This is a genomic window from Methylocystis sp. S23 (assembly GCF_054106005.1).
Genome location: NZ_CM134185.1, coordinates 1,772,573 through 1,996,102, shown reverse-complemented (window position 1 = coordinate 1,996,102; position 223,530 = coordinate 1,772,573). Strand labels below are relative to the sequence as shown.

211 protein-coding genes, 1 tRNA gene, 2 pseudogenes and 3 riboswitches (1 of these 217 running past the window's edge) are annotated in these 223,530 nt (G+C 65.8%); of the genes and pseudogenes, 90 read left to right on the top strand and 124 right to left on the bottom strand.

The window, feature by feature from the left end; genetic code table 11:
- The 6 genes from ACV7JP_RS09865 to ACV7JP_RS09840 all read left to right on the top strand — a co-directional run.
- Positions 1–589, top strand: the final stretch of a protein-coding gene (locus ACV7JP_RS09865) for an MMPL family transporter (RefSeq protein ID WP_457795510.1). 1,997 nt of this gene lie to the left of the window's left edge; 589 of the gene's 2,586 nt are visible here — the last part of the coding sequence; the start codon falls outside the window, past its left edge; its stop codon occupies positions 587–589.
- Positions 590–665: 76 nt separating this feature from the next.
- Positions 666–1,292, top strand: coding sequence for a DUF2147 domain-containing protein (locus ACV7JP_RS09860; RefSeq protein ID WP_457795509.1), 627 nt, complete (start codon positions 666–668; stop codon positions 1,290–1,292).
- Positions 1,293–1,506: 214 nt separating this feature from the next.
- Positions 1,507–3,069: an efflux transporter outer membrane subunit gene (locus ACV7JP_RS09855; protein WP_457795508.1), complete on the top strand. Its 1,563-nt coding sequence runs from the start codon at positions 1,507–1,509 to the stop codon at positions 3,067–3,069.
- Positions 3,066–4,325: an efflux RND transporter periplasmic adaptor subunit gene (locus ACV7JP_RS09850; RefSeq protein ID WP_457795507.1), complete on the top strand. Its 1,260-nt coding sequence runs from the start codon at positions 3,066–3,068 to the stop codon at positions 4,323–4,325. Before ACV7JP_RS09855 ends, ACV7JP_RS09850 begins: the two co-directional genes overlap by 4 nt.
- An 11-nt stretch (positions 4,326–4,336) precedes the next feature.
- A complete protein-coding gene (locus tag ACV7JP_RS09845) occupies positions 4,337–7,474 on the top strand; it encodes an efflux RND transporter permease subunit (RefSeq protein ID WP_457795506.1) in 3,138 nt (1,045 codons plus the stop codon).
- Positions 7,471–10,578, top strand: coding sequence for an efflux RND transporter permease subunit (locus ACV7JP_RS09840; RefSeq protein WP_457795505.1), 3,108 nt, complete (start codon positions 7,471–7,473; stop codon positions 10,576–10,578). The genes ACV7JP_RS09845 and ACV7JP_RS09840 overlap by 4 nt, the downstream gene beginning before the upstream one ends.
- A gap of 111 nt (positions 10,579–10,689) precedes the next feature.
- Here the strand turns inward: ACV7JP_RS09840 and ACV7JP_RS09835 are convergent, their stop codons facing one another.
- From ACV7JP_RS09835 to ACV7JP_RS09810, 6 genes are all read right to left on the bottom strand, one after another.
- Positions 10,690–11,022 (bottom strand): hypothetical protein, encoded by a 333-nt coding sequence (locus ACV7JP_RS09835; protein WP_457795504.1) that lies wholly within the window; start codon positions 11,020–11,022, stop codon positions 10,690–10,692.
- 94 nt (positions 11,023–11,116) lie between these two features.
- The gene (gene bluB / locus ACV7JP_RS09830) at positions 11,117–11,845 is read right to left on the bottom strand and encodes a 5,6-dimethylbenzimidazole synthase (RefSeq protein ID WP_457795503.1); all 729 of its coding nucleotides are present in this window, start codon (positions 11,843–11,845) and stop codon (positions 11,117–11,119) included.
- The gene (cobD, locus tag ACV7JP_RS09825) at positions 11,845–12,849 is read right to left on the bottom strand and encodes a threonine-phosphate decarboxylase CobD (protein WP_457795502.1); all 1,005 of its coding nucleotides are present in this window, start codon (positions 12,847–12,849) and stop codon (positions 11,845–11,847) included. Before cobD ends, bluB begins: the two co-directional genes overlap by 1 nt.
- Entirely contained in the window at positions 12,846–14,303 is a 1,458-nt protein-coding gene (locus ACV7JP_RS09820) for a cobyric acid synthase (RefSeq protein ID WP_457795501.1), read from the bottom strand. Before ACV7JP_RS09820 ends, cobD begins: the two co-directional genes overlap by 4 nt.
- The gene (locus tag ACV7JP_RS09815) at positions 14,300–15,037 is read right to left on the bottom strand and encodes a cobalt-precorrin-6A reductase (RefSeq protein ID WP_457795500.1); all 738 of its coding nucleotides are present in this window, start codon (positions 15,035–15,037) and stop codon (positions 14,300–14,302) included. The genes ACV7JP_RS09820 and ACV7JP_RS09815 overlap by 4 nt, the downstream gene beginning before the upstream one ends.
- 198 nt (positions 15,038–15,235) lie before the next feature.
- Complete coding sequence (locus ACV7JP_RS09810) at positions 15,236–18,772, bottom strand: indolepyruvate ferredoxin oxidoreductase family protein (protein WP_457795499.1); 3,537 nt, start codon at positions 18,770–18,772, stop codon at positions 15,236–15,238.
- Between the two features lie 303 nt (positions 18,773–19,075).
- On the opposite strand from ACV7JP_RS09810, the gene ACV7JP_RS09805 reads away from it, so the two are divergent.
- From ACV7JP_RS09805 to ACV7JP_RS09795, 3 genes are all read left to right on the top strand, one after another.
- Positions 19,076–19,717, top strand: coding sequence for a DUF1007 family protein (locus tag ACV7JP_RS09805; protein ID WP_457795498.1), 642 nt, complete (start codon positions 19,076–19,078; stop codon positions 19,715–19,717).
- The gene (locus ACV7JP_RS09800; RefSeq protein WP_457795497.1) at positions 19,714–20,712 is read left to right on the top strand and encodes a nickel/cobalt transporter; all 999 of its coding nucleotides are present in this window, start codon (positions 19,714–19,716) and stop codon (positions 20,710–20,712) included. Before ACV7JP_RS09805 ends, ACV7JP_RS09800 begins: the two co-directional genes overlap by 4 nt.
- Before the next feature lie 141 nt (positions 20,713–20,853).
- Positions 20,854–22,587 (top strand): AMP-binding protein, encoded by a 1,734-nt coding sequence (locus tag ACV7JP_RS09795; RefSeq protein ID WP_457795496.1) that lies wholly within the window; start codon positions 20,854–20,856, stop codon positions 22,585–22,587.
- Between the two features lie 214 nt (positions 22,588–22,801).
- Here the strand turns inward: ACV7JP_RS09795 and ACV7JP_RS09790 are convergent, their stop codons facing one another.
- From ACV7JP_RS09790 to ACV7JP_RS09780, 3 genes are read right to left on the bottom strand one after another with little or no spacing between them, the layout of a single operon-like run.
- Entirely contained in the window at positions 22,802–24,067 is a 1,266-nt protein-coding gene (locus ACV7JP_RS09790) for an adenosylmethionine--8-amino-7-oxononanoate transaminase (RefSeq protein WP_457795495.1), read from the bottom strand.
- Positions 24,064–24,690: a dethiobiotin synthase gene (gene bioD / locus ACV7JP_RS09785; RefSeq protein ID WP_457795494.1), complete on the bottom strand. Its 627-nt coding sequence runs from the start codon at positions 24,688–24,690 to the stop codon at positions 24,064–24,066. The genes ACV7JP_RS09790 and bioD overlap by 4 nt, the downstream gene beginning before the upstream one ends.
- Positions 24,687–25,820 carry an 8-amino-7-oxononanoate synthase gene (locus ACV7JP_RS09780; RefSeq protein ID WP_457795493.1) on the bottom strand — a complete coding sequence of 378 codons (1,134 nt, stop codon included), beginning with the start codon at positions 25,818–25,820 and terminating at the stop codon, positions 24,687–24,689. Before ACV7JP_RS09780 ends, bioD begins: the two co-directional genes overlap by 4 nt.
- A gap of 352 nt (positions 25,821–26,172) precedes the next feature.
- Here ACV7JP_RS09780 and ACV7JP_RS09775 point away from each other — a divergent pair, with 352 nt between their 5' ends.
- The 9 genes from ACV7JP_RS09775 (at position 26,173) to fliP (ending at position 35,203) form a co-directional block, all read left to right on the top strand.
- Complete coding sequence (locus ACV7JP_RS09775) at positions 26,173–26,658, top strand: methyltransferase family protein (RefSeq protein ID WP_457795492.1); 486 nt, start codon at positions 26,173–26,175, stop codon at positions 26,656–26,658.
- 22 nt (positions 26,659–26,680) lie between these two features.
- Positions 26,681–29,422, top strand: a complete 2,742-nt coding sequence (locus ACV7JP_RS09770; protein ID WP_457795491.1) for a heavy metal translocating P-type ATPase — start codon at positions 26,681–26,683, stop codon at positions 29,420–29,422.
- Between the two features lie 186 nt (positions 29,423–29,608).
- On the top strand, positions 29,609–30,484 hold the full coding sequence (locus ACV7JP_RS09765) for an SDR family oxidoreductase (protein WP_457795490.1): 876 nt from the start codon (positions 29,609–29,611) through the stop codon (positions 30,482–30,484).
- Positions 30,485–30,559: 75 nt separating this feature from the next.
- Entirely contained in the window at positions 30,560–31,282 is a 723-nt protein-coding gene (gene flgF / locus ACV7JP_RS09760) for a flagellar basal-body rod protein FlgF (protein ID WP_457795489.1), read from the top strand.
- 5 nt (positions 31,283–31,287) lie between these two features.
- Positions 31,288–32,622 (top strand): FliI/YscN family ATPase, encoded by a 1,335-nt coding sequence (locus tag ACV7JP_RS09755; RefSeq protein ID WP_457795488.1) that lies wholly within the window; start codon positions 31,288–31,290, stop codon positions 32,620–32,622.
- A gap of 45 nt (positions 32,623–32,667) precedes the next feature.
- Positions 32,668–33,198: a MotE family protein gene (locus ACV7JP_RS09750; protein ID WP_457795487.1), complete on the top strand. Its 531-nt coding sequence runs from the start codon at positions 32,668–32,670 to the stop codon at positions 33,196–33,198.
- Positions 33,195–33,923: a flagellar basal body L-ring protein FlgH gene (locus tag ACV7JP_RS09745; RefSeq protein WP_457795486.1), complete on the top strand. Its 729-nt coding sequence runs from the start codon at positions 33,195–33,197 to the stop codon at positions 33,921–33,923. Before ACV7JP_RS09750 ends, ACV7JP_RS09745 begins: the two co-directional genes overlap by 4 nt.
- 12 nt (positions 33,924–33,935) lie before the next feature.
- Positions 33,936–34,478: a flagellar basal body-associated FliL family protein gene (locus ACV7JP_RS09740; protein ID WP_457795485.1), complete on the top strand. Its 543-nt coding sequence runs from the start codon at positions 33,936–33,938 to the stop codon at positions 34,476–34,478.
- The gene (gene fliP, locus ACV7JP_RS09735) at positions 34,475–35,203 is read left to right on the top strand and encodes a flagellar type III secretion system pore protein FliP (RefSeq protein WP_457795484.1); all 729 of its coding nucleotides are present in this window, start codon (positions 34,475–34,477) and stop codon (positions 35,201–35,203) included. Before ACV7JP_RS09740 ends, fliP begins: the two co-directional genes overlap by 4 nt.
- Before the next feature lie 430 nt (positions 35,204–35,633).
- Here the strand turns inward: fliP and amoB are convergent, their stop codons facing one another.
- The 6 genes from amoB to ACV7JP_RS09705 all read right to left on the bottom strand — a co-directional run bounded on the left by amoB (position 35,634) and on the right by ACV7JP_RS09705 (position 41,180).
- The gene (amoB, locus tag ACV7JP_RS09730; RefSeq protein ID WP_457795483.1) at positions 35,634–36,893 is read right to left on the bottom strand and encodes a bacterial ammonia monooxygenase, subunit AmoB; all 1,260 of its coding nucleotides are present in this window, start codon (positions 36,891–36,893) and stop codon (positions 35,634–35,636) included.
- Between the two features lie 158 nt (positions 36,894–37,051).
- Entirely contained in the window at positions 37,052–37,810 is a 759-nt protein-coding gene (gene amoA, locus ACV7JP_RS09725) for a bacterial ammonia monooxygenase, subunit AmoA (protein WP_457795482.1), read from the bottom strand.
- Between the two features lie 322 nt (positions 37,811–38,132).
- Positions 38,133–38,903, bottom strand: coding sequence for a bacterial ammonia monooxygenase, subunit AmoC (amoC, locus tag ACV7JP_RS09720; RefSeq protein ID WP_457795481.1), 771 nt, complete (start codon positions 38,901–38,903; stop codon positions 38,133–38,135).
- A 566-nt stretch (positions 38,904–39,469) separates the two neighbouring features.
- The gene (gene folK, locus ACV7JP_RS09715) at positions 39,470–39,949 is read right to left on the bottom strand and encodes a 2-amino-4-hydroxy-6-hydroxymethyldihydropteridine diphosphokinase (RefSeq protein ID WP_457795480.1); all 480 of its coding nucleotides are present in this window, start codon (positions 39,947–39,949) and stop codon (positions 39,470–39,472) included.
- A gap of 3 nt (positions 39,950–39,952) precedes the next feature.
- Positions 39,953–40,813 (bottom strand): dihydropteroate synthase, encoded by an 861-nt coding sequence (folP, locus tag ACV7JP_RS09710; RefSeq protein ID WP_457795479.1) that lies wholly within the window; start codon positions 40,811–40,813, stop codon positions 39,953–39,955.
- Positions 40,806–41,180: a 4a-hydroxytetrahydrobiopterin dehydratase gene (locus tag ACV7JP_RS09705; RefSeq protein WP_457795478.1), complete on the bottom strand. Its 375-nt coding sequence runs from the start codon at positions 41,178–41,180 to the stop codon at positions 40,806–40,808. Before ACV7JP_RS09705 ends, folP begins: the two co-directional genes overlap by 8 nt.
- A gap of 122 nt (positions 41,181–41,302) precedes the next feature.
- On the opposite strand from ACV7JP_RS09705, the gene ACV7JP_RS09700 reads away from it, so the two are divergent.
- Positions 41,303–42,271, top strand: a complete 969-nt coding sequence (locus ACV7JP_RS09700) for a beta-ribofuranosylaminobenzene 5'-phosphate synthase family protein (protein WP_457795477.1) — start codon at positions 41,303–41,305, stop codon at positions 42,269–42,271.
- Between the two features lie 156 nt (positions 42,272–42,427).
- Here ACV7JP_RS09700 and ACV7JP_RS09695 read toward each other — a convergent pair whose 3' ends face one another.
- The 4 genes from ACV7JP_RS09695 to ACV7JP_RS09680 are packed head-to-tail and all read right to left on the bottom strand — an operon-like array spanning position 42,428 to position 47,759.
- Positions 42,428–42,637: a hypothetical protein gene (locus tag ACV7JP_RS09695; protein ID WP_457799005.1), complete on the bottom strand. Its 210-nt coding sequence runs from the start codon at positions 42,635–42,637 to the stop codon at positions 42,428–42,430.
- A 50-nt stretch (positions 42,638–42,687) separates the two neighbouring features.
- Positions 42,688–44,973 carry a hypothetical protein gene (locus ACV7JP_RS09690; RefSeq protein WP_457799004.1) on the bottom strand — a complete coding sequence of 762 codons (2,286 nt, stop codon included), beginning with the start codon at positions 44,971–44,973 and terminating at the stop codon, positions 42,688–42,690.
- 42 nt (positions 44,974–45,015) lie between these two features.
- Positions 45,016–46,743 carry an ATP-dependent DNA ligase gene (locus ACV7JP_RS09685; RefSeq protein WP_457799003.1) on the bottom strand — a complete coding sequence of 576 codons (1,728 nt, stop codon included), beginning with the start codon at positions 46,741–46,743 and terminating at the stop codon, positions 45,016–45,018.
- The gene (locus ACV7JP_RS09680; protein WP_457799002.1) at positions 46,740–47,759 is read right to left on the bottom strand and encodes a ligase-associated DNA damage response exonuclease; all 1,020 of its coding nucleotides are present in this window, start codon (positions 47,757–47,759) and stop codon (positions 46,740–46,742) included. The genes ACV7JP_RS09685 and ACV7JP_RS09680 overlap by 4 nt, the downstream gene beginning before the upstream one ends.
- A gap of 171 nt (positions 47,760–47,930) precedes the next feature.
- On the opposite strand from ACV7JP_RS09680, the gene ACV7JP_RS09675 reads away from it, so the two are divergent.
- From ACV7JP_RS09675 to ACV7JP_RS09660, 4 genes are all read left to right on the top strand, one after another.
- Positions 47,931–48,407, top strand: coding sequence for a hypothetical protein (locus tag ACV7JP_RS09675; protein WP_457799001.1), 477 nt, complete (start codon positions 47,931–47,933; stop codon positions 48,405–48,407).
- Positions 48,408–48,529: 122 nt separating this feature from the next.
- Entirely contained in the window at positions 48,530–49,246 is a 717-nt protein-coding gene (locus ACV7JP_RS09670; protein WP_457799000.1) for an ABC transporter ATP-binding protein, read from the top strand.
- Positions 49,243–51,708: an FtsX-like permease family protein gene (locus tag ACV7JP_RS09665; protein WP_457798999.1), complete on the top strand. Its 2,466-nt coding sequence runs from the start codon at positions 49,243–49,245 to the stop codon at positions 51,706–51,708. Before ACV7JP_RS09670 ends, ACV7JP_RS09665 begins: the two co-directional genes overlap by 4 nt.
- Positions 51,698–52,738 (top strand): lipocalin-like domain-containing protein, encoded by a 1,041-nt coding sequence (locus tag ACV7JP_RS09660; RefSeq protein WP_457798998.1) that lies wholly within the window; start codon positions 51,698–51,700, stop codon positions 52,736–52,738. Before ACV7JP_RS09665 ends, ACV7JP_RS09660 begins: the two co-directional genes overlap by 11 nt.
- Positions 52,739–52,874: 136 nt before the next feature.
- Here ACV7JP_RS09660 and ACV7JP_RS09655 read toward each other — a convergent pair whose 3' ends face one another.
- The 6 genes from ACV7JP_RS09655 to ACV7JP_RS09630 form a co-directional block, all read right to left on the bottom strand.
- Positions 52,875–54,173, bottom strand: coding sequence for a glycosyltransferase family 4 protein (locus ACV7JP_RS09655; protein ID WP_457798997.1), 1,299 nt, complete (start codon positions 54,171–54,173; stop codon positions 52,875–52,877).
- On the bottom strand, positions 54,164–54,448 hold the full coding sequence (locus tag ACV7JP_RS09650) for a hypothetical protein (protein ID WP_457798996.1): 285 nt from the start codon (positions 54,446–54,448) through the stop codon (positions 54,164–54,166). The genes ACV7JP_RS09655 and ACV7JP_RS09650 overlap by 10 nt, the downstream gene beginning before the upstream one ends.
- Before the next feature lie 5 nt (positions 54,449–54,453).
- Positions 54,454–55,461 (bottom strand): hopanoid-associated sugar epimerase, encoded by a 1,008-nt coding sequence (hpnA, locus tag ACV7JP_RS09645; RefSeq protein WP_457798995.1) that lies wholly within the window; start codon positions 55,459–55,461, stop codon positions 54,454–54,456.
- 182 nt (positions 55,462–55,643) lie between these two features.
- Positions 55,644–56,393 carry a CDP-alcohol phosphatidyltransferase family protein gene (locus tag ACV7JP_RS09640; RefSeq protein WP_457798994.1) on the bottom strand — a complete coding sequence of 250 codons (750 nt, stop codon included), beginning with the start codon at positions 56,391–56,393 and terminating at the stop codon, positions 55,644–55,646.
- Between the two features lie 202 nt (positions 56,394–56,595).
- The gene (locus ACV7JP_RS09635; RefSeq protein ID WP_457798993.1) at positions 56,596–57,672 is read right to left on the bottom strand and encodes a polysaccharide biosynthesis/export family protein; all 1,077 of its coding nucleotides are present in this window, start codon (positions 57,670–57,672) and stop codon (positions 56,596–56,598) included.
- 374 nt (positions 57,673–58,046) lie between these two features.
- A complete protein-coding gene (locus tag ACV7JP_RS09630; RefSeq protein ID WP_457798992.1) occupies positions 58,047–58,730 on the bottom strand; it encodes a hypothetical protein in 684 nt (227 codons plus the stop codon).
- 439 nt (positions 58,731–59,169) lie between these two features.
- Between ACV7JP_RS09630 and ACV7JP_RS09625 the strand changes: the two genes are divergently transcribed.
- Positions 59,170–59,922 (top strand): enoyl-CoA hydratase-related protein, encoded by a 753-nt coding sequence (locus ACV7JP_RS09625; protein WP_457798991.1) that lies wholly within the window; start codon positions 59,170–59,172, stop codon positions 59,920–59,922.
- Here ACV7JP_RS09625 and ACV7JP_RS09620 read toward each other — a convergent pair.
- Positions 59,919–60,404, bottom strand: a complete 486-nt coding sequence (locus tag ACV7JP_RS09620; RefSeq protein ID WP_457798990.1) for a hypothetical protein — start codon at positions 60,402–60,404, stop codon at positions 59,919–59,921. The two genes, ACV7JP_RS09625 and ACV7JP_RS09620, sit on opposite strands and share 4 nt — an antisense overlap.
- A gap of 129 nt (positions 60,405–60,533) precedes the next feature.
- On the opposite strand from ACV7JP_RS09620, the gene ACV7JP_RS09615 reads away from it, so the two are divergent.
- Positions 60,534–61,238 (top strand): SOS response-associated peptidase, encoded by a 705-nt coding sequence (locus ACV7JP_RS09615; protein ID WP_457798989.1) that lies wholly within the window; start codon positions 60,534–60,536, stop codon positions 61,236–61,238.
- Positions 61,239–61,381: 143 nt separating this feature from the next.
- Here ACV7JP_RS09615 and ACV7JP_RS09610 read toward each other — a convergent pair whose 3' ends face one another.
- The 7 genes from ACV7JP_RS09610 to mutM all read right to left on the bottom strand — a co-directional run bounded on the left by ACV7JP_RS09610 (position 61,382) and on the right by mutM (position 67,785).
- Positions 61,382–62,716: an FAD-binding oxidoreductase gene (locus ACV7JP_RS09610; protein ID WP_457798988.1), complete on the bottom strand. Its 1,335-nt coding sequence runs from the start codon at positions 62,714–62,716 to the stop codon at positions 61,382–61,384.
- 124 nt (positions 62,717–62,840) lie between these two features.
- Positions 62,841–62,969, bottom strand: coding sequence for a hypothetical protein (locus ACV7JP_RS09605; RefSeq protein WP_457798987.1), 129 nt, complete (start codon positions 62,967–62,969; stop codon positions 62,841–62,843).
- A 182-nt stretch (positions 62,970–63,151) separates the two neighbouring features.
- Positions 63,152–64,414 (bottom strand): class I SAM-dependent RNA methyltransferase, encoded by a 1,263-nt coding sequence (locus tag ACV7JP_RS09600; RefSeq protein WP_457798986.1) that lies wholly within the window; start codon positions 64,412–64,414, stop codon positions 63,152–63,154.
- Positions 64,411–65,139, bottom strand: coding sequence for a TlyA family RNA methyltransferase (locus ACV7JP_RS09595; RefSeq protein ID WP_457799060.1), 729 nt, complete (start codon positions 65,137–65,139; stop codon positions 64,411–64,413). The genes ACV7JP_RS09600 and ACV7JP_RS09595 overlap by 4 nt, the downstream gene beginning before the upstream one ends.
- Complete coding sequence (locus tag ACV7JP_RS09590; RefSeq protein WP_457798985.1) at positions 65,139–65,954, bottom strand: ABC transporter permease; 816 nt, start codon at positions 65,952–65,954, stop codon at positions 65,139–65,141. The genes ACV7JP_RS09595 and ACV7JP_RS09590 overlap by 1 nt, the downstream gene beginning before the upstream one ends.
- On the bottom strand, positions 65,951–66,706 hold the full coding sequence (locus tag ACV7JP_RS09585; protein ID WP_457798984.1) for an ABC transporter ATP-binding protein: 756 nt from the start codon (positions 66,704–66,706) through the stop codon (positions 65,951–65,953). Before ACV7JP_RS09585 ends, ACV7JP_RS09590 begins: the two co-directional genes overlap by 4 nt.
- A gap of 209 nt (positions 66,707–66,915) precedes the next feature.
- Positions 66,916–67,785 carry a bifunctional DNA-formamidopyrimidine glycosylase/DNA-(apurinic or apyrimidinic site) lyase gene (gene mutM / locus ACV7JP_RS09580; protein ID WP_457798983.1) on the bottom strand — a complete coding sequence of 290 codons (870 nt, stop codon included), beginning with the start codon at positions 67,783–67,785 and terminating at the stop codon, positions 66,916–66,918.
- A gap of 80 nt (positions 67,786–67,865) precedes the next feature.
- Between mutM and mntA the strand changes: the two genes are divergently transcribed.
- The 4 genes from mntA (at position 67,866) to ubiB (ending at position 71,085) form a co-directional block, all read left to right on the top strand.
- On the top strand, positions 67,866–68,267 hold the full coding sequence (gene mntA, locus ACV7JP_RS09575) for a type VII toxin-antitoxin system MntA family adenylyltransferase antitoxin (RefSeq protein WP_457798982.1): 402 nt from the start codon (positions 67,866–67,868) through the stop codon (positions 68,265–68,267).
- Positions 68,257–68,670 (top strand): type VII toxin-antitoxin system HepT family RNase toxin, encoded by a 414-nt coding sequence (hepT, locus tag ACV7JP_RS09570; RefSeq protein WP_457798981.1) that lies wholly within the window; start codon positions 68,257–68,259, stop codon positions 68,668–68,670. Before mntA ends, hepT begins: the two co-directional genes overlap by 11 nt.
- Before the next feature lie 74 nt (positions 68,671–68,744).
- The gene (gene ubiE / locus ACV7JP_RS09565) at positions 68,745–69,515 is read left to right on the top strand and encodes a bifunctional demethylmenaquinone methyltransferase/2-methoxy-6-polyprenyl-1,4-benzoquinol methylase UbiE (RefSeq protein WP_457798980.1); all 771 of its coding nucleotides are present in this window, start codon (positions 68,745–68,747) and stop codon (positions 69,513–69,515) included.
- Positions 69,516–69,522: 7 nt separating this feature from the next.
- Entirely contained in the window at positions 69,523–71,085 is a 1,563-nt protein-coding gene (gene ubiB / locus ACV7JP_RS09560; protein ID WP_457798979.1) for a 2-polyprenylphenol 6-hydroxylase, read from the top strand.
- Positions 71,086–71,114: 29 nt separating this feature from the next.
- Here the strand turns inward: ubiB and ACV7JP_RS09555 are convergent, their stop codons facing one another.
- The 4 genes from ACV7JP_RS09555 to ACV7JP_RS09540 form a co-directional block, all read right to left on the bottom strand.
- Complete coding sequence (locus ACV7JP_RS09555) at positions 71,115–71,633, bottom strand: hypothetical protein (RefSeq protein ID WP_457798978.1); 519 nt, start codon at positions 71,631–71,633, stop codon at positions 71,115–71,117.
- Positions 71,634–71,658: 25 nt separating this feature from the next.
- On the bottom strand, positions 71,659–71,979 hold the full coding sequence (locus ACV7JP_RS09550; RefSeq protein ID WP_457798977.1) for a hypothetical protein: 321 nt from the start codon (positions 71,977–71,979) through the stop codon (positions 71,659–71,661).
- A 234-nt stretch (positions 71,980–72,213) separates the two neighbouring features.
- Positions 72,214–72,786 (bottom strand): GTP cyclohydrolase I FolE, encoded by a 573-nt coding sequence (folE, locus tag ACV7JP_RS09545; protein ID WP_457798976.1) that lies wholly within the window; start codon positions 72,784–72,786, stop codon positions 72,214–72,216.
- Positions 72,787–72,884: 98 nt separating this feature from the next.
- Positions 72,885–74,030 (bottom strand): hypothetical protein, encoded by a 1,146-nt coding sequence (locus ACV7JP_RS09540; RefSeq protein ID WP_457798975.1) that lies wholly within the window; start codon positions 74,028–74,030, stop codon positions 72,885–72,887.
- 253 nt (positions 74,031–74,283) lie between these two features.
- On the opposite strand from ACV7JP_RS09540, the gene ACV7JP_RS09535 reads away from it, so the two are divergent.
- From ACV7JP_RS09535 to smbP, 3 genes are all read left to right on the top strand, one after another.
- Positions 74,284–74,484, top strand: coding sequence for a CsbD family protein (locus tag ACV7JP_RS09535; RefSeq protein WP_457799059.1), 201 nt, complete (start codon positions 74,284–74,286; stop codon positions 74,482–74,484).
- 284 nt (positions 74,485–74,768) lie between these two features.
- Positions 74,769–76,016, top strand: coding sequence for a cytochrome-c peroxidase (locus ACV7JP_RS09530; RefSeq protein WP_457798974.1), 1,248 nt, complete (start codon positions 74,769–74,771; stop codon positions 76,014–76,016).
- A 91-nt stretch (positions 76,017–76,107) separates the two neighbouring features.
- Positions 76,108–76,509, top strand: a complete 402-nt coding sequence (gene smbP, locus ACV7JP_RS09525; RefSeq protein WP_457798973.1) for a small metal-binding protein SmbP — start codon at positions 76,108–76,110, stop codon at positions 76,507–76,509.
- 54 nt (positions 76,510–76,563) lie between these two features.
- On the opposite strand, the gene murI is transcribed toward smbP, so the two are convergent.
- Positions 76,564–77,364: a glutamate racemase gene (gene murI, locus ACV7JP_RS09520; RefSeq protein ID WP_457798972.1), complete on the bottom strand. Its 801-nt coding sequence runs from the start codon at positions 77,362–77,364 to the stop codon at positions 76,564–76,566.
- A 128-nt stretch (positions 77,365–77,492) separates the two neighbouring features.
- On the opposite strand from murI, the gene ACV7JP_RS09515 reads away from it, so the two are divergent.
- Both ACV7JP_RS09515 and ACV7JP_RS09510 read left to right on the top strand, forming a co-directional pair.
- The gene (locus tag ACV7JP_RS09515) at positions 77,493–77,738 is read left to right on the top strand and encodes a type II toxin-antitoxin system Phd/YefM family antitoxin (RefSeq protein WP_457798971.1); all 246 of its coding nucleotides are present in this window, start codon (positions 77,493–77,495) and stop codon (positions 77,736–77,738) included.
- Positions 77,735–78,148, top strand: coding sequence for a type II toxin-antitoxin system VapC family toxin (locus ACV7JP_RS09510; protein WP_457798970.1), 414 nt, complete (start codon positions 77,735–77,737; stop codon positions 78,146–78,148). Before ACV7JP_RS09515 ends, ACV7JP_RS09510 begins: the two co-directional genes overlap by 4 nt.
- Here ACV7JP_RS09510 and truB read toward each other — a convergent pair whose 3' ends face one another.
- From truB to ACV7JP_RS09435, 15 genes are all read right to left on the bottom strand, one after another.
- A complete protein-coding gene (truB, locus tag ACV7JP_RS09505) occupies positions 78,149–79,051 on the bottom strand; it encodes a tRNA pseudouridine(55) synthase TruB (protein ID WP_457798969.1) in 903 nt (300 codons plus the stop codon).
- Between the two features lie 7 nt (positions 79,052–79,058).
- The gene (gene rbfA / locus ACV7JP_RS09500) at positions 79,059–79,481 is read right to left on the bottom strand and encodes a 30S ribosome-binding factor RbfA (RefSeq protein ID WP_457798968.1); all 423 of its coding nucleotides are present in this window, start codon (positions 79,479–79,481) and stop codon (positions 79,059–79,061) included.
- A 154-nt stretch (positions 79,482–79,635) separates the two neighbouring features.
- Positions 79,636–79,833: a hypothetical protein gene (locus tag ACV7JP_RS09495; protein ID WP_457798967.1), complete on the bottom strand. Its 198-nt coding sequence runs from the start codon at positions 79,831–79,833 to the stop codon at positions 79,636–79,638.
- The gene (locus tag ACV7JP_RS09490) at positions 79,833–80,291 is read right to left on the bottom strand and encodes a hypothetical protein (RefSeq protein ID WP_457798966.1); all 459 of its coding nucleotides are present in this window, start codon (positions 80,289–80,291) and stop codon (positions 79,833–79,835) included. Before ACV7JP_RS09490 ends, ACV7JP_RS09495 begins: the two co-directional genes overlap by 1 nt.
- A 29-nt stretch (positions 80,292–80,320) precedes the next feature.
- Positions 80,321–82,948, bottom strand: coding sequence for a translation initiation factor IF-2 (gene infB, locus ACV7JP_RS09485; protein WP_457798965.1), 2,628 nt, complete (start codon positions 82,946–82,948; stop codon positions 80,321–80,323).
- Entirely contained in the window at positions 82,941–83,681 is a 741-nt protein-coding gene (locus ACV7JP_RS09480) for an RNA-binding protein (protein ID WP_457798964.1), read from the bottom strand. The genes infB and ACV7JP_RS09480 overlap by 8 nt, the downstream gene beginning before the upstream one ends.
- A gap of 32 nt (positions 83,682–83,713) precedes the next feature.
- Entirely contained in the window at positions 83,714–85,303 is a 1,590-nt protein-coding gene (gene nusA, locus ACV7JP_RS09475) for a transcription termination factor NusA (protein WP_457798963.1), read from the bottom strand.
- A gap of 2 nt (positions 85,304–85,305) precedes the next feature.
- Positions 85,306–86,064: a ribosome maturation factor RimP gene (gene rimP / locus ACV7JP_RS09470; protein ID WP_457798962.1), complete on the bottom strand. Its 759-nt coding sequence runs from the start codon at positions 86,062–86,064 to the stop codon at positions 85,306–85,308.
- Positions 86,065–86,502: 438 nt separating this feature from the next.
- Positions 86,503–87,180, bottom strand: coding sequence for a 4'-phosphopantetheinyl transferase family protein (locus ACV7JP_RS09465; protein WP_457798961.1), 678 nt, complete (start codon positions 87,178–87,180; stop codon positions 86,503–86,505).
- A gap of 2 nt (positions 87,181–87,182) precedes the next feature.
- Positions 87,183–88,232, bottom strand: a complete 1,050-nt coding sequence (locus ACV7JP_RS09460; protein ID WP_457798960.1) for an NAD(P)/FAD-dependent oxidoreductase — start codon at positions 88,230–88,232, stop codon at positions 87,183–87,185.
- Positions 88,233–88,474: 242 nt separating this feature from the next.
- Complete coding sequence (locus ACV7JP_RS09455; RefSeq protein WP_457799058.1) at positions 88,475–88,864, bottom strand: 2Fe-2S iron-sulfur cluster-binding protein; 390 nt, start codon at positions 88,862–88,864, stop codon at positions 88,475–88,477.
- Between the two features lie 271 nt (positions 88,865–89,135).
- Positions 89,136–89,666: an ABC-type transport auxiliary lipoprotein family protein gene (locus ACV7JP_RS09450; RefSeq protein WP_457798959.1), complete on the bottom strand. Its 531-nt coding sequence runs from the start codon at positions 89,664–89,666 to the stop codon at positions 89,136–89,138.
- Positions 89,667–89,801: 135 nt separating this feature from the next.
- A complete protein-coding gene (locus tag ACV7JP_RS09445) occupies positions 89,802–90,707 on the bottom strand; it encodes an MlaD family protein (RefSeq protein WP_457798958.1) in 906 nt (301 codons plus the stop codon).
- Positions 90,708–90,718: 11 nt separating this feature from the next.
- A complete protein-coding gene (locus ACV7JP_RS09440) occupies positions 90,719–91,531 on the bottom strand; it encodes an ABC transporter ATP-binding protein (protein WP_457798957.1) in 813 nt (270 codons plus the stop codon).
- A gap of 9 nt (positions 91,532–91,540) precedes the next feature.
- Positions 91,541–92,683, bottom strand: a complete 1,143-nt coding sequence (locus tag ACV7JP_RS09435; protein ID WP_457798956.1) for an ABC transporter permease — start codon at positions 92,681–92,683, stop codon at positions 91,541–91,543.
- Positions 92,684–92,812: 129 nt separating this feature from the next.
- On the opposite strand from ACV7JP_RS09435, the gene dgcA reads away from it, so the two are divergent.
- The gene (dgcA, locus tag ACV7JP_RS09430; RefSeq protein WP_457798955.1) at positions 92,813–93,796 is read left to right on the top strand and encodes an N-acetyl-D-Glu racemase DgcA; all 984 of its coding nucleotides are present in this window, start codon (positions 92,813–92,815) and stop codon (positions 93,794–93,796) included.
- Here dgcA and ACV7JP_RS09425 read toward each other — a convergent pair whose 3' ends face one another.
- A complete protein-coding gene (locus ACV7JP_RS09425) occupies positions 93,797–94,132 on the bottom strand; it encodes a rhodanese-like domain-containing protein (RefSeq protein ID WP_457798954.1) in 336 nt (111 codons plus the stop codon).
- Positions 94,133–94,359: 227 nt separating this feature from the next.
- On the opposite strand from ACV7JP_RS09425, the gene ACV7JP_RS09420 reads away from it, so the two are divergent.
- Positions 94,360–96,183 carry a putative bifunctional diguanylate cyclase/phosphodiesterase gene (locus ACV7JP_RS09420; protein WP_457798953.1) on the top strand — a complete coding sequence of 608 codons (1,824 nt, stop codon included), beginning with the start codon at positions 94,360–94,362 and terminating at the stop codon, positions 96,181–96,183.
- A 148-nt stretch (positions 96,184–96,331) separates the two neighbouring features.
- On the opposite strand, the gene ppc is transcribed toward ACV7JP_RS09420, so the two are convergent.
- Complete coding sequence (gene ppc / locus ACV7JP_RS09415; protein WP_457798952.1) at positions 96,332–99,127, bottom strand: phosphoenolpyruvate carboxylase; 2,796 nt, start codon at positions 99,125–99,127, stop codon at positions 96,332–96,334.
- 360 nt (positions 99,128–99,487) lie between these two features.
- Here ppc and ACV7JP_RS09410 point away from each other — a divergent pair, with 360 nt between their 5' ends.
- Both ACV7JP_RS09410 and bioB read left to right on the top strand, forming a co-directional pair.
- The gene (locus ACV7JP_RS09410) at positions 99,488–99,970 is read left to right on the top strand and encodes a PTS sugar transporter subunit IIA (protein ID WP_457798951.1); all 483 of its coding nucleotides are present in this window, start codon (positions 99,488–99,490) and stop codon (positions 99,968–99,970) included.
- On the top strand, positions 99,967–100,926 hold the full coding sequence (gene bioB, locus ACV7JP_RS09405; protein WP_457798950.1) for a biotin synthase BioB: 960 nt from the start codon (positions 99,967–99,969) through the stop codon (positions 100,924–100,926). Before ACV7JP_RS09410 ends, bioB begins: the two co-directional genes overlap by 4 nt.
- Here bioB and ACV7JP_RS09400 read toward each other — a convergent pair.
- Complete coding sequence (locus ACV7JP_RS09400; protein ID WP_457798949.1) at positions 100,904–101,305, bottom strand: hypothetical protein; 402 nt, start codon at positions 101,303–101,305, stop codon at positions 100,904–100,906. The genes bioB and ACV7JP_RS09400 overlap by 23 nt on opposite strands.
- Before the next feature lie 102 nt (positions 101,306–101,407).
- Between ACV7JP_RS09400 and ACV7JP_RS09395 the strand changes: the two genes are divergently transcribed.
- Complete coding sequence (locus ACV7JP_RS09395; protein ID WP_457798948.1) at positions 101,408–102,247, top strand: shikimate dehydrogenase; 840 nt, start codon at positions 101,408–101,410, stop codon at positions 102,245–102,247.
- A 55-nt stretch (positions 102,248–102,302) separates the two neighbouring features.
- On the opposite strand, the gene ACV7JP_RS09390 is transcribed toward ACV7JP_RS09395, so the two are convergent.
- Positions 102,303–102,791, bottom strand: coding sequence for a phasin family protein (locus ACV7JP_RS09390; protein ID WP_457798947.1), 489 nt, complete (start codon positions 102,789–102,791; stop codon positions 102,303–102,305).
- 45 nt (positions 102,792–102,836) lie between these two features.
- A complete protein-coding gene (locus tag ACV7JP_RS09385; RefSeq protein ID WP_457798946.1) occupies positions 102,837–103,196 on the bottom strand; it encodes a phasin in 360 nt (119 codons plus the stop codon).
- A 319-nt stretch (positions 103,197–103,515) separates the two neighbouring features.
- Here ACV7JP_RS09385 and ACV7JP_RS09380 point away from each other — a divergent pair, with 319 nt between their 5' ends.
- A complete protein-coding gene (locus ACV7JP_RS09380; protein WP_457798945.1) occupies positions 103,516–106,215 on the top strand; it encodes a histidine kinase dimerization/phospho-acceptor domain-containing protein in 2,700 nt (899 codons plus the stop codon).
- 57 nt (positions 106,216–106,272) lie between these two features.
- Here ACV7JP_RS09380 and ACV7JP_RS09375 read toward each other — a convergent pair whose 3' ends face one another.
- The 8 genes from ACV7JP_RS09375 to ACV7JP_RS09340 all read right to left on the bottom strand — a co-directional run bounded on the left by ACV7JP_RS09375 (position 106,273) and on the right by ACV7JP_RS09340 (position 112,494).
- A complete protein-coding gene (locus ACV7JP_RS09375) occupies positions 106,273–107,853 on the bottom strand; it encodes a choice-of-anchor I family protein (RefSeq protein ID WP_457798944.1) in 1,581 nt (526 codons plus the stop codon).
- Positions 107,854–108,122: 269 nt separating this feature from the next.
- Positions 108,123–108,479 (bottom strand): DUF5615 family PIN-like protein, encoded by a 357-nt coding sequence (locus tag ACV7JP_RS09370; RefSeq protein ID WP_457799057.1) that lies wholly within the window; start codon positions 108,477–108,479, stop codon positions 108,123–108,125.
- A gap of 1 nt (position 108,480) precedes the next feature.
- The gene (locus ACV7JP_RS09365) at positions 108,481–108,711 is read right to left on the bottom strand and encodes a DUF433 domain-containing protein (RefSeq protein WP_457798943.1); all 231 of its coding nucleotides are present in this window, start codon (positions 108,709–108,711) and stop codon (positions 108,481–108,483) included.
- Positions 108,712–108,753: 42 nt separating this feature from the next.
- Positions 108,754–110,382, bottom strand: a complete 1,629-nt coding sequence (locus ACV7JP_RS09360) for a CTP synthase (RefSeq protein WP_457798942.1) — start codon at positions 110,380–110,382, stop codon at positions 108,754–108,756.
- Between the two features lie 106 nt (positions 110,383–110,488).
- On the bottom strand, positions 110,489–111,160 hold the full coding sequence (gene secG, locus ACV7JP_RS09355; RefSeq protein ID WP_457798941.1) for a preprotein translocase subunit SecG: 672 nt from the start codon (positions 111,158–111,160) through the stop codon (positions 110,489–110,491).
- A gap of 127 nt (positions 111,161–111,287) precedes the next feature.
- Positions 111,288–111,671: a type II toxin-antitoxin system VapC family toxin gene (locus ACV7JP_RS09350; RefSeq protein ID WP_457798940.1), complete on the bottom strand. Its 384-nt coding sequence runs from the start codon at positions 111,669–111,671 to the stop codon at positions 111,288–111,290.
- Positions 111,668–111,916: a type II toxin-antitoxin system Phd/YefM family antitoxin gene (locus ACV7JP_RS09345; RefSeq protein WP_457798939.1), complete on the bottom strand. Its 249-nt coding sequence runs from the start codon at positions 111,914–111,916 to the stop codon at positions 111,668–111,670. Before ACV7JP_RS09345 ends, ACV7JP_RS09350 begins: the two co-directional genes overlap by 4 nt.
- Before the next feature lie 113 nt (positions 111,917–112,029).
- Positions 112,030–112,494, bottom strand: coding sequence for a hypothetical protein (locus ACV7JP_RS09340; RefSeq protein WP_457798938.1), 465 nt, complete (start codon positions 112,492–112,494; stop codon positions 112,030–112,032).
- Between the two features lie 249 nt (positions 112,495–112,743).
- Between ACV7JP_RS09340 and leuB the strand changes: the two genes are divergently transcribed.
- Positions 112,744–113,853: a 3-isopropylmalate dehydrogenase gene (gene leuB, locus ACV7JP_RS09335; RefSeq protein ID WP_457798937.1), complete on the top strand. Its 1,110-nt coding sequence runs from the start codon at positions 112,744–112,746 to the stop codon at positions 113,851–113,853.
- Positions 113,854–114,030: 177 nt separating this feature from the next.
- Here leuB and ACV7JP_RS09330 read toward each other — a convergent pair whose 3' ends face one another.
- Positions 114,031–114,390, bottom strand: a complete 360-nt coding sequence (locus ACV7JP_RS09330) for a hypothetical protein (RefSeq protein WP_457798936.1) — start codon at positions 114,388–114,390, stop codon at positions 114,031–114,033.
- A 109-nt stretch (positions 114,391–114,499) separates the two neighbouring features.
- Between ACV7JP_RS09330 and ACV7JP_RS09325 the strand changes: the two genes are divergently transcribed.
- Genes ACV7JP_RS09325 through ACV7JP_RS09315 form a run of 3 tightly spaced genes read left to right on the top strand, consistent with a single transcriptional unit; the run spans position 114,500 to position 117,078 of the window.
- Entirely contained in the window at positions 114,500–115,273 is a 774-nt protein-coding gene (locus ACV7JP_RS09325) for a LamB/YcsF family protein (protein ID WP_457798935.1), read from the top strand.
- Positions 115,274–116,050 (top strand): 5-oxoprolinase subunit B family protein, encoded by a 777-nt coding sequence (locus ACV7JP_RS09320; protein ID WP_457798934.1) that lies wholly within the window; start codon positions 115,274–115,276, stop codon positions 116,048–116,050.
- Positions 116,047–117,078, top strand: a complete 1,032-nt coding sequence (locus ACV7JP_RS09315; RefSeq protein WP_457798933.1) for a 5-oxoprolinase subunit C family protein — start codon at positions 116,047–116,049, stop codon at positions 117,076–117,078. Before ACV7JP_RS09320 ends, ACV7JP_RS09315 begins: the two co-directional genes overlap by 4 nt.
- A 111-nt stretch (positions 117,079–117,189) precedes the next feature.
- On the opposite strand, the gene ACV7JP_RS09310 is transcribed toward ACV7JP_RS09315, so the two are convergent.
- The 3 genes from ACV7JP_RS09310 to gloB all read right to left on the bottom strand — a co-directional run bounded on the left by ACV7JP_RS09310 (position 117,190) and on the right by gloB (position 119,291).
- Positions 117,190–118,005, bottom strand: a complete 816-nt coding sequence (locus tag ACV7JP_RS09310) for a DUF5765 domain-containing protein (RefSeq protein WP_457798932.1) — start codon at positions 118,003–118,005, stop codon at positions 117,190–117,192.
- Positions 118,006–118,080: 75 nt separating this feature from the next.
- A complete protein-coding gene (locus ACV7JP_RS09305; RefSeq protein ID WP_457798931.1) occupies positions 118,081–118,518 on the bottom strand; it encodes a cupin domain-containing protein in 438 nt (145 codons plus the stop codon).
- A complete protein-coding gene (gloB, locus tag ACV7JP_RS09300; protein ID WP_457798930.1) occupies positions 118,515–119,291 on the bottom strand; it encodes a hydroxyacylglutathione hydrolase in 777 nt (258 codons plus the stop codon). Before gloB ends, ACV7JP_RS09305 begins: the two co-directional genes overlap by 4 nt.
- Positions 119,292–119,611: 320 nt before the next feature.
- Here gloB and ACV7JP_RS09295 point away from each other — a divergent pair, with 320 nt between their 5' ends.
- A complete protein-coding gene (locus ACV7JP_RS09295; protein WP_457798929.1) occupies positions 119,612–120,358 on the top strand; it encodes a class I SAM-dependent methyltransferase in 747 nt (248 codons plus the stop codon).
- Between the two features lie 187 nt (positions 120,359–120,545).
- On the opposite strand, the gene ACV7JP_RS09290 is transcribed toward ACV7JP_RS09295, so the two are convergent.
- The gene (locus tag ACV7JP_RS09290; RefSeq protein ID WP_457798928.1) at positions 120,546–121,229 is read right to left on the bottom strand and encodes an alpha/beta hydrolase; all 684 of its coding nucleotides are present in this window, start codon (positions 121,227–121,229) and stop codon (positions 120,546–120,548) included.
- A 543-nt stretch (positions 121,230–121,772) separates the two neighbouring features.
- On the opposite strand from ACV7JP_RS09290, the gene ACV7JP_RS09285 reads away from it, so the two are divergent.
- The 4 genes from ACV7JP_RS09285 (at position 121,773) to ACV7JP_RS09270 (ending at position 123,930) form a co-directional block, all read left to right on the top strand.
- Positions 121,773–121,979 carry a DUF2905 family protein gene (locus ACV7JP_RS09285; protein ID WP_457798927.1) on the top strand — a complete coding sequence of 69 codons (207 nt, stop codon included), beginning with the start codon at positions 121,773–121,775 and terminating at the stop codon, positions 121,977–121,979.
- Between the two features lie 78 nt (positions 121,980–122,057).
- Entirely contained in the window at positions 122,058–122,849 is a 792-nt protein-coding gene (locus tag ACV7JP_RS09280; RefSeq protein ID WP_457798926.1) for a bestrophin-like domain, read from the top strand.
- Between the two features lie 269 nt (positions 122,850–123,118).
- On the top strand, positions 123,119–123,424 hold the full coding sequence (locus ACV7JP_RS09275) for a hypothetical protein (RefSeq protein ID WP_457798925.1): 306 nt from the start codon (positions 123,119–123,121) through the stop codon (positions 123,422–123,424).
- Positions 123,425–123,669: 245 nt separating this feature from the next.
- Entirely contained in the window at positions 123,670–123,930 is a 261-nt protein-coding gene (locus ACV7JP_RS09270) for a hypothetical protein (protein WP_457798924.1), read from the top strand.
- A 31-nt stretch (positions 123,931–123,961) separates the two neighbouring features.
- Here the strand turns inward: ACV7JP_RS09270 and ACV7JP_RS09265 are convergent.
- Positions 123,962–124,038: transfer RNA gene (locus tag ACV7JP_RS09265), tRNA-Arg, on the bottom strand.
- 125 nt (positions 124,039–124,163) lie between these two features.
- Between ACV7JP_RS09265 and ACV7JP_RS09260 the strand changes: the two genes are divergently transcribed.
- Together ACV7JP_RS09260 and ACV7JP_RS09255 are read left to right on the top strand one after the other, a co-directional pair.
- On the top strand, positions 124,164–125,648 hold the full coding sequence (locus tag ACV7JP_RS09260) for a phage integrase SAM-like domain-containing protein (protein WP_457798923.1): 1,485 nt from the start codon (positions 124,164–124,166) through the stop codon (positions 125,646–125,648).
- Between the two features lie 195 nt (positions 125,649–125,843).
- A complete protein-coding gene (locus tag ACV7JP_RS09255; protein ID WP_457798922.1) occupies positions 125,844–126,695 on the top strand; it encodes a hypothetical protein in 852 nt (283 codons plus the stop codon).
- A 210-nt stretch (positions 126,696–126,905) separates the two neighbouring features.
- Here the strand turns inward: ACV7JP_RS09255 and ACV7JP_RS09250 are convergent, their stop codons facing one another.
- From ACV7JP_RS09250 to ACV7JP_RS09220, 7 genes are all read right to left on the bottom strand, one after another.
- Positions 126,906–127,571 (bottom strand): recombinase family protein, encoded by a 666-nt coding sequence (locus ACV7JP_RS09250; protein ID WP_457798921.1) that lies wholly within the window; start codon positions 127,569–127,571, stop codon positions 126,906–126,908.
- 770 nt (positions 127,572–128,341) lie between these two features.
- Entirely contained in the window at positions 128,342–131,710 is a 3,369-nt protein-coding gene (locus ACV7JP_RS09245) for a bifunctional DNA primase/polymerase (RefSeq protein ID WP_457798920.1), read from the bottom strand.
- A gap of 18 nt (positions 131,711–131,728) precedes the next feature.
- Positions 131,729–132,127, bottom strand: coding sequence for a hypothetical protein (locus ACV7JP_RS09240; protein WP_457798919.1), 399 nt, complete (start codon positions 132,125–132,127; stop codon positions 131,729–131,731).
- A 216-nt stretch (positions 132,128–132,343) separates the two neighbouring features.
- The gene (locus ACV7JP_RS09235; RefSeq protein WP_457798918.1) at positions 132,344–132,847 is read right to left on the bottom strand and encodes a hypothetical protein; all 504 of its coding nucleotides are present in this window, start codon (positions 132,845–132,847) and stop codon (positions 132,344–132,346) included.
- On the bottom strand, positions 132,840–133,025 hold the full coding sequence (locus tag ACV7JP_RS09230) for a hypothetical protein (protein ID WP_457798917.1): 186 nt from the start codon (positions 133,023–133,025) through the stop codon (positions 132,840–132,842). The genes ACV7JP_RS09235 and ACV7JP_RS09230 overlap by 8 nt, the downstream gene beginning before the upstream one ends.
- A gap of 18 nt (positions 133,026–133,043) precedes the next feature.
- Positions 133,044–133,313 carry a helix-turn-helix transcriptional regulator gene (locus ACV7JP_RS09225; RefSeq protein WP_457798916.1) on the bottom strand — a complete coding sequence of 90 codons (270 nt, stop codon included), beginning with the start codon at positions 133,311–133,313 and terminating at the stop codon, positions 133,044–133,046.
- Positions 133,314–134,109: 796 nt separating this feature from the next.
- The gene (locus ACV7JP_RS09220; RefSeq protein ID WP_457798915.1) at positions 134,110–134,781 is read right to left on the bottom strand and encodes a hypothetical protein; all 672 of its coding nucleotides are present in this window, start codon (positions 134,779–134,781) and stop codon (positions 134,110–134,112) included.
- A 553-nt stretch (positions 134,782–135,334) separates the two neighbouring features.
- Between ACV7JP_RS09220 and ACV7JP_RS09215 the strand changes: the two genes are divergently transcribed.
- Together ACV7JP_RS09215 and ACV7JP_RS09210 are read left to right on the top strand one after the other, a co-directional pair.
- The gene (locus tag ACV7JP_RS09215; RefSeq protein WP_457798914.1) at positions 135,335–136,369 is read left to right on the top strand and encodes a ParA family protein; all 1,035 of its coding nucleotides are present in this window, start codon (positions 135,335–135,337) and stop codon (positions 136,367–136,369) included.
- 12 nt (positions 136,370–136,381) lie between these two features.
- Positions 136,382–136,984, top strand: a complete 603-nt coding sequence (locus ACV7JP_RS09210; protein WP_457798913.1) for a HEPN domain-containing protein — start codon at positions 136,382–136,384, stop codon at positions 136,982–136,984.
- A 311-nt stretch (positions 136,985–137,295) separates the two neighbouring features.
- Here ACV7JP_RS09210 and ACV7JP_RS09205 read toward each other — a convergent pair whose 3' ends face one another.
- The 12 genes and pseudogenes from ACV7JP_RS09205 to ACV7JP_RS09150 form a co-directional block, all read right to left on the bottom strand.
- Positions 137,296–137,643, bottom strand: a complete 348-nt coding sequence (locus tag ACV7JP_RS09205; RefSeq protein WP_457798912.1) for a hypothetical protein — start codon at positions 137,641–137,643, stop codon at positions 137,296–137,298.
- Between the two features lie 59 nt (positions 137,644–137,702).
- Positions 137,703–139,233: pseudogene (gene tnpC / locus ACV7JP_RS09200) on the bottom strand (IS66 family transposase).
- Between the two features lie 54 nt (positions 139,234–139,287).
- The gene (gene tnpB, locus ACV7JP_RS09195) at positions 139,288–139,656 is read right to left on the bottom strand and encodes an IS66 family insertion sequence element accessory protein TnpB (RefSeq protein ID WP_457797227.1); all 369 of its coding nucleotides are present in this window, start codon (positions 139,654–139,656) and stop codon (positions 139,288–139,290) included.
- Entirely contained in the window at positions 139,653–139,781 is a 129-nt protein-coding gene (locus ACV7JP_RS09190; protein ID WP_457797107.1) for a hypothetical protein, read from the bottom strand. Before ACV7JP_RS09190 ends, tnpB (ACV7JP_RS09195) begins: the two co-directional genes overlap by 4 nt.
- A 77-nt stretch (positions 139,782–139,858) precedes the next feature.
- Positions 139,859–140,080 (bottom strand): transposase, encoded by a 222-nt coding sequence (locus ACV7JP_RS09185; RefSeq protein ID WP_457797106.1) that lies wholly within the window; start codon positions 140,078–140,080, stop codon positions 139,859–139,861.
- Between the two features lie 58 nt (positions 140,081–140,138).
- Positions 140,139–141,630 (bottom strand): annotated as a pseudogene (gene tnpC / locus ACV7JP_RS09180) (IS66 family transposase).
- A 67-nt stretch (positions 141,631–141,697) separates the two neighbouring features.
- Positions 141,698–142,054 (bottom strand): IS66 family insertion sequence element accessory protein TnpB, encoded by a 357-nt coding sequence (gene tnpB / locus ACV7JP_RS09175; RefSeq protein WP_457796655.1) that lies wholly within the window; start codon positions 142,052–142,054, stop codon positions 141,698–141,700.
- Positions 142,051–142,179 carry a hypothetical protein gene (locus ACV7JP_RS09170; protein WP_457797107.1) on the bottom strand — a complete coding sequence of 43 codons (129 nt, stop codon included), beginning with the start codon at positions 142,177–142,179 and terminating at the stop codon, positions 142,051–142,053. The genes tnpB (ACV7JP_RS09175) and ACV7JP_RS09170 overlap by 4 nt, the downstream gene beginning before the upstream one ends.
- A 77-nt stretch (positions 142,180–142,256) precedes the next feature.
- Positions 142,257–142,478, bottom strand: a complete 222-nt coding sequence (locus tag ACV7JP_RS09165) for a transposase (protein WP_457797106.1) — start codon at positions 142,476–142,478, stop codon at positions 142,257–142,259.
- A 773-nt stretch (positions 142,479–143,251) separates the two neighbouring features.
- Complete coding sequence (locus tag ACV7JP_RS09160) at positions 143,252–143,500, bottom strand: hypothetical protein (RefSeq protein ID WP_457798911.1); 249 nt, start codon at positions 143,498–143,500, stop codon at positions 143,252–143,254.
- Positions 143,501–144,268: 768 nt separating this feature from the next.
- Positions 144,269–144,505 (bottom strand): hypothetical protein, encoded by a 237-nt coding sequence (locus tag ACV7JP_RS09155; RefSeq protein WP_457798910.1) that lies wholly within the window; start codon positions 144,503–144,505, stop codon positions 144,269–144,271.
- A gap of 119 nt (positions 144,506–144,624) precedes the next feature.
- Positions 144,625–145,635 (bottom strand): hypothetical protein, encoded by a 1,011-nt coding sequence (locus tag ACV7JP_RS09150; protein WP_457798909.1) that lies wholly within the window; start codon positions 145,633–145,635, stop codon positions 144,625–144,627.
- 75 nt (positions 145,636–145,710) lie between these two features.
- Here ACV7JP_RS09150 and ACV7JP_RS09145 point away from each other — a divergent pair, with 75 nt between their 5' ends.
- The 3 genes from ACV7JP_RS09145 (at position 145,711) to ACV7JP_RS09135 (ending at position 148,280) form a co-directional block, all read left to right on the top strand.
- Complete coding sequence (locus ACV7JP_RS09145) at positions 145,711–145,917, top strand: hypothetical protein (RefSeq protein ID WP_457798908.1); 207 nt, start codon at positions 145,711–145,713, stop codon at positions 145,915–145,917.
- A 315-nt stretch (positions 145,918–146,232) separates the two neighbouring features.
- A complete protein-coding gene (gene pap, locus ACV7JP_RS09140) occupies positions 146,233–147,717 on the top strand; it encodes a polyphosphate:AMP phosphotransferase (protein WP_457798907.1) in 1,485 nt (494 codons plus the stop codon).
- Positions 147,718–147,938: 221 nt separating this feature from the next.
- Positions 147,939–148,280, top strand: coding sequence for a hypothetical protein (locus tag ACV7JP_RS09135; RefSeq protein ID WP_457798906.1), 342 nt, complete (start codon positions 147,939–147,941; stop codon positions 148,278–148,280).
- Between the two features lie 342 nt (positions 148,281–148,622).
- Here ACV7JP_RS09135 and galE read toward each other — a convergent pair whose 3' ends face one another.
- A complete protein-coding gene (gene galE / locus ACV7JP_RS09130) occupies positions 148,623–149,606 on the bottom strand; it encodes a UDP-glucose 4-epimerase GalE (protein WP_457798905.1) in 984 nt (327 codons plus the stop codon).
- Positions 149,607–149,740: 134 nt separating this feature from the next.
- Between galE and galU the strand changes: the two genes are divergently transcribed.
- Positions 149,741–150,625, top strand: a complete 885-nt coding sequence (gene galU, locus ACV7JP_RS09125; protein WP_457798904.1) for a UTP--glucose-1-phosphate uridylyltransferase GalU — start codon at positions 149,741–149,743, stop codon at positions 150,623–150,625.
- 396 nt (positions 150,626–151,021) lie between these two features.
- Positions 151,022–152,200: a RadC family protein gene (radC, locus tag ACV7JP_RS09120; protein ID WP_457798903.1), complete on the top strand. Its 1,179-nt coding sequence runs from the start codon at positions 151,022–151,024 to the stop codon at positions 152,198–152,200.
- Between the two features lie 154 nt (positions 152,201–152,354).
- Here the strand turns inward: radC and groL are convergent, their stop codons facing one another.
- Positions 152,355–153,989, bottom strand: a complete 1,635-nt coding sequence (groL, locus tag ACV7JP_RS09115; protein ID WP_457798902.1) for a chaperonin GroEL — start codon at positions 153,987–153,989, stop codon at positions 152,355–152,357.
- A 49-nt stretch (positions 153,990–154,038) separates the two neighbouring features.
- On the bottom strand, positions 154,039–154,326 hold the full coding sequence (gene groES, locus ACV7JP_RS09110) for a co-chaperone GroES (protein ID WP_457798901.1): 288 nt from the start codon (positions 154,324–154,326) through the stop codon (positions 154,039–154,041).
- Between the two features lie 239 nt (positions 154,327–154,565).
- On the opposite strand from groES, the gene lspA reads away from it, so the two are divergent.
- The 6 genes from lspA to ACV7JP_RS09080 all read left to right on the top strand — a co-directional run bounded on the left by lspA (position 154,566) and on the right by ACV7JP_RS09080 (position 159,725).
- Positions 154,566–155,081, top strand: coding sequence for a signal peptidase II (lspA, locus tag ACV7JP_RS09105; protein ID WP_457798900.1), 516 nt, complete (start codon positions 154,566–154,568; stop codon positions 155,079–155,081).
- A 107-nt stretch (positions 155,082–155,188) separates the two neighbouring features.
- The gene (locus tag ACV7JP_RS09100) at positions 155,189–155,905 is read left to right on the top strand and encodes a hypothetical protein (RefSeq protein WP_457798899.1); all 717 of its coding nucleotides are present in this window, start codon (positions 155,189–155,191) and stop codon (positions 155,903–155,905) included.
- An 80-nt stretch (positions 155,906–155,985) separates the two neighbouring features.
- Complete coding sequence (locus ACV7JP_RS09095; protein WP_457798898.1) at positions 155,986–157,317, top strand: M16 family metallopeptidase; 1,332 nt, start codon at positions 155,986–155,988, stop codon at positions 157,315–157,317.
- An 82-nt stretch (positions 157,318–157,399) separates the two neighbouring features.
- A complete protein-coding gene (locus tag ACV7JP_RS09090; RefSeq protein ID WP_457798897.1) occupies positions 157,400–158,683 on the top strand; it encodes a M16 family metallopeptidase in 1,284 nt (427 codons plus the stop codon).
- A 323-nt stretch (positions 158,684–159,006) separates the two neighbouring features.
- Positions 159,007–159,303 carry a type II toxin-antitoxin system prevent-host-death family antitoxin gene (locus tag ACV7JP_RS09085; protein WP_457798896.1) on the top strand — a complete coding sequence of 99 codons (297 nt, stop codon included), beginning with the start codon at positions 159,007–159,009 and terminating at the stop codon, positions 159,301–159,303.
- Complete coding sequence (locus ACV7JP_RS09080) at positions 159,300–159,725, top strand: PIN domain-containing protein (protein WP_457798895.1); 426 nt, start codon at positions 159,300–159,302, stop codon at positions 159,723–159,725. Before ACV7JP_RS09085 ends, ACV7JP_RS09080 begins: the two co-directional genes overlap by 4 nt.
- Here the strand turns inward: ACV7JP_RS09080 and fabI are convergent, their stop codons facing one another.
- Positions 159,726–160,586 (bottom strand): enoyl-ACP reductase FabI, encoded by an 861-nt coding sequence (gene fabI / locus ACV7JP_RS09075; protein WP_457798894.1) that lies wholly within the window; start codon positions 160,584–160,586, stop codon positions 159,726–159,728. It lies immediately after the preceding gene.
- A gap of 210 nt (positions 160,587–160,796) precedes the next feature.
- On the opposite strand from fabI, the gene ACV7JP_RS09070 reads away from it, so the two are divergent.
- The 3 genes from ACV7JP_RS09070 (at position 160,797) to ppa (ending at position 162,939) form a co-directional block, all read left to right on the top strand.
- Positions 160,797–161,297 carry a sigma factor-like helix-turn-helix DNA-binding protein gene (locus tag ACV7JP_RS09070; RefSeq protein WP_457798893.1) on the top strand — a complete coding sequence of 167 codons (501 nt, stop codon included), beginning with the start codon at positions 160,797–160,799 and terminating at the stop codon, positions 161,295–161,297.
- Positions 161,298–161,304: 7 nt separating this feature from the next.
- Positions 161,305–162,192: an anti-sigma factor family protein gene (locus ACV7JP_RS09065; RefSeq protein ID WP_457798892.1), complete on the top strand. Its 888-nt coding sequence runs from the start codon at positions 161,305–161,307 to the stop codon at positions 162,190–162,192.
- Between the two features lie 210 nt (positions 162,193–162,402).
- The gene (gene ppa / locus ACV7JP_RS09060; protein ID WP_457798891.1) at positions 162,403–162,939 is read left to right on the top strand and encodes an inorganic diphosphatase; all 537 of its coding nucleotides are present in this window, start codon (positions 162,403–162,405) and stop codon (positions 162,937–162,939) included.
- Positions 162,940–163,166: 227 nt separating this feature from the next.
- Here ppa and ACV7JP_RS09055 read toward each other — a convergent pair whose 3' ends face one another.
- The 11 genes from ACV7JP_RS09055 to ACV7JP_RS09005 form a co-directional block, all read right to left on the bottom strand.
- A complete protein-coding gene (locus ACV7JP_RS09055) occupies positions 163,167–163,529 on the bottom strand; it encodes a DUF1636 family protein (protein ID WP_457798890.1) in 363 nt (120 codons plus the stop codon).
- A gap of 132 nt (positions 163,530–163,661) precedes the next feature.
- Positions 163,662–164,474, bottom strand: coding sequence for a Crp/Fnr family transcriptional regulator (locus ACV7JP_RS09050; RefSeq protein ID WP_457798889.1), 813 nt, complete (start codon positions 164,472–164,474; stop codon positions 163,662–163,664).
- 179 nt (positions 164,475–164,653) lie between these two features.
- On the bottom strand, positions 164,654–165,295 hold the full coding sequence (metW, locus tag ACV7JP_RS09045; RefSeq protein ID WP_457798888.1) for a methionine biosynthesis protein MetW: 642 nt from the start codon (positions 165,293–165,295) through the stop codon (positions 164,654–164,656).
- Positions 165,292–166,497: a homoserine O-acetyltransferase MetX gene (gene metX, locus ACV7JP_RS09040; protein ID WP_457798887.1), complete on the bottom strand. Its 1,206-nt coding sequence runs from the start codon at positions 166,495–166,497 to the stop codon at positions 165,292–165,294. Before metX ends, metW begins: the two co-directional genes overlap by 4 nt.
- Before the next feature lie 87 nt (positions 166,498–166,584).
- Positions 166,585–167,769 carry a cellulose biosynthesis protein BcsN gene (bcsN, locus tag ACV7JP_RS09035; RefSeq protein ID WP_457798886.1) on the bottom strand — a complete coding sequence of 395 codons (1,185 nt, stop codon included), beginning with the start codon at positions 167,767–167,769 and terminating at the stop codon, positions 166,585–166,587.
- Position 167,770: 1 nt separating this feature from the next.
- Positions 167,771–170,068 carry a hypothetical protein gene (locus ACV7JP_RS09030; protein ID WP_457798885.1) on the bottom strand — a complete coding sequence of 766 codons (2,298 nt, stop codon included), beginning with the start codon at positions 170,066–170,068 and terminating at the stop codon, positions 167,771–167,773.
- Entirely contained in the window at positions 170,056–171,249 is a 1,194-nt protein-coding gene (locus ACV7JP_RS09025) for a glycosyl hydrolase family 8 (protein ID WP_457798884.1), read from the bottom strand. Before ACV7JP_RS09025 ends, ACV7JP_RS09030 begins: the two co-directional genes overlap by 13 nt.
- On the bottom strand, positions 171,246–173,870 hold the full coding sequence (locus tag ACV7JP_RS09020; protein WP_457798883.1) for a cellulose biosynthesis cyclic di-GMP-binding regulatory protein BcsB: 2,625 nt from the start codon (positions 173,868–173,870) through the stop codon (positions 171,246–171,248). The genes ACV7JP_RS09025 and ACV7JP_RS09020 overlap by 4 nt, the downstream gene beginning before the upstream one ends.
- Positions 173,867–176,167 (bottom strand): UDP-forming cellulose synthase catalytic subunit, encoded by a 2,301-nt coding sequence (gene bcsA / locus ACV7JP_RS09015; protein WP_457798882.1) that lies wholly within the window; start codon positions 176,165–176,167, stop codon positions 173,867–173,869. Before bcsA ends, ACV7JP_RS09020 begins: the two co-directional genes overlap by 4 nt.
- A gap of 92 nt (positions 176,168–176,259) precedes the next feature.
- Positions 176,260–177,018 carry a cellulose biosynthesis protein BcsS gene (gene bcsS / locus ACV7JP_RS09010; RefSeq protein WP_457798881.1) on the bottom strand — a complete coding sequence of 253 codons (759 nt, stop codon included), beginning with the start codon at positions 177,016–177,018 and terminating at the stop codon, positions 176,260–176,262.
- Positions 177,019–177,160: 142 nt separating this feature from the next.
- The gene (locus ACV7JP_RS09005; protein WP_457798880.1) at positions 177,161–177,982 is read right to left on the bottom strand and encodes an alpha/beta hydrolase; all 822 of its coding nucleotides are present in this window, start codon (positions 177,980–177,982) and stop codon (positions 177,161–177,163) included.
- Positions 177,983–178,115: 133 nt separating this feature from the next.
- Here ACV7JP_RS09005 and ACV7JP_RS09000 point away from each other — a divergent pair, with 133 nt between their 5' ends.
- The 5 genes from ACV7JP_RS09000 to ACV7JP_RS08980 all read left to right on the top strand — a co-directional run bounded on the left by ACV7JP_RS09000 (position 178,116) and on the right by ACV7JP_RS08980 (position 183,787).
- Complete coding sequence (locus ACV7JP_RS09000; protein WP_457798879.1) at positions 178,116–179,318, top strand: glycosyltransferase family 4 protein; 1,203 nt, start codon at positions 178,116–178,118, stop codon at positions 179,316–179,318.
- Between the two features lie 84 nt (positions 179,319–179,402).
- On the top strand, positions 179,403–179,873 hold the full coding sequence (locus tag ACV7JP_RS08995; protein ID WP_457798878.1) for a DUF2147 domain-containing protein: 471 nt from the start codon (positions 179,403–179,405) through the stop codon (positions 179,871–179,873).
- 159 nt (positions 179,874–180,032) lie between these two features.
- Positions 180,033–181,886, top strand: coding sequence for a cation:proton antiporter domain-containing protein (locus tag ACV7JP_RS08990; protein ID WP_457798877.1), 1,854 nt, complete (start codon positions 180,033–180,035; stop codon positions 181,884–181,886).
- Positions 181,887–182,019: 133 nt separating this feature from the next.
- On the top strand, positions 182,020–182,661 hold the full coding sequence (locus ACV7JP_RS08985) for a S24 family peptidase (protein ID WP_457798876.1): 642 nt from the start codon (positions 182,020–182,022) through the stop codon (positions 182,659–182,661).
- Positions 182,662–182,719: 58 nt separating this feature from the next.
- Positions 182,720–183,787: a cytochrome-c peroxidase gene (locus tag ACV7JP_RS08980; RefSeq protein ID WP_457798875.1), complete on the top strand. Its 1,068-nt coding sequence runs from the start codon at positions 182,720–182,722 to the stop codon at positions 183,785–183,787.
- A gap of 66 nt (positions 183,788–183,853) precedes the next feature.
- Here ACV7JP_RS08980 and ACV7JP_RS08975 read toward each other — a convergent pair whose 3' ends face one another.
- On the bottom strand, positions 183,854–185,890 hold the full coding sequence (locus ACV7JP_RS08975; RefSeq protein WP_457798874.1) for a hypothetical protein: 2,037 nt from the start codon (positions 185,888–185,890) through the stop codon (positions 183,854–183,856).
- A 157-nt stretch (positions 185,891–186,047) separates the two neighbouring features.
- Positions 186,048–186,137, top strand: a riboswitch (glycine riboswitch).
- A gap of 4 nt (positions 186,138–186,141) precedes the next feature.
- A riboswitch (glycine riboswitch) is annotated at positions 186,142–186,246 on the top strand.
- 53 nt (positions 186,247–186,299) lie between these two features.
- On the opposite strand from ACV7JP_RS08975, the gene gcvT reads away from it, so the two are divergent.
- The 4 genes from gcvT to gcvPB are packed head-to-tail and all read left to right on the top strand — an operon-like array spanning position 186,300 to position 190,702.
- On the top strand, positions 186,300–187,433 hold the full coding sequence (gene gcvT, locus ACV7JP_RS08970; protein ID WP_457798873.1) for a glycine cleavage system aminomethyltransferase GcvT: 1,134 nt from the start codon (positions 186,300–186,302) through the stop codon (positions 187,431–187,433).
- A 9-nt stretch (positions 187,434–187,442) separates the two neighbouring features.
- A complete protein-coding gene (gene gcvH / locus ACV7JP_RS08965) occupies positions 187,443–187,817 on the top strand; it encodes a glycine cleavage system protein GcvH (RefSeq protein WP_457798872.1) in 375 nt (124 codons plus the stop codon).
- 21 nt (positions 187,818–187,838) lie between these two features.
- On the top strand, positions 187,839–189,179 hold the full coding sequence (gcvPA, locus tag ACV7JP_RS08960; protein ID WP_457798871.1) for an aminomethyl-transferring glycine dehydrogenase subunit GcvPA: 1,341 nt from the start codon (positions 187,839–187,841) through the stop codon (positions 189,177–189,179).
- Positions 189,179–190,702 carry an aminomethyl-transferring glycine dehydrogenase subunit GcvPB gene (gcvPB, locus tag ACV7JP_RS08955; RefSeq protein ID WP_457798870.1) on the top strand — a complete coding sequence of 508 codons (1,524 nt, stop codon included), beginning with the start codon at positions 189,179–189,181 and terminating at the stop codon, positions 190,700–190,702. The genes gcvPA and gcvPB overlap by 1 nt, the downstream gene beginning before the upstream one ends.
- Before the next feature lie 212 nt (positions 190,703–190,914).
- Here the strand turns inward: gcvPB and msrA are convergent, their stop codons facing one another.
- From msrA to ACV7JP_RS08920, 7 genes are all read right to left on the bottom strand, one after another.
- Positions 190,915–191,586, bottom strand: coding sequence for a peptide-methionine (S)-S-oxide reductase MsrA (gene msrA, locus ACV7JP_RS08950; RefSeq protein WP_457798869.1), 672 nt, complete (start codon positions 191,584–191,586; stop codon positions 190,915–190,917).
- Positions 191,587–191,597: 11 nt separating this feature from the next.
- On the bottom strand, positions 191,598–192,044 hold the full coding sequence (gene msrB / locus ACV7JP_RS08945) for a peptide-methionine (R)-S-oxide reductase MsrB (RefSeq protein ID WP_457799056.1): 447 nt from the start codon (positions 192,042–192,044) through the stop codon (positions 191,598–191,600).
- Positions 192,045–192,268: 224 nt separating this feature from the next.
- A complete protein-coding gene (gene mutL, locus ACV7JP_RS08940) occupies positions 192,269–194,056 on the bottom strand; it encodes a DNA mismatch repair endonuclease MutL (protein ID WP_457798868.1) in 1,788 nt (595 codons plus the stop codon).
- A 23-nt stretch (positions 194,057–194,079) separates the two neighbouring features.
- The gene (locus tag ACV7JP_RS08935; RefSeq protein WP_457798867.1) at positions 194,080–194,544 is read right to left on the bottom strand and encodes an NfeD family protein; all 465 of its coding nucleotides are present in this window, start codon (positions 194,542–194,544) and stop codon (positions 194,080–194,082) included.
- A 155-nt stretch (positions 194,545–194,699) separates the two neighbouring features.
- On the bottom strand, positions 194,700–195,683 hold the full coding sequence (locus ACV7JP_RS08930; RefSeq protein WP_457798866.1) for an SPFH domain-containing protein: 984 nt from the start codon (positions 195,681–195,683) through the stop codon (positions 194,700–194,702).
- 52 nt (positions 195,684–195,735) lie between these two features.
- Positions 195,736–196,809, bottom strand: a complete 1,074-nt coding sequence (locus ACV7JP_RS08925) for an AMP-dependent synthetase (RefSeq protein ID WP_457798865.1) — start codon at positions 196,807–196,809, stop codon at positions 195,736–195,738.
- Entirely contained in the window at positions 196,806–198,695 is a 1,890-nt protein-coding gene (locus ACV7JP_RS08920) for an extracellular solute-binding protein (protein ID WP_457798864.1), read from the bottom strand. The genes ACV7JP_RS08925 and ACV7JP_RS08920 overlap by 4 nt, the downstream gene beginning before the upstream one ends.
- Before the next feature lie 330 nt (positions 198,696–199,025).
- On the opposite strand from ACV7JP_RS08920, the gene ACV7JP_RS08915 reads away from it, so the two are divergent.
- Positions 199,026–199,739 (top strand): invasion associated locus B family protein, encoded by a 714-nt coding sequence (locus ACV7JP_RS08915; RefSeq protein ID WP_457798863.1) that lies wholly within the window; start codon positions 199,026–199,028, stop codon positions 199,737–199,739.
- Positions 199,740–199,908: 169 nt separating this feature from the next.
- On the opposite strand, the gene hspQ is transcribed toward ACV7JP_RS08915, so the two are convergent.
- The 3 genes from hspQ to gap form a co-directional block, all read right to left on the bottom strand.
- Entirely contained in the window at positions 199,909–200,241 is a 333-nt protein-coding gene (hspQ, locus tag ACV7JP_RS08910; RefSeq protein WP_457798862.1) for a heat shock protein HspQ, read from the bottom strand.
- A gap of 146 nt (positions 200,242–200,387) precedes the next feature.
- Positions 200,388–201,581 carry a phosphoglycerate kinase gene (locus tag ACV7JP_RS08905; RefSeq protein WP_457798861.1) on the bottom strand — a complete coding sequence of 398 codons (1,194 nt, stop codon included), beginning with the start codon at positions 201,579–201,581 and terminating at the stop codon, positions 200,388–200,390.
- A gap of 79 nt (positions 201,582–201,660) precedes the next feature.
- Complete coding sequence (gene gap / locus ACV7JP_RS08900; protein ID WP_457798860.1) at positions 201,661–202,668, bottom strand: type I glyceraldehyde-3-phosphate dehydrogenase; 1,008 nt, start codon at positions 202,666–202,668, stop codon at positions 201,661–201,663.
- Between the two features lie 379 nt (positions 202,669–203,047).
- Here gap and ACV7JP_RS08895 point away from each other — a divergent pair, with 379 nt between their 5' ends.
- Both ACV7JP_RS08895 and ACV7JP_RS08890 read left to right on the top strand, forming a co-directional pair.
- Complete coding sequence (locus ACV7JP_RS08895) at positions 203,048–203,371, top strand: DUF4164 family protein (protein ID WP_457798859.1); 324 nt, start codon at positions 203,048–203,050, stop codon at positions 203,369–203,371.
- Positions 203,372–203,374: 3 nt separating this feature from the next.
- Positions 203,375–203,758 (top strand): cell division protein ZapA, encoded by a 384-nt coding sequence (locus tag ACV7JP_RS08890; protein ID WP_457798858.1) that lies wholly within the window; start codon positions 203,375–203,377, stop codon positions 203,756–203,758.
- A 90-nt stretch (positions 203,759–203,848) separates the two neighbouring features.
- Here ACV7JP_RS08890 and ACV7JP_RS08885 read toward each other — a convergent pair whose 3' ends face one another.
- Positions 203,849–204,415, bottom strand: coding sequence for a hypothetical protein (locus ACV7JP_RS08885; protein WP_457798857.1), 567 nt, complete (start codon positions 204,413–204,415; stop codon positions 203,849–203,851).
- 163 nt (positions 204,416–204,578) lie between these two features.
- Positions 204,579–204,706: riboswitch (TPP riboswitch) on the top strand.
- A gap of 16 nt (positions 204,707–204,722) precedes the next feature.
- Between ACV7JP_RS08885 and ACV7JP_RS08880 the strand changes: the two genes are divergently transcribed.
- The 6 genes from ACV7JP_RS08880 to ACV7JP_RS08855 all read left to right on the top strand — a co-directional run bounded on the left by ACV7JP_RS08880 (position 204,723) and on the right by ACV7JP_RS08855 (position 209,539).
- Positions 204,723–205,733, top strand: coding sequence for an FAD-dependent oxidoreductase (locus ACV7JP_RS08880; protein ID WP_457798856.1), 1,011 nt, complete (start codon positions 204,723–204,725; stop codon positions 205,731–205,733).
- On the top strand, positions 205,702–205,899 hold the full coding sequence (gene thiS / locus ACV7JP_RS08875; protein WP_457798855.1) for a sulfur carrier protein ThiS: 198 nt from the start codon (positions 205,702–205,704) through the stop codon (positions 205,897–205,899). Before ACV7JP_RS08880 ends, thiS begins: the two co-directional genes overlap by 32 nt.
- Positions 205,900–205,910: 11 nt before the next feature.
- Positions 205,911–206,702, top strand: a complete 792-nt coding sequence (locus tag ACV7JP_RS08870) for a thiazole synthase (protein WP_457799055.1) — start codon at positions 205,911–205,913, stop codon at positions 206,700–206,702.
- Between the two features lie 165 nt (positions 206,703–206,867).
- Entirely contained in the window at positions 206,868–208,232 is a 1,365-nt protein-coding gene (locus ACV7JP_RS08865) for a thiamine phosphate synthase (RefSeq protein WP_457798854.1), read from the top strand.
- A gap of 10 nt (positions 208,233–208,242) precedes the next feature.
- A complete protein-coding gene (locus ACV7JP_RS08860) occupies positions 208,243–209,157 on the top strand; it encodes an SDR family oxidoreductase (RefSeq protein WP_457798853.1) in 915 nt (304 codons plus the stop codon).
- Complete coding sequence (locus ACV7JP_RS08855) at positions 209,147–209,539, top strand: VOC family protein (protein ID WP_457798852.1); 393 nt, start codon at positions 209,147–209,149, stop codon at positions 209,537–209,539. Before ACV7JP_RS08860 ends, ACV7JP_RS08855 begins: the two co-directional genes overlap by 11 nt.
- 55 nt (positions 209,540–209,594) lie before the next feature.
- Here the strand turns inward: ACV7JP_RS08855 and ACV7JP_RS08850 are convergent, their stop codons facing one another.
- The gene (locus ACV7JP_RS08850; RefSeq protein ID WP_457798851.1) at positions 209,595–210,218 is read right to left on the bottom strand and encodes a PilZ domain-containing protein; all 624 of its coding nucleotides are present in this window, start codon (positions 210,216–210,218) and stop codon (positions 209,595–209,597) included.
- Between the two features lie 251 nt (positions 210,219–210,469).
- A complete protein-coding gene (locus ACV7JP_RS08845; protein ID WP_457798850.1) occupies positions 210,470–210,724 on the bottom strand; it encodes a hypothetical protein in 255 nt (84 codons plus the stop codon).
- Between the two features lie 64 nt (positions 210,725–210,788).
- On the opposite strand from ACV7JP_RS08845, the gene ACV7JP_RS08840 reads away from it, so the two are divergent.
- Both ACV7JP_RS08840 and ACV7JP_RS08835 read left to right on the top strand, forming a co-directional pair.
- Complete coding sequence (locus ACV7JP_RS08840) at positions 210,789–212,741, top strand: autotransporter assembly complex protein TamA (RefSeq protein ID WP_457798849.1); 1,953 nt, start codon at positions 210,789–210,791, stop codon at positions 212,739–212,741.
- Positions 212,742–216,608, top strand: coding sequence for a translocation/assembly module TamB domain-containing protein (locus ACV7JP_RS08835; RefSeq protein WP_457798848.1), 3,867 nt, complete (start codon positions 212,742–212,744; stop codon positions 216,606–216,608). It abuts the gene before it with no gap.
- Positions 216,609–216,693: 85 nt separating this feature from the next.
- Here ACV7JP_RS08835 and ACV7JP_RS08830 read toward each other — a convergent pair whose 3' ends face one another.
- Positions 216,694–216,933, bottom strand: coding sequence for a hypothetical protein (locus ACV7JP_RS08830; RefSeq protein WP_457798847.1), 240 nt, complete (start codon positions 216,931–216,933; stop codon positions 216,694–216,696).
- 248 nt (positions 216,934–217,181) lie between these two features.
- Complete coding sequence (locus ACV7JP_RS08825; protein WP_457798846.1) at positions 217,182–217,586, bottom strand: surface-adhesin E family protein; 405 nt, start codon at positions 217,584–217,586, stop codon at positions 217,182–217,184.
- An 84-nt stretch (positions 217,587–217,670) separates the two neighbouring features.
- On the opposite strand from ACV7JP_RS08825, the gene ACV7JP_RS08820 reads away from it, so the two are divergent.
- The gene (locus ACV7JP_RS08820; protein WP_457798845.1) at positions 217,671–217,949 is read left to right on the top strand and encodes a hypothetical protein; all 279 of its coding nucleotides are present in this window, start codon (positions 217,671–217,673) and stop codon (positions 217,947–217,949) included.
- On the opposite strand, the gene ACV7JP_RS08815 is transcribed toward ACV7JP_RS08820, so the two are convergent.
- Positions 217,933–219,894 (bottom strand): beta-galactosidase, encoded by a 1,962-nt coding sequence (locus tag ACV7JP_RS08815; RefSeq protein ID WP_457798844.1) that lies wholly within the window; start codon positions 219,892–219,894, stop codon positions 217,933–217,935. The genes ACV7JP_RS08820 and ACV7JP_RS08815 overlap by 17 nt on opposite strands.
- Positions 219,895–220,005: 111 nt before the next feature.
- Here ACV7JP_RS08815 and ACV7JP_RS08810 point away from each other — a divergent pair, with 111 nt between their 5' ends.
- The gene (locus ACV7JP_RS08810; RefSeq protein WP_457798843.1) at positions 220,006–221,058 is read left to right on the top strand and encodes an NAD(P)-dependent alcohol dehydrogenase; all 1,053 of its coding nucleotides are present in this window, start codon (positions 220,006–220,008) and stop codon (positions 221,056–221,058) included.
- Between the two features lie 265 nt (positions 221,059–221,323).
- Here ACV7JP_RS08810 and ACV7JP_RS08805 read toward each other — a convergent pair whose 3' ends face one another.
- On the bottom strand, positions 221,324–222,382 hold the full coding sequence (locus ACV7JP_RS08805) for an alkene reductase (protein WP_457798842.1): 1,059 nt from the start codon (positions 222,380–222,382) through the stop codon (positions 221,324–221,326).
- A gap of 140 nt (positions 222,383–222,522) precedes the next feature.
- Here ACV7JP_RS08805 and ACV7JP_RS08800 point away from each other — a divergent pair, with 140 nt between their 5' ends.
- Positions 222,523–223,515 (top strand): ribonuclease T2 family protein, encoded by a 993-nt coding sequence (locus tag ACV7JP_RS08800; RefSeq protein WP_457798841.1) that lies wholly within the window; start codon positions 222,523–222,525, stop codon positions 223,513–223,515.
- Positions 223,516–223,530: the final 15 nt, after the last annotated feature.

Here is a 223,530-nt window from a genome sequence, read left to right as displayed (position 1 = left end):
GGGCGACAGCAACGATCTGGAGGTCATGACGCGCTTCGCCGACGCCATGCTCGCGGTCGCGCCGGAGTCGAGCGGCGCGCCGGTCATCATTTCCGAGGCCGGGAAGACGGTCACGCGCGCCTTTCTGGAGGCGGGGATTTACGCCTTTCTGGCGGTCTTCCTCATTCTTGCCGTAGCCTTGCGCAATCCAATCGACGTTGCGCTCACGCTCGGCCCGCTGGTCCTTGCGGGAATCATGAGCCTTCAGGCGGCGGAAATGCTCGGCGTGTCGTTGAATTTCGCGAATATCATCGCGCTGCCGCTCATGTTCGGCGTCGGCGTCGCCTTTCACATTTACTATGTCATCGCCTGGCGGAAGGGCGTCGTCGACATGCTGGCCTCAAGCCTCACCCGCGCGATCTTCTTCAGCTCGCTGACGACCGGCACGGCCTTCGGCAGCCTCTTCCTGTCGAGCCATCCCGGAACGGCGAGCATGGGGGAATTCCTCACCATTTCGCTGTTTTTCACGCTGCTTGCGGCCTTCATCGTCGTGCCCGCCGTTCTAGGTCCGCCGAGGCGTCCCGCCGATGGCGGCGCGGATGCGACTTGACGGCGGCGAGGGTTCAGCCTTTCGCTAAGCGGCGTGCGTTATAATGACAGCAACCGCGAATCAGAGGTCCGGCGTTATGAAGAGACTATTGCTGAGCATCGTCGCCGCCCTCTGCGCCCCGGGGGTCGCGTCCGCGGTCGAAATCTACGGGGTCTGGGTGCGTGACGGACACCCGACCGACAAGCTCGAATTCTTCGACTGCCAGGGCAAGCTCTGCGCCAAGGGCGTGCTGCCCATGCTCGACGGCAGCCCGCCGCCCCTCGTGCTGCGCCACGCCGCGAAGACCGGGCCGAATAGCTGGAAGGGCGATCTGTTCAATCCCGAGGACGGCAAGACCTATACGGGCAAGATCGCTTACGAGGCGCCCAATCAGCTCACGCTGACGGGCTGCCTCGTCGCCTTCCTTTGCCAGAGCGAGACCTGGACGCGCATTTCCGGCCCGCCCAAGCCCGCGGCGCCCGCCGAATCGAAAGGCGACGCCAAGAGCGAGGGCAAGAACGATTCCAAGGCCGCCAAGGCGCCCGCCGGCGATTCGGCCAAGGCCCCCGACAAAGGCGCGGACAAGGGCGCGCCCGCCGCGAAGGCGGCGGCGGGCCAGGACGCCAAATCCGCGAAGCCGGCCAAGCCGGCCGATCCGAAATCCGCCGCGCCGCCGAAAGCCGCGCCCGCCAAGCCCGCGCCGAAGCCGGCCGCCGGCGAGTAGCGATCGAAGCTCCAGCGCAGGTTAACGATAGGTAACTTGACGGCTGCAGTGCGGTAGGCGAGCGTCGCGCCGATCGCTTCAGCGCGTCCCACGCCGAGTTCCGTGTTCGCTCCGGCGCCCCAGGTCAGATAATCCCACAATTTTTGTAGAGTTACCTTGACGGCGACGCGCCTATCGTAGAGGACAGCGCCGTTCACATGGAGATGAGCTTCAGTTGAGGGCCGGCGTCTCATTTCACTGCCTTGCGCGAGCGAGTCGCCGAGCCACGCTTCTGTCAGCGGCGCTCTGCCTGGCCGGCTGCGATCTCGAATGGGAGAAGCCCGACCTCGCGACGCCGCCGCCGGAGAAATTCCGCGAAGCCAAGGCCTCTTCCGCGAAACCAATCCAGCGCGGGCCGGACTTCGCGGTCAGGTTCGGCTCCAAGGAGCTGGCGAAGCTCGTGGAGCAGGCGGTCGGCGACAATCTCGACATCGCCGCCGCCGTCGCCCGCATCCAGCAGGCGGACGCGCAGGCCCGCGTCAACAGCGCCGCGCTGTGGCCCAGCATCTCGATGCAGGACATCGCCCGCACGCAGCGCGTGCCGGGGACCACCACCAATGTCGCGTCGGCGGGCTCCAACATCACCCCGGCCTCCACCGCGACCGGCTCTTCGCAGCAGACCTCGACCACGGGGTTTCGCGCGCGGCATTTCGGCTTCTTCCAGCTCGGCCTGACCGCAAGCTACGAAATCGATTTCTGGGGCAAGAACGAGGACGCCTCCTACGCCGCGCGGCTTCTGGCCAACGCCAGCCGCTTCAACCGCGACACCGTGGAGATTTCGACGGTCGCCTCGGTCATCAACGCCTATTTCCAGGTTCTCACCGCGCAGGACCGGCTGCGCATCGCCCAGAACAACGTCGCCATCGCCGACCGCGTCAATCGCGCCATCCAGGCGCGCTTCCAGGTCGGCGTCGCGAGCGCGCTCGACACGGCGCAGCAGGAATCGGTGCTGGCCCAGGCGCGCGCCGCGATCCCGCCCCTGGAGCAGACGCTGCGCCAGACCAAGAACCAGCTCGCCGTGCTCGTCGGCCAATCCCCCGAAAGCCAGGAGGTGAAAGGGGGATCGCTGACCAAGCTCGCCTTCCCGCGCGTCGTCCCCGGCCTGCCGTCGGAAGTGCTGCTTCGCCGTCCCGACGTCGCGGAGGCGGAAGCGCGGCTCGCCTCGCAGGAATTCTCGGTTCTGCAGGCCCGCGCCGCCTTCTTCCCCTCGATCACGCTCACCGGCCAGTACGGCGTGCAGAGCGCGCTGCTGCAAAATCTGATCCGTCCGGAGGCGATCGCCTGGCAGGCGGCGGTCAATCTGACGCAGCCGATTTTCGACGGCTTCAATCTTCAGGGGCAATATGAGCTGCAGAAAGGCCGCTACGCCGAACTGGCGGCGCTCTACCGCAAGCAAATCTTAACCGCCTTGCTGGACACCGAGAACGCGCTCATCGCCGTGAAGGAGACGGAGCGGGCTTTGAGGCTGCAGATTATCGCGGCCGCGGCGGCCCAGAGGGCGCTGACGGCCGCCGAGATGCGGCTGCAGGAGGGCACCATCGACATCGTCACGCTGTCGACGACGCAGACGACGCTTTTTCAGGCGCAGGATCAGGTCGCGCTGGCGCGGCTCTCTTATTTTCAAGCGGCGACCAGCCTATATCAGGCTCTCGGCGGCGGTTGGTCCCCCACCACGCGAGACGCCGAAATTGCTCACGCAAACGCCGCTTACGAGGCGGACAAAGGGATCTTTCCATGATCCGCGCCGACCGGCGTATCCTCATGGCTCTCGGCGCGCTCGCCCTGGCGCTCGCCTTTGGCGGCGCCTATCGCGCCGGCATGCTGCCGGGCTCGGGCGGCGGCGAGAATCCGGCGGCCGAGGACGAGCGCCCGGGCGGTCGCCGAGGCGGCGGGCCGGTATCGGTGACGACGGCGCGCGCGCGTATCCAGGACGTGCCGGTCACGGTCGACGCCGTCGGCACGGTGCAGGCCTTGAACACCGTCACGATCCGGACGCAGGTCGACGGCCGCCTTCTGCATCTCGCCTTCACCGAGGGCCAGGAAGTCAAGAAGGGGGACGTCCTCGCCGAGATCGATCCCGCCCTCTACAAGGCGCAATATGATCAGGCCGTCGCCAAGAAGGCGCAGGACGAGGCCAATCTCGCCAACGCCCGCGTCGACCTCGCGCGCTACGAGAAGCTCGTCGCGGGCAAATTCCTGTCTCACCAGCAATACGCCACCCAGAAGGCGCAGGTGACGCAGCTCGAGGCGCAAGTGCGGGCCGATCAGGCCGCGATCGACAATGCGAAGACCACGCTCGACTACGCGACGATCCGCTCGCCGATCGACGGCCGCGTCGGCATTCGTCTCGTGGATGTCGGCAATATTCTTCATCCGTCCGACCAGAACGGCATCGTGGTCGTCACGCAGCTCAAGCCGATCAACGTCGTCTTCACCCTGCCCCAGCAGGCGCTCCCCGCCGTCCAGAAGGCGCAGGCCGGCGGCGCCGCCAAGGTGCGGGCGCTCGGGCCCGACAACGCCACGGTCATCGAGACGGGCGAGCTCAAGGTGGTCGACAACCAGATCGACCAGCTCACCGGCACGGTGAAGCTGAAATCCGTGTTCGCGAATGACAGCCTGAACCTTTGGCCCGGCCAGTTCGTCAATGTCCGGCTGATGCTCGACACCATTCCCAAGGCGGTGGTCGCGCCAAGCCCTGCGGTGCAGCGCGGGCCGAACGGCGCATTCGTGTATATTCTCGGCGAGGACGGCGCCGCCCATATGAAAAGCGTCACGACGGGCCGGCAGGACGAGAATATCGTCGTCGTCGCCTCCGGCCTGGAGGCCGGGACGACCCTCGTGACGAGCGGATTTTCCCGGCTGTCGGACGGCGCGAAGGTGCGCGTCACAAATCCGGAAGAGCCGGCCGCCGCCACGGCCGCCGAAGCGCCGAAGCGGGAAGGCGCGGGCCGGCGGGAGCGCGGCGCAAGGGGAGATATTTCTCCGGGAAGGTGACGTAAAGCGGCATGAATGTTTCGGCGCCCTTCATCAAGAGACCGGTGGCGACCTCGCTCATGGCCTTCGCCGTGCTCCTGTTCGGCTTGCTCGGCTATGCGCGCCTCTCCATCTCGCCGCTGCCGCAGGTCGATTTTCCGACCATCCAGGTCACGACGCAGCTTCCGGGCGCGAATCCAGATACGATCGCCTCGCTGGTGACGGCCTCGCTCGAACGGCAGTTCGGGCAGATCCCGTCGCTCGCCGGCATGTCGTCGCAAAGCTCCTTCGGCCTGTCTCAGATCACGCTGCAATTCGCGCTCGACCGCGACATCGACGCCGCCGCGCAGGACGTGCAGGCGGCGATCAACTCCGCTGCGTCCACCCTGCCGCGCGATCTGCCCTATCCGCCGGTCTACGCCAAGGTGAACCCGGCCGACACGCCGGTGATGACGCTAACGCTGCGCTCCAAGACGGCGACGCTTCGCGACCTCTCCGATCTCGCCGACACGCTGATCGCGCCGCAATTGTCGCAGGTCTCGGGCGTCGGCCGCGTCTCGGTGCAGGGCGGCGTGCGCCCCGCCATCCGCGTCGAGGCCGATCTCGCGCGGCTCGCCGCGAACCGCATCGGCATGGAGGATTTGCGCCAGGCCATCGCCGCCGCCAACAACGCCGGCGCCAAGGGCTCGCTGGAAGGCCGGCGCCAGTCCTACACGCTCGACGCCAACGACCAGATCCTCCAGGCCAAGCAATATGAGACGGTCATCGTCGCCTGGCGCAACAACGCGCCGGTGATGCTGCGCGACGTCGCGAAGGTGGTCGACGGGCTGGAGAACGCCCGCGTCGGCGGCTGGCACAATGGCGAGCAGTCGATCGTGCTCGACGTGATGCGCCAGCCGGGCGCCAACATCATCGCAACCGTCGAGCTCGTCAAACAGACCCTGCCGAAGCTGCGCGCCGAGCTGACGGCCGGCATGAGGCTCGACATCGTCAACGACCGCACGGAGACGATCCGCGCCTCGATCGAGGAGGTGGAGCTGACGCTCCTCATCGCGGCGGGCCTCGTCGTCGCGGTGGTGCTGATGTTTCTGCGCAGCTGGCGCGCGACGCTCATCGCCGGCGTCAGCCTGCCGCTCTCGATCATCGCCACCTTCTTCGTGATGTGGGCGGCGGGCTTCTCGCTCGACAACCTTTCGCTGATGGCGCTCACCATCGGCACGGGCTTCATCGTCGACGACGCCATCGTGATGATCGAGAATATCGTGCGCTATATCGAGCACGGAAAAAGGCCGCTTCAGGCGGCGCTTGACGGCTCGAGGGAGATCGGCTTCACCGTGGTGTCGCTGACCGTGTCGCTCATCGCCGTGTTCATCCCGCTGCTGTTCATGACCGGCATTGTGGGGCGCATGTTCCGCGAATTCGCGCTGACGCTCTCCATCGCCGTCGTGATCTCGGCCGTCATCTCGCTGACGCTGACGCCCATGCTCTGCGCCGTGCTGCTGCGCGCCGAGACCGAGCGGACGCATTCGACCTGGGAGATCGTCTCCCTTTGGCTCGACCGGCTTTATTTCCGCTCGCTGGATTGGGCGCTGAAGCGCGAAGGCTTCATGCTCGCTTTGACCGCGGCGACGCTCGCATTGACCGTCATCCTCTATGTCTACATCCCCAAGGGTTTCCTCCCCCGGCAGGATACGAGCGTGCTCAGCGTCGTGCTGGAAGCCTCGCCCGACGCCTCCTTCGAGCGCATGAAATCCTTGCAGCAGAAAGTGACGGAGGTCTTCCGCCGGGACCCGGAAGTGACGGGCGTCACCTCGGTGCTCGGCGTCGGGCCGCTCAACGCCACGACCAATGTCGGCCGCCTCACCGTGACGCTGCGCGGCCGCGACGTTCGCGACACGAGCGCCGACGCGGTCGCCGACCGGCTGAAGGCGGCCGGCGAGAAGGTCGCGGGCGTCTCGCTCTTCGTCGAGCCCGTGCAGGACATCCAGATCACGACGCGGCCAAGCCGCTCGCAATATCAATATACGCTGACGTCCTCGGATCCGGGCGAGCTGACGCTCTGGTCGAACCGGCTGCTCGACGAATTGCGCGGCACGCCGGGCCTGAAGAACGTCGCCGCCGAGACCCAGGACGGCGGCCTCCGCGCGCTGATGAAGATCGACCGCGAGAAGATGGGCCGCCTCGGCATCTCCGCGCAGGACGTGGACAATGTGCTGAACGACGCCTTCGGCCAGCGCCAGATCTCGACGATCTACACGCAGTCGAACCAGTATCGCGTGATCCTGGAGGCCGCGCCGCAATATCTGCGCGACATGTCGGCGCTGGAGAAGCTCTATGTCGCGCCCGTCGGCGGCGGCCCGCAGACGCCGCTCGCCACTTTCGTGCGCATCGAGAACGTGGCCGCGCCGCTCTCGGTCGCGCATCAGGACCAGTTTCCCGCCTCGACGATCAGCTTCGATCTCGAGCGGGACATGGCGCTCGGCGACGCCGTGACGGCGATCGCGAAGGCCGAGAAGGCTATCGGCATGCCGTCCTCGATCATGGGCGTCTTCAGCGCCGACGCCGCGGAGTTCAACAAGTCGCTGGCGAGCGAGCCCTGGCTGATCCTCGCGGCGATCATCGCCATCTATGTGGTGCTGGGCGTGCTCTATGAGAGCTTCGCCCATCCCTTCACCGTGCTCACCACCCTGCCCTCGGCCGGCGTCGGCGCGCTTCTGGCGCTGATGATCTTCCGCATCGACCTGTCGCTGGTGGCGCTCATCGGCGTCGTGCTGCTGATGGGCATCGTGAAGAAGAACGCGATCATGATGATCGATTTCGCGCTCGACGCGGAGCGCGACGAGGGCCTGTCGCCGCGCGACTCCATCGTGCGCGCCGCCCATATGCGCTTCCGCCCGATCATGATGACGACGCTCGCCGCCCTCTTCGGCGCGCTGCCGCTCGCGCTGGCGCACGGCGCGGGGAGCGAATTGCGCATTCCGCTCGGCATATCGATCATTGGCGGCCTGCTGCTCAGCCAGGCGCTGACGCTCTACACGACGCCGGTCATCTATCTCCAGGTCGACCGCCTGCGCCGCCGCTTCCTGAAACCGCTATCGGCGGAGGAGGATGAGGCCGCCTCGCCGCAAGCGCCGGAGAACGAGCCGCAGCGGCGGGAGGCCGCCGAATGAACGTCTCCGAGCCTTTCGTCCGCCGGCCGGTCGGGACGACGCTGCTCGCGGCGGCGCTCTTTCTCCTCGGAGCGGTCGCCTATTTCTTCCTGCCGGTCGCCAGCCTGCCGGCCGTGGACTTTCCCGCGGTCGGCATCGGCGCGTCGCGCCCGGGAGCCGACCCCGAAACCATGGCGGCCTCCGTCGCCGCGCCGCTGGAGCGGCGCCTCTCCGGCATCGCCGGCTTGAACGAGCTCACCTCGACGAGCTCGCTCGGCTCCACGCAGATCATCGCGCAATTCGACATCGATAAGAGCCTCGACGCCGCGGCGCGCGACGTGCAGGCGGCCATCAACGCCTCGCTCGTCGATCTGCCGACCGACCTGCCGACGGCGCCGAGCTTTCGCAAGGCCAGCCAGTCGACCATGCCGGTGCTGGTGCTGGCGATGACCTCCGACACGCTGCCGACCAGCGCCATCTTCGACGCGACGGACTCCGTGATCGCGCAGCGCATCTCGCAGGTTCCGGGCGTCGCCGAGGCGCGCATCGCCGGCGCCGAGCAGCCGGCGATCCGCGTGCAGGTCGATTCGGCGCGGCTCGCGGCGATGAATCTCGGCGTGAACGAAGTGGCCAAGGCGCTCTTCGCCGCCAACGCCCATTCCGCCGTCGGCGCGCTCGCGGGCGGCGCGCAGGAGATCACGCTCGGCACGACGGACCAGCTCGCGACGCCGGAGGATTACCGCAACATCGTCATCGCCTCGCGCAACGGCGCCATCGTCAAGCTGGGCGACATCGCCAAGGTCGAGCGCGGCGTGCGCAACCGCATGTCGGCGGGCTGGTTCAACGGCAAGCCGGCGGTGATCGTCATCGTCACCAAGCAGCCCGCCGCCAATGTCGTCGAGACGGTCGACCACATCAAGGCGCTGCTGCCGCAATTGCAGGAGTGGATTCCCTCCGGCGTCAAGATCAACGTCCTCGCCGACCGCACCCAGACGATCCGCGCCAGCATCCACGACATCCAGCTTACGCTCGCCATCTCCATCGCGCTGGTGATGATGGTCGTCTTCGTCTTTCTGCGGCGCGCGACGCCGGTCATCGCGGCGGGCGTCACCGTGCCGCTCTCGCTCGTCGGCACCTGCGCCGCCATGTGGCTCGCGGGATTCTCGATCGACAATCTCTCGCTGATGGCGCTCACCATTTCGGTCGGCTTCGTCGTGGACGACGCCATCGTCATGATCGAGAACATCGAGGCCAATCGGGAACGGGGCATGAGCCGCATCCAGGCGGCGCTCGAAGGCTCCAGACAGATCGGCTTCACGGTCGTCTCCATCAGCCTGTCGCTTGTCGCCGTGTTCATTCCGCTGCTCTTCATGGAAGGCGTGATGGGGCGGCTGCTGCGCGAATTCTCCGTCACGCTGGCCTTCGCCATCCTCATCTCGACAATCGTCTCGCTCACCGTGACGCCGATGATCTGCGCTTGGCTCCCCATGAAAAAATCAAGGGAGAAGACGAGGCTGGATCATTGGATCGAGGGCGGGCTCGACCGGGTCGTGTCCTTCTATGCGCGCACGCTCCGCCCGGTCGTGGACCATCCCTGGATCACGCTCGTCGTGATTCTCGCGACGGTCCTGGGGACGGTGCAGCTCTACCGCATCATCCCCAAGGGAAACCTTCCGCAGGACGATATCGGCCTCATCAACGGCACGACGGAAGCGGCGCCCGACGTCTCCTTCGAGGAGATGAGCCGGTTGCAGCGGCTTGTGAACGAAGCCTTGCTCGCCGATCCGGACGTCGCCAATGTGGGCTCCTTCATCGGCTCCGGCGGACTCACCTCGTCGGGCAATCAGGGACGTCTCTTCGTCGCGCTGAAACCCATCGACGATCGCCAGTCGTCGAGCAGGGAGGTCATCGCCCGGCTGCGCGCGTCCTTCGCCAGAATTCCCGGCGTCAGCGTCTACATGGTGCCCTCGCAGGATCTGCGAAGCGGCGGACGCGTCAGCAAGTCGCAATATCAGTTCACGATTTCGGACGCCTCGCTCGAGGAGCTCGAGGAATGGCGCGAGAAATTGCTGGCGCGCTTCAAGACGCTGCCGCAGCTCGTCGACGTCACCTCCGACAAGGAGCAGGGCGGCCTGCGCGCGCAGGTCATCATCGACCGCAACGCGGCGTCGCGCATGAACGTGCCGATCGCGGCCATCAACGCGGCGCTCAACAGCGCTTTCGGGCAGCGTCAGGACACGATCATCTATACGCAGCGCAACCAGTATCGGGTGATCTTCGAGACGCCGCCCTCGCGCCAGCGCGACATTCGCGACCTTGCGGGCGTCTATGTCACGAGCGCCAGCGGGCTGCAGGTGCCGCTCACCGCGCTCGCCCATATCGAGCGCAGCTCCATGCCGCTCGTCGTCAATCACCAGGGCGTGCTGCCCGCGGTCACGCTTTCCTACAATGTCTCGCCGGGCTCTACGCTCGACGCGGCGACCACCGCCATCGAGGAGGCGGTCGCCGAGCTCAATCCGCCGAGCAGCCTGCATACCGGCTTCGCGGGCGACGCCGCCGACTTCCGCAAGGTCGCGAAAGGCATGGCGACGCTCATCCTCGCGGCGCTCCTTGCGGTCTACATCATTCTCGGCATTCTCTATGAAAGCCTCGTCCATCCGATCACGATCATCTCCACCCTGCCTTCGGCGGGCCTCGGCGCGCTTCTGTCGCTCGAGCTCTTCGGCGTCGAATTCACGGTGATCGCCTTCATCGGCATTCTGCTGCTGATCGGCATCGTGAAGAAGAACGGCATCATGCTCGTCGACTTCGCGCTGCACGCCGAACGCGACAAGGGAATGTCGATCCATGATGCGGCGCTCGAAGCGGCGAAGGATCGTTTCCGCCCGATCATCATGACGACTTTCGCGGCGATTTTCGGCGCGCTCCCGCTCGCCTTCGCTTCCGGAATCGGCGCGGAGCTTCGCCGGCCGCTCGGCATCACCATTATCGGCGGCCTGCTGCTCAGCCAGGCGCTGACGCTCTACACGACGCCAGTGATCTATCTGCTGATGAGCAAATTGCGCCGCAAGTCCGAGACGGAATCGGCGTCGGAGGAAGCGGGACGCGCCGTGGGCGCCGAATAAGGTTTGGCCCGCGCCTCATTCATCATTGCGAGCGAAGCGAAGCAATCCAGGAGCGCCATCATGGCTCCGGATTGCTTCGCTTCGCTCGCAATGACGTGAGGAAAAAGCGCGTCAGTGCGCCTCGGTCTCGGGATGCTCGAAGAAGAAGCGGAGCACCTGCGCCTTTCCGCAATCCTCGATCGGCACATGCCAGAACTTCGAGTCCATATGCGGGAAGCGCTCCATCGGCAGATGGATTTCGGTGAGGCGCGCATGATTGTCGAAGCCGCGCAGCATGGCGCGCTCCAGGAGCTTCAAAAGCTCCTCTTCGCAATCGGGCACTTCGGTCACCGTCAGAATCGTATTGTTGGCGATCGGGAAGGTTCTATCGAAAAAACGTTCGAAATTCGCCGGCGCCATGGTCTGCGTCTCCTGCTCCTCACATGGAGCGATTGGACTATCCATCCGTTCCTCGAACGACACAATCAGCATCATTTCCGACGCTTAAGATGTCGTTGACACCCCAATGACGGTTCGCGGAAACATTTGTTACGGAAATTTAAGGCGCCTTTGTGAAGGGGCAAGGCGCGCCCCAGCGGTCCTCGAAGACAAGCGTTTCCAACGGCAGGCGCGACGCCCAGCGCTTGGCTTCGAGCTCCGGACGCCTATAGGCCCGCTCGACGAAGCCGACGCAGAGATAGGCGACAATGGCGATTTCCTCGGGAATCCCGAGAATCGCCCGCAGATCCGTCTCGCGCATGATGCTGACCCAACCGACCCCGAGGCCTTCCGCGCGCGCGGCGAGCCAAAGATTCTGGACGGCGCAGGCGGCGCTCAGGAGATCGGTGTTGGGCTGCTGGGTGCGGCCGAGCCCGGTCGCGCCGTGGCGGTTGCGGTCGCAGGTCACGCAAATATTGACCGGCGATTTCAGAATGCCTTCGAGCTTGAGATTCCGGTAATGATTGCGGCGGGCGGGATCGAGCATCCGCGCTTCCGCCTCGGCGGCGCGCAGAAAGGCTTCATGCACCGCGCCGCGCGCCGCCTTGTCGCGGATCACGATGAAGTTCCAGGGCTGCATGAAGCCGACCGAGGGCGCGTGATGCGCGGCGTCCAGGAGGCGCATGAGCACGTCCGGCGGGACGTCGTCGCCGAGAAACTCGTTGCGCACGTCTCGCCGGGTATAGATCGCGCGATAGACGGCGGCGCGATCCGTTTCGCTGAAGGGTTCGGCGGGGCCAAGCTCGTCAGCGGCGACCCGCCACGGCTCGAAGATCGAGTCGTCCGCCATCAGGCAATCTCCAATGCGGCCGTCAATCTCGCCCAGGCGGCCTCGCCCGCGGGAAGCCCGAAGCGCAGCCACTCCCGCCGCTCGGGAAAGGCGCGCGCCAGAATGCCGCTCTCGCACAGCCTTGTGAACCAATCCGTCGCCCTGTCGTGCCGCACGAGCCGAAAAAGCGCGGTTCCGCCCATGAGGCCGAAGCCAGCCCGCTCCAGAAGGCCGTCGAGCCGCGCGGCGTCCGTGGCGGAGGCCGCCGCGGCGGCGTGCAGCCAGCGCGCATCGGCAAGGGCGCGGGCGCCGATCGCGAGCGCGGGGCCGGAAACCGCCCAAGGGCCGAGCGCCGCGCGCAGGCGCTCAGCGCGAGCGGGCGCGCAGAGCGCGAAGCCGAGACGCGCTCCGGCAAGCCCATAGGCCTTGCCGAAGGAGCGCAGCACGATCACGCCGTCCATCGCCGAAAGGAGCGGCGCGACGCTATGCGCCGGCGTGAAATCCACGAAAGATTCGTCGACGACGAGCAGGCCGCCCTTGCGCGTCATCCGCTCCGCGAGCGGCGCCAGCTCGCGCGGCGAGAGGACGCGTCCGTCCGGATTGTTGGGATTGACGACGACCGCGACATCGAAGTCCGCAAGCTCCGCGACGGACTCCGCTGTCGCGACCTTCGCGCCGGCGGCGGACCAGCAGGCGGCGTGCTCGGCGTAAGTGAAGCCGAATATGCCGACGCGGCGCGCAAGGAAGATGCGGGGCAGCAGTTGAATGAAGGCTTGCGCGCCGGCGCCGGGAAGGATCGCAACATCCTTCGGCGCGCGATAGGCGCCCCGCGCGGCGGTCTCGAGCGCGGCGAAAGCCTCGTCATCCGGCAGCCGCGCCCAGATTTCGGGCGCGACCGCCGGAAGCGGATAGGGATGCGGATTGATCCCCGTGGAAAGATCGATCCAGGGCCGTGGCGCATTCGGGTAGAGACGGCGCGCCTCGTCCAGCCTGCCGCCATGCGCGATTGTCGCCCGCGCCGTCATCGCGCAATTTCCAGCAGCGCGTCGAGATCAATGTGCTTCTCGCAATGCGCGGCGAGGGCGTCGAGCGTTTCGTCGATCGACTCTTCGAAGCGCAGTGGCGACGCCTCGGCGCCGATCGATTGCAGAAAGGCCGCGCGCAAGGCGTCCTCGGAGAAAAGCCCGTGCACATAGGCGCCCATGGCGCGGCCCTCGCGCGAGACGGCGCCGTCAAAGCGGCCATCCTCGAAGCGCAGGACAGGCCGCGCGCAATCCGGCCCCGAAGTTTCGCCCACATGCATCTCATAGCCATGGAAAGGCGCGTCGAAGGCGATCGCGCGGCCGGCGACGCGCGTCAGCGTCTTCGTTTCGGTCAAAGTCGTTTCTATGGCGAGCAGCCCCAGGCCCGGCGCTTCGGCGACGTCGCCCTCCATGCCGTGGGGATCGCGGATCAGGCGGCCGAGCATCTGATAGCCGCCGCAGATTCCGAAGACGCGCCCGCCGCGCCGTATATGGGCGAGAAGGTCGATGTCCCACCCTTGCGCGCGCAGCGCCGCGAGATCGGCGATGGTCGCCTTGGAGCCCGGGAGAATGACGAGCGCCGCTTCCGCGGGCAACGGCTCGCCGGGTTGGACGAGCCGAAGATCGACGCCCGGCTCCGCCTTCAGAGGGTCGAGATCGTCGAAATTGGCGATATGCGGCAGCAGCGGAACGGCGACGACGACGCCTTTCTTCTGAGTATCGCGTTGCGACCGAAGGCCGAAAGCGTCTTCCGCCGGCAGGCGCGACGCGGCGTCGAAATAGGGAACGAGGCCTAGCGCGCGCCAGCCCGTGCGCGCGGCGACGAAGCGCATGCCTTCGTCGAAGAGCGAGGCGTCGCCGCGAAATTTGTTGACGATGAAGCCCTCGATCATGGCCGCGTCTTCCGCGTCGAGCACGGCCTTGCAGCCGACGAGCTGCGCGATGACGCCGCCGCGGTCAATGTCGCCGACGAGCACGACGGGCGCGTCCGCCTCGCGCGCAAAGCCCATATTGGCGATGTCATTGGCGCGCAGATTGATCTCCGCCGCGCTGCCGGCGCCTTCCACGATGACGAGATCGCTGCGCGCTTTCAGCCGCGCGAAGCTTTCCATCACGGGGGGCTTGAGGCGCGGCTTCCAGGCTTGATAGTCGCGCGCCTTGGCTTGGCCCATGACAACGCCGCGCAGCACGACCTGCGAACCATTGGCGCCCTGCGGCTTCAGCAGCACGGGATTCATGTCGACGGTCGGCGCAAGCCGCGCGGCGCGCGCCTGCAGCGCCTGGGCGCGGCCGATCTCGCCGCCATCCGTCGTCACGGCGGCGTTGTTCGACATGTTCTGCGGCTTGAAGGGCGCGACCCTCAATCCACGATTGACAAAGGCGCGCGCGAGGCCGGCGACAAGGAGCGACTTGCCGACATCCGACCCCGTGCCCTGGATCATCAGCGCGCGGCTCATGGCGCGAGCAGCGCCATGACGGCGTCGAGGTCGTGCACGACGGAAACGCCTGCGCGCGCCGGCGTGATCATCGCGACAGGAAGACCGAGCGCGCGCGCGGCTTCGATCTTGGCGTAGGTGAGCGCGCCGCCGCTATTCTTGCTCACGACGATGTCGATGCGCCTCTCGCGCATGAGCGCGATTTCGTCTTCGCGCGTAAAGGGGCCGCGCGCGGAGAAGACCTCGCAATTTGGGGGAAGCTCGCTCGCCTCCGGCGGTTCGATGACGCGCAGGAGATAGGCGTGCTGCGGCGCCGCGCAAAAATCGCCGACGCCCTGCCGGCCGATGGTGAGAAACACGCGGCGCGGCGACTCTCCCAGCGCAAGAGCGGCGGCGGCGTTGTCTGCGACTTCGATCCAATTGTCGCCGGGCGCGGAGCGCCAGGGTTCGCGCGCATAGACGATCAGCGGCAGGCCCAGCGCCCCGCAGGCCGCTTGCGCATTGGCGGATATTTGCGCGGCGAAAGGATGCGTCGCGTCGATCACATGGGTCATGCGTTCTTCGACAAGATAGCGCTTCAGCCCCTCGACGCCGCCAAAGCCGCCGACGCGCGTCGGAAGCGCAAGGGGCGCCGGCGCGCTGGTGCGGCCGGCGAGAGAGGCGACGGCGTCAAAGCGCGAATCGGCGGCGATGCGCCCGGCAAGCGCGCGGGCTTCGCTGGTGCCGGCGAGGAGGAGGATGCGTCGGCGTGACAACCCCCACCCTGGCCCTCCCCCTTTCAGGGGGAGGGAAAGACGCCGATTCCCTCCCCCTGCAAGGGGGAGGGTTAGGGAGGGGGTCCCTGCAAGGGTGAGGGTTAAGGTCCCGGCGAGTTCCCGGTTCCCTTCGTCGCCTTCGGCTCCTCGCAATGACGGTGAAGAGGCTTGCACATCATTACACAAGATCGAAGCGCCTCACTCCGCCGCGAGCTTCACGGAGGCCGGGTTGCGGAACTCGGCGAGAAGGCGCTCGCGCTCGGCGTCGGCCGCCGCGACATGGCGCCCCTTGATATGGCCGAAGCCGCGAATCTTTTCCGGTAGGCGCGCCAGCGCGACGGCGGCCGCGTGATTCTCCGGCGTGAGCGACGTCAGCAACTCGTCGATCAGCGCTTCATACTCGCCGAGCAGGCGCCGCTCGACAATGCGGTCATTGTTGAACCGCGTGATGTCGAACCAGCGGCCGCGAATCCATTTGAGCTTCGCGAGCGCCTTCATCACCGTGAACATCCACGGGCCGAAGGTGATCTTGCGCGATCCGCCGAAATCGGTCTTGCGCTGCAGGAAGGGGATCGGCGGCGCGAGATGCAGCTCGAGCTTCAGATCGCCCTCGAAAGTGTCCGCGAGCTGGCGCTGGAAGGCCTCGCCCGTATAGAGGCGCGAGACCTCGAACTCGTCCTTGAACGCCATCAGCTTGAAGAGATAGCGCGCGACGGCTTCCGTCAGCTCGGTCGAGCCGGGCGCGCGCGTCTTCTCCAGTTTCGCGACAGCCTCGACGCGCGCGCGGTAATGCGCCGAATAGGCCTCGTTCTGATAATCGACGAGATAGGCGGCGCGGCGCTCGATGATGTCTTCCAGCGTCGTGGCGCGCTGGCGCGTCTCCGTCGGACGCCGCAGCGCCTCGACCACCGCCTCGACGCTCTTCAGGTCATGCGCCGCGCGGCGGCCCCAGAGGAAAGCCGAATGATTCATCGGCACGGATTCGCCGTTCAACTCGATCGCGCGCAGGATCGACGCTTCCGTAAGCGGCAGATAGCCCTTCTGCCAGGCGTAGCCCAGGATGAAGATATTGGCGGCGATGCTGTCGCCCAGAAGCGCCTGCGCCAGCGCGGTGGTGTCGATGAAGATCGACTCCGGTCCGCCGGCGCGGCGGATCGCCTGCTTGATCTCTTCCGACGGCAGCACGAAATCCGGATTGCGCTCAATGTCGCCCGGAAAAACCTCGGCGCTGTTGACGAGCACATGCGTCTTGCCCTGCTCGACCGTCGCGAGCACCTGCCGGGCGCCGGCGACGACGAGGTCGCAGCCGAGCAGGAGATTGGCTTCGCCCGCCGCAACGCGGATGGCGTGAACGTCCGCCGGCGTATGGCCGATCTTCACATGGCAATAGACGGCGCCGCCCTTCTGGGCGAGGCCGGCCATGTCGATGACGCCGACGCCCTTGCCCTCCAAATGCGCGGCCATGCCGAGAATGGCGGAGACGGTGACGACGCCCGTGCCGCCGAGCCCCGCGACGAGAATGCCGAATGGCGTCCGGCCGATCTCCGCGATCTTCGGCTCGGGCAAGGCCGGCTGGCCGCTGGCGTCTTCCTTCGTCGGCAGCGGCGCCTTCTTCATCTTCGCGCCATGCACGGTCACGAAGCTCGGGCAGAAGCCCTCGAGGCAGGAGAAGTCCTTGTTGCAGGCGGACTGGTCGATGCGGCGCTTGCGGCCGAATTCGGTCTCCACCGGCTGCACGGCGACGCAGTTCGACGCCGTGCCGCAATCGCCGCAGCCTTCGCACACCAGTTCGTTGATGATGATGCGGGCGTCGGGATCGGGGAAGAGGCCGCGCTTGCGCAGGCGGCGCTTCTCGGTCGCGCAGGTCTGGTCGTAGATGAGGACGGTGACGCCCTCCGTCTCCGACAATTCGCGCTGCACCTCATTGAGGACGTTGCGGTGATGGATGGTGAGGCCGGGCGGCCAGGCGATGGTCGGCGGATATTTGCCGGGCTCGTCCGAAACCAGCGCGATCTTCTCCACGCCCTCGGCCGCGACCTGACGCACAATGGCTTCGACGGTGAGCTCGCCCTCATGCTTCTGGCCGCCGGTCATGGCGACGACGCCGTTATAGAGAATCTTGAAGGTGATGTTGGCGCCCGCCGCGACGGCGAAGCGGATGGCGAGCGAGCCGGAGTGGTTGTAGGTCCCGTCGCCGAGATTCTGGAACATATGCTTGCGCGTCGAGAAGGGCGCCTCGCCGATCCAGTTCGCGCCCTCGCCGCCCATATGGGTATAGCCCTCGGTGCGGCGGCCCATCCATTGCGCCATGTAATGGCAGCCAATGCCCGTATAGGCGCGCGCGCCCTCCGGCACGTGGGTCGAGGTCGAATGCGGGCAGCCGGCGCAGAAATGCGGCACGCGCAGGATGACGTCGGTCATCGTCTTGCGACGATCCTGCAGGCGCTCCAGCCGGCGCACGCGCGCCTCGAGCTCTTCGGAGGCGTGATATTTCAACAGACGCCGGCCGATGGCGATGGCGATGTCGTTGGCGTCGAGCGCGCCCTTCACCGGGAAGAGCCAGTCGCCGCGCTCGTCCTTCTTGCCGATGCAGACCGGCTGATGCGCGGCGCCGTAAAGCTCCTCGCGCAACTGCACCTCGATGAGCGAGCGCTTCTCCTCCACGACCATGATGAGATCGAGGCCGCGCGCGAATTCGTGCAGCCCCTTGGGCTCGAGCGGCCAGGGCGCGGCGATCTTATAGAGGCGCAGGCCGAGATCATTGGCGCGCACTTCGTCCACGCCGAGGTCGTCCATCGCCTGACGCACGTCGAGATAGGATTTGCCGACGGTGATGATTCCGATCTTGGGATCAACGCCGCCCGAGGTGACGATGCGGTTGAGACGGTTGGCGCGGATGAAGGCGAGCATCGCGTCGCGCTTGCTCTCCTGCATCCGCTCTTCCTGCGCCAGCACGGGATCGCCGGGGCGGATATTGAGCCCGCCCGGCGGCAGGACGAAATCCGACGGAATGATCGGCTGCACGCGGTCGAGCGACGCGTCGATCGAGGCCGTCGACTCCACCGTGTCCTTCACGAGCTTCAGGCCGACCCAGACGCCAGCGAAGCGCGACATGGCGAAGCCGTAAAGGCCGTAATCGAGAATCTCCTGCACGCCGGCGGGCGCGAGGATCGGCATCATCACGTCGACGAAATGATATTCGGACTGATGCGCGGTGGTGGAGGACTCGGCCGTATGGTCGTCGCCCATCAGCGCGAGCGCGCCGCCATGTTTCGACGTGCCGGCGAGATTCACATGGCGCAGCGCGTCGCCGCTGCGGTCGACGCCCGGCCCCTTGCCGTACCAGATGGAGAAGACGCCGTCATATTTGCCTTCGCCGCGCATCTCGGCCTGCTGCGCGCCCCAGACGGCGGTGACGGCGAGGTCCTCGTTGAGACCCGGCATGAAGAGGATGTTATTGGCGTCGAAAAGGGCCTTCGCCTTGTGCATCTGCGCGTCAACGCCGCCGAGCGGCGAGCCGCGATAGCCCGTGATGAAGCCGGCCGTGTTCAGGCCCGCGCGCCGGTCGCGTTCCCTCTGCATCAGGAGAAGGCGCACAATGGCTTGCGTGCCGGTGATGAGCACGCGGTCGCGGGCGAGGTCGAAACGGTCCGAGAGGCTTGCCTCGCCGTAGGCGGCCTTTGCCTCGCCATAGGCGGAGCCGGAGTTCAAGGCGCCGGCGACGTGATCCGCCATTCAAAAACTCTCCTGCGCGAAACGGCGATGCGCGCTTGGGTCGTGCGCCAGAACGCAAATACGACTAGGAACGAGCACTGAAAGCCCTATTCCGGGCTCGACCGCGGGTCTCGAGCCGGGCGCCCGGCTCGCCGCCCCGCGGCTACGCCGCTCGGCGCGCCCCTCAAGGCGCGGCTCTTGGTAGTTGCACTTTATGACAGAGCGAATGACGTTTTCAAGAACCCATATGGTATGATGCACAGGCTTCGGGCGGGGCGCCCCGCGCCCTGTTTTCGCCGATTTCCAGCCTTAGCCGGACCGTCCATGACCCGCCGCAACCTGCCGATTTTCGTCCTCCTGACCCTCGCCTGGGCGGCTCCGGCCCAAGCGCATCCGCACGTATGGGTTGCGGTTCGCAGCGAGGTCGTCTTCGGCCCCGACGGAAAGGTGACGGGCGTCCGCCACGCCTGGGAATTCGACGAGATGTATTCCGCTTTCGCGGTCCAGGGGCTCGGCAAGGGCGGCAAGCCGCCGACGCGCGAGGAGCTGGCCCCGCTCGCCAAGACGAACGTCGAGTCGCTCGCGGAATTCGACTATTTCACCTACGCTAGGCAGAACAACGCCAAGGCCGCCTTCAAGCCGCCGGAGGACGTCTATCTCGAGGCCAACGACAAGAAGATTGTGACGCTTCGCTTCTTCCTGCCGCTCGAGACGCCCGTCACGGCCAAGAAGCCCTTTTCCTTCCAGGTTTACGACCCGACCTATTTCGTCTCCTTCGCACTGGAGAAGAAGGATCCGGTGAAGCTCGCAAGCGCGCCCGCCGGCTGCTCGGTAAGCCTCATGGAGCCCGCGCCCCTCGTCGCCGCCGACAATCAGAAGCTCAGCGAAGCCTTTTTCCAGAACATGTCTCCCGGCGCCGATTTCGGCGTGAAGCTCGCGACCCGCGCCATCGTGGCCTGCCCGTGAAGCCGAGGACGCTTGTTCTCATCGCCGCCGTCGCGGCCTGCATGATTCTCGCCGTCGAGCCGGCGCTCGCCCAGCGCCATCCTTTCGCGGTGGGCGGGCGGGAGGCCGTGGGCGCGGCGGGGGGGCTCGCGGGCCTTATTCTCTCCTGGCAGAATAAATTTCACGCCGAGTTGCAGGCGGCGGCAAGGGCGCTGAAGACCGACCCCTCCGCCTTTTTCGCGCTCGCGGCGGCAAGTTTCGCCTATGGCGTCTTTCACGCGGCGGGCCCCGGCCACGGCAAGGCGGTGCTGGCCTCCTATATGGTCGCCAATGAAATCCAGTTAAAGCGCGGCCTGCTGCTCGCGGCGCTCGCCGCGCTGCTGCAGGGAATCGTCGCCATCGCGCTCGTCGCCGTCGCCGCGCTCGCCTTCAGCGCCACGGCGGGACAGATGACCGGCGCCGCGCAGGCGATCGAGATCGCGAGCTATCTCGCCATCGCCGGGCTCGGCGCGCGGCTCGTTTGGATCAAAGGGCGCGGACTGACGGCCGCGCTGAGCGCCCCGCCTCCCGCCGGCGCGAACAGCGCGAGCCGCTACGTCTGCGAAGCCATCGACGATCCGAGTCACGTCCACGGACCCGGCTGCGGCCACGCCCACGCGCCCGATCCCGCGACGCTGTCGGGCCCCGCCTTCCGCTGGGGCGACGCGCTGGCGACGGTCGTCGCGGCGGGCCTACGTCCCTGCTCGGGCGCGATCCTCGTCCTGGTCTTCACCTTGTCTCAAGAATTGTTCGCGGCCGGCGCCGGCGCCGTGATGGCGATGTCGGCCGGGACGGCGCTCACCACTGGCGCGCTGGCGGCGATCGCCGTCCATGCGAAGGGCCTGGCGCTGCGCTTCAGCGGCGGCGGCGCGCGCCGCACAATGCTTTTTGCGCGCGCCGCCGAGCTTCTCGCCGCGCTTTTCGTGCTTGGTTTCGGCTTCGCGCTGCTTTTCGGCGTCTCCCGCAACGCAACATAGATTTGCGCGCGGCATTGCAACGCAAAAACAATCGTCGCGCGCCGGTCACGTTATAATTTTGAGATACGCGCTATCTTGATTTTGAAGATCGATTCGAAGCGAAGCTCGAATCCCGAGAATGCTATTTTTCGCGAGGCTGACATGACGCGCCCTGAGCAACCGCTCGATCCTTACGCCCCCCGGCCATGGCTCGCCTCCTATCCGGAGGGCGTTCCCACGGAGATCGGCGCGTCGGCCGCCGAGACCATCGTCGACATTTTCCGCACGAGCGTCGCGGCCCATGCCGATCGCACCGCCCTGGAGAGCTTCGGCGCGCGATTGACCTATCGGGAACTCGCGCGCGCCGCCGACTCGATCGCGGCCTGGCTATTGTCGCAAGGGCTGCAGAAGGGCGACCGCGTCGCCATCATGTCGCCGAACGTGCTCGCCTATCCGGCGGCCATTTTCGGCGTGCTCGTCGCCGGCGGCGTGGTGGTGAACGTCAACCCGCTCTATACGCACGGCGAGCTCGAGCATCAGATCAACGATTCCGGCGCGCGCTTCATCTTCGTCTTCGAGAATTTCGCCAAGACGGTCGAGACCGCCTGGCCGAACATGAAGGTCGAGCGCGCGATCGTCGTGACGCCGGGCGATCTGATGGGGCTCAAGGGCTATGTCGTCAATTTCGTCTCGCGCCATGTGAAGAAGATGGTTCCGGCCTATCGGCTGCCGAACGCGATCTCTTTCGCGCAAGCGCTGAAGCAAGGCGCCCGCGCGCCCTTCTCGCCGCCGAGCGTCGCGCCGGACGATATGGCCTTTCTGCAATATACGGGCGGCACGACCGGCGTCGCCAAAGGCGCCGTCCTGCTTCACCGTAATGTCGCGATGGACGTCGAGCTGACCTGGGCGTGGTTCGAATGGTATCTCGGACCGAAGGGCCCCCCTGTCATGGTGACGGCGCTGCCGCTCTATCACATCTTCGGGCTCACGGCCTGCTGCATGCTGATCGTCAAGACCGGCGGAAGCTGCCTGCTCATCGCCAATCCGCGCGATCTAAAAGGCTTCATCGCCACGCTGAAAAAGTCGCGCTTCACCATCTTCTCCGGCGTCAACACGCTTTACGCCGCGCTCGCGGACCATCCGGACATCAAGAAGGTGGACTTCTCCAATCTCGTCATGAGCATTTCCGGCGGCATGTCGACGCAGGAAGTCGTGGCGCGCGAATGGAAGGCGCTCACCGGCAAACCGATCGTCGAAGGCTACGGGCTCTCCGAAACGTCGCCGATCCTGACCGTCAACCGGCCGGACATTCCCGAATTCACCGGCGGCATCGGCTATCCGCTGCCCTCGACCGAAATATCGCTCCGCGACGAGCATGGCGACGTCGCGCCGGCCGGCGAGCGCGGCGAACTCTGCGTGCGCGGACCGCAGGTCATGCCGGGCTATTGGCGCCGGCCCGACGAGACCGCGAAGGTGATGACGCCCGACGGCTTCTTCCGGACCGGCGACATCGCCGTCATGGAGCCGGACGGCATGTTCCGGATCGTCGATCGCTTGAAGGACATGATCCTCGTCTCGGGCTTCAACGTCTATCCCAATGAGGTCGAAGCCGCGCTCGCCGAAAATCCCAAGGTGAAGGAAGTCGCCGTCATCGGCGTGCCCTTCGCGCATTCGGGCGAGGCGCCCATGGCCTTCGTCGTGCGGCGCGATCCGAGCCTGACGGCGGAAGAGCTGCGCAAATTCGCGCATGAGCGCCTCACCGGCTACAAGGTGCCGCGTTTTTACGAATTCCGCGACACGCTGCCCAAAACCAATGTCGGCAAGATCCTGCGCCGGGCGCTGCGCGAGGAATACATGGCGCGGCCGGTAGCGCTGGCGCATGAAGCGGACGCGTGACATGGCTTTCGCATGATCGCTTCGCTCCTCGCAATGACCCGGGATTCCCTCTCCCCGTGATAACGGGGAGAGGGTTAGGGTGAGGGGGCGAAGCCGCATGAGACATCTTGGCGATGGCGTCGGCGCGACAGAGTTCCGTGAGCCGGCCTCGCCCCTCACCCCGGCCCTCTCCCCGCATAGGGCGTCAGTAGACGCCCTATGCGGGGAGAGGGGGTTAACGGACGAAGGCGTCAGCCGCTTCGTCGATTGCGTCATAAGCGAGATCGAGCTCTGAGCCCGTGACGCAATAGGGCGGCAGCACATAGATCGTCGGCCCGAGCGGCCGCAGCAGCAGGCCGCGCGTGTTGAAGAAGCGCATGAGATCGAGGCTGATCGTCGCGAGATAGCCGCTCTGCGCGACGTTCAGATCCATCGCGACGATCGTGCCGAGACGGCGCACGTCGGAGAAGCGAGAGTCGTTCGCAAAACGCGCCGCGCGCTTGGCCTGCATTGCGGCGACATTCGCGACGCGCGCGCGCGCGTCGGTCTTTTCCCATATGTCGAGATTGGCGAGCGCCGCCGCGCAGCCGATCGGGTTCGCCGTGTAGGAGCTGGAGTGGAAAAAAGCGCGCGCGCGTTCCGGCGCGTAATGCGCGTCATATATTTCTCGCTTGCACATGGTGACGGCGAGCGGCACGGAGCCGCCGGTCAGCCCCTTCGAATAGCAGGCGATGTCGGGAACGACATCCGCCTGCTCGCTGGCGAAGAGCGTTCCCGTGCGGCCGAAGCCGGTCATCACCTCATCGGCGATGAAGAGCGCGCCATATTGTTCGCAAATGCGCTTCATCTCGCGCAGCATTTCTGCGCCATAGATCCGCATCCCCCCGGCGCCGAGAATGAGCGGTTCGACGACAAAGGCCGCGGCGCCTTCGCGGCAAAAGCCCTCCAGCGCGTCGAGCGTTTCCTGCTCCTTTCCTTTTTCAGGGAAAGGAACGCGCGCCACGTCGTAGAGCAGCGGCTCATAGGGCGCGTTGAAGACGGAGCGCGCGCCGGTCGACATGGTTCCGATCGTGTCGCCATGATAGCCATACGCCATCGCAATAATGCGCGCGCGCGTCTCGCCGCGATGGCGCCAATAGCCCAGCGCCATTTTGATCGCGACCTCAACCGAGGTCGAGCCGCTGTCGGAATAGAAGACGTAATCGAGCCCCTGCGGGGTGATCTCGACGAGGCGGCGCGCGAGCGTCTCCGCCGGCTCATGGGTGAAGCCCGCGAAGATGATCTGATCGAGCGTCTCCGTCTGCTCGCGGATCGCCCCCATGATTTCCGGCCGGCGATGGCCATGGGTGATCACCCACCAGGAAGAGATGGCGTCGAGGAAGCGCGTTCCGTCCGTCGCCGTGAGCCAGGCGCCTTCGGCATGGGCGATCTGATAAGCGCCGGGCTGCAAGGCGTGCTGCGTGAAAGGACGCCAGACGGGGGAGTCGGTGACGACGCTCATGTGAAGTCCGCAAGTGAGAAGGCGGCGTCGAAGGCGTCGCGCAACGTATCGCGATCGAGCGCCTCGATACGCGGCAGGCGCCCAAGCGCCTTAATCGCGCCTATGCGCGCAATGGTCTGCTGCACGAGCGCTTCTTCATCGCCAACGAAGGCGACGCCATGGATGGGAATGTCGCGACGGCGCAGCGCCTCGATCGTCAGCAGGCTGTGATTGATCGTTCCGAGCGCCGTGCGCGCGACGAGAATGACCGGCAGGCGCCAGCGCGCCAGCACGTCGATCGTGAGCGCGTCATTGGTGAGCGGAACCATCACGCCGCCCGCCGTCTCGACGACGAGCGGACCGTCAACGGCCGGCGGATCGAGTCGCGACGGATCAATCTCGACGCCCTCGGCGCGCGCGGAAATGTGAGGCGAAGCGGGCAGCCTCAGACGCCATGCTTCGGGCAGAACGCGCCCCGGCGCCGCGCCGGACAGACGGGCCACAACTTGCGAATCCGTTTCTCCTTCAAGCCCCGCCTGCACGGGCTTCCAGTAGAAGGCGTCCAGCGCGCCGACGAGCGCGGCGGAGAAGACGGTTTTGCCGACGCCCGTATCGGTTCCAGCGATCACGAAGATGCGCGTCATCGCCCGGCCTTCGACAGCTCGTCGGAGAGATCGGCGATCATGCCGGCAATCTGCGTCTCGCTCGCATGCAAGGTTAGAGAAAGACGCAGCCGCGCCGTTCCCTCAAGCACGGTCGGCGGGCGGATGGCGCGAATGTCGTAGCCGCGCGCGCGCATCCGCGCCGCGAGCGACATGGCGCGGGCGTCGGCGCCGACAATGACGGGCTGCACCTGCGAGCCCGAGGGCGCGACACCGCAGAGTCTTTGCAGCTCGCGCCCCGCAAGCGCGACGCGCGCGCGCAGCGCCGCGCGACGCTCTTCTGCGCTTTCGACAAGCTTCAGGGACGCGCGCACGCAGGCGGCGACGAGTGGCGACGGCGCCGTCGCGAAGATGAAATTGCGGCAGCGATTGACGAGAAAATCCTGCAAAGGCGCCGCGAGACAGACGAGCGCGCCGGAGACGCCGAGCGCCTTGCCGCATGTATGCACGGTGATGACGTTCTCGCTTCCCTCGAAACGCGCGGCGAGCCCGCGTCCGCCCGGCCCATAGACGCCGGTAGCGTGCGCCTCGTCGACAAGCAAGAAAGCCTCGTGACGCGCGGCGGCTTCCATCAGATCGTCGAGCGGCGCGACGTCGCCGTCCATGCTGTAAAGGCTCTCGACGACGATCCAGGCGCGGCCGGCGCCGCCCTTCTCCCGCCAGCCGCGAAGCGCATCCTCGAGCGCGTTCACGTCATTATGCGCGAAGGCGGCGTACGGCGCGCGAGAGAGGCGCATGCCATCATGCGCGCTGGCGTGGATCAGCGCATCATGGAAGATGCAATCCTCGCGCTGCGGCAGCGTCGAGAGCAGCGCCTCATTGGCCGCGAATCCGGCGCCGAAGAACAATGCGCGCTCGGCACGGAAGAAGCGCGCAGCCTCCTCCTCCAGCGCCTCATGCTCCGGATGATTGCCGCGCAGCAGGCGCGAGCCGCCAGCGCCGACGGGAACGCCGCGCGTAAGCGCGGCCGCGGCCGCCTCCGAAAGCTCGCGCGATTCCGCCAGCGCCAGATAGTCGTTCGACGCGAAGTCCAGCCCCGCGCGCGGCGCCAGGGCGCGCAGCCGGTCGCGCGCCGCGAGGCCGGCGAGATCGGCCCGAAATCTCTCAAGCATTGGCGCTCACGCCGTCACTCCGATTTTGCGAGGTTTGGTAAAGGCCGTCCCAAGCAGGGTCAAGCGAAGCGGGGCCCTTGCCGCGGGCTTGAAAAACAAGGCGCGCGTCGCAATGTTAAGCCCGGAGTCCCGCTTAGGGGAATCGCGTGAACGCCGGTCGTTAGCGAATACCTCCCCTTTACGGGGAGGGTGGCCCCGCGAAGCGGGGTCGGGTGGGGTCAAGCCCAACAATGTTATGGCGGCGAGAACCCCACCCGGCGGTCTTCGACCGCCGACCTCCCCGTAAAGGGGAGGTATGGGGCGCCGATTACTCATTATTATTTTTTGCCCGATCCCCCATGGAGTCCCGCCCGTGTCCCCTCGCCCGGAAGACAACGTCCCGCCCGCGCGAATCCCCTGGCCGCCGATTCTCATCGCGCTGGCGATCGCCGCTGGGCTTGCGCTCGATCGGCTGAGCGGCGGCGCGTTTTCGGGCCTCGCCGCTTTTCCCGGCGCGCGGATTCTCGGCGGTCTCATCGTCGCGCTGGCGCTCGCCAACGACATCTGGTGCGCCATGACCCTCGCGCGCCACGAGACGACGATCCTGCCGCACCGCGCCGCCGCGCATCTCGCGACCGATGGCCCATTCCGCTGGTCGCGCAACCCGATCTATGTCTCGCATGTCGCCGTCGTGCTGGGGCTCGGACTGCTTGTCGGCTCGCCCTTCATAATCCTTCTGACGCCGCTTCTCGCCTTCGGCTTGCAGAAGCTCTCCGTCGAGCCGGAAGAGCGGCATCTTCTTTCCAGATTCGGAGACGACTACCGGGCCTATATGGCGCGCACGCGCCGATGGCTTTAGTGTTTCGCCCATGGATACAGGGATGGATATGAGCGCCGAAACAACGCAGATCGACTTCAATGTGCGCGGCATGACCTGCGCCTCCTGCGTTTCCCATGTCGAGAAGGCGCTCGCCGCGACGCCCGGCGTGCGCGCGGCGAGCGTCAATCTCGCGACCGAGCGCGCCGACGTGACGCTGGCGCCCGGCGCCGATCCTTCAGCGATCGTCAAATCGGTTTCGGACGCGGGCTATGATCCTGTCGTCGAGACGATCGAGCTCGGCGTCGGCGGCATGACCTGCGCCTCCTGCGTGGCGCATGTCGAGAAAGCGCTCAAAGCCGTTCCCGGCGTGCTGGAGGCGAGCGTCAATCTCGCGACCGAACGGGCGCGCGTCCGCGCCCTCTCCGGCCCCGGCCTCGCCGACCGCCTGCGCCGCTCCATCTCGGCGGCCGGCTACGAGCCGCGCCGCATCGAGACGGATGCGGGCGCGACCGATCGCGAGCGCGCGCGGCGCGAGGCGGAGATGAAGACGCTGCGCTTCAATCTCATCCTCTCCGCCGCGCTGACGGCGCCGGTCTTCATTTTCGAAATGGGCGGCCATCTCGTCCCGGCTTTCCATCACTGGACGATGGCGACGATCGGCGAGGAGATGGTCCGCCAATTCTCCTTCCTCTTCGCCACGCTCGTTCTCTTCGGCCCGGGCCTCGTCTTCTTTCTGAAAGGCGTCCCGGCGCTGCTGCGCGGACAGCCGGACATGAACGCGCTTGTCGCGGTCGGCACGCTCAGCGCCTATCTCTATTCCGTTGTGGCGACCTTCCTCCCGCATCTCCTCCCGGAAGGCGCGGCGCATGTCTATTTCGAAGCGGCCGTCGTCATCGTCACGCTCATTCTCTTCGGCCGCTTTCTCGAAGCGCGCGCCAAGGGCCGCACATCCGAGGCGATCCGAGCGCTCGCGAAATTGCAGCCCAGGACCGCGCGCGTCGAGCGCAATGGCGAGACGGTGGATGTCGACATAGACGACGTTCATGTCGGCGACGTCGTGCTGGTGCGGCCGGGCGAGCGCATCCCGACCGACGGCGTCGTGACCTCGGGCGCGTCCTATGTCGACGAGTCCATGGTCACGGGCGAGCCCGCGCCTGTCGCGAAATCGGCCGGCGTCGCCGTCACCGGCGCGACGGTCAACGGCGCCGGCGCCTTCTCCTTCCGCGCGACGCGCGTCGGCGCCGACACGACGCTTGCGGGCATCATCCGCATGGTGGAGCAGGCGCAGGGCGCGAAGCTGCCCATTCAGGCGATGGTCGATCGCGTCACCGCCGTCTTCGTGCCGGCGGTCTTCGCCGTCGCGGCGCTTACTTTCGTTGTGTGGATGCTGGTCGGCCCCGAGCCGCGCCTCACTTATGCGCTGGTGAGCGCGGTCGCCGTGCTCATCATCGCCTGCCCCTGCGCCATGGGCCTCGCGACGCCCGCCGCCATCATGACCGGCACGGGACGCGCGGCGGAGCTCGGCGTGCTCTTTCGCAAGGGCGAGGCGCTGCAGACGTTGCAGGACGTAACGCTCATCGCCTTCGACAAGACGGGAACGCTCACTTTCGGCAAGCCGCGATTGACCGACCTCGTCGCGGCGCCGGGAGAGAATGAAGAGGGTCTGCTGCGCCTTGTCGCAAGCGTCGAGGCGCAATCCGAGCATCCGGTCGCGGCCGCCGTCGTCGCGGCGGCCAAGGATCGCGGCGTCGCGCTCGCGCCCGTGACGAATTTCGAATCCGTCTCCGGCATGGGCGTCGCCGGCGTCGTCGACAAGCGCAAGATCGCGATTGGCGCGCAACGCTATATGGCCGCGCTCGGCGTCGACACGACAGCCTTCGAAGAAAACGCCGCCGCCTTCTCCGAGGACGGAAAGACGCCCTTCTATGCGGCCGTCGACGGCGAGGCGCGCGCCATCCTTTGCGTCGCCGACGAATTGAAGCCCACGACCCGGCCCGCCATCGACGCGTTGCATGCTATCGGCGTGAAGACGGCGATGATCACCGGCGACGACGCGCGCACGGCCAACGCCATTGCGCGCCGTCTCGGCATTGACGAAGTCGTCGCGGGCGTGATGCCCGACGGCAAGGTTGCGACGCTTAAGCGGCTGCGCGAGACGAACAGGATCGCCTTTGTCGGCGACGGCGTGAACGACGCGCCGGCGCTCGCCGCCGCCGATGCGGGCATAGCGATCGGCACGGGCACGGACATCGCCATCGAAGCCGCCGACGTCGTGCTGATGTCGGGCGATCTCGCCAAGGCGCCGGCGGCGCTGGCGCTCTCGCGCGCGACGATGCGGAACATCAAGCAAAATCTCTTCTGGGCCTTCGGCTATAACGCCCTGCTCATCCCCGTCGCGGCGGGCGCGCTTTATCCGGTGAACGGCATGCAGCTCTCGCCCATGCTCGGCGCCGGCGCCATGGCGCTCTCCAGCACTTTCGTTCTCACCAATGCGCTGCGCCTGCGCCGCTTCAAGCCGCCGACGATCGCCGAGGCGCCGTTGCCGCCGGCCGCGCATGAGACGCCCGCGCCGATCACACAGGACAACAAGGAGGAAACGATGACGACGTTCAATGTGAAGGACATGACCTGCGGCATGTGCGTGAAGCATGTCACCAAGGCCGTGCAGGCCGTGGAGCCCGACGCCGACGTGAAGGTCGATCTCGCGACCGGCAAGGTGGAGGTCTCGCCGACGCCGAAAGACCCGGCGGCGCTCGCAAAAGCCATCACCGACGCGGGCTATCCCGCGCAGGTCGCGGCATAAAAGGACGAATGCCGGGCGGGCGAATCCCAGCCAAATTTACGCAGGCTCCATAAACTTGCCCGCGACCGCCGACCTCCTTGTAAAGGCGAGGCGTCAGGCGCCAACTGTTCAAGATTGCCGCTCGCGCTTGCCGCCGCGCGGCAATTGGCTAAGTGTCAGATGGTCGGTTTTTCAGAGGATGCGGATATGACTCGATCGCTTCGCGGCAAGACGCTTTTCATCACCGGCGCGAGCCGCGGCATCGGCCTCGCGATCGCCAAGCGCGCCGCGCGGGACGGCGCCAATATCGCCGTCGCCGCCAAGAGCGTGACGGAGAATCCGAAAATTCCCGGCACGATTTTTACGGCCGCCGCCGAGATCGAGGTCGAGGGCGGCAAGGCGCTGGCGCTGCCCTGCGACATCCGCTTCGACGAGCAGGTCGCCGCGGCGGTCGAGCAGACGGTCTCGACCTTCGGCGGGATCGACGTCTTGATCAACAACGCCAGCGCCATCGATCTGCGCGGCGTCGATCTGCTCGAAATGAAGCGCTTCGATCTGATGCATCAGGTCAATGCGCGCGGAACCTATCTCTGCGCCAAGCTGACCCTGCCCCATCTGCGCAAGTCGTCGAATCCGCACATTCTGACTCTGTCGCCGCCGCTCGACATGAACCCCAAATGGTTCGCGCCGAACCTCGCTTATACGATGGCGAAATACGGCATGAGCCTTGTCACGCTCGGCCTCGCCAGGGAGCTGGCGCGCGACGGCGTGGCCGTCAATTCGCTCTGGCCGGAAACCGCCATCGCGACCGCCGCCGTCGGCAATCTCCTCGGCGGCGAGGAAATCATCAAGCGCTCGCGCAAGCCGGAGATCGTCGCCGACGCCGCGCATGCAATTCTGACGCGTCCCTCGCGCGACTGCACGGGCAATTTCTTCATCGACGCGCGCATTCTCGCGGAAGAAGGGGTGACGGATCTGGCGCCCTATTCCGTCGACCCGGCCCATGCGGCCGTGCTGGATTTCTTCCTCGAGGAGCCGATCAGCGCCAATGTGCAGAAATCCGCTTTTCATGGCGGCAAATAGAGAGGAGGCGGAAGGCGGCTTGAGGCAAGCTTCGCCGCCGATGATGCGGGAAAAGTCGCATCTTCGGGGCGCGCCATGCAATCCGCCTTCTCCGTTACGCTCTCCTCGCAGCTCGCGCTCGACAAGCGCCTCACGACCATCGCGGAGAATGTCGCCAACGCCTCGACGGTCGGCTTCCGCGCGACCGGCGTAAGCTTCGACACGGTTCTTTCCAAGGCGTCGGCGACGCCCACGGCCTACGCCTCGGCGGGAGCCGACTATATTTCCCGCGCCTCGGGCGGGCTCATGAAAACGGACAATCCGCTCGACGTCGCCGTGATCGGCGACGCCTGGCTTGCGATTCAAACGCCGCAAGGCGTCGCCTATACGCGGGACGGACGTTTGCGCATGCTCGAAACCGGCGAGGTGCAGACCCTGCTTGGCTTCCCCGTGCTCGACGCGGGCAATTCGCCGATCGTGCTCGATCCCGCCGGCGGCTCGCCGACGATTTATCGCGACGGCATGATTCATCAAGGCGACCGCCAATTCGGCGCCATCGGCCTCTTCGAGATCGAGCCGTCGGCGACGCTGAAACGCGCGGAGAACTCCGCCGTGATTCCGTCGATTCCCGCGATCGCCGTGGTGAATTTCGCGAAGAACGGAGTCGCGCAGGGCCATCTGGAAAGCGCAAATGTGAATCCGGTCGCCGAGATCGCCAAACTGATCATGGCGCATCGCGCTTTCGAGAATGCGTCGGCCGCCTATGACATGATGGACGGCGCGCAACGCAGCGCCGTCCGCACGCTCGGCGGAGCCTGATCGGAATGTCCGATGCGCTGACGCGACTGGGCGAAGCGGTCGATCGCTTCGCCGTTCAGAGCGAAGGGCTGCGCATCAGCGGCGCCGTCACGGAAGTCTTTCCGTCGCATTTCCGAGTGGAGGGGCTTTCGCCTTTCTTGCGGCTCGACGATTGCGTCCGGATCGAGGAATCCGGCCAGGCCTTTCACGGCCAGGCGATTCGCATCGACAGAAGCGGCGCGGTGATCAAATCCTTCGAGAGAAACGCCGGCGTGGGGCTCGGGGCGCGCGTCGCGCTGCAAGGGCCGATCGAAATCGCGCCGCATGAGCGCTGGAAGGGGCGCGTGATCGACGCGCTGGCGCGGCCTATCGACAATCGCGGCGCGCTGACGCCCGGCAAAAGGCGCAGGCTGCATGCGGCGCCGGCTGGCCCGATGGCGCGCGCGCGCATTTGCAAGGCCGCGCCGACCGGCGTCGCGGCGATCGACGCCTTCACGCCGCTCTGCCTCGGCCAGCGCGTCGGCGTCTTTGCGGGATCGGGCGTCGGAAAATCGACTCTCCTCGCAATGATCACGCGTTCCGACGCTTTCGACGCCATCGTCATTTGCCTCGTGGGCGAGCGCGGGCGCGAGGTGCGCGACTTTCTCGACGAGGCATTGGGAGAAAGCGCGGCCAAGGCGGTCATCGTCGTGGCGACGAGCGACGAGAGTCCGATGATGCGCCGCCTCGCGCCGCTCGGCGCAATGTCGATCGCGGAATTTTTTCGCGACCAAGGACAATCCGTCCTGCTGATCATGGACTCGGTGACGCGCTACGCGCATGCGCTGCGCGAAATCGCCCTTTCGGCCGGCGAGCCGCCCGCCGCCAACGGTTTCGCGCCGAGCGTCTTCGCCGATATTCCCCGCCTGTTGGAACGGGCGGGTCCCGGCGAGGAAGGCGCAGGCGCAATGACGGCGGTGTTTTCGGTCCTTGTCGATGGCGACAATCATAACGATCCCGTCGCGGACTGCATCCGAGGCACGCTCGACGGCCATATTGTGCTTGAGCGCGAGATCGCCGAGCAGGGCCGCTATCCGGCGATCGACATTTTGAAATCCATCTCCCGTCTCGCCGATCGCGTCTGGCGCGCCGAGGATCGCGAAACCATCGCAAGGGCGCGAAGGCTTGTCGCGCGATATGAAGACACGCGCGACCTTCGGCTTCTCGGGGGCTACCAGGCGGGGGCGGATTCGGAGCTCGATCGGGCCGTGCGCGTCACGCCGCTGATCTATGATCTCCTGCGTCAGTCCCCGGATGCGCCGCCCCGCCGAGACGTCGTTTCGAAATTGAACGCGCTTGTCGGCAATCTGGGCGGCGGCTGACCGCGGCGCAAGTCACGCGCAAGCGCCGTCGCGGATTGTCGCATCATGACGAGCGACTCGAAGGGATTCGTGATGATGAGCGCTTTCGGGCGCGCGGCGTTCTTTCCGATTCCGCTTTGCCTTTGCGCCGTCTCCTCCTTCTCTTTGGCCGCCGAGGAAGTCGATCCACGGCTCCGGGACGACGCCCGACAAATTTGCGCCGACATCGCCGCCTCGGCGGAGGCGGTTCGGCTGGACCGGCGGCGGAAGGAGCTCGCAGCGCTGGAGGGCGAGATCGAAGCCCGGCTGTCCTTGTTGGAAGCCAAGCAACAGGAGCTGCGGGTCATTCTGGAGCGCTTCGAAGCTTTTGAACGGAAGACGAGCGACGCTCTTGTCGGCCTTTATTCACGCATGAAGCCGGAGGCGGCCGCCGCGCAGCTTGCCCAGCTCGACGAGGAGGTCGCGGCGGCGCTCATGCTGCAACTGAAGACGAAAGCGTCGAGCGCGATCCTTGGGGAGATGCAGGCCGCGCAAGGCGCCGCGCTCGCGAGAAGGATCGCGGGGCTTCGGCATGAGACAAGCGGGAAAAAACCTTGATCCGACACTTGCCTGTCTGCGCGGCGGCGCTCCTGCTTTGCGGCTGCGGGACTGATCCGCGCGACTTCGCGCGCGAGCCTCACATGACGCCCGTCGGGAGCGGCTTGAATTTCTATGACGATCAATTGCCGCTGGGTCCGCTCCGCGGCGCGTCGCTCGGGCCGGGAATGCGCCTCGACGAAAATCGCGTCAATCTGTTCAAGGATGTGAAGGCGATGAGCGTCGGCGACGTCGTGACGATCGTGATTTCCATGGACGATCGCGCGATTCTCGGCAACGCCACCGACCGCTTTCGGGAGGCGAAGATCAGGTCGAAATGGAGCTTCCTTGTCGATCTCCTTCCCGCGATCGGCGGCCCGCCCGGCTCAGAGACGAAACAGACCGGCGCCTGGCAAAACGACATCGATTCGAAGACCGAAACGCAGGGTCAGGGAACCATCAACCGCTCGGAGCAGATTCGGTTCACGCTCGCCGCCGCCGTGACGGCGGTTCTGCCGAACGGCAATCTCGTGCTGCATGGCTCCCAGGAAATTCGCGTCAATAACGAGCTGCGCGTGCTGACCGTCGCCGGCGTCGCGCGCCCGCGCGACATCAGCAAAGACAATTCCATTTCCTACGACAAGATCGCGGAGGCGCGGGTCTCCTATGGCGGCAGGGGACGCCTCAGCGAGGTGCAGCAACCCGCCTGGGGACAGCAGCTCTACGATATTTTCGTTCCTTTTTAGGAGATCCGGGCAATGGCGCGGGCGGATGGCGGGAAGCGCGGCGTGATTCCGACGCTTGTTCCCCTGGCGATCGTGACGATCATCGGCTCGGGCGGCGGCGGCTTTTTCGGCGCGAGTCTTCTGCCGGGCCTGATCGGACAGCCGCTTTCCCGAAACGGCGGCGCGGCAGATGAACACGAAGGCAAAGCGGCAAACGAAGCGCATGGCGGGGAGTACGGCGGGGAGCGTGGAAAGACTTCCGCGCCCGCCGCGAGCAAAGCGGAGGCGCTCCGGCTTGTCGAGCTTCCGCCGATCGTCGTGAATCTTTCCGGCTCGAAGCAATTGCTTCGGCTTCAATCCGCGATCCTCTTCGATCCAACGCAGGTGAAGAATGTCGACGCGCTTGTGGCTTCCTTGCGAGCGGATGTCGCGACGTTTCTCTCGACAATGGAGCTTTCGGGAATGGAGGGAGCGGACGGACTTAGACGGCTTCAGGAAGAACTGAAGGAGCGCGCCGCGACCCGCTCTGAAGGCCATGTCCGGGAATTCATCATCGAGGCGCTGGTCATTCAATGAAGCGGCTATGGATCCTTGCGCTTGTTCTGGCGCCGGCGCCAGGCTTTTGCGCGGAAGCCTTCGATCTCGGCGCGCTGCTGCCGGCGGGCGGAGCCTCCGCGAGCGGCCGGCTGATACAGCTTGTCGGCGCCTTGACTTTTCTCTCCGTGGCCCCGGGCCTGCTCGTCATGGCGACGAGCTTCACGCGTTTCGCGATCGCGCTCTCCTTTCTCCGCGCCGGGCTTGGACTGCAAAGCACGCCGGCCAATCTGGTTCTGATCAGCCTCTCTTTGTTCATGACCTTTTACGTCATGGCGCCCGCGGGGGAGAAGGCGTGGGAAACGGGCGTCAAGCCGCTCGTCGACGGCAAGATCGGCGAGGCCGAGGCCTTTGAAAAGATGACCGGCCCCTTTCGGCAGTTCATGATAACGCATGTGCGGGACAAGGATCTCAAGCTTTTCGAGGATATGCGAAAGCCCGGCGCCGCGGCGCCCGGAAGGGACCCCGGGCTCGATGTGCTGGTTCCGGCCTTCATGATTTCCGAATTGCGCCGCGGTTTCGAAATCGGCTTTCTCATCGTCGTTCCATTCCTCGCCATCGACATCATCGTCTCCGTCCTGACCATGTCGATGGGCATGATGATGCTGCCGCCGACAACCATCGCGCTTCCGGCGAAAGTGCTCTTTTTTATTTTGATCGACGGTTGGAACCTGCTCGTGGGAAGCCTGATCCGCTCTTACGGGTGAGCGGGCCGCCGCGACGTCTTCGCCGCGGCGCGTCAGGGCGTCCGTCAATCGCGGCCGGCCCTTCTTACGTTTCGCCGGGGGCTCTACGCCGAAGCGTCGAGCGCATTGTCTCAAACCGATAGGTTCATGCGCGAATGACGCCGCTGGATGAGCGGAAAAATAGCCTGGACTTTTGACCAATACGCTTTGGTCGTGACGCTTTGTGGCGCGGAACGCCGAGTCGGAGCGCGCCTTTGTATTGATTATAGACGCCGGATCCGGCGGAGCATGCGCGAAGGTCACGTGAGCCCCAGTTCAACTGGCGGCGGAAGCTCCCGTGGACGCCGTTCCTTAAGTTTCGCCACGCTTCAAACGCTATTCGAGGCCCCCTCAAAAAGCGACCGGCCGGACTTTCGTCCGGCCGGCGCGTTATTTAGCGATTTCGGTTCGCTTAGGGCATGTCGCCGGCGACGAACTTCGGAATCACCGGGCCGCCGATCTCAGCCGCGAAGCGCTTGCCGTCCGGCGAGAAGAAGAACAGCAGGCCGCCGATCTGGCTGTCCGTGTCGTAGGCCAGGTCCGACAGACGCTCAATGTCCCAACGCGCGTCCTGGATCTTCACCACGATCTCCTTCGACTCGCCCGGCGCGATCGTGTCGTCGTTCGACAGGCCGCGGTCGGCAAGCAGGTAATCCGGGAAGTCAGGCTTCGTCGTGAACACCGCCGGGTTCAGGAAGCGCAGGCCAGCCGCCGTATATTCGCCGAGGCGAACCGGCTGCGACGTGCCGTTCTTGACCTTCACGTTGATCGTCAGCTCGCGGCCCGGAACCTTGTAGACGCCGCCGTTCAGCTCGGTCGTCACCTGCTCCTTGCCCACGCCCGCCGTGCCTTCCGTCTCGATCGGCGTCAGCGGCTTCTGCAAGCCGGCCTGAAGCGGGATCGTGCGCGGGAAGGTCGAGTTCGTCACCGCGTAGCCGACAATCGTCGCCAGGATCGTCAGAGCCAGGACAATCGCGCCAATGCGGCGGTCGTCGTCGCCAATGACGTCATCCGGACGGCCTTCCGCCACCCGCAGATACGACGCGATGATGCCCTTCCGGATGAACCAGAACAGGATCCACGCCGCGCCAACCGCCAGCCACGGCAGATGCCACGCATAAACGCGGCTGATGCCGTAATGCTCAAGGTCGACCGTCGAGCCGTCAAGGAGCGTCACCGGGTCGGTGAAGTCCTTCATGTCGCCCTTGATCTCAATCCACTGGCCGGGGCCGATGATCGGACCGCCGCCCTCGACGTTGACCTGGGCGTGGACGTGCCAGCGGCCCGCGCGACGGCCGCGCAGATTGATCGAGAAGGCGTAGTCCTTGCCGATCTCAAGCGACACCGAGCGAGGAGCGAACTGCTCGCCAATGAACTGAGCCGTGCGGACCAGAACCGGGCCGGGCTCGCCGGCGTTCAGGAACGAAACGCGCGGATTGGCGACCGCCTGCGGCCACGCCGAGAAGACGTGAACCTTGCCGGACAGGACCATGTCCTCGTTGACGTTCACCGAGGTCTTCGACCACTGCACGTCATACCAGTTCAGCGTGCGCATGCGAAGGAACGCCTGCTGCGACTTCTCGCCGTGCGCCGAGGCCGGAGCAACCGCTCCCAGCGTCGCCGCCACAGCAGCCGCCGCGCCAATGGCGGCGAGCTTGACTAGCTTTTTCATGAACAAACCTCCCAGGTTCCTCTTCCGGCCGGCGCCTCGCGCGCCAGCCGATTTTTTCATCCGCGGAACGGCAGGCCAAATCGGCGATCCAACCCGCGCCCGTCCGCGTTGCTCTTTCTTCGAGTTCCGGCCACGGCCAAGCCGCGGCCAGGCCCGCATCAGATGGTGTCGATGACCTTGGTCGTGGAATACCAGCGACCCATGAACCACCACAGGAAATACACCATCATCGAGACGAAGCCCGAGAAGAACGCCGCAACCGGCACAACGTCCTTACCGAAGGTGCGCAGCGTGCCGCGCTCGACCATGCGGATGTATTCCGGCATCGACGTGCGGACGAAGTGGAAGCCGATCAGATCCGCAAGCGTCATCAGCTGGCCATGCTGCTCGGTCGCCTGGTGGAACGCCGCAATCGCCGGCCAGTTGTTCGGGTAGAACAAAAGACCCCAGCCCAGCGAGCCCACAACCGCCGTGATCACATAGGAGCCCGACAGAAGAAGGATCACGTCAAGCCAAAGCGCCGGAACGATCAGAGCCGACGGGAACACCAGGCTGATCGGGAAATAGGTCCAGCCCCAGAAGTTCACGTAGCGGTTGATCCACTCGCCAATCAGAAGGCCCAGAGCCGCGAAAACGGCGCCGAACGGAAGGCGGAAGTTCACCCACCAGAAAGCCTGCGACGCCGCGCAGAAGGTCACGCCCAGAATCGGCACGACCGTCGGCCACATACGACGATCCTTCCAGTCAATCCAGAAGTCCCAGTCGCCCGCCGTCAGCATGAAGTGGACGTGATAGCCGCCCAGAACGGCAAAGAACAGCAGAACCAGAAGCATCCAGTCCGTCGTCGCGACGCAACCCGCCGCCTCGGCGACGGAGTTGAACGGACCGACCGCCCCCCCGCTTTTCGATTGTGACATCACTCTTCTCCTTGGTGTTTCTCGGAAACCCTCCAGGCCCCGAGCTTTCTTATCGCCGCCGGCCCGAGGCGCTTCGACCCCGGACCCGCGCCCAAACGACCGGCAAACAACCGACCGCCCGGCTTTCTCTCGCACGGCGCCGTTGCGCGCCGCGCCGCGACCTTCCCTCCAAACGACCCCGGGTTCGCCCCGGTTTTCAACACAGACCCAGACTACCCGGTCGCCTCACGCGGCCAGAACCCGTCCGATCCCATGTCCGTTTGGAAAAAATCCCGCGCCCAGACCGCCGCCCGCGCCCTTGGGCGCGAGCGGCTGTTCCGTCTTACTCGGTCAGGAGGGCGACGCCGTCCTTGCCGATCAGCGCATGGATGCGCATCAGGATCTGCAGAACCACGCCGAACACGCCAAGCGCCATCCAGCCGAAGAACACGAAGCCCCAATGCAGCGGAGCCACGAACAGCTCTTCCATGAACCAGAAGGTGTGGCCCCACTCATTCAGGCCAACGTTCGGGATGATCATGAACGGGCCAATCGCCACGATCAGGAACGCCAGCGAGTAGCCATGAGCAAAATACGGAATGCGCGTCTTCGCATAGAAGAAAGCGCCGACCGCGATCACCGAATAGATCGGGTAGCGCATGTAGAACTCGATGATGTGCGACGGCGTGAAGTCCGTGTCACGGATAACCGTCATGTGCCACGTGCCGTCCTGCTCCGTGAAGAACGAAGCGCCCCAGTAAATGGCGATGCCGTAAACCACCAGCCACTGAACCAGGACAACCAGGCGGCGCATCTCCTCGCGCGGCGAAACCGCGTCGACGTTGCGGTCGCGCGTCTTCCACAGATAGCCCGCAAGGCCAAGGCCCGAAACCAGCTCCAGCGGAATCTCGGTCCAAAGGATCGACATCCAGTAGGTCTGGAACTCCGGCGCAAACGAATCCAGGCCGGCGCGCCAGCCATAGATCTGCTCGTAAATGCGCACGATCAGATAAAATACGTTCAGCAGAGCCAAGCCAATCCACATGCCACGCAGATCGACTACGGACTCTACCTCAGCAGCTGCGCCAGCAGCAGCGCTAGTCGTCGAGCTCATATTTAACTCCTCCTATGTGCTCCCAGGGATATGCGCGTGACCGGTAAAAGCTCCGCCTCCCAGAACAGAGCCGCTTCGTCCTCGTTTGATTAAACGTTAGGCGGGAAACGTTCCAAAACGTCGACCCACGCCTTACCGCCCTTTCTTGACGCAGCCCTCAATGCCCAAATCCCCCAGAAACCCCCAAGAGATCCAAACATCCAAGCAAGCCGCTTGTTGTTATCGGACGAACACCGACGTCGCCGCCTAAACAAAGCCTAACCGCATCGCCTCCCAGGCCATGCCTTCAGACCCCGTCTAGCGTGAACCAACCATTCCCCCTCACCAACATAATATCAATATCCCTTGGTATAGCTGAAAACTGTCTATCGAATAGTAATAACAACCCCAGTGGTGGGGTTTTTCCCCACCCTATCTGGTGCGCAAAGCCTCCCGCGCGGCTTTTGTTAGACAGCGCAATATTCCCTGTTTATTCGGGGTTTCGTAGCCTTTTTCTAGGCCTGAAGCGGCTGGACGGCGCATGCGATGTTGCAGTGCGGCAACACCAGCCATCGGGGGTAGGCGCCTTAACCTTCCGTCCAGGGCCGGACGCCCGCGGCGTCGACGGAATTCAGCGCTTGCGCGACCGGCGCGCCGTCGAGAACGAGGTCCGGCGCGATCTCCACGAGCGGCAGAAGGACAAAGCCGCGCCCGAACAACTCCTTATGAGGCAACGTCAATTCGGGGTCGTCGAGCGTGTGGTCGCCCAGAAACAGAATGTCGACGTCGATCAGGCGCGGCCCCCAGCGGCGCGTCGGCGCCCGGCCCATATCGGCCTCGATTTTCTTGACCGCGGCCAGCAGCTCGTAAGGCGAGAGCGAGGTGTCGCCAATGGCGCAGGCATTGGCGAAATCGCCCTGGTCGAGCACGCCCCATGGCGGCGTGCGGTAAATGCGCGAAATCGCGGAAAGCTTGGCGATTTCGCGCGATTCCAGCAGCTCCAGCGCCGTCCGGATATTGCCCGGCTTGTCCCCGATATTGCTGCCCAGTCCAAAACCCACCCGCATGGCTCACCCCTTCGCCGGCGCGGCGCGCAAAGCTGAAAAAACCTCGAACGCCGCGCGATGCTCGGCGACGTCGTGGACGCGGAAGATCTGCGCGCCCGCGCCGGCGGCGACCAGATTGGCCGCGAGCGTTCCAACCAGCCGGCCCTCGAGGAGACCGTCCGGCAACCCCTTGAAGACGGATTTTCGAGAAACGCCGATCAGCAATGGAAAACCAAGGCTCAAGAGTTCCGGCGTCGCGCGCAGCGCGTCGTAATTCTGCTGCCTGCTCTTGCCGAAGCCAATGCCGGGGTCGAGCGCGATATGGGCCTGCGACACGCCCGCGCGGCGGGCGATCTCCAGCGAGCGCTCGAAGAATCGCCGCATGTCGGAGACGATGTCGATCTCCGGATCGGCCGTCTCGCGATTATGCATGACGACCACCCCCGCCCCCGCCTCGGCGATCGCCGGCGCCATGTCGGGATCGCGCTGCAAACCCCAGACATCATTGACGATCGAGACGCCGGCCGCGAGCGCGCGGCGGGCGGTGACCGCCTTATAGGTGTCGATCGAGACTGGAGCGCCCGCCTCGCGCACCAGGTCGGCGAGCAGCGGCGCGAGCCGCGCCCACTCTTCTTCCGCCGGCGCCGGCGTGTGACCGGGCCGGGTCGATTCGGCGCCTACATCGACAATGTCCGCGCCCTCGGCGACGAGCTTCTTCGCCTGGGCGAGCGCCGCCTCCTTCGAGACGAAGAGCCCGCCGTCGGAAAAGGAGTCCGGCGTGACGTTGACGATGCCCATGATGACCGGCCGACGGCCGACGGGGGCGAAGAAACGATCCCGGGCGGCCGCGATGGCCGCCCGGTCGAAGGACAGGACCTCAGTCATATTTGATATAGGCGAAGCGCTGATCGGTCTCCGGCGTTCCCTCGAGCGCGCCGCCCTCCTTGCCGGGACGCCAGGCCACGACCTCCTCGATCTTTCTGGCGAGCTCGAAGTCCTTGTCGGTAATGCCTTTCGCCGTATGGGTCATGAGCTTGACCTCGAACCAGGCATAGGAGGCGGCGATATCCGGGTGGTGCCAGGCGGCCTCGGCGAGATGGCCGACCGCGTTGATCGCCATCAGCGTGCCCTTCCAGCCATGGGTCTTGTATTTGCGGCGGATCCAGCCGTTCTCGTAACGCCAGTGCGGCAGCTCCTTGGCGAGCCGCGCGACGACTTCGCTCTCCGGCAAAGCTTTTTCTTCCTTGCTCATTTTCCCTCCCCGACAGGTTTGTCGCGCCGGACCGGGCGATGCGCCGTCCGCGACTTCTTTCGCCTGAGGCAGATATAGCCTAAACGGGCGGGAAGTCTTGCTCGATCGACACAGGGAGCGACATGCCGGCACAAGTGAGCGTTGCGGCGACGGCGCGGCTGCATCTCGGTTTTCTCGACATGAATGGCGGGCTCGGGCGCAAGTTCGGCGGGCTCGGCCTGTCGCTCGACGAGCCGGCGACGCGGCTGACTTTGACGAAGGCCGCCGAGAACAGCGTCTCGGGGCCGGAGAGCGCGCGGGCGGCGCAGCTATTGGAAAAGGCGCAGGCGGCGCTCGCGCCGCAGGCGCGGCATGCGCTGGCCGTCCATGAGGCGATCCCGGCCCATTCGGGCTTCGGCTCGGGCACCCAGCTCGCGCTGGCCATCGCCGCCGCCCTGCGCCGGCTGGAGGGGCTGGCGCATGATCCAGCGGCCGACGCCGCCCTCATGTCGCGCGGCGCCCGTTCGGGACTCGGGGCGGGGCTCTTCGTCAAAGGCGGCGTCGTGGTCGATGGCGGACGGGGCCCGCTGACGCGGACCCCGCCGGTCGTCGCGCAAGCCGAGTTTCCGGACGAGTGGCGGGTGCTGCTCGTGCGCGACCCGACGAATGTCGGGCTCCACGGCGCGGACGAGCGCGACGCCTTCGTCGCCTTGCCGCCGTCGAGCGAAGCCGAGAGCGGCGAACTCTGCCGCCTGGTGCTGATGCAGGCGCTCCCGGCTCTGGCCGAGCGGGACCTCGGCGCCTTCGGCGCGGCGGTCGCCCGCATGCAGGAGATCGTCGGCGACTATTTCGCGCCCCGGCAGGGCGGCCGGCGCTTTGCGAGCGCCAAGGTGGAGGAGGCGATCGCCCGGCTGACGCGCGAGGGCGCGACGGGCGGCGGGCAGACCTCCTGGGGCCCCACGGGTTTCGCTTTCGTCGAAAGCGAGGCGGCGGCGCGGGCCCTCATGGCGCGCGCCGAGACCGAGGCGCGCGCCTCGGGGCTGGAGATTTCCATCCGCAAGGGGCTGAACCGCGGCGCGAGAATCGACGCGATCTATGCGCAGATCGCTTGAAATCGCCGCCCCAAGCGGGGCCGGACCAGCTTTTCCGCGAATCGCCATGCTGCCTTCATCGCGGGGAGACGAAGCCGACGAAGCAATCCGGAATCGCAACGCCCTCGCGCCTCGCGAAAAGCCGGCTCCCGCTTTTTCGCCGCGGGCTCCAGGGCGCTACCCCTCCGCCGGGCAGGCGATCTCCTTCGTCACCGCGGCGACGAAATGCTTCATCCCCGCATTGATGCGCAAGGGCTGGAGCTTCTGACCCTTCGTCCAGACCTGATAGGTGACGATGCCGCGCGTAATGCTCAGCACCCTGTAGTTTTCCGACCCGCCGGTGGCGTAGCACTTTCCGGGCTGTATCGCTTCTTCGGTCATTGGCATGGCGAGGCTCCTTCGACGGCGACGCGCGCCGCAAGCCCCGTGCCACCAGCCTACCTTCCGCGCGCGATCTCCTCGATCAGCCCCCGAAGCGGGCGGAAAGCGAACTTCGCCTCGTGGCGCCCCTCGGGAATCGCCACGGCGCGGAAGAGGACATTGGCGCGCAAAATCTCCGCCGCCTCGCCGTCGAGCGTCGCGAACCACCAGGGATGCCAGACGTCGTTGAGGATCAGCCAGCCGCCGCCGGGCGGAGCCTGTGCCTCCACCACGATCTCCGTATTGCCGTAGGAGACGATGCGCGCCCGCGTCGCATCCAGCGGCAGGTCCTTGCGCGTGTGGCAGAGCGGCGGCTCTTCGAGCAGGACGGTCTCGCGATAGTCGGCCTCGGGCCATTCGCCGGTCGCGACCATCCGCGCGAAATCGACATGCATCGCGCAGGTCGCGACCATCACGCGTGGAAAGGCGCTCTTATTCTCGTAAATATGGACCTTGCCGATCCGCCCCAGCTCGTCGAAATCGCCGGGCTTGTAATGCGCGTCAATTTCCTCGATCGGCGCGCCCGTCGCGACGTAGCGCAGGCCCAGCATGTCAGAGAGCGGCGAGCGATAGGCGGGGTAGAGCCTGGAGAATTCGCGCTGCTCGGGGAGAGCGAGGTGATCGCCCGCGCCGGTGGCGTCCTCCAAAATCCTGAGGCGAATCGGATTGTAGCCGAGATCGTGATCGAGGCCATGGACGAGCGTGGCGTTGGGCCAGTGGAAGTCGATCGCCGCAAGCTCGACCCGGTCGCGCCGGTCGGGCGCGGCGCGCTCCTTCAGCCGCTCCTTCAGAAAGGCGATCACGGGATCTTTCGAATCGGGCCGAAGCACGTCGAACCGATCCGGCGGCAACGCGGTCGATTCATTGGGGCCGTTATTCATGGCGAGGTCGACCGTCGCCAGCAGCGCAAGCGAACCGAGCAGCGCGACGCCATGCAGCTTTCGGGCGCCGGTCGCGATGACGAGCGCCACGGCCGCCGCCGCGAAAGCCGCGCTGATCGCCAACGGGGCGGCCGCCTGAGCGAGATGATCCTTCATCGCCGCAAAGGCGGCGGCGAGCGCGAAAAGGCCCATTATCGCGGCGGCAAGCCAGAGCATGCGCGGCTTCGCTTCCCCGCGCTCGATCAGCGTGAAGCCGTAGCCCGCGAGAATCGCCAGCGCGAAGCCGAACAGGAAGGTCGCGTCCGCGGGGCGCCGCCAGAGGTCCACGCCGGGGATGTGATAGAAAAGCGCGAAGACCGGCGTGTAGCGGCCGAGCGCATAGAGGGCGAAGAAGATCAGGGCGCCGGCGAAGAAGCGCGCTTCCTTTTCCGCGAGGAAGCGGCGGCCCAGCGCGGCGATGACGGCGACGATCGTGATCTCGCCGGCATAGACGTCGGTCATGTTGCGCGCGAGAAAGAGGTCCTTCTCGCCGACCGGCGGCCCCCAAAAGGCGGCGAGCGGCCCATCCGTGCCGAACATATTCGCCGAGAGGAGCGTGAAGAAGGAGGCCGGGGGCAGCGAGCCCTTATGGGCGCCGTCGAGATCGATCTCCGGCCGGTTGGAATTGGCGGCGAGCTCCAGCGTGAAGGCGAGCGGGACGGCGATGATCGCCGCGCCGACGACCGCGCCCGCGAGCAGCGGCGCAATGGCGGTCACAGCTCGCGCGTCGTCCGTCGCGACGCGGTAAAGCGCGTAGGCCGCGAGCGCCAGCACGCTCAGAAAGGCCACCTGATCGCGCCCGAGCACGAGAAAGGCCGCGACGGCGCCGGCTCCCGCGCCGTAAGCGACGGAGCGGCGATCGAGCGCGCGCGCCAGCAGCCACAGGGTCACCGGCAGCCAGGAGAGGCTCATCACCTGCCCCGTATGCTGGATGCGCCAGGCCGCCGAGCCGCCAAAGGCGAAAGCCAACGCCGCGATCAGCCCGCCCGCCGCGCTCCATCCCCGGTCGCGGAAATAAGCCATCAGCGCAAGGCCGCCCATGGCGAGCATGGCGAAGACGATCGCGTCCTCCAGCACGAAGGAGGGCTCGGGAACGAGCGCCGCGGCGACGAGGAAGAAGGGCGCGAAGATCAGCGATTGGGGGTCCGCGATCTGCGGCATGCCGGCGAAGACGTTCGGCGTCCAGAAGGGCGATTGCCCCGAATGCAGCGCATGCGCGAGAAAGGCGAATTGCGGCAGGAAATGCGCCTTGGCGTCCCAGGGAATGGTGACGCGGCCGGAAAGCCAGGGAAAGGCGAGCGCGAGCGCGCAAGCGAGGAACAGCAGCGCGGCGAGGGCGAAGGGTTCGCGGGACGCGGCGGCGCGAGGCGGGATCGTCGACATGCGCGGGTTTTAGCGCCTCCGCGCTGCGGCGCAAAATCGCGGTCAGGCATGGCGCCCGGCGAGGAGTTCGCGCAAGGTCTGCAATGTGTCCGCTTCCTCGACCGGCTTGTCGAGCCGCCAGCGCAGCATGCGCGGAAAGCGCACGGCGACGCCGCTCTTATGCCGCTTGCTCTCGGCGATTCCCTCGAAGCCGAGCTCGAAGACGAGCGTCGGCGCCACGCTGCGCACGGGGCCGAAAGTCTCGACCGTCGTCTTGCGGATGATGGCGTCCACCGCGCGCATCTCCTCGTCCGTGAGGCCCGAATAGGCCTTGGCGAAGGGAATGAGCGCGCGCCCCGGCGCCTCCGGCGGGCCGCTCCATACGGCGAAAGTGTAGTCGCTATAGACGCCCGAGCGGCGCCCGTGGCCGCGCTGCGCATAGATCAGCACGGCGTCGACGCTCATTGGATCGAGCTTCCATTTCCACCAGACGTTCTCGCGATCCGAGCCCTTGCGCCGCCCGACGCCATAGGCGCCCTCGCGCGCCTTCAGGATCATGCCCTCGACGCCGAGCGCGCGCGCTTCTTCCCGTTTGTCGTGAAGCGCGGGCCAATCGGGCGCGGCGAGCAGCGGGCTTAAGCGAAGAGGGAGCGCGGCGCCGAAATCCCGGGCGCGGGCGATCGCGTCCGTCACGAGCGCCTCCAATGCGAGACGGCGCGCCGCCTGCGGCGCCTCGCGCAAATCGCGCCCGTCCCTTTCAAGAAGGTCATAGGCGATGAAGGCGGCCGGCAATTCGCGCAGCATCCTGGCGCTCACGACCTTGCGGCCCAATCTCTGCTGCAACAGGGCGAAAGGCTGCAGGCCGGACAGATCCTGCGGCGCGGCGCCCTCTCCCCGCATCACGACGAGCTCGCCGTCCAGCGCGATTCCGTCCGGCAGCCAGCGCTGCAATTCCGCAAGCTCGGGATAGGAATCCGTGACCAGCTCCTCGCCGCGCGACCAAAGCCGCCATTGTCCGCCGCGCTGGACATATTGCGCGCGAACGCCGTCGAATTTCCATTCGACGATCCAGTCGGAGACCGGGCCGAGCGCCTCCGCCATTTCCTCGACCGGACGCTGGAAGGGATGCGCAAGATAAAAGGGATAGGGCTGGCCCGCCTCGAGCGCGGCGTCCTCATCGGCGTGCGCCGGGGCCGTCAGCGCCGCGAAATCCGTCGCGGTCGGAACGCGGCCCGCCTGCGTATAGCCCATCATGCGCTGCGCCATGCGCTTGGGATCGACCCCGGCCGCCTGGGCGAGCGCCTGCGACGCCTGCAAGCGCGAGACGCCGACGCGCAATTCGCCGGTGATCATCTTGAAGAAGATCAGCCGCTGCGGCTGCGGCAGCTTGCGCGTCCATTGGCGAAGCCGCGCATATTTTTCCTCCTCCGGCGCCATGCGCAAGGGCAGCAATCTCTCGCGCATCCATCGATCGAGCGTCACCTCCTCCGTCTCGCCGCCGATCGGCGCCAGCAGCGCGAGCGTCTCGGCGAGATCGCCGACGGTCGAATAGCATTCGTCGAAGAGCCATTCGGGAAGCTCCGCCTCCTCCAGCGCGAGGCGCCGCAGCAATTTCGTCGGCGCGAGCTGGCGCGGCTTGCCGCCCGCGAGGAAATAGACGGCCCATGCCGCGCTCGCATGCCGCGCGGGATCGTCCATCGCCGCGCGAAGATAGTGTCCAAGCGCCTCCTGCTTGCGCTTGATGGCGGTCGCGGCGTCGAGGTCCCGATAGAGCGCGGCGAAGGCCCTCACCTGGCGCCCTCGGTTTCCGCCGCGCCGCTCTCGGCTTCTTCCTCGCCATATTCGGTCTGCATCGGGCGCGCGTCGAGGCCGCTTTCGCGCAGATAGCGCGTCAAGGGGCCGTTCGAGCCATGAGTGGCGTAGACGCGCTCGGCGCCGGTCGCGTGGATCGCCTCCAGCAAGCCCGGCCAATCAGCGTGGTCCGACAGCGCGAAGCCCCGATCGACGCCGCGCCGGCGGCGATTGCCGCGTATCTGCATCCAGCCGCTGGCGAAGGCGTCGGAATAGTCGCCGAAGCGGCGCATCCAGGCGCTCCCCGCCGCCAAGGGCGGCGCGACGATCAGCGCGTCAAGGAAAGCGTTCTTGCCGACGGCCTGCGAGACGAGCTTCGACTCGGGCAGCGCCACGCTTTGCCCGCGATAGATCGCGTTCATCGGCTCAATGGCGCCGTGGCAGAAAATCGGACCGATCGCGGCGTCGACATTGGCGAGCAGCCGCTGCGCCTTGCCGAGCGCATAGGCGAAGATCACGCTCGCCCGGCCGGCGGCGGCGTTCTCCCGCCACCAGTCGTTCACATCCGCCATCACCTCCGCCTGCTTGCGCCACCGATAGATCGGCAGGCCGAATGTCGACTCGGTGATGAACGCATGGCAGCGCACGGGCTCGAAAGGCGCGCTCACCCCGTCGGGCTCGGTCTTGTAGTCGCCCGACGCGACCCAGACCTCGCCGCCATGTTCCACCCGCACCTGCGCCGAGCCCAGCACATGGCCGGCCGGATGCAGCGAGAGCGTCACGCCGTTGATCTCGATCCGCGCGCCATAGTCGAGCGTCTCTATCGAGACGCCGCCGAGGCGCTTGCGTAGGATCGGCGCGCAGTCGCGATGGCAGAGATAGGCTTGCGATCCCCAGCGCGCATGGTCCGAATGGCCATGCGTGATCACCGCGCGCGCGACGGGCCGCCAGGGATCGATATGGAAATCCCCCGCGGGACAATAGAGGCCCTCCGGCGATGCGATGATGAGATCCATTGGGCTTCGCGCTTCGTGACGAGCGAGAAAATGGGAGCTGCGCCGATGGGCGGCAAGGCGCCGCCGCAGCTCGACGAGCGATTCGGTCAAATTTGCGCGTTTTTCGCCGGATTGCTGGCGCCATGTTTGCGATGCCCGAGTGGGGACGCACAGGGACGGATTGCAACCGACATGGATATTTTTCGCGAAGCCGAAGGCGTCGATTTCGGAACCCTGCCGGGCCCGGTCGACACGCTGCTGCAGCAGGGCGTCGTCGCGTATCGCAGCGACAGGCTGCGCGCCGACCGCCTCTTCCGGCAGGCGCTGGACCTCGCGCCGGAAGCGCTCGCCGCCTATTTCTGCCTCTATAAAATCCACACCTATATGGGAAATCTCGAAGTCGCGAAGGAGGCCGCGCTCGACGGCCTGCGCGAGGCGGCGCGACAGGCCGGCTGGTCCAGCGATCCCAAGCTCTGGCCCAAGGGACAATCGCATGCGGACGGACCGGCGCGCTTCGCGCTTTTCACGCTGAAGGCCTTGAGCTTCATCGAATTGAAGCGCGGCGACCACGCGGCGGCGAACTCCCTGCTGCAGATCCTCGCCGGCGTCGATCCGGCGGGCAGCGTCGGCTGGCCGGTGATCGCCTCTCTCGCGGAGGGCGCGGCCTGATCCTCGGCCCCAGGAACCCGCGCAATTGTCCGAAAAGCGACGGGCGAAGCGAGGCCCTGTCGTCTATATGAAGGTCGTGGCGCAAATGCGCGCCGCGATCATCCGCATGAGAAGGCCCTCGCTTGAACGCCCCCTCGGTCCGCGCCGGACAGGCGCCCGCCGACGCCCTCGCCCATCCGCTGCTGCGCGTCGTCGATCTGCGCAAATCCTACGCAACGCCGCAGGGCCCCTTGCCCGTTCTGCGCGGCGTCAATCTCTCGCTTCGATCCGGCGAGACGCTGGCGCTGATGGGCGAATCGGGCAGCGGCAAGAGCACGCTGCTGCATCTCGTCGGCGCGCTGGACCACGCCGATAGCGGCGAGATCCGGCTCGACGGCGCCGATATTGCGCGGCGTTCGGAAAATGCGCGCGCGGCGCTGCGGCGCGAGGCCATCGGCGTCGTCTTCCAGCAGTTCAATCTCATTGCGAGCCTCACCGTCGCCGAAAACCTCGCCTTCCAAGCGCAGCTCGCGGGGCGCTTCGATCCCGACTGGCAGGAACGGCTCACCAGGCGGCTGGGGCTCGAAGCGCTCGTCTCGCGCTATCCGGAACAGCTCTCGGGCGGTCAGCAGCAGCGCGTCGCCGTGGGCCGCGCCCTCGCCGTGCGGCCGAAGCTCCTGCTCGCGGACGAGCCCACCGGCAATCTGGACGAAGCGGCCGGCGACGCGGTGATGGCGCTGACGCTGGAGCTCGTCGCCGAGACCGGCTGCGCCTTCCTCATGGCGACGCATAGCGCGCGCCTCGCCGCGCGGCTCGAACGGCGGGAGCGGCTTGTCGCGGGCGCGCTGGCGCCGTCATGAGGCAGACGCTTTTCACGCTTGTCGCCTTGCTCAGCCACTGGCGCCGCCATCCGGCCAATTTCGCGACGCTCGTCATCGGCCTCGCTATCGCCACGGCGCTGTGGAGCGGCGTGCAGGCGCTGAACGCCCAGGCGCGCAAGAGCTATGACAGCGCGGCCGCCGTCTTCTCCGGCGGCGAGGCGCAGAACCTCGTCGCCGCGCGCGGCGGGCTCTTTCCTCAAGAGCTGTTCGTGAAGCTGCGCCGCGCCGGCGTGAAGGTTTCTCCGGCGCTGGAAGGCGCCGCGCGCGTCGGCGAGAAGAACATCCGCCTCATCGGCGTCGAGCCGCTGACGCTTCCCGCCGCGACGACGCTCGCGCCCCTGCGCGAGAATGAGGAGGCGAAAAACATTCTCACCGGCGAAGGCCGCGGCTTCGCCGCGCCGCAGACCCTGCGCGAGCTTCGCGCCGAACAAGGCGCGCGCGTGAAGACCGAGCGCGGCTTCGCGCTGCCGCCGATCCATGCGATCGACGCAGCGCCGCCGGGCGCGATCATCGTCGATATCGGCGTCGCGCAGAAGGCGCTCGACAAGCTGGGACGCCTGTCGCGCCTCATCGTGTCGCGCGAAACGCGCATCGACGCGGCGGCGCTTCACGACATTGCCGGCGATGCGCTGCGCATCGTCGAGCCCGACGAGGAAAGCGACCTCTCGCGCCTCGCCGACAGCTTCCATCTCAATCTCACCGCCTTCGGCCTGCTGGCCTTTCTCGTCGGCTTCTTCATCGTCAACGCTTCCTTCGGCCTCGCTTTCGAGCAGCGGCTGCCCACCTTGCGCACGCTGCGAGCGCTCGGAGTCTCGGCGCGCGCGCTCTCCGCCGCCCTCTTCTGCGAGCTGGTCGTCTTCACGTTTATCGCCGGAGGGCTGGGCGTTATCGGGGGCTATTTCATCGCGGCGGCGTTGCTGCCCGACGTCGCCGCGAGCCTCGAAGGCCTCTATGGCGCGCAGCTTTCGGGCAGCCTCGCGCTCGATGCGCGCTGGTGGCTTTCAGGTTTCGCCATGGCGGGCGCCGGCGCGCTGCTCGCGGCGGGAAGCGGGCTCCTGAAGACGCTGCGCCTGCCCGTGCTCTCCGTCGCGCGGCCCATCGCCTGGCGCGACGCGCATCGGCGCTATCTGCGCCGGCAGGCCGTCCTCGCGGCGCTCGCGCTCATCGGCGCGGCGCTCGCCTGGCGCTTGGCGGAGGGGCTCGTCATGGGCTTCATGGTCATCGCCCTCGCCTTGCTCGGCGCCGCGCTCTTCCTGCCGCTCGCGTTAGAGGCCGTGCTGCGCATGGGCGAGCGCCTCGCTCGACGTCCGCTCGCCCGCTGGTTCTTCGCCGACGGACGGCAGGAGATCGCCGGCCTGTCGCTGGCGCTGATGGCGCTGCTGCTGGCGCTCGCCACGAATATCGGCGTCGGCGGCATGGTGGAGGGCTTCCGGCGGACCTTTGTCGGCTGGCTCGACGAGCGGCTCGTCGCGGAAATCTATTACGAGGCCGCGACGCCCGCCGATGCGCGCGAGATCGAGGAATGGGCGAGAAGCCGGCCGGGCGTCTCGGCCGTCCTTCCCGTATGGCGCGCCCGGACGCGGCTCTCCGACTGGCCGGTCGAAATCGTCGGCATGGTCCCGCATGAGACCTATTCCGCGCATTTCACCTTGCTCGAAGGCGGCGCCGGCGCCTGGCGCGCGCTGCATGAGGAAGACGCCGCGCTCGTAAGCGAGCAGCTCGCGCGGCGTCTCAATGTCGGGCTCGGCTCCTTCATCGACATTCCGGCGTCGCAGGACATATTGCGCGTGAAGGTCGTCGGCGTTTTCCCCGACTACGGCAATCCGCGCGGCCAGTTGCGTCTCGATCACGCGCGCCTCGCGCGACATTTCCCGGATGCGCCGGGCGTGCATTATTCGTTGCGCGTCGCGGCCGCCGACGTCCCGCGCCTCATGGAGGAGATGCAGGCGCGCTTCGGACACAAGATCGCGCGGCTCATCGACAACGCCGGCGTGAAGAAAATCTCGAAAGACATTTTCGAGCGCACCTTCACCGTCACGGCGGCGCTCAATACGCTGACGCTCCTCGTCTCGGCGATCGCGCTCTTTGCCAGCCTGCTGACGCTCAGCAATCTGCGCCTCGCGCATATCGCGCCGGTCTGGGCCATGGGCGTCGCGCGCCGCCGCCTCGCCGGGCTGGAGCTCCTGCGCGTCCTGCTCTTTTCGGCGGGCGCGGCGCTCCTCGCCATTCCGCTCGGACTCTTCATGACCTGGGCGCTCGTCGCCATCGTCAATGTCGCCGCCTTCGGCTGGCGCTTACCGATGCATGTGTTTCCCGCGCAATGGGCGCAGGTCTTCGTCGTCGCGCTGGTCACGGCGCTTTTCGCCGCCATCATTCCGGCGCTGCGCCTCGCCCGTAGCGCGCCCGCCGAATTGCTGAAGGTCTTCGCCGATGAAAGGTAAGGCCCTCGCGGCGCTCGCCCTGCTGCTGCCAACCTTCGCGCAGGCGCAAGGCTTTGGCGGCCTCGGCGCGCAGGCGCCGGGCTTCGAGACGCCCAAGCCGGGAACGCCCATCGTCTTTCCCAAAGACCATGGCGCACATCCCTCCTTTCGCACCGAATGGTGGTATCTCACCGCCAATCTGCGCGGCGCCGACGGCGCGTCCTACGGCGTGCAATGGACGCTCTTCCGCCATGGGCTCGAAGCGGGAAAAAGCGAGGGCTGGAACGACCGCAATATTTGGATGGCCCACGCCGCGGCGACGAGCGCGAGCGAGCATCTCTTCGCGCAGACAATGTCGCGCGGCGGCGTCGGACAGGCCGGCGCGGAGGCTTCGCCTTTTAAAGCCTGGATCGACGACTGGTCGTTCGAGTCGCTCGATCCCGATTTCACGCAAGCCCGCATCGCCGCGCGCGACGCACGCTTCTCCTATGCGCTCACGCTTAGCCGCAACGGTCCTTTCGTCCTGCAGGGCGAAGGAGGCTTCAGCCGCAAGGCGGAGACGGGGCAGGCCTCGCATTATTACAGCCAGCCCTTCTTCTCGGTCGCCGGGACGCTGTCGCTGCATGGCCGCGACGCGAAGGTGACGGGCCGCGCCTGGATGGACCGCGAATGGAGCAGCCAGCCGCTCGCCCCGGACCAGAAGGGCTGGGACTGGTTCTCGCTGCATCTCGCGAGCGGCGAGAAGCTGATGCTCTTCCGCCTGCGCGGCGCGCGCGACTATTTCTCCGGAAACTGGATCGCGGCGGACGGCGCGACGCATCTCCTTGCGGGCGACGACATCACGCTCGAACCGCTGGCCGAGACCATGATCGGCGAACACAAGACGCCGACGCGCTGGCGCGTGAAGGTGAAAAGCCGCGGGCTCGACATCGAGACGACGCCGCTCAATCCGCAAAGCTGGAACGGCGGGACTTCCGCCTATTGGGAGGGACCGATCGCCTTTACGGGAACGCAGAACGGCGAGGGCTATCTGGAGATGACGGGATATTGACGAACGGTTTCCGCCTAATCGCTTCGGGACAATGCGCGCGCCCGTCATTGCGAGCGGAGCGAAGCAATCCAGAGCCGCATCACTGCCTCTGGATTGCTTCGTCGGCTTCGCCTCTTCGCAATGACGGGGCGCGCCGTCAGAGCGTCGTGAGAAACTGGTCAATTGTCTCGAAGAAGGCCTCCGGCGCGTTGACGATCCTCGCCTCCGCCATCCGCGCCAGCGCCGCCGCGCGGCGGCGCGAGCCGGGCTCGGCATAATCCCGGATCGCCTGCATCCAGCCGAGTCCGTCGAGCGGATGAAGATAATCCGGCGCGTCGCCGCCGACTTCCCGGAAGACGTCGAGATCGGAGGCGATCACCGGGACGCCCGCGACCAGCGCCTCCGCGACCGGTAGGCCGAAGCCCTCGCCGAAGGACGGCATGAGCAGCGCGCGGGCGCCCGCCATGAGGCGGCGCAAGCCCGGCGTCGAGAGCCCCGCCGCCTCGACGACATGGGCGGCGAGCGCCGGGCAGCGCGTCATCATGTCCACCACATTCTCGTTGAGCCAGCCGCGCTTGCCGACGACGACGAGCTTCGGCGCGCGCCCGCTCGCCGCAAGCTCCCGCCAGACATTCATCAGCAGCAGGTGATTCTTGCGCGGCTCGATCGTGCCGCAGACCACGAAATAATCGAGGTCGGAGAGCTCGGGCGGCGCGGCCGCCGCCGCTTCGAAGACGGAGGAGACCGGAAGCCTCGCGACGCAGACGGGAATTGCGGCGCGGCCATTCTCGGCCGCGAAGGCCTTGAACCGCGTCTCGACCTCGCGCGCGCTGACGACGACGCCGGCGGCGAGGCGACAGATGTTGCGGTTGCGGCGCGGATGCAGCGTCGCCTCGACGGGCTGGAAGAATTGCGGCTGATCCACAGGAAGCAGATCATAGACGAAGGCGACCGGCTTCACGTCGCGGCGCGCTTCGAGCCAACGCACATACCACGGGTGGTCGAGCAGGAATTGCGTGCCGTTGAAATAGACCGCGCCTTGCGGGACCTCGCCCAGCGGGCGCCCGAGATGGAAGGCCCAATCGCGCAGCGCCCGCCAATTGCGCTCGATCCGCGCGAAGCCCGGCTTGCGTTCGAGCCGGGCCGGGTCGGCGCGCGCATTTTCCGGCGCCGTCAGCGCGGCGACGACGAGCCGATAGACCTCGTCTTGCGCCGCATCGGCGTCCTCGCGCCAGAAGGATTCGATTTCGTCAATCGCGGCGAGCGCTTTTCGAGTCTCGGCCAGACGCGGTCCCAGCGCGGCGCAGGAAAGCGGGACGGCGCCCCGGCTCAGAAAATGGCGCGCCAGCGCGAAGTCGATCCGGTCGATTCCGTTGGGCGAGGCGTTGAGGCCGCGCGTGACGAGGCGGGTGACGTCATAGACGACCGGGGGCGAGGCGCGGTCGCTCACCGGCATTTGAGTTCGCCCGTATAGCATTTCCAGGCTTCCAGCGCGTCATTCGCCGCGCGAATCGCGCGTTCGCTCTCCTTTTCGAGGCAGGCGCGATATTTGAAGACGGACTTGACATACGCCTGCACGTCGCGTTCGCAGGAATCGGGCGGCTCGGCCGCGTCGATGCAGGCGGGCCGCAGCGGCGGGGCGCAATAATTGAAGCCGCTCGGCGGCTCCCCCGCCCGGCCGGGCGCCGTAAAGAGAACGGAGACGACGAGGATCGGCGTCCATGGCCGCAAGCGGCTTATTTGCGCGCCTGGCTCTTTCGGGAAGCGTTGCGGAACCAATCTACAGCGTCCTCGATGGCGAGCCGCGCCGGCCTGGTTGCGTATCCGAGCTCGCGTCGGGCCTTCCGGTCGTCGAAGAACATGCGCGTGCGGGACATCTTCAGGCTATCGCAATGCAAAAAAGGTTCATAGCCCATCAGGCGCGCGCCCCATTCATTGGCGTAGGCCAAAGGCATGAGCGGCCCCGGAGGGAGTTTGAATCGGGGCGCGGGGCGGCCCGTGAGGCGCGAAATTTCGGTCAGCAGATCGCATAAAGTCAAGTTCTCGCCGCCGAGAATATAACGCTCGCCGATTTGCCCCTGCGCCATCGCGGCGAGATGGCCCGCGGCGACATCCTCGACATGGGCGATATTGAGCCCGGTTTCGACATAGGCCGGCATGGCGCCGCGTATGGCTTCGGAGACGATCCGTCCCGTCGGCGTCGGCTTGACGTCGCCCGGCCCCAAAGGCGCCGAAGGGCAGACGATGATCGCGGGCAGCCTCTCCCTTTCGGTCATCGTCTCGACGAGACGCTCCGAGACGATCTTGCTTCGCTTATAGGCGCCGACCGCCTTCTCGGCGGAAAGACGATCTCTCTCCGTGCACACGCAGCCGTTTCCGGCGGCGAGCGTCGCGACGCTGGACGTATGCACGATGCGCTCGACGCCCGCGCGCAGCGCCTCCCGCATGACGATCTCCGCGCCCCGAACGTTCACCCGGAAGATGGGCTCCGGGTCAGGCGCCCAAAGGCGGTAATTGGCGGCAAGATGATAGACCCAGCGCACGCCCTTCATCGCGGCGCGAACGCTTTCCTCGTCGGTGACGTCGCCTTGAACCCGTTCGCAACCGAGGGGGACGTTGTCCTGCGGGCTGGATGCGCGGAGCAGGGCTCGAACGGAATGTCCCTTCTCGAGCAGCAGTTTGGCGACCGCTCCCCCGATGAAACCGCTCGCTCCCGTAATCAGCACGAAGTCTTTGTTATTCATGTCTCGCTGGCGCCGAATTCCGTAGGGAAGCGGTAGGGCGCTTCGCAAACATCATAACTACCGGGTCTAAGCGATTTAAGAATTTCCGCGAAGGTTTGCCAGCGTCGCCGTAGACCTGAAAAAGGAAAATAAGACGGGGGCTTCCCGCAAATCCCCGGAAAGGCCTTAGAAAAAACAAACAGTTATTGCGCAATCTGCTCCGCCAGATCGGTCTTCGGAAGCTCGAACAACGCATCCTGGCGGCTTGCGGGCTCGGCGGCCTTGGATTTCTGCGCCGCGCGCTCTTCACGCTGCAGGCGGCTCAGATCGTTGCGCACGATCCAGACGAAGCCGAAGAAGGTGCAGGCGGACAGAAGGCCGATAATGACGTCGAGACCGATGAAGGAGAAGATTCGACCAGTGGCGACTCCCGGGCCCATCCAAGCGGCGAAGACCGCCCAGGACGCGACCAGAATGCGAAATTCCGTGGCGCCCATGCCGCCATAGGAGAGGCGATGAACGCTCTCAGTCACCACGCGCAGATAGGTATAGGAGCTCATCAGCAGATAAAGCGACAGAACCAGCAGGGCCGAGGGAACCGTAAAGAATGGGGAGAAGCCCAGCCCGACGACGATCAGCGTCTGGGCGATCAGATCGGCGGAATGATCGACGAAATAGCCGTAATGGGGCCGCTCGATCTTGCGGTAGCGCGCGAGCGTGCCGTCGAGCGAGTCGCCGAACCAGTTGAGAAACAAGCCGAGGACGACGGCGATGAGGAACCAGTTGGACCCCCAGCATGCGATGAAGCCGGCGGCGGTCAGCAGCGCGCCGGCGAGCCCGATCGAGGTCAGGTGATCAGGCGTTACGAAAGAAGGAATTCGCCGGACAAGCGCTGCAAGCGCTGCACGCTCGGCGATCGCGAGAACACTATCGTTAATTCTGACGTTGACCACGACGCCCTCCTGGAACAACGCTTGGAAAAGCCTTCCGACGATCCCGCCGGCTAGCGATGTAAATATTCACGAAGCTTTGAGGCGCGAAACGCAACGATAGGTTCGGAACGCGACGCCTCATTGTCTCCCCTACAGCAGTAGCGGTCAAGGAATTTATCCTCTCGGCCGCAACATATTTTTTGCTCCGCAACACGCTCCGGCGTCACCGCCCGATGCGAGAGACCGCGAAACCCTGAACCGCAGGCTGCGAAACCATTTGCACGAGCTGTACCACCTTGCCGATCTCAGCGAGCGGCGCGTTGGACACGTAGATGATGTCCTTGTCCCGGACCGCAAATCGCCGCGCTGCGAAAAGCGCCGACGGGTCCTTCATGTTCAAATGATAGGCGACCGGAATGTGCTGATATTGCAGCAGGCTCGGCGACACGTTCGGGAATTCGCGAACCAGGGTCGTCGGCTCGTATCGCAGCACGAACAGGCCGTCCGGATCCGCGCGGTTGTCGTTCAGGCCGCCGGATTTGCCGATGGCCTCCTCGAGCGTGATGCCGCGCGCGTCGAAGGGAATCACCGCATTGGCGCCGGTCGCGCCCGCGACCGTGAAGGTCTGGGGCCGGCTCTCGACCGTGAGAATGTCGCCCGCGCGGACGAAAATATTCTCGCTCGGATTGGTCAGCAGCGCCTGAAGAGGCGCGCGCGCCGTGCGGTTGCCGCGCGTGATGCTGATGAAGGTCTCGTGAACGGGCGAACGGTAGCCGCCCGCCGCGGCGATGACGTCCAGGACGCGGTCGCCGCGCAAGGTGAGCGGCACGCGGGCGCCGTTGGCGACCTCGCCGGTCACGGTGACCGTGTTGCTGACATTGTTGGCGACGTTCACCAGGGCCTGCGGCTCGATCGCCTTGCCGCGCAGCCGCTCGACGATCGCGGCCTCGACCTGCTGCTGCGTGCGACCCGCGACCTGAACGCGGCCGGCATAGGGCACTGTGATCGAGCCGTCGCGGCCGACGGTCTGGACCGGGATCAGGGCCGAACGCGAGCCCGGGCTGACGCTGTTGACGTCGCTCGCCGAGAAGAGCCCGCCGGCGGCGGCCTCCCAGACCGTGATCTGCAGGGAATCGCCGACGCCGATGACCTGCGACGCCGAAGGCCGGTAGTCGCCGAAAAAGCCGCGCAGCGTCGGCGGCGCGCGGCGGGCGAGGATGTCGAGCGACCGCCCGTTGATCTCAACCCATGCGAAAGGCTCCGCCCCCTCCTGCGGGGGCGAGTAAACGCTTTGCACCATCTCGTCGCGCGAGGGGCCGCTCGAAGGCGTCAGCCCGCAGCCGGCAAGCCCGCCGGCGGCCGCCAGGATGGCGATACACTTAAAGAGAGTGAGGCAAGAAGTTCTCAAAGCCGCTCCATACGCCCCGGGATCTCCAGACTGGAGAGCCTCAGACCTAACAGACAGCGCCGGGTTCTTCCAACGCATTGGACCGAAGGCGAAACCCGAAGCCACACAATTGACTCCCGATGTGGCGGTTATGTCACAGCTGATTGTTAAGGTTGATTAACGCCTAGCCCTATTCCCGAAAGAGGGTTGCCTGAGGCTTAACGCGCATGCGCCGCCCCTGGCCGCCCCCTACGGCGCGCCAAGGCTGCGCTCGCATTGCGGCAAAATTATTCCTCGGGCCCGGAAGCCGCCGTAATTTTTCGGCTGTCGAGAAAAAGCTTCGCGATCAGGCCGATAACGGTGAAGCCCGCCAGGGACATGATCGCCACGTCGATCGGCGGCATGCGGTCGTCCAGGCTCTCGGGCACGCCAAGAAGGATGGCGGCGAAGGGCCAGAGCGTGAGAAGGATCCGGAACTCCGTCACTCCGATCCCGATATAGGCCATCTGTTCCACATGGCGGGTCGCCGCCCGGATATAGCCATAGGCCGAAAAGAGCAGATAGCAGACGACGACGATCGTGGCCGAGCGCATCGTCAGAAAGGGCGAGAAGCCGTAAGCCAGCAGGACCGACAGATGCGAGAAAAGCTCGGCCAGATGATGGGCCATGCCTTCGGCGGCGGCCTCGGCGTCGCGGCTGCGGGCGAGCGGCAGGTCCACGGAAAGGCCGAACCAGTTGACCGCCATGGCCGGCGGCAGAAACCAGATCGCGCCCGGCCAGCTATGCGCGGCGACGAGGGCGGCCGCCGCGGCGACCGCGCCGGCGCCGCCGAGGCAGGAGAGCTGTATGGGCTCGACATTTTCCGGCAGCCGGGCGACGAGCGCTTGGATGAGGCGCTGCTCCTGGCCGCGCAAGAAACTCTGCGTGCGCTGCGCCGGATCGCCGAACAGCCATGAGATAAGTCCGCGCATTGCCCCGCCGCCGTGATCGCCTACGCAAAGCTGATGGCTCAACGGCCCACAAACTATCCGTTTTGCCGTCCCAATGAAAGCCGGCAAGGTCAAAGCTAAGATTACTCTATGCTTTTTTGGAGGGCGCCGCCCCCCTGCGAGAAGCCCCGGGGCCCGCGCGGGCGCGCGCCCCGCTCCGGGCCTTCGGTAAATAATCATTAATATTCAAATATTAAAAAATTCGCCTGAATTGTCGAGATTCAGACAAGAGCCGGCGGCGTGTCGACTTTCAGTCCTGATTTTTACAAATAATACAATGGGCGGCGAGCCGCGGCCTTGCCCCGCGCCGTCAGCCGAACCGCAATTCGGGGCGAAAAAGAGCGCGTTTTACAAGTCGAGGAAGTAGAAAGCCCGATCGACGCAGAATATCGGGCGTGATTTTCGCGGGAGGGCTGCAGCAATGTCGGAAAAAGTCCTGATCGCCCGCGAGAACGGGGTCCTTCGGCTCCTGTTCAACCGGCCTGAAAAGAAAAACGCCTTCGACCGCGAGACCTATCGGGCGATGATCGGGGCGCTCGACGCGGCGCGCGACGACGACGCGATCCGCGCGGTCGTGTTCGCGGGCGCCGGCGCGGATTTTTCCGCCGGCAACGATCTTGCCGATTTCCGGGATTTTCTGGACCGACCCGAGGAGTTTCCCGCGCTGGCCTTCGTGAAGACCGTCGCGGCCTTCGAAAAGCCGATGGTCGCCGCCGTCACGGGCGACGCGGTGGGCGTCGGGACGACCATGCTGTTTCATTGCGATCTTGTCTATGCGAGCCCGGACGCGCGGCTGCGCATGCCTTTCGTCGATCTCGGCCTCGTGCCGGAGGCCGGGGCGAGCCTGCTCGTTCCCCGCCGGGCGGGAATGGCGCGGGCCTCGCAATTTCTTCTGCTCGGCGACGGATTTTCGGGCGAGGAGGCGCATGGCTTCGGCCTCGTCAACGCCATCGCGCCGCCCGGCGCGGTTCTGGCGCTCACAATGGAGGCGGCCGCCAGGCTGGCGGCGAAGCCCCCCGCCGCTCTCCGCGCCGCCCGGCGGCTGATGCGCGGCGATCCGGCGGAGATTCTGGCCAGGATCGACCAGGAGGCCGCGCTCTTCGCCAAGGCGCTCGCCTCCCCCGCCGCGCGCGAGCGGCTCGCGGCCTTCTTCGCCCGCAAGGCGGCGGGCTAGCCTTCCAGATTGGCGTAATTGACCAGACGCGAGGCGCGGATCAGGATGATGCGCATCTTCTCGCCCGCCCGCGCGCAGGTCGCGGCCATGCGGTCCATGTCCTGCGGGGTCCCGTCGCGAAACTGTCTGCGGATGGAGGCCACGCTCGCCAGCGCGATGACGTCGAGTTCCGCGACGAAGGTCTCGAAACGCCGACGGAAGGCGGGGCTCGACTGTTCATAGGCGGCGAGCGCCGAACGCCGGCCCGGCAGCGCCGATTTGCGGAAATATTCCTGATAGCTGACCGGGCGCCAGGCGCAGAGGTCCTCGAGCAGCTCCGGCATTTGCGGAATCTGCTCGAGAATCATGACGAGCTCGTTGAAAAGATTCAGATAGTCGTTGACGAGCCCCGAGATGGGATTGACGAGGGTCTTCGACTTCAATTCCTCGACGGCCTTCTGGCGCTTCTCACTCGGCTCTATAAGCTGCACATCCAACGTCATTTGGGTCTCACCGATGCGCTTGAAACGAGCTTGAACGGAATCCGATAACAAACCCTTGCCGGAAGCAGGGCGGTAGGCCGGGCCGAAGGGGCGGGGAAGCCGAAAAATGCTAGGGAGGGATTGAAGCCCATGTGCGGACGTTACGCGCTGACTTCGGCGCCGGCGGCGATCAGGCGGCTGTTCGACTATCCCGAAACGCCAAACTTTCCGCCCCGCTACAATATCGCGCCGACGCAGCCCATCGCGATCGTCATGGCGGAGCGGGGCGCCGGGGACGCGCGCCGCTTCATGCTGGCGCGCTGGGGCTTTCTGCCCGGCTTCGCGAAGAATGTCCGCGAGTTTCCGTTAATTTTCAACGCAAGATCCGAGACGGTCCTGGAAAAAGCGAGCTTCCGCAACGCCATGAAGCGGCGCCGCTGTCTCATCCCCGCCGACGCCTATTATGAATGGCGGAAATCCGGCGGCGCCGGACGCAGGATGGAAAGGAGGCCCTATCTTTTCCGCCGCGCCGACCGCGCCCCTATGGGGCTCGCCGGCCTGTGGGAAACCTATTCGGGAACCGACGGCTCGGAGATCGACACGGCCTGCATTCTGACCACTCCGGCCAATGCCGCGACGGCCGCCATCCATGAGCGCATGCCCGCAATTCTCGAACCCGCGGATTTCGCCGCCTGGCTCGATTGCGACGAGGTCGACGGCGACGAGGCCGCCGCGCTGCTGACGCCCGCGACGGAGGACGCGCTGGAATTTTTCGAGATCGCCCCCGCCGTCAACAATGTGGGGGGCGACGGGCCGCAATTGCAGGAGCCGCTCGCGCGCACGCTGTTCGGGTGATCGGAAGCGTAGGCTGCAAAGCCTTTTGCGATGAAGTTCCGCCTCCTTTCGTCCTTGCGAGCCGAAGGCGAAGCAATCCAGAGCCTTGTTGGCGCCGCTGGATTGCTTCGCCGCTTCGCTCGTCGCAATGACGGACGGACCGATTAAAGCAGCTTGTCGGGATTGAGCGCGCCCTTCGGATCGAGCGCCCTTTTCAGCGCGCGCATGACGTCGAGCGCGACGGCGTCCTTTACCTGCGCCAGAAGATCTCGCTTCAACTGGCCGATGCCGTGCTCGGCGGATATCGAGCCGCCATATTCGCGCACGAGGCCGTGGACGATCTCGTTCATCTCGTCCCAGCGCGCGAGAAACGCGGCCTTGTCGCCGCCGGCGGGCTGCGACACGTTGTAGTGCAGATTGCCGTCGCCCATATGGCCGAAAGGCACGGGCCGGACGGAGGGGAAACGCGCCGCGACGCGCGCGCCGGCCTCGGCGATGAAGGCGGGGATGCGCTCGACGGGCACCGAGATGTCGTGCTTGATGGAGCCGCCCTCGCGCTTTTGCGCCTCCGAGAGGCTTTCGCGCAGGCGCCAGAGGCTCTCCGCCTGATCGAGAGAATGGGCGAGCGTCGCGTCGCGCGCATGGCCGGCGTCCATCGCCTGCGACAGCGCCGCGCTCGCCACGCGCTCCGCCTCGCCCTCGGCGAAACCGGCGATCTCCACGAGCGCATACCAGGGATGGGGGGCGGCGAGCGGATCGCGGGCGCCGGGAATGTGGCGCAAGACCAATTCGAGTCCGATGCGCGGCACGAGCTCGAAAGCCTGCAAACCTGGCCCCGTATGCGCCTTCGCGAAATTGAGCAGCGCCAACGCCTGCGCCGGATCGTCCAGGCCGAGAAAAGCGACGGCGCGCGAGCGCGGGCGCGGGAAGAGTTTCAGCGTCGCCGCGGTGATGACGCCGAGCGTGCCTTCCGAGCCGATGAAAAGCTGGGTGAGATTGTAGCCGGTATTGTCCTTGCGGAGCTTGCCGAGCGTCGAGAGCAGCCGACCGTCCGCGAGCGCGACCTCGAGGCCCAGCGCGAGATCGCGCGCCGCGCCATAGGCGAGCACATGCACGCCGCCGGCGTTTGTCGCGAGATTGCCGCCAATGGTGCAACTGCCCTCGGAGGCGAGCGACAGCGGGAAATAGCGGTCGACCGACAGCGCGGCCTCCTGCGCCCGCGCGAGCGTCACGCCCGCTTCCAGAGTCATGGCGTCCGAAGAAGGGTCGACATCGCGAATGCGGTCGAGTCTTTGAAGGGAAAGAACGATCTGGCGGCCCGAGGAATCCGGCGTCTGGCCGCCGACGAGACCCGTATTGCCGCCCTGAGGAACAATGGCGGCGCCGCGCTCGTTACAAAGCGCGAGCACCTGGGCGACCTCGCCCGCGTCCCTGGGTTTGACGATACATAAGGCGCGGCCGCGATAGAGGTCGCGCGGTTCGGACAGATAGGCGCCCATCTCCGCCGCATCGGTTATGACGGCGGAAGCTCCGACGATCGCCTTCAGGCGATCGCAGAGATCGGGCGCGTCAGGCCAAGCACTCCGAGACAGAGAAAGCGCCCTCGTTTAGTCGGCGAAAGCCTCAGTAAGGATGACGGCGGCGATGGGCGCGAGCGTCCTTCCTGCGGGCGTAGACGTAAGCGCGCGCGGCGGCGGGCGCGCTTGCGAGGACGACACTGCACAATGCTGCGGCGATTAGCGCATTCATCATGACCCATCTCCTTCCAGTTTTGGAAATCATGCGATTTCCGCCTACACCGGACCATCCAGCAAATCCTATGCCTGTTTTTTTCGTGCGGCAACCGGCTTTGCCGTTCAGCCCTGTCGAATCAAACCGTTTCCCCTCCATTGAGACATTCTCGTCACAGGAACATTACCTAAAAATTAACGGATTTACCCTAGAAGACCGCGTTTTGGCCGCTTCCGCCCGTCCCCGCGCGAAAAAACCGCAACAATTTCGACATGGGGAGAATGGCGAAATTGATCAATGGGAAGGACGGAGCCAATCGTAAAGCCCCCGCTGAGCAAAATTGCGGCGTCCCGCGCGAAACTTTGTGCACTGCAAGAAACCGCGATCGCGGTTTTGACTTTGGACCGGGCGATTTCCGTCGCCTGGGCCGCCGCCCCGGCGCGCGGCGGATCGAAGACGACCGCGTCGAAGGCGGCGAGCTCCGGCGCCGTGAGCGGACGGGAAAAGAGATCGCGCGCCGCGCCGTCGATCGGCTTGAGCCCGGTCGCATTGCGGGCGCCCGCGAGCATGGCGTCGACCGACTCGGCTGCAGAATCATAAGCGGAGACGCGCGCGCTCTGGGCGAGCCGCAGCGCGAAGGCGCCGACGCCGCAAAAAAGATCGGCGACGCGCCTCGCTCCCTGCGCCGCGGCGAGCACGCGCGCGGCGATCGCTTCCTCGCCCGCCCCGGTCGCCTGCAGAAAGGCGCCCGACGGCGGCGAAACGCGCGCCGGACCGACTTCTATGAAAGGCGCGCGGCGCAGCGTCACCAGGCGCCCGTGATTGGAAAGGCGGGCGAGGTCATGCGTCTTGGCGGCCTTGATGAGCGCGCTCGTCTCATGCTCCTCCAGCGGACCCGGCCCGCGCAGATCGACATCCATGCCTTCCAGAGTCGCGGTGAAGGAGAGATCGAGCGGCTTGCCGCGCCCCGCGAGGATCCGCGCGATGGCGCGCGCCGCCGGCAGCGCCCCGGCAAGCTCGGGAACGAGCAGCGGGCAGGCGTCGATCTCGACAATCTCATGCGAGCGCGCGGCCATGAAGCCGAGGCGCGCCTGCCCCCGCGCCATGCGCGCATGAAAGGCGACGCGCCGGCGGCCGGCCCCATGCGCGTCGACAAGCGGCGCGACGTCGAGCGCCAAGCCGGCGTTGCGCAGGGCGGCTTCGACCAGGCCGCGCTTCCATTCCGAATAGGCGGGAGGGGCGAGCGCCTGCACGGCGCAGCCGCCGCAGCGGGCGTAATGCGGGCAGATCGGCGCGACGCGGTCGGGCGAAGGACGGACGATCTCGATCAGCCGACCATGCTCGCCTTCGATTTGCGCCGTCACCGTCTCGCCCGGCAACGCATAGGGCACGAAGACGCGCGCCTCTCCGTCGCGCGCGACGCCCTCGCCGCGATGACCGAGGCGTTCAATGACAAGTTGCTTCATGGCCGCGCCGCGTGAAGGAGAAATTCACGATTGCCGTCGCCGCCCTCGATCGGCGACGCGACGACGCCGAGAACGCGCCAGCCCAGCGCCTCCATGTCTCTGCGCGCCTTGTCGCAGACCTCGGCGTGAATCTTCTCGTCGCGCACCACGCCTTTCTTCACGGCGGCGCGGCCGGCCTCGAATTGCGGCTTGATCAGCGCGACGATCTCCGCCTCCGAGGCGGCGAGGGCGACGACATTGGGCAACAGCGCGGAGAGCGAGATGAAGCTGGCGTCCATCACGATGAGCGTCGGCGCCTCGGCGAGCTGCGCCGGCGCCAGAGCGCGGGCGTCCTGCCCCTCCATGGACGTCACCCGCGCGTCGCCGCGCAGCCTCTCATGCAACTGGCCGTGACCGACATCCACCGCCGCGACATGACGCGCGCCGCGCGCGAGCAACACGTCGGTGAAACCGCCCGTCGATGAGCCCACGTCGAGGCAGAAGCGGCCGGCGGGATCGACATGGAACGCTTCCAGCGCGTGAGCGAGCTTCACGCCGCCGCGCGAGACCCAGGGGTAAGGCGCGGAGGCGACGATCCACGCGCTTTGTTCGATCGGCGTCGAGGGCTTCGTCACGAGGCGGCCGTCCGCCGTCACAAGGCCTGCTTGAATCGCCTCGCGCGCCTTGGCGCGGCTCTCGAAATAGCCCCACTCGCAAAGGGCCGCGTCGGCGCGCTTCGTCGCCATCATTCGCCCGTCTGCAGCAGCGTGCCGGCGCGCCGCGCGCTTTTCAGCAATTCGCCGAAGGCGAGACAGGCGGCGGCGAAGAGGAAGAGGTCGATCGCCAGGCCCTGCGCCAGCAGGTCCCAGCGGACGACATGGTCGATCAGCACGGCGCGCAGGCCCTCGAAAACATAGGTCGGCGGCAAGGTCCAGGAGACCGATTGCAGCCATTGCGGCAAGGTCGAGACCGGATAATAGACGGCGCCGAAGGGCTGCACGAAGAACATCAGCGACCAGACGAGATTTTCCGCCCCGAGCCCCAGCCGCAGCAACAGGCCCGAGACGAAAAGCCCGACGCTCCAGGCGAAGAACATCAGCACGACGAAGAAGGCGCCGAAGGCGACGCCGAGCGCCCAGAGATTGAAGCCGAAGAAGAGGATCGCGAAGAGCGTCACCGGCAGCACGCCGACGGCGAGGCGGATGAGGCTCATGAGAATGAGCGAGAGGATGAATTCCCCCGGCCGCAGCGGGCTCATGAGAATATTGGGCAGGTTGCGCGACCACATCTCCTCGATGAAGGAGAAGGAGAAACCCTGCTGGCCGCGCAGCAGAATGTCCCACAGCAGAATTGCGCCGATGAGCGTGCCCGCCGCCTGCGCCGCCCCGCCGGGCGATTGCAGCGCGCCCGCCTGCACGAGATAGGTCTGCAAAAAGCCCCAGGTGAGCATCTGCACGAAGGGCCAATAGAGGATGTCGAGTATGCGCGTATAGGTCGCGCGCAGCAGATAGCTGTAGCGCAGAAGCATGGCGCCGACGCGCTTGGGCGAGAAGCCGCTCATGACGCGGCTCCCGCGCGGCCGCGCGCGAGATCGAGAAAGACTTCCTCCAGATTGGCGCGACCATAGCGCGCAATGAGATTGGCGGGCGAGCCGTCATCGGCGATGACGCCTTCCTTCAGCATCAGCACGCGGTCGCAGAGCCGCTCGACCTCGCCCATATTGTGCGAGGCGAGCAGGATGGCGCAATTATGTGTGGCGCGATGCGCCTCGAGCCGCGCGCGCACCCAGTCGGCCGTATCGGGATCGAGCGAGGCGGTCGGCTCGTCGAGCAGGAGAAGCTGGGGATCGTTGATGAGCGCCTTGGCGATGGCGACGCGCGTCTTCTGCCCCGCCGAGAGGCGGCCGGTCTGGCGGTCGATGAACTCGTCGAGCGCGAGGGACGACGCCAGCTCCTCGATCTTCGCGTCCACGTCGGGCATGTCGTAAAGCAGGCCGAAAACGCGCAGATTCTGCCGCACGGTGAGGCGGTGCGGCAGATCGACATAGGGGCTCTCGAAATTCATGCGGCCGAGGACGGCGTAGCGGTCGCGCGCCAGATCATGGCCGAAGACGCGGATTGAGCCTTCGGTCGGCTCGATGAGCCCCATGACCATGCCGATCGTCGTGGTCTTGCCCGCGCCGTTGCCGCCGAGCAGGCCCGTCACGCTGCCGGGGGACAGGGCGAAATCGAGCGGCCCGACGACCTTGCGCGCGCCATAGGTCTTGGAGAGGCCATGAACCGCGAGCGCCGGTTCGGACGATGAGGGGGACATGGGACGTTTATGGCGTGGCCGGATTGCTCCGGCAAGGGTCAACGCGCCCCGCCGGCCGACCGGGCGAGGCCTTCCTCATCCTGAGGAGCCTGCGAAGCAGACGTCTCGAAGGACGAGGAAGGCCGCCACAGAGCGCTTTTCTCTCCTTCGTCCTTCGAGACGGCCTCTACGAGGCCTTTTCAGGATGAAGGAGAGAAAAGCTCCGCAGATCACTTCTGGCACTCAGGGCAGTAAAAGGTAGAGCGCCCGGACTGTACCGCCCGCGCGATCGCGCCCTTGCAGCCCGGCGTCGGGCAGGCCGCACCCTCGCGGTCATAGACGCGGAAGGAATGCTGGAAATAGCCGAGCGACCCGTCCGCCTGCCGATGGTCGCGCAGCGACGACCCCCCGGCGGCGAGCGCCTCCCCCAGCACCGCTCTGATCGCGGCCGGCAGCCGCGCCAGCGCCGCCGTTGGCCTGCCGGCCGCGGTGACGAGCTTGCCCCCCGCGCGCAAGGGCGAAATCCCGCAGCGATGCAGCGCCTCGCAGACATAGATATTGCCCAGCCCCGCAATGAGCCGCTGGTCCAGCAGCAGCGCCTTGGCCGGCGCGGCGCGGCCGCGAAAGGCGCGGGCGAGAAAGACGGCGTCGAGCGCGTCGCTCAAAGGCTCGACGCCGATCCCCGAAAACAGCTTATGCGCGTCGAGCTCGGCGGTGGGAATGAGCAGCATGAAGCCGAAGCGGCGCGGATCGTTATAGGTGACGCGGGCGCCGTTCTCCATGTGGAGGACGACATGGTCATGCGCGGCGCTCTTGTCGCGCGGATGATGGAAAAAGCCCTGAACATCGCCGTCGATCCGGAAGGAGCCGGACATGCCGAGATGCATCACGAGCGTCTCGCCCTGATCGAGGTCGTCCAGCAGATATTTCGCGCGCCGCCGCAGGCAGAGGATGCGGCGGCCCGTCAGCCGCGCGGCGAAGTCGGGCGGAAAGGGAAAGCGAAGGTCGCCCCGCCGCTGCTCAACGCGCATGATGCGCGCGCCGACGAGCGCGGGCGCGAGGCCGCGCCGGACGGTTTCGACTTCTGGGAGTTCGGGCATTCTGGAGAGTCCGCCGGGGTCGCGCTTCGCGGGCGCCGCGCGCCGCGCTATAAGACGCCATAGCAAATCGCGAGAGGCCCATGAAGTTCGACGAGTCGGCGGTCGTCGCCCATCTGCGCAAGCGGCTGCCGGACGCCATGGCGGTCTATCTCTTCGGCAGCGTTGCGAGCGGGGACGCGGGCCCCGAAAGCGACGTGGACCTCGCCGTCCTGAACGACGGCCCGCTCGACCCCGTTTTCGTCTGGGACATCGCCTGCGAGCTGGCGAATGTGGTCGACGCCCATGTCGATCTCGTCGATCTGCGCACGGCCTCCACCGTGCTCCAGCACCAGATCGTCGCCAAGGGCCGCCGCCTCTGGGCGCGCGACGTGGGCGCCGATATCTATGAAGCCTTCATCCTCAGCGAAAAGACGGCGCTCGACGAACGCAACGCCGGGCTCTATGCCGACATCCTTCGCGAGGGGCGCGTCTATGGCCGATAATGTGATCCTCAACAAGGCGGCCGCGATCGAACGCTGCGTGCGGCGCGCCCGCGAGGAATACGCCAAGGGGCCCGAGAGCTTCGCGTCGGATTTCACCCGGCAGGACGCGGCGATCCTGAATATCCAGCGCGCCTGCGAGGCGGCGCTCGATATGGGCCAGCATCTCATCCGGCGGGACCGCCTCGGCGCCCCTCAAAGCGCCCGCGACGTTTTCGCGCTCCTCGCCGCCGGCGGGCGGATCGAGCTGGACCTCGCCAAGCGGCTGGAGAAAATGGTGGGGTTCCGAAACATCGCCGTCCACGATTACCAGGCTCTTCTCCTGCCGATCGTCGTCGCGGTCATCACGAAGCATCTCGATGATTTCACGGCCTTCAGCGCCGCCCTTCTGGCCCATGAACGCTGAAATGGCGCGCCCATAGCCTTCCCGCCCGGGAGCGGCTATACCCTCCCCCGTCCATAACGTCAGGCGAGCGATAGATGACCGATTCCCGTTCCGGCCGAGAGGGTTCGACCCATTTCGGCTATTCCGAAGTGCCCCTTTCGGAAAAGCAGCATCTCGTGGACGACGTGTTCCACAAGGTCGCCCGCCGCTACGACGTGATGAACGACCTGATGTCGGGCGGCCTCCACCGCCTGTGGAAGGACACTTTCGCGGCCAAGGTCAACGCCCGCAACCGTCCGGCCTTCCGGCACCTCGACGTCGCGGGCGGCACGGGCGACGTGGCCTTCCGCATCGCTAGGCAATCCGCGCCCGACGCCGAGATCACCGTGCTCGACATCAATGGCGACATGCTGGAGGTCGGCCGCGACCGCGCCCGCGAGAGAGGCGTCGGCGACAAGCTCGAATTCGTCCAGGCCAACGCCGAGTCCCTGCCCTTCCCCGACAATCATTTCGACGCCTATACGATCGCCTTCGGCATCCGCAACGTGCCGCGCATCCAGGTCGCGCTGGAGGAGGCCCATCGCGTGCTGAAACCCGGCGGCCGCTTCCTGTGCCTTGAATTCTCTCAGGTGAACGCGCCGGGGCTCGACAAGATCTACGAGGCCTATTCCTTCAATGTGATCCCGATCGTCGGCAAGCTCGTCGCGGGCGACGGCGAACCCTATCGCTATCTCGTCGAGTCGATCCGCCAGTTCCCGCCGGCCGACGATTTCGAGCGCATGATCCGCAAGGCGGGCTTCCGCCGCACGGGCTATGAGCGCCTCACCGGCGGCGTGGTCGCGATCCATTCCGGCTGGAAATATTAAGGCCGCGATGCTGCTTCAAACCGGCAATTTCCTGCGGCTGGCGCGCGCCGGTTACATTCTGGCGCGCGAAGGCGTCTTCACCTCCGTCGATCCCAATCTCCTGCCGCCCGCCGCCGCGCCTTTGGTGCGGCTCGCCAATCTCTTCGCCAAGGGCAAGGGCGAGAACGCCGGCGCGGCGCTGGTGCGCGCGCTGTCGCAGATCGGCCCGTCCTATGTGAAGCTCGGCCAATTCCTTGCGACCCGCCCCGACGTCGTCGGCGGCGAGATCGCCGACGCCTTGACCGCGCTTCAGGACCGCATGGCGCCCTTCGGGCGCGAAAAAGCCGTCGAGATCGTCGAGGCGTCGCTCGGCAAGCCGATCGGCGAAATCTTCACGAGCTTCGGCGAGCCGGTCGCGGCCGCCTCCGTCGCGCAGGTCCATATGGCGACGGCGCGCTATGACGGCAGGGAGCGCAAGGTCGCGGTGAAGGTGCTGCGCCCCGGCGTCGAGGGCCAGTTCGCGCGCGATCTGCGCGACATGTACATGGTCGCGCGCCTCGCCGAGCGCTGGTCGTCGGAAGGCCGGCGCCTGCGCATGATCGAGGTCGTCGATACGCTGGCGCGCACGGTGAAGCTCGAAACGGATTTCCGCCTCGAAGCCGCCGCGGCCTCCGAATTCGCCGAGAATGTCGAGAAAGATCCCGACATTCGCGTGCCGCATGTCGACTGGGACCGCACGGCCCGCGAGGTCCTGACGCTCGAATGGATCGACGGCGCGCCGCTCTCCGACCTCGATCGCGTCGCGGCGGAGGGCCACGACCTCAAGGCGCTCGGCGCGCATGTGCTGCAATCCTTCCTGCGGCACGCCATGCGCGACGGCTTCTTCCACGCCGACATGCATCAGGGCAATCTCTTCGTCGACAGGGAGGGCCGCCTCGTCGCCATCGACTTCGGCATTATGGGCCGTCTCGGCGCGAAGGAGCGGCGCTTCCTCGCCGAGATTCTCTACGGCTTCATCGTCCGCGACTATAAGCGCGTCGCCGAGGTGCATTTCGAGGCCGGCTATGTGCCGGCCAAGCACTCGATCGAGGAATTTTCCCAGGCGCTGCGCGCCATCGGCGAGCCGCTGCACACGATCAACGCCTCGGATATTTCCATGGCGCGGCTCTTGACGCTGCTCTTCGAGGTCACCGCCCTCTTCGACATGCGCACGCGCACCGAGCTGGTGCTGCTGCAGAAGACGATGGTCGTCGCCGAAGGCGTCGCGCGCAGGCTCGATCCCAGGCTCGACATCTGGAAGACCTGCGACCCGGTCGTGCGCGGCTGGATCGAGGAAAATCTCGGGCCGAAGGGGAAACTGGAAGACGCCGGGAAGAGCGTCATGGAGCTTGCGAAGCTCGCGACGCATCTGCCCAAGACGCTGGCCGACGCCGAGACCGCCATCGAGCGCATTTCGAAGATGGCGGATCAGGGCGTCGATCTCTCGCCTCACGCCATCGACGCCATGGCCGACACGCGGCGCCGCTCGGACAATCGGCTGCTGATCGGGCTGACGGCCATCGCGCTGCTCGCGGCCTGGCTCTTCAGTTAAGACGCGCGCCTTCAGGCTCGCAAGCTCTCTCAATGCCGCCGGCCGTTCGTCCCGTTCGTCCAGGCGTTGACGAGACGCGACGCGGCCATCAGACCCAGTCCCGCCCCGATGAGCAGCGGCAGGTTTCGCGGCGCTTCGCGAATAGCGGCCCGCGCCGCATTTTTCGCCGCGCTCGGCGCCGCGGTTTTCGCCAGATCCAGCAGAGCCTGCGAAACATTGGACGATTGCAGCGCCCGCGAGATCGCGGTCATGGGCGAGGCCTCGGTCAGGGCCGCGAGCTCGGCGCTCGCGCGCGCCTGCTGCACGGCTTCACGGCGACGGGCGTAAGCGAAGACGAAAGCCGAGAGAACGAGAAATACGCCGGCGATCGCGAGATTGCCCCACAGCGGCCCGAGCTCCTCATTGGCCCAATAGGTTGCGGCGGCCAATGCGAAACCGAAGGCGATGACGAGCGGAACCGCCGCCATCGCATTTCCGGACATGCGGACGATCGTGGCGCCGACGGCGTTCTCGGCCCTCTTGATGATCGGCTCAAACATGGACGTCACCACGCGCATTCAGGGGAATTAAATTTTATCTGCCGCCCATCCTCCAGAAGGCGCCGAAGACGAAACCGGCGAGCGCGGCGAGCGCGACGGTCGTCCCCGGCTGCGAACGCGCGGAGGTCTCGATCGCCGACCGGAAATTGCCCAGCACCTCGCCGGTGCGCTGCGCCGCTTCGCCGCTGCGCTCGGAAACTGCGGAAAATGCCGCATTGGCGCGGCCCACGCCCTGCTGAACGGCGCGGCCCATCTGCTCCGCGGCGGTCGACGCCTGCTGCGCGATCGCGCCCGTCATTTCGCCCGCGCCGTGCCCGTTATGCTGGCGCTGCTGTATATTGCGTTCCTCGGCCATTGCCGCCTCCGACGGTTTGACAAGTGGCGAGTCAACGCGACTTGCGCGGAGATGTTCCTGGCGAGGGGCAGGCAGGAAGGAACGATGAGGCGCGGAGGTCGCGCCCTTCTCCCCGTGCGGGGAGCAGGCCGGGGCGAGGGGCAAAAAGAAGCGCTCGGGCTCCTTACTTACAGCGCGACGGGCGCGCATCGACGCCGCCTTGCCCCTGATCCTCTCACCGCTTCTCGAGGAAAGTCACGCTCCCCGCGCCATTCCGAGAAACTCCTCGCGCGTGCGCGGATCGTCGCGGATCACGCCGAGCAGCTTGCTCGTCGTGAGCGAGGAGCCGGGCGTGTTCACGCCGCGCAGCGTCATGCAATTATGTTCGGCCTCGATCACGACGCCGACGCCCTGGGGCTGCAAAATGTCCTGGATCGCCTCGGCGATCTCGGCCGTCAGCTTCTCCTGGATTTGCAGGCGCCGCGAGAAGCCGTGCACGACGCGGGCGAGCTTGGAGATGCCGACGACGCGGTGCGTCGGCAGATAGCCGACATGGGCGCGGCCGAGCACGGGCAGCATATGGTGCTCGCAGAAGCTCACCACGCGAATGTTCTTGAGCACGACGAGCTCGTCATAGCCGCCGACCTCCTCGAAGGTGCGCTTGAGATAATCGCGCGGATCGATCTCGTAGCCCGAGAAAAGCTCCCTATAGGAGCGCGCGACGCGGGCCGGCGTATCGAGAAGACCCTCGCGATTGGGGTCGTCTCCCGCCCATTCGATGAGGACGCGCACGGCCGCTTCTGCGTCGGCCTGGGTCGGCTTGGCCATTCGAATGCTCCCGCACATTCCCGCATGGGGCGCGCAAAAAAGCCGCCCCGTCGCTGTCAACTTGCGACGGAGCGGCCGATTTGGCAAATGCCCCGCTTTCAGGGCGCGACGCTGCGGCCGACGCTCCCGATCGCCGAGCCCACAGAATTCACCGCCCGCTTCACGAAGCCGAAGGCGCCGCCTTCATTTTGCGGCGGGGGCGCCGGCATGGGCTCCGGCGCGGCGGCCGCCTCGGCGGCGGGCGCGGCCTCGGGCGCGCGCGGCTTCGGCTTCTTGGCGGTCTGCGCCGGCTTGGACTTCGGCTTGGCGGCCTTGGCGGGCGCCGGCTTTGGCTCCGGATTGACGGATTCGGCCTTGGCCGGCGCGGCGGGGGCCGGGGCCTCCGGAGGCGGCGCCATGAAGCGGTTGGCGGGCGGCGCGGCGGGCGCGGCCGGCGGCGTGAGCTTGGCGACCGCGCCGGCCGGCGCGGCGGGAACGGGCGCGATGGCGGCCGCCCCCGGAGCAGGCCCGACAGGCGCCACGGCGGCGGGGCGCGCGGCGGGAACCGGGGCCGGCGGGACAGCCGGCGCGCTCGCCACAGGCTGGGGCGCGACAGGCCTTGCGGCGGGCGCCGCCGCCGCGACGGGCGGAGACGCGGGAGCCACGGGAACCGCCGGGAGCGGAACGGCGGCCTCGGGCTCCGGCGACTCGGCCGAAGGCGGGGTCAATTCGGCGCTCTGGGGCGGCGCGGCGTCGCCTTCCGGCGCCGCCGCCTCTTCCTTGGGCGCGTCGGCGGCGGGCTCGTCAAGCGTCGCCTGATCGGTCGGCGCGGCGGCCTCCGTCTCCGAAGGCGAGATGTCGGCGATCGAAGGCTCCTCGGCGGGCGCGCGCCATTTGGAGAGCGTCCAGCCAAGCCCGGCAAGGCCCGCGAGGACAATCGCGACCGAAAGATAGATCAATTTCCGGCGCCCGCCCTCGGGCGGCCGGTCGGACGCGAAGAGCGCGTCCCCGGCCGAGGGCGTCCAATCGTCGGCTTCGGCCGACGCGATGCGCGGCGGCGCGAAATCCGCCGGAGCGGCGTCGGGCGAGGGAAATGGCGGGGGTTGAACCGGCTCCGGCGCGGCTTCCGGCGCGACGGAGAACTTTGGCTCAAGCGTCACTTCCGGCGCCTTGGAGCCGCTCGCAGGCTCCGCGTCGCGCTTCAGGAGTTCCTTGAACTCGGCGAAAGCCGCCATGAGTTCCTTGTCGTCAGCTTGCATGCTCATGCCTGCCCACTTGTGTGTCGTGGACCGCCGAACCCGGCGGGAAAAGTCGCGGCCAGCCGCCGCCGGCGTCCGTCCGGCGAGCGCTGTCCCGAATCAAAACCATAAATTGTGGCGGTTATTCGCCTATTAAGTCCCGCTCGCGCCGGAACATGCCCAGGACCGCCGCGTTTTGGGCGCATCGGGCGGGCTCTGCACGCTGCCCGCCGACCGCCGGAGCGCATCCCGCGCTCTCTCGCGAAGGAGACCGATCATGATGGATTGGAACCGCATCGAGGGGAACTGGAAGCAATTCAAGGGCAAGATCAAAGAGAAATGGGGCGAGCTGACCGACGACGACATTGACCGCATGGAAGGCAGCCGCGAGCAGTTCGAAGGCAAGATTCAGGAGAAATACGGGATCGGCAAAGACCAGGCGAAGCGCAATGTCGACGACTGGCTGAAGACGCTCCAGTAAAGCGCGCGACGGGCGGCCGCATCCTGGCCGCCCTTTCCGCGGAAGCCGCCCGCGACGTCCCGCCCGGCCGAGGCCGGGCCTCGCGGGGCGGCTTCACAAGGCTTTCGAGCCTCCCCTCCATTCTTCCCGGCGCGGCCTTCCCGGAGGCGGAATCGGCGCATTCCATGCGCGGACCCGCGACGACGGGGCGCAGCCTTGCCTGGAAGGAATCCAAGCTAGCGAAATTGACGCGCCGTAGACAGGCTTTCTAGAATTCATTGAGTTATTTAACGAAGCGAACGGCCATGCTTCCTCGACATCTGTTTCTGCGCGGCGCCTTGGCGCTCTCCTTGTCGGCGCTCGCTTTTTCGCCCTTCCGGGCGACGGCGCTCGAACCCGCGACGCAGACCGCCGCCGACGAGGCCGGATTGTCGCCTTTGGAGCGCCTCGGCAAGCACATCTTCGAGGATAAGAGCCTCTCGCGCCCGGCGGGCGTCTCCTGCGCCTCCTGCCACGACGCCGCCGCCGCCTTTCAGGGCTCGAACGGCTCGCCCGCGCCGGCGGTCGCGCGCGGCTCGAAGCCGGACTCGCTCGGCAAGCGCAACACGCCGACGATCATGTACGCCTCCTTCGCCCCGCCCTTCGGCTTCATCGACGACAAGGACGAGGAGACGGGCAAGGTCGAGAAGATTCCCGCCGGGGGACAGTTCCTGGACGGGCGCGCCGACGATCTTCTCGCGCAATTCGAGGGACCGCTGCTCGATCCGCTGGAGATGAACGCGCCCTCCAAGCGCTCCGCCGTGGAGGCGATCCGCGACGGCGCATACGCTGCGCTCGCAAAGGAAGTCTACGGCGAGACGGTTTTCGACGATCCCGACAAGGCCTTCGAGAAGCTGGCGCAGGCCGTCGTCGCCTTCGAGTCGAGCGCACGCTTCCACCCCTTCGCATCGAAATTCGACGATTATCTGCGCGGAAGCGCCAAGCTCTCCGCCATTGAACAGAAGGGCTTCGAGCTCTTCAAGGACCCGAAGAAGGGCAATTGCCTCGCCTGCCATGTCGGCAAGGAAGACTCGCGCGATCCGCGGGACTGGCTCTTCACCGACTTCACCTATGACGCGCTCGGCGCTCCAAAGAACTTCGCCATCGCCGCCACGGCCAATGCGCTCGATCTCGGCCTCTGCAAGCGCCCCGGCCTCGACAAGATCGCGCCCGCGGGCTTCGACGTCGGCAGCCTCTGCGGCGCCTTCAAGGCGCCGACGCTGCGCAATGTCGCGGTGACGGGCCCCTATCTTCACAATGGCGTTTTCACGAAGCTGCGCGACGTCGTCGCTTTCTACGCCACGCGCGACACCGACCCTTCGCGCTGGTATCCGAAGGGCGAGAAGGGCAAGGCGGCGAAGTTCGACGATCTACCGTCGGAATATCGCGAGAACGTCAATACGGAAGAAGTTCCCTACGATCGGAAGGAAGGCCAGAAGCCGCGCCTGTCGGAGAAAGAGATCGACGCCGTCACGGCCTTTCTAGAGACGCTGACCGACCGCCCGGCGCAATGATCCGAGGCGGGCTTGCCTTGGCGCGTCTCGCTTCCCATTTCCCGCCATGACGAAGCCGGCGCGACGGCTTCGCTTAGCCGGGAGGATTTCCATGTCGAATCGTCGTTTTGCCGCCCTTCTGCTCGCCGCGGGCGTGAGCCTCGCCGCCGCCCCTCAACTGGCGCTCGCCCAGGCCAATCCGGTCGAGGAGGCGACGAAAGCCGTCGCCGGCCAGCAGGAGGAGGATCATCTCGCCCAGGCCGTTTCCCATGCGCGTGAAGCTGTCGGCGCCGGGGCGGAACGCAACGCCGCGTCCGTGACCGAACATGCGAGCGCCGCGCTCGAGCACGCGAACGCCGCCCAGGCGGCCAAGCCGAACAAGCACACGGCGGCCGGAATCAAGCATCTGAAACAGGCCATCGCCCACGGCAAGAAGGGCCACGCCAAGGTCGCCAAGAAGCATGCGGAGCAGGCGCTGACGCACCTCACCCACGCTCAGGAAACCTCGAAGTAGTCTTCGCCTTTCCCCAGGCGCCGCGAGAGAGCCGGACTTCCTCGCGGCGCGCGGTCAGCCCGCGACGAGCCCGTAACGCGCCAGGGTCGCGCGCAATGGCGGACCGGGCGTCGCGCCGCTCGTAAACACGGCGCGCGCCTGCCCCTTTCTGGCGAAGCTCTCCTCGATCCCCTTTTCGCGCAGCAAGGAATCGGCGCGCCGCGCGATCGCGGGCGCCGGATCGATCCAATCCACCGGCCAGGGCGCGAGGCGCCGGAAATCCTCGACCAGCAGCGGATAATGGGTGCAGGCGAGCGCCACCGCGTCGGTGCGCGCGCCCGCCTCCTCCACGAAGCAGGGAGCGATCTCCGCGGCGATCTCCACGTCGCGGACGTCCCGCCCATGCATCTGCGCTTCGGCGAGCCCTGCCAGCGCGGCGGAGCCGACGAGCCTCACGCGGCAATGGCCGGCGAATTGCGCGATGAGATTTTGCGTATAGTCGCGCTTCGCCGTTCCCGGCGTGCCGAGCACGGAGATGAGATGCGAGCGCGAGCGCTCCGCCGCGGGCTTGATGGCGGGGACCGTCCCGACGAAGGGAATATGCGGCCAGCGCAGCCGCAGATCGGGCAGCGCGATGGTCGAGGCCGTGTTGCAGGCGATGACGACCATGTCCGGCGCATGCTCGGCGATGAGCTTCTCCATCACCCGCACGACGCGATCCACAAGGTCCGGCTCCTTCCAGGAGCCATAGGGAAAGCCGGCGTCGTCCGCGCCATAAACGTAATCCGCGCCAGGCCGGACCTTGATGATTTCGGCAAAGACCGTGAGACCGCCAAGGCCGGAATCGAAGACGAGGATTTTGGGCGGTTTGGTCATCGGCTTGCGTTGATCGTCGCGAATCGTCGCTGATTAATAGCGCCGCTTGGGATTAACGCCGCATTATGAGCGGAAAGCAGCCAGACGAAATAAATTGACCTGTCGTTTCGACTGGTCAAAAATCGGCCATGCGCGAAATACAAGCCTCTGAAGCCAAGGCTCGGCTCGCCGAGCTTCTCACCGCCGTCGAACATGGTGAAACGATCCTCATCACCCGCCATGGACGCGGCATCGCGCGGCTCGTCCCCGAAGCCAATCTTCGCGCCGCGGAGGCGGCGCGTGCAGTCGACGAGCTTCTGCGGTTCCGGGATCGCGTCGAAAAAGCGCCGCTCGACGAATTGCTCGCCGCGCGTCGAGAAGGTCACAAATATTGACCCTTTTTGTCATAGACGCCTCGATTCTCGCAGCGGCGGCGCTCGCTGACGAGCAGCACCCGCGCGCCGTCGAAGCGGTGACCCTTTTGCGCAAAGGCGGCGCGCTCGCCCCGAGCCTGCTCTTTTTCGAAATTCGCAACGTTCTGCTTATCAACGAGCGGCGCAAGAGGCTCAGCGAGCAGGACAGCGCCGCCTTCCTGAATATCCTCGGACGCCTACCCATCGAAACGGATCGCGCGTGCGGCGAGACGCAGCTTCTGCTTCTCGCCCGCAAGCATAGGCTGACGTCCTACGACGCCGCATATTTGGAGCTCGCCTTGCGCAAAGGCTTGCCGCTCGCGACGCTCGACGCCGATCTCGAACGCGCGGCGCACGCTGAGAGCGTCGAGATCATCGATCCGGCAGCTTGATCAGAACGGGAGATTGAAGACGCGCGACGGCTCCAGCGCGCCCTCGACCACTTCGCCGAAAGCGACCGGCACGCCGCCGCAGGCCGCATAGACCACGCCTTCCGCCGGAGCGTCGCGGCCGCGCAGGATGACCGAGCCGCCGCGCCGCAGCCGCGCCGCGGCGTCGCGGTCGACGACGACGCAAGGAAGCTCCGAGAGGCCCGCCTCGACCGAAAGCAGCGCCTCGCCGGCCATGCCCTGGCCTTCGATCTCGTCGAGCGTGTAGGAATCCTCCTCCACGAACGGCCCGACGCGCGTGCGCCGCAGCGCCGTGACATGGCCGTAGCAGTCCATGAGGCGCCCCAGATCGCGCGCGACGGCCCGCACATAGGCGCCCTTGCCGCATTCCATGTAGAAGACGGTCTCTTCAGGCGAAAAGGCTTCGATCGTCAGCGAATGGATGGTGACGGCGCGCGCCTTCAGATCCACCCGTTCGCCCTCGCGCGCAAGATCGTAGGCGCGCTCGCCGCCAATCTTGATCGCGGAGAATTGCGGCGGCGTCTGCAGGATGTCGCCGAGAAATTGCGGCGTCAGGCGCTCGATCTCGGCGCGCTCGGGACGCTTCGCGCTCGTTCGCGCGATCTCGCCGTCGGAATCGTCGGTGTTTGTCTCCGCGCCCCATTTGACGGTGAAGCGATAGGCCTTCTCGCCGTCCTGCACGAAAGGAACGGTCTTGGTCGCCTCGCCGAAGGCGACGGGCAGAATGCCGGAAGCGAGCGGATCGAGCGTGCCCGCGTGGCCCGCCTTCTGCGCGTTGTAGATGCGCTTGAGGCGCGACACGGCTTGCGTCGAGGTCAACCCCACGGGCTTGTCGAGCACAACCCAGCCGTCGACGACGGCGCGATTCGATTTTCTCTGACTCATAAATGTCTCAGGCTTTATCGTCTGCGTCGTCGCCGGACGCCTCGAGGTCGCGCTTCACGCGATCGGAATTGAGAATCGCGTCGATGCGCGAGACCGCGTCGAAGCTGTCGTCGATGCGGAAACGGATTTCCGGCGCGAATTTCAGATTGACCTCATGCGCGATCTCGCCGCGCAGGAATTTCTTGTGGCGGTCGAGCGCGGCGATGACGGCCGCCTCGTCCTTGCCGCCGAGCGGCATGACATAGACCGTCGCAAGCTTCAGGTCGGGGCTCATCTTCACGCGCGAGACGGTGACGACGTGCTTCTCGAGAACGGGATCGTTGATGTCGCCGCGCGAAAGCATCTGCGCCATTGCGTGACGCACGAGCTCGGCCACGCGCAGCATGCGCTGCGACGGCGCGGAGCCGGCGGAATGATGGGATCGGGACATTTTTCCTAAGATTACTCGATTTCGCGGGATGACGATCCGCGCATCATGGCGAGGAGTCTTTCAAACGCGCGGACTTCGGCCTTTTCGACTTTAGCGTCGATCCTGTCGTCCATTGCGTTGCTGACGAATCTCGATATTCCTTTCACTTCGCCGCTCAATTCGTCGAGCTGCCGTTGACGTCGCGCAACTCTCGCCGCAGTTCCTTGTTTTCGGTCTTCAACGACGACACGAGGCGCTCAAGTTCGAGAATATTCTTTCCGAATTCGAGGAAGCGTCTCCAGGAAAGCTTCCACTCGCCGGCCTCGCTGTCTCGCGACGCCGGCGGCTTTTCCGCTTCCCCGCCTTCCCCCATCAATGCGTCTCCGCGAGCAGATGCTCGAGAATTTCCCGCGTCTGCGCCTGCGTGCGATCAATCTGCTTTCTACGAACCTCCATCTTGACGAGATCGCGCCGCGTTTCGTCGACGATCTCCGACATCATCCCGGCCGATCCATCGAGAGAAGCCAGCATGAAATCGACCGCGCGGGCGGGGGAGTTCAAGCAATACTGCTCCAACGCCTCCTGCGCGGCGTCGAGCCGCGCATTCGCGTCGGGCTCATCGCCGGCTTCACGGAGCGATCCGTCGGCGGCGCCAAAAGCGGACGTCGACGGCGTATGACGGCGAAGGACTTCTGACACCGCCAGGATGGTTCTCGCCAGCTCCTCGTCACAAGAGCCCCCATGCGACGCGAAGCACTGATCGAGTTCGCTCGCTCCTTGCACGATCTTTCTGACCGCAAGCTCGAACCGCTGCTCTCTCGTCGCGCTCATGGCGTTCCTCCCATGACAAGCCGTCGCCCTTACAGCGTCCGCTTGATCTCCTCGACGCGATAGCATTCGATGACGTCGCCCGCGCGCATGTCCTGATAGTTCTCGAAGGCCATGCCGCATTCCTGGCCGGCGTCAACCTCCTTGACCTCGTCCTTGAAGCGCTTGAGCGTCGAGAGCTTGCCCTCATGCACGACGACATTGTCGCGGATGAGGCGCACGCTCGCGCCGCGCTCGACCTTGCCGTCGGTGACGCGGCAGCCCGCGACCTTGCCGACCTTGGAGATATCGAAGACTTCGAGAATCTGCGCATTGCCGAGCATGGTCTCGCGCAGAGTCGGCGCGAGCAGGCCCGACATGGCCGCCTTCACATCGTCCACGAGATTATAGATGATGTTGTAATAGCGGATCTCGATGCCGGCGCGTTCGGCCGCCTCGCGCGCCTCCTTATGAGCGCGCACATTGAAGCCGATGACCGCGGCGCCCGAGGCTTCCGCGAGCGCAATGTCGGATTCGGAGATGCCGCCGACGCCCGCATGCACGATGCGCGCGGCGACCTCGTCCGTGCCGAGCTTCTCGAGCGCGGCGGCGATCGCTTCGACCGAGCCCTGCACGTCGCCCTTGATGACGAGCGGGAACTCCTTGCGGCCGGCCGTCTTGAGCTGGCTCATCATGTCGGAGAGCGAGCCGCGCGCCGAGCCGCCGCGGGCGGCGAGCTTGTCGCGCTTCATGCGCTCGCGATATTCGGTGATCTCGCGGGCGCGCGCTTCCGACTCGACCACGGCGACGCGGTCGCCGGCCTCCGGCGTGCCGTTGAAGCCGAGAATCTCCACAGGGAAGCTCGGACCGGCCTCCTGGCGCGTGGCGCCCTTATCGTCCAGGAGCGCGCGGACGCGGCCCCATTGCGTGCCGGCGACGATGATGTCGCCCACCCGCAGCGTGCCGCGCTGCACCAGCATGGTCGCGACCGGGCCGCGGCCCTTGTCGAGGCGCGCCTCGATGACCGTGCCTTCGGCGGCGCGCTCGGCGTTGGCCTTGAGGTCGAGAACCTCGGCCTGCAGCGAGATCGCGTCGAGCAGCCTGTCGAGATTGAGCTTCTGCTTGGCCGAGACCTCGATCTCGAGCGTCTCGCCGCCCATGCTTTCGACCTGCACCTCGTGCTGAAGCAGCTCCGTGCGCACGCGCTCGGGCCGGGCGTCCGGCTTGTCGATCTTGTTGATGGCGACAATGATCGGAACGCCCGCCGCGCGCGCGTGATTGATGGCCTCGATCGTCTGCGGCATGACGCCGTCATCCGCGGCGACCACCAGCACGACGATATCCGTCACCTTGGCGCCGCGGGCGCGCATGGCGGTGAAGGCCGCGTGGCCGGGCGTGTCGATGAAGGTGATCGGCTGGCCGCCGGGCGAGGTCACCTGATAGGCGCCGATATGCTGGGTGATGCCGCCGGCTTCGCCCGCGACGACATTCGCCTGGCGGATGGCGTCGAGCAGGGAGGTCTTGCCGTGGTCGACATGGCCCATGATGGTGACGACCGGCGGCCGGGGCTCGAGATCGGCGTCGGCGTCGGGCGTGTCGAACAGGCCCTCCTCGACGTCGGACTCGGCGACGCGCTTGACCGTGTGCCCCATCTCCTCCGCGACGAGCTGCGCCGTGTCGGCGTCGATCACGTCGGTGATCTTGTGCATCGCGCCCTGCTTCATCAGCAGGCGGATCACGTCGACGCCGCGCTCGGACATGCGGTTGGCGAGCTCCTGAATCGTGATGGTCTCGGGAAGCACGACCTCGCGCGAAATCTTTTCCTTCTGCTCCGCGTGGCCGTAGCCCTTCAGGCGCTGCACGCGGCGGCGGAAGGAGGCGACGGAGCGCGTGCGTTCCTCGCCCTCCTCGCTCGTCGCCGTGGTGACCGTCAGGCGGCCGCGGTTTTTCACCTCGCCGCTGCGGGACGGCGCGGGGCGCGGGGGCGCCGGCGGCGTGAAGCCGCCAATGGTGCGCACGGGCGGGCGCTTGACCGGCTCGGCCGTGCGGCCGGCGGACGGCGCGGCGGCCGATCTTTGGGGCGCCGCGGCGGCTGCGGGCCTTGCCGCGGGCGTGGCTTTCGGTTGCGCGGCGGGCGCCGTGACGGAAGGCGCGGAGCCATCCTGGGGCAGGCGGCGACGCGCCTCTTCCTCAGCCTTGCGCTTCGCCTCCGCCTCGCGGGCGAGGCGCTCCTCCTCCTCGCGCTTGCGCGCTTCGGCGGCGGCGCGCTCGGCGCGCTCGCGCTCCTCGCGTTCGGCGCGGGCCTTGGCCTCGATCTCGGCGCGGCGGCGATCTTCCTCCTCGCGGGTGCGGGCGTCGACCAAAGCGCGGGCGCGCGCCTCACGCTCCTCCTCCGTCAAAGCGCGCAGCACCATGCCGGAATTGCCGCGCGGCGGCGCGGCCGGGCGCGGCTGCTCGGCGCGGGGCGGCGGAGCCGCGGCGGGAGCGGCCGCGGCGGGCTTCGCCGGTTCGGCATGGCCCGGCGCGCGACGCTTCACCTTCTCGACCACGACCACTTTCGAGCGGCCATGGGAGAAGCTCTGGCGCACCATGCCCTGCTCCCCGGCCGGCCGCTGCTTCAGATGCAACGTCTTCGACGGCGCGACAGTCAGGGTTTTGTCGCTGTTCTCGCTCTCACTCATCCAGCTTCCGATCCTCGGCCGCTTCCGACCCGATAGTATCCACTGTCCTCTCCGGCCGCCCGCCAGCGTCCGGCTGCTCATCCCGCATCATCTGCGCCGCAAGGGGCGCGCCGTCCGGCGTCACGCCCCGATAGGCCGCCAGCCGGCGGCAGCGCGAAAGAAAACTCTTTCCTGGCCCGCCAGAGGCGAGCGCAGCATGTATCACATTTGTGCGTCCCAAAGCCAAATCCAATTGGCTTGACGTAAATAAGCCGACGATGGGCGGAACGCCATCGTTTTCCGGCGCGTCTCCGCTTTCCGCCCGCCGGGCGCTTTGACGCAGCTTGCGCTTGCCGTCCGCGCCGCCGTCGCTGGCCTCGACGAGAATTCCGGCCGCGCCCTTTGCGAGCAGATCGGCGACCTTGTTGAAGCCGGCCGTCACCGCGCCGGCCTTATTGGCGAGCGCCAGCATTTGCAGGCAATCGGCTTCGAGCAGGCGATCGACGTCCTCCGCAAGCCGCGGCGGCGCCTCCGCCTGCTCCTTGAGGCTCTTGGCGAAGATCCGCTTCCTGGCGGCCTCCGCCACCAGATCGGCGCGCGCGCCGACCCAGACGCCGCGGCCCGGCAGGCGCGCGCGAATGTCCGGCGCGATGACCCCGTCGGGTCCGCGCACGAAGCGGATCATCGCCTCGGGCGGCGCGCGCCGCCGCGTGACGATGCAGGTCCGCTCGGACTCGCTTTCTTTGCTCGCCAAGACTTCTCTCGCCGCCAAGCCCGTCACTGTCCTTATTCGTCCTCCGCCGGCGTTTCCTCGGCCGCCTCGGAGGCCTGCTCCTCGATCCAGCCGGCGCGCACGCGCGCGGCCATGATCATCGCCTCGGCCTCCTCGCGCGAGAGATCGACGCCTTCGAAGAAGCCTTCATGCTTCGTGGTCTCGCCGTCCTTCTTCTCGGTCCAGCCGACGAGGTCGTCCGGCACGCAACCGGCGAAATCTTCCATCGTCTTCACGTCGTTCTCGCCGAGCTTGACCATCATGGCGGTGGTCATGCCGTCGATCTCGTGCAGTTCGTCCGAAACGCCCAGCTCCTTGCGGCGCGCCTCGTTCTCCGCCTCGACGCGCTCGAGATAGTTGCGCGCGCGGGTCTGGATCTCGTTCGCCGTCTCCTCGTCGAATCCCTCGATCGAGGCGAGCTCGGGCAGCTCGACATAAGCGAGCTCCTCGACGGAGCGGAAGCCTTCCGAGGCGAGCAGGCGGCCCACCACCTCGTCGACGTCGATCGCCGACATGAAGACGCGGGTGCGCTCCTCAAATTCCCTCTGCCGGCGCTCGGACTCCTCGGCCTCTGTCAGAATGTCGATGTCCCAGCCGGTGAGCTGCGACGCCAGGCGCACATTCTGGCCGCGGCGGCCGATGGCGAGCGATAATTGATCGTCGGGCACGACCACCTCGATGCGCGAGCTGTCCTCGTCGAGAACGACCTTCACCACTTCCGCCGGTTGCAGCGCGTTGACGATGAAGGTCGCGGCGTCCGCCGACCAGGGGATGATGTCGATGCGCTCGCCCTGCAATTCCTGCACGACGGCTTGAACGCGCGAGCCGCGCATGCCGACGCAGGCGCCGACCGGATCGATCGAGGAGTCGCGCGACACGACGGCGATCTTGGCGCGCGAGCCCGGATCGCGGGCGACCGACTTCACCTCGATCACGCCGTCATAGATCTCCGGCACTTCCTGCTTGAAGAGCTTGGCCATGAATTGCGGATGCGTGCGCGACAGGAAGATCTGCGGCCCGCGCTGCTCGCGCCGCACGTCATAGACATAGGCGCGGGCGCGGTCGCCGGGGCGGAACATCTCGCGCGGGATCATCTCGTCGCGGCGGATGACGCCCTCGCCGCGGCCGAGATCGATGATGACATTGCCATATTCGACGCGCTTCACGACGCCGTTCACGATCTCGCCGATGCGGTCCTTATATTCCTCATATTGGCGGTCGCGCTCGGCCTCGCGCACCTTCTGCACGATGATCTGCTTGGCCGACTGCGCGGCGATGCGGCCGAAGTCGAAGGGCGGCAGCGTCTCGGAAATCCAGTCGCCGGGCTGCGCGGCGGGATTGCGCTTGCGGGCGTCCTCGATCGAAATCTGCGTCGCGTCGTTCTCGACCTTGTCGACGACGAGCAGCAGACGCGAGAAGCGGACTTCGCCGGTGCGCGGATTGATCTCGGCGCGCACCTCGGTCTCCTGTCCATAGCGCGAGCGCGCCGCCTTTTGCAGCGCGTCCTCCATCGAGGCGATGACGATCGTGCGGTCGATCGACTTCTCGCGCGCGACGGCGTCGGCGATCTGCAAAATTTCAAGTCGGTTGGCGCTGACGGCCATGGTCACTCTCCCTCGGAGCGGGCGGAACGGGATTTCGATCCCAGACCTTTCTTGAAATGCGTCTGCACGCCGGCCGGAACCAGCGGCTTTGCCTTGTTCTTCTGCGGGCCGCGGAAGCGTCCCGGCCCCCGGCGCGGACGTTCTTCCTCTTGGTTTCCGGCCTCTTCTTCCTGCGCCGCCTGTTCAAGCTTGCCGGCGCGCAGCGATTCGCGGATGAGCGCCTCGGTGAGCATCAGCTTGCCCTCGTCGAGATCGGCGAGCGGCAGCGTGACGCGCTTTTCCTCATCGGCGCGCGCGTCGTTGCGCTCGATCGTCACTTTGGCGGCGCGGCCTTCGCCCTCAACGCTTATGATGATCCCGCGAAAGCGCTTGCGCCCCGTTTCGAGCGGATGCGTCAGCTCGACGCGCGCTTCGTGGCCCACCGCGCGGGCGAAATCCGAGACGCGCACCAGCGGCCGGTCGACGCCGGGAGACGAAATCTCAAGCCGGTATTCGCCGGAGATGAAATCCGCGACGTCCAGCTCGGGGGAAAGCGCCTGGCTCGCCGCCTCGCAATCGTCGATGGTCATGATCCCGTCGGGGCGTTCGGCCATGATTTGCAAAATCTGGCCGTTTTGCTGCATCAGCTTGACGCGCACGAGCCGGAAGCCAAGCTGCGCGAGCACCGGCTCAGCGAGATGCGCCACGCGCGCGGCGACGCCCGTCTCCAAAACGAGACGGGGCTCGTCGAGGGCGGCGTCGATGGGAGCGCTTTCGGTCAAGCCTGGTTCCTGCGGTTCGGGTTCGCCAAACAAAAAAGAGCGGGTCCCCGCGGGGCCCCACCCTCAACGGCGACCATTGCGAGAATGATCGTTATGAGATGGAATTTGAGCTTCTATACACTAGGAGGGCGGGGAGAGGCAAGGAGAACCGCCGGCGGACTTGCAATCAATCTTGCCGATGAGCCGTTAAACGCCTCCCCTTCACAGGGAGGTCGCTGGTCGAAGGCCGCCGGGCGGGGTTCTTTCAATGGGAAGGAGCCCCACATATCCGGAGGCGAACACAGAATGGCCCGACCGACCGCCGTCATTGCGAGCGCAGCGAAGCAATCCAGAGCGGCCTATCCGGCGCTCATCCTTGCGACTGGATCGCTTCGTCGCTCTGCTCCTCGCGATGACGGAACCGGTCGATCGAAATGCCGTTCAATAGTGGGCGCGGGATCAAAGCAACGAGGCAAGCTCCGCCTCGCTGAAATCAGCCCTAACCGCTCCCTGCGCGGCGAGCGCAAAATGGAACGACCCGCGCCGCCAATGCGCGGCGCTCCACTCCTGCGGCGAGCCGTCGCGCATCGTCACGCGCGGCGGATCGAGCGAAACGGAAAAACTGTCGAGCGCCCGCGCGAGCCCCTGGCCGGTCGCCTTCACCACCGCTTCCTTCAGCGTCCAGATCGCGAAGAAAAGATCGCGGCGCGTCTCGCCCTCGACGGCGGCGAGCAGCGCGACTTCCTCGGGCGCGAAGAAGCGCTGCGCGAGCTTCATGCTTTCGGCGCGGCGGTCCGAGGGCTCGACGTCGATTCCGATCTCGACGCCTTCCGCGACGGCGACGGCGACCATGCCGCGCGTATGCGACAGGCTGAAGCGCAGATCGCGCGGCGGATCGAGAAGAAAGGGTTTGCCGAGCTTCGTCGCCGCGAAGCGCCAGTCCCGCGCCGGAAGACCGGCGCGGCGCGACAGTTCGAGGCGCAGCAGCGCATGCGCGGCGACGTAGGACTGACGGTCCTCGTCAAAAGCGAAGCGCGCCGCACGGGCGCGCTCCTCATCGTCCAGCAAAGCGGCGAGCGCCGACCACTGCTCGGGCGAGACGCCCGCAAGGTTCAGCGCCCGGACCGCGACATCCACGATCAGGAGACGCCGAGCTTCTTCTGAAGGTTGGTCGAGGACGTGGTATATTGGAACAACAGCTTCTTGTCCGGGAAGATGTAGCGATGCGCCTTCTGCGCCGCCAGCGCGCCCTCGTGGAAGCCCGAGAGAATGAGCTTCAGCTTGCCCGGATAATAATTGATGTCGCCGACGGCGAAGATGCCCGGATGGCTCGTCTCGAATTTCTCGGTGTCGACCGGGATCAGGTTCTCGTTGAGCTGCAGGCCCCATTCGGCGACCGGGCCGAGCTTCATGGTCAGGCCGAAGAAAGGCATCAGGCGATGGCAGGAGAGCCGCTCTTCACTGCCGTCATTCCCCTTCAGCAAGGCGCTCGAAAGCTGGCCGTCGGCGCCCTCGACCTGGGTGATCTGGCCGAGCTTGAAGGAAATCTTCCCTTCCTTCACCAGTTCCTGCATCGCCGAGACCGAATGCGGCGCGGCGCGGAAGGCGTCGCGGCGATGGACGAGCGTCAGGCTCCTCGCGATGGGCTGGAGATTGAGCGTCCAGTCGAGCGCGGAATCGCCGCCGCCGACGATGACGACGTCCTTTTCGCGGAAGTCCTCCATGCGGCGCACGGCGTAGAAGACGGACGTGCCCTCATATTGCTCGATCGTCGGGATCGGCGGCTTCTTGGGCTGGAAGGAGCCGCCGCCCGCCGCGACGACGACGACCTTGGCGAGGAAGACCTTGCCGGCGTCGGTGGTGAGGCGGAAGGAGGGCTTCTCCGGCGTGCCGAGCGAGGTGAGCGTCTCGACCATTTCATTGAAATGGAAGGTCGGATGGAAAGGCGCGATCTGCTTGAGGAGGTTATCCGTCAGCCCCTGGCCGGTCACTTCCGGCAGGCCCGGAATGTCGTAGATGGGCTTCTCCGGATAGAGCTCGGAGCACTGCCCGCCGGCGCGCGGCAGAATGTCGATGACATGGCATTTGATGTCCAGAAGACCCAGTTCGAACACCGCGAAGAGACCGGCCGGGCCGGCGCCGACGATGACGACATCGGTTTCGATCGCGGCTTCGTTGAGCTGGTTCATGTCCTAATCCTTGTCTCAATGGCGGCGGGCGTCGCCTCGGTCCTCCGGCGGCGAAGGGAAAAACACCCTCGCGAGCGATCGGGAAACGGCCTGGCGCGGAAACCGGGGAGGATTTTCGAACGCGGCCAGCCGACCGGCGGATGAGCCATCCGCCGCCGCTCGCGTTCGTCTATAGCATTCATCGGAAGATGCAACGCCAAACCGCTGCGGCGTGAAGCCGCCGCAGCGCGGCGAGCGGCGCGTCAGCCCTGCTGGGCGGGAGTGTTCACCACGAGCCCGTCGAGCTCCGGGCGCACCGTGATCTGGCAGCAGAGGCGGGAATTCGGCTTCACGTCGAAGGCGAAATCCAGCATATCCTCTTCCATCTGCGATGGCTTGCCTACCTTTTCGGTCCATTTTTCATCGACATAGACATGGCACGTCGCGCAGGCGCAGGCGCCGCCGCATTCGGCCGCGATCTCGGGAATGTCGTTGCGGCGCGCGGTCTCCATCACCGTGGAGCCGACCTCGCCCTCGACCGTGCGCGGCTGGCCGTTCGAGTCGACGAAAGTGATCTTGACCTTGGTCGGCGCGCCGCCGCCCGGTTCGGCGCCGTAGCGTGCAGCCGTGTCGTCGAAGCTCATCTTCACCATGACGCCCGTCTCTTCCCTCATCCGGCCGCGCCGTCCGCCCGCAAATGATTTGCGACCCGTCTGTTTTGCGATCGTCGGCGCTTCACCGCCGTTCGGCCTCGCCGAACGCTCGATTTTTGCTGGGCTCGATTAGCACTGGCCCGTTTGCCGCGCTAGCCCCCTCTTCGGGATCGCGGCGAAGGCCGCCCGACTTGCGAAATTTCATCGCGAAATTCGCCGGGACGTTCTCGCCGGCCCGGCGATCGCCGCGCGGGGAACGGCCCGGAAAGGCTCATAGACGGCCGCGCGTCCAGATCGCGGCGCTGGCCAGCGCCTGCGCGGCCGCGTCGGTCAGCGCGAGAGCCGCCGCCGCGCCCGTATGCTCCGGCGCGGGGGCCTCGGCCACGATGTTCCGGGCGGCGCGCGCCGCGCCCGTATTCTCGTCCAGAATGCGGAAGTAAATCTCGACGACCGCCGCATCGCGCGCCACGTCGATCTCGAAACGGCGGATATCGGCGGCGAGCGCGCGACCGCCCCCGCCGATCCGCGCGGCGCCGACTCCGGCCCGTTGCAGCGACTCGATCAGACGTTCGCGCAGCAGGCGCGGCAGGGGCTCCGACCATTCAACGCCGGGCAGCGCCGAGACGCTGCCGTCCAGATCGCGCACGACGATGCGATTCGTGCTCGTCGGCGCGACGGCCAGGGGCGTTCGGACCGAGAGCGCGCCGTCGCCGTGCGCCGCCATGCGCGCGGCGCCAGACGCGCCAGCGAGGTCGAAGATCCGGCCGGGAGGCTGGGCGCAGCCAGCGACGCCGAGCGCCATCGCGGCGCAAAGCGCGCGCGCGTGACCTCCCCAAGCCCTCGTCCCTTGTCTCCTCATTCCGGCCGCCTTCGCCTATCCGCCCGACCTTGAACGGCTTTCGCCCTTCTAGCCGATTGCGCGGTTCAGACAAAGCTATCAGCGGCCGCGATATTCTGGCGTGGTTTGAGAAGGGCCCCAGATGAATTGCGACGGGTCGCGCTCGATCGATTTGATCGCCTGGTCGAGCGTGTCGACCGCCTTGCGGGCGTCGATGGCGAGCTGCTCGTACTGCCTGAGCCCGCTCGCGGAAAAATTCTTCAGACTGTTCGAGGCGCTCGCGACATTGCCCGTGATCGCCTTGAGTTGCTTGGGATCGATCGCCTTGAGCGTCTTTTCGCCCGCGGCGAGGAAGCTGTCGAGCCGCGCGGCGACGGGCTTCAGCGAATGCGCCGCCTCGGCCGCGTCCTTGATGAAGGACGAAATCTGGTTCGAATTGTCGGCGAGCGTCTTGGTGAAGGTCTCCGCGTTCTTCAGCGCGCCGCTGATCGAGTCCTTGTTCTCGTCGAGAAGCCTGTCGAGCTTCACCAGCACTTCCGCCGCCTTGGTGGAAAGGTTCTGGACATTGCCGAGCAGGTTTTGGATCTCCGAGCGCTCGGCCTGGATCTCCGGATAGCGCCGCCCCTCCTGCGCCACGAGATCCGGCGCGCCCGGCGTGCCGCCGACCAGCAGAACGTCGGCGACGCCCGTGAAGCCGCGCGTTTCGAGGCGGGCGCGGGTATTGGTCTTGACCGGCGTGCGTTGGTCGATCTTCACCAGCACGTCGACCTTGCTCGGGTCCTTCTCGGAAATGGCGAGATGGGTGACCTCGCCGACCTTCACGCCGTTGAAGAGCACGGCGGAGCCGCGCGAGAGGCCGGAGACCGAGCCGGAGAAGACGATCTGGAAAATCTCCTGCTTGCCGATCTGGCTCGGACCGGAAAACCAGTAGACGAAGCTGAACGCCGCAAAGATCATCGCCAGCGTGAAGGCGCCGATCATGGCGTAATTGGCGCGGGTTTCCATGCGTCGTCCTCTCAATCGGGGTTCGCGGCGGCGAGCCGCCCGCCGCGAACCCCGTGGAAATAGGCTCTCAGCCAGGGATGGTCAGAGCGCAACAGGGTCTCGAGCGGCCCCTCCGCAATGACCTTGCCGTCGGCGAGCGCGGCGATCCGGTCGCAGATGGAATAGAGGCTGTCGAGGTCATGGGTCACCATGAACACGGTCAGTCCCAGAGTCTCCTGCAGGGTCGCAATCAGCTCGTCAAATTCGGCGGCGCCGATCGGGTCGAGGCCAGAGGTCGGCTCGTCCAGAAATACGAGCTCGGGGTCGAGCGCCAGCGCCCGCGCCAGCGCCGCGCGCTTGACCATGCCGCCCGACAATTCCGACGGAAATTTGTCCGCGGCGTCGGGCTTCAGCCCGACAAGCTCGATCTTGAGCATGGCGAGCTCGTCCATCAGCTTCTGCGAGAGGTCGCGGGTCTCGCGCATGGGCATCTGGATGTTCTGCTTCACCGTGAGGCCCGAGAAGAGCGCCCCGTTCTGGAACAGAACGCCCCAGCGCTGCTCCAGCGCCTTGCGCTCCGCCGTGGGAAGCTTGTCGCGATCCTTGCCGAAGATGCGGATGGAGCCCGCCCGCGTCGGAACGAGGCCGAGGATCGCGCGGGTGAGCACGGATTTGCCCTGCCCGGAGCCGCCGACGAAACCCAGCACCTCGCCGCGGCGGACGTCGAGATTCAGTCCGTTCATCACGAGCTTCTCGCCAAAGCCCACGACAAGGCCGCGCACGCTGATGACGGCTTCGCCCGCTGGTCGCTCCGAGACCGGGCCGCGCGTGTGGAGGAGGGTCATCGGCCGCGCTCAGTAGTCGATCGAGGCGAAGAAGATGGCGAAAAGGCCGTCGAGCACGATGACCATGAAGATCGATTTCACGACGGAGGAGGTGACCTGCCGGCCGAGCGACTCGGCCGAACCCTCCGTCGCGAGCCCGTCCATCGCCGCGATGAGGCCGATGACCAGCGCCATGAAGGGCGCCTTGATGATGCCGACCATGAAAGTATGGAAGGCGATCGCCTCCTTGAGCAGGGACGCGAAGGCCGCCGGGCTGATGCCGCCATAGCCCCAGGAGACGAGCATCCCGCCGAAGAGCGCCGACATGTCGGCGATGAAGGCGAGGATCGGCAGGGAGAGAACCAGCGCCAGCACGCGCGGCGCGATCAGCACCTCGATCACCGAGAGGCCCATCACGCGCAGCGCGTCGATCTCCTCCCGCATCTTCATCGAGCCGATCTCGGCCGTGATCGCCGAGCCTGAACGGCCGGCGATCATGATAGAGGTCAGGAGCACGCCGAGCTCGCGCAGCACGAGAATGCCGATGAGGCTCACCGTGTAGCTCGACGCGCCGAACCGCAAGAGCTGGAAAATGCCCTGCTGGGCGACGATGCCGCCGACAAGCAGATTGATCAGAATGACGATCGGCGCGCTGCGCAGGCCGATCAGCTCCATATGCGCGACGAGCGAGGTGAAGCGGAAATGCCGCGGATGGGTCGCCACATGGCCCATGGCGGCGACGAATTCGCCGAGAAAGGCCACGCCCCGGTAGAATTCGGACAGGCCCGAAACCACGGCCCGGCCGAAATCCTCGAGGAGCTGGAGCAGCGCCGGGACGCGGCGGCGCGGCGGCGCGGCGAAGTCGCGATAGGCGGCTTCCTCCAGCAGAATGTCGTGCTCGGGCCGCGCATGCTCCAGCGCGACGCCGACGCTCGCGCCCGCGAGCATGCGCCGCGCGCGGTTAATGAGCCAGGCCCCCGCCGTGTCGAGCCGCGCGACGCCGGAAAGATCGATCGTCACGAATTTCCCGCGACGCCCGAGATCGACGATTTCCTGCGCCTTCTGCTCGAGGCGCCGGGAAGCCGAGAGCGTCCAGTCGCCGACAAGCGCCAGACGCGCGCCGCTCTCGTCGGGCGAAACGTCCGGGGGAATTTGTGCGGCGTCGACTGCCATAGGCCCTCTTGCAAGATGCGTTCGATCGGAACCTTGCAAATCGTCTTAACTTCGTGACATGCCGTCGACAAGCGCGCCGGCGCACAGCCTGCGGCGCAAGTTCTCAAACGAACGGAAGCGGAGCGGAGCTTGCGGGTCGAATTATCGCTGGCCGTCGAGGCCTTCCCCATTGCCGGGCGATTCGTCATTTCGCGCGGCGCCAAGACCGAGGCGCGCGTCGTGACCGCGACGCTGCGCGCCGGCCAGCGCCTCGGCCGCGGCGAATGCGTGCCCTACGCCCGCTACGGCGAGAGCGTCGAGAGCGTGATCGCGACGATCGAGAGCGTGCGCGGCGAGATCGAGGCCGGCGCCGACCGCCTGGCGCTCCAGCGCCTTCTGCCGGCGGGCGCGGCGCGCAACGCCGTCGATTGCGCCATGTGGGACCTCGAAGCCAAGCTTTCCGGGCGGCGCGCCTTCGCCGCCGCAGGCTTCGAGCGGCTCGTCCCCCTCGTCACGGCCTACACGCTCTCGGTCGGAACGCCCGAGGAGATGCGCGCCGCCGCGCTGAAGGCGGCCGACCGGCCCTTGCTGAAGATCAAGCTCGCGGGCGAGGGCGACGAGGCGCGGCTCGCCGCCGTGCGCGCGGGCGCGCCCCACGCCAGGCTCATCGTCGACGCCAATGAGGCCTGGCGCGAGGAGACGCTCGCCGCCCAGCTCGACGCCTGCGCCCGTTTCGGCGTGGCGCTGGTGGAGCAGCCTTTGCCGGCGGGCGGGGACGAGATGCTGGCGACGATCGCCCGGCCGATCCCGATCTGCGCGGACGAGAGCGCGCACGAAACGGCGTCGCTCGCGGCCCTTCAGGGCCGCTACGACGCCGTGAACGTCAAGCTGGACAAGACCGGGGGGCTCACCGAGGCGCTCGCCATGGCCCGAGCCGCCAGCAAAATGGGTTTCGGGATCATGGCCGGCTGCATGGTCGGCACCTCGCTCGCCATGGCGCCGGCGACCCTCATCGGCCAGATGGCGGCCTTCGTCGATCTCGACGGGCCGCTTCTCCTCGCGAAGGATCGGGAGCCGGGCCTCGTTTATGAGGGCTCGACCATGGCGCCTCCGCCCCCCGCTCTGTGGGGATAGCTACATCCCCTGCTCGACCGGCTCCCCGGCGTTGAGCCAGGCGAGAATGCCGCCGCCGAAATGGGTGTTGGCGTCGCGCCGCCCCGACAGCCGGGCCTGCTCCATGGCCGTGACCGAGCGGCGGCCGGAGCGGCAATAGATCACGACCTTCCGCCCTTCGCCGGCGACCGGGAGCTTGGAGGGGTCGAATCGCGACAGCGGATTGAAGATCGCGCCCTTGATATGGCCGGCGGCGTATTCGTCGGCCTCGCGAACGTCGACGAGCAGGATCGAACCGTCGGCGAGGCCGGCCTTGAGATCGGCCAGGCCGATATCGTTGAAGGGAGAGGCGGTCATCAGCTTAAGACTCCACAAATCTTATCCGCGAGATCATTGGCACGCCGGCCCCGCTGCGTCCAGCCGACCGAAGAGCGTTGATTTTGTTTACCATGGAAACGGCCGGACTCGGGGCCGGCGGTCCTCCCCGCGGCCGCTCCCCCCAAGTCGCGGGTCGTCGCAACGTCGAATTTACATTTGCGCGCGATAACAGGCCGTCTGAAATCCAGCGCTGAAGGTTTCGCAATATGCAATTGCGCCACATCGCAAACCGCGGCGCTGAGGCGCCCGTTGCGACCGTTCGCTCATCCCTTCTCAAGGCGCCGCTCCAGGCGCCCCAGGCCGCCGCGCCGCCGGCCGCGGCTCCAGAGCCGCCCATCGGCCCCGACCCCCGCCAGATTCTCTCCTCCATCGGCGAGGTGGTCTATAACTGGGACATCGCGACGGACCGGCTGAGCTGGGGGCCGAACCTCTCCGAAATTCTGGGCGCGATCGCCGAGGACGATCTCGGGACCGGCCTCGCTTATGGCGAGCGCATCTCCCGCGAAAGCGGCGCCTCGCGCTACGACGCCGTCATGCAGTCGGACCAGGCCGACCGCGGCGAGGGCGTGGCCTATCAAATCGTCTACGCCCTCAGCCCGCCCCGCGAAATGGGCCCGGCGCCCGTCGTCTGGGTCGAGGATACGGGCCGCTGGTTCGCCGATGAGCGCGGCAGGCCGGCGCGCGCCCATGGCGTCGTACGCGTCGTCACCGAGCGCCATGAGATGGAGCGCAAGCTCATGCTCGGCTCGCAGATCGATCCGCTGACCGGCGTGCTGAACCGCGCCCAGCTCGCCGAGCATGTGAACCGCTTCCTGCAGCAGACCGAGCGCACGCGCAAGCCCTTCGCCGTTCTGCTCGTCGCGCTCGAGAACCTCTTTGCGCTCAACCGCACCTATGGCTATGACGCGGGCGACGAGGTCATCGCCGGCCTCGCCGGGCGTCTGCGCGACAATGTGCGGTGCTGCGACGTCGTCGCCCGCCACGCCGGCAACAAATTCGCGCTCGTGCTCGAAAATTGCGACACCGAGCAGACGCTTGCCGTCGCCAACCGTCTGCTCGACATCGTGAAGAGCGCGCCCTTCGAGACGTCCGCCGGCTCCATTCCGGCGACGATCCGCATTGGCGGCGTCATCGGACCGCGCGAGGGCCGGGCGCCGCGCGTGCTCTTCCAGCACGCGGAGGAGGCGCTCGACGTCGCCCGCCAGGGCGCCGGCAAGCGTTTCGTCGCCTATACCTCGTCGCTCGCCCGCGAGGACGCGCGTCTGCATGCGCTGCAGGTCGCCGACAGCATCGTCTCGGCGTTGAACGAACGCCGCGTCGATCTCGCCTTCCAGCCGATCGTCCACGCCGCGACCGGCGAAGTCGCCTTCCACGAGGCGCTGCTGCGCGTGCGCCTGCCCGACGGCGCGACGGCGTCGCCCGCCGCCCTGCTGCCGGTCGCGGAAAAGGCCGGTCTCGTGCGGCTTCTGGACCAGCGCGTGATGGAGCTGGCGATGGAGCGCCTCGCGGCGGAGCCGGAGCTGCGCGTCTCGCTCAACTGCTCGATGAACACGGTGCTCGATCCGGAATGGCCGGATCGCCTCGCCGCCGCCATCGCCGTCAATCCGTCCATCCCCGACAGGCTGATCGTGGAAATCACCGAGACCTGCATGATCGAGGATTTCGAGACGACGAAAAATCTCATCGCCGCCTGCAAGCGGCTGGGCGTGAAGGTCGCGATGGACGATTTCGGCGCGGGCCACACCTCCTTCCGCAGCCTGCGCGATCTCGCCTTCGACATCGTCAAGATCGACGGCGCCTTCATCCAGAACATCGCGAACTCGGCGGACGACCGCTTCTTCGTGCGCACCCTGATCGACCTTGCGCGCCATCTGTCGCTCAAGGTCGTCGCCGAATGGGTGGAGGATGAAGCGACCGCGCGAATCCTGCGCGACTGGGGCGTCGAGTTTTTCCAGGGCGCGCTCTACGGACGGGCCGAGTCGCGCCCGCCCGTGGGAGAGAAGCGACGGGCCGCCTCGTCCCTCGCATGATCCGGAAAAAGCGTTCGGACTGATCGCTTCGCAACGATTCTCGCGGCGTCATTGCGAGCCGAAGGCGAAGCAATCCAGGAGCGGCGACTGCGGCGCTGGATTGCTTCGTCGGCAAGGCCTCCCCGCAATGACGGCCGCAGAGCGATCCTCAACCCGTATTGCGCAGGCCCGCCGACACGCCGTTGATCGACATGAGTATGCCTTCGCGGATTTCCGGATCGGTCATGCCGCCGCGGTGGCGGCGGATCAGCTCGGCCTGGATGTAATTCAAGGGCGCGATATAGGGAAAGCGGTGCTTGATGGATCGCGCCAGCGCGGGATTGTCGGCGAGCCGCTCCGTGGCGCCGGAAATCTTCGTCAGCGCGTCGATGGAGCGCGCATGTTCGGCCTCGATCATCGCGAAGATGCGCTCGGCGAGCGCGCGGTCCTCGACAAGCTCCGCGTAATGGCGCGCGATCTCCAGATCCGTCTTGGACAGGATCATGTCGATATTGGAGAGGAGCGAGCGGAAGAAGGGCCATTCCTTCGCCATGCGGCGCAGGAGATCGAGCCGCGCCTTTTCGTCCTGCGCCAGGAATCCCGCGATCGCGGAGCCGAAGCCGAACCAGCCCGGCAGCGCGAGGCGCGCCTGCGCCCAGGAGAAGCTCCAGGGGATGGCGCGCAGGTCTTCGATCTTGCGCGAGGGCTTGCGAGACGCCGGGCGCGAGCCGATGTTCAGCGAGGCGATTTCCGAGATCGGCGTCGAGCTGAAGAAATAATCGACGAAGCCTTCCGTCTCGTAGACGAGGCCGCGATAGGCGGCCATGCCGGCGCGCGACAATTCCTCCGCGACCTCCAGGAATTCCGGCGGCGGCGCCTTGTTTTGCGAGAGCAGCGTGGCTTCGAGCGTCGCGGCGACGAGAAGCTCCAGATTGACGTGGCCGATCTGCGGGTTCGAATATTTCGCCGCGATCACCTCGCCCTGTTCGGTCAGGCGGATCTGCCCGTTCACCGTGCCCGGCGGCTGGGCGAGGATGGCGTCATAGCTCGGCCCGCCGCCGCGCCCCACCGTGCCGCCGCGGCCATGGAAGAGCCGCATGGCGATATTGGGCATGGAGGCGAAGAATTCCGCGAGCGCGGTCGAGGCGCGGTAAAGCTCCCATATGCTCGTGAGAATGCCGCCGTCCTTGTTGGAGTCGGAATAGCCCAGCATGATGTCCTGCTGCGCGCCGGAGCTGACGACGAGCCGCTGAATGCCCGGCAGCGCGTAAAAGGCGCGCATGATCGGCGCGGCGTTGCGAAGGTCGCCGATCGTCTCGAAGAGCGGCACGATGATGAGATCGGCCGTGACGCTCTCGGAATCGCGCGGATCCAGCGTGCCGCGCATCAGCCCGCTTTCCTTCTGCAGCAGCAACGCTTCCAGAAGGTCGCTCACCGTCTCCGTATGGCTGACGATGTAATGGCGGATCGCCTCGTCGCCATAGGTCTTGCGCATGTCCAGCGCGCGCTCGAAAATTTCGAGCTCGCTCATCGTGCGGTCGCTATAGATCCGGCCCGGCAGGCGCACGGGGCGCGGATCGGAAAGAAGCCGCATCAGAAGCTGCTGCTTCTCCACTTCCGTCAGCGCCGCATAATCCTCGGCGACGCGCGCGGCGGCGAGAAGCTCCGCGATCGTCTCCTCATGCCGGTCGGAACTCTGGCGCAGATCGAGCGTCGCGAGATGGAAGCCGAAGACTTCGACCGCGCGGATCAGGGGCTCCAGGCGCTGCGAGGCGATCACCTCGCTGTGATGGATTCGCAGGGACTCGTCGATCGTCACGAGATCGGCGAGGAAAGCCCAGCTATTGGCGTAGGGTTCGCCGGGCGCCATGGCGTGACGCATGGCCTGCCCGCCGGTGAGCTTTTCGAGCGTGCCGGCGAGGCGCGAATACACGCCGATGAGCGCGCGGCGATAGGGCTCGTTGTCGCGATGCGGATTGTCGTCGCCCGAGCGCGCGGCCAGGTCTTCCAGCGCCCGGGTGGCGCCGCCATAGCGCCGTGAGATGGAAAGCTCGGCGCCGAGCTCGTGCGCCTCGGTGAGATAATAGCGCAGCGCGGTCTCGCACTGCATGCGCATGGCCGTCGAGAGCGAATCGGCCGTGACGTTGGGATTGCCGTCGCGGTCGCCGCCGACCCAGGCGCCCATGCGCAGGAAGGGCGGCACGCGCAGCCCTTCGAGCTTCGCCTCGATTTCGGCGTAGAGCCTCGGAATCTCGCGCAGGAAGGTCGCGCGGTAATAAGAAAGCGAATTCTCGATCTCGTCGCGCACGGTGAGGCGCGACTCGCGCAGAAGCTCGGTCTGCCACAATTGCAGGACGCGGGCGCGCAACTGCATCTCGTTCTGCGCGCGGTCCGTCTTGCTCTTCAAATGTTCGCGGGCGGCGAGAAGATTGAAGATGGCGCGCTCGGCGTCGAGCAGGCTCTTGCGGCGCACTTCCGTCGGATGGGCGGTGAGCACCGGCGAAACCCAGCCCCGCGAGAGCGCCGCGGCGATCTTGCCGGAGCCCACGGCCGCCTTGCGCAGATGGGCGAAGGAACGGGAGAGGCTCGGCTCGTCCGGGACGCCGCCATCCGCGAGGGCGCGGGCGCGCTCCTTGAGCGGATGCAGGTCCTCGGCGATATTGGCGAGATGCGAGAAATAGCTGAAGGCGCGGATGACCGCCGTCGCCTCCTTGGCGGAGAGCGCCCGCAGCAAAGCGTCGAGCCTGGCGGCCGCGTCCTGGTCCCTGTTGCGGCTCGCCGCGACGGAGAGGCGGCGAATCGCCTCGATGCGCTCGAAGGCCTCGACCCCCTCATGCTCGCGCACCGCGTCGCCGAGCAGGCGCCCGAGGAGACGAATATCCTCGTTGAGCGGCAGATCGCTCCGCGCCTCGGGCTCGGCCGGCGCGCCGGCCGGCGCTTCTTTTGTCTGTGAGTCGAGCTGCATGATGAACCCTTGAAACGATGCGCCCCGCCCTTGGGGTCAAGGACGCTATAGCAGGCTTGAGGCCAGTTTTCGACGCGGCGTAAAAAAGGGCGAAGCGCGCCGCCCTCATCCGACCCTCGCTCACGCGAGGCCCACCTTCTCCCGTGAGCGGGAGAAGGAGTCGCGCCCCCAGACCTGTGATCCGTAACTTCCGGGGTTCTCCCTTCTCCCGCAGGCGGGAGAAGGCGGCCCCTGCGCGAGCAGGGGTCGGATGAGGGCTAGCCGCCCCGCCCCTTGTTCGAAACCCCCGCCCCCCTTATAGACCTCTCGCGGCCAGAACCTCTTCATTACCCGCGCCTGCGCGGAGCAACCGGTCACGCCATGCTCGACACTGTGGAAATCGCCCTCTTCTCCGGGCTCGGCGCTCTCTTCGCCATCGGCCTCGTCGTTCTCGCCCGCTGGTCGAAGACGCGGCCGGCGCTGCTCGCGGCCTATGCGCTCATCGCCGTCTGCTTCCTGTATGTCGGATTCGCCATCCGCGCCGACAACTCCGACGCCTGGGTCGGCTTCGAGATGACCGCCGTCGCCTTCTTCGGGACGCTCGCCGGCATGTCGATCATCGGCTCGCCCTGGTTCGTCGCCGTTGGATTCGCCCTGCACGCGGCCTGGACGCTCTACGAGCATTATTTCGGCGCGGGCCGCGATTTCGCGCCCGCCCCCTTCGTCATGGCGACCGCCGGCTTCGATGTGGTGGCGGCGCTCTATGTAGCCTTCACGACCCTTACCGGAAAAGGGGCGGAGACGGCCGCGCCCGAGCGCAAGCTCGCCGCCCGGTCGCAAAATCGCAAGGGAGCCGCGAAATGAACGCCCCCGCGGACTTCAACATCCGCCACGACTGGACGGTCGAGGAGATCGCCGGGATCCACGACCTGCCGCTGCTCGATCTCATCGCGCAGGCCAACGCGGTCCATCGCCGCTATCACGACGTCAATGACGTGCAGAAGGCGGCGCTGCTTTCGATCAAGACCGGCGGCTGTCCGGAAGACTGCTCCTATTGCCCGCAATCGGCGCATCATCGCGAGGTGAAGCTCGACCGCGTCGATCTGCTCTCGACCGATGACGTGCTCGCGGCCGCCAGGATCGCCAAGGACGCCGGCGCCGATCGCTTCTGCATGGGCGCCGCCTGGCGCTCCGCTCCGAAGGACAAGCGCTTCGACGCGGTGGTGGAGATGGTGCGCGGCGTGCGCGAAATGGGCATGGAGGCCTGCGTCACGCTCGGCATGATCGACGAGGGCCAGGCCAGGCGCCTCGTCGAGGCGGGCCTCACCGCCTATAACCACAATCTCGACACCGGACCGGAATTTTACGGCGACATCATCACCACCCGCGCCTATCAGGATCGCCTCGACACGCTGAAGGCGGTGCGCGGCGCGGGGCTGGAGATGTGCTGCGGCGGCATTATCGGCATGGGCGAGAGCGTGCGCGACCGCGCCGGCATGCTGCAAACGCTGGCGAGCTTCGATCCGCATCCCGAAAGCGTGCCGATCAACGCGCTCGTCGCCGTCGAGGGCACGCCGCTCGCCGGGCGCGAGAAGGTCGACCCGCTCGACCTCGTGCGCATGATCGCCACGACCCGCATCGTGATGCCCAAGACCCGCGTCCGCCTCTCGGCGGGCCGCTCCTTCCTTGCCCGCGAGGCGCAGATCCTCTGCCTCGTCGCTGGCGCGAACTCGATCTTCTATGGCGAGAAGCTGCTGACGACCGGCAATAATTGCGTCAATGAGGATGACGCTCTGTTCAGCGCTCTCGCGCGGCGCTGAAATCGAGCTTGCGCCCCGCCGGCTCCCGGCGGAGAAATTTATTGGGATCGAGGCCCGCCGCTTCGGCGGCGTTGAGGACGAGCGGCTCCAGGAGATCGCGCTCCGCCTCCTCCAGAAATCCGCCGCCCGTCTCGTGGTCGATCCGCATCAGATCGTCATAGAGGTTGCGTAGGGCGGCGACGATTTTCTCGTCCGGCGCCGAGGCGGGCAACGCCTTCAGGACGAGGAAATAAGAACGGATGCGGGCGTCCACGCGGTCGGTCGCTTCCTGCGTCGCCCCGGCGACGCCGCTGTCGCGGCAGCGCTCCCAATGCGCGGCGATCGATTGTTCCGCGTCTTCGAGAAGGTCGTCCAGCCGGCGATTTCTTGCAGCGTCCATTAATTCGTTTCTCCCTGCAGACATACGCTGCGCTTCAGGTCAATCTATGTTGAAGTCTACATCGATCCAGTCGATATGCGGCAAGAAACCTCGGGAAGGCCGATGACACATTCCAGATTCATCCTCGCCGGCGTCATGGGCTGGCCCATCGCCCATTCGCGCAGCCCTAAGATCCACAATCACTGGTTCGCGCAATATGGGATCGAGGGCTCCTATGTTCCCCTCCCCGTCGAGCCGGGCAAGCTCGAAGCCGCCCTGCGCGCCCTTCCCGCCTTGGGCTTCGCGGGCTGCAACCTCACCATTCCACACAAGGAGAAGGCGCTCAACTTCCTGGATTTTGTTGATTCGGCCGCGAGGCGCATCGGCGCGGCGAACTGCGTCGTCGTCGAGAAGGACGGCTCGCTTTCCGGCCGCAATTATGACGGCTACGGCTTCGTCGCCTCGCTCCGCGAGCGGGCGCCGCAATGGGACGCGGCGCAAGGCGCCTGCGTGGTCATCGGCGCCGGCGGCGGGGCGCGGGCGATCGTCTCGGGGCTCATCGAGGCGGGCGCGCAGGAAATTCGTCTCTTCAACCGCACGGCCGAAAGAGCCGGCCGCCTCGCCGCCGATTTCGGCGCGCCGGTTTCGGCCTATCCCTGGGAGGAACGCCATGAGGCGCTCTCGGGCGCGGGCCTTCTCGTGAACACGACGAGCCAGGGCATGATCGGCCAGAAGCCGCTCGATCTCTCGCTCGCCGCCTTGCCGAGCTCGGCCCTCGTCGCCGACATCGTCTACGCCCCGCTGGAGACGCCGCTCCTCGCCGCCGCCCGGCTCATCGGCGCGACGCCGGTGGACGGGCTCGGCATGCTGCTGCATCAGGCGCGCCCGGCCTTCCGCGACTGGACCGGCGTCATGCCCGAAGTGACGCCGGCGCTGCGCGCGCTGATCGCCGCGACGCTGTGAATGACGCGGCGGCCGGACGGAAGCCCGGCCGCGATCGATCTCGAGCGCCTGCGCCTCAGGCGGCCTTGCGCGCGTCGCAGAGCGGCGGCGGCGAAAAGACCGCCACGCTCCGGGCGAAATCCATCAGCTCCTTCGACTGACGGACAAAGGCCTCGATCCGCTCCCTGGCGAAGCGCGACTGGAGATCGACGATCTCCTCGAGGCTCTCCGCCTTCGAGACCTGCTCGGCAAGCTCGAAAAAGGCGGCGGCGTTCTCCGCCCAGAGATCGAGGGATTTCCTCGACCAGAGGGAGGAGTCGAAGGAGAAGGAGGCCGCGAATCCTTCCGCCGCGGTCTCGACCGCTTCCTCGACGAGGGCGAGCGGCGCCGGCGCGATGTCGGCCGCCGCCGCGACCGGCTCCTGCGCGGCCGCCGCCGCGATGGCCGGCTCGGCGGCCGCCTCGGCGGCGGCGGGCGTCGGCTCCGCCGGCGCCCCGACAGGGACGTCCTGTCCGGCGGCGTCGATGGGTTTGCTTTGGCTATCAGCGTTGCTTTCCGTCGCCATGGGCCCACTCCTCGAAATGGTTGCGCGTGATCAGATTGGGAAAGATCAGGACTTCGGGGCCGTCGACCGCTGGATCGCGGCGCCGAGCTCCTTGGCCTGTTCCTGAACGGCGGCGAGCTGCGCCTTCACATATTCGGCCTGCAGCTGGAAAACCTCCTGCGGGTCCTTCGCCTTGACGAGCTTCTGCGCGAGGTCGAAGGCGGCGTTCACATTGGCTTCGGCGAAAGAGAGAGCCTTCGTGCCGACATCCTTCGCGCCCGGCGGCACGATCGGAAGATCCGGCGTGGAGCTCAGCGCCTTGTGCGCTGCGCCGGCGAAGCCTTCAAAGGCCTTGCGCGCCTGCTCGACGCTCTTCTCCGCGAAATCGCGGACTTCATTGGGCACCTGATAAATTGGATCAACCATTCGACATCTCCTGTTCCAGCCGCCGTCGCTAAGATTTCGCCCCGAGATTGACCGAACGATGACGCGGCGGCGCCGCCGAGGGCGCGGGGACTGTGCCCCAACCTTTGCTGCATTGCAACAAATATTGTGCGCCGCGTCAATACGTCTCAACCCTGCGAAAAAGGCGCGGAAAACGCGGCGGCGCCGGATGGACCGGGCGCTTTCTTACGATTAAGTTTGAATTAACGCCCGCGCCAGGGCGCTAGCCATAAGCGCTCGAGACGGCGCCCTGGCCGCGCGAAGGCGGGCGGAAGTCTCCGTCGCAAGGGCGGCAAGCGTCATGAGTGGTTCCGAGGCAGAGATCGACGGGGACGACGTCGCCGCCAGCCGCATCGCGGCTGATCCTGCCTTTTCGGCCCTCGAGGCCTCCGGCGCGCCGATCGTCGCCGCTTCCGGCGATCCACTGAAGATCGTCTATCTCAACGCCGCCGCCCGGGCCGTATTCGGCGCCGATCCGGAGACGCTCGCGGCGCGGCTCTTCTACAGCGAGGAGCCGGGCGCCAGGCGCCTGTCCAAGCTCGTCGAGTCGGTGCGCCACGGCGCGGCGCTGCGGCTCGAGCGGCTGCGCTTCGAGCTCGCCGACGCCCCGCAGACCATCACCATCCTTTGCCGCAAGCTCATCGAGGACGGCGGGCCGGCCTGCTTCGTCATCGCCGCGCTCGGCGTGCGCCCGGCGGTCCAGCCGCCCCCGGAGGCCGAAACATCCGAGGCCGAGGCCGCGCGGATCGCGCCCCCCGTCGAAAGCCCGGCCGCGCCCGCGGACCCTTTGGCCGCGACGGCCGCGCTGCGGTCGCGACTCGCGGAACGCCATGGCGCGCGCGCCGCCCGCTTTCTGTGGAAGACGGACGCGGCCGGCCGCTTCGTCGACGCGACCCATGTTCTGGCCGATGTCGTCGGGGAGGCGAAGGCCGACATTCTCGGCCGCGAGGTCGCGTCGGTCGCCGCGGAATTCGGCCTCGGCTCCGCTTTCGCCGAGGCGCTCTCGTCGCAAAAGAGCTGGAAGGGCGTCGAGGCGGCGTGGCCGCTCGGCGAACCCTTCGCCCGCGCGCCGGTGACGCTTGGCGGCCTGCCGATCATGGACGCCGACCGCCGCTTCGCCGGCTTCCAGGGTTACGGCGTGATCCATCTCGACCGCGCTTTCGTCTCGAACCCGCTTGTGGCCAGGGTTCCGGACAGGCCGCCGGGAGGCGAGCCGCCTCCCCCGCTTTTGGCCGCGCCCGAGCGCTATCCGGCCGCCAATGTCGTGCCGCTGCGGCCGGCGCTCGCGCAACGGCAGGAGGCCGCGCCGCCGCCGGAGGCGACGCCCGAGACCGAGGCGCTGACCTCCGCCGAACGATCCAATTTCGAGGAGATCGCCCGCGCGCTGCGAACGGGCGAGATCGGCGCCGCCCCGAGCGCGCCGCCCGGGCCGGAGGAGACAAAAGCCGAGTCTGCCGCCGTCGACCCGGCGCCCGCGTCCCTCGACGACGTCGCCGCGCAGCTCGGCGAAATCGCGCGGGCGGCGCCGGAGCCGCCGGCGTCCCCCGCCCCGCCTCCCGCCGGCCTGCTCGACCGCCTGCCCGTCGGTCTGCTGATCGCGCGCGGCGCGCAGACGCTTTTCGCCAATCGTACGCTGCTCGATTATCTCGGCTACGCCGATCTCGCCGCCTTCGAGGCCGATGGCGGCCTCGCGCGCATGTTCTTCGGCCGCCCGCCCGCCGATCCCGGCGCCCGCGCGGCGGCCGTGCAATCGAGCGAGGGCGAGGCGCTCGACGTCGACGCGCATTTGCAGACGGTCGAATGGGAAGGCGCGCCGGCGACCCTGGTGACGCTGCGGCGAAACCGCAACCGCCTGCCCGGCCCCGAGGAAAGCGCGTTGGCGCTCGCCCGCGAGCGCGAGGAGAAGCTCGCCCGGATGCGGGCCGATAAAGGCCTGCTGCGCGGCATATTGGAGGCGAACGGCGTCGCCGTCGCCTTACTGGACGAGAACCGCCGCATCGAGAGCGCCACGGCCGCCTTCGCCGCGCTCTTCGACGCCGAGAAGGGCGCCTTTGACGGCCTGACGCTGTCCGCGCTCTTCTCGACGGAGGAAGAACGGACTTTCGCGGCCCGCCTGGCCCGCGCCGCCGAGACCGGGGAGGCGCTGCGGCTCAAATCCCGCGTCGGCGGCAAGCTTTATGAAGCCACGTTGCGCCGCCTCGGCCCGGCGCAAAAGCTCTGTATGAGCCTGCGCGCGCCCGACGCCGACGCGCGCCATGACGAACTCGCCGCCGCGCGCGACGCCGCCGAGCAGGCGAACGCCGCGAAGTCGGATTTCCTTGCGCGCATCAGCCATGAGATCCGAACGCCGCTCAACGCCATCATCGGCTTCGCGGAGGTGATGATGGAGGAGCGCTTCGGCCCCATCGGCTCCGAGCGCTACAAGGAATATTTGAAGGACGTGCATTCGTCCGGCGAACATGTCCTCTCGCTCGTGAACGACCTTCTCGATCTCTCCAAGATCGAGGCCGGCAAGATGGAGCTGGAATTCGACCGCGTCGACGCCAACGCCGTCATCGCCGAATGCGCGTCGATCATGCAGACTCAGGCCAATCAGGCGAAGATCGTGATGCGTCTCGCGCTCGCCGACCGCCTGCCCTCGATCCGCGCCGACCAGCGCTCCCTGAAGCAGATTCTGCTGAACCTTCTGTCCAACGCCATGAAGTTCAACGAGCCGGGCGGACAGGTGATCGTCTCCTCCGCGCTGACCGAATCGGGGTTCGTGGTGATCCGCGTGAAGGACACCGGCGTCGGCATGTCGGAGGACGAAGTGGCGACGGCGCTCGAGCCCTTCAAGCAGATCGCGACCTCGAGCAGCATGCGCGGCACCGGCCTCGGCCTGCCGCTCACCAAGGCGCTGATCGAGGCGAACCATGCGAGCTTCACGATCCGGAGCCGCAAGAATGAGGGAACGCTGATCGAGATCGCCTTTCCCCCGCCGCAGGTGCTGGCGGCGGAGTGATCGACCCTTGCGCTCGTGCCGCGAGGAGCGCGCTCCCCGCGACAGGGCGCGTCGGCCTCAGCGCGTCGCCGAAGCCGCCCAGGAGGCCGAAGACGACGAAGAGGTGCGACGTATTCCTACTTCGAACAGGGAGGTCGAATCCGAGACCTCGTTCGCCACGGCCAGGAAGTAACGGCTGCCGACGCGAAACGCGGTCAGCCCCTCGGGCGAAACGTCGGGCAAGACGCTGTCGCTGACGATCATGTCCACGAAGCCGACGGCGTTCGGATCGGTGACGTCGTAAATCGCCACGGCCGATTTCGTCGTGCGCTCCATGCCGATGAAGGCCAGCACGCGGCCCTCTATGTGCATCAGGGCCACGCCTTCGGGCTCAACGCCCTTATTGTCGCTGCGGCTGTCGTCATAGATCCCGCGCTTGAAGGCCTCGACGTCGAGCTGGTTGCCGCTGTCGAAGACGATCCTGCCTTCCGCGTCGCGGATCGAGAAGGACCGCCCGCCAAAGGCGACCAGATTGGCGCGGGTGGACTCCACATTGGACAGGGTGAGCCGGCTCAGCAAATTGCCCTCGGGGACCAGCTCGATCGAGGCGTTGCCCGCCGAGCCGCGGCGCTCGTCCTCTCCGTCGCCGGATCCGTTGTCGCGCGCGTCGCCCTCATTGGCCATGACGAGATAGGTGCGCCCTTGATGCTGATAGGCCGCGATGGCGTCGGGCTGATACAGGCCCTTCACGGGCGCCTGCCTGAACGCGACGAGGCCGTTTTCCTGATCGTGCGGGTCGATGGCGTTGGCGGGCAGGCTGAAGTCCTTCAGGCCGAGGCCGAATATGCGCTCGAACTGGCGGGTCTTCAGGTCCAGCACGGCGACGCCATTGGCCTCCTGCAAGCCGACATAGGCCTTATGACCGGCATGGTCGACCGCAATATATTCGGGCTCGGGGTCATAGGGGCACATGTCCGGGCGCGTCGCGCCATTGCCCGTGAGCGGGAACAGGCGCAGTTCCGAATAGCCGGGCAGGCTGGCGCTCACCGGCAGGGTCGCGGCGCCGCGCGGCGACATGCTCGAAACCGCGCGCGTCGGCGCGTCGATCAGGGTGACGCCGCCCGGCGGGTCCGCGGGACAAGGCTGGCCGGCGATGCGGGGATTGGGCGTAGCCTCATCGGCGACGAGCACCGTGCGCCCGTCGGGAGTGAAGGTCAGCATGTCCGGCAGGGCGCCGACAATCACCGGCTGGCCCAGCCGCTGACGCGTGCGAGTGTCCATAAAGACCACCACGCCGGGCTGCGTGCGATCGGGCGCAGCCTCGATCGCGAGCGCGGCCAGCCCGTCATGAATCGCGACGCTGTTGACGGCGCCATAGGCTGTGACGTCGATATGGGCGACGAGCTGGCCCCAGCTGCGATTGAGCACGTCGACGCCCGCCACGCCCGCGACCCACAGCGTGTCGGTGCGGTCGTCATAGGCGACAATCTCCGATTTCTGGCCGGGCGCGTTGCTCTGAGCGTGGGCGTAGGTCCAAAGGCGCTTCACGTTGACGGTCGTCGACGCGGCGGCCGGAACGCCGCCGATGCAGAGCATCACGACGCCGATCGACAGGCGGCGCAAGGCGGTGGACGCGCGTAGGATAGTCAGCAGGCGCATGGTCGGCTCTTTCCTTCAGGAGCAGAAACTCAACCATGACCATTGGTTGGCGAATATTTCAGACGAGTGACAGTTTGCTCTGCCGGCCGGCGATGACGCGCAAACCCCGCCTCGACCCTGCCTCTCGCCGAGGCGCCGATCGAAACCAATCATGCGGGCATTACGATCCGGAGCGGCAAGAACGGCCGCATGCTGATCGAGAGCGCCTTCCCCCACTGCAGGCGCTGGCAGCGGAGTAAGGGGCGGCCGTTTTGGCGCGCACCGAAAAATCACCTTGCCAAACGACGCATCCTCACCCTGCCAGGCTCGACAACGGAGAAAGAGCCGATCCAGTCGTCACGTTCTCTTACTCGTGCGACAAGCGCAGGTCCGATCGATGTCGCGGGCGGGATCGGCAATCGAAACAAGATGACTCCGCACGCCGCCGAAAGGCCTCCACGCCATGCGAGCTCGCCAAAATCCTTGTCGAAGGTAAGGAGAACCCGCTCCTCCGCATTCGCCATAGCCAGGACGCGCGTATCGCTCGCGCCTGATGTGGACTCGCAGATCCACAGAACATCGAATCCAGCCGTTCGCAACGCATTCACCGCCTCACCGGGAAAATTCTCGTCGGCGAGAAAGCGTATGTCAGGCTGCGCTCGGATAGGTCTTCTCGGACTTCAGCACATCGCGCGCATATGCGAGGCAAGCCGCAATGTCGTCATGCGAGAGAGCGGGGTAATTTCGCAGAATATCGGCCTCGCTCCAGCCATCCGCCATGAGGCCAATGATGAATTCGACCGACAGGCGCGTGCCGCGCACAACCGGCTTGCCGGCGAGCACATCGGGATCGAGCGTGATACGAGGCAGATCGGTCATGAGAAGTCTCCCGCCGCGAATATATATCGCAGGCTCGCGAAGTCACACCAACCGGCTCTGCGCCTTCGCCGCCGCAATAAAGCTCGCAAACAGCGGGTGCGGCTCGAACGGCCGTGACTTCAGCTCGGGGTGATATTGCACGCCGACGAACCAGGGGTGGTCGGGGATTTCGACCGTCTCGGGCAGCAGGCCGTCGGGCGACGAGCCGGCGAAGAGGAGGCCGCAGGCTTCCAGCCGCTCGCGATAGCCGAAATTCACCTCGTAACGATGGCGGTGGCGCTCGGCGATTTCGGTCTTGCCGTAGATCTCCGCGATGCGCGAGCCGGGCTTCAGCAGCGCCGGATAGGCGCCGAGCCGCATCGTGCCGCCGAGTTCGCCGCCCGCCACGCGCTTCTCCAGCTCATTACCCTTGAGCCATTCGGTCATGAGGCCGACGACCGGCTCCTCGCAGGGGCCGAATTCGGTGGAATTGGCCTTCTCGATCCGCGCAAGCGAACGCGCGGCCTCGATCACCGCCATCTGCATGCCGAAGCAGATGCCGAAATAGGGCACGCCGCGCTCGCGCGCGAAACGCGCCGCGAGAATCTTGCCCTCGGCGCCGCGCTGGCCGAAGCCGCCGGGCACGAGAATGCCGTGGACATGCTCCAGATGCGCCGCCGGATCGCCGCCCTCGAAAATCTCGGACTCGATCCAATCGAGATTGACCTTCACGCGGTTCGCGATGCCGCCATGCGCCAGGGCCTCGATGAGGCTCTTATAGGCGTCCTTCATCTCGGTATATTTGCCGACGACCGCGATCGTGACCTCGCCCTCGGGATTGAGGATGCGCTGCGTCACCGCGTTCCAGCGGCTCATATCGGGCTTGGGCGCGGGCTCGATGCCGAAGGCCGCGAGAACTTGCGCATCGAGTCCGGCGGCGTGATAGGCGCGCGGCACATCGTAGATATTGGCGGCGTCGCGCGCCTCGATCACCGCCTGCTCGCGGACGTTGCAGAAGAGGCCGAGCTTGCGGCGCTCCTCGCGCGGGATCTCCCGATCCGTGCGGCAGAGGAGAATATCGGGCTGGATGCCGATCGAGCGCAGCTCCTTCACCGAATGCTGCGTCGGCTTGGTTTTCAGCTCGCCGGCGCTGGGGATGTAAGGCAGCAGCGTCAGGTGGATATAGATCGCATGATTCTGCGGCAGATCATATTTGATCTGGCGGATCGCCTCGAAGAAGGGCAGGCCTTCAATGTCGCCCACCGTGCCGCCGATCTCGATCAGCGCGAAATCCACATTGTCATTGCCTTCGAGAATGAACTCCTTGATGGCGTTGGTGACGTGCGGAATGACCTGGATGGTCGCGCCGAGATAGTCGCCGCGCCGCTCCTTGCTGATGATGTCCTGATAGATGCGGCCGGTGGTGACATTATCCTGCTTCGTGGCCGGGCGGCCGGTGAAGCGCTCGTAATGCCCGAGATCGAGGTCGGTCTCGGCGCCGTCGTCGGTGACGAAGACCTCGCCATGCTGATAGGGGGACATGGTCCCCGGATCAATATTGAGATAGGGGTCGAGCTTGCGGAGCCGGACGGTGTAGCCGCGCGCCTGCAGGAGCGCGCCGAGAACCGCCGACGCGAGACCCTTGCCAAGTGAGGAAACCACGCCGCCGGTGATGAAGATGTAGCGCGCCATGGGGCTTAACGCCTAACGCCTTTCGCTGGATTTGGGTAGCGCATATTTGCGCCGGGGAAGCGATCTTCCCCAGCGGATTTTCTTGTCGGACGTATGAACGGGCCGCTTATTGCGCGGGCGACTTCCACTGCGTCGGGGCCGCGGGCTTCTCGGCGGGCGCGGTCGGCGCCTCGGGCTTCAAGGACTCGGCTTTTGGAGAGTCGGGCTTGGCGGGCTCGGAAGCCTTGGGAGCCTCGGTTGTCGGCGCCGCCGCCTTGGGCGCATCAGCCTTGGGAGCCTCCGTCACGGGCTCGGATTTCGGCGCCTCGGCCGGCTTCGCGGCGTCCGGCTTCGGAGCCTCGGCTTTAGGCGGCTCCTGCGTCGGGCGCAAAGCCGGCTTCTCGGCCGAGGGCGCGTCCGCGCCCTGCTGCCGCTTCTGCTGGGCGCGCTGAAGCTGGTCGAAGATCGTGTCCTTGGCCGGATCGCTCTTCTCTTCCTTCTCGCCGGGCTTGATTTCCTTGAACTTGATGTCGCCCTGGTCGATCGCCTTGGTCCAGTCGTCGCCGCCCTCGGCGCGGCGCTCCCAGGCCGGAAGCACCGTGAGCGCGATGCTGGTGAGGAAGAAGATCGTCGCGAGAATGCCGGTCGCGCGGGTCAGCGCATTGGCCTGGCCGCGGCCGGTGAAGACGCCGCTGCCCCCCATGCCGAGCGCGCCGCCCTCGGACTTTTGGTAAAGAACGAGGATGACGAGCGCGGTCACCACCATCAGGTGGATCGCGATGATGATCTGCTGCAGCATTTCTGACCTTCTTCCGAAGCGGAGCGCCGGCGCGGCCGGGCTCGACGCCAAAACCATCGCGGGCTTCTACACCATGCGGAACGCGCAAGGAAGAGGCGCCTTTGCTGCGCGCGGCCGCCAAGCGTCGCTACCAGATGCGCGGAGCGATCCCGTCGAACGCCGTGTCGGCGGAAACGAGCGAAAGTCCTTCCAATATCGCCGTCGCGGCGATCAACCTGTCGAAGGGATCGCGATGGGCCCACGCCATGCTTCCCGCCAGCGTGCACGCCGCGGGATCGAGACGCGCCGCATGTCCGCCCTGCTCGACGAGAAGCTTTGGAAGCGCATCGACAAACGGCTCCATTTCGGGCCATTTTCCGAGCCGGACTCTCTGGGCGATCTCGAAGAAGCTTATCGGGCTGACATAGACCGCGCCCGCTTCCCCTATCGCCTCTCTGGCGCCTCGGGACAGCCGGAGATCGCCGGTCAGGCTCCACACCCAGGCATGGGTGTCAAGCAGCAAGGGCGTCACGGCTTCGGCTCCGAGGCGGCGCCCTCCCATGATCCGAGTTCCTCATCGGACATCGGCTCGAGGAAATCCGGGCCGGGACCGAGCTTCTTGTCTTGCAGGAGGCCTATTTTGAAAGCGCCGCGCTCTATGGCGACAAGACGCACGACCGGCTTGTCGCCCCTTGCGATGACGACGTCTTCGCCCGCGAGGGCGGCTTCTATGAGCTTCGAAAGCTGCGATTTCGCCGTATGAACGTTCACCAGCACCAGCGTCTCCTTAGCTAAGGTAGCTAAGTAAGCTGACTCATTACGCCGCGCAAGACAGGACCAACAAAAAAGCGGGCCGCCGGGCCCGCTCTCCTTCACGCCGCCGGATCGGCTCAGTAGAAATTGCCGTCCTGGCCCTTCCACTTCGAGCCTTCCTGGTCGAAGCGGGTCTCGTCCTTGAACTCGATGACCCTGCCGGGCTCGATATATTGCTTGTCCTTGATCATCTGGTTCTGGATCGTGGTCGAGTAGTAGCTCACATTGTCCGAGCAGCCGGCCTTGGGCGCGCCATCGGGCTTGCATTGGAGATTGGCGCCGTTCGGGAAGCGCACGCTCGCCGTATAGTAGAATTCATAGCCGGCATGGCCCGCCCCCTCGACGTCGAGCGGCCAGAAGCGGGTGATCTCGAACTTTTCGATCACGGCGTCCTTGTCGAATTTGCTCTTGATCAGATTCTCGAAGACCTTGCGGGCGTCCTCGGGCTTGGGCTCGCAGTTGATCAGGCAGAAGGCCTTGGCGGGCGCCGCGCCCACAAAGGCCGCGAACATCGCCAGCACAATGATTTTGGATATTTTCATGGGTAGCGTCTCCCTCGTTCCCGCCCTGGCGTCCGGCAAGGTCGCCGCTCGTTTCGCGACGGCGACATCAAGCTCCGAACGCCTTGTACATTGACCTTTTTCAAGCTGCACGGCTTCACCCCTTCCGGCAAGGGAGACGCGCGGCGCGAATTGTCGCATGACGCGCGCAAGCGGGGCGCTGTTGCGCCGGTCGCCCCGCCGCTCTATTGACGGCGCTTGCTTTCTCCAACACGCGAAAAGAGGGTTTTCATGTCCGCCCACAAGCTCCTGCTTTTGCCCGGCGACGGCATCGGTCCGGAAATCTCCGCCGAGGCCGAGAAGGTGATCGACTTCCTGGGCCGGGCGGGCGTGGCGGCGTTCGAGGTGGAGCGCGGCCTCGTCGGCGGCGCCGCCTATGACGCGCACAAGGTCGCCATCAGCGAAGACGACATGAAGCTGGCGCATGCGGCGGACGCCGTGCTGCTCGCCGCCGTCGGCGGTCCGAAATGGGACGGCGTGCCCTATGCGGTGCGCCCCGAGGCGGGCCTGCTGCGCCTGCGCAAGGACCTCGCCCTCTTCGCAAACTTACGTCCCGCCATCTGCTATCCGGCGCTCGCCGACGCCTCCTCGCTCAAGCGCGAGCTGGTCGACGGCCTCGACATCATGATCGTGCGCGAGCTCACGGGCGGCGTCTATTTCGGCGAGCCGAAGGAGATCGTGACGCTCGAGAACGGCGAGAAGCGCGCCGTCGACACGCAGGTCTACACGACCCATGAGATCGAGCGCATCGGCCGCGTCGCCTTCGAGCTCGCGAGGAAGCGCAGGAACAAGGTGACCTCGTCCGAAAAAGCCAATGTCATGCGCTCGGGCTATCTCTGGCGCGAGGTCATCACGGCGCTCCATAAGCGCGAATATTCGGATGTGCAGCTCGAGCACATGCTCGCCGACGCGCTCGGCATGCAGCTCGTGCGCTGGCCCAAGCAATTCGACGTGATCGTCACCGACAATCTCTTCGGCGACATGCTCTCCGACGAAGCGGCGATGCTCACCGGCTCGCTCGGCATGTTGCCCTCGGCCTCGCTCGGCACCGCCGACGCCACGGGCAAGCGCAACGCCATGTACGAGCCCTGCCACGGCTCGGCGCCGGACATCGCCGGCAAGGGCGTCGCGAACCCCATCGCCATGATCGGGTCGCTCGGCATGGCGATGCGTTATAGCTTCGACAACGCCAAAGCGGCGGACGCGATCGATACGGCCATCGCCAATGTGCTCGCCAAGGGCCTGCGCACCATCGACATCAAGGGCGACGCGCCGTCGTCGATTTCCACGAGTCAGATGGGCGACGCGATCGTCGCGGAGCTGAAGACGATTTTGAGTTAGCCTCAGGTCGTCCAGCACAAGAGAGCGCCCGCTCGGAGACCGCCGTCATTGCGAGCGAAGCGAAGCAATCCACAGGCCGCGCCGGCTGCTCTGGATTGCTTCGCCGGCAAAGCCTCGTCGCAAGGACGGCGTCGCGAGCTTCCATCCGCTCTATAAACGCCGAGCCGGATGTCCCGTTTATTGCCGCGTCCACATCTCGGCGCCGATCTTTTTGCCGTTGTGATAGGTCCAAATGCCGGCCCAGTTGTCGCCGTCCTCGCCATAGAGCGCGAGGCCGGTGTCGCCGCCGGATTTGTAGCTCACGGCGAGGAAGTTCTTGTCGCCAATGCCCGTGCCCACATAAATGGCTCCGCCGACATTCCAGGTGACCTTGTAGGTCTCGCCGGTCTTCTCCACCGTCACCGCGCCCGTATAGGACGACTTGCCGTCGGGATTCTTGCCCTCGACCGAATATTTGCCGACCGGATTGCCCGCCAGGGCCGCGGAAGCGAAAGCAAGGGCCGCCGCCAGGGCCGCCGCGAAGATGCGCATTTTCATTCCCCCCGCCCGTCCCGGGCGCGAGCTAAACGGAACACAAATATGGAGAATTGGCAATTCCGCGCTGCGGCGCTGTCGTGTGGCGGGCCCACGCGCTAAGATCGCTTCGATGACAATGGCGCGGCGTATCGACCTCAACGCGGATCTCGGCGAAGGCTTCGGCCCCTGGCGCATGGGCGACGACGCCGCCATGCTCGATGTGGTGACGAGCGCCAATGTCGCCTGCGGCTTTCATGCGGGCGACCCGGATATCATGGCCGCGACTTTCGCGCTGGCGCGGGCGCGCGGCGTCGCCGTCGGCGCACATGTCGGCTTTCCCGATCTCGCAGGCTTCGGACGCCGGCCCATGGCGATGAGCGCGGCCGAAATCGAGCGCGCCGTGGCCTATCAGATCGGCGCGGCGCAGGCGCTCGCGGCGCTCTGCGGCCATCGCATTGCCTATGTGAAAGCGCATGGCGCGCTCGCCAATATCGCCGAGAGGGACGCGGATGTCGCGAATGCGCTGGCGCGCGCGACGCGCGCCGTCGACGCCTCCCTTACGCTGCTCGTCATTGCGCTCTCGGAGCAGACGCGCGCGGGCGAGCGCGCGGGGCTGAAGGTCGCGCATGAGATTTTCGCGGACCGCGCCTATGTCGAGGACGGACGCCTGCAACCGCGCGGCGAGGCGGGAGCCGTCATTACGGATTGCGACGCGGCGATGGCGCGCATGCGCGACATGCTGGCGGAAGGCGCGCTTATCGCCGTCACTGGCAAGCGCCTGCCGACGCCAATCGACTCCATCTGCGTGCATGGCGACACGGCGCACGCCGTCGAGATGGCGCGTCGCCTGCGCGCCGGACTTGAAGCGGAGGGCTTCGCCTTGCACGCCTTCAGCGAGGGCTAGATGCGTTACGATCGCCCGCGTTTTCTCGATCAGGGCGAAGCGGCGCTGACGGTGGAATATGGCGACGAAGTCGATCCGGAGATCAATGCGCGCGTGCTGGCGCTCGACGAAGTTTTTCGCCGCGCGCCGCCGCCGGGCGTGACGGAGACGACGCCGACCTACCGCTCGCTCCTCGTGCATTACGAGCCGCTGGAGATTTCGCGGGCGGAATTGATCGACTGGATCGCCGCCGTCATTGCGAGGAGCGAAAGCGACGAAGCAATCCGGGACCGCGCTGACGCCGCTGGATTGCTTCGCTCCGCTCGCAATGACGGCGCGAACTGGGTCATTCCCTGCTGCTACGATCCCGCCGTCGCCGAAGACATAGACGAAGCCGCGCGCGCCCTCGGCCTCACCGCGCAAGCGCTCGCCGAGGCGCATGCCGGCGCCCCATACCGTGCCTACATGTATGGCTTCGCGCCGGGCTGGTGCTATCTGGGCGGGCTGCCGCAAGCGCTCGCCATCCCCCGCCGACTGGCGCCGCGCGGGCCGACGCCGGAAGGCGCCGTGCTGATCGGCGGCGGCCTGTCGCTCGTCGCGACCAATCCCATGCCGACCGGCTGGTATGTCGTCGGCCGCACGCCGGAACGGCTCTTCTCGCTTCGCCGCGATCCGCCATTTCTCGTCTTGCCGGGCGACGCTCTGCGCTTCGACCCCATCGACGCCGCGACCTTCGCCGGGCTCGACGCCCGCGCGGCGCAGGGCGAGGTCGTCGCGCGCCGCGAGGCCCTCCCGTGAGCGCGCGGCTTCTCGTCCGCGCCGCCGGGCCGGCGGTCACGATCCAGGACGCCGGCCGTTTCGGCCATTCGCGCTTCGGCGTCACACCGGCCGGGCCGATGGATCATGCGGCCTTCGTCGCGGCGGCCCGCGCCGTCGGAGCCGAGGCCGCGATCGAGGTCTCGCTCGGCGGCGCGGTCCTCGAAGCGGCGGGCGCGACGCTCGCCGTCGCCATCGCCGGCGGCGCCTTCGACGTCCGGCTCGACGGCAGGACGCTGCCGCCGGCTTGCGTCTTTCCGCTCGAACCGGGCGCCCGTCTGGCGATCCGGGCGGGGGCTTCCGGCGCCTGGTGCTACGTCGCCTTCGGCGCGCGCCTCGACGCCCCCAAAGCGCTCGGCTCGCTCTCAACCCATGCGCGCTCCGGGATCGGCCCGAAGCCGCTCGCGGCGGGCGACGCGCTGGCGCTTCTCGACGTCGCGCCGGCGCCGCACGGACCGCTGGCGCTCGCCGCGCCCTGGCTCGCGCGGGACGACGCGCCCATCCGCGTCATGCCGGGGCCGCAGGACGACTACTTTCCGCCCGAGGCCATCGAGGCCCTGCTCTCCGCCGAATGGCGCGTCGGCGCGCGCAGCGATCGCATGGCCTATGCGCTGGAAGGCCCGCGCCTGGCTCATGCGCGCGGCCACGACATCGTCTCGGACGGCGCGGCCATGGGGGCCATCCAGGTTCCGGGCTCGGGCGCCCCTTTCGCGCTGATGGCGGATCGCCAGCCCACCGGCGGCTATCCGAAGATCGCGACGATTATCGGCGCGGATCTAGGCCGGTTCGCCCAATTGCGGCCGGGGGAGACGCTGCGCTTTCGCGCGGTCGATTGGGCCGAGGCGGTCGCGGCGCGGGCGGAGCTGAAAGACAAAATGGCGGCGGGAGCGACCCTGACGCCCCTCGCCGCCGAGATTTCGACGGAAGCGCTGCTTGCCGCGAATTTGATCGGCGGCGTGGTCAGCGCGCTCGACCCCCTCTCCCCGCCTGCGGGGAGAGGGCCGGGGTGAGGGGCAAGCCGCAAAACGAAGCCGTCCCAAATCCCCTGAAACCCCGGCGCGTATGTCGCCGCTTCGCCCCTCACCCTGACCCTCTCCCCGCTTGCGGGGAGAGGGAAAAAACTACTCCGCCGGCTCCTTCGCCAAGGCCGTCTCCGCGGTCGCCGCCGCGACCGGCCTGCGCGCGGCCTTCCGGCGCTTATGCCATTTCCACAGCATCATCCACCACGGGTCGCCGACATGGAGGTGGTAGCGCAGCGGCGTCTTGATGATGGCGAGCACGAGGCCGATCGAGAACAGGCACCAGACCGCCGGCCATTCGTTGATGTTGTTGGTCGTGAGGCTCGCGAGCCAGGGGCCGGCGACCCAGGAGAACAGGATGAAGCGCCAACTGCCGTAGAGCGACGGGATGAAGAAGGCCATCAGCGGATAGCCGATATAGCCGCGCCCCAGCGTGGCGTTGTCCGCCATGCTGTTGCCGATGCCGTTGGTCGGGAGCAGCCAGGCGATGTGCCATTCGCCGCGCACCGTGCACAGCACCTCGCCGCAGAGCGGCCGGCCCAGCGCGCAATGCCCCGCCCAGCTGAAGGGATAGAGCTGGATCAGCATGAGGATGGCGGCGACGAAGCAGCCGAAATAGGCCCAGGGCGCGACGATCCTGGCGCTGTCCTTGGGCATGAAGTAAAGCGCCACCGCATTGATGAAGAAAGGCTGGAACGTGATGTGCAGATAACCGAACATGGTCATTATTTGGTTCAATGGCGAGTCGCATTGGTTCAAGACCGAATAGGCGACCGCCTGGAGCGACTCCATGCTGGCGAAATAGAGAAGGCAGATCCAGAGAGCGAGGGGCTCCGGATCCTTCTTGAGGGCCGAATAGGCCGCGCCGGCGATGCCCGTCGCCGCGAGAACTGTCGAAGCTTCCCCGCTCCAGCACATGGGTGTCGTTTCCTCTTTTTGTCCTTGAGCGCCCCGATACACTATCCGGCGCCGCGCTCAAAGCCCCACGCGCAGTCAGCCGGGCGGGGGGAAGCCGGGCGGCGCAAGCTCGAAACGGGAGAATTCGAAGCCCGGCGCGACGGTGCAGCCGATGAGCGTCCAGGCGCCGAGGCTCTTCGCCGATTGCCAGACGCCGGCGGGGACGATCCCCTGCGGACGCTCGCCGCCCCGAAGATCGGCCCCGAGGAGCAGGGTCGACCGCCGACCGTCTTCGTAAAGAGACAGCTCCAGCGGCGCGCCGGCGTGCCAATGCCAGATTTCCCCGGCGTCGACCCGGTGCCAGGCCGAGACCTGCCCCGCCGGCAGCAGATAATAGATGGCGGTGCCGGCGGAACGCCCCTCGACCTGGCGCGGGTCGCGGAAGGTTTCGCGGTAGAAGCCGCCCTCCGGATGCGGCGCGAGGCCGAGCAGGCGCACGACCTCTTCCGCCGACGGATCGCCGATTCCGCTCATCCGACGAAATGATTCTTGCGTTCGCGCATTTCGGCGAAGACGGCGAAAGGATTGGCGTCGTCCATGCCCATCGCCTTCTTCACCAGCGGGTCCTCGACGCGCAGGAAGGGATTGGTGGCGTTTTCCAGCGCGATCGTCGTGGGCAAAGTGAACCTGCCCGCCGCGCGCAATTCGGCGACGCTGCGGAGCCGGTCGCGCAGCATCGGATTTTCGGGGTCCACCGTGATCGCGAAGCGGCCATTGGCCTGCGTATATTCGTGCCCGCAATAGACCTGCGTCTCGCCCGGCAGATTGGCGATCTTCTCGAGCGAGAGGCGCATCTCGTCCATGTCGCCTTCGAAGACGCGGCCGCAGCCGAGCGAAAACAGCGTGTCGCCGACGAAGACCGCTTCGTCCTCCGGGAACCAATAGACGATATGGCCGTGCGTGTGCCCCGGCGTGGCGATGACTTGCGCCCGGGACGCGCCGATCGCCACCTCGTCGCCATCGGAGACCGCCAGGTCGAGCGGCGGCAGGCGGTGGGCGTCCTTCGCCGCCCCGACGATCTTCATCCCGGGAAAGCGACCTTTCAGCGTCTCCCAGCCCTCGATGTGATCGAGATGATGATGGGTGATCAGGAGATGGGTCAGCGGCCAGCCGCGCCGCTCGGCCTCGTCCGCGATCGTCCCGCCCTCCGGCGCGTCGACGCTCGCGGTCGCGCCGGTCTCCCGGTCATGGACGAGCAGGCCGAAATTATCGCTCAGGCAAATGAACTGGGCCACCTCGATGGACATGTCTTTCTCCGGGGGTCTCAGGGCGAATATCATAAAGGCATCATGCAAAAATGCGACCCAAGGGCGATCGGGTGAAAGATAATCTCGAACCGCCGGGCGCCCAATGCCTCCCCTTTACGGGGAGGCCGGCGGTCGAAGACCGCCGGGTGGGGTTCGTCCCACCGCAATATTGGTGGAGCTTGACCCCACCCGACCCTGCTCCGCAGGGCCACCCTCCCCGTAAAGGGGAGGGATTCGCTCACGCCAGCGTTCACCCGATTGCCTTGAATGCGACCAGCGCTTGTCTTGCGTCGCCTCGAGAATAGGAAGATGATCCGGCCATGGCGCTCGATGTCGTGGAATTGCGGGCTTTTTACGAAACGGCGCTGGGCGAGGTGGCCCGCCGCGTGGTGGGGCGCATGGTCCGCTCCCGCTGGGACGATCATGCCGGCCTGCGCGTGCTGGGGCTCGGCTATCCCACGCCCTATCTCGACGGCTTCCGCGAAAAGGCGCAGCGCGTGCTGGCCTTCATGCCGGCGACCCAGGGCGTCGTCCATTGGCCGCTCGACGGCAGATCGGCGACGGCGCTGGTCGAAGCCTCGATGACGCCCCTGCCGGACCAGTGCATCGACCGCATCCTTCTCGTCCATGCGCTCGAAGTGGAGGAGCATCCGCAGGACCTGCTGGAAGAGGTCTGGCGCATTCTGGCGCCGGGCGGACGGGTGGTGATCGTCGCGCCGAGCCGCACCGGCCTCTGGGCGCGCGTCGACACCACGCCTTTCGGCCACGGCCACCCCTATTCGCGCGGCCAGTTGCAGACGCTGTTGCAGGAGGCGCAGTTCCTGCCCGTCTTCTGGGGCGAGGCGCTCTATGTGCCGCCCTTCCAGCGCGTGACGCTGCTGCGCTCCGCCCCGGCCTTCGAGCGCATCGCCGGGCGCTTTTCGCTGCCGGGCGGCGGCGTGCATGTGGTGGAGGCGACGAAGCAGCTCTATCGCCCGGTCCTGCGCCGGGCGGCGCGGCGCATTCCGGCGATCGTGGAGCCGGTATTGGAGCCGGCGCTGGAGCCGGAAGGCGCGGAGCCGGCGTGACCCCGCTTCGCTTCGCGCCGAGGAAGTAAAAAACGCGCCGTCATTACGAGGAGGCGAAGCCGACGAAGCAATCCAGGGGCGTCATCACGGCGCCTGGATTGCTTCGTTGCTCACGCTCCTCGCAATGACGGCGAAAGTCCGAGCGCCTTGTTAAATCCCGGTGGCTCCGCTCGTGGGAGAAGCGGCCTCACCGCCGCCCGAACTCCACCTTCACGCCGAAGGCCTGCGCCAGAAACAGCGCGCCATGGATCAGCCCGGCGTTGTCGATGCCATGGCCGAGCCCGGCGGACAGGTGCCATTGGGTCGGCACGTTCATGTCGGCGAGCAAATTGGCCGACAGCATCAGCGCGTCGACAGGGATAAGCTCGTCCTCCTCGCCATGGACGAGAAGCACGTTGGGCGGCGGGTTTTGCGCGGGCCGCTCGGCGCCGGGCTGATCGGGGCCGAGCGTTAGAATGCCGGAATAGCCGAGGATGGCGCGGGGCGCCTTGCGCCGGCGCAGGCCCGTATGCAGGGCCATCATCGTCCCCTGGCTGAAGCCCACCAGCGCCAGCGCGCGCTCGTCGAAGCCGCGCTTCTCCAGCTCTTCGTCGAGAAAGACGTCGAGCGTCGGACGGGCGGAAATCACGCCGCGCCAGCGCTCCTCGGGGTCGCGCATGGTGAGGGGGAACCATTGCCGCCCCATGGGCGACGCGGCGCAGCGCTCCGGCGCATGGGGCGCGACGAAATCCGCGTCGGGGAGAAAGGAGCGCCACTGGCGCCCGATCTCGATGAGATCGGCGCCGTCCGCGCCGTAACCGTGAAGGAAAACGATGAGTTGCCGGGCTTTCCCGGATTTCGCCGCCACTCTCGGACCATCGATCGCCGCCATTTGCCGCGCTCCCCTTTCGCGCCGTTAGCTGTCGGGGGTAAGCGCGCCGAGGTCAAGAGCGGACGCATGAATTCGAGAGGCGCCGCCTGCGCGCGCGCCGGGGCCGGAGCGGTCAGAACGTCAAGGCGAAACGCAGGATCTTCACCGCGAAGATGAAAGCGCCGGCGAGCGTGCCATGCTTCACCATCGTCATCGCCATCCAGATATGGTCCGGCCTCATCATCATTTTACCTCTCAAAAAGCGCGCAAGGCCGCGCGCGGGGCTTCGCAGTCCAGCGAGGAAGAAGACGTTTCGTCGTCAGGTTCAGGGCGTCTGCGTCTCGACAGGCCCTTGCGAAAGACGCGCCATTGCGCCTTCATTCGACTGAGCGATTTCGTCGCACCTCGATAGCGCGCGACGGCAATTCGCCCTCGAAAACCTGCGTGCGAGGTAACGGCGCGACCGCGCATTTGCAAGCGACGGGCTTCGCGAAAGCGCCCTTCGCGACAATATGTCACCTCGGGCGGCTTGGCGCCGCCGAGAAAGGCCAAGACGCGTTCACAATGCCCAAATTACTGATTTTCGCCGGCCTCGCGCTGATCGGGCTCGGCCTCTTATGGATGATCGCCGAGCGCTTCGGCTTGACGCTCGGGCGCCTGCCCGGCGACATCGTTTTCGAGCGCGGCGGTCTGCGCGTCTATGTTCCGCTCGCGACGTCGCTGCTCTTGAGCGCGCTGCTCGGCGTCGTCTTCTGGCTCGTGAATCGTTGAAGCGGCTCGGCCGCGCGCCGCGACGGCCTTTGACAAAGCCGCGCCCGCGCCGCCTAATGGCGGCGAAGGAGAGACGCGGTGTACGATTTTCTGAAAGGATTTTCGACGGGGCAAATGGCCCTCATGTTCTGCGGCGGCGCCGTCGCGCTGACCGTCGTCGGAATTTTCGTCTGCCGTCCCTTGTCGCGGCGCTGGATCCATGGACGCCGCAACGCCAACGACATGATCGGCTTCTCGCTGCAGAGCTTCGCGGCGCTCTACGGCATTCTTCTCGGCCTGCTCGCCGTTGAGGCCTATCAGGACTTCACCGCCGCGAAGGAAGCCGTCTCCAAGCAGTCGCTGACCTTCGCGACGCTCTATCACGATCTCAACGGCTTCCCCATGCCGTTGCGCGAGCGCTTGCAGCAGGATCTGCACGACTACGCCATCGAGGCCTTGGAGACGCATTGGCCGAGCGACCCCTATGCGCCGACGCCCACGGGCTCGTCGCCGACCCTGCGCCGCATGATGGCGAAGCTCCTGAGCTTCGAGCCCGCCACCAAGACCGAGGACCTAGTCTATGGCGAGACGTTTCGTCAGGTGAACGTCATGATCGAGCAGCGCCGATTGCTTCTCTCGAGCGAGAGCGACGGAATCCCCACGCCCATGTGGGCGGTCGTCTATCTCGGCGCGCTTCTCTACATGCTGCTCATGTGTCTCTTCGACATGGAGACTCACGTGCATCTTCTGCTCGGCGCGACGACGGCGCTGTTTCTCGGGGCCGTGGTCTTCCTCATCGCCGCGCTCGACAATCCCTTCCGCGGCGGCGTCACGGTCGATCCCGCGCCCATCCTCGCCATGCGCGACCGTCCCATCCGCACATCCGAATGACGCCCGTCGAACCGCCGCGGCTTCGGCGCTTACGCCTTCGCCCCGCGCGGATCGGAGCCGCTTTGAGCGGCTCGGCGAAGGCGAGGGAAGATGCGCGGCGGCGCCCGCCGCCAAGAAGTCAAAGGCGCGAAATCGCGCCGTCCCGCGCCGCGCCCGAAAACCAGCGCGGCCGGCTTTTTGTCGCCCTCGGTCAGGAACAACCCTCGGCCGCCTCTGGTTGATCGCCTACGCGGCGCACCGCGGGGGCGACACCTATCGAGGATGCCGACATGCAGCTTTTCAAGCGAAACCGGGAACGCGAGGCGGCGAATATCGGCGCTGTCGTCGCCGAACAGGCCTCCGCCGCCGCCAACCAGGCCGAACGCATGGTCGAACAGGGCATGGAACAGGCCGGCCGGACGCTCGCGGCCGCACGCGAGCAAGGGCGGCAGGTCGCGGACGACGCGAGCGAGGCGCTGGAGGATTGGCGCTCCACGATCGAGACTTCCGTCCGCGCGCAGCCGCTTACGGCTCTCGCCGTCGCGGCGCTGGCGGGGCTCGCGCTCGGCGCGCTGTGGCGCACAGGAGAGAAGTAAGGCGATCGGCGCGACGTCACGCCGCGCCGCTTAAGGGAACGGTTTTCGTTCGCCCGCGTTCCTTGGACATGCGCCGCGCTCTCGCCCTCGCTTTCGCGATCATGGCCTGCTCCTCGGGAGCATGGCCATCGGCGGGCCGCGCGCAGGAGGACGGTTTCGCCCTCTCTTACGCAGGGGGCGAAACGCGCGCGGCTCTACATGAGTCTTGGCGGGATTCTTGGCGGGCGCGCGTCGCGCGCGGGCGCATGGATTACGAAGCCTTCGCCGAGCGCGCCCTGAAAAAATACCTCTCCCTCGCCACCGGCTCCCCGGAGGGCAGGCAATCGCCCGTGGCGTCGATCCTGGGGGATCCGACCCTGCGCAGCGGCGACATTTACGCCGCGGCGAAGGGATTCATGATCTTCAGGGGCCGCGCGGCGCCGACGCATCGCGCGTCGGATTTCGCGCCCATGCCGGCCGGCCGGGCCCGGGAGCTCTCCCTCGCCATCGGCGCGGCGACACGGTAAGGCGCGCGGGCTCGCGACATATGCTGCGCGGTGGCGGTCCCGACAGGATTCGAACCTGTGACCTTCGGTTTAGGAAACCGCTGCTCTATCCTGCTGAGCTACGGGACCGCGTTATATATCTCGCTGATTTGTATTAACTAACATGATTTCAGCGAGTTACGAAGGCGTTGACTTGTGTGGAAACTTGTGTGGAATTGGCTTCCGACAGCGCCTACGCACAGGAATAGCACGCCATGAGCAAGTCTGGAATCCCCTTCGTCATGCGGGTTCCTGGCAGCGACAATTACCACTACCGGCGCGACGTTCCCGCCGATGTCAGGAAGACCATAGGCGTCACTCGCTGGAGCAAATCACTAGGGAGCGGCAGTAAGCGCGATGTCGCCGAACATGCCCGCGCGCTCGCTGCTGAGCATGACCGGCTGATTGCCCTCCATCGGCGCAAGGACCCGCTGGAGGCGCTGAATCCTGATGATCGCAAACGAGTCGAGCAGGCAGGAGGCGTTGAAGCCTTTATGGCGCGCCAGCGTGGCCGCTGGCAGGGGGCCAACCTCGCCGCCAACGTGGCGGACATGGTGCGCGACTACCCGCCAGAGGTAGACGACCCTGCCGTGGTGGAGTCCGAAGCGGCGGCGTTGGAAGCATCCGCCCGAGTCCTGAACGCGGCGATTGTGAAGGACGGCGCGATATTAGATCAGTTGGGAATAGCTCTGCCGCCAAGGTTGCGGAGGCCCGTTGATTCGAGCCCAGAGGGGGTTACCCTTCGGCAGATATTTGAAAAGTGGAAGGGCACGGGGCGCGCCAGCGAGGCGCAATTTCGGATTCCGATGGAAGCTTTTGAAAAGAAGTTTGGCCCGGTTCCTGTGAGAAAGATCACTGTGGATCAGTGCCGGGAGTTCCGCGACTATCTGGCAACTGGCGACAGAGCGGATGTCACTTCACGGAAATATTTTGTATCGTTCAAGACGTTGCTCAACTACGCGGTTAACGAAGGTCACATTGACGCGTCGCCAGCGGATAAGCTCACTTGGCGCGCGGAGAAGGTTAAGCACTCCGAGCGGATAGAAGGTAAGCGCCGGACGTTCAGTCCGGCAGAGACTGATAAGCTGCTCAAGGCGTTGCCTATCTATGCGGCGGAATCCTATGAACATACCCAAGTCGCTTGGTTCGTGCGTATTGCGTGCTGGACGGGGATGCGGCCTGAAGAAATTGCACAGCTAGCACCTGGGGACGTGTGCGAGGTTGCTGGCGTCTGGGTTTTCCGGGTCCACGATCTGCACGACAATAACGTCAAGACGCGCGCTGGCGTTCGAGAGGTCCCGGTTCACAGATGGCTGATCGATGCCGGGCTTCTGGCGTTCGTCGAGAAGCGCCCGAAGGAAAAACGGTTGTTCGCGCTATGTCAGAAAGCCGATGGCAGGGGCAGGCGGTATCCGCCGATCTACAGCCGCTGGACGCATTTCCTGAGAGAGCGTCTGAAACTGACGGACTCGAAGCTGAGTATGTATTCCTTCCGGCACGGAATGAAGGATGCTCTGCGACTGGCCAGCGTCGGTGAGTATGAGCAGGACCGGCTATTAGGTCACGCGAGGAAGGGGCGGGAAGTTCAGGACGGTTATGGTCGGGCTCAGATCGTTGTCTTGAATGACGCGCTCCAGAAAGCGGACCCGCTGGACCCGCGCCGGACTGTGACACAGTTTAATGGCGGTGTTGATAGTTAAGGTATTTGGTGACACTCCGCTGTCCCTCAACCGACAACAGGGGTTCAAGTCCCGTAGGGAGCGGCCACAAAATTTTCAACGCGATCGATTCATTGCCGGACGCGCCAACCGTCGACCAACGATTGCGCCGAATTTGCAGGTAACGTAACTTTTAGCTCCTTTGTTAGGAAATTCCATTTCGCAGCGGAGGCTTCAGTGTCGCTTGAGAACGGCGCGTCCACAGCGCAGAACGACATTCTCGCGAGAAAAATCGAACTCTTAGAGCTCGAACTCAAAAAGAGAGATGTAGAAGCGGCGGCAAAAAGCCCGGCAGCTAAGCCATGGTGGTCGAGTTTAGTTGAAATTCTTGCGCTTCCGGCAGCAATAATAGCGATAGTATTTCAGCTGACTCAAATGAGCGGAAACGTTCAAACAGAAGCAAAAACTGAAGCAGAGACTAGTAAGATTCGCGTTGAAGAAATAAAGACTCGTGCAGAACTTCAGGAAATACTAGATACGTTAGCAGAGAAAAAGCAGAAGGGTGTCGTAGCCTATAGAGATGAAATTGAGAAAACAATTCCGAAGCTGCAAGAAACTGTCGATCGTCTAAGGACTGCAAATCTTCTAGCTGCCCCCGGACTGCTTGGGAGGAGCTTGGCGAAATTTGTCTTGCTTTGGATACTAATTCACGCAGTTAGCCTAGCGTTCGATGTTATATCACAGATTTGGGGGGCGTTCATTAGTAGCCTTTCGATATTCTCTAATGGAATGGCAGAAAAACTAGTCAAAGGACGCGATAAATATGGCAATGTTGATTACAAAAAAGTTAACAAGATCAGATCGATGATTTCGCTATTTACGGTTATGCTATCGTTTGTTCCAAGTATTCTAAGATGGTCTATTCAAATATCGATTTTTCTTGCGCTATTTATTCCATTGTTTGATGAAATCATACTGGCCCTCGGTTCGAATCGATCATTTAATGAAGTATTAACACTAGCAAAACAGTATGATTTATCCGGCATGTTAGCTGTGATGAAAGAGATATTATTTGGCGGAAAAATATAACTGCGAGACTGTGACAGTCTTCGCCGCCGTCACCTATTCCATATACAAGGTTTAGGCTAATTCGGGTTCCGCTCGATGGCCCTCCCCTGATGCCAGGGCCGTGCCCCCCGGAAGGGTCCCTTGAGCCTAGCCATAAAGGCAAGCTGGAATAACGCCTATGCGTAGGAACTGGGCCTATCTGCGCTCCAAAGCGACCATCTTTCGCCCGTCTCAGCCCTCCAGGCGCGCCAAGACGCGTTGAACCTGGACCGCCTGCCACTTGCCGCCCTTCGCAGTGGGGATTCCCTTCTCATTCAAAGCGGCAGCGATCCCGCCGAGAGAAGTCACGCCAGTCGAGCGCAGATCGGCGATAATCGGCCCTAGATCAGCAGCGCGGTTGTCTGCCTGGGCGGCTCTGGCAGCGCGTCCAGCGGCGGAATCGACCTTCACGCCACGGAACCCGCCGAGCTTGGTTCCGCGCGCCTTAGCGGCCTGGAGAGCCGCTTTGGTGCGGTCGGAAATGGCCTTGGCTTCGTGCTCAGCAACCGCCGCAAGGATGTGGATCGTCAGGCGATTAGCTTGCGGGAAGTCGGCGGCGACGAATTCCACGCCCGACTCCATAATCGCAGACACGAAGGCCACGTTACGGGCGAGTCGGTCCAGCTTAGCGATGATCAGCGTCGCGCCATGCAGGCGGCACAGGCGAAGGGCTTCGGCGAGCTTGGGGCGGTCGCTGCGCTTGCCGCTCTCTACTTCTACGATCTCCGCTGCCAGTTTCCAGTAGCCGCCATTCAGGAACGTGCGGACGGCTTCCTGTTGCGCTTCAAGGCCAAGTCCAGAGCGGCCCTGCTTCTGCGTCGAGACGCGGTAGTAAGCAATGTAGGTTCCGTTTGCCATTTTGATACGCCCGATACGCTGCTACACAAATTAGTCTACGTTCGTTGACAAGAACGTAATGGCATAACGGGAGGCAGTCAAGCGAATTTTGGGCGGTTTTTGAGGGAGCCGAGCGCAGAAAGCGTGGCAGAAAGTCGCGCGTAGTCGGGCGTAAGCGCGAGACCACAAGAGCGGCGCGATTGGCGTAGCTACTCGGCGGGAGCGTCGGCGTTGAAAGAGGTTCGAAAGCGGGAGGGCGGCGTCGGTCGGTGGTCTAGACCAGACTTACACAAAGGTTTCTTTATATCTGAACTTACTAATCTTATGCGCCGTCCCTTAACCTTAATTCTTCAGGTTAACGACTCCATCGTATGATCTTTACAAACAATCTGCTTACTACCGCACTGCCCCTGCCCGCGCGAGGTCGCGGCGGATCGGCGAGGCGGTTGGACAGGCGCTCTCGAAATGACTCTGAGCGTCTGGAGGGTTTGCGGCTGGTCTCGACACTCTCGACGGCTGCTCTGGGCTCGACTGGTTGGTGAACGGTTCACGTGTGGTCGCCTCCCGCCCGTTTTCCCTCCAACCGTCCTTAAGAATTAGGGTAGGGAGGTATTTGTGGGAAAATCACGCGTGTGAAAAATAGAAAAAAATCGATGTGCGCTAGCACACACCCATTTTTCACGCACGCGCACATTAGGAAAAATCCCACATCTACCTCCCTACCCTAATTCTGCCGCCCAAAAAGAAAGGGCGGACACTGGTCCGCCCGTTCTCTTGATGACTGTCGCCAGCTACTCGACCATCCACCCAACAATCGCTGTATACGGCTCTGGGCTCGTCTCGGATGGCAGAAGCTCAGCGTGGGTGTCACAGTATTCGTCAAGCGCCTCCAGCCATGCCTCTTCGGTCATACCCTTTAACATCTCGCCGCCCGCCTGTGCGAATAGATCAACAGTCACAAGCTCAACGTGCCAATTTTGCTTGTTGTCAGTGCCGCGACCGCCGCCGACAAAACGAAACGCGCGGTCGCCGTGCTTGACGGTCCCGCGCTTTCCTAGGCGCTTGCCAAGCGAGTTTGCCTTATCAACGGCGTCCGCCTTGAACGTGATATTCAAGCCGTGTTCCTCGATCAGATAGACAATCGACTTTTCGTTATCCCATTCGCTGGCGGCTGAATTCACCACGCCCATCTTCCCAAGCGGACGCGGCTTATCCTTATAAAGGTCATACCAGATAGCGGCGAGCGCTCCCCAATCTTCCTGATCACCAGTCGACGCCTTGCGCATCATGTCCAGGTTTTCAAGGAAGCCTTCGACGCCAATCGCCTGAAGCACGCCGCCCATGATGCGGCTCCAGCCCTCAAAAGACTTCAGCGGCGTGCCGTGCCATTCCTTCTTCCCCTGATCAATCCAGAAGCGGATTAGCGTTAGACATGCCCAGACCAGTTCCCCGCGATGCTTGGGAACCCATGTTTCCAGGTCGTGTTTGAAGCCAGCGCGCGCCAGGGGATCACATCCCGCGTCAAGCCCGATAGGAGCGCAGCGGCGTCCGATTTCCCAGCTAGTCCCGACGTTGTTACCAGCAAGGATCGTGGTGCAGGTCACCTTGGCGCGAATGTTCTCGCTCTTACCAAGGCGGCGGTCATTCCAGGTGCCGCACGTCGCGAAGTTGGCAAGCGCCGCGCCGTGAACGTGATTGTTGAGGTTGTCGATCAGAAGCACCGGCTCACGGGTCAGCAAGAATGCGGTCAGCATCTTCCCGATTTCGTCGGATGATCCCTTCTCAGTCTGCGCCGCCACATCGCGCCCATATGCGATGCGCATCAGAGTCTGGATCAACAGCGACGCGCCTGTGCCCGCATCCGGCTTCTGGACGAAGCTATAAGGCAGGTGACCGGGGATCATGGGGCGCATGAATTGCTGCAACAGAAGCGCGATGGCGTGCGCCTTCGAAGCCTTCCCGCCCGTCTTGCTTTCCCCGCCGTCGTGGAAGGGAAAATCGGTCAGGACGTGGTTCTCGATTAGATCGCGCGCTTTCGCAACGTCATCGTGTGTTGGATGCTCCGGCACTTCAGGCATGTGGAATCCAGCGGGCGGATTATAGAAGACCTTCGATCCAGGATGATAGCCGGGAGTCGAGATCAGTTCGCCGCCCTTTGCGAAGAATGGCGAAGTGACAAAGCTCTCCAGTTCTGGGAAGCGCAAATCGGTCTGCCCGATAATCTGCTTCGCGACGTTCTTATCTGCATCAACAATGCGTATTCCGTCCTTATACGGCTTCGCCCAGGTGACGTGCTCGTTAAGCTCAGACCACATCATGTCCGCATCCATGCGCTCGGTCGTGATGACTCCTTCCTCATTTGGAGGAAGCAAGCGCACCATGGCGTCGCCGATCTGGAAATACTTATTGAGCCCGCCCGCATTGAGCGCGGTCAAGCGATCCCATGCGGTCGTGACCATGTAATCAAAGTGATCTTGGTCGATAACGAGTGTCGGATTGTTTTCGCGTCCGGGGAGCCCGAGCGTTGCCTTGTTCCCCTCGATGCGCTTCTTCTTGTTGCGCTCACCAGCGGCCTTCGCTTTTTCCTTCGCTACGATCCCGCCGAGTGCGGTGTTCAGCTTCCCCTCGGTCGTGCCAATCTTCTTCGCGAGCGTCTTGATCAACCCCGAACGCAGCTTTGGCGGAAGCTTCAGGAGCGCAAGCTTCTCACAGGCGCGATTGACTGTCTTCTGATCCGTGAAATCAGAGAAGCCTTCGATCAGTTCCTTGAGCTTTTCATATGCGCTCTTGATGAGCTCGGCTTCCTGTTCCTTGGCCATGCCGATGAATTCGCGCGCATCGGCAATGCGTTCGTCAAGATAGCGATCTGTCGCGTAGCGGCTCACGTTGCGCCCGTCATCGCACGGCGCAGCCTTAATCACAGGAATCAAGACCGCCTTGGCTTCTTCGTCAGTCGCCTCCAGGCCATTGTGATAGAAGAACGAACAGAGCGCCGAATAGATCGGGCCATGGAAACCGTTCTTCCCCTTGCTCTCTTCGCCAATGCGGGACAGGTAAGCATCGACGCCAAGCAAAAGCTCGCCGTCGTCGCCGATCTCCCAACCACGGGAAGCCATGTCTTTCGCAGCGTCGTCAAACACGTCGAAGCGTGAGTCGTAGCCGTCAGCGCTCGACTCCGTCTCCAGCTTCTCCTTGCTGGTCTTCTTGTTCGCCTTGTCAGCCGCCTTCTGCTCAGCCGTCTTGTTGCTCGCGGACTTCATGGCTTCGATGAACCACGTCGGAAGTTCGGCAAGCTCAACTTCTCCCGGCCCGTAGCCAGGAACCCACATATAGCGACGAAGGCTTTCATGGTTGCTGCCCGGCCCGATGATGTAGCCGCCGGTCCCGCGCGTGTCGATCCCGCGCCCGATAGTCCCGGCGCTGATCGTCAACCCTTCCTCTTCGGCGGGGGCCTTGAAGTAGAGATGCAGGCCATCGCCACGGCCTGAGAAGGCCATCAACGTCTCAGGCAGCTTGCCGTGCTCGGCCTCCAGCGTTCGCAGCGAGTCCATGCCGATCTTGCCATCAAGGTCAATCACGAAGACTCCAGACGGCTGCCCCGTGGCGATGGCAATATTTGCCCCGCGCTTACGATTCCACAGATCGCGGATTTCGTCTGGATCGTTTGTGGCAAGCTCTTTCCACTTACCGCGCGGATGTTTTCCAGGCTTGTTGTAGCACGTCACCGGCTCCGGGAGGGGAATTCCGTCTATCTTCGCGAAGTAGCGCTGCACATTGCAGCAAGAGCATTCCGGCTCATCGTTCTTGCCGGGCTGCATATGGAACACCGGGAAGACTTTGAAGCCAAGCGCCCCAAGTGCGAGCGCGTGGTTGCGCATCTTGTTGATGCCGTTGTAGGGATCAAATTCCATGTCCTTCGCGGCGTCGAACAAGGAGTCGAGACCGTCGAGCACAGAGTGCCCGGAGGCTTCGTCGCAGAGAACGTTGCCCGGAATCTCTTGATTTTCATTGAGATTCGTTGTGATTTCAGTTGCTTCAAATTCGGACATTTGATAAGATACCTCGATTCCCGCGCTCATTGAGCGCGTGATTGACGATACGTCCTTCTGCTTCTGGACGTTGGGTTGAGAGAAGACTTCAAAGCGGCGCGGTTTGCTCACTGCGTCGCTTCTTCTTTGTTAGTATGCGGTTGCCGCGAACGCCTGTCGCCAGCGCGCTCTATGTCGCGGATGGTAGCCGCCGCCCGCACGGCCTGTGATTTCACCCTGCGTTGCGCCATGCGTCTTCAGGCGGCGAGCAAGCTCCGCTAGGAAGCTTGCGTTTGCAGGATGGTCGTCAGGTAGATTGGCGTCGTAGTGTCTTGCACCTAAGCCAATAAGCGCTGCCTTTTCCGCGCGCCAGACCGCGCCGAACGCGCGGTTATTGGCGTGACGGAAGAGAACCGTCCCCGTGCTGCCTATCCCGATGCGATCTTCGAACGGTTCGATGATGTCGATACGGTAGTGCTCCGAGGCTTCGACCATTCGCCAAACCGTGGGAAACTGGCGTTCAAAGCGAGCGATCTTTGACTCGCTCATTGCACGCCCCCACGCAGCATTTCGAGTAGGCGCTGTTCGTGAGACATTGACTCGCTCTCGTTCGCGTAGCCGCGACCGTGGGGAGCGAATTGACGAAAACGGCGAGCAGGCTGCTTGCGGTTGGCAGTTCCTGGATCGTCAGGGCGGCGACGTTCGCCACCCCAAATCCCCTTCAGTTCCGGCGTGAACGGCGGGACCTTTTGGCGCTTCGGTTCCTCAGCCATTCGCGCCTCCCGCCATAAAGCCGCCAGTGGCCCAACCGTTCGCGACGCGAGTCGCTTCATTGGCTGCGGCAATTTTTTCTTCGGGGCTGAGCTTCGCGAAGGTGTCGGCGGTCATGCCAGGAGGCAAGCCGCCCTGCTTGACACGATCCATCCACTTGGCGCGCGCGGGACCGTCCACCTTATCGCGGATTTCTGCCTTCTTGTGGTAAGGCAGCGCGTCGTAATCCGCCTTTGTCAGGCCGTCATACTTCGCACGGTCATCCACTGGCGCCTGTGTGGCGGCTCCGATTGATCGGGAGCCGTAAACCAGCAGGTCTGAAAGGAACTGAGTCGCCGTCTCGCCCGACGCGGAACGATATTCGCCGTCTGCGTCGCGAATGTAACCCGCCGCCTGCAAAGTGGCAGCATGGTTGTCCATCTCAGCCTTGTTACGCACCGCGCCAACTGAGTCGTAAAAGTCGCTTACGAGCAAGCGGAAGGTGTCTAGGTCAGACATGATCAGCGACTCCCTTCTCAACGGCGCGCTGCTTGCGCGCCTCCAGGGCGCGGGCGAATTCCTGACGGCGCTCTTCGGTCATTGCGCTCCAGACTTCTGGGCTCACCCCCGAAAAGAGAAAGGCGGGTCCGAAAAACGGCACTGTTCCCGTTTCGGGGTTTGTGCTTTCGTTGGTCATTGTTTCAAAGGCTCCTAGTTACGCGGCACTGGCGCGAATGTGGTTGATCCATTCTTCAACGTGCTCGTCGAGAAACATCTTGCGTCCGCAGATGGTCACGGATTTCGGGCCTTCGCCCGCGCGCACAATCTTGTAGAAGGACGCACGCGGAACGCCCGTCATGGCGATGACAGCGGTAGCAGTGAGGAAGCGGGGGGAAGTTTTGCCGAACGAAACGTCAGCCGTAACAGGCGCTGTGCCGGTAGCGACGACGCCGCTTGCGACGGCGGTATTTGAATCAAGGCTCATTGGGATGGCTTTCGATAAGCCGATCCAGGCGACTGACTGACAAAGAGTCACGGCGGAACGCGCGCAAAACAGGCGACAGCCAACGGCCCGAAAAGGCAGTTGAAGGGGAGCTTCTGAGTGGTGCTTGTCGCGCTTTTTGCTTCCCGTCGCCGGTCAGGCGAGGTCCGCCGCTTTGCCGCTCAATCCTGAGAAGGAGAGCCTAAGCTGGCGTCCGGATTTCCGGACGTTGACGAAATGTTAACCGCAAACTTAACCAATGTCAAGCAAAAATTGCTACATTGTCCAAGTAGGCTCACTTTTCCGCTTGATCTTGACATATGGCGTCGCCTTCCGAAAGTCAACCACTATGCCGCACGGGAGGCTGGTTAGGTTCTCTAGGCTGTAGGGGCGCGAATCTAGGAATTGTGACGCCCCTTGCTACGATTCTAAACATTGATTTTATTGTGTTTTCTGCCTTTACAAATCACAGCACGTCTGCCAGCCTTGCAGTGCTGAGTAACCGTAAGCTGGAGTTTGAAAAATGACCGATTCAAAATTTTAAGCCGCCGAAGCCCACTTGGCGACGGTCGCCACTCTGCTTGAAGACATCCAGGAAGCCGCCGAGTCACCGATCCGAACTGCTCTCGACCTTCACGAAACTGCCTCTCGACTTCGCGCCCTGCTAGCCCAGGCGTCGGCTCACGTTGATGCGGCGGAAGCGGCGATCGTCTAACGCCCGCAGCAATAAAGCCCCGGACGATCAGCTTGGGGCTTTTCAACGTCTCGGCAAAATCCGATGAGGCACTCGCTTGGCGCCCTACGGGCGAGGGTTCTTGCGCTTCGGCCCTGACGCGTTAGTCAAGTGGGCCTTACCCTTGTTTTCGAATTCCGCGAGCGTGCGAACGCGCCGATAAACAGAGAGCAAAATCTTTAGCGTCAAATAGGGGCTGCCCGTGAGAGCATCAATCTCCCTCGGACTCTTGAAGCCAAGCAATTTTGCCATTTGATTGCTCGATTGCTCGACAAAATCTAGCTGCTTTTTGTCCAAATCTATTTTTTCACTACTAACCTTCAGCTTCAAAAGCTTTCTGTCCTGCATTCCTTTGTAAATGTTACTGTATGTTGAATTTGCGGCATCTATAGCACCGGCAATTGTCTTTACCGCTGCGGCGACAGATGTCGCCGTTGCGATCCAGAGCCCAAGGTCCATCCATCCTGGAGACGCTTTCTGCATCGCTATAATCTGCGGCCTACGCTTAGGTTTGACCGAGAATTTTAGCTGGTTGAAAAAGCTGACGGCGCTATACCCCCCTTGCCAGGGATATGTTCGATATGCGTTCACTAGCCTATCGCGGTCGGCGGCCTCCAGCGTTCTATCTAATGAAACGAAGAAGAAATAGACCTGCTCATAGGCTCTCGGAAACCGATACAAGTCTTCTAACGACCAGTCATCATTGAGGTTTATTCGGTAACGCCCATATTCTTCCATGGTCAGCCTCCGAATCGCAACGAATCCAAACCAAGCAGCTTGATCGATAGCACAGCAGGAAAGGCACTGCGTAAGGGTGTCGGCGATCCCGCGAATCGGCTAGCCTTTCGTGCCAAAACCCCAATTCCATCTCTGTAGTGGCGTCATCCGGAGACACAGCATGAGTTTCCAACGCGTCGATTTCGACTTCCTGTTAACGCGTTCATTCAAGGTTGAAGAACCGCCGGCTTACACGTCGTCAACCGAGGTTCGCGTCAGAGGCGAACGCCTACACCGGCCTATCTATTGGCAAGGGCGGCAATGGGCTGTCACAAGGTTCGGCGTTGAAGCGCGCGACGGAACTTACGTAATTGCGAGCCATAGGGTTTGGGAAGAAGAAGACGGATATGGATGGGTAGACGCCATGGCCGAAAAGGAGTGGGTTGACCTACCCGATTTCGTTGAAGCGCTGCGATTGGCGCGGTCGCGCTGGCCACGGTAATAACGCGGTTGACTCAGCATTCGCGCGGTCCGCAAACACGGGGCGCAGGATCGAGACCAAATCGAGGCTAAAATGACCACCTATGCTTTCTGGAATAATAAAGGCGGAGTGGGTAAGAGCTTTCTATGTTTTGTTGCTGCCGCCGAATATGCGTTCAAACACCCGGAAAGCGATGTTTATGTGATCGACCTTTGCCCCCAGGCAAATGTTTCGGAGACGCTACTCGGCGGTGCCCCCAACAGTCCTGCAGCAATGAATGAACTCCTAAATAGTAGCCCCAGAACTACAATCGCTGGTTACCTTGAGGAAAGACTAAACTCGCCATTCAAAAAATTATTTGATGCAAATTCTTATATATCTGAGCCATATCATTTTAACAAAAACATACCTGAGAACTTATATTTGATTTGCGGAGACAATCTCCTTGAAGTGATTGCAGAAGCAATTCGACAGACGTCTCAGTTGTCGATACCTGTCGATGCATGGAGACAGGTATTATCCTGGGTGAAAGATTTAGGAGACTCTCTTAAAGAGCGCAGCGGAGACAGAGATGCGATCATTATAATCGACTGCAACCCCAGTTTCGCTATCTACACACAGCTAGCATTAGCCGCCGCCGACTACGTTGTCGTCCCGTTTACCGCCGACGACAGTTCCCGACGAGGGATCGAAAATGTGATAGCGCTCCTTTACGGCTTGGGCGACCCTCACACGAGCGCATATGCTAAGCTTAGCTTTTCGAAGCGTGCGAAGGAAGAAGGCCTGGACACCCCCAAGCTCCATACATTCATAAGTAATAGAGTAACGATATATGAGGGACAGGCAAGTAAGGCCTTTAAGGCTATAAGCAAATCCATCAAAGACACGCTGGATTTGATTTATGGCAAGCATAGATCAATTTTCGCGAATCCAAAACATCTTCCTAGCTCTGGTTTCATCGAGGTTCCAGACTATCACAGCGCGTGTATCGTAGCGAGCACTACTGGGACCCCTGTCCATAAACTGAAACCCGGCCCGAAGATGATAGGAGGCGAGCGAGTTCAGCTAAACAAAGAGCCTTTGGACCGATATCGCAGCGCCTTAGAGAATTTCGTCAACTGTCTTTGAGGGCTTTCGGAAATGCCGTCTCGGGCAGCCCAAAAATTCGAGTCGTTTTCCCCAAGGGTCTTGCACCTCCGGAATATAGCCAACGATAGCAGAATTCGTCCACTCCCCCGCCTTGCATCAGAAACATACTATCACGCCTGCCTAGCATTGCGGGTCGCCGCATGGGAGACATACATTGAAGAACTGATTAGAGAATTCTACGTAATAACGGCTAACCCAACGGCGTTAGAGTTCAATGCGATGCATGACATATCAAGAAAACGCTCAGAGGTCGCACTCTCGAAATTCAACACTCCAAATTTTGAAAATTCGAGAAATATTCTTGTAGAGTATACGGGCTACGACCCGTATTCCGATTGGGTTTGGAGCAAAAAGTCGATGTCTGTGATCCAGGTCCAAGCTTTGCACAATGAAATACTCAAGGTCAGGCACAGTTTTGCTCACGGACACTCGATACCGCGCTACACATGGAATACAGTCCCTAGCGGTCGCTGCCGACTAACAGCCAAAAGCATTGATTTGGTGGAAGCATTTTTCAAGAATTTGGTCCGATGCACCGATACCGGAATGAAGACCTTTCTGAGACTTCAATTCAATATCAATGCGCCGTGGTGACCGTAGCAGCTACCGTAGGGCGACACGAAGACGTGTCTCGGTGAATCCAGTTATTTCGGATATGAAGTTGCGCTGCCGTCTGATAGGCAGCCGTGTTGTGATTTGCGTCACACCTCTGCTACCGTCGCCATTGTTCTTAAATTCGACCGGAACAGCGCGAACACGGCTCAATGGGATAACCGCTTCACCGCTTCATTGTCGTGCAGGATTGCTGGATTGGCCTCCTGACGTCCGGCGTGCCTTCCGCATAATGTGGAGCGCCACCCCAATGAGACGCAGGCATTACAGCCGAGCTAACGGCGCTACCAGCGTTAGCCGCCTTCCAAGAATCGCCCGCCAATGAAGCTCTCCGCCCCGCTGAGCAGCCCGCCAGAACCACCACCACCGCCAAGGCCCTTCGTCATTTGCTCAATGAGCTTCTGAAGTTCCGATGTGAAGGACTCTGTCGCCGGAACGCCCCGCGTCAGTGCTCCTGAAAGCTTGGTAACGTCGCCATCGGAGATCGTCAGGGACGGCGCGGCTTGCGTGATCGACTGAGTAGATTTGCCCATCTCGCTAGCGAGCTTCGTTTCAGCCTGCAGTTGCTTTTCGATTTCCTGAGTCGTAACCGCTGTTTTCAGGCCACGTGTTTGAGAGCGACCGGCTGCGCGTAGGCCCATGGCATGAGCTCGTCGAGTTTGCTCGCGAGATGTCCGTCGACGATCTGTAACCGCTGTTTTCAGGCCACGTGTTTGAGAGCGACCGGCTGCGCGTAGGCCCATGGCATGAGCTCGTCGAGTTTGCTCGCGAGATGTCCGTCGACGATCTTCGCGAGGACATCGGCCATATAGGCCATCGGATCGACGCCGTTCAGTTTGCAGGTCTCGATGAGCGACGCGACGATCGCCCAGTTTTCGCCGCCTCCGTCCGAACCCGCGAAGAGCGCGTTCTTGCGATTGAGGGCAATGGGACGGATCGCGCGCTCGACGATATTGGAGTCGATCTCGGTGCGCCCGTCGTCGATAAAGCGCGTCAAGCCGTCCCAGCGTGAAAGCGCGTAGCGGATCGCCTCGGCGAGCTTGGTCTTCTGGCTGATCAGCGCGAGCTTCTCGCGCAGCCATGGCTCGAGGGCGTCGAGGATCGGGCGGGATTTTTCCTGTCGCGCTGCGCGCCGGTCGTCCGGGTTCTGCCCGCGGATGTCGCTCTCGATGGCGTAGAGCGCGCCGATGCGCGCCAGAGCCTCACTGGCGATCGGCGCGGGACCTGCTGCGGCGAGTTCGTAGAAGCGCCGGCGGACGTGAGACCAGCAGAAGGCGAGCGACACGCTGTTCTTCTGCGTCAGCGCGCGATAGCCGGCGTAACCGTCGACCTGCACGACGCCCGTGAAGCCGGCAAGATGCGTGAGCGGCTGCTCGGACTTTCGGTTTTGCGCATAGACATAGACTGCGATTGGCGGATCGGCGCCGCCCCATGGCCGGTCGTCACGCGCATAAGCCCAAAGTTGGCCGGTCTTGGTGCGCCCGCGCCCGGGGTCAAGCACCGGCGCCCTTGTCTCGTCGGCGAAGATTTTTGTCGACGATCTGATGTGTTCCAGAAGCCGCTCGTGCACGGGCCGCAAATGCCAGGCGGCGCGGCCAACCCAGTCGGCGAGCGTCGAACGGTCGAGGGCGATCCCCTGCCGGGCGTAGATCTGTGCTTGGCGATAGAGCGGCAAGTGATCGGCGTATTTGGAGACCAGCATGGGCGATTGTCGCCTCGGTCGGCAGGCCGCCCTCGATCAGCCGCGCCGGGGCCGACGCCTGCACGATAGCGCCCTCGCAGGCGCGGCAGGCGTATTTGGGACGCCGCGTCACCAGCACGCGGAACTGCGCCGGCACGACGTCGAGCCGCTCGGAGACATCCTCACCGATCTGATGGAGCGCCCCCTTGCAGCAGGGACAGGCTTTATCCTCGATGTCGACGATGGTTTCGATGCGCGGGAGATGCGCAGGCAGCGCGCCACGGTTCGTGCGGCGCTTTCTGGACGCCTTCTCGCGTTCGGTGGCGGACTTGGCTTCCTCCTCCGCGGCGGCGCCCGCTTCCGTCTGTTCGACCTCTTCGAGCGCGAGCAGCATCTGGTCTTCGGGAAGGGTCTCGGCGCGTCGTCCAAAGCGATGGCGCTGCATCTCCTTGATGATCTGCACGAGACGATCGTTGCGCGCCCGCTCGGCGAGGAGCATCGCCTTCAGTTCGTTAGGATCGTCGGGAAGCGTCTCGACCGCCTGCGCCATAGACGCAGAAGACCATATTTTGTGCCGTCTTTCGACGCTCTCCGACGCCCTGATTCACTGTGTCGCATCATCCCGACAAGGCCGGCGCCGACGTCTCCTTCGCGCAGTGACGCGCCGCCAGTCTAGCCCCTCCAGCAGCGCCGAAAATTGCGCCGCCGACAACCGCATCACCCCGTCTTCGATCTTCGGCCAGCGGAACTCGCCGTCCTCCAGTCGCTTGGCGAAGAGGCACACACCCGTGCCGTCCCAGAAGACAAGCTTGATGCGGTCCGCCCTCTTCGCGCGAAAGACGTAGATCGCGCCGTCGAAGGGATCGCACTGTATCGTCTCGCGCACCAGCGCCGCGAGACCCTCCGCGCCCTTGCGGAAGTCGACCGGCTTCGTCGCCACCATCACGCGCACCGCGCCCGTCGGACCGATCATTTGGCGGCTTTCAACGCCCGGATCACCGCAGCGATGGTCTTTGCTTGCGCGCCGCGTCCGACCCGAACCGTGACGCCATCAACTTCAAGTTCGATCGTCGGCGTCGAATCGACTTCCTGGCGCACAGCGCGTCGTTCGCGTTTGGTGAGCGGCGCGGGCGCAGGCCCTTGCGTGACTGCGGGAACGAACAATGGCGGCGCGCCTACGTCCTCGCGAGCCTCGGTCTCTTTGCGCGCCTGACGACGCCACGTAAAAGCTGCTGCGGCGTCAGACCATGCCGCCGCGCCACTTCACAAACGCTCGCGCCCTCCGCGAAGCTCTCAGCGACAATCGCCGCTTTCTGATCCGCGCCCCACGTCCTCCGACGCCCCGAGCCCGTGAAGACCTCGATCCGCCGCGCCGGAAACGCTTCAGGCTCCGGCATATGTTTACGCTCTGAAATCGACATGTGTCGGAGCCCTCTATCGCTCCGATTATCGTCCCTACCGCTCGCTCAAAACAGGTGGGAGCAGAACAGCGCTTACGACGATCTTCGCGAGGACATCGGCCATATAGGCCATCGGATCGACGCCGTTCAGTTTGCAGGTCTCGATGAGCGACGCGACGATCGCCCAGTTTTCGCCGCCTCCGTCCGAACCCGCGAAGAGCGCGTTCTTGCGATTGAGGGCAATGGGACGGATCGCGCGCTCGACGATATTGGAGTCGATCTCGGTGCGCCCGTCGTCGATAAAGCGCGTCAAGCCGTCCCAGCGTGAAAGCGCGTAGCGGATCGCCTCGGCGAGCTTGGTCTTCTGGCTGATCAGCGCGAGCTTCTCGCGCAGCCATGGCTCGAGGGCGTCGAGGATCGGGCGGGATTTTTCCTGTCGCGCTGCGCGCCGGTCGTCCGGGTTCTGCCCGCGGATGTCGCTCTCGATGGCGTAGAGCGCGCCGATGCGCGCCAGAGCCTCACTGGCGATCGGCGCGGGACCTGCTGCGGCGAGTTCGTAGAAGCGCCGGCGGACGTGAGACCAGCAGAAGGCGAGCGACACGCTGTTCTTCTGCGTCAGCGCGCGATAGCCGGCGTAACCGTCGACCTGCACGACGCCCGTGAAGCCGGCAAGATGCGTGAGCGGCTGCTCGGACTTTCGGTTTTGCGCATAGACATAGACTGCGATTGGCGGATCGGCGCCGCCCCATGGCCGGTCGTCACGCGCATAAGCCCAAAGTTGGCCGGTCTTGGTGCGCCCGCGCCCGGGGTCAAGCACCGGCGCCCTTGTCTCGTCGGCGAAGATTTTTGTCGACGATCTGATGTGTTCCAGAAGCCGCTCGTGCACGGGCCGCAAATGCCAGGCGGCGCGGCCAACCCAGTCGGCGAGCGTCGAACGGTCGAGGGCGATCCCCTGCCGGGCGTAGATCTGTGCTTGGCGATAGAGCGGCAAGTGATCGGCGTATTTGGAGACCAGTATGGGCGATTGTCGCCTCGGTCGGCAGGCCGCCCTCGATCAGCCGCGCCGGGGCCGACGCCTGCACGATAGCGCCCTCGCAGGCGCGGCAGGCGTATTTGGGACGCCGCGTCACCAGCACGCGGAACTGCGCCGGCACGACGTCGAGCCGCTCGGAGACATCCTCACCGATCTGATGGAGCGCCCCCTTGCAGCAGGGACAGGCTTTATCCTCGATGTCGACGATGGTTTCGATGCGCGGGAGATGCGCAGGCAGCGCGCCACGGTTCGTGCGGCGCTTTCTGGACGCCTTCTCGCGTTCGGTGGCGGACTTGGCTTCCTCCTCCGCGGCGGCGCCCGCTTCCGTCTGTTCGACCTCTTCGAGCGCGAGCAGCATCTGGTCTTCGGGAAGGGTCTCGGCGCGTCGTCCAAAGCGATGGCGCTGCATCTCCTTGATGATCTGCACGAGACGATCGTTGCGCGCCCGCTCGGCGAGGAGCATCGCCTTCAGTTCGTTAGGATCGTCGGGAAGCGTCTCGACCGCCTGCGCCATAGACGCAGAAGACCATATTTTGTGCCGTCTTTCGACGCTCTCCGACGCCCTGATTCACTGTGTCGCATCATCCCGACAAGGCCGGCGCCGACGTCTCCTTCGCGCAGTGTACGCGCCGCCAGTCTAGCCCCTCCAGCAGCGCCGAAAATTGCGCCGCCGACAACCGCATCACCCCGTCTTCGATCTTCGGCCAGCGGAACTCGCCGTCCTCCAGTCGCTTGGCGAAGAGGCACACACCCGTGCCGTCCCAGAAGACAAGCTTGATGCGGTCCGCCCTCTTCGCGCGAAAGACGTAGATCGCGCCGTCGAAGGGATCGCACTGTATCGTCTCGCGCACCAGCGCCGCGAGACCCTCCGCGCCCTTGCGGAAGTCGACCGGCTTCGTCGCCACCATCACGCGCACCGCGCCCGTCGGACCGATCATTTGGCGGCTTTCAACGCCCGGATCACCGCAGCGATGGTCTTTGCTTGCGCGCCGCGTCCGACCCGAACCGTGACGCCATCAACTTCAAGTTCGATCGTCGGCGTCGAATCGACTTCCTGGCGCACAGCGCGTCGTTCGCGTTTGGTGAGCGGCGCGGGCGCAGGCCCTTGCGTGACTGCGGGAACGAACAATGGCGGCGCGCCTACGTCCTCGCGAGCCTCGGTCTCTTTGCGCGCCTGACGACGCCACGTAAAAGCTGCTGCGGCGTCAGACCATGCCGCCGCGCCACTTCACAAACGCTCGCGCCCTCCGCGAAGCTCTCAGCGACAATCGCCGCTTTCTGATCCGCGCCCCACGTCCTCCGACGCCCCGAGCCCGTGAAGACCTCGATCCGCCGCGCCGGAAACGCTTCAGGCTCCGGCATATGTTTACGCTCTGAAATCGACATGTGTCGGAGCCCTCTATCGCTCCGATTATCGTCCCTACCGCTCGCTCAAAACAGGTGGGAGCAGAACAGCGCTTACCCTGAGTCGCGTGCTTGGACTGATCCGAGAGCTTATGAAACGAGCGGGTTCGATTCATATCGATCCCGCCGACTGCTTGTGTGAGCCCTTCCACCCACGAGGCAACTGCCAATGGTCGTAGTCGCGGAAGTCACCCCCCACTTAACCGGCCCGTATTCACGCGCGGCTTGTTGCATTGCGCCGTTGAACTGACGGTAAGCCGGGTCCGTTCCGTCCGCGACGTAGCGCCCATTGCGATAGAGGTTCACGTCGCCAGCCGTGCCCTCGAGATGCTGCGAGTTGCGAATGCCGAGACCATGGGCGGCGTTTCGATCAGCTTCAGCCTGCGAACGTAGGCCCTGTCCGTGGTTCATCGTGAAGTTCTGACCGCTGATTTCCTTTGCGCGAAAGAACATCTTTTGAATGTCGGGTGGATGCGTTGCAGGTGCTTGATCGTTCCCGCGTCCAGACAGGAGCGCTTATACATTTCCGCCAGTGAACCGCTGATCGGTCGCGCCAACGCGTTCGGCGACAGCAGGGCTTCTGGAGGTTCAGGCGTTGGGAGTCGAGCCCAGAGAGCGCAGGTCGGTTGCGGTCGCACGGACGGACGCAGATAGCGCCTTCAGCCCTGCTTGGGCCTGCGTCGAGTCAATCGTGATTTGGATGCTATGGGAATTCTCAGCCATCGGCTAACTCAGACTGTAATCATTGCAACGCGCGCATCGAAGAGGTCCAAATCGAGCGCTTTTTCATTCGGATAGGTCGGCGACAGCGAACCTTGGTTGGCTACGATCCATTCGCGCACGGCGGCAGCATCGTATAGGAGCGCCGGGGGGTTGATTTGAGGGCGTGGAAAGCTTGCGTATCGGTTACGCAGCTTTGTGAGGCTGGCGACGGTGCGTCCCAGGCAATGCGCAAGTTGGGCGGTCGTTAGTGTTGTCACGTCAAGCCGCCTTGCCGGTCTGATTCAGACGTCGCTTGCACCACGCCTTGATGTCCGACGCGCGCCACATCGGGCGCTTCAGTAGGACAACGCAGGGGGGAAAGTCCGGATCAGCCTTCAGTGTGCGGAACGTGCTGAGGCTCACGCCGATAAGCGCGCACGATTCGCTCTGGTTGAAGTAGATTTCGTCAGCAACGATTCTCACGCGATTTACTCAATGCGCTCTGCGCGCCATTCGGGTTATGAGGGAGCGACTCCCGTTTCCAGGGTCTTGGCGAACAGTCACGGAGTCAGGGCTGTCGTCATTGGAAACAGGAGTCGCGGTTTGCCGCCGACATGCCGGAGGAATGCCAGCAACCGGCTACGGCGGCGCTTCGCGTTTGCACCGTCTGCAAATCCTCCCGACGAGTCATGCAGAGGGCGGCAACGCAAATGGGTTAGCCGGGGGTGGCGAGGCGTCGCCCTACTTAGCTTCCAACAGAGGTTGGGCGACGCCGCGCCAAATGGGAATCGCTTTGCAAAAGGTCGCGTGCGATCCGCCTACAAGAATGTCTCCAGAAACAAGCTCACAGCCCCATGCCAAAAGCTGCGATTTGTTTAGGGGGAACCGATTCTATCACCGATAGAACGGCGCGGGTCTGCGCAAATCAGTTGGTCGGCAAGAACACATACTGAATTTGGCGATTGTCCGCCGTTTCTTGACTGTCTAAATGCTAGCACAAAATGACATAAAAAGCGATATTTTCGGACACGCGGCTCAAAATGTTTTCAGAGAAGCGCCCCTTGCTTATCGTCCGATTTACGACTCGCCTTCTTCAGGCTTTCCGTGAAGCCGAATGGGACCTTTGGGCGGCGATTGTCGATTACCTCAGCCACCGTCAGCATTTGCAGACGCGGAAACTCGTTGCCGCCTGTCTCATAGAAGCCCGCCCCCGCAGCTTCCTTTTGCATCTCGCGCGTCGGGGATTGAGCTTCAAGAATATGCCGAGCGCGCCGCACCTTCACGTTCCATCATTCCCTTCGGGTCGCGAATTTTATACCGCCATCCGGGCACAGAAATGATTACCGTCTGTGGCTTCTCGTAGGCGTTGCGGAAGTGAAGGAAGTCAAGACGCCCTCTCAAATCATAGCGATCTAATGTTTAATCGTATCGCTGAGATAAAAGCTGTAGGTTTATCATTTGTGCGTATCTGATCTGCTGTCATCATTCGTATTTCCTCAATAGTTGGCACAGTTACTTCGTAAGGAAATTTGAGTTCTAAAATGAGATTTTGTATGTTCGCTATTGCTGACCGCACAGGAGTATCCAAGCAGGCTAGGGTCTGATTAATTGCGGCGATTCGTCCAGGGTCGCCGGGATGTGTTTGATAAAATCCTTGCAAAAGGCCACCATAGTATCCATATAACCTTGTAAATTTGCCAACCTCCGATCCAAGCTGGATAAATGGGACATCATCTGCATCAGCCTCATCAGTAAATTTTTCACTATTTCTTTGAACTGACTCCATCGTGAAATATGGAACAGATCTTCCTGGGACAAATCTGAAAAAATCTACATCATTTTCGAGCGAAAAACTTATCTCTCTTTGGTATATGCTACCGACATTCTTTGACAACGCCCTATCGATGGCCGCAAAAGTCTTTAAGAAGCTTTCTTCGTTTACTACATTTTCGCCGTTAGCTATGTTTTTCTGCGATACGTCGCCAAAGTAAAACCCCCTCATTGCCATCGTCTGCATGCAGTCGCCAATGTGCAATATACTGCTAAGTTCTGCTGAAGAATTGAATAAGGCAAGAGACCTTTTGATCTCCGTCTTTTTTCTTCCGGCAGCTATGCCCTTCAGAGTGTTATCCACGCATGTAGTATAATCCTTATAATTGAAGTTTGGTATAGACGCCACCTGCGCTGAGCCCTCAAAGATTGTCGCTCGCTGGCCGACCGTGCCGACGATCCTGAAACGCCCCGCGTTATAAGTAAACGAGGTTCCGGGAGGGGCATTGATGTAATTAGCTGCAAAACCCACGCACACGTCACGCGCGGCGTATGCGTCCTCGGTGGCATCTTGCGCAAGCGCGCAAGTGTTCATGAACGCGCAAATGAGGGCGAAAAATGCGGCGATTCGGAACGGATTCATATTCGACTCCCTTTGCAACCGGAAAAAGGGACGTTACCATATTTTTGCCGCATTGCACATTTTTGGGAGATCGAGATGGAGACCAAGACCGTAGTATATATCTATTTAATGGTTCTGGTTATCATTGCTGTGCTTTATGCCTTGACGGCTGGCATTTCAACGTTCGCGCAGGCACCAACAGCCGCACTGGAAGCTGCGATACCAGTTTTCGTCGATTTATTGAAGGTAGTGACGGGCGCAGTTATTGGTTCGCTATCGACTGCACTTGGCAAAAAGGAGTGAGTTTAGCTTCGATACGTCCAAATATATTGTCTCATTGCTTTGCTAATTACATGGTAAAACGCCTTTTTATTTGGTATCTTTGCCAATGCTCGGACCTTAGGCGTCATTCTGCGCATCTCAGCACTATCGATTTTGATGGGCCGAGGTTCGAAACTTGTGTGGAGCTTGTGTGGAATGCTTGTGTGGAGGGTTCGAAAAACCAAATAAAAACAATGGCTAGAAAAGGATTTGGAGTTCTGCTGAGCTACGGGACCCCGCAGCCAACATCTACCACAGCGGGGCCGATTGAAAAGTTTCGATTGTGGAAAGACGGCCATGTTCGAGTCCGCCCGCCTGCCGCATGTGATGAGCAAAGCGGAATTCGCCGCCGCCGAGGAGCGGCTGCGGGAGCAATTGCTCGACGCGCAGTTCGAGGTGGCGGAGCAAAAGCGCGCCGCAATCCTGGTATTGATCAACGGCTCCGACGGCGCGGGCAAGGGCGAGGTGGTCAACCGCCTCTATGACTGGCTGGACGACCATCTCGTCGAGACGCTCTCCTATGGCGCGCCGACCGACGAGGAGCGGGCGCGGCCCGGCTCGTGGCGCTATTGGCGCGACATGACCGCCAAGGGGCGAATCGGCTTGGTGCTCGGCTCCTGGCACCATCGCCTGCTGCGCAACCGCGCCCTGCGCCGGCTCGGCAGGAACGCCTATGACAACGCCCTCGAGGAGATGATCCGCTCGGAGGAAATGCTGCGCCTCGAAGGCGTCCATCTCCTCAAGATCTGGCTGCAGATGGATGACGGCGAGGCGCAGCGGCGGCTGGAGAGGCTGCGCGAGTCCAATGGCGCGCTGCGCCGCCCGGCGGTTATCGAATGGGCCGAGCTCGACGGCCCCAAGGCGCGCGCGCGCCTCGTCGACGCCGCATTGGAAATGATCGAAAAGACCTCCGCCGGCGACGCGCCCTGGGCGGTCGTGCCCGCCGCCGATCCCTATTATCGCGACGCCGCCGTGGGCGGCCTGCTGCTGCGGACGCTCCAGCGCGCCGCCGCCGGCGTCGGGCCGCCGCCGCCGCGCGCGAGCGCCGCCGCCGCGCCGGCCCCGGACCTGCCCCGGCCGAGCCTCGCCTCGGCGCTCGATCTCACGAAGAAGCACGATCCGGAGACCTATAGCCAGGAGCTGCGCGCGCTGCAGCGGCGCCTCACCGAGGCGACCACCGCCAAGAGCTTCAAGGACCAGGGGCTCGTTCTCGTCTTCGAAGGCAATGACGCCGCCGGCAAGGGCGGCGTCATCCGCCGCGTGCGGGAGGCGCTCGATCCGCGGCGGTTCCGGGTCCATGGCGTCGCGGCGCCGACGGACGAGGAGCGGGCGCGGCCTTATCTGTGGCGCTTCTGGCGCAATATCCCCCGCCGCGGCGACGTCGCGATCTTCGACCGAAGCTGGTATGGCCGCGTGCTGGTGGAGCGCGTCGAAGGCTTCGCCGCGCCCGAGGACTGGATGCGCGCTTATCAGGAGATCAACGATTTCGAGCGGCAGCTCGGCGAGACCGGCTACATGGTCGTCAAATTCTGGCTGGCCATCTCGCCGGACGAGCAATTGCGCCGCTTCCAGGATCGCGAGGCGAAACCCTTCAAACGCTACAAGCTCACGCCCGATGATTGGCGCAACCGCGAGAAATGGCCCCTCTACGAGGCGGCGATGACGGAGATGGTCGACCGCACCAGCTCGCGCCTCGCGCCCTGGACGCTGGTCGAAGCCGACGACAAGAAATATGCGCGGCTCAAGACGCTGCGCGCCATCGTCGCGCGTCTGGAGGCCTGATGCGGTTCCCCGCTTGATTGCTTCGCTATGACGCTCCCGCCGTCATCGCGAGCCTTTTCTCGAAGTCGGGCGTGCCCGACTTCGCAATGCTGGCGAAGCAAACCAGAGGGTCATCGCGGCTCCTGGATTGCTTCGTCGGCTTCGCCTCCTCGCAATGACGGTGCGCGCGCAAGCCTCGCGACAGCCGGCGATCCTAGGCTCAGCGGGCGTCATGTTCCTGGATGGCCCTTCCGATCCGGAAGGAGAGACGCATTGCGAGGATCGACATGCAGGGGAAAGACGCCCTGGCGCTTCTGAGCTTTTCCGACGCCGAGTTCCTTGCCGCCGCGGGGCCGGCGGTGCTGCGCCTGAAGCTTCTCGAGGCCACCCATCTCGCGCAGAGCCGCCGCCTGCCGGAGGATTTGCGGGAAGCCGCGCGCCGCGCCGCGAGCGAATTGCGCCAGCTCATCCAGGAGCGGCCCTGCGTTTCCCTGATCGATCGCGCGGCGCAGCAGGCGGTGATCGATATCCGCCCCGCGATCGAGACGGCGCGCCATATCCGCGCCGTGGCCGGACGCGCCTGAGCGCGTCGTTGCGCGCGAAGCAATCCCGAGCGCGCTGGCGCTCAGGGCGATCGGGTGAAGGACGACAATCCTCGCCCTCATGCCGAGGAGCCGCCAAAGGCGGCGTCTCGAAGCATGAGGAGGCTCCGCAGGAGCCGTCTCGAAGCGCGAGGGGGGCGAGTCCAGATTGCGGGAATGAAGGCTTCCTCGTCCTTCGAGACGCGAGCTTCGCTCGCTCCTCAGCATGAGGAAAGCCTTCACGCGGTCGCCCTGCGCTGGCGCGCTTCGCCGCATTTTCGAAGCCGGACATATCCGACTTCGCCATACGCCTTCGCAATGACGGAGAGCGGGTGGTCGGCGACGTCACATCTGCCCGCCCAGCCGTTTTTCCCAGTCCAGCGCCTGACGCACGATCTCGTCCAGATCGTCATGCTCGGGCTTCCAGCCCAGGAGAGTCCGGGCCCGTTCGTTCGAAGCGACGATCGCCGCCGGATCGCCCGGGCGGCGCGGCACATATTCCACCTTGAAATCCACGCCGCTGATGCGCTTGACCGCCTCGATCACTTCCAGCACCGAAAAGCCCCTGGCGTAGCCGCAATTGGCGACGAGGCTCTTGCCGCCTCCGCGCAGATGGCGCAGCGCGTCGAGATGGGCGCAGGCGAGGTCCGTGACCTGGATGTAATCGCGCACGCAAGTGCCGTCCGGCGTGGGATAATCCGTGCCGAAGACCTGCATTTTCGGGCGCTTGCCCAGCGCCGTCTGCGCCGCGACCTTGATGAGATGGGTGGCGTTGGGCGTCGACTGGCCCGAACGTCCCTGCGGATCGGCGCCGGCGACGTTGAAATAACGCAGCGCCACATAGGCGAAATCATGGGCGCGCGCCGTATCCTCCAGCATCCACTCGACCATCAGCTTGGAGCGGCCATAGGGCGAGACGGGCTTCAAGGGCTCGTCCTCGGTCACCGGCAGATGGTCCGGATCGCCATAGACGGCCGCGGTCGAGGAAAAGATGAAATGCTTCACGTCGCAGCCCACCGCCGTCGCGATCAGCGTGCGGGCCTTGGACGTATTGTTGAGGTAGTAGCCGAGCGGATCGGCGACCGAATCCGGCACCACGATCTTCGCGGCGAAATGGATGATGGCGTCGATCTCATGGCGGCTGATGGTCTCGGTGACCAGGTCCTCGTCGCCATCGTCCCCGACGACGAGCGGCACGCCTTCCGGCACCGCCCAGCGGAAGCCGGTGGACAGGTCGTCGAGCACGACGGGCTTCTCGCCGGCGTCGAGCAATTCGAGAACCGCATGGCTGCCGATATAGCCGGCGCCGCCCGTCACCAAAACAGCCATCTTCGTTTCCTATCTTTCCACACGCGAAATTAACGCCGCCGACCTAAAAAAAAACAGGTTTCTCGAGGGAAGACTCCCGGTCTTTCCGCGAAACGCGGCGTTTCCCCTCACTCAACCACTCGAAGCGGACACTCATGACCAAGCGCATTCGCAAGGCCGTTTTCCCCGTCGCCGGACTCGGCACGCGTTTCCTGCCCGCCACCAAGGCGGTGCCGAAGGAAATGCTCACTGTCGTCGACCGTCCGGTCGTCCAGCATGTGGTCGACGAGGCGCGCGAGGCCGGCATCGAGCATTTCGTCTTTGTTACAGGACGCGGCAAGGGAGTCATAGAGGACCATTTCGACATGGCCTATGAACTTGAGGACACCTTGCGCCGCCGCAACAAGACCAAGGAGTATGAAGCCTTGATGGCGGACCTGCCCAAGGCGGGCGCCGCGAGCTTCACCCGCCAGCAGGCCCCGCTCGGCCTCGGCCACGCCGTCTGGTGCGCGCGCGAGATCGTCGGCGACGAGCCTTTCGCCGTGCTGCTGCCCGACATGATCACCCTGCCGGCGCCGGGCCAGACCGCGCGCTGCCTGGCGCAGGCCGTCGCGGCCTATGAAAGGCATGGCGGCAACGTCATCGCCGTCGAGGAAGTGAAGCCCGAGGAGACGCATCAATACGGCGTCGTCGCCACGGGCAAGGACTATGGCGCGACCTTCGAGATCACGGGCATGGTGGAGAAGCCCCCGCAGGGGACGGCGCCGAGCAATTACATCATCTCCGGCCGCTATATTCTGGAGCCCGAGATCTTCGACCTGCTCGAAAAGGGCGAGAAGGGCGCGGGCGGCGAGATCCAGCTCACCGACGCCATGATCCTTCTCGCCAAGGAGCGTCCTTTCCACGGCGTGCGCTTCGACGGCCGCACCTATGACACCGGCTCGAAGCTCGGCTTCCTCGCCGCCAACATCGCCTTTGGCCTCGCCCGCCCGGACATTGCCGACGGGCTGCGCGCGGAGATCGCGAAACTGATCGGCTGACGCCGTCTTATCCCTGATTTGGGCCGCGCGGCCGTGGAAAGCTTGGGCCGTTGAAACGGCCGGCGCCCGACAGAGCGCAAAAACAGTAACTTGACAATTTGCGGCGATGGCTTCTAGATCACGCTGCGATGGGCGGAAACGCGCCACCGCAGCGTGATCGATCAAATTAAGACGCGCTTCCCGCGGGAGGCCGGCTTCTCTTTTTCGCCGCGCGCGGCTCTTTCCTTTCACGCGCGCATCAGACCAAGTTCGACCCACGCCATTCTCATCCGCTCCGGCGTTACGCCGTCGAGCATTTTCCGAGGCGCCCGAATGCAGCAGCCAAAAAGCGACCAGTCGGGCCGAGCGCCATAGCGCTGCAAGCGATTGCCGCTCCAAGGGGGACGAACCGACGCCATGGCGAATTCGAAGCTTTCCCGCGAGCGGCGCCCGGCCGACCTTCTGGAGGATCCCCAAATTCGCGCTCTGGCGTTGGAGCTCGCGCTGCAGCAGTCGAAAGCGGGCTATTGGGTCTGGGATCTGGAAACGGGCAGATTGGCGTGGTCGCGGGAGGTCTATGCGATTTTCGGGATCGATCGGGTCGAATTGAATCTTGAGGATTTCCTGAAGCTCGTTCATCCCGAAGACATTCCGCGCGCGCAGGCGGCGTGGACGAAGGCGCTGGCCGACGGGTCCGCCTTGCGTTTCGATTTCAGGCGGGCGTTGCCCGACGGCGGCGTCAAATGGCTGACGAATTACGGAAAAGCGAGATTCAACGCCAAGGGGATCGCCTCCCAGTTCATCGGAACGGTGAGCGAAAGGGAGAGCGGATGCGCCGGCGACGACTGGCTGAGCGACTCGACGCCGAACGACACGGATGAGCCGCTTTTTCGTCCGATCGCCTCGGTGGATCAGCTCAAGCGATTGCAACGGGACATTGTCGCGCGTCCCGCCGACGACGTCGGCCGCGCGCGGCTCGAACAGCATCTTCTTGAGCTCCTGCTGCGCGGCGTCGCGCCGCCGGTCGAGGCGCGCAAGACGGCCCGGTCGCTCATCCAGCGATTCGGCGCGACCGCCGCGGTGCTCGAAGCGCCGGAAGACGCCCTGTCCTCGGTCGATGGCGTGAGGGCGGCGCATCTCGTCTTCCTCGACGTCGTCCGCCTCGCCATGGAATGGACCCTGCGGCCGACGCGCGAGCCGGTGCGCTTCGAAAGCGCGAGCTCGATCGTGAATTATCTTCGCATCGCGCAGGGCTACAAGACGAAGGAGATTCTGCGCGTGCTCTTCCTCGACCGGTCGCGCCATATCATTGGCGACGAGATCATGCAGGAGGGCACGGTCGACTATACGCCGGTCAATGTGCGCGAGATCATCAAGCGCGCGCTGGAGCTCTCCGCGGCGTCGCTCATCCTGGCGCATAATCATCCCTCAGGCGACCCGACGCCCTCGTCGAAGGACATATTGACGACGCTGAAGGTCGTCGAAGCGGCGAGGACTCTCGGCATCGCCGTGGACGATCACATCGTGCTGAGCAAGCACGGCCACACCAGCATGCGCGCGCTGAAGATGATTCCGGAACCAGATATTGAGAGGTGAGACGGTTTCCGCCTGATCGCTTCGCGCAATGCCCGCGGCGCCGTTGCGAGCCGAAGGCGAAGCAATCCGGACCGCGTGAGAGACGGCAAAACCCAAAAGGAAAAGCCCCGGGTTTCCCCGGGGCTCTCCAATCCTTCGTGACGACCGACGGAACTTAGAAGTCCATGCCGCCCATGCCGCCGCCCGGCATCGCCGGAGCCGCTTCCTTCTTCGGCTGCTCGGTGATCGTCGCCTCGGTGGTGATGATCAGGCCGGCGATCGACGCGGCGTCCTGAAGCGCGGTGCGCACGACCTTGGTCGGGTCGATGATGCCGAGCTTCACGAGATCGCCATATTCGCCCTTCTGGGCGTCGAAGCCGAAATTATAGTCGGTCGCCTCGAGCAGCTTGCCGACCACGACGGCGCCGTCGCCGCCGGCATTGTCGACGATCTGGCGCGCCGGGGCCTGAATGGCCTTGCGCACGATGTCGACGCCGGTCTTCTGGTCGCCATTCGCCGTGGCGACGCCCTCGAGCGCCTTGATGGCGCGCAGCAGCGCGACGCCGCCGCCGGGCGAGACGCCTTCCTCGACGGCCGCGCGGGTCGCGTTGAGGGCGTCGTCGACGCGGTCCTTCTTCTCCTTCACCTCGACCTCGGTCGCGCCGCCGACGCGGATCACCGCGACGCCGCCCGCGAGCTTGGCGAGACGCTCCTGCAGCTTCTCGCGGTCATAGTCCGAGGTCGTCTCCTCGATCTGGCCCTTGATCTGGGCGATGCGGGCCTCGATGTCCGACTTCTCGCCGGCGCCGTCGATAATGGTGGTGTTCTCCTTCTCGATGCGCACGCGCTTGGCGCGGCCGAGCATGGGGAGCGTCACGTTCTCGAGCTTGATGCCGAGATCCTCGGCGATCATCTGGCCGCCGGTGAGGATGGCGATGTCCTCGAGCATGGCCTTGCGGCGGTCGCCGAAGCCCGGCGCCTTGACGGCCGCAATCTTCAACCCGCCGCGCAGCTTGTTGACGACGAGCGTGGCGAGCGCCTCGCCCTCAATGTCCTCGGCGACGATGACGAGCGGCTTGCCGGTCTGGACGACCGCCTCGAGGATCGGCAGCAACGGCTGCAGCGTCGACAGCTTCTTCTCGTGAATGAGAAGATAGGCGTCGTCGAGCTCGGCGATCATCTTCTCGGCGTTGGTGATGAAATAGGGGGAGAGATAGCCGCGATCGAACTGCATGCCCTCGACGATGTCGGTCTCGGTCTCGAGGCTCTTGGCCTCCTCGACCGTGATCACGCCCTCATTGCCGACCTTCTGCATGGCCTTGGCGATCTCCTCGCCGATGAAGCGGTCGCCATTCGCCGAGATGGTGCCGACCTGGGCGATCTCGTCATTGGAGGTGACCTTCTTCGAATGCGCCTTGAGGTCGGCGACGATGGCCTCGACGGCGAGGTCGACGCCGCGCTTCAGATCCATCGGGTTGAGGCCGGCGGCCACGGCCTTGGCGCCTTCCCTGGCGATGGCGGCGGCGAGGACGGTCGCGGTGGTGGTGCCGTCGCCGGCCGAGTCGTTCTGCTTGGAGGCGACTTCACGGACGAGCTGGGCGCCGAGATTCTCGAACTTGTCGGAAAGCTCGATCTCCTTGGCGACGGTCACGCCGTCCTTGGTGATGCGCGGCGCGCCGAAGCTCTTCTCGATCACGACGTTGCGGCCCTTCGGGCCCAGCGTGACCTTGACGGCGTTGGCGAGAACGTCGACGCCGCGCAGAATGCGGTCGCGCGCGTCGGTGGAGAAACGGACGTCTTTGGCTGCCATTTGGGAAACTCCTGAATTCTAGGGGAAAGTCGTTGAAGGGCGGGCCGAGTTATTCGACGATGCCCAGAATGTCGCTTTCCTTCATGATCAACAGATCGTCGCCGTCGATCTTGACCTCGGTGCCCGACCATTTGCCGAACAGCACGCGGTCGCCGGCCTTCACGTCGAGCGGAACGAGCTTGCCGCTCTCGTCGCGGGCGCCGGGACCGACGGAGATCACCTTGCCCTCCTGGGGCTTTTCCTTGGCGGTGTCGGGGATGATGATGCCGCCCTTGGTCTTCTCTTCGCCTTCGATGCGCTTGACCACGATCCGGTCGTGCAGGGGACGGAACGCCATTGCAATGTCTTCCTTTTCTGCGCCACGGGCGGCTCATTCCGCCCGTCGCAAGCCATAAGCGAAATTGTTGTCACTCTCTATCGACGAGTGCCAACAGCGCAGGGGAGATATTGCGCCGCGCGGCGGATGTCAAGATTTTCCGGATCGGCTAGCTCCTTTGGAGACGGGAGGGTAAAGATGGTCCGGCGCCGCCGGGAGCGCCGCTCGACCAGACAGAGATCTCGGATTGGACCCTCGAATTGCCGCCTCTCCTCTCCTCGCCCCGCGCCCTCGGCCTCCTCGCCGCCGTCTCCGCCGCGGCCCTCGACCAGGCGCATAAGTTCTGGATGCTGAACGTCTTCGGCATAGAGGCGCGGCAGCCGATCGCGCTCGCCCCCTTCCTCGACCTCGTCCTCTCCTGGAATTACGGCGTCTCCTACTCGCTTTTCCCGGCGCATGAGGGGGCGGGACGCGCCTTGCTCCTCGCCGGCCAGAGCGTCATCGTCGCCTGTCTCTTCTGGTGGATGTGGCGCGCCTCCAGCCGGCTCGCCGCGCTCGCATTCGGCCTCGTGATCGGCGGCGCGCTCGGCAACGCCGCCGACCGGCTGACGCGCGGCGCCGTGGCGGATTTCTTCTATCTGCACACGACGCTGCCCGTCGGGCCGCTCGCCAATTACGTTTTCAACGTCGCGGACGTCGCCATCACGGCGGGGGTGGCGCTGCTGCTCTATGAGAGCGTCCTGCCGCCGCCGGCGGCCGCTCAGGACCCGGCCTGACGCCGGGCGCCACTAAATCGCCAACAAGTCGCGCGCATTGTGCGCCCTTAAGGAGCAGACGCCCGCCGGCGCGCGGCGCGTCGGCCCTGGGCCAAGGAGTTGGAAAGATGAAGCTTGCACGGTCTTCGCGCCGCGCGCTCTGCATTGTCGCCGGCGTCGCCGCAGCCTATGGCGCGCCGGCCCGGGCCGCCGACGACAAGTCGACGATCAGTTCGGTGATGGAGCTTGTCGGCTATTCGTCCGATCCTTCCGCCGAAAAGATCGACTACACCGAACGCCCCAAGCTGGTGCTGCCGCCGCGCGCGGGCGATCTGCCCTCGCCAAGGGAAAACGCGGGCCGTCCCGACGGTTGGCCGACTGACGTCGCCGCCGCGCGCCGCCGCAACACGGACCGCTACGCCAAGGTGCAGAACGCTCCGCCGGAGGAGAGGAAGCCCGGATTGCTCGAGCGCATTCGCGGCCCCAAGCCCGATTATGCGCCGGGCACGGACGACGAGCCGGGCTTTCTGCAGCGCGCGCTCAACGCCGGCGCCCGGTCCAGCGCCCCGGTCATGGACGAGCCGGCCCGCCGCATGCTGACCGAGCCGCCGTCGGGCTACCGCCGCCCGACGACCGATCTCGCCAAGGTGCGCGACTCGGATCCCAAGAAAAGCACCTCCTGGTGGAATCCGCTATCCTATGTCGGGGGCGATGGAAATGACGGCGACCCCGTGGCCCAGACGGCCGGCACGGCGCCGGTCCAGCGGCGCACGGCCAGCGGCGAGAGCGGCGGCGGCCTGCTCTCCGGGATGATGCCGAACTTTCTGAGAGGCTCGGATAAGTAGCGTTTAGCGTTTTTGGGCCTATATTGGGAGCCAGGTTTTCCCGTTTTCGAGCGGCCACGAGCCGCCAGAAAGGCCCGTTCATGTCGTCTTCCTCCGCGTCGCCGACCGTCTCGCTCACTCCGGGCGCGGCCGGCGACTCGGCGCCCGCCAGCGCCAATGTCTTCAATTTCAAGCTGGATAACGGTCTCGAGGTCGTGGTCATCCCCGACAACCGCACGCCCGTCGTGACCCATATGATCTGGTACAAGAACGGCTCCGCCGACGATCCGCTGGGCAAATCCGGCATCGCCCATTTCCTCGAACATCTGATGTTCAAGGGCACCGCGAACCATCCGCAGGGCGAGTTCTCCAATCTCGTCGCCGAGCTCGGCGGCCAGGAGAACGCCTTTACGAGCTATGACTACACGGCCTATTTCCAGCGCATCGGCAAGGAGCATCTCGGCACGCTGATGGCGTTTGAGGCCGACCGCATGCGCAATCTCGTCCTCACCGACGAGGTGGTGACGCCGGAGCGCGACGTGGTGCTGGAAGAGCGCCGCATGCGCACGGACAACGACCCCTCGTCGCAGCTCGACGAGGCGGTGCAGGCGGCGCTCTTCGCGCATCACCCCTACGGCACGCCGATCATCGGCTGGAATCACGAGATCGAAAGCCTGAATCGCGAGGATGCGCTCGCTTATTACAGCCGCTTCTACACGCCGGAGAACGCCATTCTCGTCGTCGCCGGCGACGTCGAGGCGGAGGAGGTCCTGGCGCTCGCCAAGGAGAGCTACGGCAAGATATCCGCGCGCGCCGAGCCGCCGCGCCGCAACCGCACCAAGGAGCCGCCGCACCGCGCGCACCGGCTCGTTTCGCTTTCCGACGAGAAGGTCGAGCAGCCCGCGCATGAGCGCGTCTTTCTGGTCCCCTCCTACCGCACGGCCGCGCCCGGCGAGGCCGAGGCGCTCGAGGCGCTCGCCTATATGCTGGGCGGCGGCGGCGCCAGCGCGCTCTACGAGACGCTCGTCGTGGAGGAGAAAATCGCCGTCGGCGCCGGGGCCTATTATCTCGGCTCGGCCGTCGACGACACGCGGCTCTGGGTCTATGCCACGCCCGCGCCGGGCGTGCCGCTGGAGGAGCTCGATCAAGCGGTCGACCGCGTCATCAGGCGTTTCATCGAGCATCCGATCGACGAAGGGCATCTCGCGCGCGCCAAGACCCGGCTCGTCGCGGACGCCATCTATGCGCAGGACAGCCAGGCCTCGCTCGCCCGCTGGTACGGCGAGGCGCTGGCGACGGGGCTCGCCATCGAGGACGTCGTCGCCTGGCCCGCGCGCATGGAGGCGGTGACCGCCGCCGACGTGACCGCCGCCGCCGGAAAATGGCTCGACAAGCGCCGCGCCGTCACAGGTTTTCTGTTGCCTTGCGAATAGCGAATTGCGAGTAGCGAATAGAGAGGAGCTGCTCGCATTTCACTACCCGCTATTCGCCACTCGCTATTGGCTAGGACCATCCATGACCGCCCACGCCCCCGTCGTCACCGTCGCCTCCCGCGCCGAGCATGTGCAGAAGATCGTCACGCCCGGCGGCGTCGCCGCCTGGCTCGTCGAGAGCTACGCCGTGCCGCTCGTCGCGCTGGAGTTTTCCATGCGCGGCGGCGCGGCGCAGGACCCGGCGGACAAGCCCGGCCTCGCGACCTTGCTTTCCGGCCTGCTCGACGAGGGCGCCGGTCCCTATGACGCGCGCGGCTTCCACCGCGCGGTGGACGACCTCGCCATCCATATCGGCTTCGGGGCGGATCGCGACGCGATCTCCGGCCATCTACAGACGCTCGCGAAGAACACCGACAAGGCCTTCGAGCTGCTGAAGCTCGCGCTCGTCGACGCGCGCCTCTCGGAAGCGGACGTCGTCCGCGTGCGCAACCAGCTCGTCGCCGAGCTGAAGCGTGACCAGAACGAGCCCGACGCCATGGCGTCCAAGGCGTTCCGCGAGGCGGCCTTCCCGGGCCATCCCTATGGCCGCCCGGTGCGCGGCGACCTCGCCTCGATCGAGACGCTGTCGCGGCCCGATCTCATTGCGCTGCGCGAGCGGCTCTTCGCCAGGAAGGATCTGAAGATCGCCGTCGTCGGCGCCATCGACGCGAAGACGCTGTCCGATCATCTCGACGCGACGTTCGGCCCCTTGGCCGCGACGAACGACCTCGCGCCCATCGCGCCGATCACGCTCGCCGGCGTCGGCGCGCGCCAGATCGTGACGCTCGACATTCCGCAGACGACCATCCGCTTCGGGCGCCCGGGCGTCACGAAGCGCGATCCGGATTATTTCGCCGTCGTCGTCGCGAATCACATTCTCGGCGGCGGCACGTTCACCGCGCGGCTTTTCCGCGAGGTGCGCGAGAAGCGCGGCATGGCCTACAGCGTCTATTCGCAGCTCAACGAATATGACCAGTGCCCCATGCTGCTCGGCGCCGCCGCGACCAAGAATGAGCGCGCGGGCGAGGCGCTGGGCGTGATCGAGGAGGAGGTGCGCCGCTTCGCCGATGAAGGCCCGACCGAGGAGGAGCTCGACAAGGCCAAAAAATTCCTCATCGGCTCCTATGCGCTGCGCTTCGACACCTCGACCAAGATCGCGAGCCAGCTCGTGCATCTGCAGCAGGATGGGTTTGAACCCAGCTATCTCGACGAGAGGAACGGGAAGATTGACGCCGTGGGGATGGATGATTGCAGGCGCGCGGCGAAGAAGCTGCTGGGGGACGGCGGCCTGCTCGTGACGATGGTGGGGCGGCCGGACGGGGTGTGAGCGGGGCGCTGGCGAGCGGCTTCCTCCACCAAGGCAAATTCGCCAGCGACGACACGCGCCTTGAGCCACGCTTCCTGATCGGGAGTGAGGGTAGCATGCAAAGCCGCAATTCGGATTGCATCCTTGCGCCCGCCGCGAAGGCCCTGGTCAACGATGTGCCCAGAGGACGGCGTTGCTCACTGTCTGCACGGGTACAGCCTCTTGAGTCACTCCGGACACAACGTGTCTCGGAATCAGACCCGACGTCATGGCTCTGCAAAGGCCTCTAAAATCACTCTTAAACGTAATTGAAATGCTAGGCCGCCAGCGCTATTCTGGTCAGCGTGACCAGAAAAATCAAAACCTCTCCCCCTCCTCCGCCCCATCCCGGAAGCTGGCGGCTCCAGGACGCCAAGGCCCGTTTCAGCGAGCTGGTGCGGCGCGTGCGTAGCGAGGGGCCGCAGCGCGTCTCTGTGCATGGGCGCGACGAGGTCGTGGTGGTCTCGGTGGAGGAGTTCAATCGCCTCAAGGGCGAACGCACGGGCGCCGCGCTGATCGACGCCTTGCAGGCGTCGCCTTATCGCGATGTCGAGATCGAGCCGAAACGCGCGCCCATGCCCGTGCGCGGCGTCGATCTGTGACAGGCTGGCTTCTCGATACGAATGTGCTTTCCGAGCTGCGCCGCCCGAGGCCGGAGCCGAAAGTCGTCGCGTTCATCGCGGAAAAGCCGCTCAGCCTTCTTTTTGTCAGCGCGGTCACGCTTGCTGAAATCCGTTTCGGCGTCGAATGCGTGAGCGACCCCACGCCGCGCGCCGAGCTCAATGACTGGCTCGCCCACAAGGTGCGCCCGATGTTCGAGCAACGTGTCTTGGAGGTCACGGAAGACGTGATGCTCAAATGGCGCCTCCTTGTCGAGGAGGGCCGCAAGGCCCGGCATACTTTTTCGCAGCCCGACCTGATCATCGCCGCGACGGCGCTGCAACACGGTTTGACCGTCGTCACGCGCGACGCCGCTGAATTCGAGCGCGCGCGCGTTCCTGTCCTCAATCCCTGGAAGGGCTGATCACTTCTCCTGCGGCAGCAGCGCCAGCAGATCCGCCATCTTCGGGGCCGCGCTCGGATTCATCATGCCCACCACATGATAGCCCGCGTCGACATGCAGGATTTCGCCGGAGACGCCGCGCGACATGGGCGATAGCAGATAGACCGCGCTCTCGCCCACTTCCTCGATCGTCACCACGCGGCGCAGCGGCGAATTGTATTCGTTCCAGCGCAGAATATAGCGGAAATCGCCAATGCCCGAGGCCGCCATGGTCTTGATCGGCCCGGCGGAGATGGCGTTGACGCGGATGTTCTTCACGCCGAGATCGGCGGCGAGATAGCGCACGGACGCTTCGAGACCGGCCTTGGCGACGCCCATCACATTGTAATGCGGCATCCACTTCTCGGCGCCGTAATAGGTGAGCGTGAGCAGCGAGCCGCCTTCCGGCATCAGCTTCTCGGCGCGCTGGGCGATCGCCGTGAAGCTGTAGCAGGAGATGTTCATCGACATCAGGAAATTGTCGAGCGTCGTGTCGACATAGCGGCCGTCGAGCTGGTCCTTGTCGGAATAAGCGAGGCAATGCACAACGAAATCGAGCTTGCCCCAGAGCTTTTCCACCTCCGCGAAGACGGCGTCGATCGTCTCCGTCTCGGCGACGTCGCAGCGGCCGACGACCTGGGCGCCGAGCTCCGCGGCGAGCGGCCGCACGCGCTTCTCCAGCGCCTCGACCTGATAGGTCAGCGCGAGTTCCGCGCCGGCCTGCGCGCAGGCCTTGGCGATGCCCCAGGCGATCGAGCGGTTATTGGCGACGCCCAGAATAAGGCCCTTCTTTCCGGCGAGAATTCCGGCGAAAGGAGCGGCGGGCGAAGCGGTCTCGGTCATCGGGGCGTCCATTTCGAAAGCGTAAACGGTGTGGCGGCCCTTTAGCGCGGTTTTTGTGCAAAGGAAACCCTGCGCGCCCCCCACAGGCCGATCGAACGGACTAGACAAAAATGCTATGCTGCGCCCCATGGCCATTTGCGGGCGTTTGACCTATCATGCGATAGGAAACGCCTCTAACGGCAAAAACAAAGCCTCTTGAACGGGCCGCGTATGGGCAAGAAAGCCGAGATCCTGGAAGGATTGGGCGGGGTTGCGCCCGCTTTGCGCCGCTATTCGCGAGCGCTCTGCGCCGGGGCGGGCCATGCGTTCTCGGACGAGCTGGTGCAGGGCGCGCTGCAAAGCGTCGGCGCCCGCATCCGCGCCAAGGAGCTCAAGCCGGCCGATCCCGCCGAGGCGCGCGTCGAAGCCTATGCCGCCCTGACCGCCATGGCCGCGAAGCGGCTTGTCAACGCCCCTCGCCCCGCCCCGCGTCATCCGCCGATCGTCCACGGGCTGGCCGAGCTCTCTTTCGAGGATCGCGCCGCGCTGCTCCTCGTCTCGCTGGAAGGCTTCGGCTACGCCGCCGCCGCCCGCATCGCCGGCGCGCCGAGGGAGACGCTGCTGACGCGCCTGATGCGCGCCCGGGTCGCGCTCGGCGTCGAAGGGCTGCGCCCCGTAAGCGCGGAGGGCGCCGCGCGCCGCGTCGCCGCGCATCTGCGCGTCGTGAAATAGGCGCGCCTTGACCGCTTCCAATTTCATCGAGGAAGCCGACCTCCACGCCCTTGTCGACGGCGAGCTCGACGCCGAACGGCGCCGCAAGGTCGAGGACCATCTGCTCGCCCACCCGGAGGACGCGGCGCTCGTCGAGGGATGGCGGCGCCAGAACGCGGCCCTGCGCGCGGCCTTCGAGCCCGTGGCGCTGGAGATGCTGCCGCTCTCGCTCAAGGACGCCGCGCTGCGCACGCCCGCCCCGGCGCAGGGGCCGATCGAGACCGGCGCCATCCATTGGGGCCGGCCGGGCGCCTCGCGGCCCGCGCAGCGGCTCGACGCCGTGCGCGCCAATCGCCGCCGTCAGGCGGTCCTCTCCACCATGCTGACCCTGCTCGCCGGCGCCGCCGTCGCGGGCCTCGCGGCGCTGGTCTTCGCCGGCCGCGGCGAGGCGCCGCATCCGCCGGTCGCCGCGCTGCTGACGCAGAGCTACGCCGGGCGCGCGGGCCTGACCTATGCGACCTATGTCTCCGACGCGCGGCCGGTGGAAATCGACATTTCCCGGCGGGGAGAGCTTGTCGCCTGGCTCAAGGAGCGGGTCGGCTTCTCCCATCCGCCCGATCTCGCCGATCTCGGCCTCAGGCTCATTGGCGGCCGCGTCGCGCCGGGCGTGGCGGCGCCCGCCGGGCTGCTGCTTTATGAGCGCGCCGACGGCGCCCGCGTCGGTCTTTATTTCGAGCGCGCGGACGCCGCCGGGGCGCCGCAGGAGCCGCGCGCGGGACTGGGCGTCTCGGCCATCGAATGGCGGGCGGCGGGCTTCGCCTTCGTGCTGGTGGGGCCGCTCGGACAGGAGGACATGCAGAGCGCCGCCGAACGGGCCGCGACGGCGGTCGCCGCAACGGAAGGCGAAAGACGCTGACCGCGGCGACGCTCTCCGTCGCGCCGCGATCGAGGCCGCAAAAAAAATAGGGCCGCCTCGCGAAAAGCCGGCTTTTTCACTTTTTCGCGGCGCGCTATAGAGTCCGCTGGGGATTGATGGAATAGTTCCGAAGCGATTCGCTTCTGAACCGATCGCCCCGCGCGCATTGATCCACGCGCCGAAATCCCTCGAAAGCCCGGAGTTATACGAATGCGTCTCGACGCCATTCCGATCGGCGCGAACCCGCCGCATGAAGTCAATGTCGTCGTCGAAGTGCCGCTCGGCGGCGAGCCGATCAAATATGAGCTCGACAAGGCTTCCGGGACGCTGTTCGTCGACCGCTTCCTTTATACGGCGATGCGCTATCCCGGAAATTACGGCTTCATCCCGCACACGCTTTCGGACGATGGCGACCCTTGCGACGTGCTCGTCGCCAATACGCGCCCCGTCGCGCCCGGCGCCGTCATTTCCGTGCGCCCAATCGGCGTGCTGCGCATGACGGACGAAGCCGGCGGCGACGAGAAGATCGTCGCGGTGCCCTCCTCGCGCCTCACCCAGCGCTATGTCGACGTGCAGAACTACACGGACCTCCAGGAGATGACCTGGCGGCGCATCGAGCACTTCTTTGTGCACTACAAGGATCTGGAGCCCGGCAAATGGGCCAAGGTCGCCGGCTGGGGCGACGCCGCCGACGCCCGCGCCCTCATCGCCGCCGCGATCGAGCGCGCCCAGGCGGAGAAGAAGTAAGCTAAGTTGCCCCGCGGCGAAATAACTGGGCCGATCGCTCGCGCGCCCTCTCCCCGCAGGCGGGGAGAGGGCGAGGCGGAGGCGCCGATCTGTCGTGAACGCGAGGAATTTGCTAGCGTTATCGGTAGAGTTTGTGGCGATCCCTTGCCCCTCACCCTGCCCTCTACCTGCGAGCGGGAAGCGGGCGATGGCGCCATTGGCGTTGGGCGCGCAATGACGGCCGTGAATCAGGGCAAGGGCGGCGTGCGCGATATGACGCCCTTGCGGAAGCAGATGGGACGGTCCTTCCACGCCACGATTCCGTTCTCGCTTTCCGCGAAACGCTGCGCCGAATCAATAATGGCGTCGACATGCGCGTCCAGGGCGAGATCGCCGATCACATAGGTCCATTTGTTGGAGCCGGCGAGGGCCACCGTCGCCGGCCGCTTGCAGACGGCGAGACATTCGACGGGCTCGACCTGCAATGCGAGATCGCGCTCCGCAAGCCGGGCGCGCAGCGCGTCGATGAAACCCGCCCCTGGCCGGCGCTCGGGATCGGCGCCGTCCCGGCAGGACACGCAGACGAAAATCGTCACATTCGCGTTCGACACGCTCGACTCTCCCTTTCCTCGCAAAGGTCCTTTTCGGTCAGGGCCGCGAGAAAGACAAGGGCGTCGGCGGGCGGTCTTGGGGCGGGGCGGTCTTGATGCGCGGCGTCGGTCCGGTCCGCCGCGGGCTCACATCTATGCCGCGTCTTCCCGCGCCGATGGCTCGCCGCGCTCGGAAGGCAGCCGGCCCTGGCGTCCGAGCTGTTCGCATTGATCGGCGAGGCGCGAGACGCTTTCGACGAGAATGTCGCGGGTTTCCGTGCGCACGCCATAGTCGCGCAGCTTGGCGAAAGCGCGCGATAGCGTCTCCTGCTTCACGCCGAGCCGGGCCGCGATGAGCCGCTTGTCATAGGGCAGGCGGAAGCGGCATTGCTCTTCCCCCGGCGGGCAGAGCGAGAGGAGGAAATGCGCGAGACGCTGATCGGCGTTCTGCGCCTTGAGCGACTCGATCTCGCCTACCAGCGCGGCAATCTTGTCCTTGGCGTCCTGCACCACCGCCGCGCCGAGCGACGGCGATTCCTTCATCAGCCGGACGAAGCGCGCGGCGGGGAATTTGAGCACGGCCGTCGGCCCGATCGCCTCGGCGGAGACGCGATAGGTCTCGTCGGGGCTCGACGGCGGCTCGCCGACCGTTTCGCCGCCGGAGCTGATGCCAATCAGCGTCTCGTCGCCGCAGGAGGCGATGCGCAGAACCTTCACGAAGCCCCGCAGGATGATCACGACCGCGCCCACCGGGTCGCCCTGCCGGAAGATGACGGCGCCGTCCTCGAAGGACTCGACTTTCGCCTCGAGCGTCAAGCGGCCAAGCGTGTCATTGTCAATATTGGCGAAGAGGCGCAGCTCGCGCAGCGATGGCGGTTCGGCGACGGCGGCGCGCGCGCCGCGGCGGCCGGCGCGGCCCTTCCGCGGCTCGGCGAAGCTCAGCCCGATATCCGTCTGTGACGCCACACGAGATCTCCCCTTCTCGCGAAACCATTCGCGCGGCCTCGCTTTTCTGAAAGCTCGGCCTGCCGCCGGGACCGCCAGCTCAAATGCAATGGGGCTCATCCGATCAATGGAGGCTAACGCGAATGAGATCGCCGCGAAAGGCGAGCGCGCGGGACAAACCGTCGCATGACGGCGCGGCGTCAGCTCGAACGCGGCGCTGCGGCCGCGTCGCGGGCCAGAAGGAAGACCGCCTGCTCGCCCAAAAGATTCCATACCCACCAGGGGGCGTTGAGCCGGATCGGCGCGCCCGCATGGTCAAGCGCGACGCCGCGCTCGATATGGGCGTCGAGATCGTCGACGAGCTCGACGAAGTCCCGGATCGTGCAGAGATGAATATTCGGCGTGTCGTGCCAGTTATAGGCGAGATTGCCCGTCACCGGCATTCGGCCGCGAAAGGCGAGCTGCGCGCGGACCCGCCAATAGCCGAAATTCGGAAAGGACACGATGGCGCGCCTTCCGATCCGCAGCATGTTCCGCAAGGCGTCCCGCGGATGGCGCGTCGCCTGCAGCGTCTGAGAGAGAATCACATAATCGAAGCCGTCGGCGGGATAATCCGCGAGGTCGGTGTCGGCGTCGCCCTGAATGACGGAAAGCCCCTTGGCGACGCATTCGTTCACGCCGCGCTGCGACAGCTCGACGCCGCGTCCGTCGACATTCTTCATCTCCGCGAGAAGCCGCAGCAGCGCGCCGTCGCCGCAGCCGACGTCGAGCACGCGCGCGCCCGCTTCCACCATATTGGCGATCAGCAGATGATCGAGGCGGGGAGCTTGCGCCGCCGTCATGCGCGCGCCTTCAGGCCGCGCGCCGCTCCGGCCGCTTCGAGAAAGCCGCGCGTCGTCGCGATGAACATGGGTTCGTGCAGCAGAAAGGCGTCGTGGCCCTTGTCGGACTCGATCTCCACGAAGGAGACCGAGGCGCCGCCGGCGTTGAGCGCATGGACGATCGCGCGCGAGTCGGAGGTCGGATAGAGCCAGTCGGAAGTGAAGGAGACCACGCAAAAGCGCGTCTTCGTGTCCTTGAAGGCCATGGCGAGCGACCCGCCATAATCGGCCGCGAGATCGAAATAGTCGCAGGCGCGCGTCACGAAGAGATAGGAATTGGCGTCGAACCGCTCGACGAAGGCGACGCCCTGATAGCGCAGATAATTCTCGATCTGGAAATCGGCGTCGAAGGAGAAGGTCGGCGCGGAGCGGTCCTGCAGCTTGCGGCCGAATTTGCGCTGAAGCGCGGCCTCGGAGAGATAGGTGATATGCGCGGACATGCGCGCCACGGCGAGGCCCTTCTCCGGGCGCACGCCCTGTTCGAGATAGCGTCCCGCGCGCCAGTCGGGATCGGCCATCACCGCCTGCCGGCCGACTTCGTTGAAGCCGATATTCTGCGCCGAATGCTTCGCCGCCGTCGCGATCGGCATCGCCGCGAAAACGCGCTCGGGATAGCTCGCCGCCCATTGCAGCACCTGCATGCCGCCCATGGAGCCGCCGGCGACGCAGAACAGCGTGTCGATGCCGAGATGGTCGATCAGCATCGCCTGCGCGCGCACCATGTCGCGAATGGTGACGACCGGAAAATCGAGGCCATAGGGCTTGCCCGTCGCCGGATTGACCGAGGACGGGCCGGTCGTTCCCATGCAGCCGCCGACGACATTGGAGCAGACGAGGAAATATCTGTCCGTGTCGAAGGGCTTGCCGGGGCCGACCATGGCCTCCCACCAGCCGGGCTTGCCCGTGACGGGATGCACGCCCGCCGCATATTGGTCGCCGGTCAGCGCGTGGCAGAGCAAAATGGCGTTGGAGCGGTCGGCGTTCAGCTCGCCATAGGTCTCGTAGCCGATGGCGAGCGGCGCGATCCGGCCGCCGCCGTCGGTGACCAGCGCATGCCCGGCCGGAAAAACCGCCGTCTCGCCATGCGACGCGCCATTCGCGCCGGCGCGTTTTTCGCACGACGTTCCGGCGTCCGTCTGCGGCGCCTGCTGAGATTTGTTCAACCTATCCTCACGTTCGATATGCCGAACGAATTGTTCGGCAACATCGAGAAGCGGGGCGCCCCTGTCAAGGCCCGAAATGGGCAAGCGCTAATATGGCGTGATGGCGCGCTGACCGGAGGGCCCGCGCAGGGCCTGGGCGGGCAGGCCGTCGATCGCCGCCCCGAACCCGGCGCCGCGTCCGGCGGGCGCGCTCGCCGCATATTGCGGGCTTCCGCCGCCGGCGTCGGATACGGGGCCGAGATAGCGGCGGCCATCGGAAGGAACGGCGGGAGCCGGGGCGGCGGGCGCGAGGGCCGGCGCTTCGGACTCCGCGGCGGGCTCGGCGGGCGCGGCCTTGCGGGCCGCGCGGCGGACGGCGCGCTTCGCCGGGCGGTATGTCGGGACGACCTCCATCGGCTCGCCGCCGAGCAGGCTCGATTCCAGCGAGTCGACCGAGGCGGTCATCCGCCCCCGGCCGCCAGGTTCGCCGGAAACCACGGGGCCGAGGCCGCCGGCCGCGGCGACGCCCGCCTGGCCTTCAATGCCCTGAATCGCCATGTTGCGGCGCATGGAGTCGGCGATGCGGGCGAGGTTCTGCGGCGAGACGCCGAGCTGCTCGTACCATCCCGCGAGCTCGTCCGCCGTCACGCCGCGCCGGCACAGGCGCATGCGGATCGAGGCGGGCATGTCGCCATTGCTGAAAAAGCCGGATTTCTCGCCGCGTCCGCCCGCGGCGAAATTATCGACCCACTGCCAGGCGAAGGCGCAACGAAGTCCGCCGGAGCCGGCGCCGATCGCGAGGCCGTAGGGCCCGAGCGCATTGGCCATGGGCCGGTTGACAATGCGCATCGGCGCGCCCTGGAAGCGCGCCAGAATCTCGCGGCGAATGCTTTCCTGCGTCGGTTTGGCCATCACGATCTCGCCGCGCCCGCCGCCGCCCGGCGCCGATTGGACGTCGATGGAAATGTCGTTCCAATCGCCGCCTTCCTTCGTCTTGTCGAGCGACATGCTCTGACGCCAGCCATTGATGAACTGCTTTTCGGTCACGCGGCCGTTGCGCACCGCCTCGGGCGGCAAAACAAGGACGGAAAAGCCCGCCGAATCGTCCTTAAGATCGGCCGCCGAGATCGGCGCCGACAGCGTCTGGCCCGCGACGAACTGGCCGGTCACGGCGGCGTTGGGATCGGTCGCGAAGCTGCGCTCCGGCTGGCTCTGGCCGCAGGCGGCGAGACTCAGCGCGAAAGCCGCGCAGAGCGCGGCGGCGGAGGGGCGGAGGCCGTTCGAGCGGTTCATCTCATCGGCTCATTGGTTGCGGATATTGGCCGTAGGCGGGCGCCCGCGGCGGCGCGGCGGGCGCGTAGCCGCCGAGATAATTGCCGACGGCGCCCGCGCCGAAGGACCGGCTCGGCGGCTGCTGGCCATAGCCCGCGACCGGCTGCTGGCCGTAGCCCGCCGCCGGCGCGCCGCCCGGCGGCAGGCCGCGGGCGTTCCCGGGGCTGCGCGCGTCGAAAACGGCGAGGCCGGCCTTGGCCGGATCGGCCTCCTGATCGGCCCATTGCGTGCCGGCGGGCGCGATCTGCTGCGAATAAGGCGGCCAGCTCGCCGTCTCCTGGCCGTTCCAGCCGGGCAACAGGCTGAAGCCATATTGCTCATAGGGCATGGGGCCGACGCCCGGCACGCGGCGGGCGACGAGCGGCGCGGGCTGCGTCGCCGGCTCCTTGCGCAGCGGGCCCTCGGCGGCGACCGGGAACCCCATGGCCGGGGCGCGCTGGGCGAGCAGCGACGGGATCGGCATGGCCCGGAAGCGCAGCGGATTCTCCATATTGACCGGCGCCGGGAACTTGCCCTTGATCGCCTTCAGCATCGCCTGGACGCGCTTCTCCTCCTGCCCCGGCTTCGTCTCGACCGGATAGGACGCGTTCTTCTGGGCCGCGTAGTTCATGTCGAGGGGCGCGTAATTCGCGGGGGCGCCGGGAATCATCGCCGGCCCCGGCGCGATGAAGGCCGCGGTCCTGACGCCCGGCCCGTGGAGCCTGTCGGCGTTCTTCTGGTCGCAAGGCGACGGCGGGTGGTAGTAGCCGTCCGGGAACAGGATCTCGACGACCTTGGCGAAGAGCCCGTCATAGCGGTTGGCGAGCTCGTAAAGGCCCTTCTCGTTCTTCAGGCGCTTCTGCGCCAGCGCGTAGCCATAGACGGTCGCGTCCTTCGGAAACCAGGCCACGGCGCGCTCGAACCAGAATCTCGCCGCCTCCCACTGGCAGCTATTATAGGCGTACCAGGCGAGCGCCTGCGCGCCTTCGCCGGAGCTCGCCTCCATCGTCACCTTGGCGTAGCGCGCCAAGCGGTCGGCCTCGATATAGGGCGGGACCTCGCGCGTCAGATCGGTCTCGAGCAGGTCGAGAAAGAGAATCATGTTGTTCGTCAGCGGCTCGCGCCAGGCGTAGGCGACCTCTTCCGCCTCGCGCTTCATGTTGAGCGCGCGCAGCGAATGGGCGAGGCCATGGGCGATCATCGCGTCGCCGTCATGCTGGATGGCGAGCTTGAACCAGTCGAGCGCCGCGTTGAAGTCGCGCCGCTTGTAGTCGTACCAGGCGACGAGGCCAATCTGGTTCGCATCCTTGCTGTTCTTGGCGTAGGCCTCGAATTTGGCGACGTCGGCGGGCGGAACCTCCTCCGAGCGCTCGTCGTGCAGGAAGGCGGCCATGCGCGCGCGCGTGATGTCGATCGCGATCTGCGCGAATTCGCCCGCTCCCTGGGACGCGCCCGGGACGGCGGCAAGCAAGGTCTCGACGTCGGCCATGCGGAGGGAGCCAAGCGCTTTCTGAATCGTGGCGACCCGGATATGCGGGTCCTTTGTCGACGTTAGAATGCGCTTGAACATGTTAACGGCGTCTTCATTCTGTTTCGCGCGGGCGTAGGCCTCCGCGATCGTCCATAGAATGTCGACCTCGTCCTGCAGGTCGCTCGTATCCTCGCGCCTCAAATAATCCACGAGATCGAGGATCTTGTCGGCCTTCCACAGCGACGAGATCTTCAGCCGCAGCTCCTTGCGGCGCAGCTTGGCGGCGAGGTCGGCGGAAGGCTTCCAGCCGGGAATTTCGCGCTCCTTCGCCTCGATCGCGGCCTTGAGCTCGTCGATCTTGTCGGCCGAGTAGAGCGCCCAGAAAGGCTCCTCGTCGATGGCGTTCGAGGCGGGCGCCTCATAGAGGTCCTGCGGCGGCTCGTAGCTGGGATAGAGCGCGTGCAGGCGCGCGAGCTCGGCGTTGACGCGCGCGGTCTGCCTCAGCGAGGCGTAATAGCGCAGCGCGAAATCGTCGGGGCCGACGGGGCCGCCGACCACGGGAATTTGCTGGCGCGGCCGCGCCGCCTTGGATTTCGGCTTGCCGTTGATCGCGGCCTGCGGGTCCGGCGGCTCCATATCCTGCGGCTTGTCCGCCGGCTTCGGAGGCGCCGCTTTCACGGCTTTTCCCTCCGGCGCCTTCGCGCTCGGCGGCTTTGCGCCCGGCGGCGGCGGCGCCGCGCGCGCGCCCCCGCCCCAGACGAGCGCGGCGAGGAGCGCGAGGAGGATGAGCGGCCGCGTCATCGCAGACATGAGCCGTACCTCATCTGCATGGCGATGAGCGACAGCATCTGCAGCGTCGCGGGATAGTAATTATCGGCGGGCGCCAGCATGAAGAGCTGCTGCGGCGCCTTGGAGCCTTCGACCACGCAGGCGGTGAGCGCGCCGACGGCGCCGATGCCGGCGTCGCCGAACTTGCCGATTTCGACGCCGTTCGCGACGTCGACGATCGACATGGCGCCGCGCGTCCGCTTCACGAGCGCCATGAAAGGCTCATATTGCTCGCGCTCGCCAATGCCGGCCCAGGCCATATAGAGCGGCACGCGCACGGCGTTGTAGGAGAATTGCGCGGGGAAGCCGTCGGCCGGCTTGTAGGTCCAGTCCTTGAGCGACATCCAGTCGGGCGGCAGCGCCTCGGCCTGCGCGCGCGTCGCGTCGAGAAGGTTGAGCCCCGCTTCCGTGAGGCCCGCCCAATCGACTTCCGGCGCGACGAGCTTGAGCCGCGCGAAGGCGGGGAAAATGTAATAGGAGAGATTGACGATCGGCCCGTCCGTGCGGTCGTTCTCGTGAAAGCCCGAGACCGCCGGCAGCAGGATGGCGCCCATCTTCGTCTTGAACATCACCGTCTTTCGGGCGACCTCGACGGCGATGCGCCGGCCCAACGTGCGGTAGCTCATGTCGTTCCAGAATTCGCCGGCTTCGGCGAGCGCCCAGGCCACGAGAAGGTCGCCGTCGGAGGCGTCGTTCATGTCGGCGACGGCGGGACGCTTGCCGGGCTCCCAGCGCCAGGCGAGGAGCGCGTCGTCGCGCACCATCAGATTGGCGCGCGTCCAGCCCCAGATGCGGTCGAAGGTCGGCCGGTCATTGGCGGCGACGGCGAGCAGCATGCCGTAGCCCTGGCCCTCGCTGTGGCTGATGAGATTGTTCCCGGTGTCGATCACGCGTCCCTGCTCGGTCACGAAGCGCGCCTTGTAGGCGGCCCACATGCCGGGGATCTTCAGCGCGCCGCCAATGGGCAGGGCGCGCGCGTCGAGAACAAGCCGGGGCGGCCTTTTCTGCGCCGGCTCGGGCGCGGGCGCTTCCGCCGGCGCGCCCGGATCGGCCGCCTGCGGGGCCGCGCCTTGCGGGGCCTCGGGCGGAGAAGACTGGGCGGCGGCGGGCGCGGCGGCGGCCGCGAGGAGCCCGAGCAGGAGGACGCGCAGAAGGGCGATCACGACGTCCTCCTGCCGACATTCTTGACGAAGACGCGCGTCGACAGCGCGAGCAGAACGCCGATGACCAGCGCCGCGCCCACGTAATAGAGCGAATGCAGCGACAGCCAGCCCGCCGCGATGAGGCGCGCATTGCCGAGCGAGAGCGGCTGGGTGATGACGAAATGCGTGTTGGAGACCGGCACGGCGTCGATCTTCGCCTTGGAAATGTCGAGCAGCGACACATGGCCGGAAATCTGACGCGACACGCGCGGATCGACGAGGCAGGCGACGGAGTCCGCGAGCGCGTCGGCGTTGGGCGCCGTCAGGACCGTCCAGACATTTTCGCTCGCGCCGCCCAGAATGTTCTGGCCCAGCGCAAGCGAGGTCTGCGGCGACATTTCCGAAGGCGAGGCGCCGCGCTCGAAGCCCCGGAAGAGCTCGCCCGCATCCGTGAATTTGGCCTTGCCCCATTGTCCGACGCCCTGCACCCAGTCGATGAGCCAACTGAGGCGGCTCTCATTGCGCAGGCGCGCGTCCCATTCCTGGAAGAGATCGGGCGCGCCTTCTTCCTCCTCGCCGGCGGGCGCCGCCGACGCATCGTCCGCGGTCTCCTCCTCGGTGGCGCCGACGGCGAACCGGTCGATGTTCCGCAGCATCGCGCGGAAGCCGCCGATCGATTGCGGCGGATGGCAGGCCATGGGGAAGTTGTTCTGCAGCACGAGACGATTGCGGGTCGCGGCGTCGACGCTGACGGCGCTCTCGTCAATGTCGGCCGCGCCGCGGCTCTCGACGCCGATCTTCTCGCGCCAGACGCGCGCCAGATCGTCGACCGGCATGTCAAGCTTCTTCAGCAGATCGGGGTCGAACGCGTCATAGGGCGCGACCGCGAGAGTCGGGCTCTTGGCCTTGAGCGGCGGGGTCTGCGTGATCTCGAAATCGATCGGCCGCCCGGCGACGACGGCGAGATGGGCGACGAAGGTCGCCGCCGCGCCGATCGTCTTGGGATCGAGGCGCGGCATATAGAGCTTGGAGCGGCGCGGCGAGCCGGCGAAGGGGAAGCCGCCCGTCGCCGTGACCGCGAGGTCGGGCAGGCGTCCGACGCGCGCGATCGGCGGAATTTCGATCTCCGTCGAGTCGAGGAAGAGGAAGCGGTTCGGCGCGTCCTTGGCGGCCAGCGTGTCGCAGCTCTCGTCGGAGGGCGTCGGCACATGCGCCTCGATCTCGATGCGGTTGAGGCCGGGACGCAGAAAGCCGAGCGGCAGCGGCAGCGGATTGTCCTTGAAGACCTCGCCCGTCGATTTGAGCAGCGGCAGGCTGACCGCGGTGCGCTCGTTCACATACATGACGAGCTGCGCCTTGGAGGTGAGGCCCGGCGAATAGCCGCCCGCGACGCGCACCGTCGCGCGGCCGTAATCCGCCGGATAGAAATCCGACGGCATGATGATGTTGAAGGCGACGCGGAACAGGCGCCCGTCGAATTCCGCGCTCCGCACGCCGATGTCGCCGAGCCGGATGCGCTGGCCGCCTTCGACGCGGAAGCCCGGAAAGGCCGCGGCGGCGCGCAGGCCCGCTTGCGCGCCCTTGGGCTTCGTCGCGACGAGGAACTGCTTGATCGCTTCGTCGACCTGCTGCGCGTCGGCGCCCGTCACGACGATCGTCGTGCGCCGCCCCGGCGACATGGGCAGGACGAAGGCGCGCGGCTTGGTGACGAGGCCCACCATTTGCGGGCCGGCGATCGCGGCGAGCTCCGCCGCCGTGCCGACGAGAAGATTGGCGCCGTAGAGGCCGCCGGCCAGCGCGCCGGCGTCCACGACCGGCTGCTCGAAACGGCCGATGATCGAGATGAGCTGTATGACCCGCAACATGCGCTCGACGTCGCGGGTCGTCGGATTGGCGGGCAGCACGGCGCGCAGCGGCAAGGCGCCCTGTTCGTCGGCGGGCAGCGCGCCGAGATCGGAGATGGCGTCGATCGCGGCGTCGGCTTCGTCGAGAATGAGGCCGGTCTGCGTCGGATCGATCTGCGTCCACAATTCCTGCGTGGCTTCCAGCGAGCAATCGACGCGATGGCGCTGCTCGGTGGTGATGCGGACCGAATTGAAGCCGGGGCGCAGGAGGCCCGGCGGAATGTCGAAGACGACGGTCTTCACCGTCTGCACCGCGGTGATGGGCGTCGCGCCGACCGGCTGATCGTTGATCGACAGAGTCAGGCGCGAATATTCGGGCATCACGGAGACGGCGGAAAGATAGCCGAGCTGGAAGCGCAGGCGCCGGCGCGCCTGCTTGTCGGTGATGTAGATCGGCCATTCGGACGAGCCGATCTCGCCGGCGAGACGGTAGCCCTGAATATTGTTGGCCAGATGCCGCAGCATCGTATGGCGCGTCTTCAGCGCCGGGCGCGGCGCGGGCGCGGCGGCCTGCGCCGGCGCGACAGGGGCGGCGACGGAAGCGGGGAATTGCGGCGCGGGCGCCTGCGCCTGGACGGGCGTCACCGGGGGCCGGTCGATGCGCGACACTTCCGACGGCGCGGTGAGGAAAATCGCCTGGGCGAGCGCCTGCGACGCGAGGAGCGCGAGCGCTCCCGCCGCCGCGAGGGCGCGAAAGCCGCGCGTCTGGCGCGCGCTTCTGGAGGCTGGCCGCGTCATGCCGACTTTCGCGCCGCCGGCTGCAGCGCGTCCCGTTCGGCCGATTTCTTTTCTCCCTCTCCCGCCTGCGCCACGAGGCGCTTCAGCCAGGCGGTCGAGGGCGCGGGCGGCGGCGCGGGCGACGCGACGGGATCCGGCTCCGCCGGCGGCTTGGACTTGAAGAGATAAGCGAGCGCGCGGATCGGTTCGACGAGACCCCACCAGATGAACTGGCCGGTGCCGGCCCAGACGCTCTTATGCTTGCGGCGGCTTGCCAGGAAACGCGGCAGCGCGTCGGAATCGCCATACATGAGATCGGCGAGCACGAAATATTCCTCGGCCTGCATCGTATCGAACTCGCAGCCGAAGAGATCGTCATGTCCGGCGACCGGCGCGCGGCGGAAAATCAGCGGCAGGCTGCGCTTGCCGACGAGATCGCCGACCGGCTCGATCGTGAGGCGCGCGCGCGTGTCCTCCGCTTCGAGCAGCATGGGCGGCATCTCCTCGAGGAGGCGCACCGCACAGCCGCCGGCCGAGACGTTGAGGATCTCCACCGCGACGCGCTGGTCGCTGAAGTCGAGCCAGCCCTTGCGCTTGATCGTCAGGCGCGGATGGCGGTCGGGCTGCTTGCGCTCCGAGACCGCGCCAAGCGCGACGCCCGCCATGATCAGATTGAAGGTGTTCCACAGGCCGACGATGAACATGAGATTGCTGACGCCCGGCTCCACGACGTAGCGGAAGGCGGCGACCAGCGTGCCCGTGAGCAGCATCAGATAAATGGCGAAGAACGGCCAGGCGAGCTCGGACAGATGGTCGTTGTCGAGCGTCAGGCCCTTGGCTGTGACGTTGAAGGTGGGCTTTCTGGGATTCATCAGCACGGAGACGATCGCCTTGCTGAGAAACACGCCCTGGCAATATTCGTAGAGCTCCGACACCCAGGGCCAGCGCACGGCGCCGAACATGTAGTTCTGCAGCATGACGTTGGAGATCATGTAGGTCGCGGTGAAGGCCACCGCCTCGTCGACGTTCGAGACGAAGATCTTCACGTCGAAGAGGATGTAGGCGAGCGGCGCTAGCATGAAGATGAGGCGCGGGAAGGGGAAGAACCAGAAGGTCATGCTCGAGAGGTAGCCGAGCTTCTGAATGGGCTTCAGGCCCTTCTTGAGCGCGGGATTCTTGAGCACCATGATCTGCAGCATGCCCTGGCACCAGCGCACGCGCTGCCCGATGAAGGAGGCGAAGGTCTCGGGCTGCAGGCCGGCGATCAGCGGCTTGTCGACGAAGATGCTGTTATAGCCCTTGGCGTGGAGCTCGAAGGCGGTTTCGCAGTCTTCCGTGATGGTGACGCCGGAGAAGCCGCCCGCCTCCATCAGCGCCGAACGGCGCAGAAGCGCCGCCGAGCCGCAGAAGAAGGAGGCGTCCCATTTGTCCAGGCCGCGTTGCGTCATCGAGTAGAACATCTCGTTCTCGGACGGCATGCGGTCGAAGGTCTTCAGATTCTTCTCGATCGGGTCGGGATTGAGAAAGACGTGCGGCGTCTGGACGAGGAAGAGCTTCGGATAGTCGATGAAATAGGCGACCGTCTCCTGCAGGAAGGAGCGGAAGGGCGCGTGATCGGCGTCGAAGACGAGCACGATGTCGCCCTTCACATGGGCGAGCGCGCTGTTCATGTTGCCGGCCTTGGCGTGCTCATTCTTGGCGCGCGTCAGATAATGGGCGCCGAGCCGCTTGCAGAGCTCCTGCAAGGAGGTGCGCCGAAGCTTGGCGGCTTCGGCCTTGGCGGGATTCTTGTCGTTGCATTTCTGGTCGGTGCCGCCGTCGTCCAGCAGCCAGACATTGAGCTTTTCCCTGGGATAATCCATCGACAGCGCGGCGGCCGCCGTCGTCGCCAGAATATATTCGTCCTCGTTGTAAGTCGGAATGAAGACGTCGACGACCGGCAAGTCCTCGTCGGGGCGCCGGGACAGGGGCTTGCGCTTGACCGGATCGACATTGACGATGAGGCTGATGATGAGAATACAGACGCAGTAAAGCTCCGCCGACAGCAGGACCAGGCCGAAGAACAGGCCGACGGGATCGGAGGCGGGCGGCAGCGTGCAGGTCAGGCGCCAGTAGACGTAGCGGATGACGATGAAGCTCGACAGCGCGAGATAGATCTGCCGGGCCAGGGGGCCGCCGCCGAATTTCCACAGGAGGAGCAGGACGGCGATGATGGTGACGCTCAGCGACAATTGCGCCTGCACGCTGACGGGCTGCGTCAGCAACCCCACCGCCAGCACGCCAGTCGCAATCCACGCGAACCCACGCAACCCCGACATCAACGACCCCGCAATCTTTCCAACTAGAATTGTAGACAGGAGGGTTAAAAGCCGCGTTAACGATGCGCCGCCGGGCGGTTTTCCTAGGCGGATTAGAAGGTTACCCGCGTATCCACCGTTCCGTAGAGGCCGCCGCCGCGGACGCGGTCGTTAAGGAAGCCGAGCGCCGCGCCGAATTGCAGCATTCCGAAGCGGATGCCGGTCACGTGACCGCCGAGGCGCCATTGCTGGAAGAAATTATCGCCCAGCATGCCGACTTCGGGGCCGACATAGATGCGGTCCGCGAACGCCATGCCGAACTTCAGGCGGCCGTAATAGGAGCTGAAGTTCGACGAATAGGAGAAGACGCCCGCGATCATGGTGTCGTTGGTCGGCGTGACGTAGAAATCCGTCGCGACCTTGACGCCGACGCTCGTGCCCTTGGCCTGGTTGTTGGGATCGTTGGGCGAGATGGTCGTGTTGACGATCTCGCCGCCGAGATAGACCGAGACCGTCGCGCGCTTGAACACCCATTCATAGCCCATGAGCATGGCGCCGCCGATCAGATTGCCGTTGACCCTTCCAACGTCGGTGGAATCATAAGTATAGGTGCCCACAATGCCGCTGCCGCGCATGCGGAAGCCGCTGCGGTCGAGCGGCGTGAAGGGCGCGATGGTGCCGATGATCGCGGCGGAATAGGCGGCCTGGCTCGTGCCGTCCAGAGCGATGTCGAGCGTCGCGCGCGGCGCCTTCGGGATCGGCGGTCCGTCGGTGGGGACGCCCGTATACCAGTCGGCCGCGCGCGCATTCGCTCCAATCGTCATCGAGATCGCCAAAGCGACGACGAGGGCCAGGATACGAGACGCGCGCATGGTCGAGACAACTCATTTGTCTGTCGGGCGATCGCTCGCCCTTCGCCGCATTCCGCGCCGGTCATGGCGCCTGCATGCGCCGCCAAGTTGCTTTACGGGACTTAATAAATTGATGCGGTTTCGAGCGAAGGATTTCTTATGCCTAAGATTGATTAAATTTCGGGGCTTCCAAAGGCGCGCTCATCAACGCGACGGCGGCGCCGAGCTGCGCAAGGTCTTCCGGGCGCGAGAGGCGGTGGTCGCCGCCGGCGACGAAGGTCAACGTAACCGGATCGGCGGAGAGATGCTCGACAATCGTCAATGCGTGGCGCCACGGCACGTCGGGGTCCGCCATGCCCTGCAAGATATGGACGCGCGCATGCGCCCGGATGACCCCGCCGAGCAGCAGATGCCTGCGTCCGTCCTCCACCAGGCGGCGCGTGATCGGCGTCGGGTCGGGAGAATATTGCGAGGCGCGCATCCAGGCGCCTTTCTCCATAATCTCGCGGCGCGTCGCCTCGTCGAGATTCTTCCACATCAGCTCTTCGGTGAAGTCCACCGCCGGGGCGAGCAGCACAAGGCCCGCGAGCCGCGCCGTCTCGCTCTTTTCCGCGAGGCGGCGCGCGAGCAGCAGGGCGAGCCAGCCTCCCATGGAGCTGCCGACGACGATCTGCGCGCCCTGCGTCGAGCGGTCGAAAACCGCCGCCGTCTGCTCCAGCCAGTCGCCGATGCAGCCGTCCTCGAAGCGTCCGCCCGACGCGCCGTGGCCGGAATAATCAAATCTCAGAAAGGCGCGGCCTCTCTCTTGCGCCCAGGCGTCGAGAAAGGCCGCTTTCGTCGACCCCATATCCGAGGCGAATCCGCCCAGCCAGACGATTCCAGGGCCGTCGCCGCCCCTCGCCTTGCGAAGCCGCCTCGCAATGCGCCATGGCGGGCCGCCGGACGGGTTTTCAACGTCGACAAAGTCGACATCAGCGTCGTTCAAGCTCGTTCCCCGGATTTCGCCGGCGCAAGGCCGCTTCCTTGATTTCCCGCGTTTCGCTCATAGTTGGTAAATAATCTCGTAAGAGAATGCGAGCGCTCGCAACTAGAGAACCATCCGCTCGCCGATCGCCTCCATGTCCCAGATCCTCGCCCCTCTCGCCGCCGCCGACCATTCGCTCGTCGGACGGACGGTGCTGCAGATCGTTCCCGACCTTCAGTCGGGCGGGGCGGAGCGCGCGACCATCGATATGGCCGAGGCGCTTTCGCAGGCGGGCGGCCGCAGCCTCGTCGCCTCGCGGGGCGGCCGCATGATCAGCGAATTGCAGTCCAAGGGCGGCGTCTGGCTTCCCTTCCCGGCGGCGACCAAGAACCCCATCGCCATGGCGCTGAATTCCGTGTTGCTCGCGCGCATTCTGCGCGACGAGGGCGTCGACATCGTGCACGCCCGCTCGCGCGCCCCCGCCTGGGTCGCCTATTACGCCACTCGGCAGACCGGGACCAAATTCGTGACGACCTATCACAGCGCCTATTATGGCGGGTCCGGCGTCAAGCTGCGATACAACGCCATCATGGCGTCGGGCGACGTCGTCATCGCCATCTCCGATTTCGCGGCGAAGCGCATATGCGAGCTGCATCCGGAGGCCGCCGAGCGGGTCGTCGTCATTCCGCGCAGCGTCGATCTGCGCGTCTTCTCTCCCGCCGCCGTGTCGCCCGCGCGCGTGCAGAGATTGCGCGCGGAATGGGGCGTCGCTCCGCATGAGCGCGTCGTGCTGCTGCCCGCCCGGCTCGCCGCCCGCAAGGGCCACGCCGTGATGATCGAGGCGGCGAAGCGCCTGGCGGCCGAGCAGGCGCGCGAGGTTCGCGTCCTCTTCGTCGGCGATCCGCACAGCGACAGCTTCCGGCGCAGCATAGAGGCGCAGATCATGCGCGCGGGCCTGGAGGGCTTCGTCCGCAATGTGGGCCATTGCGACGACATGCCGGCGGCCTATCTCGCGAGCGCCGTCATTGTCGCGCCCTCGACGGAGCCCGAGGCTTTCGGCCGCGTCGCGATCGAGGCGCAGGCCATGGGCGCGCCGGTGATCGTCTCCGACATCGGCGCCTCGCCGGAAATCGTGCGGGCGCCGCCGCAAGTTCCGGCCCGCCAGGCGACCGGCTGGCGCGCGCCGCCCGGCGATCCGGCCGCGCTGGCGCGCGCCGTCTCGGAGGCTCTGGCGATGCCGGCTTCCGCGCGGGACGAAATGTCGCTGCGCGCCCGGGCCAATGTGCAATCGCGCTTTTCCCTCGAGCAGATGCAGCGCGCCACGCTCGAGGCGTACAAGCGTCTGCTTCGGCATTAGCCCCGGCGCCTTCAAAATAAGGCCGAAGATTCGCCCTGATGACGCGGGATGCTGATCCCATCGCCAATCAAAGGAGCGATCGAAATGAAACCTGTCTCCGTATTCGATCCCTTGGCGCGCCTTCCCGCCGTCGCCGCCGCCTTGGCGCTTCTCGCCGCGCCCGTCGCCGCTATCGGCGCGCCCGATCCCAACGATCCGCACGGCGTCTGGCTGCGGCCCGCGGGCGGCGAGCAGTTCAGCTTCTACGACTGCGGCGCCCTTCTTTGCGCCAAGCTCATCTCGGTGAAGAAGCCCGAGGACGAGAAAGCCGTCGGCACGGTGATCCTGCGCGGCGCCTCGAAGAGCGGCCCCAACGAATGGAAGGGCAAGCTCTACAATGCGCAGGACGGCAAGACCTATGACGGTTTCATCACCATCAAATCGGCGAACGAATTGCGGCTGAAGGGTTGCCTTTGGGGCTTCCTCTGCAGCGGCGAGACATGGACGCGCGTCGCCGCCGCGAAGACGGCCGCCGCCCCGGCGCAGGGTAAGGAGTCCGCCGCGCGCGCGGAATAGGGTCGCTTTCGGGAAATCTTCCAGCCTCGATCTGCGCCGCCTTTCGGGGCGGCGCTTTTTTGTGCGCCTCAACGACAAAGATTTCGCCTGAACGCGCTCGCCAAACGCGCCCCCGCCGTTAAATTCGATGAATCGAATCATTTACCGGGGGGCCGCTTCTTGGGCGAGAATCCGTTACATCTCGAGTCCTACCGGGAGGCGCTCGTCTTTCTCGCCACCGCCGGCGTCGTCGTGCCCTTGTTCCATCGGCTGCGCGTGAGCCCGGTGCTCGGCTTCCTGCTCGCCGGCGCGGCGATCGGCCCGCATGGGCTCGGGCGCTTCGCCTCGCCCGGCAATCTCATGTCCTTCATCACCATCACGGATGTGCAGGGGGTGTCGGAGCTCGCGGAATTCGGGCTCGTCTTTCTGCTCTTCATGATCGGGCTGGAGCTCTCCTGGGAGCGCCTGGCGCGCATGCGGAAGCTCGTTTTCGGGCTGGGCCTCGCCCAGGTCGCGATCTGCACGACCGTCCTCGCCGTGGTCGGCCATTACCAGTTCGGCGTCGAAACGGCCCCCTCCATCCTCATGGGCGCGGCGCTCGCCATGTCCTCGACCGCCGTCGTCATGCCAGTGCTCTCCGAGGCGCGGCGCGTCAACAAGGCGCCGGGCCGCGTCGCCTTCTCCGTCTTGCTGCTGCAGGATCTGATGGTGGCGCCGGCGCTGTTCTTCGTCTCCTTCATGGCGCAGGCCAAGGACGGCTTCAGCGCGCTTCAGGCCGTCTCCACCTTTCTGCCGGCGTTCGCCGCGCTCGCCGGCCTCATCGTCTTCGGCCGGCTGCTGCTGCGCCCGCTGTTTCGCCTCGTCGCCTCGGCGCAGCTCACCGAGCTGTTCATGGCGGCCTGTCTCCTCGTCGTCGTGGGCGAGGCGCTGGTCACGGCGGCGGCCGGCCTCTCCATGGGGCTTGGGGCCTTCATCGCCGGCCTGCTGCTCGCCGAAACGGAGTTCCGCCGCGAAATCGAGGTGACGATCGAGCCCTTCAAGGGCCTGCTGCTCGGCCTGTTCTTCGTCACCGTCGGGGCGGGGCTCGACATCGGCGCCGTCATCGCCGATCCGGCGCCGGTCGTCATGAACGCGGTGGGCCTGACCGCCGTGAAGGCCGCCATCATCTTCCCGCTCGCGCTGCTCTTCGGAATCGAGGCGCGCGCGGCGGCGGAGGCCGCGCTGCTGCTCGCGCCCGGCGGCGAGTTCGCCTTCGCGCTCCTCACCTCCGCCATGATCGCGGGCGTGCTGCCGGGCCATTTGGGCGCCGACGCCATGGTGGTGGTGACGCTCTCGATCTTCTTCATCCCCTTCCTCGGCCGGATCGGCGCGCGGCTCGGCCGGCCGACGGAAAAGCGGGACGACGACGCGCAATACGCCCATCTCGCGCCCGGAGGCGCCGTCGCCGAGGGCCGGGTGGTGATCGTGGGTTTCGGCCGCATCGGCGGCCTCGTGGGCGAGATGCTCTCCCGCCACAACGTGCCCTTCGTCGCCATCGAGAACCTGGTGTCGCTCGTCGCGCAGGGACGCGAGAAGGGCGTCGAGATCTATTGGGGCAACGCCACGCGGCGGGAGCTCCTTCTCCGCTGCGGAATCGAGCAGGCGCGCGCGCTGGTCGTCACCATCGAGAACGCGCCCGCCGTCGAGGAGGTCGTGCGCATCGCCCACGAGATTCGCGAGGATCTCATCATCGTCGCCCGCGCGCGCGACGCGCGCCACGCGACGACGCTCTACGGACTCGGCGCGAGCGACGCCATTCCCGAGACGATCGAGGCGAGCCTGCAACTGGCCGAGACCGTGCTCGTCGACGTCGGCGTGCCCATGGGCTACGTCATCGCCTCGATCCACGAGAAACGCGACGAATTCCGCAAGATCCTGCAGCCCTCGGGCGAAGAGGCCCGAGCGCGGCAGACCGAGCGGCGCAACAAGATCAAGCGCGAGCTGGCGCGCCGCCGCATCTCCGGGCCGGCGAAGGAAGCCGAGGAGGAGGCGTAGCGCCTTGATCGGCCTCGGGGAAGGCCGCCGACGGACGACCGCATAAGCCGCGCCCGGCTAAGACAAAATCATCTTGCGCGGCGGTTGTCGAGCATATATTCCTATTTAGGAATTCCTGCCGGACATCGTTCCCATGACGGACATCCTCTCTCACGCGCAGATCTGGGCCGCGATCGACGCGCTCGGCGAACGCTGCGGCCTCACGCCCTCCGGTCTCGCGCGCAAGGCGGGGCTCGATCCCACCACCTTCAACCGCTCGAAGCGCGAAACGCCGGAGGGCCGCCAGCGCTGGCCCTCGACCGAATCCATCGCCAAGGTTTTGCAGGCGACGGGCGCGAGCCTCGACGAGTTCATGGCGCTGGTCTCGGCCAACAGCGCGGCGACGCGGCGCCATACCCGCCCGCTGATCGGTCTCGCCCAGGCCGGCGAAGGCGGTTTCTTCGACGACGCCGGCTTTGTGGTGGGCGCCGGCTGGGATGAGATCGACGTTCTCGCCGACGCCGACGAACATTCCTATGCGCTGGAGATTTCGGGCGACTCCATGGCGCCGCTCTATCGTGACGGCGACATCGTCATCGTCTCCCCGGCCGCGCCGATCCGCCGCGGCGACCGCGTGGTGGTGAAGACCACGTCCGGCGAGATCATGGCCAAGGAGCTGAAGCGCCAGACCGCCCGCTCCATCGAATTGCGTTCGATCAATCCGGCCTATGCGGACCGCGTCATTCCGCGCGAGGAAGTAAGCTGGATGGCGCGGATTTTATGGGCGAGCCAGTAACCGGTAAAAAGAGCTGTGCTATAGAACGATTCTGATTTTTCCGGAGACGGACCCGAACATGCGTCATTCCCTGATCGCCCCGATTTTCGCTCTCTTGTCGCTCGGCGCCGGCGCGGCGCGCGCGGAGGACGCGCTGCGCGAGCAGGCGAAGGGCCTGTTCGAGCCGATCCCCAGGACCGCCCCGGCCCTGCCCGACAATCCGTCGACGCCGGAAAAGCTCGCGCTCGGCAAGATGCTCTATTTCGAGCCCCGCCTCTCGGATCATCGCGACCTCGCCTGCGCCACCTGCCACAATCTCAGCATGGGCGGCGTGGATGGCGGCGCGCTTTCGGGCGGCCACAACGCCCAGCTCGCGGGGCGCGAGGTGCAGACGGTGCTCAACGCGGTCTTCAACAAGTCGCAATATTGGGACGGACGCGCCTCTGATCTGAAGGATCAGGTCGTCAATTCGGTGATGGCGAATCCCAAGGCCATGCTGAAGACGCGCGGCGGCCCGATGGCGATCAATCCGGTCGAGCTCGCCGCGACCAAACAGCATGAGATCGAGCAGCTCAAGGCCGTGCCGGGCTATGTCGAGGCCTTCAAAAAAGCCTTCCCCGGCGAAGCCGATCCGCTCGTCTACGACAATATCGGCCGCGCCATCGCGATCTTCGAGGCGACCCTGATCACGCCCGATTCCGCTTTCGACCGCTGGCTGACCGGCGACGACGCGGCGCTCTCCGGCGAGCAGAAGACGGGCCTCAAGCTCTTCATCGACAAGGGCTGCGCCGGCTGCCACAACGGCATGAACGTCGGCGGGACGAGCTACGCCAAATTCGGCGTCGTCGCCAATCCGGGCCCCGAGCATCTGCCCGCCGAGGACGCCGGCCGCTATGCGGTGACCAAGAACAACGCCGACCGCTACGTCTTCAAGACGCCGTCGCTGCGCAATGTCGAGCTGACCGCGCCTTACTTCCACACCGGCTCGACCTTCGACCTCACAAAGGCGGTGACGGTGATGGCCGAGTCGCAACTGGGCGCGAAGCTCACGGACGACGAAGCGGCGAAGATCGCCGCTTTCCTGAAATCGCTGACCGGCAAGCAACCGGACATCGTGCTGCCGATCCTGCCGCCGCGCGATCGCTGAGCGCGTCGGCCGCAGAGACGTGAAAGGCGGGCGCCGCGAGGGCCCGCCTTTTTTGTCGCCGCAAAGCTACCCCCCGAACAACCGGCGCAGGAACCCCTTTGGCTTTTCGGGGACCGCGGGAGCGGGCGGCGGCGCGGCGGCCGCGGCGGTCATGCCGGCGGCGACGCGCGTCTGCTCTTCCTCCCGCTCGGCGCCGGCGCGCGCGAGAAGCGCGGCGAGCGGAGGCGCGGAGGAAGCCGCGATCCAGCGGCCGGCGCGGCGCGCCGCGAGATAATCGGCGAGCGCCGCCGCGCTTTCGGCGTCGCGGCTTCTCTCGAAATGATCGATCGCGCGTTCGACGCCGGCCACGTCAAGGAGCTGACGCACGGCGAGCGCCGCGGCCCGGCGCAGGCCGGGCTCGGGAGAGAGCCCGATCCGCGCCTCGCGCAGGATAAGCGTATCGCTTTCCTGCGCCAGCGCGCGCAGCGCCCTGAGCTGGGCGGCGACGTCGAGGCCCGGCGGCGTCATGCCTTCCGCGCCGCAGGCGGCCGCGTAGCGCGCGGCGAGCGAGAGCGCCCCGCGCGGATCGCCGCCGATGCGCAGCCCCTGCGCGTTTTCCGCCAGCGCGCCGCCGCGCGCGAGATGAGCCGTGAGCGCCGGATCGGCCCCATAGGCGCCGTAGCCGCCCGCCTCCTGCAGCTTGGCGCGCAGCGACGGCGCCGCCTCCGTGACGAGCGCGGCGAAGCTCGCCTGCTGCAAGGGCTCGAAAACGTCCCACAGCCCGGTCGCGGCGAAGCGCGCCGGCAATCCCGCGCGCGTCAGGACGTCGTTATATCCGGCGACGAGCTTCTCGCGCCGGCCCTTCAGCCCGGCCGCGCGCTCCGCGAAGGCCTTTGCGGCGGTGCCCGCGCTCACGCGCGCGGCGGCGCTCGCGGCGCGGCGCGTCAATTCGTCGAGCAGCGGATCGTCATCGGCGAAGCGCCGCGGAACCAGGCCGTCCGCCTCGACGCGAAAGAGCCGCGCGAGGGGCGGTCCGCCCGGATCGACCGGCGCGACGCCGAGATCGCCCGCGCGCGCCGCCGGGGAGACGAGCCCCACATCGTCGCCGAGCGCCGCGCCGTAGAAGTCGATGTCGATCGTCTCGCCGAGCCCGGCGCCGTTCTTGTCGGCCCCGCGCCGCACGGCAAATCCGTCCGCCTCGGGCGAATCCGGGTCGAGGAGGAGGTTGAGGAGGTTCGCGACGACGACCGCATCATTCGACTCCGCGGCGTCGGGATGCTCTGCGGGCTCGCCGGTCGCCTGCCGGATGTCGTCGAAGGTAAGCGGATCGATGATGGGTTCGCCCGCCTGTTTCTGCTCCTGCATCCAGCCCCGCAGGCGGCGGCGCTGATTGAGGACGAGCGCGACCCATGCGCGGCCGAGAAGCGCCGCGCTCTCCTCGAGCGAATCGGGAATGCGCAGCCGCAGCGCGGCGCGCGGCGCGCCATTCTCGCGCAGCCAATGCTGCATGACGGCGAAAGGCGCCTCGCGCGCGTCGGCGGCGGCCTCCGTCTCCAGCGCGCGCGCCTCGAGTAGCAGACGGCTCTGATAGGCCGGAAAGACGCGCCTCGCTGGCGCGAGCCGCGCGATCAGGGAGCCGTCCGCGCCTTGTTCGAAGGCGCGGCGCTGGCCCACGGCCCAGACGACGCGCGCGCCGGCGGCGGCGATCTGCTCGCGCGCGAGACGCTCCGCGTCCCCGCGCGGGGAAAGGGAGACGAGTCGGCAGGCCGCCGGCTCGGATCCGTTCGATTCCGGCAGCAGCGTCATCAGCAGGCGATAGTCGCCCGCGGGCGGCTGATCCCGCTCGGCGCCGAGATGCAGCGTCAGCTCGCCGCCTTCCGCCGCGACGAGGCGCACGAAACGGTGTTCGGCGGGCAGGTCGCAGATCGCGACCCCGGCGCGCCAGCGCGCGGCGTCGATCGCATCGACGAGCGTCGGCTCCGTCTCGCAGGCGGGGTCGCGCGCGGAGAACACGGTGAGCGCGGGACGCGACGCCGGCGCCGGCGCGCGTTCGGCGCCGTCGAAGCATCCGATGACCAGCCGCCGCCGGCCATCCCAGAAATAATCGAACTGCTCCTGCCACATGTGCCGCAGCGCCCAGATAAACAGCCAGGTTGAAGCATGGCGCCGCCAGCCATGCGGGAGAAAGGCGACCGAGAATAGCGGGGGCGACCCCCGGCGCGCAAATGTCGCGATAACGCGCCTTGACGCAATGCGGAAGGAGGCACATCTTTTCCATGCAAGCTCCTTCGCGGGAGAGACCGGCGCATGCGCCGGCGCCGAAGGCGAAACCGCCCCGGAAACGCTCAGGCAAAAGGACCGCGGGGAGAAAGAGACTCTGGAAAGCGGCGCGGCGCCGGACGGCGCTTCGCCCACCGACGGGCGTAACCCGCAAGGCTCGAAAGGGCGCGCGGGGAAATCTCTCAGGTCACCGGACAGAGGGGGCGCAGATGGCGGGACCCCGCGCCTGTCGCCCTACGCCGGAGAGTCTGTCATGACGGACGAGCCCAAATTGGAGAGCGCGCCGCTGGCGCGTCTGCCGCTCGACGCCCTGCATCGTCGCCTCGGCGCCCGTATGGCGCCCTTCGCCGGCTATGACATGCCGCTGCAATACGCTTCCGGCATCGTCTCCGAGACGCTGCACACGCGCCAAAAGGCGGGGCTCTTCGACGTGTCGCATATGGGCCAGGCGATCCTTGCCGGCGCGGGCGCCGCTCGGGCGCTGGAAACCCTCGTCCCCGGCGACATAGCGGGCCTCGCGCCTGGCCGCACCCGCTACACGCAGCTCCTGAACGACAAAGGCGGCATTCTCGACGATCTTCTCGTCACGCGCCTGCCGGGCGTCGAAGAGCGGCTGCTTCTCGTCGTCAACGCCTCGCGCAAGGCGGACGATTTCGCGCTGATGCGCGAGCGCCTGCCGCGATTCGACTTCCTCCCTCTGAACCGCGCGCTGATCGCCTTGCAGGGGCCGCGCGCCGCTTGCGTCCTCGGCGCCCTGCTCCCCGGCGCCGAGGACCTTCCCTTCATGCATTGGCGGGCTTTCGAGGAAGGCGTGTCGAGCTTCTTCGTGTCGCGCAGCGGCTATACGGGCGAGGACGGCTTCGAAATCTCCCTGCGCGCCGACCGCGCGGAAATGTTCGTGAACGCGATGCTGCAAAATCCCGACGTCGCGCCGGTCGGGCTCGGCGCGCGCGACGCGCTGCGGCTCGAAGCGGGTCTGCCGCTCTACGGCCACGATCTCGACGAGACGACCGACCCCGTCGAAGCGGGGCTTGCCTGGTCCATCGGCAAGCGCCGGCGCATGGAAGGCGGATTCCCCGGCTTCGCGCGCATCGACGCGGCCTTGCGAAACGGCCCCGCCCGGTTGCGCGTCGGCCTTCTGCCGCAATCCAAGGCGCCGGTGCGCGAAGGCGCCGTTCTCATCTCCGAGAGCGGCGAGGTCGTCGGCCATGTCTCGTCGGGCGGCTTCTCGCCGACGCTGCAGCGGCCGATCGCCATGGGCTATGTCGCGCGCCCCTTCGCGGCGCCCGGCGTCACGATCTTCACCGAGCTGCGCGGCAATCGCATCGGCGTCGACGTCGCGCCGCTGCCCTTCGTCGCGCATCGCTACTTCAAACCGAACGCCTGAGGGGACAATATGAGCGACCTTCGTTTCACCAAGGATCATGAATATCTGCGCCTCGACGGCGAGGTCGCAACCATCGGCGTCAGCGACTATGCGCAGACGCAGCTCGGCGACATCGTCTTCGTCGACCTGCCGAGGATCGGCAAGAAGGTGACCAAGGGCTCGGAGCTCGCCGTCATCGAGAGCGTGAAGGCGGCGAGCGAAGTTTATGCGCCGGTCTCGGGCGAGGTGATCGAGGTGAACGCCGCGCTCGGCGAAAAGCCCGCCCTCGTCAATGACGATCCCCTGGCCGGCGGCTGGCTCGTGAAGCTGCGCGTGGAAAACCCCGGCGAGACCGAAACCCTCATGGACGAAGCCACCTATGCCGGCTTCGTGAAGACCTTGTAGCGCGAGAAGGAAGAGAAGAATATGCGCTATCATCCGCTATCGGAGGCCGACAGAAAGGCGATGCTCGCGGCGATCGGCGTCGCGGATGTGGACGCGCTCTACGCGGACGCGCCGGCGTCGACGCTGTTGAAGGCGCCGCTCGACCTGCCGCGCCATAAATCCGAATTCGAGGTCGAGCGCGTCCTCTCGCGCCTTTCCGCGCGCAACACGCCGGCGGGCCGCGCTCCCTTCTTCGTCGGCGCCGGCGCCTACAGGCATCACATCCCCGCAAGCGTCGATCATCTGATCCAGCGCTCCGAGTTTCTCACGAGCTACACGCCCTACCAGCCGGAGATTTCGCAGGGCACGCTGCAAGTTCTCTTCGAGTTTCAGACGCAGGTCGCGCTGTTGACCGGCATGGAGGTCGCCAACGCCTCCATGTATGACGGCTCGACCGCGACCGCCGAAGCCGTGCTGATGGCGCATCGTTTGACGAAGCGGCGCAAGGCGCTGCTCTCGGGCGGCCTGCATCCGCATTACGCCGAGGTCGTGCGGACGATCTCCCGCCTTGCGGAGGACGAGGTCGCGGACATGGCGCCGGACGTTTTCGGCGCCGAAGACCTGATTGCGAAGATCGACGACAGCATATCCTGCGTCGTCGTGCAGACGCCGGATTTCTTCGGCAATCCGCGCGATCTCACGGCGATCGCCGACGCTTGCCACAGACGCGGCGCGCTGCTCGTCGCCGTCTTCACGGAAGCCGTGTCGCTCGGGCTTCTCGCGCCGCCCGGCGCCATGGGCGCCGACATCGTCGTCGGCGAAGGACAGTCGATCGGCAACGCGCTCAGTTTCGGCGGCCCCTATGTCGGCCTCTTCGCGACGCGGCATGATTATGTGCGGCAAATGCCGGGCCGCCTCGCGGGCGAGAGCGTCGACGCCGAGGGACGGCGCGCTTATGTGCTCACGCTCTCGACGCGCGAGCAGCATATTCGCCGCGACAAGGCGACCTCCAATATCTGCACCAATTCGGGCCTCTGCGCGCTCGCCTTCTCCATCCATCTCGCTCTGCTCGGCGAAGCGGGGCTGAGAAAGCTCGCCAGGCTCAATCACGCCAACGCCGTCGCGCTCGCGGAGATGCTGGAGAAGGTCCCGAATGTCGAGGTGCTCAACAAGAGCTTCTTCAATGAATTCACGCTGCGCGTGAAGGGTGACGCCGCGGCGCTCGTCGAGAGGCTGGCGGCGCGCGGCGCGCTCGCGGGCGTCCCCGTCTCACGGCTCCTGCCGAAAGCCGGGCTCGACGACCTTCTCCTCGTCGCCAGCACCGAAACCAATACGCATGAGGATCGCGCGGCCTTCATCGCCGCGCTGAAGGAAACGCTCTGATGCTCGACCGCCCCGCTCGCATTGAAGACCTTGAATCGCCCCAAACCTTCACCGGCAACCGCGCGCTCGATCAGGAAGAGCCCCTGCTTTTCGAGATCGGCCGTCCCGACGCGACCGGCGTCGATATCGACGACGCGCCGCAGGTCGCGCCGCGTCTCGGCGGGCTCGAACGAAGGGAGGCGATCGGCCTTCCCGGCCTTTCCGAGCCGGAGGCCATGCGTCATTATGTGCGCCTGTCGCGCAAGAATTATTCGATCGACGCGGGCCTTTATCCGCTCGGCTCCTGCACCATGAAGCACAATCCGCGCCTGAACGAGAAGATGGCGCGGTTAGAGGGCTTCGCCGACATTCATCCGCTGCAGCCGGTTTCGACCGCGCAGGGCGCGCTCACGCTGATGGAGACGCTCGCCCATTGGCTGATGACGCTCACCAACACGCACGCCATCGCGCTTTCGCCGAAAGCGGGCGCGCATGGCGAACTCTGCGGCATGATGGCGATCAAATCCGCCATCGCCGCGAAAGGCGAAGGCGCGACGCGCAAGGTCGTGCTCATTCCGCAATCGGCGCATGGCACCAATCCGGCGACGGCGGCGCTGCTCGGCTTCTCGGTGCGCGTCGTGCCGGCGGCGGAAGACGGGACCGTGCGGGCGCAAGCCGTGAAGGACGCGCTCGGTCCCGACGTCGCGGCGATCATGCTGACCAATCCCAACACTTGCGGGCTCTTCGAGCGCGAGATCGCGGAGATCGCCGAAGCCGTGCATGAAGCGGGCGGCTATTTCTATTGCGACGGCGCGAATCTCAACGCCATCGCCGGCGTCGCGCGGCCGGGCGATTTCGGCGTCGACGCCATGCATATCAATCTGCACAAGACCTTTTCGACGCCGCATGGCGGCGGCGGGCCCGGCGCGGGCCCTGTCGCGCTTTCGGAGCGTCTCGCGCCCTTCGCGCCCATTCCCTTCATTCGCCGCGACGGGGAGACGCTCGAGCTCGTCGAACATGCGGAAGGGACGCAAAGCTTCGGCCGCATGACCGCCTTTCACGGCCAGATGGGCATGTTCGTGCGCGCGCTCGCTTATCTGCTCGCGCATGGCGGCGACGGGATCGCGCAATCGTCAAGGGACGCGGTGCTGTCGGCGAATTACATTCGCGCCTCCTTGCGCGACGTGATGACCCAGTCTTTCGGCGACCGGCCCTGCATGCATGAAGTCCTGTTCGACGACGCCTGGCTGAAGGGAACGGGCGTAACCACGCTCGATTTCGCCAAGGCGATGATCGACGAGGGCTACCACCCCATGACCATATATTTTCCGCTCGTCGCGCATGGCGCCATGCTGATCGAGCCGACGGAGTCGGAATCCAAAGCCTCGCTCGACCTCTTCGTCGCGACGCTGCGCGATCTCGCGAAGAGCGCGAAGGAAGGGGATACGAAGCGCTTCACGGAGGCGCCCCGCTTCGCGCCGCGCCGGCGAGTCGATGAGACGCTCGCGGCGCGGAAGCCCGTGCTAAGGTGGCGCGCGGCGTAGGGACGGTTTTCGACGCTGTGATGCGGCGTCTCTCCCCGCCCCGTCATTGCGAGCGAAGCGATCCAGAGCGTCGCCACCGCCCTGGATTGCTTCGCCAGTATTGCGAAGTCGGGTATACCCGACTTCGAGAAAAGGCTTGCAATGACGGCTGAGCGTTGTCGCGAACCGGGCGGAACCGTCGCCACATCATCCCTCCCCACGGACGGCGCGCGTCAATTCGTCAGCGCGGGCGCCTCGCGATAGAGATCGGGGAGGAGCTTCTTCAGATTCTCGATCTTCGGCAGGTCGTTATAGAGGATGTAAGGCGTGCGCGGATGCTGGACGAGATAGTCCTGATGATAGGCCTCCGCCGGATAGAAGCGGGAGAGCGGCTCGAACGTCGTCACGATGGGGCTCGCGAACGCCGCCGCCGATGAGAGCTGCACGATATAGTCGCGCGCGACCTTTTCCTGCTCGGGGCCGGAGACGAAAATCGCCGAGCGATATTGCGTCCCTTCGTCCGGCCCCTGCCGGTTCGACTGCGTCGGATCATGCGCGACGGAAAAATAGACTTGCAGCAGCCTGCCGAGGCTGACGGCTTTCGGATCATAGGTGATTTCGACCGATTCCGCGTGGCCACTGTCGCCGCGCGAGACGAGATCATAGCGCGCGGTCTTCTCCGAGCCTCCGGCATAGCCGGAGACGGCGCGCGAGACGCCCTTCACATGCTGGAAGACGCCCTGCACGCCCCAGAAGCAGCCGCCGGCGACGACGAGCTTTTGCGGGCCGTCGGAGGCCGGCGCCGGATCATAGGCGGGCGGCGGCAGGCTCACGGCGCGCTCTTGCGCCGCGAGCGGCGCGGCAAGGAAGGCGAGCGCAACAAGCGTTAGAAATACGCGTCTCATCGCCGCGCCCCTCACGCCTGTCCGCGCGCGGCGAAGCGCAGCGCGACGCCGTTCATGCAATAGCGCAGCCCCGTCGGCCTTGGTCCGTCGGTGAAGACATGGCCGAGATGCGCGTCGCAGCGCTTGCAGGAGACGGCGGTGCGGCGCAAGCCGTGGGAATTATCCTCAATCTCGATGACATTGGTCTTCGAGATCGGCGCATAAAAACTCGGCCAGCCGGTGCCGGAATCATATTTCGTCTTCGAGTCGAAAAGCGCCGTGTCGCAACAGGCGCAGCGGAAGAGCCCGTCCTCATGCGCGTCCCAATAGGGTCCAGTGAAAGCGCGCTCCGTGCCTTCGCGGCGCGTCACGTCATAGGCGAGCGCCGAGAGCCGCGCGCGCCATTGCGCATCGGTCTTCACGACTTTTTCGACGCGCGAGACGCCGAGGCTTTTCCCCGAGGCGTCGAAGGATTCGATCTCGACGCTCTCCACGGCGTCGGCGCGCGGGGGGAGGAGAGAAAGCGCGAGGGCGCTGGAGACGAAAAGGCGGCGGTTCATGACGCTCCCTGCAACGGCTGTCATTGCGAGCGGAGCGAAGCAATCCAGAGCCGCATCGCCGCCCTGGATTGCTTCGTCGCTTCGCTCCTCGCAATGACGGGACTACTCACGAATAAATAGTCGTGGGGAGCCCTCGCTCAAGCTCACTTGCGGCCGAAAAGCTTTTCGATGTCGGAAAGCTTCAGCTCCACATAAGTCGGGCGGCCGTGGTTGCATTGGGCCGCGCCCGGGGTCATCTCCATCTCGCGCAGCAGCGCGTTCATCTCAGCCGGGCTGAGGCGCCGGCCGGCGCGCACGGAATGATGGCAGGCGCAGGTCGCGAGCACGTGGTCGAGCTTGCGGAAGAGGCCGCGCGCATCGCCTTCTTCCGCAAGGAGGTCGGCAATGTCCTCGACGAGCCGCTTATGATCGACCGCGCCGAGGATCGCCGGCGCCTCGCGGACCAGCACGGCGCCGGGGCCGAAGGGCTCCAGCACGAGGCCGAGCGACGCCAATTCCACCAAGGCGCCCGCGAGCGCGTTCATGCGCGCGTCGTCCAGATCGACGACGACGGGGATTAGCAGCATCTGCCGCGCGACGCCCGCCTCCGCGCGCTGCTTCTTGAGCTTCTCATAGACGAGCCGCTCATGCGCGGCGTGCTGATCGACGATGACCAGTCCGTCGCGCGTCTGCGCAATGATATAGGTTTCGTGCAATTGCGCGCGCGCCGCGCCGAGCGGGGCGGCGTCGAGGGTCTCCGCGGGCGCCTCATGCGCGCGCGCGGCAGGCGCGCCCGTATCGAAAGCCGCCTGCGGCCCCTCGGCGAAGCCCGAAGGCGCGAAAGGCGAGCGCGAAATATCCCAGTTTGCGGACGGCGGCGCGCGATATCGCGTCTCGCGGCGCGGGCCGTCATCGCGCGCGAGCATGTCGATCGCCGTGCGGGCGTTCGTGTTCGCGCTGCGATGGCTCTGTCCGGCGAGCGCCTGCTTCAGCGCGCCGACGACGAGGCCGCGCACGAGGCCGGGATCGGCGAAGCGCACTTCGGCTTTCGCCGGATGCACGTTCACGTCCACGATTCGCGGATCGCAATCGACGAAGAGCGCGACGACCGGATGGCGGTCATGGGCGAGGAAATCGAGATAGGCCGCGCGTATGGCGCCGGCGAAAAGTTTGTCGCGCACCGGGCGGCCATTGACATAGACATATTGGAGCTGCGCGTTGCCGCGATTATAGGTCGGCAGGCTCGCAAGCCCCGTGAGCCGCACGCTCTGCCGCTCGGCGTCGACATGAAAGGCGTTGTCGTGAAACTCATCGCCGAGAATCTGCGCGATGCGCCGCGCAATGTCGTCGCCGCAGGCGGGATAGTCGAAAAGCGCGCCGCCATCGGCGGAAAGCGAGAAGCGCACCTCCGGATGCGCCATGGCGAGGCGCTTCACGACATCGATGACGGCCGCCGTCTCGGTGCGCTCGGTCTTGAGGAATTTGAGACGCGCGGGCGTCGCGGCGAAAAGCGCGCGCGCCTCGATCCGCGTGCCGCGCGGCCAGTTCGAGGCGTTGATTCCGCGCTTCTCGCCCGCTTCGACGCGGATGGAGAAGCCGTGCGGCGCGTCCTTCGCGCGCGTGTCGATCGTCAGATCGGCGACGGCGGCGATGGAGGGCAGCGCCTCGCCGCGAAAGCCGAGCGTCGCGATCCGCGTGAGATCGCCGTCGGGAATTTTGGAGGTGGCGTGGCGCTCGACGGCGAGCGCGAGATCATGCTCGTCCATCCCGCAGCCGTCGTCGATGACGCGGATGAGCCCGCGCCCGCCCTCCTCGATCGCCGCGTCGATGCGCGTCGCGCCGGCGTCGAGCGCGTTCTCGACCAGTTCCTTGACGGCCGAGGCCGGCCGCTCGACCACTTCGCCGGCGGCGATGCGGTCGACAAGGATGGGATCGAGGCGGCGAACGGGCATGAGACGGCTTATAGCATTCTCGGTCAGACAATCGGATCCAGCACGAGCGTCAAATTCTCCACCCGCGCCACGCGCGCGCGGGCGCCGGGGGCGAGACTCTCGATGGGCGCGTCGGCGGAGAGGCGCGCGTCCCATTCGAGGCCCGACCAATACACACGGCCGCTGTCCTTCGTCACTTCATGCGTGGTCACGAGCTCGCGGCCGATGAGGTCGCTGCTCTGGTCTTCCTGAACGTCCGTCGCCTGAAAGCGTTGCAGCGGGCGCCAGCCGACGAGCGCGACGAGCAGGCTTGCGCCGGCGATGAGCGCGAGAGTTTCGGCGAGCGCCGGCCGCCAGCCGGTCGCGTAGAGCAGCGCGCTCGCGACAATCGCGCCGGCGCCGACGAACATGATGGGCGACAAGCCGATGACGACGACGTCGATCGCGAGCAGCACAAGGCCGGCGACGAGGCTGGCGTTGGCCGGGTCGAAGAGGAAAGTGGGTTCCATGGGATCACCGGGTTTTGCCTGTATTCCCTCTCCCCGCGCGCGGGGAGAGGGTTAGGGTGAGGGGCGAAGGGTTCGCCCAACGCTGCTTCATTCCCGCGGACGCTTCGCCCCTCACCCTCGCTTCGCTCGACCTCTCCCCGCGAAGCGGGGAGAGGTTATTCGGGCCGCTGCCAGGGCTGGTTATTCCGGCTCGCCTGCTGCGGCGCCGCGCTCTTGTTCACCGTATTCAGCACCGCCATCGCCTTGGCGATCCAGCCCGCCGGATCGGCGCCGTCGCCCATCAGCACCACCGAATTTCCGGCTTTGGCGAGACGGCCATATTGCTCGATCGCGGATTTCGCGACTTCGAGCTGCACGGCCTGCTCGCCGCCGATCTGCGTGATTTGCGAGCGCACCAGCTCGATCGCCTTGGCCTGGCCCTCGGCGCGCAGGATCGCGGCCTGTTTCTCGCCCTCGGCGCGGTTGATCTCGGACTGCTTCACGCCCTCCGACTCCAGCACGGCGGCGCGCTTGTCGCGCTCGGCCTTCATCTGCCGCTCCATGGACTGGCGCAGCGACTCCGGCATCTTGATGTCCTTGATCTCGTAGCGCGTCACATGCGCGCCCCAGAGCTGCGCCGCGTCGGAGACCGCGCGCACCACGCGCTCGTTGATGTCGCTTCTGTTCTCGAAGGTCTTGTCCAGCTCCATGGAGCCGATGGCTGAGCGCATCGAGGTCTGGGCGAGATTTACGATGGCCCGGCGAATGTCCTCGGCGCCGTAGGCGGCGTCCTTGGCGTTGACGATCTTGTAATAGAGAATGCCGTCAATGGTGACGGTGGCGTTGTCCTTGGTGATCGCGTCCTGCTCCGGCACGTCGATCACCTGCTCGCGCAGATCGAAGCTATAGGCGACGCGCTCGACGATCGGATAGACGAAATTCACGCCTGCCGTGAGCGTGCGGTTGTAGCGGCCGAGCCGCTCGATCACGAGCACGCTCTGCTGGCGCACGAAGCGCACCATGCCGGCGAGCGCGAGCAGCGCGAGATAGGCGAACCAGAAAAGCGGATTATGCAGGAGCGTCAGGCCGAGATCGTAATTGCGGTCGAGGATCAGCAGGCCGATCGAAATGACGCCGACGACGAGAAGCGGGAAGCCCATGGATTCCTCCCTTGGGACAGGTCGAAGCTATGATGCGGCGCGCGCATCCACATCACTCTCGCGCCTCGGCGCGGCGCGCGCCGTGCGCCGGCGCATGCGACGCGCGCAGGCTCACGGCGCCGCCGGCTGCCCGCAGCTCGATGATGGGACAGGCGGACTCGACGTCGGTCCACGCGAGACCCGCGCCGTTGCAGAGCGCCGCGACGGCGACGAGCGCGCCATTGGCGAGCAGCCCCGCGCGTCCGAGATCGGCGAGAATGGAAGCGGGCGCGACCAGGCGCGTGGGGCCGAGCGCGTCGAGCGTCCCGAGGAAGCGCGCCGCCTTGAAGGGGGCGAGAAAATGCAAGGGCCGGCCCGCGAGCAGCGCCGCGAGCGGACCCGCCGCGAGCGCGCTAAGCGAGCTCGGCGCGCAAAGAGAGAGGATCGGCGTCTCGCCCGCCGCCCGCGTCGCGCGCACGAGATCGAGCGCCGCGCCGAGCAGCGCGCCCTGCGAGATGAAATCGACCCGGCCCATATCGTCGAGCGCGCCGATCCGCCGGCGCGCATCGGCGCCCCAATCGTCGTCGAGCCGTATGCGGGGCGACAGCCGCGCGGCGAGCGTCGCGGGCGAGAAGTCGACCGCGCCGTCGACCGCGCCATGCAGCGTCCCGATCAGGCGGATGGAGGGCGCGTCGGCGGCGATCTCGAGCAGCGGCGCCTCGAAATCGAGGCCGCAAAATTGCCCCGGCCCGAATAGCGCCGAGACCCTCAGCGCCTTGGCGGCGCCGGCGATGGCGTCGCGCGAATAGGGCAAAGGCAGCGGCGCGAGCACGGGGTCGAGCCCGGCCGCGAGCGCCGCGGTGAGCAAGACAAAGCTCTGGGCGCCGGGCGGGCAGCAGATGAGCACGCGTTCGCCGCGCGCGAATTCGAAGGTCCGCAGCCGCGACAGACAGACGCCGACGCGCTGATAGAGATCGGCATAGGCCACCTCTTCGCTCGAGCCGTCATGGACGTCGCGAAAGGCGAGCGCGCCGGGACGCGGCCGCGCGGCGCCGGCGACGAGCGCGTCGAATCCGAAGAGCGTCAAGGGATGGGCGCGGGCGCGCGCCGCGTCGCCGTCATCGCAAAGGGCGGCGCGGGCGGTCATGGATTCTTTCTCCACCAGCTCTCGAGCGTCGGACCGAAAAGCGGCGCGCCATAGCGCGGCAGGCGCTCCGGCCGCGCTATATCGGTCGAATGCGCGATCCATTGTTCCGAGGCATGGAACAAAGGCACGACGTAAAACCCCGAGAGCAGGACGCGGTCATAGGCGCGCACCGCGGTCACAAAATCCTCGCGGCTCTGCGCCGCGAGCAATGCGGAAATCATGCCGTCGATCGCCGGAGAAGCCGCGCCGGCGAGGTTGAAGGAAGATTCCTGATTGGCGGTCGCGGAGCTCCAGCGCATGCGCTGCTCATTGCCGGGCGAAGCGGAGGCGACATATTGCCCGATCATCATGTCGAAATCGAATTTCTGGCGGCGACGCTGATATTGCACGTCGTCGACGAGCCGGACGCGAAGCTCGACGCCGATACGGGCCAGAGACGAGGCGTAGGCGAGCGCCAGCCGCTCCTGATCGCGGTCCTTCACCATGATCTCGAAGGAAACCGGCTCGCCGTCCTTTGCGAGCCTGTCGCCATTGAGGCGATAGCCGGCGGCGGCCAGAAGCTCGAGGGCGCGCTTCGCCATCTCGCGGTCGCGGCCCGAGCCGTCGCTCACCGGCGGGCGCCATTCGCCCTCGAGAATGTCGGCGCGCGCCGCCTCGGGCCAGGGCGCGAGCAAAGCGCGCTCCTTCTCGCTCGCGGGGCGCCCCGACGAGGAAAGCTCGGATTCGTCGAAAAAGCTTTTCGTGCGCGTATAGAGGCCGGCGTAATAATTCGCGTTGACCCATTCGAAGTCGAACATCATGCCGAAAGCTTCGCGCAGCCGGACGTCCTTGAAGAGCGCCCGCCGCGTATTGAAGACGAAGCCGTTGAGGCCCTTCGGATTCTCGTTCTTCAGCGACTCCTTCGCGATCCGCCCCTCGCGCAGCGACGGGAAGTCGTAGCCGGTCGACCAGCGCGTGGTCGAGGTTTCTTCGCGATAGTCGATCAAGCCCGCCTTGAAAGCCTCGAAAAGCGAATTGCCGTCCCGGAAATATTGCAGGTCGATCTCGTCGAAATTATAGAAGCCGCGCTGGCTCGGCGCGTCGGCGCCCCAATAGTTCGGATCGCGCTTGAGCAGGAGCCGCGCGCCGGCTTGCGCGCCGGCCACGACATAGGGGCCGGAGCCGATGGGCCTTGCGAGCGTCGCGTCGGAGAAGCGCTCGACGTCGGTGGCGTGCTTCGGGAGCACCGGCATGATGGCGAGGATGAGCGGCAGCTCGCGGTCGCCGACCCCGGTCAGGTCGTATTTGACGGTGCGCGCGTCGGGCGCCGTCGCGGATTTGACGAGGCCGAAGGCGATGCGCTGCTGGGGGCGGCCCTTCCTTTTCAGCAGGTCGAAGGAAAACAGCACATCCTCGGAGGTGATCGGCTTTCCGTCCGAGAAATGCGCGCGCGGATCGAGATGGAAGGTCACCTGCGTGCGCGCCGGATCGATGTCGATCGACTGCGCGATCAGCGGATAGAGGGTGAAAGGCTCGTCCTGCGAGCGCGCCATCAGCCCTTGGAAGACATTGCCCACGAGACCCTGCGCCGCGGTGCCGGATTTGACGTTGAAGGGGTTGAGGCTGTCGAAGGTGCCGGGAACGCCGACGCGCAGCCGGCCGCCCTTCTTCGCCGCCGGATCGGCATAAGGAAAATGGTCGAAATCCTTGGGGAGCGCCGGGGCGCCGTGCATTGCGAGGCCATGCGCGGCGGTCGCTTGCGGGGGCGAACCGTTTCCGGAAGGGCCGCTCGCCGGTCCGGCGGCGACGATCGGGGCGCCGGGCGCGAGACCCGCGAAAAGGGCCGCGAGGGCCAGGCATGACCGGCGAAGCCCCGCTGGGCGGCCGCGAATCGCAAGAATCGTCATGGGAAGACCATAATCGAACCTATGGCCGCTTGAAGTCGGAGACGGGCCTCATTCCGCCGCAATTTGAAATTTTACCGTCAGGGCGCGGCGCGGCGCGCGCCGGCGCGGGAAAGACCCGCTGGAATTTGGCGCGCCGACAAGGTAAGAGCTTTGCCGCCGACCCGGCGCGGGGCCGCGGCGAGCGGCGACCGCGATCAGGGGCAAGGGTTCCGCGGCGTCTGGATTTTTCGCGCCGCAGCGCACGAACGCCCGCGCGATGGCGCGACAACAACAACTCTTTGCGCAGCCGGAAAGGCGCCGGCTAGCAGACAATCGAAAGGGACTTCGGAAATGTCGATCCTCTTCTCGCGGTCCGCCGCCGTCGCGCTGGCAGGCGCATTCCTGCTCGCCGGCGCTTCGGCGCAGGCCCAACAGGCTCCGGCCGCCGGCGGCGCGCCCGCCCAGCAGCAGGCCCCGGCCGGCGCCCAGCCTCAAGGGCCGATCACGGCCACGCTTCAGGCGGTCCAGCCCGACTGGACGAAGGTCTGCGGCTCCGACCCGGCGACCAAGAAGGAAATCTGCTACACGACCCGCGACTTCGGCGCCGCGGCCAAGGAAGGCGACGCCCCGCAGCCGCTGCTCGCCCTCGCCGTCTACGACCCCAAGGCCGACGACACCAAGATCATCCGCCTGCTCCTGCCGCCGGGACTGATGCTGAAGCCGGGCTTCCGCTTCGCGGTCGACAAGGGCGCGATGGAATCGGGCGCCTTCGAGATCTGCTTCCCCAATGGCTGCTTCGCCGAGGCGAAGGTCAAGAAGGCGCTGGTCGACGGCATGAAGAAGGCCCAGCAGATGACGGTCATCGTCAAGAACCAGGCCAACGCCGAGGTGACCTTCTATCTGCCCCTGGCCAATTTCGGAAAGGCTTTCGACGGCCCGGCGATCGATCCGAAGGTGCTCGAGGAACAGCAGAAGAAGCTTCAGGAAGAGCTGCAGAAGAAGGCCGAGGAAGAGCGCAAGAAGCTCGAGGCCAAGGGCGCCGCGCCGGCTCCCGCGAAGCACTAAGCCGCTTGAGCTTTACGATTGGAGATCGCCCGCGCAGCAAGCGCGGGCGATTTCCTTTTGGGAACCGCCGTCATTGCGAGACGCGAATTTAACGGAGCGCGCCAAAGCCCTATCGCGGCCCTGGATTGCTTCGCTCCGCTCGCAACGACGGCGCGGTCGTTCCTGGGAATCAGTGCCGCTTGGGCGCGCGCATCCGGTAGACGCCGTCCTCGTCGCGCTCGAAGGTCTCCTCGACCTGCGGATGGCGGACGGGGTCGCCGGACGTGTCGGGCACGAGATTCTGCTCCGACACATAGGCCACATATTCGGTTTCGGCGTTTTCGGCGAAGAGATGATAGAAGGGCTGATCCTTGCGCGGGCGCAGCTCCTCCGGGATCGAAAGCCACCATTCCTCGGTATTGGCGAAGACGGGGTCGACATCATAGATGACGCCCCGGAACGGATACCGACGGTGCTTCACGACCTGGCCGATCGCGAATTTGGCGATATTCTCTTTCGGCACGCTTACCACGCCTTTTACGCAGTTTTTTACTACGGCATTTGGTAGCGCAGCGCCGTCGCCGCCGTCAACGGCGCGTTACGGCGCAGCGCACAATCTTCATCGCGGCTTGCGAGCCGAAGGCGAAGCAATCCGGAACGAACCCACGGTCACGCCTTCAGAGCGGCGACGCCGGGCAGCGTCTTGCCTTCGAGCCATTCCAGAAAGGCGCCGCCCGCCGTCGACACATAGGAAAATTCCTGGCCGGCATGGGCCTGATTGAGCGCCGCGACGGTGTCGCCGCCGCCGGCGACGGAGAGCAGCTTGCCTTCGACCGTGAGGCGCGCCGCCGTCTGCGCGACGGCGTTGGTGCCCTCGTCGAAGGGCGGCAGCTCGAAGGCGCCGAAGGGGCCGTTCCAGACGAGCGTCTTGCACTGGGCAAGCAGCGACTCGACATGGGCGACCGATTTCGGCCCCACGTCGAGGATCATGTCCTCGGCGCCGACATGGTCGACCGAGACGATATGGGACGGCGCATGCGCCTCGAATTTCTGGGCGACCGTGGCGTCGACCGGCAGGACGACCGCGCAATGGGCAGCCTTCGCCTTTTCGAGAATCTCACGCGCCGTGTCCGCGAGATCATGCTCGCAAAGCGACTTGCCGACCGCTTTGCCCTGCGCCGCAAGGAACGTGTTGGCCATGCCGCCGCCAATGACGAGATAGTCGACCCTGGCGACGAGGTTGCCGAGGAGCGCCAGCTTGGTCGAGACCTTGGCGCCGCCCACAATGGCCATCACAGGCCGCGCCGGATCGGTAAGCGCCGATTCCAGCGCCTCCAGCTCCGCCTGCATGGTGCGGCCCGCAATGGCGGGAAGCTTGTGGGCGATCTCTTCCGTCGTGGCGTGGGCGCGATGCGCGGCGGAGAAAGCGTCGTTGACGAAGAGGTCGCCGAGCTTGGCGACTTCCTCGGCGAAGGCGGGATCGTTCTTCTCCTCGCCCTTGTGAAAGCGCGTGTTTTCGAGCAGCGCGACGTCGCCGTCCTTAAGAGCCGACACGACCGCCGCGGCGGGCTCGCCGACGCAGTCGTCGGCGAAGGCGATCTTGCGCTTGAGATAATGTTCGAGCGTGGGCAGCACGTGGCGCAGCGAGTCCTCATCGACGCGCTGGCCCTTGGGACGGCCGAAATGCGACAGCAGGACGACCTTCGCCCCTTTGCCGGCGAGCTCCTCGATCGTCGGCAGGATCCGCTCGATGCGGGTCGCGTCGGTCACGCGCCCCTCCTCCATCGGCACATTGAGATCGACGCGCAGAAGAACGCGTTTGCCTTTGACGTCGACGTCGTCGAGGGTGCGGAAGGAGGTCATCTGCGCGGGCTCCAAAGGTCGTCAGAAACGAGAACGCGGACCTCGTCGGCCCGCGTCATGATTTGGTTTCTACCGGAAATCAGATCAGCGACCCGATCAGCGCCGCCGTATCCGTCATGCGGCCGGAGAAGCCCCATTCATTGTCGTACCAGGAGAGGATCGAGACGAGATTGCCGTCCATCACCTTGGTCTGGTCGAGATGGAAGGTCGACGAGGCCGGGTTGTGATTGAAGTCGATGGAGACGAGCTTCTCCGTCGTATAGGCCAGCACGCCCTTCATCGGACCGTCGGCCGCCGCCTTGATGGCGGCGTGGATCTCGTCCTTCGTGGTCGGACGCCTGGCGATGAATTTCAGGTCCACGGCCGAGACGTTCGGCGTCGGCACGCGGATCGCGTAGCCGTCGAGCCTGCCGTTCAGCTCCGGCAGCACGAGGCCCACCGCCTTGGCGGCGCCCGTCGAGGTCGGGATCATGGAGAGCGCCGCGGCGCGGGCGCGATAGAGGTCCTTGTGGAAAGTGTCGAGCGTCGGCTGGTCGCCCGTATAGGAATGGATCGTCGTCATGATCCCCTTCTCGATGCCGATGGCGTCGTTGAGGACCTTGGCGACCGGCGCGAGGCAGTTCGTCGTGCAGGAGGCGTTGGAGACGATCAGGTGATCCCGGGTCAGCTTGTCGTGGTTGACGCCATAGACGACCGTGAGGTCCGCCCCGTCGCCGGGGGCGGAGACGAGCACGCGCTTGGCGCCGGCCTCGAGCAACAGCTTCGCCTTGTCGCGCGCCGTGAAGAGGCCGGTGCATTCCAGCGCGACGTCGACGCCGAGATCCTTGTAAGGCAGCTCGGCCGGGTTCTTGATGGCGGTGACCTTGATCGGGCCGCGGCCGACATTGATCGTGTCGCCCTCGACCTTCACTTCGTGAGGGAAGCGGCCATGGACCGAATCATAGCGCAGCAGATGGGCGTTGGTCTCGACCGGGCCCAGGTCGTTGATGGCCACGACCTCGAGATCGGCGCGGCCGGATTCGACGATGAAGCGGAGGACGTTGCGGCCGATACGCCCGAAGCCGTTGATGGCCACTCTGACGGTCATTTGGAAATCTCCTTTTCGCCGCCGGCTTTGCGAGAAAGGCGGCTTTCGCCCGGCGGCGTCTGCGCGCCGCGCGCCGGGCCTTAAGATCACGCGGCGATGGGGCGGAGCCGCCCGATCGCAGCGTGATCGATTTCAAAGCGTTAGGGCGCGCCTCCCGCGAAAGGCCATTGTCTGCTTTCTCGCGGCGCGCCCCAGCTTCGAGGCGAGGGTGTGATAGCACCTCGCGCCCCTCTGTCAACGCGTCGCCCCGCCGCGCGGCTTCCAGGGAAGTCGGGCGCCGCCTTGGGATTTGCCCGATTCATGCTACCAACGCGTTACGGCGAATCGGCGCTCGCCGCCGCCACCTCTTCCGCCGTGAGAAATAGGGCGCCGCCCGGCGATGACATATTCCGAAAAGCCCGCCGATCAGCCCGCCGATAAGCTCGATGCGGCGCTTTCCCGCCTCAAGACGGCGCTGGACCAGCTCGAACGCACGGTCGCCCTGAAGCTCGAGGACGATCTTTCCAGCGCGGAGCTCGAGGAGGAGCTCGCCATCATGCAGGACGACCGGGGGCGCCTCGCGCTCGATCTCGACGCCGCGCTCGCCCGCGTCAGCGCGTTGGAGAAGGCCCGCGACGAGGTGCTGCGCCGGCTCGACGGGGCGGGAGCCGGGGTCGCGGCGGCCCTCGGAGCGGCGGTCTCGGCCGTGCGGCAGGGAGAGTAGTCCATGGCCGCCGTCATCGTCTCCATCGCCGGGCGCACCTACCGCCTCTCCTGCGACGACGGCGAGGAGCCGCGCCTCGAACAGCTCGCCCGCTATGTCGAGGGCAAGATCCTCGCGATGAAGGACGGTTTCAAGGAGATCGGCGAGCAGCGCATCGTGGTGATGGCGGCCCTCGCCATCGCCGACGAGGCGACCGACGCGCGCGGCAAGGCGCAGGCGATGGAGATGGACAATGCGGCGCTGCGCGCGGAGCTGGACTCGGTGAAGAAGGCGGCGGCCGCTCTGGAAGAGCGCGTCGCCCATGCGGTGGAGGACGCGGCGCGGCGGATCGAGGAGCTCAATACGGAGCTGCAGAAGCCCGCGGTGAAGGACGATTTTCCCCTTTAAGGGGGAGCCGCCGGTAAAGGCGGCGCGTCCGCCCAGAGACGTCATTGCGAGCGAAGCGAAGCAATGACGGGGTTATCCTTTATTACAGGCTTACTTCCCCCAATTCTCGACGCTGGCGTCGCGCTTGGCCTTCTGGAGGTCGTCGGCGAAGGTCGAATATTGGTGGTTGAGCTTCTCGGCGGTCATGGCCACGCCGCCGTCGGACATGATGGCGATCTTCATCTGCTCGGTGGCCATGCGCTCCAGCTCGTTGATCCACTGGTTGACATTGCCGAGGAGCTTGTCCTTGCGCGCCTTCTGGACGGCATGGTCGGGCGAGGCGTCGGTCGCGAGGGCGATCTCGGCCTTGGCGTCCTCGATCAACCTGTCGAGATCCTTGACCTTCGCCTCCGCCGCGGCGGCCTGATCCGGCGCGCCGGCCTTGGCGCTTTCCAGCGCGGCGTCCGCCTCCTTCTTGGCCTTTTCGAGATTGTCGAGGCCGTTCCTCAGCCAGCTCGACTGGATGGCGAGGAGCGAGTCGCGGGCGATTCCGTTGAGGTTGAAGCCGTTCGGGATCGGGAAATAGGGGCCGAGCTTGGCGGCCCCTGCGGGCGCGGCGAGGCCGATTGCGCCAGCGACGAGGCTCGCGGCGAGCGCCGCGCGGAGGCTGAGGAACATCTATTTCTCTCCCGGATAGGCGCGGCTTTTTGCACGCTCGCGCGCATTGTCGTTGTGCTGAAAGTGGGCCATCGCCGCCTGTCTTGCAAGCCTGCTTCCCGCCACACAACCGTCATTCGGCGCCGCCGCGGCGCTTGACGCGGAGGCCCGTTTCGCGCGACTCTCCCCGCGCCGGGGGAGCCCCGCCAGGGGGCTGAGAGGCTGCAGAGGCGTCGCGCGACGCCGGGCGCGGCGACCCTTCGAACCTGATCCAGTTCAATGCTGGCGGAGGGATGGTGTCCAATCTTCTTTCCATAAGGGAAGCGTCATGTTCGCCCGCGTGATCGGCGCCGGCGTCGCCGGACTCTGCGCCGCTCATGCGCTGGCGCGCGCCGGGGCGGAGGTCGAGCTCGTCGAGCGCAACGGCGCGCCCGGCCAGGGCTGCTCGCGCTACGCCGGCGGCATGATCGCGCCCTGGTGCGAATTGGAGAGCGCCGAGCCGCTCGTCGCCGAACTCGGGCGGGAGGCGCTGGATTTCTGGACGCGCGAGGTCCCGGTCGCGACGGTCGCGGGAAGCCTCGTCGTCCCGGCGCCGCGCGAGCGCGCCGAGCTTGCCGACTTCGCCCGCCGCACCAGCCATTTCGAGCGGCTCGACGCGGCGGGCGTCGCGGCGCTGGAGCCGGACCTTTCCGGGCGCTTCGAGGAGGCGCTCTATTTCCCGCAGGAGGCCCATCTCGATCCGCGCGCGGCCTTGCGGGCCCTCGCCGACCGTCTCGCCGCGATGCAAAATGTTGCGCAGCATTTTGGCGCCAAAGCCGAGAGCCTGACGACCGTCCCCGACTGGACGATCGACTGCCGCGGCTTCGCCGCCCGGGACGCGCTGGCGAAGCTGCGGGGCGTCAAGGGCGAGATGCTCATTTTGCGCAGCGAGGAGATTTCGCTGTCCCGCCCCGTCCGCATGCTGCATCCCCGCCGCCCGGTCTATATCACGCCGCGCGGGGAAGGGCTTTTCATGGTCGGCGCGACCATGATCGAGAATGAGGAGCGCGCGCGGGTCACGGCGCGCTCGGTGGTGGAGCTCGTCAACTCCGCCTTCGCCATTCATCCAGCCTTCGCCGAGGCCGAGATCGTCGAGACGGGCTCGGATTTGCGCCCCGCCTTCCCCGACAATCTGCCGCGCCTTACCCAGCGCGGCCGGACGATCTATATTAATGGGCTCTATAGGCACGGTTTCCTGCTTGCCCCGGCGCTGGCGCGGCGGGCCGCCGAGGTCGTTCTCGGCGGCGCCTACTTCCCGGAGGTCATGGATGCGGATTCAAGTGAACGGGCGTCCGCGTGAGGTGGAATCCACCACGCTGGAGGCTTTGTTGCGCGAGCTGGGCTATGACGACCAGAAGGTCGGCACGGCCCTCAACCAGGAATTCGTGCGCGACAAGGACCGGGACAAGGCCGTGCTGCAGGAGGGCGACGCCGTGGAAATCGTGACGCCGAGGCAGGGCGGGTGAACGCGCACGACATGCCCGGGGATCTGCTGGCTCTTTATGGGGCCGCGCTGCGCTCGCGCCTTCTGCTCGGCACCGCGCGCTATCCCTCGCCCGCCATCCTCGCCGAATCGATCCGCGCCTCGGGTTGCGAGATCGTGACCGTCTCGCTCCGCCGCGAGGCCGGCGGATCGCGGGCGGGCGAAAGCTTCTGGAATCTCGTGCGCGACATGGGCGTGCGGGTGCTGCCCAACACGGCCGGCTGCCGCACCGCCAAGGAGGCGATCGCGACGGCGCGGATGGCGCGCGAAGTGTTCGAGACGGACTGGATCAAGCTCGAGGTCATCGGCGAGGAAGACACGCTGCAGCCCGACGTCTTCGGCTTGGTCGAGGCGGCGAAGGCGCTCGCCGCCGACGGCTTCCAGGTCTTTCCCTATACGACCGACGATCTCGTCGTCGCCGAGAAGCTGCTCGACGCCGGCTGCAAGCTGCTCATGCCCTGGGCGGCGCCGATCGGCTCAGGGCGCGGCGTCAACAACCGTTTCGCGCTCCGGGCGCTGCGCGCGCATTTCCCGAATACGCCCCTCGTCGTCGACGCCGGCCTGGGCGCGCCGTCGCACGCCGCCGAAGTGATGGAGATGGGCTACGACGCCGTGCTGCTCAACACCGCGATCTCGCGCGCCGGCGATCCCGTCGCCATGGCGCGCGCCTTCGGTCTCGCGGTCGAAGCTGGGCGGCTTGCGCATCTCGCAAGGCCCATGACCCCACGCGACATGGCGGAGCCCTCGACGCCCATGATCGGGCGGCCCTTCGACGCGATCGGTTAGGGCTCCGCGGATCGCTGAAAGGCGAACGTCGCGGACTCGTCGCAACGAAGCGGATCGCGAATGCGACCGCGCCTTCCGTCATCTTCCGAAGACCGTTCCAATTCGCGTTCGTTTCTCATGGAACGCGGTGTCGCAAAATCCCGCCAAAAAGGGTAGACCCCGCCCATGCCGACACTGAGTCTCGACCCTTTCTACCTCATCGTCGACCGCGCCGACTGGCTGACTCGACTCTTGCCGCTCGGCGTCAAGCTCGTGCAATTGCGCGTGAAGGACAGGCCGGAATCCGAACTGCGCGACGAGATCGCCCGCGCGCGCGATCTCTGCCGGGCGGCGGGCGCGCAGCTTGTCGTCAATGATTACTGGAAGCTCGCGATCGAGGCGGGATGCGATTTCGTGCATCTCGGCCAGGACGATCTCGATGGCGCGGACATCGCCGCCATCCGCCGACATGGCCTACGTCTCGGCGTCTCGACTCACGACGACGCCGAGCTGGAGCGCGCATTGTCGCTATCGCCCGATTACGTGGCGCTCGGGCCTGTCTGGCCGACGCTGCTGAAGGAAATGAAATTCGCCCCGCAGGGGCTCGAAAAGCTGGCGCGCTGGAAAAAGCGAATCGGCGACGTTCCGCTCGTCGCCATTGGCGGACTGACGCCGGCCCGCGCCTGTCTGGCGCTCGCGGCGGGCGCCGACGGCGCCTGCGTCGTCACCGACATTTTGCGCGCCGCCGATCCCGAGGCGCGCACGGTGGAATGGGTGACGGCGACCGCGCCATGGCGCGAATCGCCGCAGCTCACGCGCGGCTTCACGCCCGATTACGCCGGCGCGAAGGTCTTTCCCTCTCCAAATCACGGGCCCCGCGCCAAGCCCGTCTCCGCGCTCGTTCTGCACTATACCGGCATGCCGACGGCGGAAGGCGCGCTCGAGCTCCTATGTTCGCCGATCCGCGAGGTCTCTGCGCATTATTTCGTCGAGGAAAGCGGGCGCGTGCTGCAGCTCGTGCCCGAGGAGCGGCGCGCTTGGCATGCGGGCGTGAGCTATTGGGCCGGCGAAACGGATATGAATTCCGCCTCGATCGGCGTCGAGATCGTTCATCCCGGCCATATCGACCCGCATCCCTTCCCTGCCCCGCAAATCGAATCGGTGATCGCGCTCTCCCGCGACATTTGCGAGCGTCGCAGGATCGCGCCCGAACGCGTGCTCGCCCATTCCGACATCGCGCCGCGCCGCAAGATCGATCCGGGCGAATTCTTTCCCTGGGAGGCGCTCGCGCGCGCGGGCGTCGGCCGCCATGTCGCGCCCTTGCCGCCGGGCGACGACGCGACGCTCGAACGCGACATGGCCGGCGACGCCGTTTCCCGCCTGCAGAGCCAACTCGCGCATTTCGGCTACAAGATCGCCGAGACCGGCGTTTATGACGAGGATACGGTCACATCGGTCGCGGCCTTCCAGCGGCATTTTCGCCGAATGCGGGTCGACGGCCGCGCCGACGCGTCTACAATTGACGCATTGAGTCGCCTCCTTTCGCTTTGAGGTATTGCGGATGACCCGGAAATCGAAACGCGCCGTGGTCGTCACCGGCGCCTCCACCGGCATCGGCGCCGCCTGCGCCGCGTCTCTCGTTCAGGCCGGCTTCTTCGTCTTCGGCTCCGTCCGCAAGGCGGCGGACGCCGAGCGCCTGAAGGCGCGCTTCGGCGCCGACTTCGCGCCGCTCCGCTTCGACGTGACCGACGCCGAAGCCGTCGCCGAAGGCGCGCGGCAAGTCGAGGCGCGGCTTGACGGCGCGACGCTTGCGGGGCTCGTCAACAATGCCGGCGTCGCCGTGCCGGGGCCGCTCTTGCATCTCCCCATCGCCGATCTGCGCCGGCAATTGGAGATCAATCTCGTCGGGCAATTGCAGGTGACGCAGGCCTTCGCGCCGCTTCTCGGCGCGCGGGAGCCGCAGGCGGCTGCGCCTGGGCGCATCGTCATGATGAGCTCGGTCGCCGGCCGTTTCGCCTCGCCGTTTCTCGGCGCCTACAACGCCTCCAAATTCGCGTTGGAAGGCATGTCCGACGCGCTGCGCCGGGAGTTGAGGGTCTATGGGATCGACGTCGTGCTGATCGAGCCCGGCATGATCGCGACGCCGATCTGGGACAAGGCCGAAAGCGCGGACTTCGCCCATTTCGACGACACGATTTACGGGCCCGCCGCGCGGCGCATGCAGCAATGGGCCGTCGGGGAAGGACGCGCGGCGCCGGGACCCGAGATCGTCGCCGACGCCGTGCTGCGCGCCTTGACCGCGCCGCGGGCGCCGCTGCGCATGCCGGTCATGAAGAACAGGCTTCTTGGCTGGACGCTGCCCGGCCTGACGCCCATGCGGCTCGTCGATTGGCTGACCGATTATCGCCTGGGCTTCTCGGCGCTTCGCCGGAAGCTTCTGGCGACCGCCCCGAAAGGAGGACAAGATGACGAATGAACCGCAGATGGCCCACGGCGTCGTGTGCTGGAGCGAGCTCGCCGTACGCGACATCCCCCGCGCCCAGAAATTCTACGCGGATTCGCTCGGCTGGCGCTTCGAGGCCATGCCCATGCCGGACATGACCTATTGGATCATCCTGTCAGGCGACGCGCGCGTCGGCGGCATGTTCGAGATGACCGGCCCGCAATTCGACGGCGTGCCCGAACATTGGCTGACCTATATCGCCGTCGACGATATTGACGCGCGATTGAAGAAGGCCGTCGCGGCCGGCGCGAAAATCTGCAAGGAGGCCTTCGACATTCCCGGCGTCGGCCGCATGGCCGTGCTTGCCGAGCCCGGCGGCGCGGTCGTCGCCTGGATGACGCCGAAGCCGATGTAAGGCGGGAGCGCGGCGTCGTCCGGCGCCCGCGCTTTTCATGCCGTTTCGCGAGGCGTCAAAGACGCGTCGTCTCGTCGATCTCGCCGGGGCGGAAGTGCTTGACGAATTCGCAGGCCACGCCGTCTTCCGCTATGCGCACCACTTTCGCCGGCGTATTTCCGACCACCACTTCGGCGCCGAGCGGAATGATGTGGTCCGTCTCGATCGCGACGCCGGAGAGCGACAGGCTGCGGATGCGCACAATATGCTCGTCGCCGCGCATGAGGCGAAGCACGGTCAGGTCCATTAGCGGCACGATGCGATCGTGGCGCCGGCGGTCTTCGACGCTCAGCGTCGAACGATCGGCGTACCAGGCGAGCTGGTCGGCCAGCCTGTCCCGCCGCCTCGGCGACAACTGAAGGCTCATCTCGAAGCCGGCTTCCGTCTTGCCCGTCACGGCGCCGGCGAGGCGCCCGAGCTCGTTGAGATAGAGAACGACTTTTTCGCCCGGCATGGCGGCGACCGGCGCGAAGAGCGACACTTCGCCCGGCGAGATGTCGAATGTTCGACAGGGATATTCCTCATTGGATTTGAGCAGCATGTACCTGCCCTCGAAGGCGATCTGAACGCGCTGCAGGAGATCCGTCTCGAAATGACTGATCGAGTGGAGGAGATTAACGCCCATCGTCAAAGCCGCCATTATGTTGTCGGCCCTCGAAAGCTCGCATCGCGCAAGCAAGGGCCTTTATGATCACGCCGCGAATGGACGGAATCGTCCGATCGCACAGGATCGCTTCCAAAGTTTAGAGGGAGCGTCTCGCGAAAAACCGGCTCCCGCCTTTTCGCCGCGCGCTCTAAGCGTTCGAAACCTACAGCAGCGAGCTTGTGTCAGAAAGTCGCTTGCGACAGATTCGCCATGGTTTCCGGGAACGCCGTATGCGAAGAACTGCGTTAATCCGCGCAATTTAACGCATATGCGTCCAACTGGCTTATTTCATTGGGTTTGCGGGAAATCCGCCGCGCCCGGCCAAAAATCGCAAATGTGACGGCCTCCCCGCGAATGCGGCGCCGCGCGCCGCCGCGCCTGCCGGAAAAGTTAGGAAACCCGCGATCCGCCGCGTCCGCCGCGCGTTTTTCCGTCCTCTTGCGCATGCCGCGATTTTTCAAAACCTTGTTAACTACGACATGCGCGTCAAGCTTAATCAAATGGACCGCAAACGCGATTGCTCTTATGGTTTCGCTTAAGGAATTTCGCAGGATCCACGTGAAATTGGCGCGCCTTCTTGTAAGTTCGCTTATTTGCTGCGGCTTTCTCTTCGCCGCGCAAGCGCCCGCGCGCGCCTTCGACTTTTTCGGCCTCTTCGGCGCGCCCGAAAAGGCGCAACCCGGCCCCGACGCGGTCGCCTATGACGTGGTCTTCAAGGGACTCGACAACGACGGGAAGCTGGAGCAGACGCTGAGGGACGCGTCGAATAGCTGGCGCCTGCGGCTCGACTCTCCTTCCGCGGGCGTCGGACTGACCCGCCGCGTCGTCGCCGATTATCCGCGCATCACGGACGCGCTTTGGGCGAGCGGCTATTTCAACGCGACCGTTCGCGCGAGCGTCGCTGGCGTGACCATTTCGCCGGAGGGCAAAGGCGCCGAATCGGCGGCGGCCGCCGCCGAACGCTATCGCGGCGCGGCGCTCGCGCCGGTCGTTTTCGAGATCGATCCGGGACCGCTTTTCACGCTGCGCCATGTCGTCGTCTATGACGCGCGCACCAACGCGCCGATCGATCCCGCGCTTTTCTCGCGCAAGGCTTTCGACAGCGATCCCGACGATCCCGCGCGCGCGGCGGCGCTGCAAGCGCGCGAGGCCGAATGGATCGATCAATTGCGCGACAAATCCTATCCGCTCGCCAAGGTCGTCTCGTCGCGCCCCGTGATCTTTCACAATGAGCATGTGATGGATGTGGCGCTGACCGTCGATCCCGGTCCGAAGGCCGGCGTCGGCGCCGTGGAGCTTTCGGGCTCGCCGGGCGTCGATCCGGCGGTGATCCGCTCCTTCATCTATCTGGAGGAGGGCGAGCCCTACAGCCCGAAGAAGCTCGCCGACACGCGCAAATCCGTCGCGCGCATCGAGGCGCTCGGCGGCGTGAAGGTCGAGGACGGCGCGCATCTCGACAAGAACGGCAATCTGCCGATCCTCGTCGAAACGAGCGAGCGCAAGCGCCACGCGATCGGCGCCTCGGCCATGTTCTCCAACATTAACGGCCCGTCGCTGCGCACTTATTGGGTCGACCGCAATCTCTTCGGCGGCGCCGAACGCCTGCGCTTCGATCTCGAAGGCGGCCTCGCTTATTACAATAATTCGTCCGCCTTCATTTCCTTTCCGGAGCTGAAGGCGAGCAACCTCGTCGGCGCCGCGCGTCTGAGCTTCCTCAAGCCGGCGCTCTGGGGCACGCGCAACGATCTCCTGCTCGACGCCGCGGCGGTGCGCGAGCGCACCGTCTATTACTGGGCGTCCTACGGCAATTTCAACGGCGCCGTCCGCCATCGCTTCAGCGACACGGCCTCTATCCAGGCGGGGCTCGAGGTCGAGGGCGGACAGTTCTTCGACGTCTACGGCCTGCATGACTATTCGCTGCTCGGCTTTCCGATCTCCGGAACCTATGACAGCACCGACAATGCGCTCGCGCCGACGCGCGGCGTTCGCGTCAACGCCCGCGTCGCGCCTTATGTGAAGGCGCTGCCGCATGGCGTCGGCATGGTGGAGTCGAAGGGCCAGGCCTCCGCCTATTACGCGCTCGACGAGGACGCCTGGTATATCCTCGCCGGCCGCGTCGCGGCGGGCTCCATTGTCGGCGCCTCGGTCGAGAACGCGCCCGCGAACCGCCGGTTCTTCGCGGGCGGCGGCGGTTCGGTGCGCGGCTATCGCTATCGCTCCATCAGCCCCGAAAACGGCTTCGGCTGGCCGACCGGGGGCCTCAGCCTGTTCGAGGCCTCCGCCGAGGCGCGCATCAAGGTGACGCAGAATATCGGCGTTGTGCCTTTCATCGACGCCGGCGCCGCCTTCTCTTCGCCCTGGCCGGATTTCAGCTCCACCATGCGCCTCGCGGCGGGCGTCGGGCTCCGTTACTATACGGGCATCGGCCCCATTCGATTCGACGTCGCCACGCCGCTCAATCCGAGGCCGCAGGACAGCCGGCTCGCCATCTTCATCGGCATCGGGGAAAGCTTTTAGATGCGCAAGCGCTCTCGCGCCATCGCCGCCGGCGCACTGGCTTTAGCCGGTTTCGCGCTCGGCGCGGGCGTCTATTCGCTGCATAGCGAATCGGGCGGCCAATCGCTCGCGCGCTTCGCCTCAAACGCCGCGTCCTCTCCGGACATGAAGGTCGAGATCGGCGCGATCGACGACATTCTGTCGTCGACGCCTTCTCTTCGCAATGTGGTGGTTTCCGATCGCGACGGCCCCTGGCTGAAGATCGACCGAATCGCCGCCAAATGGTCGCGCCTCGCATTGCTTGGCCTGAAGCTCGACATCGATCGCGTCGAGATCGGCGAAGTCGATATCCTGCGCCGCCCGGCTCCGGCCGCCGAGGCGAAGCCGGCTGAACCGAAATCGGGGAGCATGTCCTTTCCGCCGAATCTGCCGATCGGCGTGCGGCTCGGTGAGCTGGCGCTCGCCAGGCTCGTCCTCGCCGAGCCGGTGGCGGGCTCCGCCGCGACTCTTTCGATCGACGCCGGCGCCGAGCTGACCGGCGCGAAGGCGAGCCTGCGGCTCCTCGCGCAGCGGCTCGACGCGCCGGGCTCCGTCGGCGCCGACGCGGGCTATACGTCCGGCGACGGCAAGCTGCATATCAAGCTCGCCGTGAAGGAGCCCGGCGACGGGCTCATCGCGCGCCTCGCCAAGATTCCCGGCCTGCCGCCGGTGGAGGCCGCCATTGACGGCGACGGAACGCTCGACGCTTTCGCGGCGACGATCGCCGCCAAGGCGGGCGAGGCCGGCGCGGAAGGGAGCGCGAAGATCGCGCGCGACGGCGCGGCGCGGCGCGTCGATCTCGATGTGACGGCGCGGCTCGCCGACCTGCTGTCGCGGGACCTCGCGCCGCTCTTCGCCGAGACCACGAAGATCGAGGCGACCGCGCATCTCGCCGATGACGGCGCCAAGGCGCTCGACCGTCTGGCGCTTGCGGCGTCCTCTTTCCAACTCGGCGCCTCGGGCCGTCTCGACGCCGATGGCAAAGGCGCCGGGAGCGCGAAGCTTTCCGCCGCCGATCTCGACCGCTTCTCGCGCCTCGCGGGGCGCGATCTGCGCGGCGCGCTCGATCTCTCCGCCGATCTTTCCGGCGCGCCGCTCGACGGCGGCGTGACGGCGGCGCTCGACGGCGCGGTCACGGGGCTCGGCTCCGGCGTCGCGGCGATGGACGGGCTCGTCGGCGAACGCCTGCAACTCTCCGGCAAGGTCGCGACGCTTCCCAATGGCGGGCTCGCCTTCGAGAAGCTCGCCTTGAACGGCGCGCATGTCTCCGCGCTGATCGACGGCGAGGCGACGAAGCAGAAAGCCAAGATCGACGCGAAGATTGACCTGCCGGAGCTGAAATATGCCGGCCTGCCGCTCACCGGCCGCGCCAATGTCGCGGCCGCCGTGACGGGCGCGCTCGACAAGCCCGACGCGACGCTGAAAATGACGCTGGAGGACGCGACCGCCAATGGCCGTCCGATCCCGAAGCTCGCCTTGCAAAGCGAGGCGCATGACCTTCTCGGCCAGCTCACGGCGCTGGCGACGCTCGACGGCGAGGTCGACCGCAAGCCGGCGAAAGGCCGTTTCTCGCTCGCGCGCGCCGGGCAGGGCTGGAAGCTCGACGAGCTCGATCTTGCTGTCGGCGGCGCGACGGCGAAGGGCCAGCTCGCGCTCGACGAGGCGGGGCTTGCGAGCGGGCGCCTCTCCGTCGATGCGCCCAATCTCGACGATCTTTCGGCGCTCGCTTTGCAAAAGCTCGGCGGCCGGCTTAGCGCCGACATCGCCCTCGAAGCGGCGGGCGGCGGGCAGAATGTCTCCGTCGACGCGCAGGGAGCAGGCGTCGAAGCGTCAGGCGCGTCCATCGGCCGACTCGGCGCCAGATTCTCGGCGCGCGATCTCTATCGCCAGCCGGCGCTCGACGGCGACGTCTCGATCGACAACGCCCGCATCGGCAAGGAGACGATCGGCAAGGCCCGTCTCCTCGCCCGCCCTGCGGGGAACGGCGCGGCGGCGCTCGATCTCTCGCTCGACGCGCGCGGCTTCAACATTGCGAGCCGCGCGACGCTGACGCCCGGCGAGGCGACGCAGCTCGACATCGCCTCCTTTTCCGCGCAGCGCGCCGGCAAGAAAATTGCGCTCGCGCAGCCCGCCATCGTGACCGTGCAGCGCGGCGCGATGAATCTGCGCGGCGTCTCCGTCGCGCTCGGCTCGGGGCGTCTCGACATCGACGGCGTGATCGGCGAGCGCATCGATCTCACGGCGAAAGCGCGCGCCGCGCCGCTCTCCGTCGCTTCGATCGTCGATCCCTCGCTCGGCCTCGACGGAACGGTGGAGGCGGAGGCGCGCATCACGGGAACGAAAGCCGCGCTTGCCGGCGACTGGCGCGTGAAGGCGTCAAAAGTAACGGCGCCGCAATTGCGCGCGAACGGTCTGCCGGCGATCGACGCCATGGCGAGCGGCCGCCTCGCCAATTCGCGCATGACGGTCGACGCCGACATTGCGCTCGGCGCGACGAGCAAGCTCAAGATCGCAGGCTCCGCGCCGCTCGGCGAGGGCGGGCTCGACCTTTCCGTGAAGGGCGCGCTCGACGCTGCGCTCGCCAACACAATGCTCGCCGCGAACGGCCAGACCGTCGCGGGCAAGGCCAATGTCGATCTGCGCCTCACGGGTCCCGCCGCCAGTCCGATCGTCGGCGGCGCCGTCAATATTGCCGACGGCGCCTTCAGCGATCCCCTGAACGGCGTGAGCCTCGCGAAGATCAACGGCAGATTGGAGGGGCGCGGCCATGATCTCACCATTGGCGGCCTCAGCGCGCAGACGAAGAATGGCGGGCAGATCGCCGTCGCCGGCCGCGTGACGATCGCGCCCGACGCCGGCATGCCCGGCGCGCTGCATGTCTTCGCCAATAATGCGCAGCTCGCGAGCACGGATATTGTGAACTCCGTCGGCGATCTCGATCTCATGATCTCGGGTCCGCTCGCGCGCAATCCCAAGATCGCCGGCAAGGTCAATCTCGACTCGATGGATGTGAGCGTCCCCGACCGCCTGCCGGCCAATCTGAAGCCGCTTCCCGGCTCGACCCATATCAACGCGAAAGGCTTCGCCGCCCAGATGCTCGCGCTGGAGCGTAAGCAGAAGGAGAAGGCGGGGCGCAAATCCAATTTCGACGCGTCGCTCGATCTCGCGCTTTCGGCGCCCAACAAGATTTTCGTGCGCGGCCGCGGCATCGACGCGGAGTTCGGCGGCGATCTGAAGATCGGCGGCGCGATCCAGAAGCCCAATGTCCTCGGCGGCTTCGATCTGCGGCGCGGCAAGATGCAGCTTCTCACGCAGCGCATCGACATTACGCGCGGCAAGCTGTCCTTCACCGGCGGACTCGCGCCGCAACTGGATTTCCTGGCGGAGACCACGGCCGCCGACATTACGGCGCGGATCGGCGTCTCGGGTCCCGCCGCGTCGCCGGTCTTCACTTTCTCCTCGACGCCGGAAATGCCGCAGGACGAGGTGCTTTCGCGCCTGCTCTTCGCCAAGGCCTCGGGCTCGCTCACGCCGTTTCAGGCGGTTCAGCTCGCCGCCGCGCTCGCGCAATTTTCCGGCGCGGCGACGGGCGTGGACGCTTTCGAGAAGATGCGCAAGGCGCTCGGCGTCGACTCGCTCGATCTCGACGCCGGCGGCGCCGGCGGCCCGACGGTCGGCGCCTCGCGCTACATCATGGACGGCGTCAGCGTCGGCGTGAAGACGGGCGCCAAGCCCGAGCAGAGTTCCGTCAATGTCGGCGTCGACGTTACGCGCGGCGTGCGTCTGCAAAGCGAAACCACGATCGACGGCAAGACGTCGATGGGCATAGGGATCGAGCATGAATATTGAGGGCGCCGCGACTGGCGCGACGCCCTCGTCTTCGTAAGGGGGTGAGTTCCGATTGGCCGCATGGCTCCATGAAAACCGATCGCGTTTAGCCGCAGACCCACACCCAGCCGGCATAGCCCGGACGCCAGCAGGAGCCCGTTCCGTAAGGATACCAGGTCCCGCCCCAATAGCGGCCGCCGCCCCAGCCCCAGCCGTGACCATGCCCGTGGCCGCCCCAACCCCAGCCGTGACCATGGCCATGGCCGCCCCAGCCATGCGCGAAGGAAGCCGTGGGAAGAGCCAGAACGCCGGCGAGCGCCGTGACGAAAGCAAGTTTGCGCAACATTTTTTACACTCCTCAATTCGAACTGTCGGTTCACTCGTTTGGAACCGTGGGAAGCATGCGCGCGGGCCGGCGGAAATGCTGTGCGCCGCCACACATGCCGGCCTTTCGCGACTGCGGTTCCGTTTGCTTCGCTCGCGCGCTCCGTCATTGCGAGGCGCGAAGCGACGAAGCAATCCAGGAGTCGCTTCCTGGTGTATTCAGGATTGCTTCGCCTTCGACTCGCAATGACGCTGCGAGCGGCGATGCGCTCACTCGACGCAGACGACGGAATACAGGCCGGCGTAAAACGACGGCACGGGAGACCAGGCCGTTTTCGGAGGATAGGCGCTCCGGATCGCGCCGGCGCCCATTGGCGCCTCGAACCAATCGCCGCCCTCCGACCGATAGGCGTTCTTCCCGCAGTCCAGCAACACCTTCTCGACCTCGGACAGACCCTTTTCCGATAGCTTGAAGGACGCCGCTTCGGGAGACGCCGGATCATAATCGGTCAGCGCGCGGATGGAGACGACGCTTTCGGGAAGCGCCTTGCGCGAAGCGGGATCCACATAGGTTGTCGAGAAACCCTCCTGCGAAACGAGCTGCCAGTCCGCTTGGGCCATGTCGGGCGCGCAGACCGCAAATGTCAGGACGAAGAGAAGGACGTTCTTTCGCATGGGCCGCTCTCCCTCGCTTGCTGGGAATATTACCTTCCCATCGTTTCGCGGAAAGCGCAAAGCCGCATGAAAGGAATTAACGCGATGGCCTTTTCGATCAGCGAGCTCGTCTCCGCCGTCTTCAACGGCGCCCCGACGCCGGAAGCGGCGGAGAAATACACGGCGCAGCTCACGGCGATCATCTCGCTCTATATCTGCCTTGTCGCGATCTTCGTCGTCGGCGTCTATGTCCGCGCGGTGGAGAAGCGGCCGGAAATGCCGGAGGAGCGCCGCCTCTTCAAGACGTGGATCGCCTATTCGGCGATCTTCTCGATTCTCGCAGTGGCGGCGTATCTCCTATATTTCCTTATTTCCGCGAGCTGAGCGCGAAAGCCGCGACGCCGCAGGGCGGCAGGACCTTGCCGCCGAGCAGCAGAGGCGCGTTTCCGACGAGCGCCGAAATATCGGCGGGGTTCGGACCGTAATTGAAGACATAGCGCGTGCCGCCATTGTCGCGGACGCGAATGTCGCGCGGCAAGGGCAGAGCTTCGAGACGCGCGCCGTCGAGCGCCTGCTTGAGGACCGCATCCAGCAGCGCGTCGTCCGGCCATCCGGCGAGATAGGAGACATTTTCGCGCCGCGCGAGCGCGCATTCGTCGTCATAGGAGGCGATCTCGTTCTCGACGCCTTCGCCGAGGATCAGGAATTCGCGCCAGCGTTCGACATGGCCGATCTCGGCCGTAAGGACGGCGGTCGGCCGCAGGCTCTCGACGCGGCGCACGCGCAGATCAATGAGCTTGCGCAGCGGGCCCGGCGGAAGGTCGCGAGGAATCTGGAAGTCGGCGGTCTTCGCGCCCGTGCGCGGGCCCATCAGAATTTGCGCGCCGCTCTTCGCCAAAGCGTCGACGAAATCGTCCGGCGCCGTGAAGAGTCCCGGCAGCAGGACGAGCTTGCGATCCTGCACGGTTTCCGCATCTGGCGGGCCGATGTCGACGGAGAGTCCCGCGCGGCGCAGGCCGCGATAGAAATGCAGGACGAGCTCGTAATAGGAGAAGTCCCGCCCCTGCGGCTCGATCTTCCAGGCCCATTCGCTTTCATAGTCGAAGACGAGAACGACGTCGGCGCGCCGCGTCTCCACGCGCGCGTCGAGCGTCGCAAGCTCGCGCGCGATTCCTTCGACGTCGCGATAGGCTTCGTTCGGCTCTGAGTTCGGCAGGAGCAGCGCCTCATGCATCTGCTCCTGCGCGAAAGGCGCCTGCCGCCAGCGGAAATAGCTCACCGTCTCGGCGCCCGCCGCGAAGGCCTCGAAGCTCCACATGCGCACGGCGCCCTTGGCGGGGGCCGGATTCCACGGCGCCCAGTTCACGGGGCCGGGCTGCTGCTCCATCACCCACCAGCGGCCGCGGCCGCAGCCGCGATAGAGATCGTGATGAAAGGCCTGAAAATCCGGGTCGCCCACGCGCATATAGCGCGCCTTGAAGGCGTCGTCATTGGCGCTGCGTTCGAGAAAGCCGAGCGGATAGCTGTCCCAGGCCGCGGCGTCGAGATCGCGCGACAGCGCGAAATGATCGAAGGCCGTGAAGGCGCCCATGAAATTATGCAGGACCGGCCGCCCCGGCGAATGCTCGCGGATGATCTCGACCTGCCGCTTGTTGAAGGCGACAACCTGATCGGAGGAGAAGCGCCGGAAGTCGAGGAGATGCGCCGGATTGGCTTCAGCGACCGTCAGGTTCGGCAACTCGATCTCGTCGAAGCTTGCAAGCTCCATGGACCAGAAGACATTGCCCCAGGCGGCGTTCAATGCGCCGATCGAAGCGTATTTCTTCTCGCACCACTTGCGGAATGCGAGAAGCGCCGCATTCGAATAGCTCTCGACCGTATCATGACAGCCATATTCATTATCGGTCTGCCAGGCGGCGATGGCGGGATGCGCGCCGAATTCCTGCGCGAGGCGCGCGACGATGCGGTCGCATTCGCGCGCATAGCCTTCATGGCTGAAGCAGTAGTGGCGGCGCGAGCCGAATTTGCGCGGCCGCCCTTGCGCGTCGTGCGCCAGCATGTCCGGCATGGCGTCGACGAGCCACTTGGGCGGCGTCGCCGTGGGCGTGCCGAGAACGATCTCGAGCCCCGCCGCATGAAGCGTCTCGACGGCTTCGCGCATCCAGCCGAAATCATAATCGCCCTGGCGGGGCTCCAGCCGCGACCACGCAAATTCGCCGATGCGCACATAGGAGAGCCCGACGGCCTTCATGCGCGCGGCGTCCTCCGGCCAGCGGGCCGTCGGCCAGTGTTCAGGGTAGTAACAGACGCCGAGTTTCTGCCTGGTCATAAGGGAAGCCCGCCTGTGTTCGACAGGCGAGCCGTGCCCTTGGATTTTTACACGCGGATGACGGCCGGGATCGGCTACAATGGCGCAGCTCTTTCAATCGGAGAATGACGGATGACGATCAAGGCCTTCGGCTATGCGGCGCATTCGGCGACGTCGCCTTTGGTTCCTTTCCATTTCGAGCGCCGGGATCCGCGCGCCGACGACGTGACAATCGAAATCCTCTATTGCGGCGTCTGCCATTCAGACCTGCATCAGGCGCGCAACGACTGGGACAATTCGATCTATCCCATGGTGCCGGGCCACGAGATCATCGGCCGCGTCGTCGCCGTCGGTCCGTCCGTGACGCGCTTCAAGGTCGGCGATCATGCGGGCGTCGGCTGCATGGTGGATTCCTGCCTGACCTGCGACGCCTGCGAGGAAGGGCTCGAGCAATATTGCCGCTGCTTTCCGACGCTCACCTACAACGCGCTCGATAAGGAAGGCGCGCCGACCTATGGCGGCTATTCCGACCGCATCGTGGCGAAGGAGCGCTTCGTCGTGAAGATTCCCGACGGGCTCGACCTCGCCGGCGCGGCGCCGCTTCTCTGCGCCGGGATCACCACCTGGTCGCCCTTGCGTCATTGGAAGGTCGGCAAGGACAGCAAGGTGGCGGTGGTGGGCCTCGGGGGCCTCGGCCATATGGCGATCAAGCTCGCCAAGGCGCTCGGCGCGCATGTCACGCTCTTCACGCGCTCGCCCGGCAAGTCGGACGACGCCCGCCGCCTCGGCGCGGACGAGGTGGCGCTTTCGACCGACGCCGGTCAGATGGCGAAAGCCGGCGGCCGCTTCAATCTCATCATCGACACGGTTCCCTATGCGCATGACGTGAATCCCTACCTGCCGACTCTGACGATCGACGGAACGCTCGTGCTCGTCGGCTATCTGGGCCCGCTGGAGCCGGCGGTGGACAGCGTGCCGCTGATCATGGGGCGCAAGTCCGTCGCGGGTTCGCTCATCGGCGGCGTCGCCGAGACGCAGGAGCTTTTCGATTTCTGCGGCAAGCACGGCGTCGTCTCCGATGTCGAGGTGATCCGCATGCGGGAGATCAACGACGCCTATGAGCGCCTGCTCAAGGCGGATGTGAAATATCGCTTCGTCATCGACATGGCGTCGCTGAACGAATGACACGGAAGAGGATGGCGGCGCGAGCCGCCTTCCTCATTGGAGCGCGCCGCGAGACGCGCCGTCATTGCGAGCGAAGCGAAGCAATCCAGGGCCCGCGCTGGCTGCTCTGGATTGCTTCGTCGGCAAGGCCTCCCCGCAATGACGGCGTCGTCCGGCGCGGCTCCGCGAAATAGCGGGAGCCGATTTTCCGCATGGAACGCGCGCTAATCTCGTTATCCGCGTTTGGGCGATTCCGTCTAAACTCCGCGCGCTCCAGCCAGGCTCCTCACGACTGCGCCAGCGCCGGATAGTCCGTATAGCCCGCCGGCCCCTGCGCGTAGAAGGTCTCGGGCTTGGGCTCGTTCAGCGGCGCGCCGCGCCGGAAGCGCTCGACGAGATCGGGATTGGCGATGAAGAGCTTGCCGAAGGCCACGGCGTCGGCCTCGCCCGAAGCGAGAGCTGCTTGCGCCGTCTCGAAAGTGAAGCTCTCATTGGCGATGAACGGACCGCCGAATTCCCGCTTGAGATAAGGCCCGAGCGCGTCGGCGCCCGGATGCTCGCGCGCGCAGATGAAGGCGATTCCGCGCCTTCCGAGCTCCCGCGCGACATAGCCGAAGGTCGCCTTGGGGTCGGAATCGCCCATGGAGTGGGAGTCGCCGCGCGGCGCGAGATGCATGCCGACGCGCCCGGGCCCCCAGACCTCGATGGCGGCGTCGGTCGCCTCCAGCATCAGCCGCGCGCGGTTCTCGATCGAGCCGCCATAGCGGTCGGTCCGCTTGTTCGCGCTGTCCTGCAGGAACTGGTCGAGCAGATAGCCGTTCGCGCCGTGGAGCTCGACGCCGTCGAAGCCGGCGCGCCTGGCGTTCTCGGCGCCCCGGCGAAAGGCCGCGACGACGCCCGCGATCTCCTCCGTCCCCAGCGCGCGGGGGACGGGGTGCGGCTGCTTGGGCCGCAGCAGGCTGACATGCCCCTCGGCCGCGATGGCGCTCGGCGCCACGGGCGTCGCGCCGTCGAGATAGATCGGGTGAGAGATGCGCCCCACATGCCAGAGCTGCAACATGATGCGGCCGCCCGCTTCATGCACGGCGCGCGTGACGTCCCGCCAGCCTTCCACCTGCGCGTCGGACCAGACGCCCGGCGTGTCGGGGTAGCCGACGCCCATGGGCGTGACGGAGGTCGCCTCGGATAGGATGAGCCCCGCCGAGGCGCGCTGCGCATAATAGTCCCGCATCAGCGCGTTCGGCGTGCGCCCCGCGCTCGCCCGGCAGCGCGTCAGCGGCGCCATGACGATGCGGTTGGGGAGCGTGACGTCGCCGAGGCGAAGCGGTTCGAAAAGCGTGGGCATCGGGATGATCCTGTGAAGCGGGGCGCAGATTATGCGAGGTCGGCGCAAAAAGGGAGAGAGGGCCGGAGGCCGGCGCGCGGTTGCGCGTCGATGATTCTCTGCTAACGTCATGAAATTCGATGAATGAATGGAACAGGCGCATGCATTTCCCCCTTTCAGCGGCCGCAGCTTTCATTTTCCTTTCCACGATTATGGGCGCCTCGGCTCAGACGCCGGCGAGCGGAACCTTTGTCGCGCAGCGCGCCTGTCCGGCGACCCGGTCCATTCACGGCGGCCCGCGCGCGGACGACGCGTCCGTCGAGCCGGGAGCCTCCTATCCGCTGGTCGGCAAGAACAAGCCCGACGCCACCCATTATCTGATTGAGGTCGAGGGGGCGGAGCCGTTGCGCAGATGGGTCGCCACAAATTGCGGCTCGATCGAGGAAGCCGCGGGGACAGGCGCGCCGCCAGCGGGGACGGCCGGAAACCAAAGCGCGGACGGCGCGTTCAATCTGATCGCGGTGAGCTGGCAGCCGGCCTTTTGCGAAACGCATCAAGACAAGACGGAATGCGCCACTCAGACGGCCGAGCGTTTCGACGCGACCCATTTCGCCCTGCACGGGCTTTGGCCGCAGCCGAGGGGCGTTGAATATTGCGACGTCGCGCCGAGCTATAAGGAGGCCGACGCCAACGGCGCGTGGAGCCGGCTGCCGCCCGTCGCCCTCTCCGAGGAGACCCGCGCCGCCCTGGCCCAGGCGATGCCCGGGACCATGTCGAATCTCGAGCGCCATGAGTGGATCAAGCACGGAACCTGTTTCCAGGGCGGCCGATCGCAGGAAGCCTATTTTGCCCGCGCCCTCGCGCTCATGGCGCAGTTGAACGCCTCGCGCGTGCGCGATCTCTTCGCCGGAAATATCGGCCGGACGATCACCGCCGCACAGATCAAGCAGGCTTTCGACGAGAGCTTCGGCCCCGGGGCCGGCGACCGCGTGCGCGTATCCTGTCCCGGGTCGAGCCGGAGGATCGTCGAAATGACGATCGGCCTTGTCGGCGAGATCGGCGACAATCCCACGCTCGCCACTCTGATCGCGGCGGCGCCGAGAACGTCGACCGGATGCCCCTCGGGCGTCGTCGACCCAGCCGGCTTCCGCTGAGCGCGAACCGCGAAG

What these genes read in the sequence shown, in the direction of transcription:
- ACV7JP_RS09860 (WP_457795509.1), top strand. Translation starts at nt 666, where the DNA reads ATGAAGAGACTATTGCTGAGCATCGTCGCCGCCCTCTGCGCCCCGGGG.
- ACV7JP_RS09850 (WP_457795507.1), top strand. Translation starts at nt 3,066, where the DNA reads ATGATCCGCGCCGACCGGCGTATCCTCATGGCTCTCGGCGCGCTCGCC.
- ACV7JP_RS09845 (WP_457795506.1), top strand. Translation starts at nt 4,337, where the DNA reads ATGAATGTTTCGGCGCCCTTCATCAAGAGACCGGTGGCGACCTCGCTC.
- ACV7JP_RS09840 (WP_457795505.1), top strand. Translation starts at nt 7,471, where the DNA reads ATGAACGTCTCCGAGCCTTTCGTCCGCCGGCCGGTCGGGACGACGCTG.
- ACV7JP_RS09835 (WP_457795504.1), bottom strand. Translation starts at nt 11,022, where the DNA reads ATGGATAGTCCAATCGCTCCATGTGAGGAGCAGGAGACGCAGACCATG.
- bluB (WP_457795503.1), bottom strand. Translation starts at nt 11,845, where the DNA reads ATGGCGGACGACTCGATCTTCGAGCCGTGGCGGGTCGCCGCTGACGAG.
- cobD (WP_457795502.1), bottom strand. Translation starts at nt 12,849, where the DNA reads ATGACGGCGCGGGCGACAATCGCGCATGGCGGCAGGCTGGACGAGGCG.
- ACV7JP_RS09820 (WP_457795501.1), bottom strand. Translation starts at nt 14,303, where the DNA reads ATGAGCCGCGCGCTGATGATCCAGGGCACGGGGTCGGATGTCGGCAAG.
- ACV7JP_RS09810 (WP_457795499.1), bottom strand. Translation starts at nt 18,772, where the DNA reads ATGGCGGATCACGTCGCCGGCGCCTTGAACTCCGGCTCCGCCTATGGC.
- ACV7JP_RS09805 (WP_457795498.1), top strand. Translation starts at nt 19,076, where the DNA reads ATGACCCGCCGCAACCTGCCGATTTTCGTCCTCCTGACCCTCGCCTGG.
- ACV7JP_RS09795 (WP_457795496.1), top strand. Translation starts at nt 20,854, where the DNA reads ATGACGCGCCCTGAGCAACCGCTCGATCCTTACGCCCCCCGGCCATGG.
- ACV7JP_RS09790 (WP_457795495.1), bottom strand. Translation starts at nt 24,067, where the DNA reads ATGAGCGTCGTCACCGACTCCCCCGTCTGGCGTCCTTTCACGCAGCAC.
- bioD (WP_457795494.1), bottom strand. Translation starts at nt 24,690, where the DNA reads ATGACGCGCATCTTCGTGATCGCTGGAACCGATACGGGCGTCGGCAAA.
- ACV7JP_RS09780 (WP_457795493.1), bottom strand. Translation starts at nt 25,820, where the DNA reads ATGCTTGAGAGATTTCGGGCCGATCTCGCCGGCCTCGCGGCGCGCGAC.
- ACV7JP_RS09770 (WP_457795491.1), top strand. Translation starts at nt 26,681, where the DNA reads ATGGATATGAGCGCCGAAACAACGCAGATCGACTTCAATGTGCGCGGC.
- ACV7JP_RS09765 (WP_457795490.1), top strand. Translation starts at nt 29,609, where the DNA reads ATGACTCGATCGCTTCGCGGCAAGACGCTTTTCATCACCGGCGCGAGC.
- flgF (WP_457795489.1), top strand. Translation starts at nt 30,560, where the DNA reads ATGCAATCCGCCTTCTCCGTTACGCTCTCCTCGCAGCTCGCGCTCGAC.
- ACV7JP_RS09755 (WP_457795488.1), top strand. Translation starts at nt 31,288, where the DNA reads ATGTCCGATGCGCTGACGCGACTGGGCGAAGCGGTCGATCGCTTCGCC.
- ACV7JP_RS09750 (WP_457795487.1), top strand. Translation starts at nt 32,668, where the DNA reads ATGACGAGCGACTCGAAGGGATTCGTGATGATGAGCGCTTTCGGGCGC.
- ACV7JP_RS09740 (WP_457795485.1), top strand. Translation starts at nt 33,936, where the DNA reads ATGGCGCGGGCGGATGGCGGGAAGCGCGGCGTGATTCCGACGCTTGTT.
- fliP (WP_457795484.1), top strand. Translation starts at nt 34,475, where the DNA reads ATGAAGCGGCTATGGATCCTTGCGCTTGTTCTGGCGCCGGCGCCAGGC.
- amoB (WP_457795483.1), bottom strand. Translation starts at nt 36,893, where the DNA reads ATGAAAAAGCTAGTCAAGCTCGCCGCCATTGGCGCGGCGGCTGCTGTG.
- amoA (WP_457795482.1), bottom strand. Translation starts at nt 37,810, where the DNA reads ATGTCACAATCGAAAAGCGGGGGGGCGGTCGGTCCGTTCAACTCCGTC.
- amoC (WP_457795481.1), bottom strand. Translation starts at nt 38,903, where the DNA reads ATGAGCTCGACGACTAGCGCTGCTGCTGGCGCAGCTGCTGAGGTAGAG.
- folK (WP_457795480.1), bottom strand. Translation starts at nt 39,949, where the DNA reads ATGCGGGTGGGTTTTGGACTGGGCAGCAATATCGGGGACAAGCCGGGC.
- folP (WP_457795479.1), bottom strand. Translation starts at nt 40,813, where the DNA reads ATGACTGAGGTCCTGTCCTTCGACCGGGCGGCCATCGCGGCCGCCCGG.
- ACV7JP_RS09705 (WP_457795478.1), bottom strand. Translation starts at nt 41,180, where the DNA reads ATGAGCAAGGAAGAAAAAGCTTTGCCGGAGAGCGAAGTCGTCGCGCGG.
- ACV7JP_RS09700 (WP_457795477.1), top strand. Translation starts at nt 41,303, where the DNA reads ATGCCGGCACAAGTGAGCGTTGCGGCGACGGCGCGGCTGCATCTCGGT.
- ACV7JP_RS09695 (WP_457799005.1), bottom strand. Translation starts at nt 42,637, where the DNA reads ATGCCAATGACCGAAGAAGCGATACAGCCCGGAAAGTGCTACGCCACC.
- ACV7JP_RS09690 (WP_457799004.1), bottom strand. Translation starts at nt 44,973, where the DNA reads ATGTCGACGATCCCGCCTCGCGCCGCCGCGTCCCGCGAACCCTTCGCC.
- ACV7JP_RS09680 (WP_457799002.1), bottom strand. Translation starts at nt 47,759, where the DNA reads ATGGATCTCATCATCGCATCGCCGGAGGGCCTCTATTGTCCCGCGGGG.
- ACV7JP_RS09675 (WP_457799001.1), top strand. Translation starts at nt 47,931, where the DNA reads ATGGATATTTTTCGCGAAGCCGAAGGCGTCGATTTCGGAACCCTGCCG.
- ACV7JP_RS09665 (WP_457798999.1), top strand. Translation starts at nt 49,243, where the DNA reads ATGAGGCAGACGCTTTTCACGCTTGTCGCCTTGCTCAGCCACTGGCGC.
- ACV7JP_RS09660 (WP_457798998.1), top strand. Translation starts at nt 51,698, where the DNA reads ATGAAAGGTAAGGCCCTCGCGGCGCTCGCCCTGCTGCTGCCAACCTTC.
- ACV7JP_RS09655 (WP_457798997.1), bottom strand. Translation starts at nt 54,173, where the DNA reads ATGCCGGTGAGCGACCGCGCCTCGCCCCCGGTCGTCTATGACGTCACC.
- hpnA (WP_457798995.1), bottom strand. Translation starts at nt 55,461, where the DNA reads ATGAATAACAAAGACTTCGTGCTGATTACGGGAGCGAGCGGTTTCATC.
- ACV7JP_RS09635 (WP_457798993.1), bottom strand. Translation starts at nt 57,672, where the DNA reads ATGGTGCAAAGCGTTTACTCGCCCCCGCAGGAGGGGGCGGAGCCTTTC.
- ACV7JP_RS09630 (WP_457798992.1), bottom strand. Translation starts at nt 58,730, where the DNA reads ATGCGCGGACTTATCTCATGGCTGTTCGGCGATCCGGCGCAGCGCACG.
- ACV7JP_RS09625 (WP_457798991.1), top strand. Translation starts at nt 59,170, where the DNA reads ATGTCGGAAAAAGTCCTGATCGCCCGCGAGAACGGGGTCCTTCGGCTC.
- ACV7JP_RS09620 (WP_457798990.1), bottom strand. Translation starts at nt 60,404, where the DNA reads ATGACGTTGGATGTGCAGCTTATAGAGCCGAGTGAGAAGCGCCAGAAG.
- ACV7JP_RS09615 (WP_457798989.1), top strand. Translation starts at nt 60,534, where the DNA reads ATGTGCGGACGTTACGCGCTGACTTCGGCGCCGGCGGCGATCAGGCGG.
- ACV7JP_RS09610 (WP_457798988.1), bottom strand. Translation starts at nt 62,716, where the DNA reads ATGGGCGCCTATCTGTCCGAACCGCGCGACCTCTATCGCGGCCGCGCC.
- ACV7JP_RS09605 (WP_457798987.1), bottom strand. Translation starts at nt 62,969, where the DNA reads ATGATGAATGCGCTAATCGCCGCAGCATTGTGCAGTGTCGTCCTCGCA.
- ACV7JP_RS09600 (WP_457798986.1), bottom strand. Translation starts at nt 64,414, where the DNA reads ATGAAGCAACTTGTCATTGAACGCCTCGGTCATCGCGGCGAGGGCGTC.
- ACV7JP_RS09595 (WP_457799060.1), bottom strand. Translation starts at nt 65,139, where the DNA reads ATGGCGACGAAGCGCGCCGACGCGGCCCTTTGCGAGTGGGGCTATTTC.
- ACV7JP_RS09590 (WP_457798985.1), bottom strand. Translation starts at nt 65,954, where the DNA reads ATGAGCGGCTTCTCGCCCAAGCGCGTCGGCGCCATGCTTCTGCGCTAC.
- ACV7JP_RS09585 (WP_457798984.1), bottom strand. Translation starts at nt 66,706, where the DNA reads ATGTCCCCCTCATCGTCCGAACCGGCGCTCGCGGTTCATGGCCTCTCC.
- mutM (WP_457798983.1), bottom strand. Translation starts at nt 67,785, where the DNA reads ATGCCCGAACTCCCAGAAGTCGAAACCGTCCGGCGCGGCCTCGCGCCC.
- mntA (WP_457798982.1), top strand. Translation starts at nt 67,866, where the DNA reads ATGAAGTTCGACGAGTCGGCGGTCGTCGCCCATCTGCGCAAGCGGCTG.
- hepT (WP_457798981.1), top strand. Translation starts at nt 68,257, where the DNA reads ATGGCCGATAATGTGATCCTCAACAAGGCGGCCGCGATCGAACGCTGC.
- ubiE (WP_457798980.1), top strand. Translation starts at nt 68,745, where the DNA reads ATGACCGATTCCCGTTCCGGCCGAGAGGGTTCGACCCATTTCGGCTAT.
- ubiB (WP_457798979.1), top strand. Translation starts at nt 69,523, where the DNA reads ATGCTGCTTCAAACCGGCAATTTCCTGCGGCTGGCGCGCGCCGGTTAC.
- ACV7JP_RS09550 (WP_457798977.1), bottom strand. Translation starts at nt 71,979, where the DNA reads ATGGCCGAGGAACGCAATATACAGCAGCGCCAGCATAACGGGCACGGC.
- folE (WP_457798976.1), bottom strand. Translation starts at nt 72,786, where the DNA reads ATGGCCAAGCCGACCCAGGCCGACGCAGAAGCGGCCGTGCGCGTCCTC.
- ACV7JP_RS09540 (WP_457798975.1), bottom strand. Translation starts at nt 74,030, where the DNA reads ATGAGCATGCAAGCTGACGACAAGGAACTCATGGCGGCTTTCGCCGAG.
- ACV7JP_RS09535 (WP_457799059.1), top strand. Translation starts at nt 74,284, where the DNA reads ATGGATTGGAACCGCATCGAGGGGAACTGGAAGCAATTCAAGGGCAAG.
- ACV7JP_RS09530 (WP_457798974.1), top strand. Translation starts at nt 74,769, where the DNA reads ATGCTTCCTCGACATCTGTTTCTGCGCGGCGCCTTGGCGCTCTCCTTG.
- smbP (WP_457798973.1), top strand. Translation starts at nt 76,108, where the DNA reads ATGTCGAATCGTCGTTTTGCCGCCCTTCTGCTCGCCGCGGGCGTGAGC.
- murI (WP_457798972.1), bottom strand. Translation starts at nt 77,364, where the DNA reads ATGACCAAACCGCCCAAAATCCTCGTCTTCGATTCCGGCCTTGGCGGT.
- ACV7JP_RS09515 (WP_457798971.1), top strand. Translation starts at nt 77,493, where the DNA reads ATGCGCGAAATACAAGCCTCTGAAGCCAAGGCTCGGCTCGCCGAGCTT.
- truB (WP_457798969.1), bottom strand. Translation starts at nt 79,051, where the DNA reads ATGAGTCAGAGAAAATCGAATCGCGCCGTCGTCGACGGCTGGGTTGTG.
- rbfA (WP_457798968.1), bottom strand. Translation starts at nt 79,481, where the DNA reads ATGTCCCGATCCCATCATTCCGCCGGCTCCGCGCCGTCGCAGCGCATG.
- ACV7JP_RS09495 (WP_457798967.1), bottom strand. Translation starts at nt 79,833, where the DNA reads ATGGGGGAAGGCGGGGAAGCGGAAAAGCCGCCGGCGTCGCGAGACAGC.
- ACV7JP_RS09490 (WP_457798966.1), bottom strand. Translation starts at nt 80,291, where the DNA reads ATGAGCGCGACGAGAGAGCAGCGGTTCGAGCTTGCGGTCAGAAAGATC.
- infB (WP_457798965.1), bottom strand. Translation starts at nt 82,948, where the DNA reads ATGAGTGAGAGCGAGAACAGCGACAAAACCCTGACTGTCGCGCCGTCG.
- nusA (WP_457798963.1), bottom strand. Translation starts at nt 85,303, where the DNA reads ATGGCCGTCAGCGCCAACCGACTTGAAATTTTGCAGATCGCCGACGCC.
- ACV7JP_RS09460 (WP_457798960.1), bottom strand. Translation starts at nt 88,232, where the DNA reads ATGAACCAGCTCAACGAAGCCGCGATCGAAACCGATGTCGTCATCGTC.
- ACV7JP_RS09455 (WP_457799058.1), bottom strand. Translation starts at nt 88,864, where the DNA reads ATGGTGAAGATGAGCTTCGACGACACGGCTGCACGCTACGGCGCCGAA.
- ACV7JP_RS09450 (WP_457798959.1), bottom strand. Translation starts at nt 89,666, where the DNA reads ATGGCGCTCGGCGTCGCTGGCTGCGCCCAGCCTCCCGGCCGGATCTTC.
- ACV7JP_RS09445 (WP_457798958.1), bottom strand. Translation starts at nt 90,707, where the DNA reads ATGGAAACCCGCGCCAATTACGCCATGATCGGCGCCTTCACGCTGGCG.
- ACV7JP_RS09440 (WP_457798957.1), bottom strand. Translation starts at nt 91,531, where the DNA reads ATGACCCTCCTCCACACGCGCGGCCCGGTCTCGGAGCGACCAGCGGGC.
- ACV7JP_RS09435 (WP_457798956.1), bottom strand. Translation starts at nt 92,683, where the DNA reads ATGGCAGTCGACGCCGCACAAATTCCCCCGGACGTTTCGCCCGACGAG.
- ACV7JP_RS09425 (WP_457798954.1), bottom strand. Translation starts at nt 94,132, where the DNA reads ATGACCGCCTCTCCCTTCAACGATATCGGCCTGGCCGATCTCAAGGCC.
- ACV7JP_RS09420 (WP_457798953.1), top strand. Translation starts at nt 94,360, where the DNA reads ATGCAATTGCGCCACATCGCAAACCGCGGCGCTGAGGCGCCCGTTGCG.
- ppc (WP_457798952.1), bottom strand. Translation starts at nt 99,127, where the DNA reads ATGCAGCTCGACTCACAGACAAAAGAAGCGCCGGCCGGCGCGCCGGCC.
- ACV7JP_RS09410 (WP_457798951.1), top strand. Translation starts at nt 99,488, where the DNA reads ATGCTCGACACTGTGGAAATCGCCCTCTTCTCCGGGCTCGGCGCTCTC.
- bioB (WP_457798950.1), top strand. Translation starts at nt 99,967, where the DNA reads ATGAACGCCCCCGCGGACTTCAACATCCGCCACGACTGGACGGTCGAG.
- ACV7JP_RS09400 (WP_457798949.1), bottom strand. Translation starts at nt 101,305, where the DNA reads ATGGACGCTGCAAGAAATCGCCGGCTGGACGACCTTCTCGAAGACGCG.
- ACV7JP_RS09395 (WP_457798948.1), top strand. Translation starts at nt 101,408, where the DNA reads ATGACACATTCCAGATTCATCCTCGCCGGCGTCATGGGCTGGCCCATC.
- ACV7JP_RS09390 (WP_457798947.1), bottom strand. Translation starts at nt 102,791, where the DNA reads ATGGCGACGGAAAGCAACGCTGATAGCCAAAGCAAACCCATCGACGCC.
- ACV7JP_RS09385 (WP_457798946.1), bottom strand. Translation starts at nt 103,196, where the DNA reads ATGGTTGATCCAATTTATCAGGTGCCCAATGAAGTCCGCGATTTCGCG.
- ACV7JP_RS09380 (WP_457798945.1), top strand. Translation starts at nt 103,516, where the DNA reads ATGAGTGGTTCCGAGGCAGAGATCGACGGGGACGACGTCGCCGCCAGC.
- ACV7JP_RS09375 (WP_457798944.1), bottom strand. Translation starts at nt 107,853, where the DNA reads ATGCGCCTGCTGACTATCCTACGCGCGTCCACCGCCTTGCGCCGCCTG.
- ACV7JP_RS09365 (WP_457798943.1), bottom strand. Translation starts at nt 108,711, where the DNA reads ATGACCGATCTGCCTCGTATCACGCTCGATCCCGATGTGCTCGCCGGC.
- ACV7JP_RS09360 (WP_457798942.1), bottom strand. Translation starts at nt 110,382, where the DNA reads ATGGCGCGCTACATCTTCATCACCGGCGGCGTGGTTTCCTCACTTGGC.
- secG (WP_457798941.1), bottom strand. Translation starts at nt 111,160, where the DNA reads ATGCTGCAGCAGATCATCATCGCGATCCACCTGATGGTGGTGACCGCG.
- ACV7JP_RS09340 (WP_457798938.1), bottom strand. Translation starts at nt 112,494, where the DNA reads ATGAAAATATCCAAAATCATTGTGCTGGCGATGTTCGCGGCCTTTGTG.
- leuB (WP_457798937.1), top strand. Translation starts at nt 112,744, where the DNA reads ATGTCCGCCCACAAGCTCCTGCTTTTGCCCGGCGACGGCATCGGTCCG.
- ACV7JP_RS09330 (WP_457798936.1), bottom strand. Translation starts at nt 114,390, where the DNA reads ATGAAAATGCGCATCTTCGCGGCGGCCCTGGCGGCGGCCCTTGCTTTC.
- ACV7JP_RS09325 (WP_457798935.1), top strand. Translation starts at nt 114,500, where the DNA reads ATGACAATGGCGCGGCGTATCGACCTCAACGCGGATCTCGGCGAAGGC.
- ACV7JP_RS09320 (WP_457798934.1), top strand. Translation starts at nt 115,274, where the DNA reads ATGCGTTACGATCGCCCGCGTTTTCTCGATCAGGGCGAAGCGGCGCTG.
- ACV7JP_RS09310 (WP_457798932.1), bottom strand. Translation starts at nt 118,005, where the DNA reads ATGTGCTGGAGCGGGGAAGCTTCGACAGTTCTCGCGGCGACGGGCATC.
- ACV7JP_RS09305 (WP_457798931.1), bottom strand. Translation starts at nt 118,518, where the DNA reads ATGAGCGGAATCGGCGATCCGTCGGCGGAAGAGGTCGTGCGCCTGCTC.
- gloB (WP_457798930.1), bottom strand. Translation starts at nt 119,291, where the DNA reads ATGTCCATCGAGGTGGCCCAGTTCATTTGCCTGAGCGATAATTTCGGC.
- ACV7JP_RS09295 (WP_457798929.1), top strand. Translation starts at nt 119,612, where the DNA reads ATGGCGCTCGATGTCGTGGAATTGCGGGCTTTTTACGAAACGGCGCTG.
- ACV7JP_RS09290 (WP_457798928.1), bottom strand. Translation starts at nt 121,229, where the DNA reads ATGGCGGCGATCGATGGTCCGAGAGTGGCGGCGAAATCCGGGAAAGCC.
- ACV7JP_RS09285 (WP_457798927.1), top strand. Translation starts at nt 121,773, where the DNA reads ATGCCCAAATTACTGATTTTCGCCGGCCTCGCGCTGATCGGGCTCGGC.
- ACV7JP_RS09275 (WP_457798925.1), top strand. Translation starts at nt 123,119, where the DNA reads ATGCAGCTTTTCAAGCGAAACCGGGAACGCGAGGCGGCGAATATCGGC.
- ACV7JP_RS09270 (WP_457798924.1), top strand. Translation starts at nt 123,670, where the DNA reads ATGGATTACGAAGCCTTCGCCGAGCGCGCCCTGAAAAAATACCTCTCC.
- ACV7JP_RS09260 (WP_457798923.1), top strand. Translation starts at nt 124,164, where the DNA reads ATGAGCAAGTCTGGAATCCCCTTCGTCATGCGGGTTCCTGGCAGCGAC.
- ACV7JP_RS09250 (WP_457798921.1), bottom strand. Translation starts at nt 127,571, where the DNA reads ATGGCAAACGGAACCTACATTGCTTACTACCGCGTCTCGACGCAGAAG.
- ACV7JP_RS09240 (WP_457798919.1), bottom strand. Translation starts at nt 132,127, where the DNA reads ATGAGCGAGTCAAAGATCGCTCGCTTTGAACGCCAGTTTCCCACGGTT.
- ACV7JP_RS09235 (WP_457798918.1), bottom strand. Translation starts at nt 132,847, where the DNA reads ATGTCTGACCTAGACACCTTCCGCTTGCTCGTAAGCGACTTTTACGAC.
- ACV7JP_RS09230 (WP_457798917.1), bottom strand. Translation starts at nt 133,025, where the DNA reads ATGACCAACGAAAGCACAAACCCCGAAACGGGAACAGTGCCGTTTTTC.
- ACV7JP_RS09225 (WP_457798916.1), bottom strand. Translation starts at nt 133,313, where the DNA reads ATGAGCCTTGATTCAAATACCGCCGTCGCAAGCGGCGTCGTCGCTACC.
- ACV7JP_RS09220 (WP_457798915.1), bottom strand. Translation starts at nt 134,781, where the DNA reads ATGGAAGAATATGGGCGTTACCGAATAAACCTCAATGATGACTGGTCG.
- ACV7JP_RS09215 (WP_457798914.1), top strand. Translation starts at nt 135,335, where the DNA reads ATGACCACCTATGCTTTCTGGAATAATAAAGGCGGAGTGGGTAAGAGC.
- ACV7JP_RS09210 (WP_457798913.1), top strand. Translation starts at nt 136,382, where the DNA reads ATGCCGTCTCGGGCAGCCCAAAAATTCGAGTCGTTTTCCCCAAGGGTC.
- ACV7JP_RS09205 (WP_457798912.1), bottom strand. Translation starts at nt 137,643, where the DNA reads ATGGGCCTACGCGCAGCCGGTCGCTCTCAAACACGTGGCCTGAAAACA.
- tnpB (WP_457797227.1), bottom strand. Translation starts at nt 139,656, where the DNA reads ATGATCGGTCCGACGGGCGCGGTGCGCGTGATGGTGGCGACGAAGCCG.
- ACV7JP_RS09185 (WP_457797106.1), bottom strand. Translation starts at nt 140,080, where the DNA reads ATGCCGGAGCCTGAAGCGTTTCCGGCGCGGCGGATCGAGGTCTTCACG.
- tnpB (WP_457796655.1), bottom strand. Translation starts at nt 142,054, where the DNA reads ATGATCGGTCCGACGGGCGCGGTGCGCGTGATGGTGGCGACGAAGCCG.
- ACV7JP_RS09165 (WP_457797106.1), bottom strand. Translation starts at nt 142,478, where the DNA reads ATGCCGGAGCCTGAAGCGTTTCCGGCGCGGCGGATCGAGGTCTTCACG.
- ACV7JP_RS09150 (WP_457798909.1), bottom strand. Translation starts at nt 145,635, where the DNA reads ATGAATCCGTTCCGAATCGCCGCATTTTTCGCCCTCATTTGCGCGTTC.
- ACV7JP_RS09145 (WP_457798908.1), top strand. Translation starts at nt 145,711, where the DNA reads ATGGAGACCAAGACCGTAGTATATATCTATTTAATGGTTCTGGTTATC.
- pap (WP_457798907.1), top strand. Translation starts at nt 146,233, where the DNA reads ATGTTCGAGTCCGCCCGCCTGCCGCATGTGATGAGCAAAGCGGAATTC.
- ACV7JP_RS09135 (WP_457798906.1), top strand. Translation starts at nt 147,939, where the DNA reads ATGGCCCTTCCGATCCGGAAGGAGAGACGCATTGCGAGGATCGACATG.
- galE (WP_457798905.1), bottom strand. Translation starts at nt 149,606, where the DNA reads ATGGCTGTTTTGGTGACGGGCGGCGCCGGCTATATCGGCAGCCATGCG.
- galU (WP_457798904.1), top strand. Translation starts at nt 149,741, where the DNA reads ATGACCAAGCGCATTCGCAAGGCCGTTTTCCCCGTCGCCGGACTCGGC.
- radC (WP_457798903.1), top strand. Translation starts at nt 151,022, where the DNA reads ATGGCGAATTCGAAGCTTTCCCGCGAGCGGCGCCCGGCCGACCTTCTG.
- groL (WP_457798902.1), bottom strand. Translation starts at nt 153,989, where the DNA reads ATGGCAGCCAAAGACGTCCGTTTCTCCACCGACGCGCGCGACCGCATT.
- groES (WP_457798901.1), bottom strand. Translation starts at nt 154,326, where the DNA reads ATGGCGTTCCGTCCCCTGCACGACCGGATCGTGGTCAAGCGCATCGAA.
- ACV7JP_RS09100 (WP_457798899.1), top strand. Translation starts at nt 155,189, where the DNA reads ATGAAGCTTGCACGGTCTTCGCGCCGCGCGCTCTGCATTGTCGCCGGC.
- ACV7JP_RS09095 (WP_457798898.1), top strand. Translation starts at nt 155,986, where the DNA reads ATGTCGTCTTCCTCCGCGTCGCCGACCGTCTCGCTCACTCCGGGCGCG.
- ACV7JP_RS09090 (WP_457798897.1), top strand. Translation starts at nt 157,400, where the DNA reads ATGACCGCCCACGCCCCCGTCGTCACCGTCGCCTCCCGCGCCGAGCAT.
- fabI (WP_457798894.1), bottom strand. Translation starts at nt 160,586, where the DNA reads ATGACCGAGACCGCTTCGCCCGCCGCTCCTTTCGCCGGAATTCTCGCC.
- ACV7JP_RS09070 (WP_457798893.1), top strand. Translation starts at nt 160,797, where the DNA reads ATGGGCAAGAAAGCCGAGATCCTGGAAGGATTGGGCGGGGTTGCGCCC.
- ppa (WP_457798891.1), top strand. Translation starts at nt 162,403, where the DNA reads ATGCGTCTCGACGCCATTCCGATCGGCGCGAACCCGCCGCATGAAGTC.
- metW (WP_457798888.1), bottom strand. Translation starts at nt 165,295, where the DNA reads ATGACGGCGGCGCAAGCTCCCCGCCTCGATCATCTGCTGATCGCCAAT.
- bcsN (WP_457798886.1), bottom strand. Translation starts at nt 167,769, where the DNA reads ATGAACCGCTCGAACGGCCTCCGCCCCTCCGCCGCCGCGCTCTGCGCG.
- ACV7JP_RS09030 (WP_457798885.1), bottom strand. Translation starts at nt 170,068, where the DNA reads ATGTCTGCGATGACGCGGCCGCTCATCCTCCTCGCGCTCCTCGCCGCG.
- ACV7JP_RS09020 (WP_457798883.1), bottom strand. Translation starts at nt 173,870, where the DNA reads ATGACGCGGCCAGCCTCCAGAAGCGCGCGCCAGACGCGCGGCTTTCGC.
- bcsA (WP_457798882.1), bottom strand. Translation starts at nt 176,167, where the DNA reads ATGTCGGGGTTGCGTGGGTTCGCGTGGATTGCGACTGGCGTGCTGGCG.
- bcsS (WP_457798881.1), bottom strand. Translation starts at nt 177,018, where the DNA reads ATGCGCGCGTCTCGTATCCTGGCCCTCGTCGTCGCTTTGGCGATCTCG.
- ACV7JP_RS09000 (WP_457798879.1), top strand. Translation starts at nt 178,116, where the DNA reads ATGTCCCAGATCCTCGCCCCTCTCGCCGCCGCCGACCATTCGCTCGTC.
- ACV7JP_RS08995 (WP_457798878.1), top strand. Translation starts at nt 179,403, where the DNA reads ATGAAACCTGTCTCCGTATTCGATCCCTTGGCGCGCCTTCCCGCCGTC.
- ACV7JP_RS08985 (WP_457798876.1), top strand. Translation starts at nt 182,020, where the DNA reads ATGACGGACATCCTCTCTCACGCGCAGATCTGGGCCGCGATCGACGCG.
- ACV7JP_RS08980 (WP_457798875.1), top strand. Translation starts at nt 182,720, where the DNA reads ATGCGTCATTCCCTGATCGCCCCGATTTTCGCTCTCTTGTCGCTCGGC.
- ACV7JP_RS08975 (WP_457798874.1), bottom strand. Translation starts at nt 185,890, where the DNA reads ATGTGGCAGGAGCAGTTCGATTATTTCTGGGATGGCCGGCGGCGGCTG.
- gcvT (WP_457798873.1), top strand. Translation starts at nt 186,300, where the DNA reads ATGACGGACGAGCCCAAATTGGAGAGCGCGCCGCTGGCGCGTCTGCCG.
- gcvH (WP_457798872.1), top strand. Translation starts at nt 187,443, where the DNA reads ATGAGCGACCTTCGTTTCACCAAGGATCATGAATATCTGCGCCTCGAC.
- gcvPA (WP_457798871.1), top strand. Translation starts at nt 187,839, where the DNA reads ATGCGCTATCATCCGCTATCGGAGGCCGACAGAAAGGCGATGCTCGCG.
- gcvPB (WP_457798870.1), top strand. Translation starts at nt 189,179, where the DNA reads ATGCTCGACCGCCCCGCTCGCATTGAAGACCTTGAATCGCCCCAAACC.
- msrA (WP_457798869.1), bottom strand. Translation starts at nt 191,586, where the DNA reads ATGAGACGCGTATTTCTAACGCTTGTTGCGCTCGCCTTCCTTGCCGCG.
- mutL (WP_457798868.1), bottom strand. Translation starts at nt 194,056, where the DNA reads ATGCCCGTTCGCCGCCTCGATCCCATCCTTGTCGACCGCATCGCCGCC.
- ACV7JP_RS08935 (WP_457798867.1), bottom strand. Translation starts at nt 194,544, where the DNA reads ATGGAACCCACTTTCCTCTTCGACCCGGCCAACGCCAGCCTCGTCGCC.
- ACV7JP_RS08930 (WP_457798866.1), bottom strand. Translation starts at nt 195,683, where the DNA reads ATGGGCTTCCCGCTTCTCGTCGTCGGCGTCATTTCGATCGGCCTGCTG.
- ACV7JP_RS08925 (WP_457798865.1), bottom strand. Translation starts at nt 196,809, where the DNA reads ATGACCGCCCGCGCCGCCCTTTGCGATGACGGCGACGCGGCGCGCGCC.
- ACV7JP_RS08920 (WP_457798864.1), bottom strand. Translation starts at nt 198,695, where the DNA reads ATGACGATTCTTGCGATTCGCGGCCGCCCAGCGGGGCTTCGCCGGTCA.
- ACV7JP_RS08915 (WP_457798863.1), top strand. Translation starts at nt 199,026, where the DNA reads ATGTCGATCCTCTTCTCGCGGTCCGCCGCCGTCGCGCTGGCAGGCGCA.
- ACV7JP_RS08905 (WP_457798861.1), bottom strand. Translation starts at nt 201,581, where the DNA reads ATGACCTCCTTCCGCACCCTCGACGACGTCGACGTCAAAGGCAAACGC.
- gap (WP_457798860.1), bottom strand. Translation starts at nt 202,668, where the DNA reads ATGACCGTCAGAGTGGCCATCAACGGCTTCGGGCGTATCGGCCGCAAC.
- ACV7JP_RS08895 (WP_457798859.1), top strand. Translation starts at nt 203,048, where the DNA reads ATGACATATTCCGAAAAGCCCGCCGATCAGCCCGCCGATAAGCTCGAT.
- ACV7JP_RS08890 (WP_457798858.1), top strand. Translation starts at nt 203,375, where the DNA reads ATGGCCGCCGTCATCGTCTCCATCGCCGGGCGCACCTACCGCCTCTCC.
- ACV7JP_RS08885 (WP_457798857.1), bottom strand. Translation starts at nt 204,415, where the DNA reads ATGTTCCTCAGCCTCCGCGCGGCGCTCGCCGCGAGCCTCGTCGCTGGC.
- ACV7JP_RS08880 (WP_457798856.1), top strand. Translation starts at nt 204,723, where the DNA reads ATGTTCGCCCGCGTGATCGGCGCCGGCGTCGCCGGACTCTGCGCCGCT.
- thiS (WP_457798855.1), top strand. Translation starts at nt 205,702, where the DNA reads ATGCGGATTCAAGTGAACGGGCGTCCGCGTGAGGTGGAATCCACCACG.
- ACV7JP_RS08870 (WP_457799055.1), top strand. Translation starts at nt 205,911, where the DNA reads ATGCCCGGGGATCTGCTGGCTCTTTATGGGGCCGCGCTGCGCTCGCGC.
- ACV7JP_RS08865 (WP_457798854.1), top strand. Translation starts at nt 206,868, where the DNA reads ATGCCGACACTGAGTCTCGACCCTTTCTACCTCATCGTCGACCGCGCC.
- ACV7JP_RS08860 (WP_457798853.1), top strand. Translation starts at nt 208,243, where the DNA reads ATGACCCGGAAATCGAAACGCGCCGTGGTCGTCACCGGCGCCTCCACC.
- ACV7JP_RS08855 (WP_457798852.1), top strand. Translation starts at nt 209,147, where the DNA reads ATGACGAATGAACCGCAGATGGCCCACGGCGTCGTGTGCTGGAGCGAG.
- ACV7JP_RS08850 (WP_457798851.1), bottom strand. Translation starts at nt 210,218, where the DNA reads ATGGCGGCTTTGACGATGGGCGTTAATCTCCTCCACTCGATCAGTCAT.
- ACV7JP_RS08835 (WP_457798848.1), top strand. Translation starts at nt 212,742, where the DNA reads ATGCGCAAGCGCTCTCGCGCCATCGCCGCCGGCGCACTGGCTTTAGCC.
- ACV7JP_RS08830 (WP_457798847.1), bottom strand. Translation starts at nt 216,933, where the DNA reads ATGTTGCGCAAACTTGCTTTCGTCACGGCGCTCGCCGGCGTTCTGGCT.
- ACV7JP_RS08825 (WP_457798846.1), bottom strand. Translation starts at nt 217,586, where the DNA reads ATGCGAAAGAACGTCCTTCTCTTCGTCCTGACATTTGCGGTCTGCGCG.
- ACV7JP_RS08820 (WP_457798845.1), top strand. Translation starts at nt 217,671, where the DNA reads ATGGCCTTTTCGATCAGCGAGCTCGTCTCCGCCGTCTTCAACGGCGCC.
- ACV7JP_RS08815 (WP_457798844.1), bottom strand. Translation starts at nt 219,894, where the DNA reads ATGACCAGGCAGAAACTCGGCGTCTGTTACTACCCTGAACACTGGCCG.
- ACV7JP_RS08810 (WP_457798843.1), top strand. Translation starts at nt 220,006, where the DNA reads ATGACGATCAAGGCCTTCGGCTATGCGGCGCATTCGGCGACGTCGCCT.
- ACV7JP_RS08805 (WP_457798842.1), bottom strand. Translation starts at nt 222,382, where the DNA reads ATGCCCACGCTTTTCGAACCGCTTCGCCTCGGCGACGTCACGCTCCCC.
- ACV7JP_RS08800 (WP_457798841.1), top strand. Translation starts at nt 222,523, where the DNA reads ATGCATTTCCCCCTTTCAGCGGCCGCAGCTTTCATTTTCCTTTCCACG.